We start from the raw sequence: 230,686 nt of genomic DNA, 5'->3' as shown, positions 1-230,686 counted from the left end.
GTCCGAACGCTTCGCGGCGTCCGTTATTATAACGACTCCATCGCCTCCAGCCCTTCGCGGACGACAGCCGGGCTGCGCGCCTTCCCCCAGAAAGTCATTTTAATCGCGGGCGGCAAGGACAAGGGCGTTGCGTTTGACGATCTCGGCCCGGCAATCATAAACCACGTCAAAACGCTCGTTTTAACGGGCCTCACGGCCGGAAAAATCCGCGCCGCCGTTGAAAATGCGCCTAGCTATCAGGGCTTGCCCGAGATCATTGAAAAAGCCGATTTTCAAGAGGCCGTCCTCGCCGCGCACCAAGCGGCGCGGGCAGGGGACGTCGTTCTGCTCTCCCCGGCGTGCACGTCGTTCGACCGGTTTAAGAATTTTGAGGAACGCGGGAATACTTTTAAAGACATCATCCTTGGATTGGAGTAATCATATGGCATTGATCGACACCATCTTAAAGCTGTCCGCCCTCAAAGGCCCCGCCGGGTTTGAAGCGGAAGCTCAAACAACCATCAAAGCGCTGCTTGCGTCTTTTATGGACGACGTCACGACTGACACGCTCGGCAATATCATTGGTACACGGCGCTGTGGGCGCGACGGCGCGCCGAAACTGATGCTGGACGCGCATTTTGACGAAATTGGTTTTATCATTACGGGTGCGGAAGAGGGCTTCCTCCGCTTTGCGCCCCTCGGCGGCGTTGACGCGCGTATGCTCCCGGCCTCAGAGCTCGTTGTTTTGACAGAGCCGCCCGTCATCGGCGTCGTCACCGCCCTGCCGCCGCACCTTTTAAAAGGCGAGGAAGGGGACAAGACGATCAAAATAGAAGACCTCTATCTCGATGTCGGCCTGACGCCGGAGGAGGCCCTCACAAAGGTCCCGCTTGGCACACCGGCTGTCTATGCTGCCGATTCGCGGCGCTTTGGGGACGGGCTCATCTGCGGCAAAGCGCTTGACAACAGGGTCTCCGTCGCCGCTGTTTTGCGCGCGCTGGAGCTGATCGGCCAAACACCGCTCGATGTGGACCTTATCGTCCTGTTCAGCGTTCAGGAGGAGGTCGGCACACGCGGGGCCAAGCCGGGCGCTTATGCCACTTTTCCGGACTGGTGCGTCGTCGTTGACGTCGGCCACGCCAAAACACCCGACTGCAAAACGCCGGAGACGAAAGAGCAGGGCGGCGGTGTCGTCATCTCCAAAGGCCCAAATATGAACAGGCGGCTGACGGAAAAGCTTCAGGCGCTTGCGGAAGCCAAAAACATTCAATATCAAATCGGCGTCGAGCCGGACGGCGACTCCGGCACGAACGCGCGGGTCGTACAGGTCACGCAGTCGGGCGTGGCGACGGCGCTTGTCGGCGTGCCGCTCAAATATATGCACAGCAGCCATGAGGTCATCAGCGTCCAGGACGCCGAAGCGACGGCCGCGCTCCTGTGTGAAATCGCCAAAGCGCTGAAAGGAGACGATCGCCATGCTTGACCTTCTCGAATGCCTCTGCGAAAAAAGCGGCGTCTCCGGGACGGAGGACGCGGTCCGCGCGCTCATCCGCGCCCGTGCCGAGAAGTGTGCCGACCGTGTGACGGAAGATGTTCTCGGCAACCTGATTGTCTTCAAAAAAGGCCGAAAAACGCCTAAAAAATCGATCATGCTCTGCGCGCATATGGACGAAGTAGGCGTCATCGTTACCGATGTCTCCGACGACGGTACGCTGAAATTTGCTCCTGTCGGTGGCATCGACCGGCGCGTTCTCTTCGGCAAGGCCGTCTTGCTCGGTCCGGCGCGCGTTTATGGCGTCATCGGCAGCAAGGCATATCACCTCGTCAAGAAGGACGAGCGGAAGAAAATCCCACCCGTTGAGGATATGTATATCGATATCGGCGCAGCGAGTAGGGAAGAGGCCCAGACAAGCGTCGCCCTCGGCGACACGGGCATTTTCGATTCCGGCCTGCGCACCTTCGGAAACGGCCTTGTCAAAGCCCGGGCGCTGGACGACCGCGTCGGTTGCGCCGTTTTATTAATGCTTTTGGAGTCCGACCTGCCGGTCGATGCGACGTTTGTGTTCACCGTTCAGGAGGAGGTTGGCACGCGCGGCGCTCTGGCGGCTTCTTACCGCGTCGCGCCGGACGTTGCGCTCATCATAGAGGGTACGACGGCGGCCGACCTGCCGTCCGTTTCATCCGGCAAAAAGGTCTGCTTCGTCGGCAAGGGGGCCGTTATTCCGTTTATGGACGGCGGCACGATTTACGACAGAGAGCTTTTTGTGCTGGCAACAACACTGGCCGATGAAAATGGTATCCCCTGGCAAACGAAAACGACTGTCGCCGGGGGGACGGACGCGGCCGCCGTTCAGCGGTCACTTGGCGGTGTTCAGACGCTGGCAATATCAGCGCCCTTGCGATACCTTCATTCACCCGCCTGCGTCGGTGCGCTCGACGATTTCGATGCCGTTTTCAAGCTTTGCGGCCTTTTATTAGAAAAAGTGGGAGAACAGGAATGATTGTATCGCCCAGCCCGGAGATAATGAAGCACGCGGAGACGGCGCTGCGCGAGATTGCCCCGCGCCTTGCGGAGATTGACCGCGTCGCATTTTACAACACACAAAAGGTGCTTGCGGCCTTTCAAAAGCACCGCGTTTCGGACGGCTGTCTCACCGGCTCGACGGGGTACGGCTACGGCGACAAGGGGCGGGATACGCTCGACAGGATTTATGCCGACGTTTTCGGCGCCGAATCGGCGCTCGTCCGCATCGGCTTCGTCAACGGGACGCATGCCATCACGACAGCCCTGTTCGCCGCCCTCGCGCCGGGGGACGCGCTCCTGTCGGTAACGGGCCTGCCGTACGACACGCTGCGTGGCGTCATCGGCCTTGAGGGTGGCTATCCCGGCTCGCTTGCCTCTTACGGCGTCACATATAAGCAGGCCGATCTAACGCCCGGCGGCCGCCCCGATATAAACGCGATTGCCGAAAAAGTGACGGACAAGGCCATTGCCGCCGTCTATGTCCAGCGCTCGCGCGGGTACGATACGCGCGCGGCTCTGTCTGTTTCCGATATCGGTGATATCTGCGCGCTTGTCCACAGTAAAAACCCGCGCGCCGTCATCCTTGTTGACAACTGCTACGGCGAGTTTACCGAGGAGCGCGAGCCAACCGATTTGGGAGCGGACCTCATGGCCGGTTCGCTCATCAAAAACCCCGGCGGCGGCCTCGCGCCGACGGGCGGTTACGTCGCCGGAAGACAGGATCTCGTTGAAAAGGCCGCCTTCCGCCTCACCGCGCCGGGTATCGGCGGCGAATGCGGGGCAACGCTTTTCAACAACAGGCTTCTCTATCAGGGCTTTTTCACGGCCCCGCACACGACGGCCGAGGCGCTCAAAACGGCTGTTTTTACAGCGCGGCTTTTATCGCTTCTGGGGTTTGAAACGTCGCCAAAGTGGGATGATCGGCGGTCGGACATCATTCAGATGGTCTCGCTCGGCGCCCCTGAAAAGCTCCGGCGCTTCTGTGAGGGCATACAAGCTGCTTCGCCGGTGGACGCGTTCGTCACGCCCGAGCCATGGGACATGCCGGGCTATGGCTGCCCCGTCATCATGGCGGCGGGGACGTTTGTGCAGGGCTCGTCCATTGAGCTCTCGTGCGACGGGCCGATGCGCGAGCCGTATGCCGCGTATCTCCAGGGTGCGCTCACCTTTGAGTCCGGCAGGCTAGCCGTCATGCTGGCCGCAGACAGGCTCCTTGACAAATAATTCGGTAAAACGACGCATACAGTTGCTCTAGGCGGGCAATAGCGGCTTAGACAGCCTGCCGGGGAGGTGCTGCGTATGTTTTACCGCCGGGCAAAAAGAAAACAGCTGCGGCTAAATTTTTATTTCAAGCCAATGAGCCGTGCGGAACGCCTTTTTATTTTTCTCCTCGTCAATTTCCTCGTGCTGACAGCCGCTTTATCGATTATTTTTCTCCAGCTGCGGCCGCTGATGCAGAAAACGGCCTGTGCCATCGTCGGCGACCGGATCCTCGAAGAAATCAATGACGTCGTTGACCAGGAAATTTCCGACGGCGCGTTTGACTATTCACAGCTCGTCACGCTTGAAAAAGGCGATAACGGCGACGTCACGGCGCTTGTGACAAACATGGCGCTGATGAATACACTCAAAGCGCGGCTGACAAAAGGTATTATAAACGCTGTCAGCTCACAATCCATGACAGACCTGAAAATCCCGATCGGCAACGCCATCGGCGGCGTTATCTTTTCCGGCCGCGGCCCAAAATTTACGGTTAAAATTATGTCGGTCGCCGCCGTTCACGTCGATTTTATCAATAATTTTTCGGCAGCCGGCATCAACCAGACGCGCCATCAAATCCTGCTGGACGTTTCCATTGGCGTCACCCTGTTTGTCCCCGGGTCGGCGCCGGTCGACAAGACGGTCACAACACAGCTGGTCGTGTGCGAGACGGTTATCGTCGGCAGCGTCCCTAATGTCTATGCCGATTTCAGCGGCAACGGAGGTTAAACCCGTATGAATGCCAAAGAAGAAATAGAAGCCCTGCGCGCAGAGCTTAACCGCTACGCCGCGGCCTATTATGACCGTGACGATCCGCTCGTGAGCGATTATGACTATGACCGGCTGATGAACAGGCTCAAGGCGCTGGAAAAAGCGCACCCAGCGCTCGTCGTGCCCGACTCGCCGACGCAGATGATCGGCGGCACAGCCTCGGCAGTGTTTTCGCCTGTTCGGCACGAAGTCCCGCTCGAGAGCCTCAACGACGTTTTTTCTTTTGACGAGCTTCGCGCCTTTGACGAACGGGTAAACGCCGCCGCCGGTAGCGCTGGCTATATCGTCGAGCCGAAGATTGACGGCTTGTCCGTTGCCCTGTATTACGACAACGGCGTATTCGTGCGCGGTGCCACGCGCGGCGACGGCCTCGTCGGCGAGGACGTGACGGATAATCTTAAAACGATTAAAAGCCTGCCAAAAAAGCTGGATAATGCGCCGGAACACCTTGTTGTCCGGGGCGAGGTTTATTTAAAGCGCTCTGTTTTCAAGGCGCTCAACGACGTCCGCGAGGTTGAAGGCAAGCCGCTTTTGGCAAACCCCCGCAATGCGGCCGCAGGCTCCCTGCGCCAGCTTGACCCGGCCGTGGCGGCGTCCAGGCGGCTGTCAATCTTTGTTTTTAATATTCAGGCCATCAGCGGCACGCCGTTTGAAACACACGATGAAACGCTCTCCTATCTCAAAACACTTGGCTTTCCCGTCGTTGACTGGTCGCGCGAGCAGTCTATGGACGCTTGCATCGAGCGCATCATGCGCCTCGGTGACAGCCGTGACGCACTCGATTACGATATTGACGGGGCTGTCATTAAAATCAACGCGCTGACCTCGCGCCAGGCCCTCGGCAGCACGGCGAAAGCGCCGCGTTGGGCTGTTGCCTTTAAATACCCGCCGGAGGTGAAGGAGACTGAGCTTCTCGATATCACTGTGCAGGTCGGCCGGACGGGTGTTTTAACGCCAAAGGCCATCGTCCGCCCGGTGCGTCTGGCCGGGACAACGGTGACAAACGCCACGCTTCATAACGAGGATTTTATCCGCGACAAAGATATCCGGGTGGGAGATACCGTCCTCCTGCGTAAGGCCGGGGAAATCATCCCCGAGGTGCTCGGCGTCGTCTTTGAGAAAAGGCCGGCGGATGCTGAGCCCTATGTTTTCCCAGAAATATGCCCGGAGTGCGGCAGCCCCGCCCTGCGCGACCCGGACGGCGCAGCCATCCGCTGCCGTGGTGCTGAGTGCCCGGCGCAGCGCCTGCGCCACATTGTCCATTTTGCCTCCCGCGGGGCGATGGACATCGAGGGGCTTGGCATCGCCGTCGTCCAGCAGCTTATTGACGCAGGCCTCGTCCAAACGCCCGGCGATCTGTACGGGCTCGACGAACAGACGCTGTCCTGTCTGCCGCGTTTCGGCAAGAAGTCAGCTGAAAATCTTGTCAAGGCCATCGACCGTTCAAGGGATAACGATCTCTCGCGCCTCATTTACGCACTTGGCATCCCGCAGGTCGGGCAAAGCGCCGCTAAGGCGCTCGCCGGGCGTTTTCCGTCGCTTGACGCTATACAAAACGCCGCCGAAGAAGACCTCACGTCCATCGGGGACATCGGCCCTGTGACGGCCCAGAACATCCGAGCATGGTTTTCAGACCCGCCGTCGCAGGATCTCATCAGCCGCCTCCGGGAAGCGGGTGTGAACATGGCGGCGCGTGAAACAGCCCGTACCACACGGTTACAGGGCCAGACGTTTGTTTTGACCGGCGCGCTGTCCCGCTACACGCGAGAGGCGGCGACGGCGCTCATCGAACAAAACGGCGGTACCGTCTCCTCATCCGTGTCGAAAAAAACGACGTATGTCGTCGCCGGGGAGGACGCCGGTTCCAAGCGCGTGAAGGCCGAGAGTCTCGGCGTTCCGATCCTGTCGGAAGAAGAATTTGAACAAATGCTCATTTAAAATCCCCCGTTTGTGTCTTTTTTCCGCGCAGTACTTGCATTCAGACATGCCATATGGTAATATTTTGACGATAAATTCAGAAAAAAATGTGCAGTCAGTCATTTTAAATTGGGGAGGAACTAAAATGAAAGTCAATCCGCACAGATCATCACTCGGCATGGACGCGAACACGATGGCACTGTTATGCTATCTTGCGGCCTTTTTGCTCTCTTGGATACCGGTTATAAAATATGTTGCCTTCGCAGCCCCCCTCGTCATTTTCTTCCTGGAAAAAGATAGCCCGTTCGTTAAATTTCACGCGATGCAGGCGCTTATTCTGGAAGCAATCAGCTGGCTGTTCACCGTTGTCTTTAGTATCATCATCGGTATTATCAACGCCGCATACGCTGCGACACACTACTATTACTACTGGGTTTCCGCGCCGGGTGCCGTTGCGATGTCCGCTGTTCTCGTTATCATTGGCGTAATCCTAACGGTATTTGCCATCATTGCCATGGTGAAAGCTTACGGTTACGAAGAATTTAAAATCCCGCTTATCGGCAATATGGCCGAAAAATTCAGCAAGGGCGGCGCGGCGCTGTAAAAGTCCTTGAAAGCGGCCTGTGTTCATGCCAATCAATAGAACGGAGAGTTTTATGAAGAAGCTAATAGCAGCACTCATGGCGTCGGCTATGCTCGTGTCGCTGTTGAGCGGCTGCGTACGCATCCCAAAAAATACGGCCGGTCCGTCAACAAGTGATAATACCCGTGTTTCGTCGCCGTCGCCTTCAAACGCAAAAAGTCCGTCCGATGGATATAGTGCTTATATGGATATGAAAGGTGATGCGATTGATAGAATCTCGAATTCTGTCAGTTCGGATGACCCCGAGTCTCTCGGCGTGGCGATGACGCTTGTTGGCTATTCTCTGATGGATATGTCCATGCTGTGGCTGACCGCCTTTACGCAGGACGCGGCGGTGGCGCAGTCGACGCTGACCATGATGGGCGTGAAGGATGTCAAGGTCACCGGCAGCGGCAATAATTACAGTATTACATACAACGATTCAGACGGTAAAGCCGTTACACAGACGTGCCAATACGACCCCGCGAAGGATCAGTTGACGTCAACACTGAAGGATGCCGACGGCACCGTGACGATGTTCTTCGAGTATATCAATCTCGGCGGGGCTTATGCCGCGCAATATTACTATCCAGATGATAACGGCACATATCAGGTTATCCGTTCCTTCTTTGATAAGGACAATATTGCCGCCTTCGGCACGCTGACGGCGACAGCGGAACCGGATAGCATCATCGGCAAATCAAGTCTCAACGAAGATTTTGTCGTTAACAGTGAGTCCTATATCATCTTCAAAGACGGCGAGCTGACGACGTTTGATCAGGGCGGGGAATAAACACGGCTTTAACTGAAAATATCCCGCGCCAGAGGCGCGGGATATTTTTTATTGCCTGTAAGAGCGGAAATCAGTCGGCTTGTGACAATGTGACGATTTGGCTGTTACCTTCGGAAACGGCAGCCCATTCGGTCAGCCCGGCCGAAACGGGGGAGGCCGCCGCCAGCAGAAATAAAATGGTGATAATAACTGCAAAAATCGCTTTTTTCATGAAAAAACTTCCTTTCAACATGGTGTCAAAGGAAGCCAGCTGCATGAATACTGCCTTAATAGACAGGCAACTGGCTGGCATAGCGAGTAATCGCTTTAGCCCCTTTAGCTTTGCGCCGCCACCTTTCGATGGCTTTGCCGAATATGAACTTTTTTCTACCATACATATCGGATGATTTGAAATAAACTTTAGCCCGAATTTAATTGAAGCAATCTGGCCGACTTCACCTATGGGCATGCCATAAAAGCAAACGCTTGCAGCGGACACCGTCTTGTGCTACAATCGAATGCACAGCGCGCCTGTGATGGAATTGGTAGACATGCAGGATTTAGGTTCCTGTGCCGCGAGGCGTGTGGGTTCGAGTCCCTTCAGGCGCATCAATTAAAAGAGACAGGCGGTAGCCTGTCTCTTTTGATGTTGCAATTATTGAAGACCCTCTAAAAATTCTCGCTTAGCAGGTAAACGGCAATGACCTTGCCGCTTTGATCAGCCGGGTCACGCACGACCGAGAGATACATGTCGCCGTATTTGAAATGCGCATCGCCGTTCGTGTCGCTCATTGGCTCACCGAAAACTGCCTTAAAGGCCTCGAAACTGTCGCCAAGCTTCAGTCCATTGATGTCAATCGCGTCCGACAGGATGAGCACCTGTGCCACGGTTGTGTACGACTCATTGTCGAACCAGACGCGGATGCCGGTCTTTTCAAAGCCGAGGCCGCCTTCATCAACAGTGACCGGTGTCTCAGGGATGGCTTTAATAAGCGCATCTTTTGTCAGGCCGAGAAGTTTTGTGAGGTCTTCAAGGCTCATAGCGGTATTTAAAACGGCTTTTGGTTCGGAGATGCTGTCGATTTTTAATGTGCCGTCCTCCGTTTTAAACGTCAGGTCCTGCTCATAGGAACCGGCCGGGCCGGTCGAAGTGGCATAATGGAAAACAACAGCCGCGCTGCCGTCCTTTTCAGAAACGGTGTAATCCGTTACCCACGGGCTTGACGTGCCGGTGACCCAGTTAAGTCCGGCAAAATCGTTATAAACTTTCTCCTGCAACGCCTTCGTCATCAAATTATACTGGCCCTTCCCGTCACGGGCTTTAACGGCCTCGGCCCACGCGGTCGCTTTTTCAAGACGCCCTTTTTCACCGGTATCGGATGCGGCAGGGGAGGAGGCGGCTTGTCCGCCGACAACGGCGGCATTCGATGCACAGGACGCGAGCAGCAAAAGTGACAGGATAACGGCGCTGAGCAAGACAGTTGCTTTTTTAAACCGAAACATTTTTATGCCCCCATGAAACTTTTTGTTTGATTATTCGTCAATATCAGAAGAGACGGCGCTCATTCGATTTTGTTCCATTGAAATGAAATTATTCTTCGTGCGCAGCGGTGGTTGCCACCGTTGCGTCGCTGTGAAAACATGGTATAATGAGGCTGTAAATTTAACAGAGAGAAGGCGTCTTATGAAAAAGTGGTTTCTTCTTTGCGTTGTCACGCTTTTTGCGCTGTCCCTAATATCCGGTTGTGCCATGATTAACAAGCTTACCGGCGCGGGCGGCACTTCGACCGGCGCACCATCACCATCCGTTTCAGATAAACAAACTGTTGATACCGTCACCGTTGTGTCGGACAAAGCGTCAAATAAAACCGACTATATGACGCTCACCGTCGACGTGCCAAAGCTCACCGGCTTGCAGAACGCCGAAGAGCAAAACGCGATCAATTCGATCTTCAAATCCTATGCCGACTCGGCTAAAAAAGACGCCGGGATGTATGAAGCGTTGGCCAAGCAAGACGCCGAATCGAATCTAGACTATGCCATGCCGTACGAAATCACGATTGGCTATACGGTTGAATACAATCAAAACGGGCTTCTTAGCGTCCTGATATCGGATTACCGCTATACGGGCGGCGCGCACGGCGGCGTTGCCGAAACCGGCATCACGATCGACCTCAACAGCGGCACGCTGCTGACGCTCGGCGATTTGATGGTCTCCGGCAGCGGATACAAAAACGTCATCAACAAGGCCATCCGAGCAGAAATTGATAAGCGGACAGGGTCGGACGAACTCAGCGAGCCTGTCATCTTTGAAGATATCGGCGATTATCCTGATTTCTATATGACGAAAGACGGTTTGGTGTTCTTTTTCCAGGAATACGAATACTTCCCCTATGCCGCTGGTATTCAGGAGTTCCCGATTTCATATGAAACGCTTAAAGGCATGGTGAAAACAGAATTTCTGCCGAAATAAATGTTTTCATGAAAATGCGTCAAACTAAAGGCATGATTTAAGGAGGCCTTTTCATGTTAAAACTGACCGATACAAAAACCATGAAGCTTTTCGCTGTCGTCCTCATCGCGCTGGGGCTGCTCTACCTGGCCGGGTGCGGTAAATCAGGCGCGCCAGCTGCCTCAACTCCGGCAACACCGGCGTTTTCCCAAAGCCCGTCACCAAGTCCGTCGCCTTCACCGGCAGGCCCGACAAAAACGGAGATCGGCAAGACGCTCACGGCGCAAAAGGCCTACGATGTCACATGGTCACCGGATTCGTCCATGGTCGTCTATATTGTTGACACAGCTGATTCGAGTAAAATTTACGCCTGGAAAACAGGCGAAAACGACCCGAAATTTTTAACGGTCAACGGCGGGACAACGTCAGGCTTCAGCTGGTCGCCGGATGGCAGCCATTTTCTCATCAATGTCGGCCATATGGGGCCGGGCACGATTACCAGCACGCTTTACGACGCCAAAACGCTGGAATCCGTAACGCCGGACCTTGTCACCGTTTCTCCCTCGCCGCCCATCTGGAGCCCGGACAGCCTCTTTATCGCCCTGTCCACGGCAAGCCAGGATAATAGCGGGTCTATTGCCGTTACGGTGTATTCCGTTGCCGACAAGAAAACAACGACGCTCGTCAGCAAAACAAACACGACAGGATTTTTCAAAATTTTATCGTGGACGGATGGTATCATCAGTTATACGGAAACGGACAGCTCCGGTAATACGACGAATAAGACCGTCGCGTTCCCAGGCTAATCAGCTCAAACGCGCGGGCGGAGAGAAGTGTGACACGGATGAAAAAGGTTCTTCGATGGCTTATGGCGCTGAGCATGCTCGCTTGTATGCTCCCCGTCGGTGCGCGCGCGGCGGCGCCTGCCACGGCGCCCGTCACGCTCGACGGCATGACACTTGGGGCGCCGGCCCGGCTGGACGGCCAGATAGTGCTTCTGCCCGTGCGCGCCGTCTGTGAGGCGCTCGGTTACACCGTCATCTGGTCAACTGACGGCGGTGTTCAGACGGTTACCATCACAAAGGGCGATGATACGATTGTTTTGGATGTAACCGGTCAGACGGTCACGAAGAACAACCACGCATTCTTCGCGGGCGTTGTCAGCGGTGCGGGGATACAAGTGCTGTCCGGCCGCACGTATATTGATTCCGGCCTTCTAGGAACGGTCATCCCAGTCAATGCGCATTATGACAGCGGGTCTGTTACGCTCACGCGTCGGCTCGAAAATAATATCACCGTCAATACCGTTAGAACAGCCGACGAGAAAGAATTTCTTAAGATTACAATACAGTATCCCGAAATTTCCGGGCTGGATGACAACGCGGCGCAGACGGTCATGAACGCGGCGTTTAAAAATCTGGCCGATCAGGCCGTCACAGAGGGCGAGCAAAACGCCTCTAATATGCAGCAGGCGATTAAAGACGGCTACACAGGCTCGGTTAACCGGTGCGAAACGGTTTTTGATTATCTCGTGATGTATAATCAAAACGGCCTTCTCAGCGTCGTGTTTTATAATTATCAATACGCCGGTGGCGCGCACGGTTCCACGGTTCAAACATCCCTGACGTATGACCTCGCGACAGGGAAGGCATTGGCCTTCGCCGATCTCATGCAGTCGGGGACGGACTATACGGCCTTTATTAATGCGGCCATCCGGCGGGAAATCGACCGGCGCGTTGCATTGGGAGACTTGTATGAGTTTGACTTCAGCCCATTTAAGGACGTCGGAGCAGACCCCGATTATTATCTCTCTAACAGCGGCGCTGTGTTCTATTTTCAGGAGTACGAATACTTCCCATACGCTGCCGGAATTCAGGAGTTTAACGTGCCTTACGGCGATTTAAGCCCGTATCTCAGCGATGCATTCAGCTTTCTGTATGCGCCCGTCACGCTCCGGCCCGGTGACAACACACTCGCCGTGGGCGATATTGGACGCGTCGCCTTAACGTCAAACCCATCCACCGGATACAGCTGGCACCTCGCGGTTTCGGATAATAGCGTCCTCGCCCCGGCAGGAGAAGCATATTTGCCACCAGCGAATCAAAACCTCGTCGGCACTGGCGGCACAGAAGTCTGGAACGTCAGAGCGCTCAAACCCGGAACGGCAACGCTTACCTTCAAGTATTACAGAGACTGGGAAGGCGAAGCGTCAGCAACAGCCGACAACACCGTTGTTTACAACGTCACCGTCAAATAGTCGTACCCCAGTAGGGGGCGGATTCCATATCCGCCCGATATGCTGTAGGGGCAGACCTTGTGTCTGCCCCTTGTTTGTTTTTGTATCCCGAAAAATTTGGGCCATCGTATGATGACCCAATCTTAAACGTGCTGCTGCCTCCGCGAGTGACGATTGTTCCTCCCGTCGGGGCGGGTTTCCATGCCGCCCGTATCCGGCAACGGCGGACGGCCAATGGCCGTCCCTACAAAAACAATGTTGTTGCGGCGATTATCAAGCGCCCAAAGGCTTCCCATGGGGGAAGTCATCCTCGCCTCCCGTCGGGGCGAACTTTGTTCGCCCGCCGCCCAAAGGCTTCCCCTGGGGGAAGCTGTCGGCAAAGCCGACTGATGAGGGGAATGGTGCCGCTCCCACCACTTATTTTTCCGACATCGTCACAAGCGCCGCTTCAAACGCCGCAATCATCCGCTGCTGCGTATCGGTTACGCCGCCATCCCCCGCCGTTCCGGGATCCCAAGCACCCTCAAGCAGCTTTTTCGCCCCGGCTTGGGCGTCGGCAGGGGAGATAAGCCCCCACTGCAGCTGGTCGAGCAGATGGACAAATAAAGACGTCATGACAACAAGTTCACCGCTTTTTGAAAGCGTGTCGAGTCGCAAAACATTAATCGCCGGGTACTTTTCAAGAAAACGTGCGCGCGTCAGGCCGAACCGCTCTGTTCGGGCGAAGACGACAAACTGCTGCGCGGGACAAAGCCCCGTTTGCAGAAAAAGGGCTTTTTTGACGGCGGACATGACGCTGCGCCCAATGAGCTCGCCGAGCTTAGAATGCTTCCCGGCAAACGTTAGGACCAGCGAGGATGCCGCATTTGATACAATCACCGTGCCGTCTGTTCCGGAGCCTGTTGCGATGCCCGTTGAATAACGGCTCGGCGCGAGAAGCTCCTGCAGCGCCGCCGTCTTGGCCTCGGTGCATGTGACGAGTGCGCGCGCGAGCGTCCCTTCCGGCAGGTTTGCGTCAATAAAAAGCAAAATGTTAATGGTGCCGGAGATGGGGATACACCCCCCGGCGCCCTCGTGCCAGTCCGCCGGGTCGCCGACACGTCCGCCGTTTACATCGATCCCGCCCGTCACAGCCGCTGTCACCGTCAAATCATCATATGTTTCGCTGATGACAGCGACATTGTCCATATCGGCCGCTGTTGACAGGCCGGTTGCAAAATGGGCGTCAAGCCCGAACTCCTCGGCGATAAGCGCCAGGTGCGCTTCATACGTCGGCGCTTTTAAAGGCGTGTTTTTAACGCCGTTATGCTTGCAGTCATGGTTAAAGGCGGCTTGCAGGTTATCGCGGCAGCCACCGTTTAAGACGGACGTGCTCAAAACGCGCCGCTCCCCGTGAAAGCGGGCAATCAGCGCGCGGTCCTGACGCTCCAGCGTGTCCCCGTTTTGAAAGGCGTGAATAACCATCTCAGCGCCCCTTTTCCCACTGCGAGAGCAGCTGGCGCATCCACGCACAGACATCCATGCTGTAGACGTCGTTGAGATTTTCGGGCGACAAAACGGTGCCGACGTCGCCCTTGGCAACGATGCGCCCCTTGTCGAGCAGAACGGCGTGCGTGCCATAAGCCTTGGCGAGGTTTAAATCGTGCACAACGGAGACAACGGCTCTGCCCGGCGTTTTCAACCACGTTCGGACGAGTTCAAAGATTTGCTTTTGAAAAACAAGGTCCAGGTGATTTGTCGGCTCGTCCAAGATTAATAGACGCGGGTCTTGCGCTAAAAGCTGTGCGAGAAATGCCCGCTGCAGCTCGCCGCCGGAGAGTGTCAAGACAGACTGTTTTCTGTATCGTTCCATGCCGGTGATGGCGATGGCGTCGTCAATCTTCTGCTTGTCTTCTGTGCTCAATTCGCCGAAGAAGCCGGTTGAATACGCGTACCGCCCGAGCCGGACGACCTCCTCAACGGTGAAAGAGTAGCCGACGGTGTGGTTTTGCGTTAAAACGCCGAAAAGCTTTGCCGCCTTTTTAGGTTTCAGCTTGGACAGGTCTGTTCCTTCAAACAATACGCTGCCGTTATAGGAAATCAGCTGCGAAACAGCGGAGACAACAGTGCTTTTGCCGGCACCATTCGGCCCGACGAGCATCAGCCACTCCTGTGGCCGGACCTCAAAATTCAGGTCATCGACGATTTTGAGGCTGCCAAATTGAACAGTGAGATTTTTAACGTTAAGCATGCCTCATTTTGCCTTTCTTGCCCGATAGAATATAAAGATAAATGCAAATGCCCCGAAAAACGACGTGACAACGCCAATGGGCAGCTCGCGGGGATTCAGAAGCGTCCGCGCCAAAAGGTCGGCCAGCATCAAAAACGACGCGCCGGAGAAGAGAGAAGCCGGCAAAAGCCGCTTATGATTCGGCCCGACGATCATGCGTGTCATATGCGGGATGACTAGCCCGACAAAGGCAATCGTACCGCCAATGGAGACGCAGATGCCGATGAGTGCGGAGACAGCAATGAGAATGATGTATTTCGAGCGCTTGACGCTGATACCGATCGTCCGGGCGTTATCCTCGCCGACGGCGAAGGCGTTGAGCTCCCGGGCGAAGAATAATAAAACCGCTCCAAAGATCAGAAGGGCGACTAGCAGGATAAAAACCTCTTTATATTTCGACCCGGCGAGAGACCCCATCAGCCAGTTGATAATCGTGTGGACGTTATCGCCGGAAAAGGTCACAACGAGACTGATGACGGAGCTGGCAAACATCGTGTATATGAGACCGATGAGAATAATCGTGTTTGTGGAAAAAGAGTAGTCGACTTTGCTGGCCAGCGCCAGAATGATGAGAATCGACAAAAACGCAAAAACCATGGCGCAAACCATCGTCCCAAAGCCGGAGACACCGGGTATGGCGACGCCGAAGGCGAGGAATAAAACAGCGCCCACGCCAGCGCCGGACGAGACGCCCATGGTGGAGGCATCGGCCAGCGGGTTTCGCAGAAGGCCTTGTATGGCCGCGCCGCATAGTGAGAGGGCCGCGCCGACGAGTGCGACGGCCAAAACGCGCGGCAGCCGGACGAAGACGATGACGGCCTGTGAGATGCCCTCGGGGACAGGCAGGCTGAAAATCGAGTTCCATATAGCTGTCATCGTGTCCTTGATGGGGATATAGACGCTGCCGACCGCGACGCAGATGACCATCACCATAAAGGTGACGGCGGCAAAAATAACGTATTCAATGGGACGAAAGCCTTCCGGCCGTGTTTGTGTTTTCATAGACACCATTCCGGTCAGTATTTTAGCCAAGAGCCGCGAAAAGGAATGAAAGGGGACGGCATGCGTCCCCTTTCCGCTGGAGGGATGTTTAGTTGGCAGGCGTCGGGGTGCTGTCCGTGCCGCCGTAGATGAAGTTGTAAAGCTCCGTTGCCGCCTCTGCAAGACGCGGACCGGGATGCATAAGCGCGCTGGAATTTGTGTCGGCATTATAGATCGCCTTGTTCATAACGGCGCTGATGTTTTCCCAGCCCTTGCGGCCGAGAATTTCGTCAATCGGGTTGGGTGAGCCGTCGTAAGACATCGCCGTTGTCACGATGAAGTCTGGGTTGCGCTCGATAACCTGCTCCTCGCTGACCTCTGCCCAGCCCGCTGTATCGGCAAAGATATTCTTCAGACCGAGAATTGTTGCAATCTCGTCCATATACACGCCGTTACCAGCTGTATACAGGCCGTATTGAAGCGGGGAGACCTCGAAGTAAATCGACTTGCCGACATTTGCCGAGCCGTTTGCCTGAACCTTTGCCTTAAGGTCGTCAAAGGTCTTTTTCATGTTGCTGACAAGGGCTGTTGCCTCAGTGTTCTTGCCGACAACCTGGCCAATCAGTGTGATAGCCGTATAGACATCATCAATTGTTTTGGCATCCGTCATGATAACCTTGATACCGGCGTCTTCAAACGATTTGACCTGATCGGATGTCTGCGCCATTGTGCTCATGATGACGACATCTGGGTCGAGCGCGATGACTTCTTCAATATTCGTGTTGCTTCCGGACTGAACGGATGTCACGCTGGACACCTCAGCCGGATAATCGCAGTATTCACCGCGGCCGACGACTGTATTCCCGGCGCCAAGCGCGTAAAGAATTTCACAGTCGGAGGGGGTAATGACGACGATTTTTTCGGCCGGTTTGTCAAAGGTGACAGAGCGGTCCGTCATGTCTTTGACGGTGATTGTCGTCGATGTGGCCGCGTTGTCTTTTTTGGGGGCGAACAGGGAGCAGGCGGATAAGGATACAAGGAGAAGTGCTGCCACAAGGATTGCCGTTACTTTTTTCATTAATTGGTTCCCCTTTCAAAATTGGAAATGAATAGAGAAAGGAGCACAAAAAAGCCGCTCCCCCCAGTTTGAGGAGCGACTCAAATAAACATAGCAAGGCCTATGTCTAGCTTAATCCCAAACCCAGGGTGTTCATGTGTAAGCAGGTCTCCCGACTTAGCATCATCCTACTAGGGCGTCTTCCCGTCGTTTGACAGTGACATGCTGCCCTCTCGTCCGCTTCACGGTTACTGGGATAGTCCGGAATTTACATCCGCGTTCCCTCGGCAATTTCTTACCGGCACAAAGTGTGCACAGACACAAGCTATTCATTTTGACGGCATTTTAACATATTTTGAATATAACGTCAAGCTGTTTTCACCATACAGTGCATTGCTCACGCTTTCTGGGCATTCAGGCAGGCTTTGGCCAGATCCTCGGCTGATAAGAAGGCTCTGAAGGGCTTCGAAAAATATGCCGGTAAGGACACAAGCAGGCCGCAGGCGAAGGCCCCTGTGATAATAAGCCGAAGCGGCAAAAACCCGCCGAGCACACCAGCCAGCGCCATCGCAAAGGGCGTCAAGCCCGTCGTCGTCATGCGCATGAACGACATTACCTTGCCGCGCAGTGCCGCCGGTGTCGACGCCTGAACGGTCGACACCATCAAAACATTCATGGCGGCGTTAGCCGCCCCGGCAACGACGAGTAAAACAGCCATGACAACGAGATTCGGCTGATTAACGGCAATGATGAGAAAGACATAGCAGCAAAAATTTGAGACAATGAAAACCGCCATCTTGTGCTGCGGTTTGAAACAGAAAATGGAGAGGGCGGTGAAACCGGCAACGGCGCCGCCCATAAAGCACGCCATCAAAACACCGTAGGCCACGGCGCCGAGGTGCGGGTTAAACTGACAGTACGGCAGAATCAGGGTGATGGCGACAAAGGAAAAAAAGTTAATAAGCGCCGCGATGACAAGAATCAGCCGCAGACCCACAAGGCGCCACATATAAGCAAAGCCATCGGCCATATCCTTCCAGAAATGCGGCTTTTCGATATGACGAACGCTGGGGATTTTGACAAATGGCAGACAGACGCCTGAAAACAGGTACGACAGGCCGTTTGCTAGAAAAAGCATTGGTGCCCCGAGCGCCTGATATAAAAAGCCGCCCCCGGCGTTGCCGATGAGGTTTGCCCCTGTGAGGACGACCGAGAACGCGGCGTTGGCGTTGGATATCTTCGATTTCGGGACAATATCGGGGACGGATGATTGCACGCCCGGTGTGAAAACAGCCCCGCAGAGGCTCAAAACAATCCCCGCGGCGAAAACCATCCAGATTCTGATGACGCCCAACAAGGACGCTGCCGCCAAAAGGACGATGGCGACGCCGCGGATGAGATCCATCGCAATCATCAGGCGCTTTTTATTTGACCGGTCGACGAGCACACCGGCAAACGGGGAGACGAGGACGCCCGGCAGCGTGGAGGCGGCCATCAACATGCCCATCAGCGCCGTCGACCCCGTCGTTGCCAGCACCCAGAAGCCAAGCGCGATGGCATAGACGGCGTCTCCGACGGTTGAAACAAGCTGGCTCTGCCATAAAACGAGAAATCCGGGTGTCCAAAGCTTTTCGCGGTTTGTCATAAGGGTTCCTCACAGTCGCCGCCGCCGGGCAAATAAACGCGGCGGCTCCCCGGCGGCGCCGCATTTCAGGACATAATTTAATACAGCGGATTACACGTAGTAGATTTCAACGCCGCCGAGCGAAACATTGCCCGTCAGGGTGACGGTCGGCGCACCTGGACCCGGTTTGCTAAAGCGCGTATCGTTTGAGACGCCGCCAAGGCTGGCGCTCAGGCTGTCAACGATGTGCCATGTTTTCGGGAAATAGAGCTTGATAGCACCAAAACTGCAGTCCAAGAAGAGTTGGGCGCCCTCGAGGTCAAGCTGCACCTGATCAAAATAGACGTCCAGCGCGCCGAAGGATACAGAAAACTGACCCGTCTTCAAAGCATTGGCATGCAGATATTTGCTGGAAGCGCCGAATGAGACCCTGACGCTCGGGTTGTTGTCGTCGATGTCTTCAACCGTCTCGTAATGTGCCTCGCCATGGTGCGCGTAGCTGGTGCAGCACGGTGGTTTCGAGTGTTTGCGGAAAATGATGTGAAAGCCGATACTAACGAGCACGGCGGCTAGGATTAAAAGCCAGGGGGAGATGAAATACAATCCCAAGGGCTGCTGATAAATGAGGTACGCCAGCGCCAGCGAGAGAAAAGCACCGAAGTAGTTGAGTTTCACGAGGCTCTGGATAAAAACGGCCGCGAGTAAAACGGTCGCCAGGATGCTGAGAAAGCCGATCTGGGTAAACGAGAGAATTTGGCTGGCAACGACAAAGACGGCCGCCAGTACAAAGAAGACGCCCCAGAACCAATTGTTGTGTTTCATGATGACTCCTTTCTGTCATACGTCATATAGTGAAATGAATAGATGTTTTCAATGCCGTCCTAGCCGGACGGCGCGCCGCCCCGGCTGGGACTGAGCCGCAGGCGCAGCGCTTTATAATAATTGCGCGAGACGTAAACCTGTTTATGGCTCCCGGCGAAGCGGACGAGGCTTGAGGCCGTGAGATTGCGCGTGATCGAGTAAACCTGCCGGGCGTTAATGATCGTCGACTTCGACGCACGCACGAAATCACTTGGCAGCATTTCCGCCAGTTCGTACAGCCGGTGCCGGATGCGGTAGGCGTCGGTCGCCGTGTGGGCGTAAATATGTTCGCCAGCTGTCTCGAAGAACAGCACCTCTTCCAGCGGGAAGTAGAACTCCTCGTTGTCCTTGTAAAAGGTCAGCTTGGCGCCAGGCTGCGTCTCGCTTTGGATGTACCGGTGAATTTTCATGATGGTGTCGTCCACGCGGCCGCAGCGGATGAGCACTTCCTCGTCGGCTGACTGCTCGACAAGCTCAATACGGACCTTCACCGGATCACCTCCTCATGCTCGCATTATAGCGTCTCTTTCGGAAAGTTAAAAGGGGTTTTCCGTATGAGGCACGTTAAAGCCGCCAAGAGGTCGAAATTGACGGGTGAGATGTACTTTTTTCCATGGCGCGATGTCCAATGATTCTATCCTTGTCTCGCGATGATCGATGTTATATAATTTAAGCACCAGAAACGGCGGATTAACGCGAATTTTCGCAAGAACACCGTCTGTGGCTGGATAAGGCACGAAAAAGACCGATAAATAATAGAGATGAAAACAATGCAGAAAAGAATTTATCTCGCCGCCCCCCATATGAGTGACGCGGGTTACGAGCAGGCATTTGTGCGCGAGGCATTTGAGACGAACTGGATCGCCCCGCTCGGCGCAAATGTTGACGGCTTTGAGCGTGAACTCGCCGAGATGGTTGGCGCACGGCACGCCGCCGCGCTCTCCTCCGGGACGGCGGCCATCCATATGGCCCTTTTGGCCGCGGGCGTTGCTCGCGGCGATACGGTCGTCTGTCAGAGCCTGACATTTGCCGCATCGGCAAACCCCATTATCTACCTCGGCGCTGTCCCGGTCTTTGTCGACAGCAGCCGGGATACGTGGAACCTCGACCCCGAGGCGCTCGAGACAGCTTTGAAGAAATACAAGCCAAAGGCCGTCATCGCGGTTCATCTCTACGGCTTGTCCGCCGATATCGACGCCATCGCCGCCCTCTGCCGCCGCTATCACGCCACGCTGATTGAAGACGCGGCTGAAAGCCTCGGAACGCTTTATAAAGGCCGTCACACCGGCACGTTCGGTGATTTTGGCGTTTACTCGTTTAACGGTAATAAAATTATTACAACGTCGGGCGGTGGTATGGTCGTGTCCGACAAGGAAGAGCGTATTAATAAAATCAAGTTCTGGGCCACGCAGTCACGCGATCCGGCACGTCATTACCAGCACAGCGAGCTGGGGTATAATTATCGGCTCAGCAATGTTCTTGCCGGCATTGGCCGCGGCCAGCTCAAGGTGCTCGACAGCCGCGTCGGTCAAAAGCGGGCAATTTATGGCCGCTATCAAAAAGCGCTCGCCGGGCTCGAGGGCGTTGCCTTTATGCCGGATAACGCATGGGACTATAGTAACCGCTGGCTCTCGTGTCTGACGCTCGGCGGCCCCGTGCGCCCGGCAGAAATTATCGAAGCGCTTGAGCGGGAAAACATTGAAAGCCGCCCCATCTGGAAGCCGCTGCACTGCCAGCCGTTTTACAAAGCGTGTGACATGGTCGGCGGCGCTGTCGCCGAGTCGATCTTTAACAATGGCGTCTGCCTGCCGAGCGATACGCGCATGACGGTGCCGGAGCAGGACCGCGTGATTAATATCATCAGAGACTTATGGCGCGCCTGACAAGGCGCGTTGCGGAGATGGCATGAAAAAATACGTTTACATAAAATATTCGCTCGACTGGCTCCTTGCCGCCGTCCTGCTTGTCTTGACGGGCTGGCTCCAGCTGCTCCTCGCGCTTGTCATCAAGCTGGACGATCCGTCATCGCCCGTTATGTATAACGCCACGCGCATTGGCAAGGACTTAAAGCCGTTTAAAATGTACAAGTTCCGAACGATGAAGCCCCTTTACGAGGGCGCGGGCCGCGTTGAGGCGGCTTCTTTAACGGCACCGGGTCGCTTCCTGCGCCGGACAAGTCTTGACGAACTGCCCCAGCTTTTCAACATCCTGCGCGGTGAGATGAGCTTTATCGGCCCGCGCCCCCTCATCTTACGCTATGTGCCGTGGTATACGAAGCGGCAGAACAGCCGCCACGATGTCAGGCCGGGGCTTACGGGCCTTGCGCAGGTCAACGGGCGCGTCAACTGCGCGTGGGACAAGCGCTTTGCGTATGATGCCGACTATGTTGACAATATGTCATTAGCTCTCGATATTAATATTCTGTTTGCAACCGTTTTCAAAACACTGCGCGGGGACGACGCGCTGGTGACCGATGACGGTGAGAGCTTCGATTACTTTGATGATTTTCAGCGCGACCAGCTCAGGCGCGGCCTTGTCCGCGCGTCCGACTTAGCACATGAGCAGACGTCGGAAGCGGCGGTCGCCGCGTTCAAATAACTGCCGGGAGGCTTTATGGAACATCTGCCCGATATTTACTTCACGCCTGAATACGGCCGCCTGTATGAGACGCACGAGGGCGGCGTGTTCGAGAGCTTTGAGCATCAAACGCCGGACGGCACCGTCTACTTTCAGTTTCTCAGGCGGCCGCTCACAGGCTTTCAGGGCTTTGAGCGGTATGGGGACATTACAACGCCGTACGGCTACGGTGGGCCGGTCATCCTCGGCACCGTATCGGACAAAAAAAGGCTTGCCCAATCATTTGCCGCCGCCTTCCGGGAATACTGTCTCGATCATCAAATCGTCGCGTCATTTATCCGCTTTCACCCTGTCGTCAATAATGCCGCAGATTTCACACAGGCGTTTGATACGGTCATCCCCCTCCGAAAAACGGTTGCCATCGACTTGACAAAGGATATTTTTAATGAGGAATTTGAGCAGACAGTGCGCAACAGCTACCGCCATGCCGCCGAGCGCGGCCTCTCTATTCAGTTTGACAGCGCACTGGAAACAATGGGTGACTTTACGCGGCTGTATTATGATTTGATGGCCTCAAAGCAGACGAGCGCGTATTACTTTTTTCCGCCGTCGTACTTCGAAGCGCTCAAAGGCCTCCACGGCCGGGTGGAGCTCGTCAACGCCCTAATTGACGGCGAGATTGTCGCCAGCGTTTTATACCTAAAGTACCATCCCTATATCCACACACATCTGACGACGACGACGTCGGCAGGCAATAAAACGAGAGCCATCGGTTTTATCAAGTCTGCTCGTGCCTTGCGCGCCAAAGAGGAGGGCTATCTCCTCAACCATCTTGGCGGCGGTTTTTCAAACAGCCCGGACGATTCGCTCTTTCATTTCAAAAGTCGGTTTTCTAATAGTCCGCCGTACGATTTTTGCGTTGGTAAAAGCATTTACGATCAAAAGACGTATGACGCGCTCGTCGCCGCCGCCGCCCGACATGGAGAAGCGGCTGACGCGGGGTATTTCCCCCTCTACCGCGCGCCGCGCCTGAAAGGATCGTCATAATGAGGATACTCATATTAGCAAATGCCGACAGCGGTCTTTACCGCTTCCGCTACGAGCTGCTTTGCGAGCTGGCCCGGCAGGGGCACGAGCTTGTCGCCGGGCTCCCGAACGGCCCTTTTGTCCCGAAGCTGGAAGCCGTCGGTTGCCGCGTTATCGAAACGCCGCTCAACCGCCGCGGTAAAAATCCGCTCAGCGAGCTGAAGCTTCTGCTGACTTATGGGGCCATCGTCAAAGAAACGAAGCCGGACGTGGTTCTGACATATACTGTCAAGCCGAACGTCTACGGCGGAATTGTCTGCCGTCTTCTGGGCGTGCCTTACCTCGTCAACATCACGGGGCTCGGTGCGTCTATTGAAAAAGGCGGCCCGCTGCGCCGCTTGATGCTCGCCTTATACCGAACGGCGCTCAAACGCGCTGCTTGTGTCTTTTTTCAAAATCAGGATAACCTTATGTTCATGGCGCGGCATCGCGTTTTAACGCAGCAACACCGCCGACTCATCCCCGGCTCCGGTGTCAACACGGCACAGTATGGGTTGCTCGGCTATCCCGACGGCGAGACGATCAACTTTCTATTCATCGGCCGTATCATGGCGGAGAAGGGAATAGGAGAGTATCTTGAAGCGGCGGAAGAGATCAAGGCGCGCTACCCAAACACGGCCTTTCACATTTTGGGGGCTTGTGTAGAGGATTTTGAGGAAAAACTGCGCGCACTCATCGCGCGTGGGGTGATTATCTATCATGGCGTGCAGGACGATGTCCGCCTTTTTCATAAAAATTCTCACGCCACAATTCACCCCTCCTACTGGGAGGGGATGAGCAACGTGCTTTTAGAGACGGCGGCATGCGGTCGGCCGATCCTTTGTAGCGACATTGGCGGCTGCCGCGAAATCGTTGACGACGGCGTCAGCGGCTTTCTGTTTGAACGCCGGAACAGCCGGGCGCTGATTGATGCCGTTGAGCGCTTTTTAACGCTTGATAACACAGAGCGGCGTCAAATGGGCCTAAACGGCCGCGCGCGTGTCCTGAAACAGTTTGACAGGCGGCTTGTCATCGCGGCTTATATCGAAGAAATCGACAGGATTAAAAGTGAAACGACAGGGAGAAAATAATGTCTTCAACATATCGTATTTTGCATGTTCTCGGCAGCCTTGACAGGGGCGGCGCCGAGACGATGGTCATGAACCTTTACCGTCGGCTTGACAGAGACCGCTTCCAGTTTGATTTTGTCGTCTGCGCCGACCAAAAGGGCGATTATGCCGACGAGATCAAATCGCTCGGTGGCAGAGTCTTTCTTCTGCCGCGCTTTTGCGTTAAAAATATTTTCACGTATTTCAGGGCATGGCATCAGTTTTTCACCGCCCATCCCGAATACAGCCTCATCCACGGCCACCAGCGCTCCGTGGCGGCCTTCTATCTCGCCACCGCGCGCCAGTATGGCCTCATCACTGTGGCGCACAGCCACAGCACATCGTCCGGCCGCGGTGTCTCAGCGCTCGTTAAATCGCTGCTGCAGCGGCCAATTCGCAAACGGGCCGACTATCTATTTGCCTGCTCCGAAAAGGCTGGTGTTTGGCTTTTTGGTGACAAGGCCGTCCGTAAAGACAACTTTTTCATTCTTCCAAACGCTGTCGACACGCAGGAATTTGCATATGATGCAGACCTCCGTCGCCGCGCCCGAAGTGCTCTCGGTATGGAAGACGCGCTTGTCGTCGGTCATGTCGGCTCTTTTATCCCTGTCAAAAACCACGCGTTTTTAATCGACACGTTCGAAGCGGTGCACCGTCAAAACAGCCGGGCAAAGCTCTTGCTTGTAGGCGGCGGGCCGCTCGAAGCAGCCGTTAAAAAGCGCGCGGCCGACAAGGGACTGTCAGGCCACATCATTTTTACCGGTGTGCGGCATGATCTGCCGGCGCTGTATATGGCGATGGATGTCTTTGTACTGCCGTCCTTGTGGGAGGGCGTCCCGCTTACGGCTATTGAGGCGCAGTGTGCCGGTCTTCAATGCGTTCTGTCCGATACAATTGCTGAGGATGCCGCCGTCACGAGCCACTGTTCATTCGTACCGCTCTCCCGTGGGGCGGACGTCTGGGCTGCGAAAATTCTCGCGGGCGCCAGTGAACGGCAGGATCTGTCGGAAGCGGTGCGCGCGTCTGGCTATGATATCGCGGACACCGTTCGCTGGCTGGAAAAATTTTATTTAAGCGCGCTGAAAAAGCTGTAGCACAGCAGGGGGGCCGTCATGAACAAAGCCGCGCGGCTCAATGGATTTGAGCTTTTTAAATACGGCGTCTTGGCGCTCATGCCGATTCTCGGCGCCTATAAAGGCATCTTGGTGTTCAATTTGGGCACGGTATTGTTGCTGTTTGTATTGGTTGTCGATGTGCTCGTCAAACGCGGCCGCGTCCTGCTCAATTTAAAGCTCTTGCTGGTTATCGTCACGCTGGCCGTCCTCAACATCGTCACCGGCCTGCTTCATATGCGCACACTGCCGCTTACGGGCGTCATGAATAACAGCTTGGACATGCTTGTTACGGCCATCCTCTGCGCATATTTTATTCACAGCGAAATTGTTGATCGTGATGTTTTTTACCGCTTTTTGCAGGTGGTGGCTCTTGCCTGTGCTGCTTTTCTATGCGTTCAGTATTTTCTGTATACGCGCGGCATTATCTTAACAGGCCTTGTCGTCCCGGCTATTGAGCCGAGCCTGCTGGAGGCATATCCGTCAATCGCCATTACATACGGGCGGCCGAATTCCGTTTTTCTCGAACCGGCCTATTTTGCCATTTACGTTCTGCCCGTTTACGCCTTGTCTCTCAACCGCAAAAAGTACCTGACGGCCATTTTTCTGCTCGTGACGCTCTATTTGTCGACAAGTACGACGGGCGTCGCCGCCGCGATCGTCATTTCCCTCATCTTCATCGTGCGGAAAAAAGAGATTCCCATTATTGTCAAATGGGTGCTTTTTCTCATTGGGCTTGCCGTCCTCGTCATGAATGTTTCCGCCTTTGCCGATGTGAAGGTGTTTGAAAAGCTGCGGTTTTCCAATTTGAAGGATAACATCCGCGTTTTCGGCTCGCTGCAGTATTTCCGCTATTTCGGTGTGAAGGAGATTTTGTTCGGTGCTGGTCTTAATCAGCTGGCTGGCTACGTCAAATCCGTCTCGACAGAAATCATCGGCAACGGGACAAACGCCTTGTTCTTCAGCTTTTTCAGTTTCGGCGTCGTGGGTGGGCTTCTTTGGAACACCTATTTGGCAAGCCTTTTCAAGGTCAGCCGGAACAAGGTTTTGTTTCTTGTTTTAATCCTTATCTATTTGACAGACCAGATTCTCTTTAACCGTCACCTGTTTTATCTGCTGCTCCTGCTCTTCGTGTTTGCCGACCGGGAGACGGACGGCGCAGCCGAACCGATTCAAGCCGCGCCGGAAGGCGGTGACGCCTCGTGAGAACGCGCAAATCGCTCCGCAACGTCGTCGTGACGCTGCTTCTCCAGGCACTGACAATTCTGGTCACTTTTTTTACGCGGCAGTATTTCATCCGCAACCTGGGGGCCGATTATCTCGGCCTGAATGGTGTTTTTTCAAACGTCCTATCTATTCTCGCCATGTCGGAAATGGGCTTTGCAACAGCCTTTCTCGTCGTCCTCTTCCGCCCGATCGCCGAAAAGGACGAGGCGCGTATCCGTGCGCTGATGGGCTATTTCCGGCGTCTTTATAACAGGGTCGGCCTATTTATCTTTTTTGCCGGGCTTGCCGTCATTCCGGCGTTCCCGCTTTTTGTGCATTCGCCGATTCCGGGGCGCGACGTTACGGTATATTACATGCTCTATCTCGCCGCCATGTCGGCCACCTATTTTTTCTCCTACAACAAAACATTGCTGGTGGCGTATCAGGACAAGTATTTAACGGCTGTCATCGCGTATCTCGTCTACATTTTTTTAAACGCGCTGCAGGTCACCTTGCTCATCCTCTATCATAATTATTATCTGTACCTGACGGCGCTCTTGCTGTGCAACCTGCTCGAGGGCGTTGTCGTGACGCTTGTCACACGCAAAAAACACCCCTATATGAAAGCGCAGGCGCGCGAGACAGTCGACGGCGAGACGAAAAAATCGATTTCAAAAAGTGTCCGGGCACTGTTCCTGCATGGACTCGGCGGGGCCGCCGTCAGCGGAACGGACAATATTATTATTGCCGCCTTTGTCAGCGTCGTGGCGGTCGGCTTTTATTCAAATTACAATCTCGTCCTCATCGCGCTGTCGACCATTATCGGTCAGGCGTTTGCCGCGCTCACGGCGAGTGTCGGCGACCTGAGCGTGACGGACAATCAAAAGCGCATGTATGAAGTGTACGGTATCGGGCTTTATTTAAATGCCCTCGTCGTCATCACCGCAACGGTGATTTTGTATTTCGTCATCGACGATTTTGTGGCGCTCTGGGCGGGCGCTTCATACGTGCTCGACAGGGCGACGGTCGTCGTCATTCTCGTGTGTTTTCTCTTAAACGGCATGCGGCGCATTACCATGTCGTTCCGTGACAGTCAGGGACTTTTCTGGCATGACCGTTATAAGCCGCTTGTTGAGGCTGCCGTCAATCTTGTTTTATCCGTCGTGCTGGCCATCCGTTTCGGCATCGTCGGCGTCTTTCTTGGGACGCTTGGAAGCCTTTTGGTGACAAGCTTTTGGGTCGAGCCGTATATTCTGTATAAGCATGGTTTTCACAGGCCGTTTGTTGACTACTTCAAGCGCTATTTGCTTTATCTTGCCCTCGGCGCCCTCGCGTTTATCCCGCTTGTATTTCTTGACGAGGCGCTCGGCCCTGGCGGGACGTATCTGGTGATTATCGGGAAAAGCGCACTTTACGGTACTATAACAGCCGCCATTTTCGTTCTCGGAACGATTCGGTCGGATGCGTTTGCCGGCCTTCAAAAGATCGTTCGCGGTTTTGTCGCGAGCAGACTTCAAAAAGGGCAGGGGGGCGTGTCGTGACGGAGGTATCGGGTGGCGTGCAGCCAAATGCCCGGCATCACCGTGTCGGGTTTGACCTGCTGAAATTTCTGCTGGCGCTGCTTGTCGTCGCCCGCCACGCCGTTCAGGGCGCATACCCGGCGTCGTCGGCTGCCTGGCTTTTTGTTGTCGAATGGCTGTCAAACCTTGCCGTCCCGTGCTTTTTCATCATTTCCGGTTCTTTGCTCTTCGGCCGCGCGGATGTAACGGCGGCAACCGTTAAAAAATATCTTCGGCGGATCCTGCGTCTATATGCGCTCTGGTCGCTTCTTTATCTGCCCTTCACCGTTTACGGCTGGCTTTCCGGCGGCAGGCCGATGTGGGAAAACCTGCTCCAGTATGCCCAACAGCTCGTCTTCGCCAGTGACATTGTCCAGCTGTGGTATCTGCCGGCGCTTTTCTTTGCCGTTGCCGCGCTGGCGCTATTGTTAAAGCTTGGGATCAGCCGCCGGGCCATTCTCCTGATGGCTTTCGTGCTGCTGCTGATCGGCGCAATTGGTGACAGCCCGGCCCTTCTTGCGCGGTTTCCCGATGCCGAGAGGTTTTTTAACGCTTACAACGCTGTCTTTCTCACAACGCGCAACGGCCTGTTTTACGGGCTTTTCTACACAGCCCTCGGAATGCGTCTCGGCCAAACGGCAGCAAGGTGCCGGACGGCGGTGCTTGCCGCTATTTTTGCCGTGTCGCTCGCCGTCATGTTCGTGGAAGCTTCGGTGCTGCACAGCGTGAACATGCTGGTGTCGGCTGTCCCAGCCGCCTGGGCGCTTGTCCGCCTTTGTGAGCGGGTACCGGCCATAATCAATCGGGGCTGGGCCGTCTTGCTGCGTATGGCCTCCTCGCTCATTTATTACGATCACATCCTCGCTGTGATAGCCCTCACGCTCTTATGGCGTTTGATAGGCGTATCGCCAAATGGCGAGGCGGCTGTTTTGGCTGCTGTGACAGTCTCGGCGCTTGTTTCGCTTGCGGCTGTCGCCCTATCACGCCGCCGCGCGTTCCGCTGGCTGCGCGCCTTTGTCTGACGATGCTGCCTTGACGTGATTGGAGGAGGTTCTATGCGCGTTACCTTTCGAATAGACGACGTCTCACCTTATATGGTGTGGGAGAACTTTCACCGTCTCGTGGACATGATGATAAAGCACGATATCCGCCCGCTCCTCGGCGTCATACCCGACAATCAGGATCCCGCGCTTTTGCGCCTTGCGCATAACAGCGGCGGCTGGGACGAAATCCGCCTTCTTCAAGAACGCGGCTTTTGTATCGCGCAGCACGGGGCGCGCCACGTGTATACAACGCAAAACACCGGCCGCCTCGGCATCAACGCCTACAGCGAATTTGCGGGCCTATCCTATGACAGGCAGCATGCGCTCTTATCAGAGGGGCAGCGGATTCTCACAGGCCTCGGGCTTCAGACGGATATCTTTATGGCCCCGGCGCATTCGTATGACGATACGACGCTCCGTGCCCTTCATGCTCTCGGTTTCCGCTATGTGACGGACGGCTACGGTCTGTTTCCTTATATGCGTCAAGGCCTTAAGTGCATCCCATGCCAGACATCGAAGCCGCTTAAAGCCCCCGCGGGCCTTGTCACCGTCTGCCTCCACCCAAACACAACGCCGCCGGAAAGCTTTGACGCGCTGGACCGCTGGCTCTCCGAGAACAAAAGTCTTACGTGTAGCTTTGATGCGGCACGCGATTTCCCGACACACACCGTCCTCGGTCTCGGGACTGAAAAAATCGTTCTCCTGCTGCGCCGCGCCGCCCGCCGTCAGGCTGGCTTGCATCCCAACTAGGAAAGAGAAGGCTCATGAATACAATCGTTTTATTCACCTCCAACTTTAAGGGCGGCATCGTTCAGCTGTCTGTGACGCTCGCGGAAAAGCTGACGCGCCTCGGTTATGAGGTGACGCTTTTCCTGCCAGACACAGCAGACGATGTCCCGGCGCCCGTTTTTACCATCGAACGCTACAGACGCTTTAAAAACATTTTGCCGAACAATACGCCGAGTGCGCGCGTGGCCGCGCGGATTGCCCACAAAAAGCCGGGCCTCGTCGTCTTCTGCGACGAGGGGATTATCTCCGCGCAGACGCTCTGCGCCCTGAAAGGCCGGTGGCGGACGGTATTTGTCTTGCACGATGTGTCGCCGCATCCGGAAACACTGAGGCTTTTAGACTGGCTCAAGCAGCGCTTTGAGCTGTACAGCCGTAAGCATGCGCTGCGTGCCGCCGGTCGCGTTGTCCTCCTGTCTGAAAACAGCCTGCGCCTCTTTGACAGACTTTATGCCCCCTTTGCCGACAAAGCGCTGCTAATGCCGCTCGGCGCGCATCTGCCGGACGCCGCGCCGAAAAAGCCGCAGGAACTGGTACAGACGGGCGGCTATTATCTCTTTTTCGGCCGCATCAGCCGCTATAAGGGCATTGTCAATCTCTTGCGCGCGTATGACCGCGTCGGTGAAAAACTGTCCGTTCCCCTTGTTGTGGCGGGCAGCGGCCGGCTCGAGCCGGAGGAGGCCGAGCGCGCCCGGCAAAATAACAGCGTTTTTCTGATCAACCGATTTATAGAAGACGGCGAGATGCTCTGGCTTGTTCAAAACGCACGTGCCGTCGTCCTCCCGTATATCGAGGCCTCGCAGAGCGGGGTTCTGCCGATTGCGTACGCCTTCGGCGTTCCCGTTATTGCCGCCGATGTCGCAGGGCTGCGTGAAGTTGTCGTTGACGGGGAGACCGGCCTCATAGCGCGCGGCGACGCGGCGCTGGATGACGCGCTTCTGCGCCTTCAGGACGATGGCCTCCGTACCCGTCTCTCACAAGGCGCCCGGCTATTTTTTGAACAGCACCTCAATTGGGAAGAAAATCTTAAAAGCCTGCTCGGCGGGCTCAAACTTTAAACCGCGGCAGGGTGCATAATCAGCGTTACGCATCTTGACGAATGGGAAGGGGCTTTTCTATATGATCATCACACAAACGCCGTTTCGGATGTCCTTTTTTGGCGGCGGCACCGATTTCCCTGATTTTTACCGGGAGCACGGCGGGTGCGTTCTGTCAACAACGTTTGATAAATACTGCTACGTCACGGTGCGCCATCTGCCGCGCTTTTTTGAGTACGCCACCGAGGTGTCCTACTCACAGATTGAACGCGTATCAACGGCCGACGAGCTGCATCATCCCGCCGTTCGCGAGGCGATGAAATTTCTCGATATTCACGAAATCCGACTGACGTATGAGGCCGATCTGCCCGCTCGCACCGGCCTTGGCACGAGCAGCGCCTTCGCGGTTGGGATGCTCAATGCCTTTTACGCATTGAAGGGGAAGTATGCCGACCGGAAAAAGCTGGCCGACGAAGCCATTTTTTTAGAGCGCGTCCTTTGCGCTGAAAGCGGCGGCGAGCAGGACCAGATCGCCACATCGTTCGGCGGTTTCAATCGTATTGACTTTGCCGCGGACGGCTACACCGTGAGCCCTGTCATTGTCTCACCGGCGCGGAAAAAGGCGCTCCATGAGAACCTGATGCTTTTTTTCACCGGCTTCTCGCGGGATTCTTTTGCCATCCAGCAATCAACGCAGGCGCATTTGAAAGACAAAACGCCTGAGCTTCTGGAAATGCTCGGCCTCGTTGACGCGGCGGAGAAAATTCTCACGTCCGAGGGGGACCTTGATGATTTCGGCCGCCTGCTGGATGTGGGCTGGCAGCTCAAGCGCGGCCTCAACAGCCGCATTTCAAGCGACTTTATCGATGTCGTTTACGAGACGGCGAAAAGATCCGGTGCCCTTGGCGGCAAGCTTTTGGGGGCAGGCGGCGGCGGTTTTGTGCTCTTGTATGTTGAAAAGGACAGGCAACAGGCCGTAAAAGACGCGCTGGAGCAGCTCTTATACGTCCCGTTTGACTTTGAAAACGGCGGGTCGCGCGTCCTCTTCTACGCGCCGGAGCCGTATGATGCGCGTGACGACGCTGAAGGGGGAACTTGATATGAAAGAGACAACGACAGCACTTATAGACGCGCTCCTTGGCGAAACACCGGCGCTTACGTCCTGCCGCATGCCGCTTCTGAAGGCCGTTGAAGCGGCGGCTGATGCCTTTAAAAGCGGCGGGAAGCTCCTCGTCTGCGGCAACGGCGGCAGCGCGGCGGATGCCCAGCATATTGTCGGCGAGCTGATGAAGTCGTTCGTGCTCCCAAGAACGCTTACCCCGGGCGAGCGCGAGTTGCTTCAAAACGCCTGCCCCCATGGCGCCTACCTTGCCGCGGGGCTCCAGCGGGCGCTGCCCGCCGTTTCCCTCGTCGGCGAGACATCGCTTATTACGGCCTGCGCCAACGATAACGGGGCTGACCTCGTCTTTGCCCAGCAGGTGTTTGGCTACGGCAGACGGGGAGACGTGCTGCTTGCCTTAACAACGTCGGGCTGCTCGCAAAACGTCCTCTACGCCTGCGAGGTCGCGGCGGCACTGGGGATGACTGTGATCGCCTTTACCGGTGAAACGGGCGGCTTTGCCCGCGAAATCGCGCATATTCTGGTCAACGTCCCCGCGCAGGACGCCTTCCGTGTTCAAAACCTGCATACACCGGCGTACCACCTGTTTTGTCTGGCCGTTGAAAACGAACTGTTCGGCGCCTGACCGACAAGCGTTTATATAGAGAGGTTTACAATGAAAGCTGTTATCATGGCCGGCGGAAAGGGCACGCGCATCGCATCCCTGCAGCCGGACGTACCGAAGCCGATGATCCGAATTCTCCAAAAGCCAATCCTTGAGCACCAGCTGGCCGCGTTAAAACGCGAGGGCATCACGGAAATCATCCTCGTTATCGGCCACCTTGGGCGCGTCATCCGCGACTATTTCGGCACCGGAGACTTCTTTGGCGTCACGATTACTTATCTTGAGGAAGAAGAGCCCCTCGGTACGGCAGGCGCGCTGTTTCTTTTAAAAGACACGCTGACAGACGATTTTCTCCTCATAAACGGGGATATCGTTTTCGATATGAATCTGCAGCGCTTTTTATCGTTTCACCGCGCAAAAGGCGGCGCGGCGACGCTATTCACACATCCGAACGACCACCCCTATGACAGCGGCCTTGTCATTGCCGACGACAGCGGTGCCGTTCAAGCCTGGCTACACCGGGAGGATGCGCGGGGCGACTGCCCCAACCGGGTCAACGCGGGCATCCACATCCTGTCCCCCCGTGCGCTCACAGGTCTCACAGTGCTTAAAAAAACAGACCTGGACCGTGACGTGCTCGCCCCGCTGATTAGAGAAGGCGCGCTGTTTGCTTACGCATCTACCGAATACGCCAAGGATATGGGCACGCCCGAGCGCTTCGAGCAGGTCACGCGCGACATGCAGCGCGGCCTCATTGCGGCCCGGAATCTCCGAAACAGTCAAAAAGCCGTTTTTTTAGACCGCGACGGGACGATTAACAGTGCCGCCGGGTACGTCACACAACCCGATGCGCTCGTGCTGCTGGACGGTGCGGCCGAAGCGATCCGAAAAATTAATCAAAGCGGGTATCTCGCCATCCTTGTGACGAATCAACCCGTCGTCGCACGCGGCGACGTGACGGATGAGGGCCTTCACGCCATTCATAACCGTCTGGAAACGCTTTTGGGCCGACAAGGCGCGTATCTTGACGCCATCTATTACTGCCCGCACCATCCCGATGCCGGGTTTGCGGGGGAGGTACCGGCGCTGAAAATCGACTGCGCCTGCCGCAAGCCGAAGCCGGGTATGCTTTTAAAGGCCGCCGAGGATTATCATATCGACCTTCGGCGCTCTTATATGATCGGCGACGGCCCGCGCGACGTGGCGGCTGGGCAGGCCGTTAGCTGCCAAACGCTGCAAGTCGGTGACGGCATGAGCCTTTTAGACGCCGTCGGCGTCATTTTGTAACGCGCGTAACCCGTTTTGTCTTTCTGCGCCGACCCGCCTGTCATTCTGAGCACAGCGAAGAATCTTTCATATCAGTGTACAGAAGTTTCCTTAGGAATAGAGATATAAGCAAAAGGAGCTTTTATGGTCGATACGATTTACCGCAAGTGCGGACTGAAAATCAACACGCTCTGGTTTTGCAATGACGCACAGAGCGCCGCGCGGAATAGCCACGGTGACCTTGTGTTTTTACACGGCATCGATACATATGATTATCCCGGCTGCCTTTTTTGCCTGCAGTACTCGCTGATTACTGATTTAACACAGCCTCAGGAGGCGCTTTTTGATCGCATGGTGCATGGCTATAAGCGCCAGATCCGCAAGGCCGAAAAAGACGGCGTGAAGTTCAGGGTCATAACATCACGCGATATGGCAGCGGAGCCCGGCGTTCTGGATGAATTCAAACGTCAGTTTAAAATATTTACTAACCTCAAGGGCATCGACATCCGACTCAACGACAGTGCCTTAAAGAGCTATCAAAAAAACGGCAGCCTCGTGCTCACGATGGCATACCGCGGTGAGGACGTGTTTGCCCAGCATCTGTACGTCACGGACGGCGCGTCGGCCCGCTGCCTCCACTCCGTTTCGAATTTCAGGCTTCCGGCGTTAGACCGCAACACCATTGGCATGGCCAACAAATTTCTCCACTGGTGCGACATGTGCTATTTCAAAGAGCGCGGCAGCCGGTCGTTCGATTGGGGCGGCGTCACAAGCGTCACCGCGCCTAATGGCGTTGACACCTTTAAGCTTGGTTTCGGCGGTGTGCCGAAGAGTTACTATCAGGTCATTATCGGGAAAAGCCTGCTCGGCAAAATCGCCGTTTGCTGCCGCAAACTCAAGCGGGAAAGATTTTATTCCTAAGTTCCGCAGCAACATCGGAATAATATGAGATATAACATTTTTTTACTTAACTATAAAAATATATATTGACATAATATTACAAAATGTGTATATTATTATCAGAATAATTTTGAAAAGAAATACTTGGTTATACTTTTAGACGAGCTCCTAACCATAGTGTCCTGAAAGAACTCAATTTAAGTTCAGTTTATAGCTAATCCTCAAGTGCCAGAATAGCGAAAAGGTAGGCCCACAAGCCCACCTTCTCACTATTATGGTTTTTAGATTGTACTCCAAGTTTTAGTTCCCAAATTATGTATCTCTGTCAAAACGTTGCTCGGATTATAGACATATAGATATGTTGTGTAACCGCTACTGTTAGGCACCTTATATATTACGTAAGAATAATTCAAAAGCGGTTGGTTTTGAATGTTTTTTGTACTTGGGGTTGTAGGCAACACCTCATTCATTGTTATAACAGCATTTAAAGTAGTTGAAAGTCCTTTTGTAAGAAGCGCATCTAACATTACCCCAAAACCAAATTGGAACACTTTACCAACTGCATTTCCTTTATTATAATTATTAATTGCTTCTTGTGTCCAAGTAAACTTATCAGACGTTAACATTGAATAAAATCTGTTGATGATAACAACCGAGCTTGAAATATATGCCGTTCTTGAGCTACGCACATGAACGGTATAAGACCCTACTAACTTTCCGACAGGCAAAATCATTGTTCTAGTCATCCATGTAGTATTAGGATTGTATTCGGAATACCCGCTATATTGAGAGATACTCCCACCAGTTTTATTTGCTGTTACCATTAGACGATCAAGTGGAGGAATACTGACAGTTATGCTGAAATAACCATATGCCGGATTTGATGAAGCCGTGATCAAATTACTGCCAGCTGCGCTTGTAATACTGAAGCATAAGCTGCACAACGTTGTAAAGACAAGGAACATCGTTAAAGATTTTTTTAGCGCTTTCATAAGTATTCCCTTTCATTTTAAGATGGTTAAATAATGCTAGTTAATAGCAGGAAAACAAATATATTTTGATTTATGAGTAGATATATTGACTTAAAACCATGGTTTTAGAATATTACACTACTAAAATGGTTATTAAAACTATCATTTATTTAGATAATTACAAATATTTACACTCCAAGTGTCATCTCAATTACTTTTATTTGACACTTATACTTTGGTGAATGCTTTATGTTGATTCCAATTAAAAATGATGATGGGTTAATTCTAATAAACGCTAAAGACATCTATTATGTGACAAAGGATGGCCCATATGTATTATACAAATTAAAGAAAAAAACGATTAAGTCAAGAGATAATCTATATTCTGTTACATTTTTGCTTAATAATAAAGATTTTCTTCGTTGTCATAAGAGCTTTATAATTAATTTAGGAAAAATATACTCGATTAATAAGTATAATGCGACCACATTTAATGTCAAATTTGTCGATATCAATGATGAGGTTTTTATGACGCTGTCAGCGTACAAAAGTATGCTAAAGTTTCTAAATACAGGCATCAATTAATTAATTTTCCGATAATACTTGACAATTCGATTTTTTGTGCTACTATGAAGCTATAAAAAACCGAAAAGGCAAACTCATCGAAAGGTGAGGACGCAAAGCCAAGGGTCTAAAGCCGCAGAGATGCGGTGATGACAGCCGGTTGCCGAAGCGAAGAGCTTATTAAAGCTCCGTTTGCGCAGCCGCAGACGGAGCTTTTTATATTTCCAAAAACCGAAAAGGCAAACTTATCGAAAGGTAAGGACGCAAAGCCAAGGGTCTAATACCGCACGAGCGGTGATGACAGCCGGTTGCCGAAGTGATGGACTCACGATAATGAGTTCCGTCTGCGCAGCCGCAGACGGAACTTTTTTGTTTCAAAAGCAAAGATACCTAAATCGCAAACTTGCCGAAAGGCAAGGACGCAAAGCCAAGGGTCTAAGGCCGAAAGGTTATGACAGCCGGTTGCCGTGTGCTCTGTTTGCAGAGCCTGTAAAAGGGGTTATCATCATGAACGGAAAGAAACTCAGGAAAACAGCAGTCGTTATTCTCGCCGCTGTCCTCACAGCGGGCCTTTTGGGATTCAACACTCTCGCGGCTAAAAATGCGCCGAACACTGCCAAGGCGGCGGCAACGGCTCCCGCGGCCGCCGTGGACGTGACGAGCTACGGCGCGAAGGGGACTGACAGAACGGATGACACCGCTGCCATCCAAAAGGCGCTGAACAGCAGCCAAAACGTCTATATCCCGGGCGGCACTTATTATATCAATGTTGATGTCTCCTTAAAGCTTCGTTCCAATCAGACGCTCAAGCTGGCTGATAACGCCATCCTGCAGGCCCTGCCGACGGCCAGCGCCAACTACAGCGTTCTTGACATCAGCGGCGTCACCGGCGTGACGGTGACGGGCGGCAAAATCGTCGGCGACCGGGACAATCACAGCGGTACAGGCGGCGAGTGGGGTATGGGCATCCTCATTGAGAACGGTGCCAATAACGTGGCCGTCACAAATATAACAATCACGAACTGCTGGGGCGACGGCCTGTATCTCGGCGGCGGGACCGCTGTTACGAATATCCGCCTTGAGGGCGTCACGGCGGACAACAACAGACGTCAGGGTCTGTCCATCACAAACGCAACGGGCGTCACGGTGACGAACAGCACCTTCAAAAACACACAGGGTACAGCGCCGGAAGCCGGCATTGACCTGGAGCCGAACGAAGGCCAGGTCGTTGCAAACGTCACCATCACGAACACGGTCTGCACCGACAACGCCGGCTCTGGCCTTGAGATCATGGGCTGGCTCGAGCGCATCAAGGATGTGACCGTCACAGGCGGCAACATGTCCGATAACAACGACGCGGGGATTTACATTGAAAACGCGGAGAACCTCCGTTTCAATGGCACCACCGTGAGCAATAATTATACAGGCATCAACATCCCGCGCGACGCCGCCAACGTCACCTTTGAAAATATGACGGTGAATAATAATCGCGACCGCGGCGTCTCCCTCGTGACGACCTATCAGCAGACGGGCGTTAACAACATTGTCTTCACAGCCTGCGTTTTCACGAACAACAGCGCCGCCGCCGCAAACAACGTTGACGGCGTCCGTGTTGACAATTACGACGGCACACAAACAATTACAAACGTCTTTTTCAATGGCTGCACCTTCAGCAATACCCTCGCTGACAAAACACAGCGCTTCGGCCTGACGGTTGGCTTTTCAGGCGGCATGAACACGGTCGTTCTTGGCAGCGGCTGTGTCTTTAAAGCCAATGTGAGCGGCGATTATCTCGGTGGTGACGCACTGACCGTCGCCTGAACATAAATAAACCCTCATACAAACAACAGAAAGCGGGGAGACGCCGGGCGTAAATGCCCGGCGCCTTTCTGTCGTGTTCCCAATGCGCCTGTCCTGTCAGACATACCCGTTTGATTAAACTGGATATTTTCCGCATCCTGTGATAAGATTATTTTGTCCGGCGCTTCAGAAAAGAGCAAAATATGCCGATATTTACAGGTAGCGTCGGATGCACACGCGCGTGCGGCTGTGCCGCGCGATCACATCAGATTGGGGCGCTTTGTTATGAATCAGCAGATCGATTTAAAACAGGCGGTGAAAAACGTGCTCAAGAAGGGCTGGGCCCTTCTGGCTTTCGTTGTTTTAACAGCGGCGGCAGCGCAAATTATCAGCGCTAATTTTATTCCGAAGATTTATCAGGCGGAAACGACGATGTTCATCGGTCAGGAACAGGGGTCGTCTCAAAACCTCACCCTGTCGGATATGGAGGCATCGAGCCAGCTTATAGTTGATTATAAGGAGCTCGCCAATTCCCACCGCGTCATCGACCCCGTCATGAGCAGCCTGAATATAAAAATGGACTTTGGGGATTTCAAAAAGGCCCTCAAGCTCGACGTTCTTGACACGTCACGCCTCTTCTCCGTCGCCTTCTCAAGCGAGGACCCGGTGCTGGCATATAACGTTGCCAACGCCATGGCCGTCCAGCTTGTCTCGGTCGCGGGTGAAGTCGTCAAGGTCGAAAACATTCAGATCGTCGACCGCGCGACCATTCCGGCAGAGCCAGTTTCACCCGACGTCAATATGATTACGGTGCTCGCGGCTGTCATCGCCCTTGTCGTTGGCTTACTGTTCATTTATCTGCACGAGCTGTTCAGCGACGCGTTCACAAGCCAGGAGATGGTTGAAAACGAGCTCCAGTTGGACGTTGTCGCCATTATTCCGCACTTTAAAGAGGAGAAAAGCAATTATCACAAAGGGCTTGTGACGATTACGGAGCCGAACTCCTACCTGTCCGAGAGCTTTAAAATGCTCCGAACGAACATTAATTACATGACGAAGGAAGACGGGAACAAGGTCATCATGCTCACCAGCTCCGTCGGCTCAGAAGGGAAGACGACAACGTCCTGCAATCTCGCCATCACCATGGCGCAGGAGCATAAAAAGGTTCTGCTTATTGACGGTGATCTCCGTCGCCCGAATCTCTTTAAAACTTTTAAAATCAACATGCTGCCCGGCCTGTCGGACATTATTTACGGCAAGTACGCGCTGGCCGAGGCCATTCAGCACGCCATTGATGTGCCCGGGCTTGACATCTTAACGGCCGGCCGCATGACGTCCATGACGACGGAGCTGTTATCCTCCGTGGCGTTCAAACGCGTTATTGACGAGGCCCGGGAAAAGTACGACTATATCCTGATTGACGCCCCGCCCGTCCTCAACGTTTCGGATACCGTCATCATCTCGCGGATTGTCGACAAAGTACTCTTTGTTGTCGCCATGGAATCGACGAACAGGTCGCTCGTTAAGGAAGCCAAACGCAGCCTTGACAAAGTCAGCGTCAAGCTGATGGGCATGATCCTCACCAATATGCGCATCAATCCGAAGAACTATTATTATGGCGGTACCGAGACGCGCCGTAAAAGCAGACGGTAGCGCCGTGACGGATATGCACTGCCATGTTCTTTACGGCGTGGATGACGGCGCAAAAACGATTGAGGAATCGCTGCTCATGCTCCGAGCCGCGTGGCAGGACGGCGTCCGTGCCGTCATTGCAACGCCGCATTGGAACGGCTCAACAGAGCGTGCTATGCTGGCGTCGCGTCTTCAGGCGCTGCGCGCACGCCTCCGCGAAGACCTGTCCGGCTTTACGCTTGAACTCGGGGCGGAGTGTCGGCTCACAGAGGCGCTGCTGCCCGCCCTTCAAAGCGGCGCGTGCCCGACGCTTGCGCAAAGCCGCTGTGTCCTCGCCGAAATCAGCCCGCTCATGCCCCAGGCACGCATGCAGGCGCTGCTTGAGGCGCTGCTGTTAAACGGTTTTACCCCCGTCGTCGCCCATTGCGAGCGCCTGATAAGCCGCCGGGAAGACTTGGGGCGTGTTTTTACCCTCAAGGCCATGGGCTGCCGCCTGCAGGTCAACGCCGAATCGGTGCTGCGTACCGACCGCCTTGGCCGCTGGGTGCTGGAGCTGCTCCCGGCCGTCGACTTTATCGCCAGTGACGGGCATAATCTGACGACGCGCAAGCCTCTCCTCCGAAAAGCATATGACAAAACGGCTGCGTGCCTAGGTCAAAAAGAGGCCGACAGCCTGTTTTTTTCAAATGCCCGGGCGCTTTTGGGCGTCGGATAACACCGGTCTTTACGCGCGCCGAAAATGGCGCTATAATAGACGAAACAAGTCACAACAGGGGGCACATTATGGACCGACACGAAGCTGACATCAAACATGGAGATCTGGAGCCTGTAAATATTAATGAGGAATTCGTCAAGCAGTGCGTCAAGAAAACGATGGAGGAGATGGATGTCTGCCGCTGCCCCGTCTGCTTTGCTGACGCGTGCGCCTTAGCGCTCAACGAGCTGCGCCCGAAGTATGTTACCACAAAAAAAGGGGCGCTTTTAACAGGGATCACCACAACAAAGGTGTCAAACCATACAGACATCATGGTGGAAGCGACAAAGGCCATCCTCAAGGTTGCGCAAAATCCCCGCCACTAACATAGACGTTTCAAAAGCCCGGCTAAGCCGGGCTTTTGTTTGCTTCTTTTCCTCTTATTTCAAATTGTTGCGAATAATTATTCAATTGCTGTGCCGCCATGGTCATGAATATTGTACAAAAAATCTAATTTTGAAGAGCCAGCCGGAATTCTGTATTTTTATCTTGTACATTCCATAACAATTTGTTAATATATTTGATGGCTTAATCACAGCATCAGCCCGGGTGAAGGCAGAGGATTCATTGAGAGGGATCGTTTTGCGTGAAAAGCTGTATTGCAGGTCTGTGCGCATTGAACAGATGGGTGCAGATGAAAGCTTTAGATGAAAGGACGTAGAAAAATGACTCTATTAAAGAAATGGGTCAAATCAAGCAAGCTCTTAAAGGCGTCGCTTGCAACTGTGATCGGCGCATTGCTGACGGCATTGTCACCGGTTGCGTTTGCCAGCGAAGCGGATCTGCACATTCCTGATTTGGCCGAATCCAAGTTCTTCGGTCAGGTCAACGGCAACACCATACTTATTATCGGCATGGTCATCTGTGTTTTAGGTCTGCTTTTCGGTTTTTATCAATTCTCGAGAGTTCGAAAAATCAAGGCGCATAAATCCATGCTTGAGGTTTCGAACACCATTTTTGAAACCTGCAAGACATATCTTGTACAGCAGGGCAAGTTTATTGCCATCCTTCTGCTGATCATCGGTGCCTGCATCGCTTTCTACTACGGCGGCCTGCAGGATAAAGCTGTGTCGGACGTTGTACTGATCCTTATCTGGGCGGTTATCGGTATTCTTGGTTCTTACGGTGTGGCGTGGTACGGTATTCGGATGAACACGCTGGCCAACAGCCGTATGGCCTTTGCGTCCCTTGAGAAAAAGCCCTTAAAGCTTTTAAACATCCCGCTTGACGCGGGCATGAGCATCGGCGTTTTGCTCGTTTCGGTCGAGCTCATCATGATGCTCTTCATCCTCACCTTTGTCCCGCGTGACCTCGCCGGTGCGTGCTTTGTCGGCTTTGCGGTCGGCGAATCCCTCGGTGCCAGTGCCCTGCGTATCGCGGGCGGTATCTTCACAAAGATTGCCGACATCGGCTCCGACCTCATGAAGATTGCCTTTAAAATCAAGGAAGATGACCCGCGCAACCCCGGCGTTATTGCCGACTGCACGGGTGACAACGCCGGCGACTCCGTCGGCCCCACGGCAGACGGCTTTGAAACGTACGGCGTGACGGGCGTCGCGCTCGTTTCCTTCATCGCGCTGGCCGTCAAGCCGGAATTGCAGGCGACGCTCCTGCTTTGGATTTTCATCATGCGCGTTCTCATGCTTGTCACCTCCGTCGTCTCCTTTTACATCAATAAGGCGTTCTCTAAGGCCGCCTATAGCAAGGCTGAGGAGTTTGATTTTGAAAAACCGCTGACGAATCTTGTCTGGATCACCTCGATCGTCTCAATAATCGTCACATATGCCGTCAGTTACCTCGTTATTGGCCCGAATTCGGCTGTTGGTGCTGAGAAGGCGAATCTGTGGATTGTGCTCGCTTCCATCATCAGCTGCGGCACACTCGGCGCGGCGCTTATCCCGGAATTCACGAAGATTTTCACAAGTCCGAAATCGACGCACGTTCAGGAGACTGTTACGGCCTCCAGAGAGGGCGGCCCGTCCCTCAACATTCTCTCCGGTCTCGTTGCCGGTAACTTCAGCGCCTTCTGGCAGGGCATGGTCTTCTTTGCGCTTATGTTTGTGGCCTATCTTTTCAGCGGCAAGGGCCTTGACGACATTATGATCTTTCCCTCCATCTTTGCCTTCGGCCTCGTCGCTTTCGGCTTCTTAGGCATGGGCCCTGTCACCATCGCCGTCGACAGCTACGGCCCTGTGACGGATAACGCCCAGTCGGTCTATGAGCTTTCCCTGATTGAAAGCATCCCCGATGTCGACAAGGAAATTGAGAAAGACTTCGGCTTCAAGCCCGACTTTGAGACGGCCAAGCATTACCTTGAGGCCAACGACGGCGCGGGCAACACCTTTAAGGCAACGGCTAAGCCTGTTTTGATCGGCACGGCCGTCGTCGGCGCGACGACGATGATCTTCTCCCTCATTCTCGTTATCCAGAATGTCCTCGGCGTCAACCCGTCGGAAATCCTGAACATCTTAAACCCCTTCACCATTCTCGGCTTCCTCTGCGGCGGTGCCGTTGTCTATTGGTTCACCGGCGCGTCCACGCAGGCTGTTTCCACAGGCGCGTACAGAGCCGTTGAGTACATCAAGGCGAATATCCAGCTCGATGAGAACGCCAGCCAGTCGGCCGCCACAGAGAAATCTAAGGAAGTCGTCAAAATCTGCACACAGTACGCGCAGAAGGGCATGTTCAACATCTTCATCGCCATCTTCAGCTTCGCTTTGGCTTTTGCGTTTTTCTCCGCGCCCTCCGGCGCCAACAACAACCCCGTCAGCTTCTTCGTATCCTACCTCATCTCCATTGCCGTCTTTGGGCTTTTCCAGGCCATCTTCATGGCCAACGCCGGCGGCTGCTGGGATAATGCCAAGAAAGTCGTTGAGGTTGACTTAAATGAAAAGGGTACCCCGCTGCACGATGCGACTGTCGTCGGCGATACGGTTGGCGATCCTTTCAAGGATACGTCTTCCGTTGCTTTAAACCCGATCATCAAGTTTACAACGCTCTTCGGCCTTCTCGCGATGGAAATTGCCCTGAGCGACGCATTCCGTTCCATCGCGCCGTACATCGGCGGTGTCTTCTTTGTCATCGCGCTCGTCTTTGTCTGGCGCTCCTTCTACAAAATGCGCATTAGCACGAGCAAATAGAACCGCTTGACAAAAGCCCCATTTTAAGGGTATAATAGCCCCATTAAAAATTGCATTGACCTGCGCATTCCGACAACAGAATGTTCAACAGGCAGTACAAACTGAGCAGGCGACGGGCCATTCGGCTCGTGGGGCTGGGCCGCAAACGCGGCAGCAGATGATTTTAACACATCTGTGGGACAGTGTATGTCTCACAGATGTGTTTTTTTATCGTCTTGAGACAAATGCCATTGAGCCAACAAAATCTGCGAAAGCAAATGGAGGGGACTTATATGACTCACAATAGCGAACGTTTTAATGGCCTTACAAGCCGAGAAGCCGCTGCGCTTGGGGAGCGGTACGGGAAAAACACGCTGCAGGCGGAAAAGCATGAAAGCTTTGCCGCAAAGGCTTTTAGCATCGTCAAAGAGCCGATGTTTGTTCTGCTGCTCGTCGCGTCGACTATCTATTTCCTGCTTGGCGAAGCGCGTGACGGGGCCATCATGCTCGTCTTCGTCCTTGGCATCATCAGTATTGATATCATTCAAGAGTGGAAGACGGATAAAACGCTTGCCGCCCTTAAGAATCTCTCCGCACCCCGCGTCACCGTCATCCGGGATGGCGTTGAGACAGAGATTTTTAGTGTTGACCTCGTCCCCGGTGACGTAATGCTTCTGCACGAGGGCGTCAAGGTGCCGGCCGACGGCGTCGTTATACGTTGCAGTGATCTATGTGTCGACGAGTCGACGCTGACGGGCGAGTCGGTGCCCGTCTGGAAGACAGTGTGCATCGGTGATACAGCTGATGACGACTATTGGCGGCGGGACGCTGTCTACGCCGGGACGCTCGTCACCCAGGGCACAGCCGCCGTCTATGTCGAAAAAATCGGCATGGAGACGGAATACGGCAAAATCGGCGCCCAAGTCACCGCTGCCCGAGAGGAGAAAACGCCGCTACAGAAACAGACGTCGTCCATTGTTAAAATCTCAGCCGGCATTGCCGCCGTCCTGTTCGCGCTCGTTGGCGCGGCAACGTATATCAATATCCCTGATATCCCCCTTGTCCCGCGCCTCATCCAGAGCCTTTTATCCGGCGTCACACTGGCCATGGCGATGATCCCAGAGGAGTTCCCCGTCATCCTCACGGTGTTTTTATCGATGGGCGCATGGCGTATCGCCAAAAACAACGCTCTCGTGCGCCGTCTGCCCTCTGTTGAGACGCTGGGTGCCGTGTCTGTCCTCTGCGTTGATAAAACGGGCACCATCACGCAAAACAAAATGACGGTCCGTGAGGTCTGGGCTGTCGATCATGATATGATGACCCTGTGCGAAGTCATGGGTCTTGGCTGCGAGACGGACGCGTATGACCCGATGGAAAACGCGATCTTAGAGCACTGCCAGAAGCTCGGTATTACGAAGGAGCATCTCTTCGGTGATGCGCTCCTAACCGAGTTCGCGTTTACAAATGAACTGAAAATGATGGGCCACGTCTGGCGCCACGAGGGTGAAATCATCCTTGCCGCCAAAGGCTCGCCGGAGCGCCTTTTAGCGCTTTGTGACCTCAGCGACGACGCGCGTGGTGACGCCGAGCGCAAGCTCTGCGAGATGTCGGGGGAGGGGCTGCGCGTTATCGCCGTCGCATCGGCCAAATACGACGGCGTCGCGGAGATACCAGAGAGTCTCACCGCCAGCACGCTGCATTTTAACGGCCTTGTCGGCCTGTATGACCCGCCGCGTGAGCACGTCGCACGGGATATTGCCGTGTGCAACAGGGCAGGCATCCGCGTTGTTATGATCACGGGTGATAACGGTATCACGGCGTCGGCTATCGCGCGGCAGGTCGGCATACCAAACAGCGACCGGATTATCACTGGCGATATGCTCGATGCGATGAACGACAGCGACCTTCGCGAGCAGGTCAAAACGGTCAGCCTTTTCTCGCGCGTCATTCCGGCGCATAAAATGCGTATCGTTCAAGCGTTCCGCGAAAATGGCCACATCGTCGCCATGACGGGTGACGGCGTCAACGACGCCCCGGCCCTGAAAAACGCCGACATCGGCATCGCCATGGGTGGCCGGGGGAGCGAGGTCTCGCGTGAGGCGGCCGACCTGATCTTACTGGATGACAACTTTTCAACAATCGTCGACACCGTGCATGACGGACGCCGGATTTATGACAATATCCGTAAAGCAGTCGGCTATGTGTTCACGATTCACATCCCCATCGCGTTTTCCTCGCTTCTGGGCCCCATGCTCGGCATTGCCCCCGAGAGTCTCTTGCTTCTGCCGCTCCACGTCGTGCTCCTGGAGCTTATTATTGATCCGACATGCTCTGTCGTTTTAGAACGGCAGCCTGCGGAAACGGGCGTTATGGACCGTCCGCCACGCAGCCCGCAGGAAAAACTGCTGACGGGAAGGGGCCTTCTCAAAAGCATTATTCAGGGTCTTGTTATCCTCGCGGCCTCCTTTGGCGCATTCTACATGACGCTCCTCTCCGCCCCCGGGAAAGCCGCCGAGGCGCGCGCAATAGGTCTCGTCGTCCTCATGCTTGCCAATCTCTTTCTCGTTTTTGTCAACAGCTCCGAGTGCGACCATTTTCTGGCATCTGCGCGGCGGATGGCAGGCGATAAAATTGTTTGGGCGTCGCAACTGGGCGTACTTTTGATGATCGCTGTCATTCTATATACGCCGCTCAACACGTTATTAAAGCTTGCACCGCTGTCACCCAGATCACTTCTTCTCGCATTGGCGCTTGCAGCTATGTCCGTATTGTGGTATGAAATCGTCAAGCTGCTGAAGAGACGGCGGAAAAATGCAGGAGAATAACATTAATATTGCATATTGCTTTTTACAGCGCCGTATGTTATAGTATCACCAAATTTAAGATGTGTAAGGCAATGGGGCCGAAGACTGCAAGGGTAACCGTCTGCAGTCGGCGGCCTTTACTTTTTTCAGCACGCGTAAAAAGTAAAGGCTTCCGACCGTGCGGGATAGCCTCTTGTCGTCTGAGGCCCTGTTTTCATCAGCCTGCTGATGAAAACAGGGGCTTAACAAACAATGGTGTACATATGTGTTTGCTTGCCGCCCGTTTTCTGACGCTGAAAATCGAGCGGCTTTTTGCCGTAAAAATGTAAAAGGGAAGTGGTTTTTATGACGCTCAATTCCGGCGACGTCTCCTGGATGCTGACCTCGTCAGCCCTTGTTCTCATTATGACACCAGGTCTCGCGTTCTTCTACGGCGGGCTCGTCAAGCGCAAAAACATCATCAATACGATTATGTCCTCTGTCATCCTGATGGGCATTGCCTCGCTTTTGTGGGTCTTCATCGGATTTACGCTCTCTTTCCACGGCGATACGGGCGGTATCATCGGCGATTTGAAATGGTTCGGCATGAGCTTCGATACGCTCAAGGATATAACATATCCGTATCCAAATACGCTTGGCTTTGCCATCTTCCAGATGATGTTTGCCATCATCACACCGGCGCTTATTACAGGTGCCATCGCTGAACGCATGAAATTCGGCGCGCTTGTCATCTTTACAACAGTCTGGTCGATCATTGTCTATTATCCGCTGGCGCACATGGTTTGGGGCGGCGGTCTCATCTTCCAGTTCGGTGCTGTCGACTTCGCCGGTGGCGACGTCGTCCACATCAGCTCCGGCGTCTCGGCACTCGTTCTGGCGATTCTGCTCGGCAAACGGAAAAACTTCGGCAAAGCGACGTATCATCCGCATAACGTCCCGTTTGTCCTTCTGGGCGCCGCGCTCTTATGGTTTGGCTGGTTCGGCTTCAACGCCGGCAGCGCGCTGGCGGCCAACGGCCTTGCCATTCATGCGTTTATGACGACAAATACGGCCGCCGCCGCCGCCCTCGTCTCATGGCTTGTCATTGAAGTTGTCAAAAACGGCAAACCGACGCTTGTCGGCGCGTCCACAGGTCTCGTCATCGGCCTTGTCGCCATCACGCCGGGTGCGGGCTTCGTCCCGGTTTGGGCGGCCATCATTATCGGCGCTCTGGTCAGTCCCATCTGCTACTTCTTTATCAGTGTTGTCAAGCCGAAATTCGGTTATGACGATGCGCTTGACGTCTTCGGCTGCCACGGCATTGGCGGTATCTGGGGCGGGGTCGCGACAGGCCTCTTCGCACAGACATCCATCAACTCGGCGGCGCAGTGGAACGGCCTCGTCTTCGGCGACATCAACCTCTTTGTCCGGCAGCTGGCTGCCATCGGCCTGACAATCGTCATCGCCGTTGCCGGTACGCTGATTGCCGCCGGTATCGCCAAGCTCGTTGCGGGCAGCCTCAAGGTTGCCGCAAAGAGCGAGGATATGGGACTTGACAGCGCCGAGCACGGCGAAACGGCATATCCTGCCTTCAACGGCATGGACTAAAGGAAAAGGGGACTCAGATATGAAAAAGATTGAAGCTTATATCAGACCGGAAAAGCTGGAGGAGATCAAGGCGCATCTTGACACACTGAATTTAAACGGTCTCTCCATTAGCCAGGTCATGGGATGCGGCCAGCAAAAGGGCTGGAAGGAGTTTGTCCGGGGGACAGAAGTAGACTATAATTTCCTGCCGAAAATCAAGCTTGAAATCGTCGTCTGCGACGAACGAGCGGAGGATGTCGTGAACCAGATTTGTGATATCGCCCACACCGGCGATGTTGGTGACGGCAAGATTTTCATCTCCGATGTGGGCGATGCGATCCGCATCCGCACCCGTGAGCGCGGCCTCGACGCCGTGAAATAAATTTAACAACCTAAAAGGCAGCGGTTTTGCCCGCTGCCTTTTTGCATTGTTAAATTATAATCTTGCATTTCGTCGAAACATATGGTAAATTAAATCGATCATTTGAATACTGTGTAGGCAATGGGGCCGACGGCAAGGGAGCCAGGGGCTGTTGTGACGTGTGTCACAGCGGTCTTTGTGTTCCTATTTTCTTTTTTCCGGACGTGTTTTTGTATGCATGTCCGGTCTTGCCGCCTTTGGTTGACGATTGCCATACGGGAAAATGATGGCAATCGCAATTAGGGGAGGAAGATACATATGCTCAATTCAGGTGATATTTCCTGGATGCTCATTTCGTCGGCGCTCGTCCTGCTGATGACGCCGGGGCTTGCTTTTTTCTACGGCGGCCTTGTTCGGCGAAAAAACTCAATCAACACGCTCATGTCGTCCATCGCGATCATAGGTATCGCTTCGATTCTGTGGGTTCTCATCGGATACTCACTGTCGTTTGTCGGTGACCTTGGCGGCCTCATCGGCACACTGAAAGCCTTCGGTCTGAATGGGATTGATGCGCTGCCCGGCCCCTATGCGCCGACAATTCCGCATCTGCTGTTCGCCATTTTCCAGATGATGTTCGCCATCATCACCCCGGCGCTCATCACAGGCGCCGTAATCGAACGCATGAAATTTGGGCCGCTACTCTTGTTTGCCGCTTTGTGGTCCGTCATCGTCTATTATCCGCTGGCACACATGGTTTGGGGCGGCGGCTGGCTCCAAAAGCTCGGCGTTCTGGACTTCGCAGGTGGCACGGTTGTCCATATTAGCTCCGGTATCGCGGCGCTCGTCATGGCAATTCTCGTCGGCAAACGGAAAAATCACGGTAAGAAAGCGTACAGGCCGCATAATATTCCGTTTGTGCTCCTGGGTGCCAGCCTTTTATGGTTCGGCTGGTTCGGCTTTAACGCAGGCAGCGCGGGCGCGGCCAACGAAATTGCCGTTCGCGCTTTTATGACGACGAACACAGCGGCCGCTGCCGGTATGCTCGTCTGGATGCTGCTCGAGACGCTCACAAGCGGCAAGCCGACGCTCGTCGGCTGCTCGACAGGCTTTGTCGTCGGCCTCGCCGCCGTCACGAACAGTGCGGGCTTTATTCCGATCTGGGCAGCCATCGTCATCGGCGCGCTCATCAGCCCCATCAGCTTTTTCTTTATCACACGCGTCAAGCCGAAATTCGGGTATGACGATGCGCTGGACGTTTTCGGGTGCCACGGCATCGGCGGCATCTTTGGCGCCTTGACAACGGGCCTCTTTGCCCAAAAGGCGCTCAATCCTGTCATCCAATGGAATGGCCTCGTCTTCGGCGAGACAACGCTTTTTGTTCGCCAGCTTCTGGCCATCGGCTTCATCGTCGTTTTCTCAGCCGTTGCAACGCTTCTCGTTGCCGGTATCGTCCGCCTCGTTGCCGGGCCGCTGAAGGTCACCGCGCGTGACGAGGATTACGGTCTTGATCTCTCCGAGCACGGTGAGACGGCGTACCCGGCCTTCAACGGCATGGATAACTAAAAATAAATGATTTGAATAATGCCACATCTGCTGATATAATAGACCCACTTTGACAAAGGGGTTGAAGCGATGAAAAAAATAGAGGCATTTATCAGACCGGAAAAGCTTTCAGAGATTAAAGAGCTTCTGAACACAATGAATATCAACGGTCTCTCCATCAGCCAGATCATGGGCTGCGGCAATCAGAAGGGCTGGAAGGAGTATGTCCGCGGTTCTGAGGTAGAGTATAACTTTCTGCCGAAGCTGAAGCTCGAAATCGTCGTCGTAGACGAGCAGGCCGACGCGCTTGTCGACAAAATATGTGAAAAGGCCTATACCGGAGAGGTCGGAGACGGCAAAATTTTTATTTCCGATGTACGTGACGCGATCCGCATCCGAACGCGCGAGCGCGGAGACGCTGCCGTTAAATAGTAAAGAAAGAAAAAAAGGAGACGCTGCAGCGTCTCCTTTTTTATAGTTAGGTCACGGTTTGGAGGATGTCTTTGGGGAGGTGGACGGCGACGTACCGGGTGATGTTGACGGGGACGTCGGCGGCTCTTCAGACGTATCAGGCGGCGGCGTTGTGCCGACCGGCTCGTAAACGAACTCGATAACATTAAGCGCCGCGTCGTTAGAAATTGTCAGCGTCTTTTCCGTTACGCCGACGATCGTATAGCCGTCGACAGCGGCGGCCGTCTCCGTCACATCGCGTGTTTTAACGCCCGACTTCGTGTTTTGATAGAGCACCTGGCCATCCGTCGTCACGCCGCGGACAATGTAGGGAACAGCCGGGTCAACACCGGGAATCGGCGAGAGGTAGGTATTACCGGGTTTCGAGAAGGTCTTGTACGGCAGGTCTTCGTGAATAAGCTTCATGACCTTTTTAAACAGCTGTGCCGAGGGGTTGCCGCTGACATACATCGTCGCCGGTGTCGGGAAGCCCGTCCAGACGACGGCCGTGTAATACGGTGTATATCCGGCAAACCATCTGTCCTTTTTGTCGGTCGTCGTACCGGTTTTACCGGCCGTCGGCATGAAGCCGAGGTTCGCCTCATGGCCGGTGCCGTTAGCCGCTGCGTCCTGCAGCATATTTGTGACCCAGTAGGCCGTCACGTCGCTGATAGCAACGGTCGTTTTCGGCTTATTTTCATAAACCACATTGCCGTTTGAATCCAGCAGTTTTGAATATGTCCGCAGGTCGGTCTTGACGCCGCCGTTGTCAAACATTGTGTATGCCGCCGCCATCTCGCGCACTGTTACACCATACGTCAGCTGGCCGAGCGCCAGCGGCGCGTAGGCGTCGTCGTTCGGAGAGAGATTCATGCCGAGCTTATTCGTCACGAAGTCAAACGATTTGTCGGGCGTGAGCTTATCCATGATCTGCGCGGCAACGGTGTTGACAGAGCGGCGCAGCGCCTCTCGGACGGTGATAATGCCGCTGTAACTTAAATCGTCATTTTTTGGCATCCACGTTGAGCCTTGCAGCTTCACATCGGCACTGTCTTCAAAGCGCGTCTCGGGCGTTATGAGGTGGTTTTCCATCGCTGGGGCATAGACAGCCAGAGGCTTGATAGAGGAGCCCGGCGGCCGTCGGCTCTGTGTGGCGAGGTTGTATAGTCGGTTGCCAGGCTTCTCGCCGACGCCGCCCTCCAAGGCGACAATATCTCCGGTGTATGGGTCGGCAATGACAATGGCAGACTGAATCTGCTGGCTGGACCCGCTGACCTTCGGGATGGCGGATAAATCCTGATAGATGCTGTCCACCTTTGCCTGGATGTCCGGGTCAATTGTCGCATAAATCTTATAACCCTGCGTAAACAATAGGTCCTCGGCCACGCGTCTAGAGCAGTCCTTGAGTGTCATCAGGTCCGTGATGACATCCTCAATCACAGCGTCCTCAAACCAGGTGTACGTTACCTGGCTCGGGTTTGCTTTACCGGAGTTTTTAAAGACGAGCTTCTGGCTGATGGCCTCGTCGCACTGCGCCTTTGTTATGTATCCCTGCTCATACATCTGGTTTAAAATGTTTTCCTGGCGCTCTTTGTTGGCGGCCTCGTTGATATAGGGGTTATACATGGACGGGTTATTCGTGATGCCGATGATGGAGGCACACTCTGCCAGCGTCAGGTCTTTCGCTTCCTTGCCAAAATAATACTCTGCGGCCGCACCGATGCCGGAACGGTTGCCGCCAAAGGTGACGGTGTTTAAGTACCATTCGATGATCTGCTGCTTGCTGTACTGCTTTTCAAACTGCAGCGCCCGGAAGATTTCAAGCAGCTTTCGCTGGACGGTGACCTCACTCTCGTTGGTGAGGTTTTTAATGAGCTGCTGCGTGATGGAGGAACCGCCGAAGTTGCCGTCCCGCAGGCTTAAAAACATGTTGCCGAACGCGCCGAGCGTTCTGTACCAGTCAACGCCATGATGCTTATAAAAGCGCTTATCCTCAATCGAGACGAGGGCCTTTTCGGCGTAAGCCGGAATCTGGTCGTAGTCAACCCATTTTCGGTATTCGGTGCTCTGCAGCGTCACAAGCTCCTGATACGTGCCGGTTGTCTTGTCCTCATAATAAATGGTACTGGAGAGATTCATTTTGAAGTCATCCATGCTGATGCCGATTTGTGAGGAGAGGTTTGTCTCCACGTAGACGGCAAAAATGCAGGTAAAAATGAGGGTGGTCGTTACCAAGATCAGCAGCAGTGTGCCAAGTATTCGCAAGGCCAGAAAGAGGGCATTTTTGACACGGCCATCTGCTTTTAAATCGTTGTTTTTCGTCTTGCCTTTTTTATTTGAAGACAAGGCCTTCACCTCGCAGTCGATGCGCATTTACTCATGCTACAGACATTGTAACATATTTGTCAAATTTTTTTTGTAACTATTTTAATTCCGTTTAACACAAGAACGAGCCGGGTATAATTTTTTTAATTACACCCGGAAAGGTCGTGAAAATGGTGCGTATCAGGCTCAGGGGGGCTGTTCTTTCTCTTGCTTTCTTAGCCGCAGCTGTCATGCTTATTCTCCTGGCGGCGACAGCCGTCATTCAAGATGTTTCGGCGGGCACGCCTGCCGTTCAGGCGGACAATCAGGAAACGGGGCGCTATGTCATTGGTGCCTATAATGGCCGTGTTGCCGTTTTTTTTGGTGGTGACCGGAAAGCACCGGTGATTGAAACGACGATAGACATTTCGTCATTGCGGGCTGTTGACAGGCAAAAGCTGGATCAGGGGATCGATGCCGCAACGTATGAGGATGTCCTGCGGCTTTTAGAAGATTTCAGTTCGTAACGGGACGGGCAGGCTCTTGAATATTGGCGCGTTATGCGGTAAAATAGCAGCACAGTGATGCATTGTGCTGTGTTTTGCATTGCTGAAAACAAACGTCGGAGGAAGCGATGAGCGATCAGTACGGAAGCGATTTTATTTCCGTCACCGATGATGACGGCAATGAATTTGAGCTCGAGCATTTGGATACAATAGAGTTGGACGGGGCGCTTTATATGGCGTTTCTGCCGGCCGACATGGATGAGAAAGACGACGATTACGGTATAGTGATCTTGAAGGTCATCGAGGAAAATGGTGAAGAAATTCTCGCAACCATAGACGAGGACGCCGAACTCGACCGCGTTTACAGCCACTTTATGGAACATTTTTTTAGTGACGACAATGATGAGGCCGAGTGACGGGCTCAACTCGCAGCCAGTATTTAACACGGGTGTTGCCGGTTGAAAAACGATCGGCAATGTGCTAAAGTCAAATGGCCGGGGTGATGCTTGCCCGGCCGAAAAGAATAGTGCAGTCTGGGCGTTTGCGCCCGTGCACCCTGCTTTGTTCGTGATAAGCCTTTTTAAACCCACATTTAAAATAAGGGATTCCGACCTCTTTAGGTGAATTGCAGGCCTCCCGTTGCGCCCCGCGCGTTAATGGATGTTGGAAGCAGAGAAGCTTGAAGGAGGAAACCCACCTGCCGAGTCGTGCAGGTTTTAATGGGCTTACACGGCACGGTGGGGTCGTTTTTTGCCCAAAAATCCGGCGGCGGCCGGAAATTTGTAAAATAATTGTTCCCCACATTTATTTAAACTTGAAAGCGCACCGGCTTTCAAGTATAATATCCCACGTTATACCGGTTTTACCAACTTACATATCAGAAGGAATGACGGACGTATGAGTGCATCTTCGGATAAAAAAAAGCGCAGCGCCAGCGGTTTTGAAGCCGCGAAACGAAATGGGAAAGACGAACAGTCTCATAAAACGACAAAGACCGCTTTATACTCGGTCATCGCTTTTGCTGTTTTGTTTCTATTGGCGATTTTCATTAACTCTGACCTACTGCGGCAAAAATTCCCGGCGGTAACGGTGGACGGTGTGAAATACGCCGCGGCGGATTTCAACTACTATTTTGAAAATGCCTATATGCAATATTATTCGCTCATGTCAAACGCCGGCATGACGGACTACCTGCCCGACTCGCAGACGTCGCTGAAAAGCCAGATTTACAATAAGGATACAGGCGAGACGTGGGCGGCGTTTTTTGAATCAACGGCACTGGAGCAAATGAAAAATGATACAAAGATTTATAAAGAGGCGCTCAATGCCGGTTATACGCTCTCAAGTGACGAAAAGCAGCAGATTGACGACCAGCTTGCGCAGATGAAAACACAATATGCGCTCTATGGCTATACATCTCTCGACCAATACCTCAAAGTCGTTTACGGCAAGGGGATGGACGAAAAGACATACCGCAAAAATGCCGAGCGCACGTTGCTCATATCCTCCTATGCCGAGCATGTGAAAACGAGCTTTACCTATACGCCGGACGAGCTGGAGACCTATTATCAGGAGAACAAAAACGATCTCGATATGTTTACGTATCGCGTCTTCTTTGTCGAAGCCGCAACGGTTGACGCGTCGCTCTACAGCGACGAGGCCGCCTATAAGCAGGCGCAGACAGCCGCGCTTGATGAGGCCGGTGTGACGGCAAAGGCATACGCTGCCAAAATCACAAGTGAAAAATCTTTTATCGCCCAGGCAAAAGCGTATGACCCTGTCGTCTATGAGCAGGTCGATTCAACGAAAAGCGAGACGGAGGGCATATCGCTCTCGTCGGATTATGCCGACTGGCTCAAGGACGCAAGCCGCCGCGCGGGCGATGTAGAGGCGGTCGCGACGTCAGGCGGTTATGAGGTTGTTCTCTTCGTCGGTCGCTCCAACAATCATTACGCAACCGTCACCTACAATCAAATCGTTGTCAAACCGGTCGACACGTCATCCCTCGACACAGCCGACCAGGCCGCTGCCGACAAAGCCGCTTCCGATGCTAAGCAAACGGCGGCCAACACGGCCTCGGCGATCAATGACGCGTGGACGGCGGCCGGCGCCTCTGGGGATAAGCTCACAGAGCTTGCCACGACCTATCAGGACCAGATAGATACAGCAAGCAGCAAGCTGCAGGAGAATATCGCGAAAAATGTCGCGCCGGACGAGGTAAATGCCTGGCTTTACAACGCCTCGCGCAAGTCGGGTGACCATACGATGCTGACAACGGCTGATGGCACTGTATACCTCCTCTACTTCTCGGGCAACGGCCGTCAATACAGTGACGTGCTTGCCGAAGCGGCACGGCGCGATCAGGATGAAAAAGCCTGGGAGAATGCCCTCACCACAAGCGACGCGAAAAAAACGATTTTCTTCGCTTTCGCCAAATAGCGATTGTTACCGTAATATTACGGAACCGGGACAAGGCTTGACCACGGCATAGCTGTCGTGTATCATGACGGTAAGAGAAAAAACAGCGGCACACCACGCCGACCTTCAAAGCAATGAAGAGCGCATGACGTATTCCGGTCATGCGCTCTTTTTTGCATGCTTGCTGCAAGGCGGGGGGCAGGCTGACAGAAAAATACCGGGCATAAAGCCCGGTATTTGACATGACGGTTTTAACTGTCTTACTTAACTTCGACTTTCGCGCCAACATCCTCAAGCTGCTTTTTGAGCGTCTCGGCTTCTTCCTTGTTGACGCCTTCCTTGATCTTCGCGGGAACGCCTTCGACAAGGGCCTTCGCCTCGGCAAGGCCGAGACCGGTGATGGCGCGGACTTCCTTGATAACCTTAATCTTCTCGGCACCGAAATCAGTCATAACGACGTCAAACTCGGTCTGCTCTTCAACGGCAGCGGCAGCGGCAGTCGGCGCGGCGGCAACAGCAACGGCAGCGGGCGCGGCGGCGGAAACACCGAATTCATCCTCAAGGGCGTGTACGAGCTCAGAGAGCTCCAGAACGGTGAGCTTCTTGACTTCTTCAACAAGAGCGGTAACTTTTTCACTGGCCATTTTTATGTCCTCCAAATAATAATTAATTTAAATATTCCGGCTGCGGCTGCAACCGGCGCGGGGTGTGGTTACGCTGATTTTTGATCGGCAATCGCCTGCAGGGCGACGGCAAGACCGCGGATGTTCGCGTTTAAGACGGTTGCAAGGCCGCTGACCGGTGCGATCATTGTTCCAAGCACCTGAGCGACGAGAACCTCCTTCGGCGGCAGCTCCGCCAGCGCGGTAACCTCGGCAGCCGAAATGAGCTTGCCGTTCACAAAACCGGCTTTAATGGAAATCTTGCTGTTGGGCTTGCCCGCGTATTCGCTGAGAATTTTGGCGGGGGCGACGGGGTCGTCCGCCGAGACGGCCAGGGCCGTTGTGCCGTTAAGGAACGGGTCAAGACCATCGAAACCGACATTCTTGGCGGCAAAGCGTGTAAGCGTGTTCTTAACAACGGCGTAGTCGACATTGGCGTTGCGCATCGCACGGCGCATTTCCGTGTCCTCGGAAACGGTGATGCCCGAGTAATCGACGAGCACACCGGCCGCACCCTTGAGCTTTTCGGTCAGTGCTTCAACCACGGCCTTTTTCTCGCTGAGTACCTTGTCGTTTGGCATGTATTTTTCACCTCCGGATAGTCAAATCCGCGTCCAAATAAAAAATGCCCTTATGCCAAAGGCAAAAGGACATAGAGCAAACAAAAACTTGTCGCTGTCCTCGGCAGGACTTACGGACGAATCCACCTGCTGTCTTTGGAACGCTCAATCATATTATCAGAACAGTATTTGCTTGTCAATACATTCTTTCGTGGCTGCTGCTCGGAATATTTCGAATCCGTGTCAGGATTTCAAATCCCACCCGCCACCCAATAAAGGAATGGGGCTTCGCCCCATACCCCATATCGGAATATGGGATGCGCAAATAGGCGACGCAGACGCTCGTTGCCTTGCCGTAGGGACGGCCATTGGCCGTCCGGCCGCCCCGCCTGCCGCACACGCTTATTGCCTTGCCGTAGGGACGGCCAATGGCCGTCCGGCCGCTCGCGCCGCAGACGCTCGTTGCCTTGCCGTAGGGACGGCCATTGGCCGTCCGGCCGCTCGCGCGACGCTCACGCTCGTTGCCTTGCCGTAGGGACGGCCATTGGCTGTCCGCGTCTTATCCCAGCGCGCCAATCACTTTCACGGCAATGTAAGCGAAATAGCCCGTCACCAGAAAAATACCCGTCAAGCGCCGGAGCGTTTTTTTCAGCGCGGCAACGGCAAAAACGGTAAGCGTCAGAAAGAGAATAACCCCAAAATCAAATACAAGGCTCCCCGGTACAGCGATCGGGGAGATGGTGCCGGACAGGCCCAGTACGAGCAGAATATTGAGTATGTTGCTGCCGACGCAGTTGCCCAAAACAATGTCGGGCTCTTTTTTGCGCGCGGCCACAATGCTTGTGATAAGCTCCGGCATTGACGTCGCTATAGCAACGACAGTCAGACCGATCAGCGTCTGGTTCAGACCGAGAAATTCGGCAAGGTGCGTGCTGCTGTCCACCGTCAGCTTGCCACCGATAAAGAGGCCGCATAATGACAGCAGTGAAAAAATCCAAAGCTTCGGCACGATGCTCTGATTACCGGCAGAGGCAGGCTCAGGCGGGAGATTGTTGCCGTCGCCGTCGGTGTCGATATCTCCCTCGGCGTCGATGTGAATTTGCATCGATTTTTTAGCGTCACGGGCGATGAAGAAGATATAAACGCCAAATGCCGCCAGTAAAAGAATCCCCTCGGTTCTTGACAGCCGCCCGTCTGTCAAAATCAGCGCGGCGAGCAAAATCGAAACGGCAATCAAAACAGGGATTTCGCGCCTGACGGCTGAATCATGAACACGAATAGGGAAGATAACAGCCGCCAGACCGGCAATCAGCGCCATGTTGGCAATGTTGCTGCCGAGCACGTCACCAAGCGTCAGCTGATTGGTGTGCGAAATGCCCGACACGATGCCAACGGCCAGCTCCGGCGCGCTCGTGCCGAAGGCAATAACAGAAATGCCGATAATGAAGGTGGACACGCCGTACCGCCGCGCGAGCTTTGCTGCGGAATCAACAAGGATATCGGCGCTTCTAATAATCAGCACCAGCCCAAGCATCAACAGAAAAAGCTGAATCAGCATCACAATCACGTTCTTTCTATACTTTAGTGGGCCATCTCGACGAAAAAAGGCAGGGCGCTCTTAAAAGCTCCCCACCCATTAAGCTAAAATCTTGAAGCAGCTGCCTGCCCAACCGGATAAAACCATATTATAACACCGGTAATATACCATGTTTTATACCACGTCGTCAAGGGTCGGGGAAGTGGACAAGAAGCATCGCCGCTTGCATCGCCGGCCGCGCTTATGGTATGATTTGTCATACTAGGAAAGGGAGGAAGCATTTTGAAGGAAGCAAATAAGCTCTTACATGTGTTGTTAAAATACGCTTTGCTGGCGGTCGGTGCTGTTTTCGCCGCGGCGGGGCTCGATATTTTTCTTGTACCAAACAGTATTATTGACGGCGGCATTGTTGGCGTATCGATCATCGCGAGCTTTTTAACGGTTATTCCGCTTGGCGTTTATACGTTTGCCCTGAATATACCGTTTTTATTTATCGGCTATAAGCAAATCGGAAAATCCTTCGTTATCTCGTCGCTGTTTTCAACAGCGGTCTTCTCCCTGTTTGTCACGCTTTTTCACGCCGTGCCGAGCCTGACGCACGATGTTCTGCTGGCCACTGTTTTCGGCGGGATCATTTTGGGCGTCGGTGTCGGCCTCATTCTTCGGTGCGGCGGTTCGCTGGACGGGACGGAGATCATTGCGATCATTCTCAGCAGGAAGTCATTTTTATCTGTCGGTCAGATTGTCATGGTCATGAATATCGTCATTTTCACATTGGCGGCGTTTATCCTGGGCTGGGATAGGGCGCTGTATTCCATCCTGGCCTATTTTATTGCGCATAAAGCCATCGACGTTATTCTGGACGGCGTTGATGAGGCGAAAGCGGTGATGATCGTTTCGGATCAGTCAGAGGAAATATCGGAAGCAATCATGGCGCGCTTGGGACGCGGCGTCACGGTCTGGGAAGGGCAGGGCGGCTTTTCTAAAGAGAAAAACCGCATCATTTTCTCCGTCGTAACGCGCCTTGAAATAACAAAACTCCGCGCTATCGTGCACGAAAAGGACGAAAACGCCTTCATCACGGTGCACGATGTCGCGGATGTCACCGGCGGCCGCTATAAAAAGAGGGCGATCCACTGATCACCCGCCCGTCAGGATTTCGAATCCCGCCCGCCACAAAGGAATGGGCTTGGCCCAATACGCCCGAAAGCCTTCCTCAACAAATTATTTTTACAAAAAAGTAATGATAATCAATTCTATTCCGATATAAATTATATGATATTTATATCTGGGAGGAAAACAATGAAAACAAATTGCTGGGAATATAAAAAATGCGGCAGACAACCGGGTGGGGAAAAAGTCAAGGACTTTGGCGTTTGTCCCGCGTCGACGAGCGCAGTATTAAACGGTATACATGATGGGAATAACGGCGGCAGAGCTTGCTGGGTTATCAGCGGTACTTATTGCAAAGGGCAAGTTCAAGGTACATTTGCGCAAAAATTCAGCAATTGTAAAGTTTGTGATTTTTCATAAATTGCAAGTGCAAATTGAACACCCCGAGGCAAAATCGTTCCCATCAATTAACCTTGGACACAGATGGTGCCGCAGGCGCTGTCTGTGCCAAGGTTGTCGCAGCCGTCAGGCTGCGTATTCGGAATCAAGAAAGGCTTCAAATAGTTCCTCTGGCGTGTGGTATCCGAGCTTCTTCCGGGGTCGCCCATTTAACTCATCAGCAGCGGACAGGATGTCCTCGTCTGTATACTGCTCAATAGATGTTCCCTTTGGAACGAAGGTCCGGAACAGTCCATTATGCCTTTCGTTCTGAGGACGTTCCCAAGAGCTGTATGGGTGGGCAAAGTAGATCTGGGAACCCCAAGCCTCGACTTCTGCAAAGTCGGCGAACTCGCTGCCGTTGTCTACGGTAATCGTCTTAAAAATCTGTGAAAAACGTTCCCCGTACTCAGCGCGTAGGCTTTTCATGGCAGACATCACCGCATCACTGGTCTTTCCGGGAATACGAATGGCGATGTAGTGCTCGGTCTTCTTCTCCAGCAGAGAGAGTACAACTGCCTCTTTCCCAGCTCGTTTTCCAACCACGGTGTCGCCCTCCCAGTGGCCGCCTTCTATACGAAGGGAAGCGATCTCAGGACGGGCGGAAATGCTTGTGCCGTAGTGCTTTTTGTTTTCCCTGCCCCTGGCCTTTCGGGTGCTGCGTTTTAAGGCTTCCGGCAGTTCGGTCGGCGTGATGGGAAGCAAGCCTGCCCAGACCATGTTGTACAGAGTGCGGGTACAAACCATCTGATCTTCACTGTACAAACGCTGTCGCTTCGCATATCCGCAGCAGGAATCCAGCGACCACTTGTGTTCCCGGATCTGCTTGACTACCCAGTCAATGAAAGTCTTGCAGGAGCCTGCTTTGAGGGGCTTGACACAAGCCCTTCGATTAGCCTTGTAGATGGCCTCGCCGAGTTTCGGAGAATAGCCAGGTGCTTGGCCCCTGTTGCTCTTCCGTGTCGGTGTACCTCGCCTTAACTCGTATGAGATGGTGGACGGTGAACAGCCAATGTTTCGGGCGATGCCGCGTACGCCAAGTCCCTGCTTCAAGAGGGCTTTGACAGCACCACGATCTTCCAAGCTCAAGTGTTGCCCTTTCTTGCGTTCTGCGCTGACTGTGATAGAATCATTGTTATCCATAGTGATTGTATCCTTTCGGTGGCAGATGTTGTGTAGGAACTACATTTTACCACGAAGAATAATCACTATGGATTTTTCTGTTCAAGTGTTCAATTTCATTTTACAATCAACCGTTTGTGATTTTTATAAAAAAGTTCAGGCTGAAGAAGGTTCAAAATTTGTCCTTGCGTCGGCGCTTGTATCAAAACTATAGAATATTCACGGGGGCAGACCTTGTGTCTGCCCGCGTTGTTGCGCGCCGTCTCCGTAGGGGCGGATTCCATATCCGCCCGCGTATAGAGTGTGACGATCATCATGTGCCGTAGGGACGGCCATTGGCCGTCCGCCGCCTATCGTCGGGGCGAACGGTGTCCGCGCCTTATATCCGCCACCCCAATAAAAAAGCCTCCCTTGCGGGAGGCTTTCGCCGTTTTAAATCTCTACCGTGCCGTCGAAGCACTTTTGCGCGCTGCCTGTTAAGAAAACGCCCGCATCCGTGTAGCGAACCTTGAGGTCGCCGCCGAGGAGCTTCACCGTAATGTCGGTGTCCTTTTGGCAGAAGCCGTTTTCAACGGCTGCCACCGCCGCCGCGCACGCGCCCGTACCGCTGGCCTGCGTTTCGCCGTTGCCGCGTTCCCAAACGCGCATCGAGAGCGTCGTCTCGTTCATGACAAGGACGAATTCCGTGTTCACGCGCTCTGGGAAGAAGTCGTGGTGCTCGAATAGCGGGCCGATTTTGGGCAGGTCTAAGCTGTGGATGTCGGGCAGGAAGACAACGCAGTGCGGATTGCCCATCGACAGGCACGTGATGCTGTACCGCTTGCCGCCGATCACCGCCGGGTGGCTGACAATCCGCTCGCCCGCGAGCTTCACGGGGATAAGGGGCGGGTTAAACACCGCTTTGCCCATGTCCGCCGTCACGGAAGAAACCTTATCGCCTGTCGTAAAAACGTGCATCCGGCGGATTTTGCCGTTTGTTTCAATCGTCATATCGCGTTTTGGCACGATACCATTGTCGTACAGGTACTTGCAGACGCAGCGCAAAGCGTTGCCGCCGATGCCGCCGTTCGTGCCGTCCATGTTGTAAATCTGGACGGACGCGTCGGCGATAGAAGACGGGCAGATGAGCACAACGCCGTCACCGCCGATGCCGAGATGGCGGTCGGACAGGCGGATGGAGAGGCTCTCCGGGCTCGTGATACTGCAGCCGGTGAGGCAGTTAAAGTAGATATAGTCGTTGCCGCATGTCTGCATTTTGGAAAACGGTAGCACAAGCTTTTCGCGGCGCATGTTGTTGATATCGACAAGCTCAATCGTTTGCTGTGAGTATTTGCTCATCAGGCAGTCGGCAACGGCGTTGGCCGTGTCGATAGACGTCAGGCACGGAATCGAGCGCTCAACGGCCTTGCGCCGGATTTTGACGCTGTCGCGTGTCGGCAGGCGTCCCTTTGTCGATGTCGAGATGACGTAGTCCACCTTGCCGCTTTCAATGAGCGAGAGGCCGTTGTTGTCGTCCTCATGGATTTTGCCGACCGTCGTCGTCTCAATACCGACGCTGCGGAACAAATCGGCCGTTCCGGACGTGGCGTAAACGGTGAAGCCGAGGTCGGAAAACTTCCGCGCGACATGAACGATTTCGGCCTTGTCACGGTCGCGGACGGTGATGAAAATGCCGCCTGTTTTATGCAGCTTATAGCCCGCCGCGCGCAATCCCTTGTACAGCGCCTCCTCGCGCGTCGTGGCGATACCGAGCACCTCGCCCGTCGATTTCATCTCCGGGCCAAGCGCGGTGTCGACGTTGATGAGCTTTTCAAAGGAGAATACAGGTACCTTGACGGCAACGTACGGCGACTTTTTGTAAAGCCCCGTCCCGTAGCCCATATCGCGTAATTTTTCGCCGACCATGCAGCGCGTGGCGAGGTCGACCATCGGCACACCCGTCACCTTGCTGATGTATGGAATCGTGCGGGACGAGCGCGGGTTGACTTCGATGACAAAGAGCTTGCCGTTGGCGATCAGGTACTGGATATTGACAAGGCCCACTGTCTTCAGCGCCAAAGCCAGCTTTTCCGTGCTTTGGACGATCACGCTCTTCATATCGTCGTCAACGTTCCACGCAGGGTAAACGGCAATCGAGTCGCCGGAATGGATACCGGCACGCTCCACATGCTCCATAATACCCGGGATAAGAATCTCCTCGCCGTCGCAGATGGCGTCGACCTCTAATTCCGTTCCCATGAGGTACTTGTCGATGAGCACCGGGTTTTCGATATTCTGTGTGAGGATGATCGCCATGTACTCGCGGATATCCTCCTCGGAGAAGGCGATTATCATATTCTGGCCGCCGAGCACGTATGACGGGCGCATTAGAACGGGGTAACCGATTTCCTGTGCAACCACCAGCGCCTCGGCTTCCGTCATGACGGTGCCGCCCTTCGGGCGGGCGATATTCAGTTCCTCCAACAGCGCGTCGAAGCGCTCCCTGTCTTCGGCGGCGTCGATGCTGTCGGCCGCGGTGCCGAGGATTCTGACGCCCATTTTGTCAAGAAAAGCCGTCAGCTTGATGGCCGTTTGGCCGCCGAAGGCGACAACGACGCCATAGGGCTTTTCCGTTTCAATGATGTTCCAGACGTCCTCAGTGGTGAGCGGCTCAAAATAAAGCCTGTCGGCCGTGTCAAAGTCGGTGGAGACGGTTTCGGGGTTGTTATTGACGATGACGACGTCGAACCCCGCGTCCTTTAAAGCCCACACGCAGTGGACGGAGGCATAGTCAAACTCGATACCCTGGCCAATGCGGATGGGGCCGGAGCCAAAGACGAGCACCGTCTTTTTGCCGCTGTTTCTGTTTTCGATAAACTCGGCGGCCTCATTGACGTCGTCGTACGTGGAGTAGAAGTACGGCGTCTCGGCGGAGAACTCGGCAGCGCACGTGTCGACCATTTTAAAAACGGCACGGCGCGGCGATGTAACCTTTTGCCCGGAGAGCGCTTCGATGAGCTTGTCGGGGTAGCCCATGCGTTTGGCCTTGAGATAGAGCGCCGCATCAAAACCCGTTGCAAGCGCCGCGTCCATTTTGGAAAGATTTAAAAGCTTGTTTAAAAACCATCTGTCGATTTTCGTGATCTCAAAAATCTCGTCAACCGATACGCCGCGGCACAGCGCCTCGTAGACGACGAAAATGCGCTCATCGGTGCAGTCGGATAGGCGTTTTATAATCGTTTCATCGTCCTGCGCACGGCAAATTTTATCGCGCAGGCTGTCGTGGCCGATTTCCGCGCCGCGTACAGCCTTCATCAGCGCCTCTTCAAAGGTGGTGCCAATGGCCATCACTTCGCCGGTTGCCTTCATCTGGGTGCCGAGCGTCCTTTTCGCGTAGACAAACTTATCAAACGGCCACTTCGGGAACTTGACGACGACGTAGTCGAGCGCCGGTTCAAAGCAGGCGCTTGTTTTGCCGGTAACGGCGTTTTTGATCTCACTGAGCGTATAGCCGATGGCAATTTTCGTGGCGACCTTCGCGATCGGATAGCCGGTGGCCTTTGACGCGAGCGCCGACGAGCGCGAAACACGCGGGTTGACCTCGATGACCATATAGTCAAAACTGTCGGGATTCAAAGCAAACTGCACGTTGCAGCCACCCTCAACCTTGAGAGCGCCGATAATATTGAGCGCCGCCGTACGCAGCATCTGATACTCTTTGTCGGCAAGCGTCACCGCCGGGGCGATAACAATCGAGTCGCCCGTGTGGACACCGACGGGATCGAGGTTTTCCATCGAACAGACGGTGATGGTGTTGGCGTCGGCGTCGCGCATGACCTCAAACTCAATTTCCTTCCACCCGGCGACAGACTGCTCCACAAGCACCTGGCCGATGGGGGACAGCCGCAGGCCGCCCTGCGCGATCTCTATGAGCTCTTCCATGTTGGAGACGATACCGCCGCCCGTGCCACCGAGCGTAAAAGCGGGCCGGATGATGAGCGGGAAGCCGATCTCCCCGGCGAACGCCTTGGCGTCTTCCAGCGTCGTCACAACCTTTGAGGGGATCACGGGCTGGCCGATCGATTGCATCGTGTCTTTAAACATTTGGCGGTCTTCCGCCTTGTCTATCGTCTCCGGGTTTGCGCCCAACAGACGCACGTTGTTCTTTTCCAGAAAGCCGTCCTTTGCCAGTTGCATCGACAAGGTGAGGCCCGTCTGGCCGCCGAGTGTTGACAGCAGGCTGTCGGGCTTTTCCTTTTCAATGATGCGCTCGAGAACGGGAAGGGTCAGTGGCTCGATGTAGATGCGGTCGGCCATGTGGTTATCTGTCATGATAGTGGCAGGGTTACTATTGACCAAAACGACCTCAATACCGTCTTCTTTAAGCGCCCGGCAGGCCTGTGTGCCCGCGTAGTCGAATTCTGCCGCCTGGCCGATAACGATGGGGCCGGAGCCGATCACCATCACTTTTTTGATGTTTTTGTTAAGAGGCATGGTGTTTTTCCTCCGCCATCATCGCAATGAATTTGTCAAATAGCCAACGGGAATCGAGGGGCCCGCCGCAGGCCTCGGGGTGGAACTGCACGGAGAAAATGGGCATGTTCCGGTAAGTAACGCCCTCGCACGTCTTGTCGTTGGCGTTTAAAAAGCTCGTCTCGGCTGTTTCCGGCAGCGTGTCGCTCATAACGGCGTAGCCGTGATTCTGGCTCGTGACGAAAACGCGGCCTGTCTCAGTTTCCAAAACGGGCTGATTGGCCCCGCGGTGCCCGTAATGGAGCTTTTTCGTCTCAGCCCCCTGCGACAGGGCAAGCAGCTGATGGCCGAGACAGATGCCAAACGTCGGGATGTTGTAAGTACAGAGCTTTTGAAGCTCCGATATGATCTGCGTGTTGTCCTTCGGGTCACCGGGGCCGTTTGAGAGCATGATCCCGTCAGGAGATTGCGCAGCGATCTCCTCGGCCGTTGACGACCACGGCATAACGGTTACGGTGCAGCCGCGCTTATTAAGCTCGCGGGCAATGTTGCCCTTTGCGCCGAAGTCCCAGAGGACGACGCGGAATTTTTCGTTGTCGGCTTTGAGCGTGTAAGGAGCTTTTGTCGACGTGTTTTCAACGCTCTCGCGGATCGTATAGCCGCGCAGGTCGCGCCACTCATCCGCCGTCAAAGTCGGCTTTTTCGAAATACGCGCGTTCATCACGCCGGATTCGCGCACGATTTTCGTCACAGCTCGTGTGTCGATGCCGTACAGCCCGGGAATCTCATGATCGCGCAAAAAAGTGTCAAGCGCGCCTTCACATCGAAAATTCGAAGGCTCCTGACACCACTCTCTGACAATATACGCTTTTACCTGAACATCGCCGCTTTCAAAATCGGAAGGAATAACGCCGTAATTACCGATCAGCGGAAAAGTTTGAATAACAATTTGTCCGTAATAGCTGGGGTCGGTGAGCGTTTCCAAATACCCGGTCATCCCGGTGTTAAAAACAAGCTCGCCGGTTGTTTCGCCCTCATATCCGAAGGTGCTGCCTTCAAACACAGCGCCGTTTTCAAGTATCAAATAAGCGGTGCCCATGTTCTTGCCTCCTAAAAGTTACTCTGAAGATTGTACCATAAAAGCACCGCCTCAACAAGAGGATTTTTCATGTAAAAAAGAAATTTAATCATCTGCCGCTATCGCTCCGTTGCACTTCCGTAGGGGCGAATTGCGTTCGCCCGCCGCGTCGCCGCCCCGCCGTCCAAAGCCTTCCCCCGGGGGAAGGTGTCACGGCATAGCCGTGACGGATGAGGGCGTTTCGCCCCGAACATCACGTAGGTGCGGATTTCATATCCGCCCGTGTCCAGCGAAGGCGGACGGCCAATGGCCGTCCCTACAATATGGCTATTGAGACAGACGCGTGACGTCTTGGTGATTATCAATTGTCGTTTGCGCTTCTGCCGTCCGTATTGCCCCCGCCCGCCGAACACAAAAAGAAACGGCGGGATGTTATCCCGCCGCAGCTGCCGTTATCTTTTCATTTGTCATTTTAATCGCGGATGCCGAATTCTGAATGAGGTCACTCCTGAGAATCCAAGTATTGCAGGATGGGCAAAACTTCAACTTTTTGAGTTCTGTAAAACTAAGCGTCATTTTTTCACCGCACTCGGGGCAAATATAAGCGAATGATAGCAGGTCGAGAATGTCTTTATTTCCCATCATATTGATACCCTTTCTCATATTATACATCTATATAACTACATCTTGTTATTAAAATCAAGTTAAAAAATAAACAATATTACATGCAAAACGCTAAATCTCATTAGTAGAAATACTTAAAACAACCCGAAAAAGAGGCAAAACACGCCCGTTCTGGCGTGTTTTGTGTTATTCCCAGTCCTTCCACACGTCGGGGCAAAACCCGACGGTGGCTTTTTTGCCGTTTCTAACAATCGGTGTTTTGATAAAGGCGGGGTTCTCTAAAAGCTTTTCTTCACGCGCCGCGTCACTCGCGAGATATTTTAAAATTTCTGCGCCCTTCGCGTCGTGATCCGTCAAAGCGTCGAGACCGACGGCGGCTTTAACGCTCCCAAACTCGCCGCGGCTCATGCCTTTTTGCAGCATGTCGATACTTTGGAATTTGACGCGCCGTTCTTTAAAGTACCGCTCGGCCTTCTTTGTCTCGAAGCACTTTGATTTTCCGAAAATCTGTATGTTCATAATCATTGGACTCCGGTATGTTATCTACCCCGCCGGAGGCCGGAGGGGGTATCGAGCCGAAGGCTCGTATCCAGGGGGAACTGGTGCCCCCTGGAAGATGCGGCGCGAGCCGAAGGCGAAGCATTTTCCGCAGAAAATGCCCGCATCTAAATCTCTGTCACAACCGGCAGAATCATCGGGTTGCGCTTCGTCTTCTTGTACAGGAAGTTCGACAGCTCCGTCTTAATAACGCCCTTGAGAGAAGCGAAGTCGGTGATGCCTTCTATGTGGCAGTAGTCAAGCGCGTTGATGACAACGTCCTTGAGCTCGCGCATCATATCTTCCGATTCCTTGACATAAATAAACCCGCGCGTGATGATATCCGGCCCTGTAATCAGGCTGCCGTCCTCGCTGGAGAGATTGACGATCACGACAAGCATGCCGTCCTGCGCCAGGTGCTTCCGGTCGCGCAGCACAACGGCGCCAACGTCGCCAACGCCTGTGCCGTCGACAAAGACCTTCCCGGCCGGAACGCTGCCGTTTTTCTTAATGCTCCGGCTCGTCAGCTCGATCACGGTGCCGATATCGGATATGACAATGTTTTTTGGCTCAATGCCCATTTGCTGGGCAAGCTTGGCGTGGGTTGACAGCATTCGGTATTCGCCATGGAGCGGAACAAAAAATTTCGGCTTCACGAGCGCCATCATCATCTTCAGCTCTTCCTGATAGGCATGGCCGGAGACGTGCAGGTCCGAATATTTGTCGTAAAAGACCTCGGCACCGCGGCGGAACAGCTCGTCAACGACGCGGCTGACGGATTTTTCGTTGCCGGGGACGGCGGAAGCGGAAATGATAACGCGATCGCCGGGTCGGAGCTCGACCTGCCTGTGGTCGGAAAACGCCATGCGGTAGAGAGCGCTCATCGTCTCGCCCTGGCTGCCCGTTGTGATGATAACGACCTTGTCGTTCGGCATGCCCTTAATCTGGTTGAGCTCGGCAAGCGTCCCCTTTGGGATTTCCATGCAGCCAAGCTCGGTGGAGACACGGATGATGTTCTCCATGCTCCGGCCGGTGACGGCCACACGCCGTCCATATCTGGCCGCGCAGTTGATAACCTGCTGGATGCGGTGGACGTTTGAGGCGAACGTTGTCACAAGGATACGCGATGTACATCCGCGGAACAGTTCGTCAAGGCCGGAGCCGACCGTGCTCTCCGAGACCGAATAGCCCGGTTTTTCAACGTTCGTTGAGTCGGACAAAAGCGCAAGAACGCCGCGGTTTCCAAGCTCGCCGAGCCGCGCAAGATCGATCATGCCGCCGGAGATCGGCGTCGTATCAATTTTGAAATCGCCCGTGTGAAGCAGCATACCGACAGGCGTTTTGATCGCCAGCGCGACAGCGCCGGGGATGGAATGGTTGATGTGGATGAACTCGACCTTAAAGCAGCCGACCTTGAAGGTTTCACCGGGATTGAGCGTCGTCAGCGTCGTCGTCTCCAAAAGGCCGTGTTCGGCAAGCTTGACCGATATGAGGCCGATTGTGAGGGGCGTTGCGTAAATCGGGACGTTCATTTCGCGCAGCATGTAAGGGATGCCGCCTATGTGGTCCTCGTGACCGTGTGTGATGACAACGGCACGGATCCGGTGCTTGTTTTTGACAAGATACGTAAAATCCGGAATAACGATGTCAACGCCGTACATCTCGTCGTCGGGAAAGCCAAGCCCGCAATCAACAACAAGAATGTCCGCGCCGAATTCATAGACGGTGAGATTCTTCCCGATTTCGTTCAGACCGCCCAGAGAGATGATTTTCAGTTTTTCTGCCATGAAATAAAATGACTCCTTAAAATTAGAAAATTTGCGTTATGTAATTTGGGCGTGAATATAACACGGCAAAAGCTCAAAGAAAGCTTACGTCCCGGCCCTGATTCGCCGTTTAGACTCATTTCTTTGACCTTGTGCAGGATATGCTTCACATATTAAAAGTACGACTGTACATAATGCCTTATTAACGGCCATAGCGTCCGGTCGCCGCGGCAGCGCGCCGCAGGACTCAGGAATCAGTATAACCAATTTCTATATTTATATTATACGAAGCACCAATGTTTGTCAAACAGTTACCATAAAAATGACTGTTTTTTTCAAATCCCGCCCGCCGCCCAATAAAGGAATGGGGCTCCGCCCCCATACCCCCAATTAATTAGGAGGCCCGCTAAAGGCTCCTTAGGCAAAGGAGCTGTCGCCGAAGGCGACTGAGGATTGTGCCTGTGCCGCGCCCCCGTCGCGCCCTTTACATCTCCTGTCGGCCCTCTAAGGCGCGCATGAGCGTCGCATCGTCGGCAAATTCCAAATTAAGCCCGACAGGGATGCCGTACGCCAGGCGTGTGAGCCTGATACCGAAGGGCTTTAACAGCCGCGCAATATATTTGGCTGTTGTCTCACCCTCCGTGTCGGGGTTCGTGGCGAGAATTATTTCTTCAACAGCCCCGTCAGTAACGCGCGTGACGAGCTCTTTGATTTTGATGTCGTCCGGCCCGATGTGATTAAGCGGGGAGATGACGCCGTGCAAAACGTGATAATGACCGTTATATTCGTGGCTGCGCTCAATGGCGACGACGGCCTTCGGGTCGGAGACGACGCAGACGGTCCGCTCGTCGCGGCGGGGACTTTGGCAAATACCGCACACATCATTGTCCGTCAGATTCTGGCAGATGCGGCAGCAGTGAACGGTTTTTTTGGCGTTTGTAATAGCCTCGGCAAATGCTGCGGCTTCATGATCCGGCAGCGCGAGGACATGAAACGCGAGGCGCGTGGCGGATTTAACGCCGATACCGGGCAGAGAGGCGAATTTTTCGATCAATACTTCAAGCGCAGACGGAAAAAAGCTCATACGAGCCGTCCTTTCAGGGGCTCAGCCCCGGAGTTTTGTAATCATTGAAGCCCGGTCGGCGGCACCGAAAACGGCGCTCCCCGCGACAAGGACGTTGGCGCCGGCCGCGATGCATAAGGGCGCTGTCACGGCGTCAACACCGCCGTCGACGGCCAACTCGCAGTCAAGCTGCCGCATGTCGAGTTCACGGCGCAGAAAAGCGATTTTCGGCAGCATGTCCGCCATGAAATTCTGCCCGCCGAAACCGGGTTCAACGGTCATCACAAGAATCATGTCAAGTCTGTCGAGATAGGGAAGAAGGTCTTCCGGCGGTGTCTTCGGCTTGATGGATAGACCCGCCTTTTTGCCGAGCTGACGGATACGGCCAAGCGCCTCGGCTGTTTTCTCCGGTGTGTCCGCCTCGGTATGAATGACGACGATGTCGGCCCCTGCGGCAATAAAATCATCAATATAGCGCACAGGCTCCGTCATCATGAGGTGCACGTCAAGCGTCATATCGGTTGCGCGGCGTACGGATTTTAAAACAGGAATACCGATTGAAATGTTCGGCACAAACACGCCGTCCATCACGTCGAAGTGGAGGTAATCGGCGCTCTGAACGCTTTTGATCTCGTCTCCTAGGTGCGTAAAGTCTGCCGAGAGGATGGATGGCGCGATTTTAACCATGATAAAGTCTCCTTAAACGGGTCATTCGGCTGGCGCAGATTGACCGTGCCAAGAACGCCACGGCATGACCCGGCATACTATTAATTAAGCGGCTGGCGCGCCGCTCGCTTTCAAATAGGGGCTGTCTCCGGCTTCACAGCCGGATGCGGCCCCAAAGTTCTGTCCGTATCGACTATAATATACGGGAACAAACACTGTCAAGAACAACCGTCTCGCTTGACAGCCAGCCATCGGGAGAATACAATATATAAGGTATTCTGCCAGTATCAGGATATGGAAGGCGGTGTGTTGTGCCATGAAAAAAGTGCGCCAAAAATCGGTGCTGCCCGTTTACGGGCTGGCTGCCGTCTGGCTGTTATATTGTCTCTTTTTTCCGCTGCTGCGTCTGACGGATTATCTTCTGCTCGTCGGCTGTTCGGCCGCGGCTTTTATCATTCTCTCGCGTCTTTTTCCGGGGAAGACGATCATGGTCGCCGAGCCGGAAAAGCCCCATACGACGGGGAACCCGGCGGTGGACAGGCTCCTTCATGAGGGGCGGCTGGCCGTTTCGGAGATGAGCCGCCTGCGCGCTTCGATTCAAAATGAGGTCGTCTGCGCGAAAATCGCATCGCTCATTGACGTAACGGAAAAGATATTCAAGTCGCTTGAAGACGATGTAAACGATTTGGCGCAGGTCAGGCGTTTTGCAGCTTACTATCTGCCGACGACGCTGAAGCTTCTAAACGCGTATGATCGTCTGGGCGACCTCGGCGACGTGGGTGACAATATCACGGGAACGCGGCATCGTATTGAGGCGATCCTCGACACAACGCTCGACGGCTATAAAAAACAGCTCGACGCCCTGTACGCCAATCAGGCGCTTGACATCGAAACGGACATCACAGTCCTTGAAAATATGCTCAAACGTGAAGGATTATCCGGCAAGGATTTTTAGAAAGGAAGAAAAGAAATGCCTGACAACGCCATGGATTTTACACCGAGCCTGACACTCACGCCGGACGACGCGCCGATGGCCCCAACACCCGTCAAGGCTGACCAAGTGCAGGAGACAGCGCTTGACATGAGCCGCCTGAGCGCCTCAGAACAGCAGCAGGTGCATGATTTTGCCCAGAAGATTGATATTACCGATACGAACACTGTGTTGACATATGGCGCAGCCGCACAGAAGAATATCGCCGATTTTTCAGCGGGCACGCTTGACAGCGTCCGGACGAAGGATATGGGCGAGGTGGGTGACATGCTCTCCGGCCTCGTCGTCGAGCTCAAGGGGATGAAGTTCGGCGAAACCGAGAAAAAAGGCCTCTTCGGCATCCGCAAAAAAATCGAAACGCAGATCGCAGCGCTTAAAGCCGAGTATGATAAAGCTTCCGACAATGTTGACAAAATTGTTGAAATGCTTGAAAAGCACCAGATCACGCTTTTGAAGGACGCGGCGATGCTTGACAAGATGTACGATATGAACAAGGCGTATTTCAAAGAGCTCACGATGTATATTCTCGCGGGCAAAGAGACGCTACAAGCGGCCAAAACCGTCACCCTGCCGCAGCTTAAGGAGAAAGCCGCGGCATCGGGCAAGCCGGAGGATGCGCAGGCGGTCAGCGATTATATGAATCTCATCGACCGCTTTGAAAAGAAGCTCTATGACTTAGAGCTGACGCGGACGATCTCCATGCAGATGGCGCCGCAGATTCGCCTGATTCAGAATAATGACAGCCTGATGGTTCAGAAGATCCAAACGTCGCTTGTCAACACGATTCCGCTTTGGAAGAGCCAAATGGTGCTGGCGCTCGGGCTGCACCACTCGCAGCAGGCGATGCAGGCCCAGCGCGAGGTGACGGATATGACGAACGCACTTCTCAAAAAGAATGCCGAAATGCTCAAAACAGGCACCGTCGAGGTCGCCAAGGAATCAGAGCGCGGCATCGCGGATGTTGAGACGCTTCAAGAGACGAATCGGATGCTCATCGAAACGCTTGATGAGGTTCGCACGATTCAGGCGGAGGGCGCGCAGAAGCGCCAGGCCGCCGAGCTTGAACTGGGGCGGATTGAAAATGAACTCAAGCAGAAGCTCCTGGATTTGCGGAAATAATGGACATTTTGAAAAAGCGCCCCGTCGCATGGCTTGTTGTGCTTGTCGTCATCGTTTTCGGCACGCTTTACGGCGTTCACCGGAGTGTTTCGGCCGCATCTCAAAAGATCGAGGCCACGTTTTATAACGGCGTCTATCTCGAAAACGAGAAGTATACGCAGCCAAGTATACAGTCACAGTTGGACAAGCGCTCGGAGGCCGCTTTGGGTCTTGTCACGCTTGGCAGTCGCTTTGGCGCCTTGGAGGCGGAGACAGGCGCGCTGCGCGCAGCCCGCCAGAACTTGCTGAGTGCACAGACGATCTCTCAAAAATACACGGCCAACACGCAGCTCCAGTCAGCTTATCAAGTGCTTTACGCGGCGCTCGCCGCGCAGGACCTTGGCGACCGGACGGAAGCCGCGAGTTATTACGCGTCCGTTCTTGGCGGGGCGCAGGCCGTGATCCAAAACAGCGCGTATAACGGGGCTGTTGCGGCCTATCGCAATATGACGCTCGCCGCCTTTCCCGTTGTTTTGCTTAAAAATCTGGCGTTTGTCAGCTATCCCGATTATTTCGGGCTGGAGGGTTAAAATTGAAAAAGCGGATTTTATCAGTTCTATTGATGCTCTTCATCATCGGCTTTTGTACAGCCCCCGCGCTCGCTCTTGTCTCGCAGAGTCAGGCCTACTATGTGGCGGACGATGCTGGCGTCTTATCGGACGCATTAGAACAGAAGATCATCTCCTCCAACGCCGGTCTCGAGCAAAAGTGTGACGGCGCGCAGATCGTCGTCGTCACCGTTCAATATTTAAACGGTATCCCCACCGATGAATACGCCGCACAGCTTTTCAATGATTGGGGCGTCGGCAGCAAAACGGCCAATAACGGCATGCTGCTTCTGTTGGCGACGGGGGAGAAGAAGGCATGGCTCCATGTTGGGGCTGGCATCTATGGGTCATTTACGACGCATATGGTCAATGACTATTTTGACCGTTATTTCTGGTCGGATTTTGACAAAGGCCAATATGAAACGGCCACGTCAAACATGCTGGAAGCGCTTTTTTCGTGGTACGCTGTCTATTACAACGTGGATAACGGAAATGCGACAGCGTCAGCCGGGCAGCAGGCGCCCGCACCAAACTTCGGCCCCAACACGTTTGGAAACAGCCTTGTTGCGTATAACGACAGTGGCGCGGCGCTCGTCGGCTCGCTCGTTGTGTGGCTCATGATTGCCGTTGTTGTCGTTTTTGTCATCGTTGTCGCGGTCCTGACCGACAGAAGGCGGTACAGGGCATATTATTCGCAACTGGGTATGCCGATACCGATGTATTACCCGTGGTTTATCTGGTACGGGCCGCACCTGAACTGGTGGTACGGGCCCGGCGGCCCCGGCTGGCGCGGCGGGCCGCGCGGTCCCGGTGGCTTTGGCGGCTGGGGCGGTGGCAGCGGTGGCAGCGGCTTCGGCGGCTTCGGCGGCGGTGGCTTTGGCGGCTTCGGCGGCGGTGGCTTTGGCGGCTTCGGCGGCGGTGGCGGTATGGGCCACGGCGGCGGTGGCTTTGGCGGTGGCGGCGGTGGCCGCCGGTGACCGCCAGTGACCGCCAGTGACACAAACATCAATTCAACATTCCGAAATGGCGGATTCCATATCCGCCCGCATATCGTGATTTCAAATCCCACTCGCCGCCCAATAGAGGTATAGGGGATGCGCCCCTATGACCTCGCATAAATAGTGCCGTAGGGACGGCCATTGGCCGTCCGCTCACGCCGCAAATCAATCCCAAATAAATATGCATAATATTCATGAATATGCAGAATATTATGCATATTGTGTTTTACGACAGCAATTAATACCTGCAATAAACTTAACTATATATAAATTATTATAAAAAACCCTATTGCATAATAATCCAACGCGTGTTATCATATCATCAATGTAATTCTGGAGGTATTTGACAATGAGCGCCATTAAAAAAGTTGTTCTCGCTTATTCCGGCGGGCTTGACACATCGATTATAATTCCGTGGCTGAAGGAAAATTATGATAACTGCGAGGTCATCGCCGTCTCCGGCGACGTCGGGCAAGGCACAGAGCTTGACGGGCTTGAGGAAAAGGCCCTCAAAACGGGTGCCTCCAAGCTGTATATAGAAGACTTGACGGACGAATTTGTCAACGATTTCATTATCCCGACGTTAAAAGCCGGCGCGAAGTATGAAGGCTACCTGCTGGGTACGTCTTTTGCTCGTCCTGTCATTGCCAAGCGCATCGTCGAGATCGCGCTTCAAGAAGGGGCGGACGCGATCTGCCACGGCTGCACCGGCAAGGGCAACGATCAGGTGCGCTTTGAGCTGACGATCAAGGCCTTCGCGCCCCATATGAAGATTATCGCCCCGTGGCGTGAGTGGAACCTCAAAAGCCGTGACGACGAAATCGACTACGCCGAGGCGCACAACATCCCGCTCAAAATCAGCCGCGAGACGAATTATTCAAAAGACAAAAATCTCTGGCACCTTTCCCACGAGGGGCTTGACATTGAAAATCCCGGCAACGAACCGCTGTACAATAAACCCGGCTTTTTAGAGCTCGGCGTCTCACCGGAATTGGCACCCGACAAAGCGGCGTATGTTGAAATTGACTTTGTCAAGGGCGTCCCGACAGCGCTGGATGGCGTAACCATGAAAGCGGCGGAGATCATTAAAAAGCTCAACGACATCGGCGGAAAAAACGGTATCGGCCTTTTCGACGTTGTGGAGAACAGGCTCGTCGGTATGAAAAGCCGCGGTGTGTATGAAACGCCGGGCGGCACGATCCTCTATCACGCGCATGACGTTTTGGAAACGCTCTGCCTTGATAAAGAGACGTCGCATTACAAAAGCCTCGTCGCCGTCAAATTCGCCGAGCTTGTCTATAACGGCCAGTGGTTTACGCCGCTGCGCGAGGCGCTATCCGCCTTTGTGGACGACACACAGAAAACGGTGACCGGCAAGGTGCGGCTCAAGCTTTACAAGGGCAACATCATTAATGCAGGCGTCTGGAGCGATAAGAGCCTCTACAGCGAGGAGTTGGCCTCCTTCGGCGAAAGCGATTACAAGCAGGCCGAAGCCGAAGGCTTCATTAACCTCTTCGGCCTGCCAATCAAGACGAAAGCCCTCCTCGACGAACAGCGCAAAAAAATCTTAAACCCACCCACCGCCCAATAAAGGTATAGGGGCTCCGCCCCTATGACCCCGACGAATATGGGGCTCCGCCCCCATGACCCCAAAAGGCTTCCCCTGGGGGAAGCTGTCGGCGAAGCCGACTGATGAGGGGCCCCCGCGCCCGCCACCGCCCGTAGGGGGCGATGCCCACATCGCCCCGTCAGCCTTCTCCCGCAACCGTAGGGGCACAACGACCTTGGCACCTCGTAGGGACGGCCATTGGCCGTCCGCTCACCCCGCCCGTAGGGGCAGACCTTGCGTCTGCCCAAAATAGGGCGAATACTAAGATACGTGTTTTGTCGTAGGGGCGAACTGTGTTCGCCCGCCATATAACGCACAAACATCACGAAAGGAAGTTATCGCCATGAAGCTCTGGTCAGGACGGTTTGAAAGCGATACCGATGCGCTCGTTGACGAACTCAACGCCTCCATCACGTTTGATAAGAGGCTTTATAAAGAGGATATCCAGGGGTCAACAGCGCACGCAAAAATGCTGGCTAAGCAGGGCATCATCCCGAAAGAGGACGCCGACAAAATCGTCGCGGCACTCGCTGACATCAAAAAAGTTATCGACAGCGGCAATTTTGATTTTAAGCTGTCCGATGAAGATATTCATATGAGCATCGAAGCCGAGTTAACGCGCCGCATCGGCGACGCGGGCAAGCGCCTGCATACGGCCAGAAGCCGCAACGACCAGGTTGCGCTCGACTTCCGCCTTTACTTGAAAAACGAAATTGAGACGATCCGAAGCGCAGAGCTAGACCTGCTCGCCGTCCTGCTGAACACAGCGCTCAAGAACACATCAGCCATCATGCCCGCTTATACGCATCTTCAGCGCGCGCAGCCGACGACGTTTGCCCACTATATGATGGCTTACGCCGCGATGCTCCGCCGGGACGTCACACGGCTGGAGGACTGTTTGGAGCGCATGGACGCGTGCCCCCTCGGCAGCGGTGCGCTCACCGGGACGACGTATCCCATCGACCGGCACATGGTCGCCGACGCGCTTGGCTTTGCGCGTATCACAGAAAACAGCCTTGACGGCGTTTCCGACAGAGATTATGCGCTGGAGCTGCTGTCAGACCTCGCCATTCTAATGATGCACCTGTCACGGTTTGCCGAGGAAATTATCCTATGGTGCTCGTGGGAGTTTAAATTTATCGAGCTGTCAGACGCGTATTCAACCGGCTCTTCGATCATGCCGCAGAAGAAAAACCCTGATATCGCGGAGCTTGTGAGAGGCAAAACGGGCCGTGTATACGGCAGCCTCATGGGCCTTCTCACCGTGATGAAGGCGCTGCCGCTGGCGTATAACAAGGATATGCAGGAGGATAAAGAGCAGGTATTCGACGCCGTCGACACCATCAAAAAAGTCCTCCCGGTCTTCACGGCGATGCTCGCGACGATGACGGTCAAGGCCGAGAATATGCGACGCGCGGCGGCGGAAGGGTTTATAAACGCCACGGACTGCGCCGACTATCTCGTCAAAAAGGGCCTCCCGTTCCGGGACGCGTACACCGTCATCGGCAAAATTGTCCGCGCCTGCATCGACGGCGGCAAAACACTCGAAACGCTTGACTTGGCAGCATATCAAAGCTTCTCGCCGCTGTTTGACAATGACGTGTATGACGCCGTCCGGCTTGAAACATGCGTCGCGCTCCGCAACGTTCCCGGCGGCCCGGGCGAAGCGTCTGTCAAAGCCCAGATGGACAGTGTTCAGGCCTTTTTGGACGCCAGAATGAAATGAGGTTTTCAAGATGAAACCGACAATATATATCGATGGGCAGGAGGGGACGACGGGCCTTCAAATTTATGACCGGCTCGCCGCCCGGCAGGACATTGACCTGCTCGCCATTGACCCCGACAAACGCAAGGACTTGGATGCACGTAAAAAACTAATAAACGAAGCCGACCTTGTGATATTGTGCCTGCCGGACGACGCGGCCATCGAGGCCGTGGCACTCATTGAAAACGGCAAAACGCGCGTCATTGACGCGTCAACGGCCCACCGAACATCAAAGGGCTGGGTGTACGGCTTCCCGGAACTGACTGCCGCGCAGCGCGAAACAATCAGAAACGCCAAGCGTGTGGCGAACCCCGGCTGCCACGCCATCGGCTTTATCTCACTCGTCTATCCGCTTGTCGCGCTCGGCATCCTTCCTAAAGACTACCCGCTGACTTCGTTTTCGCTGACCGGCTATTCCGGCGGCGGCAAGAAGATGATCGCCCAGTATGAGACAGAGAAAACGGCGGATCTCTTCGCGCCGCGCCTGTACGGCCTCAACCTCAGGCATAAGCATTTCAAGGAGATGACAGGGATTACCCGACTGACCCGAGCACCGATTTTCTGCCCCGTTGTCGACGATTATTATAAGGGCATGGCAACGACCATTATGCTCCACAACGACCTGCTCGCGTCGAAGCAAACGGCATCATCCATCCGTGAGGCTATCGCAGCCTATTACGCTGGCGAGCGGTTTGTCACGGTCGCGCCGGAGCTCGGCAGCGGCTATCTGGCAGCCGACTGGGGTGCAGGGACGAACAACTTGGAGATCACCGTCAGCGGGACGGACGGGGAGACCGTTCTGACGGCCCGTTTTGACAATCTCGGCAAGGGCGCTTCCGGCTCAGCTGTGCAGAACATGAACCTCATGCTCGGATTCCCCGAAGAAACCGGCCTCTAAACCCACCCCCCACCCAGAAAGTATAGGGGGCTTTGCCCCCTATGACCCCCATAAAAATGGGTTGCGCCCACCCCCGTCCCATAGGGGGCGATGCCCTCATCCGCCGTAGGGACGGCCATTGGCCGTCCGACAAAACGGCACCCCCCGCAAACAAATTCCAACCAAACGAGGTAATCACCATGACATTTATAAACGGCGGCGTTTGCGCCGCACAAGGGTTTAAAGCCGCCGGCATCCATGTCGGCATTAAAACAAATAATAAAAGTAAAAAAGACCTCGCGCTCATCGTGTCGGACGCAGACTGCACCGCCGCCGCCGTCTACACGAAAAACGTCGTCAAAGCAGCACCGCTCTTACTGACAAAAGCGCATTTGAAGGACGGCGCGGCACGCGCCGTGCTTGTCAATTCCGGCAACGCCAACGCCTGCGCGCCCAACGGCGAAGAAAACGCCGATCTCTGCTGCAAAGCGGCCGCCGTCGCGCTTGGCTTGATCGAAACGGACATCATCGTCGCCTCAACCGGCGTCATCGGGCAGGAGCTTCCGGCGCGTGTCATCACGGCCGGCATCCCAAAGCTCACGGCAGCCTTGTCGTCGAACGGCTCGCTTGACGCGGCCGAGGCCATCATGACGACAGATACCACCGTTAAAGAGTGCGCCGTCACGCTTGAAATTGGCGGTAAAACTGTCAATATCGGCGGCATTGCCAAGGGCAGCGGCATGATCCACCCCAATATGGGCACAATGCTTTGCTTTTTAACGACAGACTGCGCCATCTCGGCCTCGCTGCTTCAAAAGGCGCTTCTCGCAGCCGTTCAGGTCAGCTTCAGTCGCATTTCTGTCGACGGCGACACGTCAACAAACGATATGGCCTGCGTCCTGGCAAACGGCCTCGCCGCCAATAGCGTCATCGATACAGAAAACGACGATTATAAAGCCTTTGCAGACGCGCTCACGGCGCTGTGCACAAAGCTGGCCATCGCCATGGCGTCGGACGGCGAGGGTGCAACGCACCTCATCACTTGTACTGTCTCCGGCGCGCCGGACGAGGCGACAGCCGAGACGCTCTCGAAATCTGTTATCTCCTCCACGCTGACGAAGGCTGCCATCTTCGGGGCAGACGCCAACTGGGGCAGGGTTCTCTGTGCTATGGGCTATTCCGGCGTCACATTTGACCCCGATACGGTCTCCGTCGCGTTTGAGTCCAAAGCCGGGAAAATCGACGTCTGCCAGAATGGACGCGGCCTTGCGTTTGACGAAGCGCTGGCGAAAAAAATCCTGACAGAGCACGACGTCACCATCGCCATCAACATGGCGGGTGGCGTGGCCGCCTGCACCTGCTGGGGCTGCGACATCACGTATGACTATATCAAAATTAACGGCGATTATCGGACTTAACCACATCAGGAGGTGCCTTATGCTCAACAATCTTGAACGGGCACAGACGCTTGTCGAAGCGCTGCCCTACATCCAGCAGTATAACGGAAAGGTTGTCGTCATCAAATACGGCGGCAACGCGATGATCTCGCCGGAGCTGTTCGATGCCGTCATGGAGGATATTATCCTCCTGCATCTCGTCGGCATCCGCGTTGTCCTCGTCCATGGCGGCGGCCCCGAAATCAACGATATGCTGAAAAAAATCGGTATTGAGCCGCGCTTTGTCAAAGGCCTCCGCTATACCGACAAGGAGACGATGGACGTTGTACAGGGCGTCCTGTGCGGCAAGGTCAATAAAGACCTTGTGGCGACGATTGCCCGAAAGGGCGGCCACGCCATCGGCCTGTGCGGGATTGACGGGAGCCTCATCGAGGCTAAAAAAATGGCCCGCGGTGACGGGGAAGACTACGGCCTCGTCGGCGATATTACGGCTATTAACCCCAACGTTGTCGATAAAGCGCTTGAAGAGAATACCATCCCGGTCATCGCCACCGTCGCCACCGGCGTTGACGATGACACGGCCTATAATATAAACGCCGATACAGCCGCCTCCCAGCTTGCCGTCGCCCTCGGCGCGGAAAAGCTTATCATATTAACCGATACGCGCGGCGTTTTGCGTGACGCGAAGGATGACCAAACGCTCATCAAGGTCATCCGCCGGGCTGAAATTCCGGAACTGCACGACGCGGGCGTCATCTCCGGCGGCATGATCCCGAAAATCGAGTGCTGCGCCGACGCCATTGACGGCGGCGTCAAGCGCACGCATATTTTAGACGGGCGCATCCCACACGCCATTTTGATCGAAATGCTCACCGACGAAGGCGCGGGCACCATGATCTATTGATTTCTCTTAAACCCACTTGCCACCCAAAAGAAGTATAGAGGCTTCGCCCCTATGACCCCCATATAAATGGGAATTGCCCCTCTAAAAGCCGTAGGGACGGCCATTGGCTGTCCGCCCATCCGGCACCGTGTCGCCCGCCGCACCGCCCCAAAGGCTTCCCTTGGGGGAAGCTGTCGGCGCAGCCGACTGATGAGGGAAAAAATCAGGGGCAGACCTCGTGTCTGCCCAAAATGGGCGAATTCTCAAACAAGGAGCTGATTCACATGAACAGCACAGAAATTAAATCACTGTATAACGACCACGTCATGCCCACGTACGCCCGGTTTGACGTCGTTCTTGACCACGGCGCGGGCGCAACGCTTTTTAGCCCCGAGGGGAAGGCGTATATCGACTTTACAAGCGGCATCGGCGTCAACGCGCTCGGCTACGGCAATACAAAATGGGCCGAGGCGATCTATCAGCAGGCGCTAAAGCTTCAGCACACGTCGAACCTGTTTTATACAGAGCCGGGCGCTCTTCTCGCTAAAGAGCTGACAGAGCGCACCGGTATGAAAAGCGTCTTCTTCGCCAATTCCGGCGCCGAGTCCAACGAGGGCGCGATCAAGCTCGCGCGCAAGTATGCCTTTGACACATACGGCCCCGGCCGGAGCAAAATTATCACGCTCGTCCAGTCCTTCCACGGGCGGACGGTGACGACGCTCGCCGCCACAGGGCAGGATAGCTTTCACAACTACTTCTTTCCCTTTACGGAGGGGTTTGCGCACGTCAAAGCAAACGATTTTGACGCCCTCGCGGCGTCCATCGGCTCTGACACCTGCGCCGTGATGCTCGAACTCATACAGGGCGAGGGCGGCGTCCTGCCGCTCGACAAGGCGTATGTCAAGCAGGTGGAAAGCCTCTGCCGGGAGAGGGACGTTCTGCTTCTCATCGACGAGGTGCAGACAGGTATCGGCCGGATGGGCACGCTCTTTGCCTTCCAGCAGTACGGCATTGCGCCCGATGTTGTGACGTTTGCCAAGGGTATCGCAGGCGGCTTGCCGATGGGCGGCATTTTGGCGGGTGAAAAATGTGCCGCCGTGCTCACAGCCGGGACGCACGCGACCACCTTCGGCGGCAACCCAATCGCGGCAGCGGCAGCGCTTGAAGTGCTCAATCAGCTGACGCCGGATTTACTTGACGGTGTTGTTCAAAAAGGCCGGAAAATCCGGGAGACAATCGCGGGTTGGCAGCTGCCGGTTGTGCAGGAAATAAGGGGCATGGGGCTTATGCTCGGCGTCTCAGTTTCGGGTACACCCAAGGAATTAGCCGCCAAATGCATCGAAAAAGGCCTTCTCATGCTCACGGCGGGGAAAGACGCCATCCGGATGCTTCCGCCGCTGAATATCTCCGACGCGGAAATTGAACAGGGTCTTGCGATTTTGAAAAACGTTTTGGAGGAAGCCGTATGAAAAAAGACCTCTTAAAGCTCATCGACCTCACGGAGGGCGACATTCTGCACATTCTCGACACGGCCGACCGTCTCAAGGCCGAGCAGAAAGCGGGGCAACGCCATAATTTCCCAGCCGGGAAGACGCTCGCCATGATCTTTTCTAAGAATTCCACGCGCACGCGCGTCTCGTTTGAAACGGGCATCTTCCAGCTCGGCGGTCAGGGGATTTTTCTCTCGAATGCCGACAGCCAGCTTGGCCGCGGTGAGCCAATTCAGGACACAGCCCGCGTCCTAAGCCGCTACTGCGACTGTATCATGATCCGCACGTATGAGCAGGACGAGGTCGAGCAGCTGGCCAAACACGCATCCATCCCCGTCATCAACGGCCTGACCGATTTTGAGCACCCCTGCCAGGTGCTGGCCGACCTTATGACGGTGCGCGAGCATAAAAAAAAGCTCAGAGGCCTCAAGGTCTGCTATATCGGCGACGGCAACAATATGGCAAACTCTATCATCGCGGGCGCCCTCCTGTGCGGGATGGATGTGTCGGTCGCGACGCCGGATGATTACAGGCCGCATCAGACCATCCTCGATTTTGCCGCCCGCCAGACCGGCGTCACATTTGAACTGACGAATAAACCGGCACAGGCTGCTAAAGGTGCCGACGTCATTTTTACGGACGTTTGGGCTTCCATGGGCATGGAGGGCGAGGCCGAAGCGCGGATGAAGGCATTTCAAGGCTATCAGGTCAATGATGATATTATGGCGCAGGCTAATCCCGGCTGCATGATTCAGCACTGCCTGCCCGCCCACCGGGGCGAGGAGATCACCGAAAAAGTCTTTGAAGCGCACGCCGATGAAATTTTCGACGAGGCGGAAAACAGGCTCCACGTCCAAAAAGCGATCATGTACCTCCTCATGGGCGGCCAATAATAGATTTCAATTCCCACCCACCGCCCAATAAAGGTATAGGGGCTGCGCCCCTATGACCCCCCAAAATTATAAACACGTCGCCCTCCCGTAGGGGCGATTATCAATCGCCCGCGTCTTCGCCCCGTCCCCCGTAGGGGCGGATTCCATATCCGCCCGCGTCCATGTGCGCTCATCAATTAACCGCAGGGGTCGGCATGGAAACCGACCGCTACATTCCACCCGCTTTTTCTGAACGCCGTTGGGACGGCCATTGGCCGTCCGTTCACCGCCCCGTAGGGCGGACCGCGCTCAGAATGACGCCTATTGGTTTGTCAAAGGCTTCCCCTGGGGGAAGCTGTCGCCGCAGGCGACTGATGAGGGAAAAAGGTAGGGACGGCCATTGGCCGTCCGCTTTGATGGTATATGCGCCATTTCCTTTGGGGCGGATTCCATCTCCAACCATTTCGCCCCCCAAAACAACAACAGCCCTGCCGAACCTGCGGCAGGGCTGATTATTATCTAAAAAATCACCCGATTCGAAACATTGTGCGTCCCTCTTTGAAAATATCCCCGCCGTGGCAGTCAAGCGCCACGATAAGCGGCAAATTCTCAACAGACAATCGCTTGACGGACTCACACCCAAGCTCCGGGAAGGCGACTTCGTGAGCGTCCGTAATATGACAGGATATAAGCGCCCCCGCACCGCCCACAGCGCAGAGATAGACAGCGCCGTTTCGGACGATGGCATCGGCGACAGCGGCACTCCGCTCACCTTTGCCGATTGTGGCGACGAGACCAAGGTCATAAAGGCGCGGAGCAAAACCGTCCATCCGGCTGGACGTCGTCGGCCCGCAGGCGCCGATTTTGACATCGCCGTGACCTGGCGTCGGCCCGGCATAATAGATGGCGGCGTCTTTGAGGGCAAACGGCAGCGCCGCGCCGTCGTCAAGCAGGGCAATCAGGCGTTTGTGGGCGGCGTCACGCGCTGTGTAAACCGTCCCGGTCAGAAAAACGCGATCACCGGCGTGCAGGTTTGGCGCTGCTGCGCGCAGGTCGGAAACCGATAGTGTCACAGTTTTCAATGGCTGAGCCTCGGGAGCCTGGCGGCCAGCGCCGCCGCTTTTTCGCGCTCCATTGTCGTCTGAAGCTCCGAAAAACGGTCACCCGTCTTATCGAGGACGGAGGAGAGCTGCGAAAGCGTTCCGTTTAATTTGCTCAATTCCTCGCAGATGGTCGAGGTTGTCGTTTCCATCTCGGTTTTGATGTTTGAATACGTCTCCTGAAGCGTTTGAATACTGTCAGAGGCGTCTTCGAGGGACTTGACCTTGATGTCCATAATCCGCCTGTCAGCCTCATCCAAGTCACCCTGAAGACGACGGATCTCGGCATTGAGATTTTTCAGCTCCGCTTCCAGCCGATCTCCCGTCAGTTTATACTTGTTGCGCTGCGCGGCCAGCTCTTCAATATACCGCATGACGTCGTTACCGTCAAAGCCGCCGAAAAGCCTGCGTCGAAAATGCCTGATTTCTCCGCCCATCACTGTTGCCGCCTTTCCATCATCAAATCACTTTCAACCATCACGTATGCGCGTAAAAATCGCGGTACGTCAGCGGCCCGTCGCAGACCGCATAGTGCGCTGTATCCCAACTATAAGAAGAATTCTTCATTTCCGTATCATTTTTTAGAAATGCAGCAGCAATGCCGTTTTCGTCGCATTGGCTTACGTCGATATGATAAGCGTGCCCATCGAGGGTGACGATGTTCCATGTGTGTGCCTGCCCGGCGAAAGTGCCGCTGACAATAACACACGGGATTCGAAGCTTGTCGCACAGCGCGTTGAAGGCTCTGGCGTACCCGCTGCTGTCGGCAACGCCCGTAATCAGAGCGTCATACGCGGTGTTCGGTGCTATCGGCGTCTTTTCCTCCGCCGTCATAACCGGCTCGGTGCTATACGTAACGGTCACCATGAGCTTTTGGCAGAGCGCCAGGAGGATATCGCCGTCTCGCGTCCCGGAAACGGCGCTGCAAATGCGCTCAACGGCGCTTTGAAGCGTTTTTTCCATGGCCTTTAAGGTGCTGGCCCCATACCGATAACTGAAGGTGAAGACGACAATTTTGTCTCCGCCCGTATCGGTGTCGGGATAAAAGGCGAGCGATGTCGTCGGCAGCATGACAATGTCAGACGGGTTTTCATTATACACAGCCGTGACAAGACTTTTTGCCGCGTCAGATGTGAGTGAGAGGCCTTTTGCATTTACAGCCGTCGTCACAGCGCCGTTTGTGAGCGACGTGTGGAGCACAGACTTGAGATATCGTTCCGTCGAAACGGTCGTTATATTTTGCAGCTGTTCCTTCGTGATGTTTTTATACGTGATGCGGACTTCAACACTATTAAACGCGTCTGTTGTGGTGACGCTGCCGCTTAATGATGACACAGCGTATGCGCCGAGCGGCGTGTTTTTTGGGATATCGCTGACGGCGCGGTCCACATCGGCTTTGAGGTCTCCGGTGTAAATATCGACACGAATGTCGCCTTTTTCCTCACGGGTTTCGATGAGTCCGAGGATGGCTGTCACAAGCGTGTCATACGAGTCGGCCGTCACAGGGCCGCTCGGCGAGGGACTAACGGTTTCTACGCTTCGCGTCACGGAGGAGGTCTGCCCGTTCAGGATTGAGGCGCAGCCGACAGCGGCTGTCAAAAGCGCGCCGGTGAGCAGTAAGGACAAAAGCCGCCTGACCATCGCTATGCCTCCTCCGTGAATTAAATATTGAGCGTCAGCTGCTGTTCTTCAAGGTCTTCTTCTTTTAAGAGTGCCCCGGCCGCCGGAATACGGGCGACGCGGTAGCGCGGTTTATTTTTAATGGCCGTCTCTTCCAAAAACTGTGCCCGCGCGAGCTTGTATTGCCGCTTGAGCGTTAAAACACCAACGCCGATGGTCGAGCGTGTCGTCTTCGGCGCAAGCAGGGAAGAGGAGAAGACGATAACGCGCCCCTCGGTGGAATACACGGCGATTTCATGCTCAGCCGTCAGGTGCATGATCGAGGCAAGCGGGCTTGACGCGGCATAAGCACCCGTCAGCTTTTTGCGGTTTGTTTTAGTGGCGTAAGCAGAGAGCTCGACGCGCGCGGCCTTGCCGTTTTCAAAGAAGAAGAGCACGTGGCCCGAATAATCGCCGGGGTCTATGACGTATAAAACGCTCTCGCCCTCGTCCATCTGTAAAGCGGTTGGGAGATACGTGCCGAGGACGGAGGCTTTCGTATCCTCAAAGTCGCGCAGCCGCGCTTTATATACCTGCTGCCGGTCGGTAAAGATGAGCAGATCGTTTTTATTCTGTGACTCAAACGACAGAAACGGCCCGTCCGACTCCTTGTATTTCTGGTCGCCGCCCATCCGAAGCGACAAGGGTGTGATCTTTTTAAAGTACCCCTCGCGCGAGAGGAAAACGCAGACTGGGTAATCGAGAACCTGCTCGTCCTCCAAAAGCTCCTCTGTCTCGTCGTCGTAGACGATGGCTGTTTTCCGCTCCTGCCCGTGCTTCTTGATAACGGCCTTCAGCTCGTCAATAATGATAGCCTTAATGCGCCTTGTGCTGCCAAGCGTCTCTTCAAGGTCTCGGATGTCATTTTCCAGAGAACTTGTTTCCTCGGTGCGCTTTAAAATGTATTCCCGGTTAATATTCCGCAGCTTGATTTCCGCCACATATTCCGCCTGCACGTTGTCAATGCCGAAGCCGATCATGAGGTTCGGCACGACCTCGGCCTCTTCCTCCGTGCCTCGGATGATGGCAATAGCACGGTCAATGTCCAAAAGGATTTTTCCGAGGCCGTATAAGAGATGCAGCTTTTCCTTCTTTTTCGTCAGCTCGCTGTAAACGCGCCGCTTCACGCAGCCCGTCCGCCAGGCAAGCCACTCCTCAAGGATTTCGGTGACGCCAAGCACGCGCGGCATCCCGCCGATGAGAATGTTAAAGTTACATGAGAAGCTGTCGAGCAGCGGCGTGAGCTTAAAAAGCTTGGCCATCAGCTTGTCGGGGTCAGTCCCGCGCTTGAGATCAATCGTGAGCTTCAGGCCGTTTAAGTCGGTCTCGTCGCGCATGTCGGCAATCTCGCGCACGCGCCCGGATTTCACAAGCTCGGCGACCTTGTCAATGACGGCCTCCGCCGTCGTCGTGTACGGCAGCTCATAAACCTCAATCAGGTTTTCCTGCTTTAAATAACGCCACCGCGAGCGAACCTTGATGGTCCCGCGGCCCGTTTTATAAATGGCCTCAAGCTCCGCGGCGTTGTAGAGAAGCTCGCCGCCCGTTGGGAAATCAGGGGCCTTTAGTGTCGACAGGAGCGGGTGGTTCGGGTCGGCGATAAAGTCAATCGCCGTTTGGCAAACCTCTGTGAGGTTAAAGCCGCAGATGTTTGATGCCATGCCGACGGCAATGCCCGTGTTGGCGCTGACGAGAACGTTCGGGAACGTTGTCGGCAATAGCGTCGGCTCCGTCATTGTGCCGTCATAGTTGTCGATAAAATCAACGGTATCGCGCTCAATATCGCGGAACAGCTCGGCGCAGATGGAAGAGAGCTTGGCCTCCGTATAACGCGACGCGGCGCACGCCATATCGCGGGAGTAGACCTTGCCAAAGTTGCCCTTGGAGTCGACAAACGGTGTTAAAAGCGCCTCATAGCCCTTCGAAAGGCGCACCATCGTGTCGTAAATCGCCGCGTCGCCGTGTGGATTCAGGCGCATCGTCTGGCCGACGATGTTGGCCGATTTCGTCCGCGCACCCTGAAGAAGGCCCATTTTATACATCGTGTACAAAAGCTTCCGGTGCGACGGTTTGAAGCCGTCAATCTCCGGGATGGCGCGCGAGACGATAACGCTCATGGCATATGGCATATAGTTGACTTCCAGCGTGTCGGTAATGGGCTGCTCCAATACCTCGGCACGAAGTCCTACAACATTGGGGTTTATTGATTTGTTGTCGTCGGCCTGTCTCTTTTTAGCCATTCGATAACCCCTTTAAATCAGGATAAACGCGGTTGTTTCAGTGTCTAAATATATCTTAACCTGCCATGCTGAACAACCGGCAGGGGAATAGAGGTTAAACGTGTGCTGCCGTAACCTTTTTCATACACAACCTCCATTCTCATCGACCATACTGAAATTCAAATCCCGCCCGCCGCCCAATTAAGGTATGGGGCTTCGCCCCATGCCCCGTAAGGCGGATGCGGTATGGGGCTTCACCCCACGCCCCTTGGGAAGCATGCCTTCGGAACTGTTCCGATTTAAACCGTAGGGGCGAACTGCGTTCGCCCGTATCACTTCTGCCCTTGTCGGGTCGGATACGGTATGGGGCTTCACCCCACGCCGATGTTAGCGTTCGCCGTAGGGACGGCCATTGGCCGTCCGACTCCCGCATCAAACGCGCCACCCCACCGTCGAGGCAGACCTTGTGTCTGCCCATCTTAGGGTGCATACAAGATTCGCCTCTGCTACGAAATATCCGCGGCATCAAGATACTTGTAGCCGTTTTCTGAAATAAAATCCTTCCGCCCGGCGAGATTATCGCCGAGGAGGAGGTCAAAAGCCGCGCTTGTCGCTTGCGCATCCGTCGGCATGACCTTGATAAGCCGTCTTGTCGCCGGATTCATTGTCGTCAGCCACATCATGTCTGGGTCGTTTTCACCAAGCCCCTTCGACCGGCTGACCGTGTGCTTCGCCCCGTTAAAACCGCTGACAATATCCGCTTTTTCGCGGTCGGAATACGCAAAATATGTTTTGCCCTGGCAGACGATTTCATACAGGGGCGACTCCGCGATGTAGACAAACCCTTCTTGTATGAGCGTCGGAACGAGGCGGTAGAGCATCGTTAAAATCAGCGTCCTGATCTGATAGCCGTCATAGTCGGCATCCGTGCAGATGATGACGCGGTGCCAGCGCAGGGCGCCCAAATCAAAGGTGGAGAGGTCTTTGGAGTGCTTGTTGTTGACTTCGACGCCGCAGCCAAGAACCTTGATGAGATCGGTGATGATATCGTTTTTGAAAATTTTATCATAGTCGGCTTTTAAACAATTGAGAATTTTGCCGCGCACCGGAATAATACCCTGGAACTCGGCATCGCGGGAGAGCTTGCACGCGCCGAGGGCGCTGTCGCCCTCAACAATGTAAATTTCTCGTTGTGACAAGTCTTTAGACCGGCAGTCGACGAATTTTTGAATCCGGCTTGTGAGGTCAATTGCACCGGATAGCTTTTTCTTAATGTTCAGCCGCGCCTTTTCCGCCTGCTCGCGGCTTCGTTTGTTGACGAGCACCTGCTCGGCGACGCGGTCGGCTTCCGCCTTGTGCTCGATGAAATAAACCTCCAGCTGGCTGCGGAAGAAGTCCGTCATCGCCTCTTGAATAAACTTGTTCGTGATAGCTTTTTTTGTCTGATTTTCATACGATGTCTGTGTTGAAAAGCAGTTGGTGATGAGAATCAGGCAATCTTGGATATCATTAAAGCTGATTTTGCTCTCGTTTTTCTGATATTTCCCCGTCTTTTTCAGGTACGCATCAACCTCGGAGACAAAGGCGCTTTTCGCAGCCTTTTCCGGCGCGCCGCCGTGCTCCAGCCAGGAGGAGTTGTGGTAATACTCGATCACGTTGACCTTGTTTGAAAAGCAGAAGGCGGCCGAGAGCTTCACCTTATATTCCGGCTTGTCCGCGCGGTCGCGCCCGCGCCGCTCAGACTCAATAAAGCAGGGCTGCGTTAAAGCGTCGTCACCGCAGAGCTCGGTGACGTAATCGGTGATGCCGTTTTGATATAAAAATTCCGTTGTCTCAAAACCGCTTGCAGTCTGATTGCGGAACCGGAACGTGACGCCGGCGTTGACGACGGCTTGTCGCTTGAGGGTATCAAGAAAGAATGCCGCCGGAATAGCAATGTCCGTGAAGACGTCAAGGTCCGGTTTCCAACGGACGAGCGTTCCCGTGCGCTTACCGCTAAACGCTTCGGTTTGCAGACCGCCCACATTTTCGCCCTTTTCAAAGCGGAGGCTAAATTTTTTGCCTTCGCGCCAGACGACGACGTCCATGTATGCCGACGAATACTGTGTGGCGCAGGAACCGAGGCCATTGAGGCCTAAAGAGTATTCATAATTTTCGCCCTCGGCGTTTTGATACTTGCCGCCCGCGTACAGCTCGCAGAAGACAAGCTCCCAGTTATAGCGGTTTTCTGTCGTGTTCCAGTCAACGGGGCAGCCGCGGCCAAAGTCCTCCACCTCGATGGATTGATCCGCATACCGCGTAACGGTGATGACGGTGCCAAACCCCTCGCGGGCTTCGTCGATGGCGTTACTCAGAATCTCAAAAACGGCGTGCTCACAGCCCTCTAGCCCGTCCGAGCCGAAGATAACGCCCGGCCGTTTCCGAACGCGGTCTGCGCCCTTGAGTGCCGAGATGCTCTCGTTGCCGTATGAAGCTGTCCTGACTGCTGCTTTCATCGTGATCCCCTATATATTGAGATGTGAAACCATGCTCCTACGGATATATAGTATATAGGATTGTTTTTAGAAAATCAACCCTTTTTCCGGGCGATTTACACCGTCGGTCCGGCATAAAGATACGGTGGCTGTCATTTAAAACAGCCACCGTGCCGGACACAAAAATTCGATTCTCACCCGAACATACTATACGGAATCTTAAACCTGCCGACTGTTGGCCATTCGCCAAAATCGCCGTGAGCTCACACCATTACACATCTACACATACAAACCGGCTTTACACCGGTCAAAACGCTGGCACCGGCCTGATGCACAGCCGGGTTTTCGTGTCCAATTCTAGTATTGCTTGACAAGTGATCGAATAAACGTTATTTTTCAAAATAATTATGACAATCCTGAATATATTTGTTATCGGACAAACTTGAGGGGAGTGACCAATATGACAGGTTTGCAGACAGCCGGTATTATTATCATCGCCGTCGTCCTCGTGCTGCTCCTGCTCGTCATCTTCAGAAAGCCGATGAAAATCGTTTTTAAGCTGCTGCTCAACACACTGCTCGGCTTTTTGGCGCTTTTCGCGCTGAACTATCTCGGCGCGTTCATCGGTGTATCAATTGGCATCAACTGGATTAATGCCGCCCTCGTCGGCATTTTTGGCGTGCCGGGCGTTGCGCTTATTCTATTGCTGAAGTGGTTGACCGCCATCTGATGCGATTTAAATTCATAAAGAAGCGGGGCGGCAGCGGCCGCCCCACTTGTCTGCGCCGGGCCTTGTGCCGATTTGTCTCGACATGGTCAATTCTGTCAGGTATAATGTTTGTGGAAAAAGACGGAAGGGAGCCCGTAATGAAAAAGACAAAATTATTAGCCATTCTGCTGTCCTTTCTCCTGCTGGCAGCACTCCTGTCTGGGTGTGTGAAAAAAGGCAGCCCATCGTCATCAGAGCCATCACCATCCACGGCGGCGGACCTTGCCGAGCAATACAGAAATGACCTTGCCGCGCTGTCGGTGCACGACAGCGGCGCCGTTTTAAAGGCGCTCAATCAATACAAAGCGCTGGCCGCGTCCGCCGACCAAGCCGCGAAGGACGCGATGTTTGAAGCGTTTTTGCCGTTTTATGAGCTGGCGCAGCATTCGCTTGCCGAAAAGCTCGCCGACGGCGTTGACCTCGAAGCGATCACAGCCCAAGCCGACGACGGTTGGTATTACCCGGTAAAGGACGCATCGCAGCTCAGCGGCAGCGATCAGGCCGCCGCCGCCCTTATTCGTGATAACGGCTTTGCCGCCTATCAGACGGAGGGGTATTTTTTCCTCGATGAGGACCCCGGGTATCTCATAAACAATTTTAAAAGCAGTGTTTCAACCGCCGTCACAGACTATTTGACGCTGCGGCATGACAGTCTCGTTAAAGGCCCTCTTATCAGTGACGCGGGCCTCACCGTCTCGTGGGACGAACTGAGCGATCTGATTGCTACCTGGGAAAATTACGCCACGGCCCACCCCGGCACGCGCCTTGGCGACGATGCGCTGCTGAAAGCGCGGGACGACATGAAAATATACCTCTCCGCCGACGTGCTGGACAATACGCCCATGTTCCCCGGCGGGACGCTGGACAGCACCCTCAAAGCAAGCTATGCGCGTTTTATAAAAGCATATCCGGCCTCGCGGTATCACGATCTCATTTCCGGCTATGTTGATATTCTGACAAAAAATAATTATCAGCAAACGGACGGCGTGAAAGCCTATTTGAAGGACAACGGTTATCCCTACTTCTCTCAGCCCACCGAGAACACAGAGTCGGTTATCGCGTCATCGGCCTTGTATGCCGTCCGCCCAACGGGTGTCACGCGCGTGTCGCTTCTGATGACCTCCGGGCAGCCCGCCGGAGATGAAACGGCGCCTGGCGGAGCGCCTGATAGCGGGACCTTTGAGCTCATAGCGCTTGATAAGGACGGCAAGACTGTCTCAACGCTTGACCTCAACAAAGTCTTCGGTGAAGACGCGCTGACGCTCAGTGATTTTTCCGTCCTGCAGTTTGACGATTATAACGGCGACGGGTACACCGACTTTACCATCGGCACGCGCTGGGGCTCAAACGGCTCAGTTTACCGGATATTTACGGTGACGGGAGACGGCAACCTGGCGCAGCTGCCGGTGTCGGACGGCAAAACGCTCTACAGCGCCACGTTTGACATGTCCGCCGTCTTCACCAGAACGGCACGGAACGCGTTTTCGATCAAAAGCTATGACAACACGACAGGGAAGACGACGACAGCCGTTTTCACTTGGGAAAACGGGTCCTTCCGCCTGACAGGCACGACGGACGCCGCAACCAATTAATCTTCGGAGGTCGGATATGAAAAGAGTTTTAAAAGGCGTCGGCCTGATGCTGCTGCTGCTCGTCATCTACTATCTGGCGCAGACGGTCGTGACGCTCGTATTTGGTATTATCTTTCTCGTTTCGGGCGGGGCTGCGTCGCTCGTCCCCGCAGTACCGGGTGTCATGCCGGATGTCGAAGCCATCATGTCTGAAATGCTCGGCTTCATCAGCCGCCAGACGCCGTGGATTCTCCTGCTGTCCGTCGTCCTCTCGCTGCCGTTTTATTATCTCCTGTACAGAAAGCGGCAGGAAGAGCTGTGGACGTTTGTCCGCATCCAGCCTGTTGACGCCGTCGCCTTACCGGCGCTCATTTTTCTCGGCTTTTCTCTCAATATCGTCATTGACATTCTTGTCGCCCTTGTCAGCCAAATCGGCGCACTGCACACCGTTTTCGAGCAGTATGACGCCCTCGGCGAGGTACTCACGGGCGGCAGCGTCTGGTGGACGCTTTTGGCCGTCGGCATTGTCGCGCCGATTTTCGAGGAGATTCTATTCCGCGGCCTTATTTTCGGCGAGCTGCGCAAGCTCATGCCAATCCGCCTCGCGCTGGTGTTTCAGGCGCTCGCCTTCGGCATTTATCATTTAAACGTCGTCCAGAGCACGTATGCCGTTGTTATCGGCCTTGCCCTCGGCTTTGTTTATTACAGAAGTAATTCCATCGTTTCTGCCATTATCGTCCATATCACCGTCAATTCAACATCAATTCTCCTGTTCCAGCTCGTCCCGGCCGAACAGCTGGACCGTTTCGCTGTTTTAATTGTCTGCGCGGGCGTTGCCCTGCTCATCATTTCCTCGGTCTTTATTTTCCTGCATAAGAGCTTCCGGCACACGATGGACAACAGCCTGTATCATAACAGCCGCCAGACGCCGCCATATGGCCCGTCCGGCGACGTGCTGTAGCGAGGAGACCCAAATGGTACTGGACATTTGTGATATCAGCAAAAGCTTTGGCGACAAAGCCGTTTTGCAGAATATTTCGCTCCGCGCCGAGAGCGGGCAGGCGCTCGGGCTGCTCGGCCGCAACGGGGCAGGGAAGACAACACTTATCCGCATCATCATGGGCGTTTTTAATGCCGACAGCGGCGACGTCCTCCTCGACGGCAAGATGATTGACCGCAAAAGCATCCGCCTCGGCTATCTGCCGGAGGAACGCGGCCTGTATCCGAAAAAGCGCATCCGCGACCAGCTGCTCTATTTTGCAGCGCTCAAGGGTATGGCGGCGTCGGACGCCCGCCACTCAGTTGATATGCTCCTCGACCGCGTCGCGCTGTCGGAGGCTGCGGATAAAAAGCTTGAAACACTCTCAAAAGGCAACCAGCAGAAAATTCAGCTGGCGGCCGCCCTGATAAACGACCCCGACATTCTCGTTCTTGACGAGCCGTTTTCCGGCCTTGACCCCGTCAATGCCATGCTTTTAAAGGACATCGTCCTCGAAATGATCGGTCGGGGCAAGCTCGTGTTTTTCTCAAGTCATCAAATGAACTACATCGAGGAATTCTGCCGCGACATCGCCATATTAAACGGCGGCAAAATCGTCCTCTCCGGTCCGCTGAAGGATATCAGGCGCAGCTATAACAGGCTTCGCCTCATTTTAAAATCACCCGAAGCAGCCGCCGTCGCCCGATTTCTTGACGCCGCAGCCAAAGACCTTGTGACGAACATTGAAACGCAGGAGGATACGGCAGTCGTCACGCTCCGCGCTGCCGATCAAAAAATGGCGCTTTTAAAGCGCCTGTCGGAGCAGCAGCTTAATCTTGACAGCTTTACTGTCTTTGAGCCGTCACTCAGCGATATCTTTGTCGAGTATACGGAGGATGCGATATGAAGCAGTTCTGGACGGTTTTGAGATTCGAATTCTCCCATTACGCCAAAAGCAAGCCCTATGTCATCATTACAGCCATCCTTGTGGTGCTCATTGCGGGGCTTTTATCCTACCCGCGTCTGTCGGGTTTGTTTCATAAGGAAGGGCAGCCAAGCGCCGAGAAAAGCAAGCTTGCCGTTGTCGACAAGGCCTATGGCGGCAGCCTTACAGCCGCGCTCAGCCGGGTTTTCCCGGATGACGCCCTCGTCGAAACAGACGAATCGGTTGACGTTTTGCGGGAGAAGGTCGAGAGCGGGGAATATCGGGCGGCCCTTTATCTGGCGTCCCCGCTTGACTTTACTTATATCACCGTCAGCCTCAGCGTGTATGAAAGCCCCGGCCAGACGATCGGCGCGATTTTAAAAGCCAAATATCAAGAGACAAAGCTCGCCGAGCTCGGTCTGACGGCGGAAGAAGCCGCCGCGCTGATTAACCCCGCCGTTAACGCCACCGTCACCGAGACAGGCAAAAGCCAGACGGAGTCGATTATCTACACCTTTATTCTCATCTACGCCTTATATATGGCGATTATTCTGTACGGTCAATTCGTGGCGTCAAGCGTTGCCAGCGAAAAGTCAACGCGCGCGATGGAGCTGCTCATCACGAGCGCCAATCCCATGAGTCTCCTATTTGGCAAGGTCATTGGCACAGGGCTCGCGGGCCTTGCCCAGTTCGGGCTCATCTTCGGCTCGGCGTTTCTGTTTTATAACCTCAACGCCGACGTTTGGGCAAACAATCTTATTATCCAAAATATTTTCAATATCCCGCTTGATATGTTTTTGTACGTGCTGCTCTTCTTCTTCATTGGCTTCTTCTTCTACGCGTTTATTTACGGGGCGCTCGGCTCGCTGGCCAGCCGCATGGAGGATGTCGGCACGACGATTTTGCCGGTTACCTTTTTGTTTATCATCGCTTTCTTTGTTGTCTATTTCGGGATCATGGCCGGGAAAGTATCGTCACCGCTCATGATTGTCAGCTCGTATATCCCGTTTACGCTGCCGATGGCGATGTTCACGCGCATCGCCATGAGCAATGTAGCCCCGGTGGAGATCATCATCTCCGTCGCCGTCGGCATTGCCTCCACCGTTGGGGTCGGCTATCTCTCGGCAGCGATTTACCGGATCGGTATCCTCCTGTACGGGAAGCCGCCAAAGCTCTCCGAACTCGTTAAAACCCTCCGCCAAAAGAATTAAATTCTCCCGCTGCTGCATACCCATTTTCGATCGGAAGCCTTCCCCTAGGGGCAGGTGTCGCGGCGAAGCCGAGACGGATGAGGGTGCTCCGTCTGTCCCGCGCCATGTTGCTTGACGAATCCTTTTTTGTTTGCTACAATCAGGCTGCCGATAAAAGGAGGCACAAAACATGGCGCTCGTTGAAAAAAATGAAAACCTCAAAGGTAAAACGGTCAAGATGGACGGCCTCGTCATCTCTTGGGACGATGGGCTGGACGCCATCCCCGATGACGCCCTCGCTGTGGAGGACGGCAGCACAACGGCCGACAAAAAGCCGCTCAAAACAAAAAACGACGACCTGAAAACGAAAAAGGTCGTCATCTAAGCGCGGGAGGGTCTCGCAATAGCCCGTCACAGGAAGACGCAGAGAACAGCACTTCATTATGTAGACAATGCGTTGTCAACCGCCAAGGGCGGTATAATATAATGAAAGAGGGCAAGTTCATGAAAGCGGTCAAACTGATTCTCGGGATTCTTGGCATTCTGGCAGCGCTCGTTGTCGCGCTGGAAGTCCTCGCACCAGACGTTTTGGCAGGCCTGTTCGGCAGCATGTTCCCGGCGCTCGACCTCGTCTCCGGCTTGATTGTGGCAGCAGCCCTGCTGCTCGGCGGCATCATAGGCATCCTTGCTGGCGGCAAGCTCGGCGGCATCCTAGCGGGCATCCTCTTTATTCTCGCCGCAGCGGCATCATATTACTTTGCGCTGCCGCTCGTTATCGTCATAGCATCCGGCATCATCGGTCTCGTCTTCCTGTTGGCGGCGCTCCTGATGAAAAAAGTGCCCGTCGCGGCCTGATAAAAACCATAACGAAGAAATTCAGGAACCGGTCGGCTGAAAAGCCGCGGTTCCTGAATTTTATTCGGCCTTCGCTTCGTGATAATCGGATTCGGTGTTGACGTTCCAAACGTCGTTTTTGCTCGTTTTGCCTTCCCGAATACAGCGGACGGCCTCCATAGCCGTCAGCATGGAGTGATCCATGTTGTTATACTTGTGCTGGCCGTTGCGCCCGATACAATAAAGGTTTGATACGGTATCAAGGTACCGCCGCACGTCCGAAAACGCCTCATATGTGCCAAAATAGGCGGGGTAGGCCTTTGGAACCCGGATGCAGACGCTGTCTAATATGTTCTCGCGGCGGATCACACCGATTTTCTCAAGCTCAAAGGCGGCAAAGTCACAAAACGCGCGGTCGGTCATCGTCCACATCGCGTCACCCGCGTTGCAGAAATATTCCAGTCCGATAAAAACGGTGTTTTCAGGGTCTTTGACCATATAAGGCGACCAGTTGTTGAAGATCTGCATTCGTCCAAGCTGCACCTCGCGCTCCTGCACGTAAATCCAGCAATCCGGCACGATGTTGGCGAGTGTTTTAAAGCGCGTCTCGTTCTGGATTTCAAGCTGTTTAACGAGCAGGCCGGCCGTCATAAAATCGCGGTAGGGGAGCCCCTCGGCAATCGCCCGGACATCCGCGGGGACGTCGCCGCCCATATTGGCGACAAGGTCCCTAACAGGCATAGACGAGAGGACATAATCACCCCGGAAAACGCTTGTTTCCCCGTCCTTCACGGCGGTAACAGCCGCAACCTTGCTGTTTTCAACAGCGAACGAAGCGGCCTTGGTCGACAAATGAATCGTGCCGCCGAGGGACACAACGCGCTCGGCAAGCGCCTCCCAAAGCTGCCCCGGTCCCTTTTTCGGATAATAAAACGACTCAATCAGCGACGTTTCAATGCGCTGATTATTGTTGCGCGCAAACGGTCTTCTCAGCATGTTCAAAACCGCCTTCGACAGGGACAGGCCGCGCACGCGCTGCGCGCCCCAGTCCGGCGCAATGCGCGACGGGTGCACGCCCCAGACCTTTTCGGTATAGTCCTCGAAAAACATGGTGTAAAGCGGCTTGCCGAAGCGGTTAATATAAAAGTCCTCCAGCGTCTTCTCTCGGCGCTTGAAAAGCGCGGCGTGCAGATAGCCGAACCCGGCCCTCAGCGTGCGCAGAAGACCCATGTTTAAGAGTGTCTGCGCCTTGAGCGTGATCGGGTAGTCAAAAAAGCGCCGCAGGTAAAAAATACGCGAGACCCTGTCGCGCAGGAGCAGGACGCGGTCGGTTTTTTCCGGGTCCGGCCCGTCTGGGAAGAAATCCTTTTGCCGGGAGAGCATTTTGTCGTCATACGCGGGCGCGCCTTGCACAGGCATCAATTCCCGCCACAGTGTCATCACGTCTTCATTTTTTGAAAAAAAGCGGTGCCCGCCGAGGTCAATCCTATTGCCGTTAAACGCCGCCGTCCGCGAAATGCCGCCGATGAATGGCGTCTCTTCAAGGATGATGGGACGAATATCGGTATCACGCAGCAGCATATAGGCCGCCGTGAGACCGGCTGGCCCCGCCCCGATGATGATCGCCGTTTTTTCAGCCATCGTCAGTCTCCTACCTGAAAATCAGTATTTTTCGCGACAGGTAATTCCAGAAAAAAACAATCCCTGTCACAAGGATTTTGACAAATAAGTAATGCCACATGAAAAGGGCAACGCCAATGTACATGCCAAGCTCCGTCAGCCCCAGCCCCGTACCGCCGATAACGGCAAAAAGCATAAACGCCGCCGCCCCGCGCCCCGCGCCCTTTGTCTTTGCCGTCTGAAAGACAAACGCGAGCGACAGGACATAGTTGAAAACAAGACCCGCCAAAAAGCCGAGCGCCGCCGCGATATAAAGCCTGTACCCGTGAAGGTCGGGCAATGTGTTGTTAAAAAGGTAGAGCGTTGCAAAGTCAATCAGCGTTGACGCGCCACCGACAAGGAGATAGCGGAACACTTCGAAAAATAGCGGCTTCATTTTTTCCATTTAGCACACCTCAAATGATGAAAAAGACGGCGGAGAGAAGACAGAACGCGCCGCTGACAGAGCAGAGCGCAACAGCGCCCGCCGTTTTTAGGCCGCCGCCGCGGAGGCGCTCTAACAGCAGCCCGAGAAACGCGGCGCCCGTTATAACAGTCGGCACGATGTAGCGGAAGTCCATCGTGCAGCCGAACGGGTACTGGATATTGAAGAAAATATACGACGCGATTAATATGACCCAAACGGCGGCAAAGCTCCGCACGGCGAATTGTTCTTCCCGCCGGGCAAAAAAGAGGAAATAGAGCATAGCCCCCAGCGAAATAACGATCAGCGCAAGGCTAAAAACGATGAGCGAACGAGCTACCGGCTCGTGACGCGCCGGAAAGACAAACTCCCCGAACAGCGCGCAGCGCACGGCGTATTCCCACAGCCGGGTGTCGGAAAACGGGTCGCAAAACGGCGTTTGAAGCATCTGGCGGAGGGAAAATGTCAAAAATCGCTCGCTCGGCGGCCTGTCCCCAACATAGAGCTGGCTCGTCACTGAAATAGGGGCCACATAGCCAAGCGGCTGGCCGAAGAGGCGCAGGTTGCGCAGCGGATACCACAAGCCAAGCGGAAAACAGACGGCGGAAAAAGCGGCAAACTGCCCAAAAAGGGGCAGAGCGCTGCGTGTTCTGAGGTGCTGTGCCAGCACCAGAAGAAACACAAATCCCGTATAAAAGGCTATCAAGGCGCCGGACAGCTTCGTCATCATGGCGCAGCCGATCAAGACGGCAATGATCAAGATGTTTCGATATGTTGGGGCGCCGTACCAGCGGACGGTGTATAAAAACGCCGCCATGAAAAAGAAGACCATCAGCATGTCATTGTTGATGCTGGCCGCAAGCAAAACAAACGTCGGGTGAAACGCCACGATTGAAACGGCAAGGAGCACGGCCCGCTTTGAAAAGCCGAGCGCCTGAAACAGGCGATAGGAGAGTATTAGAAGCGCCGACGAGGCAAAACAGGGGACAAGGCGGCACGCTTCAAAGATCGTGTCCAATTTTGTCTCGCCCGTTAAAAAAGCAAAAAGGCGCGCCGTGAGTGCCGCGGCAAGGTGGTCAAGCGGCGGGTGGTAATACTGCCCGGCAGACGTGTCGGCAAGGCCCTCTCCGGCAAAAAGGCGATAAATATACGCCAGATGGCCGTATCCGTCAAGCGTTGAAACATCGTGTCCCCTCACAAAAAAAGGTGTGTAAAGCATATAACCAAAACGTAAAAGAATACCGGCGAAAAGGAGAAGGAAAACGCCCCTTTGAAATGTCAGCCGATGCCCCAGCGCCCAGTAAATAGCGACCAAAAGCGCCAGAAGAAGTGACACCGCCATAAAAAACCGAACGAGCGCATCTCCCTCATAGGGGAGAAAAGCCGGGTAGTAAGCGGCGCTTGTCCCGTCCAGCCGGACGTAAGGCGATAAAAGCAAATATAAGATAAATAAGCCGCAAAATAACCAGATATACGTCAAAAAGCCGCCAAACGGGCCATGCGTCTGTCCGGCGGCGCGGTGTCTGTCCATCAAGGCAAAGCCTCCGTTTCACCCGGAAAATTCTGCAATCCGTCATATTTTATCGTATATCGCGCGTCACTTTATGAATAAAGTGTGAACAATCAGAGATGATGTCATTTCCCGCGCCCTTCCGCCAGAAAAAAATAAAATCTGGAAATATATGATAATAGCATTGTGTTATGGCAAGCCGTTAGATATAATAGACCGTGTGCAAGGGGGCCTTCAAAAAGCCCGCGGGGCCGCGACTCAATCTCTTGGAGGCATGTTCATGAAAAAGCGACTTCTGCCCGTTTTCCTCATTTTTCTCCTGCTGACGGCGCTCGTTCCGACAACGGCGCTCGCGTCAGGCGGCTTATCCAACTTCGTCAAGACGCATACATATAAAAGCGGGTATTTTAAAGACGTCGCCGTGACCGACTGGTTCACGCCTTACGTGCAGGCCTCCTATGAATACGGGCTTATAAGCGGCAAAGGTGCCGGGCGGTTTGACCCGAACGGCCGCCTCACGCTGGCGGAAGCCGTTAAGCTGGCTGCCTGCATCCATGAAATCTATTATAACGGCGCAGCCAATTTTTCAAACGGGTCGCCCTGGTACCGCCCCTATGCCGATGAAGCGCTGAACGCCGGGATACTCGACGTTGACTATCCCAATTATGACGCACCGGCTACGCGCTCGGAATTTGCCCTTATACTCTCCAAGGCGCTGCCCGCTGAGGCGCTCGCCGTCAAAAACAGGGTGGACGACAATGCCGTGCCGGACGTGCCTCTCGGTTTTACATACAGTGATGCCGTCTACGAGCTTTACAGGGCGGGCGTTCTAACCGGGTGTGACACGACGGGGGCCTTCCGGCCGAACAATACGATCACGCGCGCGGAAGCCGCGTCCATCGTCACACGCATGGCAAACGCCGCCTTCCGCCGCAGCCAAACCTTAAAGCTCAGCCTCACAGCCGAGCAGCTTTATAAAAAATGTGCACCGGCCGTCTTTTATATCCTGATTTATGATGTCAACGGCAAGGCCGTTAAATCCGGCAGCGGCTTTTTTATTGACGGAGACGGTACGGCCGTTACGAATTACCATGTCATCGTCGGCGCGTCAAAAGCCGTCGTCACGACGGCTGACGGCAAGGAATACAACGTCTCCGGCGTCTATGATTACAGCGAGGAAAGAGACCTCGCGCTCATCCAGGTCGATGGGACAGGCTTTGCATCCCTCGCCTTGGCTGACGGTGATGTCCGGACCGGCGCGGCTGCCTTTGCCATCGGCAGCCCGTTTGGGCTTAAAAACTCCTTCTCCGAAGGCCTTGTATCTTACGCCGCACGCAATATCGGCGGCCAGACATATATTCAGACAACGGCGGCTATTTCTTCCGGCAGCAGCGGCGGCGCGCTCTTAGACGCCTCCGGCAAGGTGCTCGGCGTCACGACGGCGACGGCCACCGGTGCGCAGAATCTCAATATAGCCGTCCCGGCCGGCGAGATTCAGTCGCTCGACAAAGACACGCTGCAGTCGTTTGCGTCCATTCTGCCGGACACGGTGTATTATAACGCCTATTTCCCGGCGCCGGACTTTGGGGCTGTCGTGGGGTCGTATCCGTTCCTGTCGCAGCCGGGTGACGACGCGATGACATATTATTACGCTGTTGATGCGATGAACGTGCCCGTTGATGACGCGCTGGCAAGCTATGAAAAGCTTCTGGAGCAAAACTGCTTCAGCTTCTTCGGTTACACCATTGAAGAAAGCGGCATCATCAGCTATTACATCAATGGCTCATATAACATTCTCCTGTCCGTCGGCTATGTGACGTATAACGGGGTCGACAGTATCCGCATCGAGCTCATCCAGATGTAAACGCCACCCGGCTTCCACAAACTGCCCATGAGCCATAACAAATAATTAAAAATCGAATTTTGTCGGGTCTTGACAATTTATAGCAATAGGTGTAACATATAATATAACTCAACAGGATTTGAGGTCGATTTTAATGAAAGTTCAGATTGATCGGACAACGGCTGGTTTTTCAGCCGAAAAAATCGAAAATAACGGCAAGCGTTCAAAGGTGAAAGAAGCAGAGGCCAAGTTCTCCCTGCAGGGGAAGGACGAGATTGAGCTCTCCGGCAGAAAAGCGTCTGTCTTAAATGCCGCGTCACAATCGGCGGAAGTCGGTGCGCCCGAATCGCTCGGAATTGATATGAACGCGATCCGGCAGAAGCTTGCAACGCTCAATGCCTATATTGTGCGCAATCCTGAAGAGGCGCTGAAAGCGCAGGGCAATATTCCGGCGGATACGGTCGAGCGTCTCATCGGCTGAACAGCCGTGCAGCGTCTGGCGCGGTATAAGCCTGTCTGCAACAATAATGTGAAATAACCGGCGGGGGCGTGCCCCCGCCGATTTTATGCCAAAAGCCGCTTTGTTTGACAAAACAGCGCGCCTTTAGTACAATAAACAAGACTCAAAACAAAGCAAGGAGAATGACCGTGCCGCTTAGACAGCTCAGAACATTTCAGGACCCTGATTTGGAAAAACAGTGCCGCCCCGTTACCGATATAAACGCCCATGTCCTGGCTCTGCTCGATGACCTCGCCGAGACGCTTGAAAGCCTGCCGGAAGCCGTCTCTCTGGCGGCCAATCAGATCGGGATATTGCGCCGCCTCGCCGTTGTCAGAACAGACAGCGGAATTCAAAAGCTCATCAATCCCGCCATCGTCGAGCAGTCCGGCAGTCAGGAGATTGACGAAGACTGCCTGTGCTATAAGGATATCGAGGGCATCATGCTACGACCGGAAAAAATCGTTGTGGAAGCGCTCAACGAAAAAGGGGAGAAGCTGACGCTCGCACTTGAAGGCGCGGAAGCCTCAAAATTCTGCCACCTCATCGATCATCTCGACGGCAAAGTCCTCATCAAACAGATTCACCGCTTCGTCAGCGCCCCCCTCGACGGCGAAGAATAAAGAGCAATAAATAAGGCGTTCTGAGGCCTCGAACTGGCTGAAGAATCTTTAAATGCCGGGCTTCATGCCCGGCATTTTACGTAAATCCATCTTTTTGCCATGGGAGACGTCCATTTTTCCTCTTGCATTTCTCACCCATATCCGCTAAAATATGGTCATCGAGAATAATGAATGCGGCAGGCAGGGAGTGCAGGAACACTCCCTACCCTGTGCAGGATGTACTGGCATCCGTACACAACAGCATATGCTGTACCACAAATGTATTATAATGTCTCTGCCTCTTTTTGACAAGGCATTATCATCATGTGTCGCGCATTTTTATGCGGTGTAAGGAGACGTCCTTCACCGCGTTTGTTATTTCTCGGTGAAGCGGTTGCCCGGGGGCTGTGATTGGCTCCGGCCTTCCGGGCTGCGCTTTATTGAGAAAGATAGAAGGGAAAAGGCATGGTAGACTTTGAAAAAATGTACAGAGCCCTGTTCAACGGCATATCGGACGCGATTTGTATGCTCGAGCAACACAATTATTCAGACGCTTGGGTAAGCCTTGTCAAAGCCCAGCGGGAGGCGGAGGCGCTCTTCATAGAAGCCGAAGACTGATAACGTGCTTTTCACCCCCGTAGGGGCAGACCTTGTGTCTGCCCTTTTTCATGCCTGCAATCTCGCATCGTTCCGTAGGGGCGGATTCCATATCCGCCCGCCCATGCTGCACCGGCGGGCGAATACTATTCGCCCCTACAAAATCACTCGAAAATCATGACTTTCTCGTTTTCGTCTCTTCACACCCACAAAAAAATTCCCCCGACTGTTGTCGGGGGAATTTCGTTTAAAGGTGTTATTTCGCAACGCACTCGTTGAAGTTGCCGCGCGGGGTGTATGTTGTGTGCAGGAGGTGATGCGCCACATGGCCGTTGGGCTCGTGCAGGAACTCCGTGTAAAGCTTCATCATATCCGGGTTCTCGTGGGATTTACGCAGCGTCTTGCTCTCGTCCTCGTCGTAGATGGCCTTCATGCGGCGGGATCTATAGTCCTCGGGCTTGCCGACCATACGGGGCTGGCCGCCGCCGTTGATGCAGCCGCCGGGGCAGCCCATGATCTCGATGAAGTGGTACGGGCTTGTGCCGTCTGCGATCTGCTTCATCAAAACATCGGCATTCTTCAGGCCGCTGGCAACAGCGATGCGCGCCGTGACGCCTTCGAGGAAGGAATACTCCGGCTTAACGTTTTCAAACGTGACGGCGGCTTCCTTGATGTTCTCAAGGCCGACAATCGGGGTGACGTGCAGCCCGGCGAAGGGCAGCTCGCGGCCCGTTGTGAGCTCGTACACTGTGCGGAGCGCCGCTTCCATAACGCCGCCCGTGACGCCGAAGATGTCGGCGGCGCCGGTGGAGAAGCCAAGCGGTGCGTCAAACGTGCCGTCCGGGAGATTGACAAAATCGATGCCCATCGTCTTGATCATGCGGGCCAGCTCGCGCGTTGTGAGGACAGCGTCAACGTCAAAGTTGCCGTCAACCTGCATCTCCGGGCGCTGGATTTCGTACTTCTTCGCCGTGCAGGGCATAACGGAGACGACGTACATGTCTTTCGGGTCAACGCCGATCTTCTGCGCGTAGTAGCTTTTTGCGAGCGCGCCGAGCATTGTGTGCGGGCTCTTGCAGCTGGAGAGGTGATCGAGCTCGTTCGGGAAAGCGTGCTCGATGTGCTTGATCCATCCGGGGGAGCAGCTCGTGAGCATCGGGAGCACAGCCTGGCCGCCGGTAAGGGCAGCCTTCAGGCGGCCGAGCAGCTCGGTGCCTTCCTCGATGATGGTGAGGTCGGCCGTGAAGTTGGTGTCGAAAACATCGTCAAAGCCGAGGTCGTGCAGAGCTGTCGCCATTTTGCCGGTCACGCGCGTACCGACTTCCATGCCGAACTCTTCGCCAAGCGCGGCGCGAACGGCAGGCGCAACCTGAACGACAACGCGTTTGTTGGGATCAAGCAGCGCGTCCCAGACCTTCGTCATGGCGTCCGTCTCAACAATAGCGCCCGTCGGGCAGACGGCAGAGCACTGGCCGCACATAGCGCAGTTAACGCTCTCAAGTGGCAGGTCCATCGCCGGGGAGATCGTCGTGTCGAAGCCTCTGTTCTGGCTGCCGATCGCGCCGACCGCCTGAATTTCGTTACAGGCTGTCACGCAGCGGCGGCAGAGGACGCACTTGGACGGATCGCGCGTGATGGACGGGGAGATGTCCAGAAGCGCGGGTGTGTACTTGTTGGGGATGCGCGTCTCCATAACGCCGAGGGTGCTGCCGAGCTCCTGAAGTTCGCAGCTCTGGTTGCGCGAGCAGAAGTTGCAGTCCTGCGGGTGGTTGGAGATGAGAAGATCGTAAAGCGTTTTTCTGGCCTTGCGAACCTTTTCGGTATTCGTTTTGACGACCATGCCGTTCGCCGCTTTGACGATACAAGAGGCCATCAGGTTTCTCTGTCCCTCGACCTCGACAACGCAGATGCGGCAGGAGCCGTTGACATGAATGCCGGGAAGGTTGCACAGCGTGGGGATTTTAATACCGGCGAGTTTGGCGCACTGCAGAATCGTCGAGCCGTCGGGGGCAGACACTTTCTTGCCGTTAATTGTCAATTCAATCATTTTTCTGCCCTCCATTAATTATAGGCTACCGCATCGAATTTGCAGGCTTCCATGCAAGCGCCGCACTTGATGCATTTTTCCAGGCTGATCACGTGGGGTTTCTTGACCTCACCGGTGATGGCGTCGGCCGGGCACTTCTTGGCGCAGGCGGTGCAGCCGCGGCATTTCTCGGGGTCAATCGTGTAGGTGCCGAGTGCCTTGCAGATATGGGCCGGGCATTTCTTGTCCACGACGTGGGCAAGGTACTCGTCCTTGAAGTATTTAAGTGTCGTGAGAACGGGGTTCGGCGCTGTCTGGCCAAGGCCGCACATCGCCGTCGCGCCGACGGTAACCGCCAGATCGGCGAGCTCGTCGAGGTCTGTCATCTCGCCGCGGCCGGATGTGATCTTCAGAAGGAGCTCAAGCATGCGCTTTGTGCCGTTGCGGCAGGGGACGCAGTGGCCGCAGCTCTCGTCCTGAACGAATTCCATGAAGTATCTGGCCGTGTCAACGAGGCAGGTGTTCTCGTCCATCGCAATGAGGCCGCCGGAGCCCATGATGGCACCCATCGCGGAAAGGCTTTCGTAGTCAACCGAGACGTCGAGGTGATCGCTTGTCAGGCAGCCGCCGGACGGGCCACCGGACTGAACGGCCTTAAAGGCTTTACCGTCTTTCATGCCGCCGCCCATCTTGTAGATGACGTTGCGCAGGGACATGCCCATCGGGATTTCAATAATACCGGCGTTGACTATGTCGCCCGCGAGCGCAAAGACCTTTGTGCCGCGGCTCTTGCCGACACCGTAGGAAGAGAACCACGCGGCGCCCTTGAGGATGATCGCCGGGACGTTTGCGAGTGTCTCAACGTTGTTGATGATCGTCGGCACATTCCACAGACCGGACTGGAAGGGGAATGGCGGCTTCTGGCGGGGCTCGCCGCGTTTGCCTTCGATGGAGTTAATGAGTGCCGTCTCTTCACCGCAGACGAACGCGCCGGCGCCGATGCGGATTTCAATGTCAAACTCAAAGCCGGTGCCGAGGATGTTGGTGCCGAGGAGACCGGCTGCGCGGGCCTGGTCAAGGGCGTTGCCAAGACGCTCAACAGCAATCGGATACTCCGCGCGGACGTAAACGTAGCCTTTGTTCGCGCCGATGACAAAACCGGCAATCGCCATGGCCTCGATAACGCTGTGCGGGTCGCCTTCCAGAACGCTTCTGTCCATGAATGCGCCCGGGTCGCCTTCGTCGGCGTTGCAGATCATATACTTCTGGTCGCCGGGCTGATTCATACCGGCCTGCCATTTGATGCCGGTGGGGAAGCCCGCGCCGCCGCGGCCGCGAAGGCCGGAGTCAAGGATTTCCTGAACGGTCTTCTCACGACCCATATCCATTATAACCTTGGCCAGAGCCTGATATCCGTCGTTGGCAATGTAATCCTCGACGGAAGCGAAGTCAACGCGGCCGCAGTTGCGCAGCGCGATTTTGACCTGCTCGGAGAAGAAACCGATATCTTTCATGAAAGGCAGATAATCGCCTTTATCTTCGTCGTAATAGCAGAATTCCTTGGCAATTTCGCCGCCCTTGAGATGGCGGTCGACGATTGCGAGAACCTTTTCGGGTGTGAGGTTGCCATAGAAAACGCCGTCGGGATCAACAACGAGGCAGGGCCCGTAGGCACACAGGCCGATGCAGCCCGTGACAACAATCCGAATGTCCTTTGAAAGTCCGCTGTCTTCGACAGCCTTGGTGAGAGTTTTAACAATCTCGTCGCAGTGTGAGGACACACAGCCAGCGCCGCCGCAGACGTAAATCGTGTTTTTGTAAGTAGACTGCTGGCTCTTAATCGTATCGCGCAGCTTTGTCAGTTCGTCCCTGTTTTTGATGATGTTCATATCTTTATTCCTCCCTCTTACTTGCCGTCGTTGTACCAGGGCTCGAGAATCCCCGGCAGATCGGCGGCCTTCACTTCGGGATAGACCGTATCGTCAATCGTCATGGCCGGGGCCAGACCGCAGGAACCGATGCAGCGGGCGATTTCAAAGGTGAAAACGCCGTCTGACGTCGTGCCGCCCGCCTGGATGCCGAGTGACTTCTCGAGCGACTCGACAAGGCTGACGCCGCCGCGGACGTAGCAGGCCGTTCCCATGCAGACGCGAATGGTGTGTCTGCCGCGCGGCTTAGTCGCAAAAAAGGAGTAGAAGCTCACAACGCCGGACACGGTTGACAGCGGCAGATCGAGCTCTTCCGCCACAATCTGCTGAATGTGAAGCGGCAGATAGCCGTAAACACCCTGAACCATGTGCAGAACCTGTATGAGGCTTCCTTCCTTTCCTTTGTAATTAGCCGCGAGAGTGCGGATGCGGTCGATGAGTTCTTCCTCTGTGCCGGTGCAAGTGGTTGCGTGTTGCGTCGTGCTCATGTCCTTACTCCTTTTCACAAATTGATGATGCGTTTTCACAGTCGCGTCCGACAAGTGTTTGATGGGAATTTATTTGTAACCAATGATCGCGGGTTGCCTTGTTAATTTTTTATCAATCTATCAACCCAAGGATATATATTAAACTGTTGAGGGCGAAATTGCAATATGTATATGTTAATTTTTTAACTAATTTGCGCTTAAACTCTCACAATCTTGATAAAAAAATATCGTGATATTTTGTCGAATATCAATAAAACGTTAGAAAAGAGACAAAAAAAGCCGGTGCGCAACATATAGATGCGCCCGGCTCAGAGTGAATCGAGATGTCGTGGTCAAAGCGCGTGCCGCGTCACAACGAAGCGCACAGCGCCTCGGCGGCTCGGATGCCGTCAACGGCGGCGGACATGATGCCCCCGGCATAACCGGCGCCCTCGCCGCATGGAAATAGCCCTTTATGGCCGAGGGCCTCAAAGCCCTCCCGCGCGATGCAAACAGGGGAGGACGAGCGCGTTTCAACAGCTGTTAAAACGGCGTCGGCGCTGTCGAAGCCGCGGATTTTCCGACCCATCTGCGGCAAAGCCTCGCAGATTGCGCGGCAGACAAAGTCCGGCAGAACGTCCCATAAATTGCACCACGTAACGCCCGGCGCGTACGTCGGGCGAACATTGCCCGGCTTTTTTGAGGCGCGTTGCGCGAGAAAATCGGCAACGCGCTGTGCTGGGGCCTTATAACCGCCGCCGCCCGCCTTGAAGGCGGCCTGCTCCAAGGTGCGTTGAAAATGAATCCCGGAGAGCGGCGCGTTGTCAAAGTCCTCCGGCGATACTGTCACAAGCAGGCCGCCGTTAATGTTTGCGCCGTCGCGCGCGTAGTTGCTCATGCCGTTTGTTACAACGCCGCCCGCCTCCGAAGCAGACGCGACGACATGCCCCCCCGGGCAGACGCAGAAAGTGTAAACGCTCCGCCCACCGCTTAAATGCACGGCCAGCTTGTAGTCCGATGCTGGCAGCGTTCCAAGCGTTGACGCTTTGCCGTATTGTGCCAAATCGATGTCACTCTGCCGGTGCTCAATGCGCACGCCGACGGAAAAATTCTTCGGTGAGAGCTGAACACCACATCTAAATAACATTTCAAATGTATCGCGCGCGCTGTTACCCGGCGCGAGGATCATATGCCGCGTTTTGAGCGTATAGGGGCCGTCCGGCGCAGAGACCTCAATCTCGCGGAGCTGTCCGCCGTCAAAACGAAGTCCTATCATCTGGTGCTCAAAGCGGATGTCACTCCCAAGGGCAATAAGTGCTTTTCGCATGGCGGGGACGAGTTTTTGCAGCCGGTCGGTGCCGATATGCGGCTTGGCAAGGTATAAGATGTCCGCCGGTGCGCCGAATTCAACGAGTCTTTTTAATACGTAAGATATCCGCTCGTCGCTCACGCCTGTCGTCAGCTTCCCGTCTGAAAACGTCCCCGCGCCGCCCTCGCCGAACTGAACGTTTGATGCCGTATCAAGCGCGCCCGTTTCCCAGAAGCGTTTGACGTCTGATACACGCGCTTCAACAGGACGGCCACGCTCCAGAACAATGGGGGGCAGCCCCGCCTCGGCAAGGCATAAAGCGGCAAAAAGCCCGGCAGGCCCAAGTCCGACAACGACGGGGCGCGTCTCGGCTGACAAGGCGTTGTAAGGAAACGCGTATCCCTCCGGTGGCATATAAGATGAAATTCGCCCGTCGGCTGATTGTAAAAGCGCGTCTTCTTCGTCGGCTGAGATGGCGAGCGTATAGACATACGACACATCGTCTTTGTGCCGCGCGTCGATCGAGCGGCGCAAAATTTGAACGTCTGAGACGGCGTCCGCCGAGATGCCGAGGTGCTTTGCAACGGCCTTTTTCAGTCCGGCGTCGCCGACGGCAGGGGCGACTTTCAAGTTTGATATTTTGAGCATGCAAGGCATTCCTCTCGTCTTTTGGCTTTTCTTGATGGTAACACCGGCCGATCACCTTTGCAAGGACTTGACGCTTTGTGTCGTGTATTTTATAGAATAATTACACAAATACTCTTGACAAAACAAAAGATATGTAGTATATTATAGACAGATCAGAAAGGGTGATTCCAATGTGCAAGGTTATGAAGTCCCAATAGGGCGGCCCCTTTCGGGCAAGTTTCTCGAATGATCTTCCCAGAACCCATCATGGGTTCATGGCAGCCGGGGCGTTATGTCCAAAAGCGCAGCCGCGGAATAAAGTCCGCCGGTATCCGTTAGGGAGCAAGAGTGCGCGTGTGCTGCATCAGAAACTGCAGTTGCAGGTTCGGCGAGGACGTCGGGAAGAAAGGCGGAAAAATCTATTGATATCTGAACAGTGGCGTTAGCCCCGCATCCGCGTTGGACGGATGCGGGGTTGTGCTTTTTTGGCATAATTTTTGCTGTCACACCATTTTACCCTGCACGGGTCGGCATGGAAACCGACCCCTACAGCCTTGCACGTCAGTAGTGTACGACGACTTTGTCGTGCCGTAGGGACGGCCATTGGCCGTCCGCAAGGCCGCCCCCATAGGGGCAGACCTTGTGTCTGCCCTTTTAAAAACCGCAAAGATTCTTCGCTGCGCTCAGAATGACAAAACCGTATTGCCAAAGGCTTCCCCTGGGGGAAGCTGTCGCCGCAGGCGACTGATGAGGGCCCCTCCCGCTCCGGTGCTGTTTACAATCTTTCATCCGTGTGATAATATTTCCATCAGATTTATCAGCTGTGATTACTGAAGGAAAAAAGGATAAAACGATGCTCGAAAAACTCGTGGATATTGAACAAAAGTACGTTGACCTCGAAAACCGCATGCAAGACCCGAACGTCTACTCTGACCCCGCGCTTTACGCCAAACTTGCCCGAGAGCAAAAGGAACTGTCCAAAGTCGTTGAGGCTTACCGCCGGTACAAAAAAGCCGAGAGCGACCTGCAGGGCGCCTGCGACCTGATGGGGGACCCGGAGCTCAAGGAAATGGCGCAAGAGGAGTATGACAGGGCAAAATGCGACATGGAGCGTATCGAGGCAGAGATCAAAATCCTTCTGCTGCCATGTGACCCGAATGACGCCAAAAACGTTATCATTGAAATCCGCGGCGGTGCCGGCGGCGAAGAGGCGGCGCTTTTCGCTTACAATCTCTATCGTATGTATACAATGTACGCCGATTCAAAGCGCTGGAAAACGGAGCTTGCGAACTTAAATGAAACCGAGCTGGGCGGCATTAAAGAGGTCAGCTTTATGATCATTGGTGACGGCGCGTACTCCCGGCTAAAATACGAAAGCGGTGTCCATCGCGTCCAGCGCGTGCCGGATACGGAATCGTCCGGCCGCATTCACACGAGCACCGTCACCGTCGCCGTCCTCCCAGAGGTGGAGGAGGTTGACTTTGAAATAAACCCCGCCGACCTGCAGGTTGACACATTTCGCTCCTCCGGTGCGGGCGGCCAGCACGTCAATAAAACGGAGTCGGCCATCCGCATCACCCATCTGCCAACGGGGACGGTCGTCGAGTGCCAAGACGAGCGCAGCCAGCATAAAAACAGGGACAGAGCGATGAAAATTCTCCTCTCCCGCCTGTATGAGGAGGAGCAGCGCAAACAGATCGAAGCCCATGCCGCCGAGCGCAAAAGTCAGGTCGGGACAGGCGATCGGTCCGAGCGCATTCGCACGTATAACTATCCGCAGGGCCGCTTGACAGATCACCGCATCGGCCTCACGCTTTACCGCCTTGAACAGATCATGAACGGCGATCTCGACGAAGTGTTTGACGCGTTAAATATTGCCGACCAGACGGAAAAGCTCAAAGCCGCCGGAGAAGAATAATATTCCTCCCACCCTTCAAATTGTATAGGGGGCGTTGCCCCCTATGACCCCCGATAGGAAATGGCCGTTGAGACAATGCCCCCACCCTGTAGGGGCGGATTCCATATCCGCCCATTGTGCCGAATACAACAAAAGTTCGCCGTTGGGACGGCCATTGGCCGTCCGCTCAAACTGTAGGGGCGATTATCAATCGCCCGCCTCATGGTTCTTTCAAACGTTCGCGCCAACCACCCGCCGCGATGCGATGGACGTGAAGCTTCAACAATTCTGCATTGAGAATGATAAAACGAGGTGCGCTTATGCCGAAAATTGTTCCGCATTTATGGTTTGACACCGAGGCGCGGGAAGCAGCCGCTTTCTATACCGGCCTCTTTGATCATTCGGGAATTCTCTCTTCAACGCTTCTGGCTGATACGCCGTCCGGGACGGCGGAATTGATAACCTTTCAACTTGCCGGGCAGGAATTTCAAGCCATCGGTGCGGGGCCGTTTTTTCATTTTAATCCATCCGTTTCGCTGATGGTTCATTGCACAGAGGCATCGCAAGTCGATTTTCTTTGGCAAAAGCTTGTTGAGGGCGGAACCGTTCTGATGGAAATCGGCACGTACCCATTTAGTCAAAGATATGGCTGGTTGGAAGACCGTTTTGGCTTGTCCTGGCAGCTGATGCTTGTTGAAGGGGCACCGCCGATCCAGAAAATCGTACCGAATCTGCTGTTTTCAAACGGCTCAAATGGCATGGCCGAGGAGGCTGTCCAATTTTATACCGCGCTTTTTGACGACGCCGCTGTTTCCGCCATCAGTCGATATGCCCCTGGTGAGGCACACGCGTCAAAGGCAAAGATTAATTATGCCGCCTTTAAGCTGTGCGGTTTCATGTTTTCTGCGATGGACAACGGGTATGACGTCGACTATACGTTTAATGAAGCCTTTTCAATAATCGTCTCCTGTGAAAATCAGGCGGAAATCGATACGTATTGGGAGCATCTCTCGGCAGTGCCGGAGGCGGAACAGTGCGGCTGGCTCAAAGACCGCTTCGGTCTGTCGTGGCAGATCGTACCCGATTTCCTGTCAGATGTTTTTTCAAAAGGGACACCGGCGGAGCAGGCCCGTGTGACGCAATCCTTTCTCAAAATGAAAAAGCTCAATATTGCCGAGCTTCAGAAAGCCCGAAAAGGGGAGTAAAGACACCGCCCATGACAACGCTCTTCATCTCAAACGACGATATCACCCCCGCCGCCGACATTATCAAAAACGGCGGCGTTGTCGGCGTGCCGACGGAGACGGTGTACGGTTTAGCGGCAAACGGCCTCGACGCGGCCGCCGTCCAGAAAATTTACGACGTGAAAAACAGGCCTGAGACGAAGCCCATCAGCCTGCTCGTCACCAGCATGAAAGATGCCGAGAACTTCTGCCGTGATATACCGGCGGCGGCGGATCTTCTCGCCGAGAAATTTTGGCCCGGCCCGCTGACCATGATCTTATTTAAAAAAGACAACGTCCCGCCGATTGTGACGGCGGGTGGGGAAACCGTCGGCGTTCGCTGCCCGGACCATCCGAAAACGCTTGCGCTGATCGCCAAAAGCGGCGTCCCGTTGGCAACCCCCTCGGCCAATCTGTCCGGCGCGCCGAGCCTCATAACAGCGGCAGGTGTCTTTGAGGCGTTTGACGGGAAGATTGAAGCCGTTGTAGACGGCGGCCCCTGTGCAGTCGGCGTCGCGTCTACAATTGTGGATTTAACCGTCACGCCGTTTAGAATTCTGCGCTGCGGCGGCCTGCCGCCGCGGGATATTGAAACGGCGCTCGGCCTGCCGCCGGGCACGATGTAAACCAGCGACATATTATGGAGGGAACATGACGATAATAGGCATAACAGGCCCGTCAGGCGTCGGCAAGACGTCGGCGCTCCGCGCCCTCGCGTCGCTCGGTGCCGAGGTGGTTGACTGTGACGCCGTGTACCACGAGCTGTTGCAATCAGACGGGGCGCTTTTACAAAAGCTTGGCAAGCGGTTTGACGGCGTCGTGCAAAGCGGCTGCCTGAACCGGCGCGCGCTCGGCCAGATCGTTTTCAACGACCCCGCAGCGCTGTGTGATTTAAATGATATCGCGCATGCTTTTGTCAAAGACGAGGTCTCGCGCCGCCTGATTCAATGGGAAAAAGCCGGTGCATCCCTCACCGCCATTGACGCCGTTGCGCTCATCGAAAGCGGCATGGCGCCACTGTGTACAATCGTCGTCGGCATCACAGCCCCGGTGGAGGCCCGTATTAAACGCATCATGGCGCGCGACGGAATAACGGAGGCAGAAGCGCTCCTGCGCATCCGCGCGCAAAAGCCGGACAGCTTTTATAAAAAGCATTGCGATTACTTGCTGGACAGTAACGGCGACACCGTTGAAGACTTTGAAAATACATGCCGGGCATTTTTCTCCCGGCTATTAGGAGGGGCCGACCATGCCTGATAAAGACGATCTGCTGATGACAAAGAAGAATTCGTTTGACGTGCTGGACGACGCGGAAAAAGCACGCGCCGAAGCCTACTGCGCCGGTTATAAAGCATTTCTTGATACGGCGAAAACAGAGCGCGAAGCCGTCAATACGGCCATCACATTGGCGCAGGAGCATGGCTTTGTGCCGTACACGCGCGCGATGGCGCTCACACCCGGCCTGAAAATTTACCACAACGTGCGCGGGAAGGCGCTTTTGCTCGCCGTCATCGGCACCGAGCCGCTTGATAACGGCGTCATGATCGCCGGGGCACACGTCGACGCGCCGCGCCTTGACCTCAAGCAGATCCCGCTGTATGAGGATGGGGAGCTCGCGTATTTCAAAACACACTACTACGGTGGCATCAAAAAATATCAGTGGGTCACGCTGCCGCTTGCTCTGCACGGCGTAGCCGTTTGCAAAGACGGCACAACTGTCGAGGTGATAATCGGCGAGAAGGACGACGATCCCATCTTCACCATCACAGACCTTCTGCCGCATCTCGACAAGGATCAAGCGAAGAAAACACTGGCCGAGGCATTTACCGGCGAGAACCTCAATATATTAATCGGGAGCCGCCCGACGGGCGGGGAGAAGGATACAGACCGCTTTAAGCTTGCCGTTTTGCAACTGCTTAACACACAGTACGGCCTCGTCGAGGAGGATTTTCTCTCGGCTGAGTTTGAGGCCGTCCCGGCAGCCCGCGCGCGTGACGTCGGCTTTGACCGCTCGATGATCGGCGCCTACGGGCAGGACGACCGCTCCTGCGCCTATGCCGCACTTCGGGCGATCCTCGATATCGAAACGCCTGTGAAAACTGCCGTCTGCATCCTCGCGGACAAAGAAGAAATCGGTTCCGAGGGCGTCTCCGGCATGCAGTCGGCCGTCTTTGAAAACTTCATGGCGGATTTGTGCGACAGCCAAAATGTCAAGCTCCGCCATTGCTTTGAAAAGTCCTTCTGCCTGTCGGCAGACGTCTGCAACGCCTTTGACCCGAACTTTGCCGACGTGTCGGAAAAGCGCAACGCGGCGAAAGTTAATTACGGCCTGGGGATTTTGAAATTTACCGGCGCGCGCGGCAAATCCGGCTCGTCGGACGCGTCGGCAGAGGTCGTCGCAAGGCTGCGTCGCCTCTTTGCCGATAACGGCGTTTTGTGGCAGATGGGCGAGCTTGGCAAGGTCGATCAGGGCGGCGGCGGTACGATCGCGAAATACATGGCTAACCGCAATATTGACACGATTGATGCGGGCGTGCCAGTTCTCTCCATGCATTCTCCGTATGAAATCACGTCGAAGCTTGATTGTTATATGTCGTATAAGGGGATCAAAACGCTCTATCATGAAAAATAACACACAGCGACAGGAAATTGACGCGTGGTTTGAAAAAGAAGCCCCGCGCCTTGTAGAAGACGTTAAAAAGCTCATTGCCATCAAAAGTGTCCGTGGGGAGCCGGTGCCCGGTATGCCCTACGGGGAAGGTCCCGCCGCCGCCTTAAACGCGGCGGCGGCCCTCTTGTCGTCGTATGGCTTCACAGTACATAACTTTGAAAACCGCGTCATCACGGCGGATTTAAACGACCGTGAGCCTGCCCTTGGGATTCTGGCGCATCTCGATGTCGTCGCGGCCGGGGAAGGCTGGACGACGGACCCTTTCACACCGTCGGTGCAGGACGGCAAGATTTTCGGTCGCGGCGCCGCCGACGACAAAGGCCCTGCCGTCGCCGCCCTGTTCGCCCTGCGCGCCGCGCGCGATTTAGCCCCTCCGCTCGCAAAAGGCTGCCGCCTTATACTCGGTTCGGCCGAGGAGACGGGCCATGACGATCTCGCCCATTACAGGCGGCAGTACAAACTGCCGCCGAATGTCTTCACGCCGGATGCTTCGTATCCCATTGTCAACACGGAAAAAGGCCGCCTCATTCTATCGTTTTCGGACTCATGGGATCGGGACGAAAACCTTCCGCGCGTCGTTTCCCTCACCGGCGGCACAACGCCGAACATCGTCCCGCATAAGGCTGAGGCCGTCGTCTTTGGCCTGCCGCTTGAAACCGTCACGGCGCTTTGCGCCGACATATCAATCCGGACAGGCGCGCCAATAACCGCCGAAGAACTACCTGACGGCGTCTGCATCACAGTACACGGCAAAGCCGCTCACGCCATGGCCCCTGAAGAAGGCACAAATGCCCAGACGGCGCTTGTATGGCTACTCTCGGCGCTACCGCTGCCGGACAGCCTGAGCTTCACTTCTATCAAGGCTTTAAACCGCCTGTTTCCGCACGGCGATACGCGCGGAGTGTCCCTTGGTATCGCTGCGTCAGATGCGCTGTCCGGCCCCTTAACGCTCAATTTCGGCTGCCTCGCGCTCGATGAAACCGGCTTTTGCGCCAATTTTGATTGCCGCATGCCGGAAGAAGCGTCCGGTGGCGCGGCAGAAAACGGCGCACGCCGCGCGCTCGAAAAAGCCGGTTTTGCGGTGACAGACGCGGTTCGGACGGCGTATCACCACACCCCGTCAGACGGCGCGTTTGTCAAAACGCTTTTGAGGATTTATGAGGATTACACGGGGAATAAGGGCGCGTGCCTTGCTTTTGGCGGCAGCACATATGTCCATGACGTTGACGGCGGCGTCGCCTTCGGATGCGCGTTTCCCGGCGTTGACAACCGTCTCCACGCCCACGACGAATTCATCGACATCGTCGATTTAATTCAGAGCGCCAAAATGTTCACGCAGGCAATTTTAGACCTCTGTAAGGCACCGTAGGGGCGGATTCCATATACGCCCGACCGTAGGGCACGGCAATAACCGCATCCCGTAGGGACGGCCAATGGCCGTCCGCCTCCGCCGTAGGGGGCGATGCCCACATCGCCCCGTTGGCCTTCACCATCTCGCGTCCCCGTAGGGGCGGATTCCATATCCGCCCGCCCGTAGGGCACGGCAATACCGCATCCCGTAGGGACGGCCATTGGCCGTCCGCCTCCGCCGTAGGGGGCGATGCCCACATCGCCCCGTTAGCCTTCGTCCTCTGGCGTCCCCACCGTTTTCCGTAGAGGCAGACATTGTGTCTGCCCAAAAAAACCTGCCCCCAAACAAAAACAGCGCGGACAACTGTCCGCGCTGCGTCGCATCAATGCAGTATATTCATTTCATCCGGTCGTAAGCTTTTTTAACGGCGTCGGCGACGATGGTGTATACGCCGCAGGCGTCCATATGTAAAACGCCCTGCTCCGTTGCGCCGCCCTTTGTGGCAACGGCCTTAACCGTTCCCTTATAGTCCCCGCGGTCGATGGCGTTTTTAAACGTCTGCGCGGCGATTTTTTCACACGTCTCCGGTAAAAACCCCATCGTTTCTCCGGCGGCGGCAAACGCGTCTATCAGATAAGCCGCAAAGCCCAGCCCGCAGGAGGAAAAGGCCATCACCTTTTCGATGTCCTCCGGTGCTGCCTCAAAGGCGTAGCCGAGCTTGTGAAAAATGGCGGCAACGTGGTCGGGTGCCTTCGTGTACGCAACGACGCCGTCGCACGCGGCAATCGCAAGGGAGGGCATCCCGCGCACGAGGTCGACAGGCCCGATGAGCCCGAAAATTGTCTCAAACTGCACGCCCGCCATAAAGCTGACGACCGTTTTGCCCGCGAGCAAAGTCCGGTCAATTGTCGGGGCAAGCTTCTCAAAAACATAGCTTTTCACAACGAGGAAAATAACATCCGAGCACCCGATGGCGTCGTTAACGTCCGCCGTCACTGCAAGGCCATATTGCCCGGACGCCCGCGCGCGCACCTCATCCGACGCGTCGCAGACGCAGATGTCCCGGCCCGAAGCGGTGCCGGACTTTATAAGACCCTCAGCCAGCGAATGACCGAGATTGCCGAATCCGATAATGGCGATTTTCATGCTGGACCTCCCAATACTGTCCTGAAAAAATCATGCTCACAGCGGCTGCTGTGAGCATGCGGGTTTATTTACACTGCACGCGTAACCTTGCCGCTGCGGAGGCATCGGGTACAAACGTAAACATGACGCGGGGTTCCGTTAACAACTGCCGACACTCTTTTGACGTTCGGTTTCCAGGTTCTGTTCGAGCGTCTGTGCGAGTGGCTCACACGGATTCCGAAGGAAACGCCCTTGTCACAAAATTCACACTTAGCCATTCTAAGCACCTCCTTGCGTGCCATTTGGAATTTGTAAACAGCGGTTATTATACTAACAGACAATGCAAAAAAATGCAAGTATTTATTCAAAGGAAATCACAAAATCCGCGCGAAATACGCGCGCTAGGCGCTCAATGTTGGAGAATAAGCGCATTTCGGCGTGACGCAGCCGCGGCACAAGGGCAGAAAATCCTTGCAAATAAGGGCGGAGTTGTATACAATTTAATGGAATTTAAGCGATCAAGAAATGGCCGGGATATTCCCGCGCCGGAGGGTCTCATGGAACGGGAATACAGCATCAATCTTAAAACGCTGGCCGACGAACTGAAGCTCACGGTTGTCAGTCCGTCGTCGGACTATGACCAGGTCAAGGTTACAACGGGGGATGTTCACCGCCCCGGCCTGCAGCTGGCCGGTTTTTACGACTATTTTGACCCGACCCGCATTCAGCTTGTCGGCCGGATGGAAACGGCTTTTCTCACCAAATTTCCGGATGACGAGCGGCGCGATAAGGTCGATTTCTTTCTGTCAAAAAAAATGCCGGCGCTCATCATCTGCCACGACGCGGAAATCCTGCCGGAGTTTATTGAAGCCGCCGCCAAATACGACGTCACGCTCCTCTCAACAAGCCTGAATACGTCCGGCGTTTTATCAGAGCTGATCTGGCTGATTAAAAAAGCGCTCGCCCCGCGCGTCACGCGCCACGGCGTTCTCGTTGAGGTCTATGGGCTGGGGATTTTACTCATGGGCGAAAGCGGCGTCGGCAAAAGCGAAGCGGCCATCGAGCTGTTAAAGCGCGGCCACCGTCTCATTGCCGACAACGCCGTCGAAATCAAAGCGGTTGACCATAATCAGCTTCAGGGCACGGCGCCGGAGCTCATCCGCCACTATGTGGAGCTGCGTGGTATCGGCGTTATCGACGTGCGCCAGATTTTCGGCGTCGGTGCCGTTAAAGAGCGGCAGAATATCCACCTTGTCGTCAATCTGGAGCCGTGGCGTGAGGGCATGCTGTACGACCGCCTTGGCATCAGCGAACAGACAATGTCCATACTGGGTGTCGACGTCCCGTCGGTGACGATTCCCGTCAAGCCGGGCCGTAACCTCGCCATCATTTTGGAAGTGGCGGCCATGAACCAGCGCCAGAAGTTCATGGGGTATAACGCGGCGCAGGAATTCACGCGCCAGATCAATAAGCATTTTGACGAGAAGCTTTCTTAAACGCGCTTTTGTGCGTCATCCGAACAGATAGGGGCTTTGTATGAATCTGACTTCCGACGCCGTCGCGTTGGCGCTCAAAAGGCTCCCGGGTCTTGCGTGCCGCCGCCTTGAACCGATGAAAAACCACACGTCGTTTAAAATCGGCGGCCGCGTCGCCGCCATGTTCTTTCCGAAAACAACAGCGGAGCTGACGGCGCTCGTTACCCTTTTAAAAGACTGCGGGGCGGAGACGCTCGTCATCGGCAACGGGACGAACCTGCTCGTTGATGACGGTGACATGGATCTTGTCGTTATCAAAACAACCGGCCTTGCCGCCATAGAGCAGATGGGGGAGACGGTCATAACGGCCGCTTGCGGCGTGCTGCTGTCCTCCTTAGCCGTCTTTGCCGAGGCGCGCGGCCTGTCAGGCCTTGAATTTGCCCATGGCATCCCGGGGACGTTGGGCGGCGCTGTCTCTATGAACGCCGGTGCATACGGCGGCGAGATGAAAGACGTCGTCACGGAAACCACCGCCCTGTCACCGGACGGGGCCGTCATCACGGTATCCGGCTCGGCGCAGGACTTTTCCTACCGGCGCAGCCGATTTTCCGACACGGGTGATGTGATCTTATCGTCAACGCTGGCGCTCCAACGCGGCGACGCTGGGGAAATCCGGGTGTGCATGGAGGAATTGGCCAGGAAACGCCGTCAAAGCCAACCCCTCACGAGTCCCAGCGCGGGCAGCACCTTTAAGCGGCCGCAAACCGGTTACGCTGCCGCGCTCATCGATGAGGCCGGGCTCAAGGGCTACGCCGTCGGCGGCGCGATGGTCTCGGAAAAGCATGCAGGGTTTGTTGTGAACCGCGGCGGGGCAACGTTTGAGGACGTGCTCGCCGTCATGTCGCACGTGCAGGAAACAGTTCAAAAACGTTTTGGCATCGCGTTGGAGCCGGAGGTCAAGATTATCCGGCGGCCGGGCCGGTAAACAGAAAGATAAAGGTGAACGATGGAAATTCTCATTATTTCTGGGCTCTCCGGCGGCGGGAAAAGCCGCGTTGCCGCCGTTTTGGAGGATATGGATTTTTACTGTGTGGACAATATGCCCGTCGCCCTCATGCCGAAATTTGCCGAGCTGTGTCTGGCAACGCGCGGCCGGTATGAGCGCGTGGCGCTTGTCACAGACGTGCGCGCCATCGAGAATTTAAACGAGCTGTTTGTCGCTCTGGAGGAAATGGGCCAGATGGGCTGTGGCCACCGCATCCTGTTTGTCGAGGCCAGTCTTTACACGATCGTCAAACGGTATAAAGAGACACGCCGCCGCCATCCGCTTGACCCCGACGGCTGCGACCTTGAAAAAGCCGTCCGCCGGGAAATCGAGATCATGACCCCCGTCCGCAATGAGGCCGATATTATCATTGATACGACCGATTTGACGCTCGGGCGTCTGCAGCGCCGCCTGTTTTCAATTTTCAACAAGAATAGCGCGGATAAGCCTTTAAATGTCAGTCTCGTCTCCTTCGGCTACAAATACGGCATCCCGATTGAATCCGACCTCGTTTTTGACGTCCGTTTTCTACCCAACCCGTTTTATATTGAAGCCCTGCGCAGCCTGACGGGGCTCGACACGCCGGTGCGGGACTATATTTTTGATTTTGAGCAGACGCAAATTTTCTTTGACAAGCTCACAGACCTTCTGGAGTTTCTCCTCCCGGCCTATATTGACGAGGGGCGGCGCAACCTTGTTGTTTGCATCGGCTGTACGGGCGGGCGGCACCGCTCCGTCGCGCTCACGCAGGCGCTCTGCGCCAGACTCGGCGAGAAGGGCTACCCGGTTGACGCCACCCATCGTGACATGGACAGGTCGTAACCTCGGATTCATATAATAAGATGTGAATTTGCTTGGAAACGGGGAAGACATCATGGAATCGATTTTTGAGCGTAGCCTCAAGGCGCCTTCAATCGCCTGCCTCGGTGGCGGCACGGGCCTGTCCACCATGCTGCGGGGTCTCAAGCGCTATACATCAGATATAACGGCCATCGTCACGGTAACGGACGACGGCGGTGGCTCCGGTGTCCTGCGGGACGAATTGGGTATGCCGCCGCCCGGCGATATCCGCAGCTGTATTTTGGCGCTGTCGAATATCGAGCCGACGATGGAAAAGCTCATGGCCTATCGTTTTGAAAGCGGTTCTCTGGAGGGGCAGAGCTTCGGCAATCTCCTTCTGGCCGCGATGAATGGGATATCCTCCTCGTTTGACAGGGCGGTTGCGCGCATGGGCGAGGTACTCGCCATCACGGGCCGTGTCCTGCCGGTGACGAATGAGGACGTGCGCCTGTTCGCCGAGCTTGAAGACGGCAGCGTCGTCTTTGGGGAATCAAAAATATTTGAAGCCAAGCGGGCGCGGAACTGCCGAATCAGGCGCGTGCAGATCGTCCCGTCACCTGTTTCCGCCCTGCCGGAGAGTATCCGGGCGATTGAGGAGGCTGACCTCATCATTCTCGGCCCCGGCAGCCTCTACACGAGCGTCATTCCGAATCTACTCGTCGGCGGTATCGCCAAAGCTATTGAAAAATCGCACGCACAGAAGCTTTACATCGCCAATATCATGACGCAGCCCGGCGAGACGGAGGGGTATACGGTCTCCGATCATATTAAAGAGCTCTTTCGCCATGCCTCTGGCGGCCTGTTTGATATGTGCCTCGTCAACAGTGCCCCGGCCGATCCGGTGCTTTTAGCGCGGTATGAGTCGGAAGGCGCGCTGCCGATAACGGCTGATCTTGAAGAGATAGAGCGCCTTGGCGTCATGGTATACTCAGCGCCGCTCGTTGCGCGCCGCGGCGCGCTCGCCCGGCATGACCCGGACCTGCTGGCACACGAAATCATGAAAATATACAGGGCGAAAGCCCCAACGCGCCTCTATGATGGGCGCAAGGTCTTATAATATGATGGGCGCAAGGTCTTATAAGAGGGAAGGAGGCCGTCATGTCGTTTTCCAATGATACGAAGGCGGAGCTCTGCCGGGATCCTATTGGCCGGAAATGCTGCGCCCTGTCGGAGTGTTACGGCCTTTTGTTATACTGCAACACGTTCACTGCCCGGGAGATTCGCCTGATTACCGAAAGCAGGGAACTAGCACAGCGCCTGCCGAAGCTCTTCCGCCGCGCGTTCGGCTTGTCGTTTGATTTGACGCCGCAGGAGCAGTCCGGCAAGCTCCCGTTCGTGATCCATGACCCCGACAAGCTCCGGCTGATTTTTGAAGCGTACGGCTTTACGGGCAGCACGATGCTGGCGCATCATATCAATCTCGGTGTGCTGGAAAGCGACTGCTGCCGCCCCAGCTTTCTGCGTGGCGCATTTCTCGCGGGCGGCTCGGTGACGGACCCCGCCAAACGTTATCACCTCGAATTGGTGACGGATCATTTTAACGTCAGCCGCGAGACGTTTGCCCTTCTCCTCGAAATGGGTTTTGAGCCAAAGGAGGCCTCCCGGAACGGGACGTTTATCACCTATTTTAAGCAGAGCGCCGCCATCGAGGATTTTTTAACGACGATCGGCGCGCCCGTCTCCGCCATGGCGCTCATGTCGCAAAAGATTGAGAAGGACATGCGCAACAGCGTTAACAGGCGCGTCAACTGTGATACGGCAAACGTCTCCAAAACGGTCGACGCGGCGCTGTCGCAGATCGAGGCGATTGAAAGTCTTGTTGGGTCGTCCGGGCTTGACAGTCTGCCGGACAAGCTGCGTGAAACAGCCGAACTGCGGCTTGAGAACCCCGAGGCGAGCCTTGTGGAGCTGGCAGCGCTCTCATCGCTCACAAAATCCTGCCTGAACCACCGCCTGCGCAAGCTTGTGGCACTTGCCGGAGAATCAACTGAAAAACATTAAAACGTTGACTTATTCTTATCAAAACGATAAAATAAAGCAAATTTAATATTTACAGGGGGACTGAAAAGTTGAGAAGGTAAAACCTGACCCTTAGAACCTGTCGGTTAATACCGTTGTAGGGAGTAACATTGTTAAAAATAAAAATGCTTACCTATTCAGGTAAGCATTTTTTAATTGGAGGATCAGCTGAAGTGAATTATAAAACACAAATGGATGCCGCGAAAAAAGGATATTTCACAAAAGAAATGTCCGTTGTCGCAAAAAAGGAAAACATCGAAGAAGAAAAGCTCAGGGGACTTGTTGCCTGCGGCAGGGTTGTCATTCCCGCCAATATCCGTCATAAATCGCTGAGCGCCGAGGGCATCGGTGATGGACTCAGGACGAAAATCAATGTCAACCTTGGCGTTTCAGGCGACTGCGCGGATTACGCAAAGGAAATTGAGAAGGTAAAACTGGCCATGAGTTTTGGGGCGGAAGCGATCATGGATTTAAGCAATTACGGCAAGACGAATCGTTTCCGCAGGGAGCTGATCGCCTGCTCTGCCGCAATGGTCGGAACCGTTCCGATTTACGATGCGATCGGTTATCTGGAGAAAGATTTAAAGGAAATGACAGCCTCGGATTTTTTAAAAATTGTTGAAGCGCATGCTGCCGAGGGCGTTGATTTTATGACGATCCATGCGGGCGTCAATAGGCGGGCGCTCGAATGCTTCAAACGGGATCGGCGGCGGCTGAACATCGTCTCCAGAGGCGGCTCGCTCCTGTTCGCGTGGATGGAAATGACCGGTAGCGAGAACCCGTATTATGAACATTACGACGAAGTTTTAGATATTCTTCGCGAATATGACGTGACAATCAGCCTGGGGGACGCTTTAAGACCTGGATGTATTGACGACAGCACCGATGCCGGCCAGATCAGTGAACTCATTGAACTCGGCAGCCTGACGAAACGTGCCTGGGAAAAGGACGTGCAGGTTCTCGTTGAGGGGCCCGGACATATGGCGCTCAATGAAATTGCTGCAAACATGGCCGTTCAGAAGAGACTGTGCCACGGGGCACCCTTTTACGTGCTTGGCCCGATCGTAACAGACATTGCGCCGGGGTACGACCATATCACCTCGGCTATTGGCGGCGCGGTCGCGGCGGCAAACGGCGCGAATTTCCTGTGTTATGTGACGCCTGCGGAGCATCTGCGTCTGCCGGATTTATCGGACGTCAAAGAAGGTATTGTCGCGGCAAAAATCGCGGCCCACGCCGCCGATATCGCCAACGGTCTGCCCGGCGCCAGAGATGCTGATAACAGAATGAGCGACGCCCGTCGCCGTCTGGACTGGGACGAGATGTTCGCCGTCGCCATCGATCAAGAGAAAGCAAAGCGCTATTTCGAAGCATTGCCGCCCGCTGAAAAGCATTCCTGCTCGATGTGCGGTAAAATGTGTGCGATCAGAACCACAAACAGTATTTTGGAGGGCAAAGACGTCATATTTGAGTCCATCATATAAAACGCGACCGGATAGTACCACGCGCCCGCCGTTTTCGAATGGGCGATGCCCACATCGCCCATCAGCCTCGACTAAAAATTTTTATTGAAAAATGACATATTATGTACTAATATGTAAAAAATGGTCTAATTCGTCAGGGGGCTGCCGCTGTGATAAAAAATGTTAAAATATATCGATATCTTGAAAGGATCGCCTTGATCCAGCGGCAATACATATCACAAGAGGAGCAGGAGCGGTTTTCTGCCTTAAGAGACGAGGACTTGCCGGAGGGTGTCCTGACGGATACAACGCCATACGGCGAGAAGGTTTATTACAGATACCCGCTCATGACGGAGCAGGAGATAAATACATGGCTCGCCATCTACAACGCGGAAAATATCCGGACAATTAAAAATTCCGCCGTCTTTTTATCGGGCTTAATGGCTATGACACTCTTTATCGTTATTGTATCGGGATCCGCACATTAAAAAATCCCACACCCGTCTAAATAAGCTATGGGGCGGGGTTCCGTACCCGCCCGTTCCGCGTAACGCACAGAAACGCTTCCGTCAGGGCAGACAAGTGTCTGCCCTCTTTTTTGCCGCCGCCTATCCAGCCCCCTTTACACCTTGCCCTCTTATATGCCATAATGTCCTAAATACAGTGGTGATGACAGCCCGCGAGGTGACGACTTGTGACATTTGAAGAACTGCGCGCCAAAGCGCTCGGTTTGCCTTTAAAACCGGGCGTTTACATCATGATGGACAAAATGGGGAACGTTATTTACGTCGGCAAGGCAAAGCTCTTAAAAAACAGGGTCAGCAGCTATTTTCACGGCGGGCACGCGCCGAAAACAGAAGCAATGATCGCAAAAATCTTTGATTTTGACGTTATCATTGCCGCGTCGGAATTTGAAGCCCTGCTTCTGGAAAATTCCCTCATCAAGCACCATATGCCGAAGTACAATATCCTCCTGCGTGACGACAAGGGCTATCCCTTTATCCGTGTGGACGTTAAGAGTGCCTATCCGGCTTTTTCGATCGTCTCGAAGCCGGAGTCGGACGGGGCGAAATACTTCGGCCCCTATGGCAGCCGGGGGACGACGAAAAGCGCCATCGACGCCGTCAAAAAAGCGCTCCTTATGCCGACGTGCGGAAAAAAGTTCCCGCGTGATATCGGGCGAGAGCGCCCGTGCCTCAATTACCATATGGGGGCTTGCCGCGGCTATTGCCAGAAAGACGTTACAAACGCCGAATACAAAGAGGCGGTAGATGCCGCGCTGACGATCTTTGAAGGAAAAACGTCGGAGCTGACGCGCCGCCTGACTGATGAGATGGCTTCGGCCGCTGAAAACCTGCGGTTTGAGCTGGCCGCCGAAAAACGTGACCGCCTGCGCGCCGTCACCCGTCTGGAAACAAAGCAGCTCGTCGTCGCCGGGTCGTTTGCTGATACAGACGTCGTCGGCTATGAGCGAGGCGCTGCGAAAACGTGCTTTGTCGTCCTGCATTATATCGGCGGGACGCTCTTGGACAAGGATTTCGAGCTTTTTGACAGCCCGTTTGAAGAGGACGGGGAGGCTATGTCTGCCTTCCTGCGCCAATATTATCTCACGCGCGGCACCGTGCCGAAATCGGTTTGCCTGCCGTTTGAAATGGAGGACGCGGCGCTTTTAGAGCGGCTGTTTTCGGAAAGCGCGCAGTATCGTGTTTATCTGACCGTTCCGCAGCGCGGCGACAAGCTCCGGCTTGTTGAAACAGCCAATTTAAATGCCAAGGAAGAGGCCGAGCGCGCCTCGACGTATGAGGAAAAAACGTCCAAAACGCTCGAATGGCTTCAGAAAGCACTCCGAATGGACGTTTTACCCGAGCGCATCGAGGCGTATGATATTTCCAACACCGGCTCGAGCGACATTGTCGCGGCCATGACGGTTTTTGTCCGGGGCAAGCCGCTCAAACGCGATTATCGGAAATTTAAAATTAAAACACTGACCGGGCAGGACGATTACGGCAGCATGGCGGAGGTCGTCTCCCGCCGAATTGCCCGGTATATAAGCGACGACGAGAAGTTTTCAAACCTTTCGGACCTGCTTTTAATCGACGGTGGGGCCGCCCATGCCAAAGCGGCGCGGGATGTTTTGGTTTCGGCGGGCGTCCGCGTTCCGATTTTCGGCATGGTTAAAGATGATCGGCACAGAACGCGCGCGCTCGTCTCGCCGGATGGGGAGGAGATTGGCATCAGTACCAATCCCGCCGTCTTTGCGCTCATTGGCACCATCCAGGAGGAGACGCACCGCTTTGCCATTGAATTTCACCGAAGCCGGCGCTCGAAAAACAGCACGCGTTCGGCGCTGGACGACATTGACGGCATCGGCGAAAAACGGCGCGCCGCGCTTTTAAAGAGCTTCGGGAGTCTCAAAGCCATTAAAGCGGCGGATCTCGCGGCGCTTTCGGCCGTCGTGCCGAAGGACGCGGCGAAAAAAGTGTTTAACCATTTCCGCCGGGATGTAAGCACCCCGGAAATTAAAGAAAACGGAGAATAATATCATGAGAATCATCAGCGGCAGTGCCCGCGGCAGGCGGCTCAAAGAGCCAATGGGCCAGGAGATCCGGCCGACAACCGATATGGTCAAAGAGTCGGTCTTTAACATTATTCAGTTTGATATTGAGGGCCGCCGCGTACTGGATCTTTTTGCGGGGACGGGCCAGCTCGGTATCGAGGCTTTAAGCCGCGGCGCCCAAAGCGCCGTCTTTGTCGACCAGTCGAATGATGCCCTTGCGCTCGTGCGGGAGAACCTCAAAAACGCGGGTTTTATGGACAAAGCGACGGTTTTGAAGGGGGATGCGCTGGCCTTTCTCCACCATGCCGGGCCGTTCGACTTGATCTTCATTGATCCGCCATACGGTGTGGGGCTCGTCGGAAAAGCACTTGACATAATATTTAAAATTGACATATTGAAAGAAAATGGTATAATAATCTGCGAAACAAAAGCCGATCAAACCTTGCCGGAAGCGCCCCCGCCTTATGAAAAAGGCCGGGAATACCGCTACGGCCGTATCAAGATATCGCTCTACGGCAAGCGCGCGGCTGGCAATCTGCCCGGCGCGCAGCCCTTTGAATAACCGGCGTGCCGCTCGCTTTATAACGGCAGCCGCAGAACAAGGCAGATGAAGGCGCCAGTCACCCCGGTGTTGTCGCGATTGCGTTTTGCGGGGTATGGAGAATTAAGATGTTAACAGCCGTCTATCCCGGCAGCTTTGATCCTATCACGCTAGGGCATTTGAATATTATCAAGCGTGCCGCCGCCTTATTTGACAAGGTGTATGTCTGTGTCATGAAAAATTCGGAAAAGGACCCTCTTTTCACGCGGGAAGAGCGCGTTGAGCTGATTGAACGAACCGTTACCCGTTTTCCCAATGTCGCGGTTGAAACGTCGGACGGGCTGCTCGTCCAGTATGCGCGCGACAGGGGGGCGAGTGTTATTGTCAAGGGCCTCCGGGCCGTCTCGGATTTTGACTGGGAATTTCAGATGGCGCTGGCCAACAGAAAGATCGACCCGAAGATTGATACGCTTTTTCTGGCCTCCAGTGAGAAGTATACGTTTTTAAGCTCGACGGTCGTCAAGGAGCTTGCAAAATATGGCGCCGACCTGCGGGACTTTGTTCCCCGGGAAATCCTTGATGATGTCGTCGATAAAATCAACTGCAAGAGGTGATGGACAGTGGGCAGCAGAGTGCAGGAATTGCTGGAAATGCTATATGCGATGATCAACGAAGCCTGGGGTATCCCGCTTGGGGCTGAAAAGTGCGTCATTGAACGGGACAAGGCTCTCGATCTGATAGATGAAATCAAAGCGCAGTTTCCAAACGAGTTGGCCGAGGCCAGACGCCTCGTGGAAGCGCGCACCGAATTTATCACAAACGCCAAGCGCGAAGCTGACATGGTCCGCAAGTCGGCGGAGGAGCGCGCCCGTCAGCTCGTTGAGGAGCAAGAGGTTGTCCGCGCCGCCAAGGCCAAAAGCGGGGAGCTCATCACAGCGGCAGAGAGCTCGGCGGCTGAACTCAAGCGCGCCGCCAACGACTATGTGGATGACGCGATGCGCCGCACGGAAGAGGCTTTAGCAACAGCCCTGGAGGAAATGCGCCAGACGCGCGGCCGCTTCCGCAGCGCCGCCGGTACGTCGTCTCGCCCGGCCCGACAAGGCCGCGAGTTTGACACAGGTCGTATCGATATCGACATGGATAACTGAATCAATCAGTGATGACCCCGGTGCCTAAAGCACCGGGGTTTTTATGCCTCAAAGTTCCCCGGGAAATTTCCCGGGGAACTTTTTTGCGCGCGGCGGTCAGGCGGTAAGCTGCCGACAGCGTTCAACATAGGAAGAACATTTTTGACACAAAATTCAAAAACGGCGGAAAAAGTTCGAAAAACGTAGATTTTTTTTAAAATAACCTCTTGCAATTTGATTTTGGCCTCGTTATAATAAGCATAAAAGTGGGGCGTAGTGGAGCAAAGTGTATCAAAATCCCACAATCGTCGGAAAGGTGGGGAAACGATGACCGGCATTTATGCGCACAGTCTGGATGCAAAAGGGCGTCTTTTTATCCCTGCCAAAATCCGTGAAGAACTCGGCGAGGTTTTCTTTGTGACGCTCTCGATGGAAAAGTGCCTGACGGCGTATTCCTCGGAGAGCTGGGACAAATTTATGGATAAAATCAAGGCCATGCCGAAGGTCAAACAAATAAAAATGCGCCCGCTTTTTGCGCACGCGGCAAAATGCGAGCTGGATGGGCAGGGGCGTATTCTGCTGCCGACCAATTTAAGAGACTTTGCCGGCCTTGTCAAAGATGTCACTGTCGTCGGCAGCGGCGAGTCGGCCGAATTTTGGGATAGCGAAGCCTGGGCGAAGGTTGACGCCGTCGAGACGACGCCGGAGAACATTGCCGACGTGTTTATGGAGCTTGACTTCTGATGGCGCATACGCCGGTGCTCCTAGAAGCCTGCATCAACGGGCTGCATATCAAACCGGGCGGGACATATGTCGACGCAACGCTCGGCCGGGCGGGTCACGCCCAGGAGATCGCCAAGCGGCTTGAAAGCGGCCGCCTCATCGGCATCGACCGGGACGAAGCAGCCATCAGCGCCGCGGGTGAAACGCTTAAAGCGTTCGCCGGGAAGGTCACACTCGTTCGGGGAGACTTTCGAAACATCGGTGCGATTCTGGACACGCTGGGTCTCACAACGGTTGATGGGATGCTCTTTGACCTCGGCGTCTCATCACCGCAGCTTGACGAAGCGGCGAGGGGCTTTTCGTACAGGACAGACGCGCCGCTCGATATGCGGATGGACAAGAGCGCGGCTTTGACAGCTTTTGATATCGTCAACACCTGGCCGGAAAACGATTTAAAGCGCATTCTTTACGCGTACGGCGAAGAGCGACACGCCCCGCGCATCGCGGCCGCTATCATAAAACGCCGCGCCGTATCGCCGGTAAACACAACGCTGGAGCTGTCAGACATTATTCGCGCGGCGATGCCCGCGGCGGCACTCCGCGAGAAGCAGCATCCGGCCAAACGCACCTTTCAGGCCATCCGCATTGCTGTCAATGATGAACTGGGTGCGATTGAGGAAATGCTGAGCACCGCACCGGACAGGCTGGCATCTAACGGCAGGCTGTGCATTATCAGCTTTCATTCGCTGGAAGACAGGCTTGTAAAAAACGCCATCGCGCGGCGCGAAAGAGGCTGTACATGCCCGCCTGATTTCCCGGTCTGCGTCTGCGGCTTTGTGCCGACGCTCCGAACCGTCACAAAAAAACCGATTACGCCGGATGCGGCTGAATTAGAGCAAAACCCACGTTCGAGAAGCGCCAAGCTCCGCATTGCGGAGCGCGTCTAGAAAGGAAGACAACAATGGCAACGCAGGCAGCGACAATGAGATATGCCTCTCGCGCGGCTGTTCAGGGCAGTAGCGCCTACGATTTAAGCCGGACGCGCCGCCCGGAAGCGAATAACGTCAGGCCAAAAAAACCGGCGCCTGAGCTTGAAAGGCCGGAAAGTGCGCCGAGAAGGCGGGAGCATGCACAAAAAGCGCCGTCGGTCGCTACGCGGACGCATGCGAAAAAGCAGAAAGCCTACGGTATCTCCGCTTTTGCTGTCGTTGGCTTTGCCGTTGCGGCCGTCTTAATGGTGTTTGTGCTCTTGGCGCACGTTAAATACGACGAGGTGACGAACGAAACGGTGCAGCTCCAGTCGCAGCTGAACGATTTGAACGAGCAGGAGAGAAAACTGGAAATTGCGTATGGAAATGCGTTTGACGTCAACACGGTAGAGCAATACGCCACACACGAGCTTGGCATGTCCAAGCCGGCGCAAAGTCAGGTCGGCACCGTCTCGGTGACGGCACAGGATAAAGCCGTTGTCGTCAGCGCCCCGAGCGACACCGGCGGCAATCGCGAAAGCATGCTCACATTTCTCCTGTCTCTTGTTGCATATTTTAAATAAATACCGTAATATATTTGATTGCTGAGCTAAAAAACGGCGCGGACAAAAAACTCCGGTTGAGGAGAAAATCATGGCGGATTCATCAAAAGGCAGAGCAAAACGGCATAAAGGCGCCTTGCAGCGGCCGAATAAAACAATTCTCAGCCGCACACTTCTACTCATGGCAGTGTGCGGTGTTGCTGCGTTTGTGGTCCTTGCTGTTAAGCTGTATCAGGTCCAGATTATTCAGCATGACGAATATGAGCGGCGTGCTGTGGAGCAGCAGACACGCGAATCAAAGGTCACGGCGGCGCGCGGGACGATTTATGATACCAACGGCAAAGTGCTGGCGATGAGCGCCTCCGTCGAGACAGTTTTTATAAGTCCATACGAAATGAAGCTCTACAATGAAAATCAGGAGCTGATTGCCGACAATCTTTCGTCTATTTTAGACGTTGACAAAAATGAGATCCTCAATAAAATGAAGGATACGTCTTCGTGGTATAAGACGGTGAAGACGAAAATTGAAGCAGACCTTGCCGATAAGGTGCGCCAGTTTATTAAGACGAACAACATTAAAAGCGTCCATCTGGAAACGGATACAAAGCGCTATTACCCCAACAGCAGCCTGGCTAGCCATATCCTCGGGTTCGTCGGCAGCGATAATATCGGCCTTGAGGGGCTTGAGGCCAAATACAATAAGTATCTGCAGGGAACGGACGGTCGCGTCGTACGTCTGAAAAACGCCCGCGGCACCGATATGCTTTTAAACGACTTTGAAAACTATTACGACGCCAAAAACGGCGACAACATCACCCTTACGATTGATGCGACGATACAGTATTACGTTGAAAAGCATCTGGCGCAGGCCATCGAGGATTACGATGTTCAAAACGGCGCGGCCTGTATTGTGATGCGACCCGCGACAGGTGAAATTCTCGCGCTGTCGAGCTACGGCAACTATGATCCGAATAATTATATGGCCCTCAGCACCGAGGTACAGACAGATCTGTCGAAAATAACGGATGAGGCGGAATATAAGGAAAAGCTGAAAGAGGCGCTTTTAGCGCAGTGGCGTGACAAACCGATTGCCGACACTTATGAGCCGGGATCTGTTTTTAAGATTATTACATGCGCTATGGCGCTGGAAGAAAACGTCGTCAGCCTGGACGATACGTTTTACTGCGGCGGCTCCATCAATGTATTGGGGCGCTCAGGTCCGCTCAAGTGCTGGAAAACAATCGGCCATGGCTCACAGACGCTCGTTGAGGCTATGCAGCATTCCTGTAATGTTGCGCTCGTCAGCATTGGGCTCGAAATCGGAGCCGACACATTTTATAAGTATATTGACGCGTTCGGTTTCTTTGACAAGACAGGTATTGACCTGCCCGGTGAAAGCGGCAGCATCTGGTGGCCTTCCAAAACGTTCGAAGACCCGAATAATCTCTCTCAGCTCGCCGCTGCCTCGTTCGGTCAGACGTTTAAAATCACACCGATTCAGCTGGTATCCGCCGTCTCCGCTGTCGTCAACGGCGGCGATCTGATGAAGCCCTATATTGTCAAGCAGATTACCGACCAGAGCGGCAACGTCGTGGAGGCGAACGAGCCGACAACCGTTCGGCAGGTCATCAGTGAACAGACGTCAAAAACCATGCGGGACATTTTGGAAGCCGTCGTCTCCGGTGAGGAGGGTACCGGCAAAAACGCGGAAGTTCCCGGCTACAAAATCGGCGGCAAGACGGGTACCTCGGAAAAGGTCGCCGAGGATGCGAAGAGCGACGGGCCAAAGCAATATATCGTCTCCTTCTGCGGCGTCGCGCCGACGGATGATCCACAGGTTGTCATTTTGCTGCTTTTGGATAATCCAAATCCGAATACGGGTATTTACGTCAGCGGTGGCGTGATGGCGGCGCCTGTCGTCGGCCAGATACTCTCCGACGTGCTGCCATATCTCGGCATTAAGCCGGTCTACACCGACGAGGAGCAAAAAGAGCTTGATATCATCGTGCCGAAAGCAAATGACAAATCGGTTGAAGAGGCGACGAAGATGATGGAAAACCTCGGTCTCACCGTGAAGGTCGTCGGCAGCGGCGCAACCGTAACCGACCAATTGCCGATGGCAAATGCCGCCGTGGCACCGGGCAGCCAGATCATTCTTTACGCAGGCGCGCAGAAACCGACTAACACCGTCACCGTCCCAGACCTGCATGAAATGAGTTTCGCGGAAGCGAAAAGGGCCCTTTCGGCCGTTGGGTTATATATTAAATCGGGCGGTGTGCTCTCAACATCACCGAACGCCCTCGTGTCGATGCAGTCCATTTCGAAAAATGAGCAGGTGACGGTTGGTTCCGTTGTTGAGGTTACCCTCGTTGATAAAAGCATACTTGGACATTATTGATACAGCGTGCAGATTGGAGGCCATTTGTGAAACTTCGCGATTTACTTGAAGGGATAGCGGTCGTGGCGCAGACGGCCGACATGGCGCTTGACATTACCGGCATCAGCTACGATTCGAGAACGACGCGGCCCGGTGAAGCTTTTGTCGCCGTCGAAGGCTTTGAAAGCGACGGCCATCGGTATATCGCGGCTGCGGTTGAAAAGGGCGCGGCGGTTGTTATCTGCCAGCGACTGCCGGAGACGGATGACGTCCCCTACGTTTTGCTTGACGATACGCGCCGGGGCCTGGCGGCCGTTTCCGCCAACTGGTTTCACAAACCGGCCGAACGCCTGAAAATCATCGGTGTCACCGGCACAAACGGCAAGACGACGACAACGCACCTCATTAAAGCCATGATCGAGCACTGCACCGGCGACGAGGTCGGCCTCATCGGAACAAATCATAACATGATCGGCCAGACTGTCTTGGAGACAAGCCATACAACGCCGGAATCATATGAGCTCCAAAAGCTTTTTGCGGAGATGGCGGACGCCGGATGTACATGGGTTGTCATGGAGGTCTCGTCTCACGCGCTGATGCTTGAAAGAGTTTACAGCGTAATATTTGACGTGGCCGTCTTTACAAACCTCACACAGGATCACCTCGATTTTCACCGGACGATGGACGCATACGCCGAGGCGAAAGCACGCCTTTTTAAGCAGGCGACAAGAGGCGTTGTCAACGCCGACGACGATTATGCCGGTATGATTACAACGGCGTCATCGTGCCCCGTCTTAACCTACTCGGCGAAAAACGACACGTCAGATCTTGCGGCGAAACGCATCCGCCTGTATGCCGACCGCGTGGAGTTTTGTGCTTTGACATTGGAGGGGCTTCAGAAGATCGAGCTGCATATTCCGGCTGCTTTCTCTGTGTATAACGCCCTGGCAGCCATTGGAACCGGCTTGCAGCTCGGTTTTTCTATGGAAAAGATCGCAGCGGCGCTTTCCAGTTGCCCCGGTGTGAAGGGGCGCGTCGAAGTTGTCCCAACGGGGCGGGATTTTACTGTTATTATTGACTACGCTCACACGCCTGATGCTTTGGAAAAAGTGATTGCCACGTTCAAGGCGCTTAAGACGGGGCGCGTCGTCACGCTGTTTGGCTGCGGCGGTGACAGGGACAAGACAAAAAGACCCCTGATGGGAGAAATCGCATCGCGCTTGTCCGACTTTGTCATCGTCACGTCCGACAATCCGAGGACAGAGAAGCCGGGGGAGATCATTAAAGATATTCTCAAAGGCATGAAACGGACAAAAACGCCGTATATTGTCATTGAAAACAGGAAAGAGGCGATTGGCTGGGCGCTTCGTAACGCACAGCCCGGCGATATCCTGCTACTGGCCGGAAAAGGACACGAGACGTATCAGATTATCGGCAGGGAAAAGTCGCATTTTGACGAGAGAGAAATCGTCAGAGAATTTTTAGCCGAGTGATTTTACCGAATTGAGAGGACGCCTACATGCTGTTGAGACTTCTTGCCGCATTTTTCATATCATTGGCCGTGACGGCGATTGCGGGGCTTATTCTTGTCCCATACCTGCGCCGGAAGAAGGCCGGGCAGTCGATTCGGGAAGACGGCCCGGTCTGGCACCGCTGCAAGCAGGGAACGCCGACAATGGGCGGCATCATGTTCATTATCGGCATCACGGCGGCTTGCTTCACGGTGGGTCTTAGTGACCTGAAAAACGGCCAGTTAGGACATATTTACATCCTTCTCTTCGCACTGATATTTGCCGTTATCGGCTTTTTGGATGATTACGAAAAATTGATCAAAAAGCGCAATCTCGGCCTCACAGCATTGCAGAAATTTTTGCTCCAACTCGCCGCCGCCATCGTTTTTGTTCTGCTCATGCGCCTGACAGGGCATTTAACACCGAATCTGTATATCCCTTTTTGGAATGTGTCATGGCCGATCCCGGAGCCGCTTTATCTCGCGCTGTCGGCTTTTATTATTGTGGCAACCGTTAATGCCGTGAACATTACAGACGGGGTTGACGGTCTCGTGTCGGGCGTTTCGGTGCCCGTTGCCGTTTGTTTTGCCGCGGTGGCTGTTATCTGGAATCTGTCATACGCCGGGGTGTTTGCCGCGGCTTTGTGCGGCGGCCTTTTAGGCTTTTTGCTTTTCAATTTTCATCCGGCGCGTGTTTTCATGGGGGACACCGGCTCGCTTTTTCTTGGCGGCGCCGTCTGCGCGCTGGCGTTTGCGCTTGATATGCCGCTCATTCTTGTGCCGCTCGGCATTGTTTATCTCGTTGAAACACTGTCGGATTTAATTCAAATTGCTTATTTTAAGCTGACAAAGGGTAAGCGTGTTTTCAAAATGGCACCGCTGCATCATCATTTTGAAATGACCGGCTGGAGCGAATACAAGCTCTTCTTTGTGTTCACGAGTGTGTCGGCTTTTTTTGCAATTATTTCTTTCCTATCGGTCGCCGCGCGCTACGGCGTCTGGCCGCAATAAGATTTAACCGGATTTTGGAGGTCGGATGATGACGACGCGTGGAACAAAACAGGATCGGGCACCGTCTCAAAAATATGACGATGGGGAAAGACTCGCAAACCCTCAAGGCGGTGAAACACGTTTAAAGCGCGGGAGCTTTGATCTGCCGTTTTTTGTTCTGACACTCGTCATTTTGACAATCGGCGTTGTCATGGTTCTGTCGGCCAGCTTTGCCAGTGCTTACTATACGTCCGGCAATCCGACAAAATATTTTGCCAGACAGCTCTTTTTTGCCGTCACCGGCGTAGCGATTATGATTTTTGTTTCAAAAATAAAGGTGGCAACGTTCCGAAAGTACGCCTTTGTCCTGTTTGTTATCGCCGTTGTGCTGTTGGCTGCCGTACCGATTATCGGCACAAAAGAAAACGGCGCGAAAAGATGGATTGACTTGGGGTTTACCACCTTTCAGCCCTCGGAAGTTTTAAAGCTGGCGGAAGTATTGCTTTTTGCCGTGATGATTTGCGTGTATAAAGAAAAAATGAAAACGCTGAAATATGGTGTTCTCCCGTTTGCCGGCGTCGTCGCCCTCGTTGTAGGGTTGCTCTTTTTGGAACCGCATTTATCGGCCTCCGTCATTATCGTTTTATTGGCGGCGATTATGATGTTCGCCGGCGGGACAAAGGCGCGGTGGTTCGTTTTGGCGGCGATCGTTGTAGCAGCCGTTGCGCTTATTACCGTAACGCAGTTTTCATACGCCTCAGAACGTATTACAGCCTGGCTCCACCCGGAGGCAGACCCGGGCGATGCGGGCTATCAAGTACTTCAGTCGCTCTATGCCATCGGTTCCGGCGGTTTGTTTGGGCTTGGGCTTGGGCAGGGTCGGCAAAAGTATTTGTATCTCCCGGAGGAGCATAACGACTATATTTTTGCAGTCATCTGCGAAGAACTCGGTTATATCGGCGCGATAATCATCCTCCTCCTGTTTGCACTCCTGATCGTCCGCGGATTCTGGTTGGCGCTCCATGCGAAAGATCGCTTTGGGTCGCTTGTCATAACGGGTTTGACGAGCCTTTTGGCCATACAGGTCTTTTTAAATGTTGCCGTCGTGACTAATTTGTTGCCGAGCACCGGTATTTCGCTGCCGTTTTTCAGTTACGGCGGTACGGCACTTTGGTTGCAGCTTGTGGAAATGGGTATGATCTTGTCTATTTCACGCGATATACCCATCCTGCGCGCGGGCTGACACGGCGCTTACTATAATCTGAAGGAGAGAAGAATGAAGGTTCTGCTGACTTGCGGGGGAACGGCCGGGCACATTAATCCTGCGCTGGCAATCGCCGATGAACTGAAAAAAATCTGCCCCGACTGCGAAATCCTGTTCGTCGGCTCCGGCAGACGCCTGGAGAACAGACTGATCCCGATGGCCGGGTACGATTTGGACAACATCAAGATCAGTGGTTTCGAACGAAGCCTTTCGCCGCGTAAATTACTGTTTAACGCCAAGGCGCTGTTGAATTTGATCGGTGCTTTTGGCCAGACAAGAGAAATATTCAGACACTTTCAGCCGGATGTCGCTATTGGAACAGGTGGCTACGTCTGTTATCCCGTCTTGAAAACGGCCGCTAAAAAAGGGATACCAACACTGATCCATGAGTCAAACGCCGTGCCCGGTCTCACAACGAGGCTTTTAGCCTCAAAGGTGGACAAGGTTCTTGTCGCGTTCGCGGATGTCGCAGATTTGTATCCGCACCCTGAGAGAGTTCTTTTTACCGGTACACCGGTCCGCGGCGATTTCGCGAGCCAGCGAAAAAATGAGGCGCGTCTGCGCCTCGGCATCGACGGCAGGCCGCTCGTCGTCTCTTTCTGGGGGTCGCTTGGGGCCGAGAAAATGAACGGCGATATCGTCGATTTCGTATCGTACAACATCGAAAGCCGTTTGTTTAATCACATCCATGCAACGGGCGGCAGCGCAGCCGTCACACAGGATGTTAAAAGAAAAATACGAGAGAAAATGACGGGCGACCTACCGCGCTGGATTGATATCCGAACGTATATCGATAATATGCCAACCGTGATGGCGGCGGCCGACCTTGTTGTCTGCCGCGGCGGCGCGTCAACACTTGCCGAGCTGACACTGATGGGTAAGCCCGCCGTTATTGTTCCCTCGCCGAACGTGACGAACAACCATCAGGAGAAAAATGCCGCACAGCTGTCAAAGGCGGGCGGCGCCGTTGTCCTTCACGAGCGCGATTGCAGCGGCGAAAAGTTATATCAAACGGTAAAAAGGCTTGTTTCAAATAGGCAGCAGCTTGCAGAAATGGCCGTCTCCATGAAGAAAGCCGGCGTTCCTGATTCGGCCAAAAAGATTGTTGAACGCATCATTTCCATGTCCTGATTAACGAAAGACAGCCCCCGGACATAGGATACGGCGTAGAGAAATTCTATGCTGTTTTCGGGGGTTAAATATGAGCATTATACGGATTGACGGCGGGAACCGGCTGGATGGTTCTGTTTCCGTACACGGGGCGAAAAACAGTGTTTTACCGATCATGGCGGCGTCACTGCTGGCGTGCGGCGAAACAGTCATACATAATTGTCCGAGTTTAAGCGATGTTGACGCGGCTACGCGTATCCTGACGCATTTAGGCTGTCAAGTCAGACGCGACGGCGATGCGGTTTTCATTGACTCAACGGTTCTGAGTCGCTGCGAGATACCCCATGACCTGATGCGCGAAATGCGTTCGTCTGTCATTTTCCTTGGTGCCATTCTGGCGCGGCTCGGAGAGGCCGTTTTATCAATGCCGGGCGGCTGCGAGTTAGGACCGCGCCCGATTGACCTGCACCTGTTTGCGCTGCGTGCCATGGGCGCGGAGATTGAGGAGGAAGGCGGCAATATCCACTGCAAAGCAAAAAATCTCCACGGCTGTCGCATCAACATGGCGCTGCCAAGTGTCGGCGCGACGGAAAACGCGATGCTGGCCGCCGCCAGTTGCGACGGGACAACAATTATTACAAATGCCGCCTGCGAACCGGAAATATGGGATTTGCAGAATTATATGCGCCGCCTCGGCTATAATGTTCACGGTGCCGGGACGTCCGTTGTAACGGTTTCGGGTAAAGGGGAAAAGGGTGACAGCGCGCATTGGGTCATCCCGGACCGTATCGTTGCCGCCACATATCTGACATGTGCCGCCTCGGCCGGCGGCATCATTGAACTTAAAAATGTGATCCCCGGGCATCTGTCAACCGTTGTCGACACACTCTCCGAGATGGGATGCGACGTGTCGACAGGGCGCGACTTCATTATCATCCGTGCCGATCGAAAACGACGGGCTGTCAAGCCGATTATCACGAGGCCATATCCCGGATTTCCGACGGATGCGCAGCCGCCGCTCATGGCGGCAAGCCTCACGGCGGAGGGGACAACGGTTTTTGTCGAGAATATTTTTGAAAACAGATATCGCCATGCCGCCGAGCTTTTGCGCATGGGCGCCGACATCAAAACGGAAGGGCGCGTTGCCATCGTCAGCGGCGTCAAAAAGCTCCGCGGCGCGCCGATCACGTCGACCGACCTGCGCGGCGGCGCGGCACTCGTTGTCGCGGCGCTGGGCGCGGAAGGGACGACAGAGATTTCTGGTGTCGGTCATATCGATAGGGGATATGCAGACCTTGTCGTAAACCTGCGTGCCTTAGGCGCTGATATTGAAAGATTAAATTGACAAGATTTGAAGGGAGGCAGGCACATGCCGGAGGAAAAACAGAAAAAGCATCGCGGGCAAGCGCCTGCCGTTTACGGCCCGATTGCCGTCTTACTCGTCGTCTTTATTGCCGTTATCGGGTCAAGCGTCTTTTTCCGCGTATCCAGCATTGAGGTCGATGGTGCGAAGAAGTATTCAGCCGAGCAGATCATTTCTACCTCCGGTATCCAAAAAGGCAGCAATCTGATATTGATTGACGCCCCATCAGCCGCGGCTCTGATTACGACGAATCTCCCGTATCTCACTGACGTGACGATTGAAAAGCGCGTTCCGGACAGAATTGTGATCCATGTGACGGAGAGCCAGCCGCTTGCTGTCATCAGCGATCAGGGGATCTGGTGGCTCATTGATCAGAAAGGGCGCGTGCTTGAGAAGACCGACGCGTATAACGCCTCGCTCAAAATCCAGATCAGCGGCCTAACGCCGACGGCGTTAATACCGGGCCGTCAAATCGCCGTTGCCGACGGTGACAAGACAAAGCTCCTGTATTTAACAAATATTCTCTCGGCGCTGAATAACGCGGGTATATCGAATGATGTTAAAACGCTTGATATAACAAGCATCGCAAATATCAGCCTGTCTTATCTCGGCTGTTTTAACGTTGTGATGGGCAGCGGCGAGGATGCCGACTATAAGCTTGCCATGCTCTCGGACATTGTCGCGCAGCTCTCGCCTGACGACAGGGGGCGGATTGATCTCTCCAGCAGGCCCGCGTTATTCAGTCCCGCGTGACGCCTGTATGCCCAAAAAAACCCTCAAAACTGGCTGAATATTGAAATTAATATTATGTGAACTCTTGACCGGAGCAAAAAATCGAGATACAATAGTGAATAATATTGTTTTTTTATGAAAATGACTGGTGATTCTGGCAATCCTATGCTTCATGGAAACAAATTGCCTGCTGAAAGAATTATTCAAATACAGGAGGATTGAAATATGTCTTTTGCACTCGAAAGTGGTCCGGACAACGTCGTCGTCATCAAAGTCTGTGGTGTTGGCGGCGCTGGCAACAATGTTGTCAACAGAATGGTTGAGGCCGGTACACAGGGTGTTGAGTTTATAGCAATTAATACGGACAAGCCTGCCCTTGGCGTCTCGAAAGCTGACCAGAAGATTCAAATTGGCGAGAAGCTGACGCACGGTCAAGGCGCGGGGTCTAACCCAGAGGTCGGCAAGAAAGCCGCCGAGGAAAGCCGCAATAATATTGCCAAGGCGCTTGAAAACGCCGACATGGTTTTCATCGCCGGCGGCATGGGCGGCGGGACTGGAACGGGCGCGTCTCCCATCGTTGCCGATATCGCCAGAGAAGCTGGCATCCTCACCGTCGGTGTTGTGACAAAGCCGTTCGGCTTTGAAGGGAAAAGACGCATGCAGCAGGCCGAAGAGGGAATCAAAAGCCTGTTGGGCAAGGTCGACTCACTGCTCATCATTCCGAATGACCGCCTCAAATTTGCAACCGACCAGAAGCTCACGTTTGCCAACGCCTTTGCCATTGCCGACGATGTGCTGCAGCAGGCCGTTGTCAGCATTTCGGAGCTGATTAAAAATACCGGCTTTATTAACTTAGACTTTGCCGATGTCACGTCAATCATGAAGGACGCCGGGTTTGCCCACATGGGCGTCGGACATGCCGCCGGAAAAGGCAAGGCGGAAGACGCTGCCCGCGCTGCTGTTTCAAGCCCTCTGATGGAGACCTCGATCGACGGCGCGCGTGGTGTACTCGTCAACATCACCGGTTCGCTCGATATCGGTCTGGAGGACGTTGAGGCAGCCGCCTGTCTCGTCCAAGAGGCCGCCCATCCCGATGCTAACATCATTTTCGGCGCAACGTTTGACGAGACGATGGACGATGAAATCCGCGTGACCGTTATCGCCACGCGTTTTGATGAAAAGCAACCGGAACGCGCCGTTGCCCCTGTCTCCGTTTTTGACAAGACGGCTCAGACGCCCGGGCTTTTCACGGAAGCCTCCGAGAAAAAAGAAGCCGTCGAGCCGAAACCGGCGCCGGAGCCGGTCGTTGAGGAAGACCCCTTCGACACGATTTTCAAGATTTTTAACTCGAAATAAGATAACCTGTGAGGCAGCGCAGTGATTGAAAATGCGGGGCGGGCAATAACGTGCTCGCCCTGTTTTTTTAACGAGGTGTCACATGGAACATTTTAAACGTGTCGTTGTTGAGATGGCGGATATCTTTGCAAAGCAGCGCGTCACGCGTTCTGCTGCCGCTATGTCGTATTTCATCACCATATCCATATTCCCGGCGCTTATCTGTATCTGGGCTGTGATGTCAACACTGCATATGACAGATGAGCGGCTTCTCTGGCTGTCAAAAGAGCTCATCCCGAAGGACGTTGAAAACGTCATCACCGGCTATCTTCGCTATGTCGGCCAGAATCAATCGGCGTTGATGATTTTGATCGGCGTTTTTGTCACCTTCACGTCTTCGGCAACAGCCTTCGGCACCCTGATGAAAATTATGGCCGACATTCAGGGCCGCGCGCGTTTTTCGGGCTTTTGGGGATTTCTCTTTAATTTTGTTGTTTCACTCGGCTTTTTGCTCGTGATCATCGTCTCCGGCCTTGTCATCGTCTCCGGGGAATGGCTCTTGGTGCATTTGGAGCGCAGCATCGGCACAAGCGCTTTTCTGGATATTTGGCAGTGGCTGCGCTTTGCCTTGTTGTTCGGGCTTCTTTTGACGATGATTTATCTCGTTTACAGAGTGACGGCGCCGAAGGAGACAAAACGAAAACATCGCCTGCCTGGTGCCGCGCTTGCAGCTGTTTTGCTCGTTTGCGTGAGCATTGTCTTTTCCAGGATGATCGGTTTGGCTGTCAACTACCCCGTTGTTTACGGGTCGCTCGCGTCGTTTATTATCCTGATGCTCTGGATTTATATCTGCAGCATAATTATCATTTTGGGGAACGTCTTCAATATTGTGGCCTTTCGGCCGGAGCCGACGGCGTAAAAAGAGAGAGAAGGTTAGCATGACGGACTATCTGTCAATTCAATTATCGGATGATGCATTGCATCAGACGTCGACCCTTGGTCTGGCACAGCTGGGTGACGCCGTCTACAGCCTAATGATCCGCTCGTGGCTGTGTTTAAGCGGCCGGGCGACGGCGCATGGCCTGCACAAGGCTTCTGTCGGTTTTGTCGCCGCACCGGCGCAGGCACGGGCGGTGGCAAAAATAATGCCGGAGCTGACGGCGGCGGAGGCCGCCGTTTTTAAACGCGGCCGTAACACCCGCGTGCGCACCATCCCGCGCGGGGCGACGCAAGAGGAATACCACGCCGCCACAGGGCTTGAGGCGCTTTTCGGCTATCTGTACGCCAAAGGTGAAACAAAAAGGCTCAACGATTTGTTTGCGCGCATCGTTGAAAACGGCGAGGGAGAATAGCGATGCCGCTTGACGCTTTCTGCCTGACGGCGCTCTGTTCAGAGCTTGCGCACGCCGTAACAGGCCTGAAAATCGACAAAGTCCAGCAACCGGAGCGCGATCAGATTTTACTCACGCTGCGCGGCTATGGCGCGCCCCGCCGTTTGCTCATCTCGGCTGGAGCGCAGGATGCGCGCGTTCATCTTACGGAGTATTCGTTTGAAAACCCATCGGCACCGCCAATGTTCTGCATGCTGCTGCGCAAACATCTAGCCGGGGCAAAAATTGTTTCACTGACGCAGGCGCCGTTGGAGCGCGTCGTCGATCTCCGGGTTGACGCGCCGGACGCGCTTGGCGAAGCGGTGGAAAAGCATTTGATTCTGGAACTCATAGGACGGCACTCAAATATCATTCTGACGACCGGAGACGGCCTCATCATAGACTGCCTGCGGCGTGTTGACGGCGTAATGTCTCCTGTTCGGCCCGTATTACCGGGGCTCTATTACAGCCTGCCGCCCACGCAGGATAAACGCGATCCGCTGTCAATGACGCGGGACGCATTTTTTGCCGCTTTTAAGGCTTCACCGCCAGAAAAAGAGGCCGACGTCTGGCTCGTTCAAACGTTTCACGGCCTCTCGCCGCTCGTGGCGCGCGAGCTTGTGAACAGGTCTTATGGTGAAACGGACAAGCGTCTCGGCGCTGTCACAGACTGGGACGGGGGCAAATTGCTTTTCGCGTCTTTTGCCGCGCTGACAGCTGCTATTGCGGCGGGGCATTTTACGCCGGTTCTCGTTGTCGGGCGCGACGGCAGGATGCTGGAGTTCTCCTACACGGCAATTAGCCAATATGGCGATGTGGCGACAATGCGCCAAATGGCGGGCTTTTCCGAGCTGCTCGAGACGTTTTATACGCGCCGGTCTCAGGCCGAACGTCTGACGCGGCGCGCGCAAACCCTCCATAAAACAGCCGCGACGGCGTATGAGCGCCTCGTCCGCAAATTGGCGCTCCAGCGGGAAGAACTCAAGAAAACAGAAGGCCGCGAGCGTCTGCGTGAACTCGGTGATCTGATAACGGCGAACCTTTATGCCGTCCAAAAAGGCGACGAAAGTGTGACAGTAGTGGACTTTTACGCGCCGGATGGGCGGACGGTTAACATTCCGCTTGACCCGCGAAAGACACCGCAGCAAAACGCGGCGCGTTATTACCGGGATTATCAAAAGGCGAAAAATGCCGAAAAGGTTCTGACGGGGCAGATAGTGCAGGGCGACACGGAACTCTTATACCTGAAAACCGTTCTTGACGAGCTCAAACGCGCCGCCTCCGAGCGCGAACTTCAGGAAATCCGGCGTGAGCTTGTTTTAACAGGTTATATTAAGCGGGAAAAAACAAACAAAAAAGAAAAGACGACTGCACTGCCGCCGATGAAGTTTAAATCGTCGTCGGGTCTCGATATTTTTGTTGGGCGCAACAACGTCCAAAATGAGGCGCTGACGCACGCCTTGGCCTTTAAAAGCGACGTTTGGCTTCATGCGCAGAAAATCCCCGGTTCGCACGTTGTCATTTCAACGCATGGGGCAGTACCGGACGCCCAAACACTTTCAGAGGCAGCGTCTCTGGCAGCATGGTTTTCACAGGGGCGTGGCGGCGGTAAAATACCTGTTGATTACACCCTTGTCAAGCACGTTAAAAAAATGCCGGGCGCCCGCCCCGGTATGGTGACGTATACCGATTATCAGACGATTATCGCCATACAGCAGGAAGACATCGCAGAACGCCTGAAATAGGTATAAGCTACAATACATAATAATAAAGCACCCTGCGGCCTTGAAATTCAGGTCCTGTCTGTTTATAATGATAAAGCTTTGTAATGCCAATGAGGGGTTAACACAATTGGAACAATCTACAGAACGCAAGCGGGTAGACGGCCGCCTTCTCTATATCGACCTGCTGCGCATTATTTCATGTTTTGCCGTCATCATCATCCATGTCAGCGCATCGAACCAATACAGCGTTTCCGTTGCCAGCACGGCCTGGAAGGCCTTTAATGTATATGACGGTTTGGCGCGCTTTGCCGTTCCGGTTTTCGTCATGATCAGCGGGGCGATGAATTTAAATCCGGACAAGCCATTCACATTTAAAGAGCTCTTTAAGAGACGCCTTTTAAAAATCACCATCGCGTGGGCTGTTTGGGAGCTTTTTTACGCCTTTGTCGATTTTATCTGGCGCGGCGCGCCGGTCGGACCGACGGCGCTTTTGGATTTTCTGGAAACAGCTGCGCGGGGGCATTATCACCTCTGGTTTCTGCCGATGCTCATAGGCCTCTATCTCACCGTGCCGATTCTGCGCGCGGTGACCGAAAAACGGGACAAAAATCTCGTTTTATATGCGATCATTCTCTTCTTTTTATTTTCTGTTCTGAAACCGGCGCTGATGCTTCTTCAGATACCGGAAGCCGTGAAAGAACTTATAGACAGGATACCGCTTGGCGTCATCGGCGGTTACGCGGGCTATTTTCTGCTCGGTTATTATCTCGGGACGTATCCGGTCAGCCGACGCGCCACAGTCGCCTTGGCGGCGCTCGGCCTGCTTGGGGCGGGGGCGACGGTTTTTATCACGGCGCTTCGTTCGGAGGACAGCGGGGTCACATACGGTCTGATGTACGACTTTATGTCCCTGCCGGTGTTCTTCTTAAGCGTCGGCGTTTTCCTGTTGTTTCAGAAAGCAGTGCCTCGCCTGCGTCTGGGTGATAAAACTGTCAAGCGCATCACAAGTCTTGCCGCGTGCACACTGGGGATTTACCTTGTTCACGCCTTTGTCACCGAGCGCGTTTACAGCTTTGGGCTGACAACGCTATCTTTTAATGCTGCCTTCTCCGTCCCGCTGATTGCAGTGCTGGATTTTGTGGTAAGCTGGCTGATCGTCGTCGCGCTGCGCCGGATTCCCTTTGCCAAAAAATATTTGACATAGCAGTGAGACCCGGTTTGTTACAGCCGTGAAGGTTTGGAGGATATCAAATGAGTTATGAATCAACGCTCGAATACATCCACAGTGTCAAATGGCAGGGCAGCAAGCCCGGCCTCGACAGGACAAAAACGCTTCTCGAAGCGCTTGGCAATCCGGAAAAGACCTTAAAATTTATTCATATAGCCGGGACGAACGGCAAAGGCTCGACGGCGGCATGCCTTTCTTCGGTTCTTCGGAAAGCCGGCTATAAAACAGGTCTGTACACCTCACCGTACATCCTGCGGTTTAATGAGCGGATGCAGGTCAACGGGGCGCACATTGCTGACAGTGAGCTGGAGCGGCTGACGGACGTTATCCGTCCGTTTGCCGACGCGATGGCAGACCCGCCGACGGAATTTGAACTCATCACGGCGTTGGCAATGCTGTATTTTAAGGAGCAGCAATGCGATTTCGTTGTGTTGGAGGTTGGCATGGGTGGCGAGCTCGACTCCACGAATGTGATCGACACGCCGGAGGTTGCCGTTATCACCGCCATCGGCCTGGATCATGTGGCGGAGCTTGGCGCAACACTTGAGGAAATCGCTAAGGCGAAGGCCGGGATCATCAAAGAAGGCGGCGACGTTGTTGTCTACGGCGGCGATCTGGCCGTTGAGGCTGTTTTTGAGCAGACGTGCCGTGATAAAAACGCCCGTCTGATTAAGGCCGACTTTACACGCCTGACCGTCCGTGACTTCGGGCTTGACGCTGTGACGTTTGACATGAAGCCCTATACCGATTTGCGTCTGCCCCTCGTCGGCACATATCAGCCGAATAATGCGGCGCTGGCAATCACCACGCTTGAGTGCTTGCGATCGAAGGGGTATCATATAACGGACGACGATATCAAAACAGGGCTTGCGGCAGTCAGCTGGCCGGGGCGCTTTGAGGTGCTTTTAAAAGCGCCCGTCTTTGTCCTCGACGGTGCGCATAACCCGCATGGCCTCACCGCGACGGCGGAGAGCCTTGCCCGCCATTTCGGCGGCCGAAAGATCGTTTTCCTCATGGGCGTCATGGCCGATAAGGATGTTGACGCGATGGCAGAGCTGCTTGTGCCGCTGGCACAGGCCTTCGTCACCGTTATGCCCCACAACCCGCGTGCCATGAAAGCCGAGCGGCTGCGGGATATTCTCGCGCCCTATGGCAAGCCGACGACCGCCTGCGCGACGATTCCGGCGGGCGTATCGGCGGCCATTCGTCAGGCGGGGGAAGACGGCATTGTCTGTGCGTTGGGGTCGCTCTACTTCTCCGGAGACATCCGCGAGGCTGTGGCGGCACAGGGCAAGGTATGATACCGGCATCATACAGCGGCGCGGGATTCACGCGCCGCTGAATCTATCTTGACGAAAAATGGAAAGCGGCATATAATCGCCTTGGAGGCGATTATCTTGGACAGTAACGAGCTCTTTAAAGAGATAAAAAAGCTGATTGACGATCAGACAAAACGGTTTGCACAGCAGGATGCACGTTTTGAGACGATGCTGGCGAGGCAAAATGAGCATGCCGATGAACGCATTACTAAGCAGGATGAGCATTTTGAAGCGTTGCTGGCCAAGCAAAACGCAGATACCAGTAACCGGGTTGCAGAGCAGGACGCACGTTTTGAGGCGATGCTGGCAAGGCAAAACGAGCATTTAGACGCGGTTATTCATGAGCAAAAGCTATGGGTTCAAGAGCAGCTCGACCGGCAGACGCTTCGGATTGAATTGAAAATCGAAAACGATGTGACAAAAAAGCTGGATGCGCTTTTTGACGGGTATCAGATAACGCATGATAAGCAGGAAGAATTAGACAGTCGTATTGGTTCGCTTGAAAAGCGCGTGGACAAGCTGGAAATCAAAGCGTGCTGATCAAATCGAGTGGCAATTATAGATATTGACGTAAAAAGAACAGGTAAAAACCTGTTCTTTTTTGTTGCGGAAACAGTGGCGGCCGGAAATTATTCAGCGGCTTGGAATTCCTCATAGTAGCTGAGCATTCGGTCGTAAGGAGATTTATTATATGGATACGCGGGCTTATACCAGCGCTGCGTTCCATCCGTTTCCACACACAAAAGGCTGTCCTGATTATAGAACGTCAGTGTTTTTTCCCCGCCGCTGTTGCGGCAGATCACGGCGTTGCCTGAAATCGACGACGGGGCTTGTGCTATAATCCATAAAATCGGATACAGGCTGGAGCCTGTATAATTACTAAGCGGACCATTGTAATAGCTCGGCACGCCGTAGGCTTTTGACAAGTAGGACTTACCGCTTTCGTTTGTCAATTTTTGCAGTGTTCCCATGTCGTCAAAGACAACGTTACAGCGCCGTAAGACATTACCGGCTGGTTCACCGTTTACTGGTGAGAAGCTGTCGACCGTCACCGTTGCATAGTCAAATTTCGTTTTGGCAAATGAAACTGCGGCAGAAACGGGGTCGAGCAGCGCAGTGTCTGTGCCGGTATCTGCTGCTTTTTGAAGCGCGGCGTAATAGGCCGCCGCCGGTTGGCTGGTTGCCGGAAACTCGATGTACAGGTTGCCGTATGTCGTGTCATACGAGCGCTCAACGCACCAGATACCAGCTTCCCCCTGTGTGACGGGTTGAGACAGGACGAGCGTATACGAGACATCCGGCCAATTGATACCCTGCTGCTCGGCATCGCGCCTATTATTAGCGTAGGGATAAAAGGTCAGATACAGATGCGCGCCGTCATACGTAAAGTCTCTGTCCCAGAATTCGTCGTCGCTGTAGGGGGTTAAGTTATTGCGCGCTGTAAAATCGTTTTTGATTGCGGAGAGGTTTTCGCATAGGTCAACCCACGCTTCCCAATCGCTGGATTCTGTATTCACAACGCCGCCGGAGCGGTAAAACTGTACGTCCGTCGCCGTTGCCCACCCATAATAATATTCAGCGTCTTTTGAAAAAAACGAAAGACCAGAGCCGTCGGAGGACAAATACTGCTCATACTGCGCTTGTGTATAGCGCACGATGGAGAACAAAAAGCCCATATAGAAAGCGTCGCCATTCTCCTTCTGACTATCTTCATAGCTCTTTTTTTCATATACGGAAATCAGAGATTTGTTTTCCGAGTCAACCCATTTTGACTCGGTGAACACAAGCAGTTGGTCGGCGTATGCATTGGGGATGGCGATTGACAAACCGTATTTCTCGTATAGGGTAGCATCAGCTATGAGCTGTGCCCGAGCTGTTGGCTCATTTTTTGCCGTGTTTGTGCCGATCGAAGCGGCGCATCCAGAAAGGCCAACCGCGACAACCACAGAGAGTAAAACGAAAACCCTAAACGCTGTCATTTTCATGGTGATAGACCTCCAATAAGACAAATAAAATCCGAATCCATCTTATGGTGAAAGCCAAAAAATGTCAAGTGGCACTCAGGATACCGTCCATCAGTCTACGCCTCACCCCAACGATATTTTTTCTTTTGTTGCAGAATATCGACATTGCAAGTCAAGCATAACCCGTTGTGACAGCATATCGGGCTGCCGCACGTACGACAGCGCCATTGCGCCTCTTGCTGTTGAAGAAATGTTTGCATGCCGTCTTCTTTGATGCAATCAAGATTGTCTATCATACTCATGTGGTATTTTGTGCGGTAGCGCGTGTCGAGTGATTTTAGCCGTTTGCAGGGATATTTTTTGCATTCAAAGCAAAACCGCACCAAGCCTTTTCCAAGCAAGTCGCACTGATCGCCCATATGCGTGCAATTTTTCCCTCTTGGAATGCAGCCGGGGCAATACTTCTTGTGAAAACCCTTGCTGTTTAAGTCTCTTTCCATGAACTGATAAGCGATGCATAAGCTGCAATTCATCCCGCAGGGAGCAATGAGCTTGTCTTCCATTACCACATCACCGCACTTCACAATATAAAATAAACCATCTACTGAAAAACATTGTTTATCAATAGATGGTCTTGCTTTTGGTCGGAGTGGCGGGACTTGAACCCGCGGCCTCATGGTCCCGAACCATGCGCGATACCAAACTTCGCCACACCCCGATAGGATGAGTCTTTTGACTCGTAGGTAGTAGCATAAAACACTTTTGGATTCATGTCAAGAGTTTTTACACATGTTTCTGCATTTGGCAGCGCCGGATAAAATCATATAAAACGCCCCCGCTAAGAGCCGAGGCGCTTTTTAAATCAGTTGTCCCAGCTCATGACGAAAAGGCCTGCGCTGTCCGTAAAAGAGCCGACAATAATCATAATGACGTCAACGAGATAGCCAATGCCGAAAACGCCCCCGGTCAACAGCCATAGGACGCCCGTGCCGACCTTGCCGACGTAAAAACGGTGAATGCCGAGATAACCAAGAAGAATGGCAAGCAGCAGGACGACGGTTCGGCTTTTCGGCGAAATGGGTCTGCTGTACATGTTGAACACTCCAGTCAAATTATTTGTTGAAATACGGTCATTAATGACATTATAGACCGAATCGAGTTGAAAAAAAATAGATAAATGATAAAATGACGATTAAAATAAGATTAAAATGACGGACGGCTTGACGGCCGACCGGTGTGCCAAAAAGGAGAAAAGCTTTGGAAACATATAAAAAAATTGAAAAAGCGCTGAAAATATTGAAGGGATCGACTTCGATTGTCCCAAAAGTAGCGCTGGTCCTCGGCTCCGGCCTCGGCGCTTTTGCCGAGGAAATCGACGTCGTCTCAACGCTTGACTACGCGGAAATTGACGGCTTTCCCGTCAGCACCGTACCGGGGCACCGGGGCCGATTTGTCTTCGGCTATATCGGGGACGTACCCGTCGTTTTAATGCAGGGGCGCGTTCATTACTACGAGGGGTATGATTTGTCGGATGTTGTGATGCCGATCCGCCTGATGGTACTTTTGGGGGCCAAGACGCTTTTTTTAACGAACGCCTCCGGGGCGATTAATACGGCCTATTCGGCGGGCGACTTCGTCCTGCTGCGTGATCATATCGTGTTGGGCGTACCGTCACCGCTTATCGGCCCGAACATCGAGGAACTCGGCACGCGTTTTCCGGACATGAGCGCCGTTTATGACCCTGTGTTGCGCCAGACGGTGCTGGCGGCGGGCGACGCGCTTGGCATCCGTATGCAGGAGGGCGTTTATATTCAGGTTTCCGGCCCGAATTTTGAAACGCCCGCAGAAATACGGGCCTACGGCACGCTTGGCGCCGACATCGTCGGCATGTCGACGGCGGTGGAGGCCGTCGCGGCGCGGCATATGGGGATTAGGGTCTGCGGTATCTCGTGCGTCGCGAATATGGCCTCTGGCCTTTCTAAAACGCCGCTGACGCACGAGGAGGTGCAGGAGACGGCAAACAGAGTGGCGCCGGACTTCAAGAGGCTTTTAACAGCGGCGATAAAACGAGCAGGAAAGTGACCGTTAGGACCATGCGGCTTTTTTATGATCGTAATTGGGCTGGGATAGCTCTAAAATATATTGTTGAAAAATGTAATAATATACATTAATATGATATTAATGCTAATTCTACCAGAGGTGCATGCAAACAGAGAGAGTAATTAGGGGGCTGCATCATGAAAAACACCATCGGAATTAAATGTATAGCATTTTTCGTCATCGCAGTCCTTATGATACATAGTGTTGGGCAAATGCCAAAGGCCCAGGCGGAGGAAATTGCCAAGCCCATTCATATCATCGTCATGGGGCGCGAGGTATCGTTTCCGGATCAGCAGCCTGTTTTCATCAATTCGAGAACCATGGTGCCCGTGCGCCTAACGGAGGAATTTGATTTCAACGTTAATTGGCAAGCGTCAATAAATGAGGTTGTCGTGAGCAACGCAAAGACCGTCGTCATATTCAAAATCGGCAGCGACTTGATGACGGTCAACGGCATTTCGCAAAAAATGGATGTCAAAGCGCAAACGCTCAATAATCGGACGATGATACCACTTCGATACTTGACGGAGCCGTTCGGATACGACGTTAAATTTGAAAACAACCCAAATGACTTTACTATTTCACTCGTTTTGAAAGAATCTGACGAGGACGCGGCGCAAAAAAAGCTTATGGAAAAGATGGGGCTCACGGATACCCTTTATCCCATATATGATGATGTGGGAATTAGCTTTGTTTTAATGCGGATCGAGGAGGCTGTTGCGCGGGGAAGCGGCCAAGGCGTTGACATTCTGGTTGTAGACAGCGAACAAAATGCGGATAAATCGATGCTCACAAAATTGGCTCCTTCGGCAAAGCTTGATATGGTAACGTCATTGCCGGAAAACCTTGACGGCTATGACATTGTCTCCATTAAGCGGAACCTCTGGAAAAACTATGACATGGACCAACTGGCATTAAAATACCCTGATACACTATTCCTGGTGACCATTGATTATTATACGGAGGCACCTCGGGACAAGCCCGTCATAGACAACAGCGCGCACTTCGAAGCGGTTAAAAAACTGACGCAGCCGAATATTATCAAGGTTGGCCGCGGCATGTTTAACGCCGGTTCGATTAACCCGTGGAATATTCTTTACGATTATGCGCCGGTCGCCGACTTATATATAATGGATTGGAATGATCAGGCGCTGAATGTCGCAGCTGGCGTATTCGCCATATTCCTTGAAACGCACAAGGATATGAAAGCGATGAATATGAAAAGCTATATCGCCCGCCACAGCAAAGAAAACACCAGTCTCGTGCAGCCAAGAGAGGATCTCAATAAAAGAATACCTGTATCGTTCATGGTTTTAGACGCCCATTTGCTTTTCAACAGCTACGACGACGACCCGGCGATTCTGGACGTCTTAAATCTGAGCAGCTATACCGGAAAAGGCGTCAAGGTGGCCATCATTGATCATAATTTTGACTTAAAAGGACTGGAGGATAAAGTCAAGGCGCAATATGTTGTTTCTGAAGACAAGAATTTCGGTTATCAAAACTTTTATGGAAAAGGCGCTTATTCGCACGGCAAGGAGATGCTAAATGACCTGCTTGATGTTGCCCCCGACGCGGCGGTTTATACAATTTTAACTGGGCCTTTTAACGGCACGTTTGAAGGACAGGATGCCCAGGATATCGTAAACGCCTTATATAAAGCGAAAGAATTGAACGTGGACGTTGTGTCCATGAGCTTCGCAGCATATTACAATACGAACGATAGTATTAAAAAGGCCATTCGCTCCTTATGCGATTCCGGCATTCTGGTGAGCTGGTTCTGGTCCGCGGAGACGCTGGATAATCAATTCAGAAGCAGGAGTGGTTCATGGGAAGAAACAGCGCTCGGACCTGACGGCGTACTCATGTATGACCGTTACGACAAGGATTATTACCGCACTCCGTCGGAAGTCGGGAGTGTTTCCGGCACAGCGCCCAGGATGGCCGGAATACTTGCGCAAATTCTTGAAGCGGACCCGGATGCGACCGGAAAAGCAATCAAGCAGCTCATCAATGAAACGGGTGTTAAAGTCGGCGATAAATATATGCAGGGCTATGATACCATCCCAAATGTCAGCCGGTTAATAAATATTCTGGATAATAAACTTGACGTTGTAAAAGACCTTTATCAAAACGCGCCGATTCAGGTGTCCTTCACGAAGAGCTACGATGTAAGGATTAATGGGGTCATGAAAGAGAATACCTCAGCACTATCGGTGCCGGGGTCCGGGCATTTTACAATCCAAATCCAGGACGGCGGTCAAACGATTGTTGAACCGGCGACGCAGCAAGTCAGTGTTCTGCTGCTTGTAGACAGCGCGGGCAACTACTTTCTGGACGCGACATTTAATGGAACGATTCAGACGGATATCGGGTCTATCGAGGTTAAAAAGGGTATCAACAAGATTGAAAAAGTGGTCGGGTCGATCCATGATATTCAAATAAATTATTAGTTCACTGTACGCATCTCATGGTCTGCATGAAGCAAAGATGCAGGCGTTGGGTTGCTGTTACCCTGAGTATTCTATGCGATTCTCCGCGCCGGAAGGTTTTAGATTAATGAAAAGCGGCAGCAACAGCTGCCGCTTTTTTTGGCATTGTGTGCACAAGTAAAATCTGGGATTGTTCATAATATGTTCTAATTTTGTTCGTTAATCGGCAATTATCACGCGATATAATTACAAAACATATAGAAAAAGTGTGAATCATCTGATCTCGGATTTTATGTTTCCCACCAAGCAACCTGCAGGTCTGCTCTTTGAAGCATCATTTTGACGCGACATGGAAAGGAGATTATTTATGAAAGGCAAGCTACTCATCGGCATAGCGATCATCACAATTTTGGCCGCGGTTATATCGGGGTGTGCAGGGGGCACGGCCAGTACGGCAACAAAAACGGACGGTGCTGTAACAACGGCTCAATCACAGCCGAGTGCTTCGAATCTAACACAAACCCCAGCAACGACAACAACGGTGGATACAACGACAACAGCGACGACAACAGCGACAACAAAGCCAACAGCGACAACAAAGCCAACAGCGACAACAAAGCCAACAACAACGGCGGATACAACAACAAAGACGACAACACCAGCGACGACAACACCAGCGACGACAACACCAGCGACGACAACACCAGCGACGGCAACACCAGCGACGCAAAAAGTCTTTACGCTTTCGGAACTCAGCAAATATAACGGGAAAAACGGCAATCCAGCCTATGTCGCCGCTTTCGGCATCGTCTATGACGTGAGCAGCGTGAATGTGTGGCGTAGCGGAACCCATGAAGGCATTATGGCAGGCACAGATATTACGGCAGCCATTCAAAACGCCCCGCACGGCACCGATGTATTAAAAGGCCTTCCGGTCGTTGGGAAGCTGCAATAACTGGCGCCATTAAACCTCCGGTTTTATGCCGGGGGTTTTTATCGCCGTTTTTAGCGACGCTTTTCGGAAAACGCATCCCAAATCCCAGAAATTGCATATGCCTGGCCAAATCTGAATATAATTACCCCACAGGGGGTGTGACTTTGGAACGGTACAGGACATATGACGGGCGGCACAGCGCGGCACGCCGCCGCCGCTCGTCGTTTAAAATATCAAAGTCGGACAGGTCGGCCAGACGCGTTTTCAAGCTGGCTGTTTGCGCCGGGATTTTTGTCGTGGCCGCCGCTGTGAAGCTGCTTTTTCCGTCGGCGATGAAATCGGTCGGTGACGAGCTCAACGCCGTCGTCAACTATAAAGCGGCTTTTACGGCCATCGGCGAAGGCATCAGCGGTGATAAAAAATTCACAGCGGCGCTCGGTGAGGCGCTGACATACGCCTTTTCAGGCACAGCACCAACGGCGGACAGCGTGACTCCCGCGCCAAGCGCGACAAACGATGCTGCCCCAAGCCAGACGGACGGAAAGAGCAGCGCAGACGATACGACGGGTGACGGCGGCACTGTTGAAACCTTTGCGGAAACGGATGGCAGCGGGGAGACAAAAGAAGTGCCGAGCAAAAGCGAGGCTTTTACGAACGCTGTCATCTCGGCCTTTGTGCAGAGTCAGGAGCAGTATTCCGATTATGCGATTCCGGCCGGCGTTACCTACGATATGCCGAAGCTCGGCATATCCTATACAAAGCCGGTAGACGGCGTTGTGTCCTCCGGCTTTGGCTTTCGCCTGCACCCGACGGACAACACGGTCAAATTCCATTACGGAACGGATATCGCGGCAGACGCCGGGACAAGCATTGTCGCCTTTGCCGACGGCAAAGTGATCGCCGCCGGACAGAGCGCAACGCTCGGCAATTATGTGATCTTAAGCCACAGTGATATTGAAACGCTATACGCCCATTGCGGCAAAATTAATGTAAAAAGCGGACAGGCTGTTAAAAAAGGCGATCTCATAGCCACCGTCGGCATGACGGGAAACGCGACGGATACGTGTTTGCATTTTGAAATCAAAGTCAGCGGCGTGTCTGTTAATCCTGAATATTACGTGACATGGTGACAGTCGGACGCGTCACGGTCGGTGCGGGCGCGCTTTTAGCGCTCGCGTCTATCTTTTTATTCAATGACGGCGCTTTTTTTCTGGCGGTTGTTGTGGCTGTTGCCTGCCATGAGCTTGGGCATTACGCGGCGCTCCGCTTTTTAAAGCACCGCATCGTCAGTCTCCGGCTGGATATCTGGGGCGGTGATATGCGCTGTGACGGGCGTCTGTCTTACAGTCATGAGATTATCACGGCGGCCGCCGGGCCGATGGCAAGCTTTCTGCTGGCCTTCCTGGCCTCTCAATTCGGGCCGTCTTGCCGGGCATTATTTTTTTTATCGGGTCTCAGCCTCGTTTACGGCGCGTTCAACATCCTGCCGGTGCAGGCGCTTGACGGCGGACGGATGATTTACGCGCTGACGGCACAGCAGCGCGGGCTTTTAGCGGCCGAGCGTTTGACCTGCGTCCTCAGCTGCGGTATCATCGGACTCCTTCTGGTGGCCGGTGTCTGGCTTCTTATCCGGACACACGTGAATTTTACGCTGCTGCTTGTTGCGGTCTGTTTGTTAATCAGCTATTGTCAGACGGGCTCTGTTCAGGTACAATCAAAGGGAAAAAATGTCGGATGTGTGTGAATGAACAGACAATTAGAGAGAATCTTAAAAACAGTTCAGAAGCCGGCCCGCTATACAGGCGGGGAGTACGGCGCAATTATGAAGGATAAAGAGCGCGTCCAGACGCGCGTGGCCCTGTGTTTTCCGGACACATATGAAATCGGGATGTCGAACCTCGGTATGCGGATTTTATACGCCGTCGCCAATAAAATGGACGGCGTCTGGTGCGAGCGTGTCTTCGCCCCGTGGGGTGACATGGAAGAGGCTATGGAAAAAGCCGGACTGCCGCTTTTCGCGTTAGAGAGCGGTGATCCTGTCGGCAGCTTCGATATCATCGCGTTTTCGCTGGGGTATGAGCTGGCGTACACAAACGTCTTGAACATGCTGCGCCTTGCCGGATTACCGCTGCGCCGTGCCGATAGGCCGGGTCTTTCGCCGCTTGTCATCGCGGGTGGGACATGCTGCTATAACCCCGAGCCGATGGCCGATTTTATCGATCTTTTCATTATCGGCGAGGGTGAGACGGTTAATGGTGAAGTTATTGAGGCGTACGGCCGGGCGAAAAAGGATGGACTGACCAAACAGGCTTTTTTGGCGCTGGCCGCCAAAATTCCCGGCGTCTACGTCCCGAGCCTGTATGACGTCGCATACGGCGGCGACGGGACAATCAGTGCCATCACGCCGTGCGGCGGTGCGCCGCTGCCTGTCGTTAAACGGATCGTTGAGAACCTTGATGACGCGTATTTCCCGGCTGAAACGATCGTCCCGTCGACGGAAATCGTCCACGACAGGGTTGTATTAGAGCTTTTCCGCGGGTGCATCCGCGGCTGCCGCTTCTGTCAGGCGGGGTACGTTTACCGGCCTGTGCGTGCGCGCGCCCCGGACAAGCTGACAAAAATGGGTATCGAGGGGCTGGAAAAATCAGGCTATGAGGAAATTACGCTTTCATCGCTGAGCACAAGCGATTACAAGGAACTGGAGACGCTGTGCGACGGGCTTCTCAGCTGGTGTGAGCCGCGCAAAGCGAGCTTGTCGCTGCCGTCGCTGCGCGCCGACAACTTTTCGATGGAATTGATGCGCAAGGCGCAGAAGGTGCGCAAATCGGGCCTCACATTCGCCCCGGAGGCGGGCAGCCAGCGCCTGCGCGACGCTATCAACAAAAACGTCACGGAAGAGGCGCTTTTGCAGACATGTCGCATTGCCTTTGCGGGCGGCTGGAACAGCGTGAAGCTCTATTTCATGCTTGGCCTGCCGACCGAGACGGATGCCGACGTTGTCGCCATCGCCGAGCTCGCGCACAAGGTGCTCGGCATTTGGAAGCAGCACGCGGCAAATAAAAGCCGCGGCGTCCGGCTGACGGTCAGCACGTCCTGCTTCGTGCCGAAGGCACACACGCCGTTTCAGTGGGCGGGGCAGGTGACAATGGCGGAATATGAGCGCCGCGTGGCGCTATTGCGCGACGCCATGCGCGCCAGAGCCATCGTCTACAACTGGCATGACGCAAAAACAAGCCTTATCGAGGCTGTTCTCGCGCGGGGAGACCGGCGCATCGGCGCGGTTTTGGCGCATGTCGTCCAAAACGGCGGGCGTTTGGATGCCTGGGAAGAGTATTTCTCCTTTGAGCGCTGGCAGAAGGCCTTTGAGGCAACCGGTCTTGACCCGGCGTTTTATGCAAACAGAGAGCGATTATATGGCGAAGTGCTGCCGTGGCACGTCACGTCTGCCGGTGTCGGCGAGGCTTTCCTCTATGGGGAATATGAAAAAGCGCTGCGCGCCGAGCTGTCACCGGACTGCCGCACGGCCTGTACGGCTTGCGGGGCGTCAAGCCTGACGGGAGGGCGCTGCGATGGCTAGAGTGAGACTTCTTTTTGCAAAAATGGGCCGCAGCAAATACCTGTCACATCTGGATTTGATGCGGACATTCCAGCGCGTGTTTATCAGGGCGGGCGTCCCGCTGCATCACACGGAGGGGTTTAACCCGCACCCGTATCTGTCCTTTGCGCTGCCGCTGTCTGTCGGCGTTGAAAGCGTGACGGAGCTTCTGGATGCCGAGCTCAGCTGCAGCGAGGATTTATCGGCGCTGCCAATGCGGCTGAATCAGCAAATGCCAGAAGGTATTCGGGTGCTGGAAGCCTATGAGCCGGCAACGAAGTTTGCGGCGCTTGCGTGGGTTGCCGTTGAAGGATACCTCGATTATGACGCGGGTGTTCCGGCAGAGTCTCTTACGGCGCTGTCATCGCTTTTTGCGTCGAAGGAACTCGTCATAACGAAAAAGACAAAAAAGGGTATGGCTGAGGTGAACATTATCCCCGCAATTGGGGATATTAGCTTTGAAGACACAGGCGACGGGCGCGTGCTGCTGCGCGCCGTTATCGCCGCGCAGAATCCGTCGCTCAACCCGGAGCATTTGATTACGGCAATTAAAACGCACCGCCCTGATTTGACGCCGGATTTTGCGGCGTTCAAGCGGCTGGCTGTCTATGACGGCGCCAAGGCCGTCTTTCACTAAGCGACACAGAAGATGAAGGGAGACTTTCCATGGAGACGACCATCAGGCGTATCGGCGTCTTAACGTCCGGCGGTGACGCGCCGGGGATGAACGCGGCAATTCGCGCCGTTGTTTTAACGGCGCTGCATCTCGGGATTGAATGCGTTGGTATTCGGCGCGGGTATAACGGGCTGATCGGCGGCGATGCCGTGACGATGACGGCCGACGACGTCAGCGGAATCGCAAGATGCGGCGGCACAATTCTCTACACGGCGAGAAGCCCCGAATTCATGACGAAAAAAGGGCAGAAGCGCGCGTCGGAAAACTGCCGCTTTCTGGGGCTTGACGGCCTCGTCATTATCGGCGGGGACGGGTCCTACCGCGGGGCCCTCGTCTTGTCCAAGCTCGGAGTGCCCGTTATCGGCATACCCGGTACGATTGACAACGACATCGGCTGCACAACGTACACCATTGGGTTTGACACGGCCTGCAACACGGCCATCGACGCCGTGGACAAGCTCGACGACACGATGCAGTCACACGAGCGCTGCTCTGTCGTCGAGGTCATGGGGCATCACGCCGGTCATCTGGCTCTAAACGTCGGTATTTCAACTGGGGCGACCGTGACGCTCATTCCGGAAATGCAAATTGATTTTGAAGCGGATGTGGCCGATAGAATCCGCGCCGCGCGCCTTGAAGGGCATACGCACTTTACCGTCATTGTTGCCGAGGGTGCGGCCTCCGCCCATGAGATAGCTGCAAAAATCAAAGAGACGACGGGCGTTGACACGCGCGTGACGACGCTCGGCCATATCCAGCGCGGCGGCTCACCGCTCGTGCGCGACCGGGTAACGGCCTCGCGCATGGGCTTTAAGGCTGTGCGCCTGTTGTATGACGGGGTTTATAACCGCATCATCTCCATGAATGGTGAAAAGTGCGTCGATATCGATATCGAGGAGGCGCTCAATATGACAAAGGGCCTCGACGAGGACGCCTGCATGATGCAGGACGCGCTGATGAGTTAAGGGTGCGTTTTGATGTCGGCCGGATACTCGAAAACGGGGATACCCTCGTAATACGGCGCGATGGCATATTGGTCGTAGAAAATGATAATATTGCCGGGCTCAATATAGAATTTCGCCGGGCTGAAGTATTTTTTAATGAGCTTTGGATAGTTTTCAAAATAATGATGCGTGCCGGCGCGGGTTTGCTGCGTCGCGATGACGATGGCATTGTCAATTAAAAGGCGCTTGTAATTTGTACCGCGCGGAAAAAAATCACTGAGCATGATAAACCAGCCCGTCTCCGTGCGCCAGGTATCGCCAAAGCGCCGGGTCGCGCCGTGCGCGCCGCCAGTAAAGTCATACACGTCAAAATAAAGGCTAAGCAAATCGTTTTCATTATATGTAACGGTGAATTTCATGACCGACTCGAATTCGCGGAAGGGATAACCGTTTTCCGTGGCGTACCGCCACTCGGCAACGGCGTCGGGTAAAAGATCGCTTTTTGCTTTTTTGAGCAGTGTTTTTGCCATGTGCCGGTAATAGCTATTAATGCGCCTGTCAGCCTTGCCGCCGCCGCCGGACACAACAGGGTAATGAAAATCGGTACGCACCATCGTTACGCCTTCAAAGGTGAGGTCCTCTGTGAGGGTTTCTTCTGAAATCGTCATCATACGCTCACGCCCCTTCGTTCATACAATATGACGGCGGCAGGCAAAGCGTTAATAAATTGCTCTTTACTTTAACGATTTACTCCTGTAAAATATAGAATGTGAATCGAATTCGCACCCGCCCGCGCGACAGCGCGCCGGAATTTATTGGCCGGGAGGGACTGCCGTGAACAAGACAGTGAAAGGCACCAAGAAAGACAGAAATACGGAGATGTATGAGGCGATCTTAACGCTTCGGACAGTTGACGAGTGTATGCGCTTTTTTGACGACCTCTGTTCGGTCACAGAACTGCGGGCGATGGAGCAGCGCTTTCAGGTGGCAATGCTTTTAAATCAGGGGAACATCTACAACAATATTCTGGAGCAGACGGGCGCCTCATCGGCGACGATCAGCCGCGTCAACAGAAGCCTCATGTACGGTGCCGACGGCTATGAGATTGCTTTTAAAAGGTTAAAGGAGAAAGAATCGTGACGTCGTATTCCTCACTGGCGCGGTTTTACGACAGCCTCACGGGTGATGTGCCTTATGCGGCGATGGCGGATTTTTACGAACAGCTTTTTCGCGAACGCGGGCTTGCCGTTCGGTCGATTGTCGATCTCGCGTGCGGGACAGGTACGCTGACAAGCCTTCTGGCCGGGCGCGGGTATGATATGATCGGCGTCGATGCCTCCGAGGACATGCTGGCACAGGCCGCCGAGAAAGCAGAGGGCCTATCGGGCAGGCTGCTTTTATTAAACCAGCCAATGGAGTGCCTCGACCTTTTCGGGACGGTGGATGCCGCCGTCTGCTCGCTTGACGGTATCAATTATGTCAAACCATCGCTTTTGAAAGACGTTTTTTACCGCGTCCGGCTCTTCTTGGAGCCGGGCGGTCTATTTGTCTTTGATATTCACACACCGGCGCGTCTCAAAAGCCTCGACGGGGAGGTGTTTCTGGACGAGACGCCAGACGTTTTTTGTGTGTGGCGCACATTTTTTGATAACAGGGAGAATGCCTGCTTTTACGGCATGGATCTTTTTGAACGCCTCGGCTCAAAATGGTTACGCAGCCGGGAGGAGCATGTTGAATACGCCTACGACCCACGAGACCTAGAAAGTCTATTAGTGAACGAAGGGTTTGCGGACGTGCGCTTTTATGGGGATTTAAAGCATACTGCGCCCGATGAAAGCGACACGCGCATTTTCATCGCCGCGTCGAAAGGAACAGGCAATGGATGAAATCGTCAGAGCCGTCTCGGATGACGGGTTTATTCAAATATCGGCTGTGTCCTTAAAAAACACGGTGGAAAGGGCGCGCGTTATTCACAAGACAACGCCAGTCGTGACGGCGGCGCTCGGCCGGACGATGGCGGCCTGCTCGATGCTTGGGCACATGCTGAAGGACCCATTAGCGTCCGTCACCGTGCGCATTAACGGCGGCGGGCCGGTCGGGAGCATTATTGCCGTCTCCGACAGCACAGGCAACGTACGTGGCTATGTCCAGAACCCGTTTGTCGATATTCCGAAGAAGCCCAACGGCAAGCTTGATGTCGGCGGGGCCGTCGGCACAGACGGCATGCTGACTGTTATCAGAGACCTGCACCTTAAAGAGCCATACGTCGGCAGCGTCCAGCTTGTCACCGGTGAGATTGCCGAAGACTTCACGGCGTATTTTTACGCCAGTGAACAAACGCGCACGGCCGTCGCGCTCGGCGTTCTCGTCGGACCGGACCAGTCCGTTCTGGCAGCAGGGGGCTATATCGTGCAACTGTTACCGGACGCGCCGGATACGCTTCTTGACACGCTCGAGCGCAACATTGCCGCGACAGGCCCCGTGACAACCGTTTTGACGGACGGCACCGCCGAGGGGCTCTGTGGTCGCGTTCTCGCGGGGTTTACGATGCGCGTATTAGAAACGACACCCGTAGAATACCGGTGCTACTGCAGCCGCGCGCGTGTTTTACAGGCTGTTGCCGGTGTCGGACGGCAGGAGCTCCTCGATATGGAGAAGAAGGGCGAGCCGGTTGAAGTTACATGCCAATTCTGTGACACCGTCTATCGATTAACACCGCGCGAGGTTATCGCATATCTTGAAGAAAACAAGACGCCGGTAGAGTTCGAAGGGCATGAAAACAGTCCTGAAAAATAGCGTTTTAAAATCGCGTTTTACTGTTGACAAGAGATAGGGGTTTTAGTATAATAACAACCGTCGCTAACAACGGCAGCGGTTGGGGGAGCATAGCTCAGCTGGGAGAGCACATGCCTTACAAGCATGGGGTCACAGGTTCGAGCCCTGTTGTTCCCACCACAAAAATGGCCCAGTAGTTCAGTTGGTTAGAACGCCAGCCTGTCACGCTGGAGGTCGACGGTTCGAGCCCGTTCTGGGTCGCCACAGGGCACTTCACAGTGCCCTAATATGCCTCTGTAGCTCAGTTGGTAGAGCAGAGGACTGAAAATCCTCGTGTCGTTGGTTCGATTCCGACCGGAGGCACCACGCGCAGTTTATATAAATTGAATAATTTCATATGATATTGCGCGATGTGCGGGCGTAGCTCATCTGGTAGAGCGCCACCTTGCCAAGGTGGAGGTAGCGAGTTCGAGCCTCGTCGCCCGCTCCAAATAAAGAGGTGCTTTTGCGCCTCTTTATCGCCTATGGCGACATAGCCAAGTGGTAAGGCATGGGTCTGCAAAACCCTGATTCCCCAGTTCAAATCTGGGTGTCGCCTCCAAAACCATAGAACCCGAAGAGAAATCTTCGGGTTCTACAACTGAATATGCGGGCGTAGCTCATCTGGTAGAGCGCCACCTTGCCAAGGTGGAGGTAGCGAGTTCGAGCCTCGTCGCCCGCTCCAATAAGAGGTGCCGATGCGCCTCTTTTTATTTAAAAAACTTGACCGAACAGGTTAATGGGCCAAGTTGCTCATCTTATTTTTAGAAATGACAGATTGTGGTTAAGATTTCTACGAAAAATGACGAAAGTAATTAATAAGAAGATAAGCGGCAGAGACATATCGGAGCAGTTTCGGAGGTATTGATGACAGAACCAACCACCATCTTTCAGGCCGTCTTTCAGAATTCGCCGGTCGGGCTTGTCATTGTCAACCCGGATACGACGGTTCGTGACGCCAACCGATATATGCTGAAAAGCTTTCATTTAACGCCGGAGGCGCTGAGCGGTGAGCGTTTCGGCAATGTTTTCAACTGCTCGGATATTCTTGAAGAGCAAGAGGTTTGCGGCAACGGTGATGCGTGCAAGACTTGCCCTCTGCGCAGTGCGCTGGAGACCGTTTTGCAAACGGGTACGGTGATTACAGACGCGGAGGTTGACCACAATTTTCATATCGACGGCGTCACGCACCAGAAGTGGTTTGTTGTCAGCGCCACGCGCGTTGTCAGTGACGGTGATGTTTTTGCGATCGTCGCATTTGCCGATATCACAGCGCAGAAAGAGTATGAGCAGTTGCTCAACAGCCAGCTTTCCCTTGATCTGGCGACCGGCATAACGAACAAATACGCGCTGTTAAACGCCTTGAAAAATCTGTCGGTTTCAAAAGAGAATATTACGCTTGCCATGATCGATTTCGACGACTTTAAGCTGATTAACGATACGCTCGGCCATCTTGCCGGTGATAAGGTGCTGTGCATTTTTTCCGAATGCGCGGCTTCCCTCACGCGCAAACAGGACATCCTCGGCCGCTTCGGCGGTGAGGAATTCATGCTTGTTATGCCGGGGCAGTCCAGCGAACTAATGCTAGAGACGCTGTTGAATATCTCAAAAACATTGCAGGACAGATGTGAGAAGGAACTGCACATCCGCCCGACGTTCAGCGCGGGCGTTACGGAAGTTCTCTTAGACGCCGACGGAGAGCTTGACGTTTGGGCTGTCATTTCACAAGCTGATACGAACCTTTACGAGGCGAAAAAAAGAGGGAAGAAGAAAGTTGTGTTTGACGGGGGAGAATTTCCGCTCTAAGGCGTCGCAACCGGCGTGATGACTTGACAATCGGGGACTGCCATTCACTGGCAGCCCCCGATTTTGCAAGACACTTATTTGATATAATCAAGCGGATTGGCAGGTGTCGAGTCGGCGTTGGCGATACAGTCACTGTTCGAGTTTCTCAGACAAACCTCAAAATGCAAATGAACGCCGGACGATGTCCCGCTGTTGCCCATAACGCCGATTTTTTGCCCGGCTCCGACAACAGACCCGGCCGTGACAAGCGGCATGGAAGCCAGATGGGCATAACGCGTCTGAATCGGCTGGCCGTTGTAGATGGAATTGACATAGACAACGTAACCGTAGCCGTTTAGCCACCCGCTATAGACAACCTTACCGTATTGGGCGGCAACGACCGCGTCGCCGGAGACGCCATGGACAGAGGCGCCGATATCAAGCCCTTCGTGCGCAGCGGAAAAATACTGATTGATTTTGTGACTGGCCGGGACGGGCCAGGCCATCATCGAGCGCAGCGCTGTGTCCGGCACGCAGCCGGTTTTTGAGCCGTTATATAATATCCAGCTCCAGGAGCCGTTATCGTGCAATACAAGAACGGTTCTGCCGCTTAAGACGGTGCCGGTGACGGGATAGGAAGACGCCGAGCCGCTTCGAACGGAAACGGACCCGCTGCCGCTCGTGGCTGTCGCGGCAAATGTGCCGCCGACATATTTTATGTAAGCGCCGCTCATATACCCATACGTGCCCGGTGCGTACTCGACGCGCCACCACGTGCCTGACGGCGAAATCAGCGTCACATATGACCCATATGGCAGGCTCGTGAGGATTTTGCCTGTTGTACCCGGCGCACTTCTGACGTTGAGCGCCCCGGCGGTTATTTGACCGGCTGCTGATGTGACGTTCGCCGCTTGCGCGGAGAACACCGCGGCGGGGAAGAGCAGTGCCCCAAAAAGGACAATCGCAACGCTGGCTTTCAACAATGCCCTAATGTATTTCATGAGAAAAATCCTTTCGTAGATGCATTTAAAAAAGCGCCGGGTGATACTCAAAGAGTAACAAATGGTTACAGCAAGGTCAAACGGTATATTATTCCTGACGGCGGATTTTAAGATGAAAGCTATAAAAAATTAGTATTGACTTTATGGATTTTAGATATATATTCTTCATATATGCCTTTAAAAGCATGTTGTGTTGAAAGAAGGTAACGGTTATCAAACGGAATACACTCAAAAGCTTCTTTTTTGGAAGACCACTGCACAGCGATGCGCTTAATGATGAAAGATATGCTGTTGCGTGGGGTTTGCCGATTCTCTCGAGCGATGCCATTTCATCCGTCGCGTACGCCGGGCAGGAAATTCTGACGGTGCTGCTGCCGGCGATAGGGCTTCTCGCCTTCCGGCAGTTGACGGTGATTTCTGGCATTATTATTGTTCTGCTGTTCATGCTGATGCTATCCTACAGGCAGACAATTGACTGTTATCCCAACGGTGGCGGCGCGTACACCGTTGCCAAGGAAAATCTAGGCACTATGGCGGGAATTATTGCCGGTGCCGCGCTTGCCGTTGACTACATACTGACGGTGTCCGTCAGTATCTCGTCCGGCGTCCAGCAGATTGCCTCGGCGTTTGAGCCGGTCGCACCGTATACCGTGCCGATCTGCGTTTTTCTGATTCTTCTGATAGCCATCGGCAATCTCCGCGGCCTGCGCGAATCCTCCCGCATCTTTGGTGTGCCGACATATGCGTTTATCCTCGGTATTGTGATCATGCTTATCACCGGATTTATCAAGGCGACTGGCGGGAATCTGCCATCGGCGCCGCCGCCGTCGGTTGAGGGCATTACCGGGCCTTTAACGATGATTTTGATGCTCAAAGCCTTTTCAAACGGTTGCGCGGCCGTTACCGGTATTGAGGCCGTCAGCAACGGCGTGCCGAATTTCAAAGAGCCGTCGCGCAAAAACGCCAAGCTCGTGTTGCTGTTATTAGCGTTGATCATTTTTCTTTTGTTTGGCGGCACGGCCGTTCTCGCCAACTTTTACAAAGTGGACCCGACGCACGGCAAGGCTATGCTCGTGCTCATCGCTGATGAAATATTTGGCCACGGCTTTATGTTCTACTACATTACAATTACGACGTTTATCATCCTGATTCTGGCGGCAAACACAGCGTATTCGGGTTTCCCGATGCTGATTTCCGTCATGTCGAAGGACAAATACATGCCGCGCCAGCTGAGCATGCGCGGCAATCGCCTGAGCTATGACAGTGGCATCGCCGTTTTATCCATCGCGGCGGCGTTATTGATCGTCTTGTTTAATGCGAAGGTCGAAAAGCTAATTGGCTTATACGCCATCGGCGTTTTCATCTCGTTTACGCTGTCGCAGTCCGGCATGTTTTTGCGGTGGATTCGCACGCGTGAGCGACACTGGCAATTAAAAGCGCTCATCAACGGTATCGGCTCGATTGTAACGGCGGCCGTCGTCGTAATTATTGCCATTACAAAATTTGACCAGGGCGCATGGATCGTTGTGATTCTCATCCCGATTCTCGTTCTTATGATGTTTAAAATCAAAAAGCACTACACCGAGGTGCACGACCAATTGCGCGTTGAGCCGGAGGAATACTACGCGGCGCTCCATTGCGCCAATTATAAAAACCGCGTGATCGTCCCCGTCGAGAGCATCAACCGCGCCAGCATCCGCGCGCTGCGATACGCCAAGTCGATCTCCGACAATGTAACAGCCTTCAACGTCGTCATCGACAAGGAAACGGGCGAGAAAAACAAACAGAAATACGACATGCTCAAATCAGACATTCCGCTTGTTATCAAGTATTCACCATACCGCGAAATTGTCGGCCCGCTTGTGGAATTCATTGAATCGGCAGAGTACGACCTCACGGAAAACGACATCGTCTCCGTCATCCTGCCGCAGTTTATGGTGCAGAAAAAATGGCACCGGATCCTTCATAACAACACGCGTGTTCATATCGAGCGGCAGCTGCTAAAGCATAAGCAGATTGTCGTTTGCACGATTCCATTGCAGTTGCAGGACGACAGCGCAACATAAAAAACGGTCAATGGCTGACAGGATGCGTTTCCCGGGCGGAAACGCATCTGCCGTTTTTCAGACCGTTTTTCAGAAACGTGTCGATTCTTTAGTTGATTCTGCAGCCAATTTGCTTTAAAATACAGAAAAATACATCACACAGAGATTAAGTTTAGGGGAAGCGCGATGAAGAAACCATTTGTCACCTTGGAGCAGCTGAAAACAATAGACGAAACAATCCCGACGCCTTATCATCTATACGATGAAAAGGGCATCCGTGAAAATGCAAGACGCCTGTACAGGGCTTTTTCATGGAACAAGGGCTTTAAAGAATATTTCGCCGTGAAGGCCACGCCGACGCCCGCGATCTTAAAAATTCTCAAGGAGGAGGGCTGCGGCGTTGACTGCTCGTCGATGACGGAGCTGATGATGAGCGAGCGGTGCGGCTTTGCCGGTTCGGACATCATGTTTTCGTCCAACGCCACGCCTGTTGCCGAATTTGAAAAGGCTCTTGCGCTCGGCGCAATCATCAACCTAGACGACATCACGCATATTGATGCTTTATCGGCTCTCGGCCCAATCCCGGAGACGATCAGCTGCCGGTTTAACCCCGGCGGTGTCTTTGCCATATCGAACACCATTATGGACAATCCGGGCGACGCTAAATACGGCATGACAAGAGAACAGCTATTTGAAGCCTATCGCATGCTCAAGACGCTCGGCGCGAAAGAATTCGGCCTGCACGCGTTTCTGGCGAGCAACACGATGTCCAACGACTATTACCCGCAATTGGCGTCCATTCTTTTTGAGTTGGCTGTCGATCTCCAGCGCGAGACAGGCGCTGAAATCGCCTTTATCAACCTCTCCGGCGGCGTTGGCATCCCATACCGCCCGGAGCAGGCGGAAAATGACATCATGCTCATCGGCGAAGGCGTTCGTCAGGCGTATGAGGCGGTTTTCGGCCCGGCAGGGATGACACCGGCCATCTGTACGGAGCTCGGGCGTTTTATGCTTGGGCCTTACGGCTGCCTCGTGACCCGCGCTATCCAGGAAAAGCATATTTATAAAGAATATATCGGCCTGGACGCTTGCGCCAGCAACCTCATGCGCCCGGCGATGTATGGGGCGTATCATCACATCACGGTGATGGGGAAGGAAGACGCGCCCTGTGACCACGTCTATGATATCACGGGATCGCTTTGTGAAAATAACGACAAGTTTGCCGTTGACAGAGCCCTGCCAAGGATCGATATGGGCGACTTTCTGGTGCTGCACGACACAGGTGCGCACGGACACGCCATGGGCTACAACTATAACGGCAAGCTGCGCTCGGCTGAACTCCTGCTCCGTGAGGACGGGAGCGTGACTATGATTCGCCGCGCGGAAACGCCGGAGGACTATTTCGCCACAGCGATATTTTAACGAAAGGGGGCGCGCCGGTTTGAAAAAGAAAAAGCGCGTCGTCATCAAGGTCGGCACGTCGACGCTCTCGCACGGCGGGAAGGGTCTCAATTTCCGCAATATAGACGGCTTGGCCCGCGTGCTGACGGATATTAAAAATGCCGGTCACGAGGTTATTCTCGTCTCGTCAGGCGCGATTGGCGCCGGCTGCGGGAAGCTGAATATGAAGGGCCGCCCGGTCGACGTCCGTTTAAAGCAGGCAGTCGCCGCCGTGGGGCAGTGTGAGCTGATGCACGTTTATGACAAGTTTTTCAGTGAATACGGCGCGCCAGTCGGGCAAATATTGCTCACGCGTGACGATGTCGACAGGCCAAACGTCCGCCTGAATCTGTTGGGGACGTTTGAGGCGCTTTTAGAGCTCGGCGTCATCCCCGTCGTCAACGAGAACGACTCTGTCTGCATCGAGGAGATTGAATCCGAACACAAGGTGTTCGGCGATAATGATACGCTTTCGGCCGTCGTGGCAACGCTCGTTGACGCTGATTTACTCGTCATCCTTTCAGACATCGACGGGCTATTTGACAAAGACCCCCGGAAAAACAAAGACGCCAGCCTCATCCCGGTTGTCGACGCGGTAGATGGCGACCTGCTTGCCGAAATCGGCGGCGCGGGGACGGCGTTTGGTACAGGCGGGATGCAAACAAAGCTGGCGGCCGCCAAAATCGCGACAGAAAACGGGATTGACATGGTGATTACAAACGGCGCAAACCCCCGGAATCTCTATGACATTCTGGAAGGGAAGGGCGTTGGAACGCTGTTTCGAAAGAAGGGAAAAAAGGCATGACGGCGATTGAAAAACAAGGGGCTGCGGCCAAAGAGGCATCGCTTGTTCTGATGACGTGCCCCACCGCAGAAAAAAACAAAGCGCTCTTCGCCATCGCGCAGGCGCTGATCGACAATAAGCAGGAAATCCTTGCCGCCAACGCCGAGGATATGACCCGGGCACGTGAAAACGGCATGAGTGCGTCACTCCTGGACCGGCTGGCCTTAACGGAGGCACGCATCGACGCGATGGCCGACGGCGTCCGTCAAGTCGCGCGGCTCGACGACCCGATTGGGCAGGTTGAAAAAATGGCTGTCCGGCCCAACGGGCTTGTCATCGGGCGGAAAAAGGTGCCGCTCGGCGTGATCGCCATTATCTACGAGGCGCGCCCGAATGTGACGGTTGACGCAGCCGTTCTCTGCTTGAAGGCGGGCAGCGCCGTTATTTTACGCGGGGGCAAAGAAGCTTTTTCGGCCAACAATGCGTTGACGAATATCATGCGCCGCGCCATCCGAGAAGCCGGTCTACCAGAGGACGCCGTGAGCCTCGTGCAGGACACGTCCCGCGAGAGCGCCGACGACGTGATGCGCCTTGTCGGCTATGTCGACGTGCTGATCCCGCGCGGCGGGGCGGGCCTCATCCGCCGCGTCGTTGAAAACGCGCGCGTCCCTGTTATCGAGACAGGCGTCGGTAACTGCCACATTTATGTAGAGTCGTCCGCCGACCTCGATATGGCTGCCGAGATCATTTTTAACGCCAAGTGCTCGCGCCCATCCGTCTGCAACGCGGCTGAAACGCTGCTCGTCGACCGCGCCGTCGCCGCTGCCTTTCTCCCAAAAGCCAAGGCGCTGTTAGACGGGAAAAACACAGAGCTGCGCGGCTGCATGGAGACAGCGGCTATCCTCGGCAATGCCGTTATACCGGCGACAGAGGCGGACTATGAGACGGAGTTCGGCGATTATATCCTTGCCGTCAAGGTTGTTGACGGCCTTGAGGAGGCCATCGCGCATATCAATAAGTACGGCTCAAAGCACTCCGAGGCCGTCGTGACGAACAGCTATACCGTCTCGCAGCGCTTTCTCGACGCCGTGGACGCTGCGGCCGTTTACGTCAACGCCTCAACCCGCTTTACGGACGGCGGCGAGTTCGGCCTTGGCGCTGAAATCGGCATCTCGACGCAGAAGATGCACGCGCGCGGCCCGATGGGCCTCGAGCAGCTGACAACAACGAAATACATCGTATACGGCAGCGGCCAAGTGCGATAAAAACAGGTTTTTATTAAAAGAGGCCTGTTGCAAAACAGACACCGGCTAACAAAAAAAGATTCTTCGGGGCATCATGCCCCTCAGAATGACAGAACCATGTCATTCTGAGCCGTTTAGCGAAGAATCTTTTTCTATTTTTGAGCTGTTATTTCAGCGCCCAGCTGAGAAGGGAGGTGCCGCCGCGGGCATCCTGGAGCGCCATGGCAGAGACGAACATGTCGGCAGCCTCGGCGCGAGATACTGCTGTATTATAAGAGCCCGCGCCCGGCGCTTCGATGATGTTGCAAGCGGCGAGGTTGACCTCCGCCTGATACGCCCACACAGGGCAGCTGTCCGACGAGACGGCGGCGACGCTGGCAACATCGGAAATGTCTAAAATATTATTGAGAATGACGGCGGCTTCAGCCGCTGTTATCGCCTTGTCGGCACCAAAAACAAGGCGGCCCTCTTCATTTTTATAGCCGGTAACATAGCCGGACAAAAGCGCCGTGGACACATACGGCTTGACCCAATCCGGCATGGCCGCGTCATCGGAAAAGCCAGTGCGCGTGATATCGCGCAGCGTTTCGACATCCGTCATGCCAAGGCACATGGTGAGGAATTCACCGCGCGTGACAGCGGCCTGCGGCCGGAAGAAATACTGATCGCCGATTTTTTCGCCGACGAGCAGGCCTTTTTCAGCCAGTACGAGGGCGGCATAATGGGCGGGATTGTCAGCCATGTCGGCATACGTCAGTTTTGTTGACTGCTTGTCGATGTCAATCGTCACGGTTGCCTTTTGAGAAAGATTACCGGCATCATCAACCGCGAGATAGGAAAAAACGTCCTGCCCCTTTTTGTTCTCTCCGGGCGTGTAGACGAATGTGCCGGCACTGTCAAATCGGATCGTGCCTTTTTTCGGCAGGTCGGTTACTTCGAATAGCACAGCGTCGCCCTCCGGGTCGGACGCTGAAAACCGGCCGGTGATCGCGATGCCTTTATACGTCGTATAGCTGAGATTCTCCGCAATTGGGCGGGCATTTGCGTTTGTAGTGCCGACCTCTGCCGCCAGTGCCGGAATGCCCGCAAAAAGGAGACAGCCGGTGACAACGGCGAGAATAGCGGCGAAGACAGTGCGGAAATGGGCGGTGTTAAGACGTTTCATCGTTCGTTCCTCCGAGAATCAGAATATTTCAACCATAGTTTCTGCTATAAAATGGGTTTTATTCCAAAAGACTAAAAAGACGAAAAGCGGCAAAGTTATCTGAAAGGGAAAATGCAGGAAATGATAAAACTTCATGCATTTTATTGACAACAATCGCTTGGCGCTGTATATTTATAATCTACAACAAAAAGGGAAGTGATCGCCAATGCACGCTGACAGAGCGCTAAAAACAATAGATTTTTTAAATAAACGCGCCGCCCAGATGCAGCAAAGCATTGTTGTCGATAAAAGCTGTTACTCAGAACTCGACGTGAAACGCGGCCTCCGCAATGCTGACGGTACCGGCGTGATGGCCGGCGTGACAAAGGTCGGCAATGTGCGCGGTTATTACGTGCAGGACGGGGAGCGCGTGCCGATTGACGGACAGCTCATTTACCGCGGCATCGACGTGTCTGATATGATTGACGGTTTTATGAGCGAAGGACGGTTTGGTTTCGAGGAGACGGCATATCTGCTTATCTTCGGTACACTGCCGGACAAATTGTCACTCGATTGCTTTAACGGTATCTTGGACGAATACAGGCACCTGCCGAGCGGCTTTACGGAAGATATGATTTTAAGCGCGCCCAGCAAGGACATTATGAACAAGCTTGCGCGCAGCGTTCTGGCGCTATACTCCTACGACCAGGATCCGGAAACAGATATCAACAACCTACATAAAGAGCTCGATCAGGCGCTTCATCTCATCGCGCGCTGTCCCGTCATTGTGGCAAACGCCTATGCCGCCAAACGCCACTATTTCGACAAGGAGAGCCTCTTTATCCACCACCCGAAGGAAGGCCTCTCGACGGCCGAAAACTTTCTCTATTCCGTCCGCCATGACAACAGCTTTACGCAGGAAGAAGCGCAGCTGCTCGATTTAGCCCTTGTTTTGCATGCCGAACACGGTGGTGGGAACAATTCGGCGTTTGCCTGCCGTGTCCTCTCCTCATCCGGCACCGATATTTACTCCTCAATGGCTGCCGCGGTCGGTGCCTTAAAAGGCCCCCGTCACGGCGGGGCAAACAAAAAGGTCATGGAGATGTTTTCCTATATTGAGCGCGATGTGCCCAACTGGGAGGATGAAGCGGACCTTTTAAGCTATCTGCGAAAAATATTACGGCGTGAGGCCGGCTGCGGCGACGGGCTCATTTACGGCATCGGCCACGCTGTCTATACGCTCAGCGACCCGCGCACCGTTCGGCTCAAAGAGCTGGCTAAAAAGCTGGCTGATCAAAAGGGCATGCTTCAGGAATTCGAGTTATTCGAAGCTGTCGAACGTCTTGCGCCGGCCGCATTTGCGGCAGAACGCCACGTTGATAAACCGATGTGTGCCAATGTTGACATGTACTCCGGATTTGTCTATAAAATGCTTGGCATCCCGCATGAGCTCTACACGCCGCTTTTTGCCGTGGCACGGATGGTGGGCTGGTGTGCGCACCGTATCGAAGAGGTGTACAACGGCAACAGAATTATCCGCCCGGCATATAAGGCCATCACCCCGAAATCGGCATTTGTGCCGCTTGAGCACCGCTAATTTAACGCGACAAAATGAGACTGCCGCTTTATAAGCGGCAGTTTTAATCTGTCAGAATTTATACTTTATGTTATCGGCGTATTGTGGTATAATAAATAAAATTATGAGAAAATATGTCAAAGGAGACGGCATCATGACAAACAGGATTTTTACGTCGGAATCCGTTACAGAGGGGCACCCGGATAAAGTCTGTGACCAGATTTCCGACGCGGTACTTGATAATATTCTGGCCGGTGACAAAATGGCCCGCGTGGCCTGCGAAACAATTGTCTCAACCGGCATGGTTCTTATCATGGGTGAAATTACGACGAATACTTATGTCGACATCCCCGGTATCGCGAGGGAGACGATTAAAAATATCGGTTACATCCGCCCGGAGCTTGGTTTTGATTACAACGGCTGTTCTGTTCTCACATCCATCAAGGAACAAAGTCAGGACATTGCCATGGGTGTTAACAGCGCGTATGACGACGCTTTTGATACCGGGGCCGGCGATCAGGGCATGATGTTCGGCTTTGCGTGTGACGAGACGCCGGAATATATGCCAGCGCCGATTTCATATGCACACGCGCTGTCAATGCGCTTGGCTGCGGTGCGGAAATCAGGCCTGTTGCCCTTTCTTCGGCCTGACGGGAAAAGCCAAGTGACGGTAGAATACGATGAGAAGGGGCGCGTTGCGTCCTGCCCCGCGATTGTCGTCTCCTCCCAGCACGACCCGGACGTGACGGTCAAAGACTTGCGCGAGAGCATTATCGAAACAGTCATCAAACCGGTTATTCCGAAGGAACTTATCACAAATGAGACAAAATTTTATGTCAATCCAACGGGTCGGTTTGTCATTGGCGGCCCTGTTGGTGATTCCGGGTTGACGGGGCGGAAAATCATTGTTGACACCTACGGCGGCTACGCCAGCCACGGCGGCGGCGCTTTTTCCGGTAAGGACCCGACGAAGGTAGACCGCAGCGCCGCGTATATGGCGCGTTATGCCGCTAAAAATGTCGTCGCGGCGGGCTTGGCGAGGGCTTGTCAGATCGAGCTGGCATACGCCATCGGCGTGGCGCGGCCCGTCTCCATTCAGGTCGACACGCGTGGCACCGGGTCGATTCCCGATGAAAAGATTGAAAAAATTCTGGAGGCCGTATTTGATTTCAGACCGCGTGAAATCATCGACCATCTGTGCTTGTTAAACCCGATTTATAACCAAATCGCCGCTTACGGTCATTTCGGGCGGCCGGAGCTCGACCTGCCGTGGGAGCGGCTTGACATGGTTGACCGTATCAAGCAGCACGTCTAAAATAACGACTTTTTAAAGGACTATTGAATGAGCGATAACAATCACCCGAGAAAACGCCCGATCGAGCGCCATATGGACCCGTATCATCAGCGCCGAACGATGCCTGATGCGGCGCTGGAGGACGATGCCGGTGTTCTGGAAGGGCGCAATGCCGTTATTGAGGCGCTGCGCGCCGGGCGGCCAATCGATAAAATCTTTTTAAGCGCCGGTGAGACAGACGGCGCTTTGGGTCATATTGCCGCGACGGCGCGCGCCGCGGGTACCGTCGTTGTCGAGGCGGACAAGCGTAAGCTTGACGCGATGAGCAAAACGGGCGCGCATCAGGGCGTCGTCGCTGTTATGTCGGCCGCCGTCTATGTGACGGTTGACGATATACTCAGCAGGGCCAATAGCCTTGGCCAGACGCCGCTGATCGTCGTTTGCGACGAAATTTCAGACCCGCACAATCTCGGCGCGATCATCAGGACGGCCGAATGTGCAGGGGCGCACGGCGTTATTATACCGAAACGGCGCAGCGCCGGTTTGACGGCGATCGTCTCGAAAACGTCCGCCGGGGCCGTGGCGCATCTGCCGGTTGCCCGCGTTTCTAATATCACGGCGGCCCTGCAGGACTTAAAAAAGGCTGGGCTCTGGGTTTACGGTACGGCGGCAGACGGCCAGTCCGGTCTCTGGCAAACAGACTTAACGGGGCCAACGGCCCTTGTCATCGGCTCGGAGGGGAAGGGGCTCTCCCGCCTCGTCGCCGAGACGTGCGACTTTACTGTTTCGATCCCGATGACCGGGAAAATCGCGTCGCTCAACGCTTCTGTTTCAGCTGCGGTCGTCCTATATGAAGCGCTGCGCCAGCGGCAGACGGCGGCTGAATCAAACTGATCTGACCGGAGAGAAGGTGACGTTATGGCTCGTGACAATTTTGACATGGTTGAAAAAGATACGCGCAGGCCCCCGAACGACGATGGCCCCGCTGCGGATGATGACGGAACCGACGGCGACGACATTTCGCTGGAATCCATTTTGGCCGAATACAAAGGCTCTGCCTATATTGCCGGTGACAAAAAGACACCGAGCGGTGTCCTGAAACAAAAAACGGACAAGATTGTTCAGGAAGCTGCCGGCGGAAAATACCGGCAAGCAGCGCCGGAGACCGCCGCACGGGGAAAGGCTGCCCTGCCGCTCGATAAAACGGTGCCGCTGCCGACGCTTTCTGAGCTTAAAGACGCGGCCGGAGGCAAAACACACGAGACAAAGCCGGAACCCGGCGACGATGAACTAAATTCTGGTACGAAAAATGTCATCCCGATCACACGCGTCTCAGCCGCTGATGACGAAACGGATGAGGACGTTGCCGAAGCTATCGTGCGGCAGACAGCCCTTGAAAATGAGACGCGAAAAACTGCCAGAAAGGTCTTCGGCTTATTCGGCAGAAATACATATGCCGACGACGACGAGGAAGAGATCGTTGACGACGCGGCGCTTGAAGGCGAGCCCGTGCCGGAAGAAATATTTGAAGAACCGGATTTCCGCTCCGCTGTCAAGCGATTTGCGCATATATGCAATTCCTATTCGCTGCGCAGCCTGGCGAGCCTTGCGATTTCCGTAGTCATGGCTGTTTTTACGCTGATGTACGAGGCGGGCGCGGCGCTGCCGTTCGGCATCGGGCGCAGTCTTGTTTTAACAAACGGCATTTTAATGATGCTGATGTTTTGCGTGATGCTGCTGGCGCTTGATACCCTCATCCGCGGTGTGATGACGATTGTGAAGGGGGAACCCGGCGCGGAAACGCTTAACGTTTTCTCATGCCTCGTCACGGCGGCCGCAGCGACATTTGCCATTTTGACGCACAGCGAAAGCTACGGCGCGCCCTATTGCGTCGTCTCCGCCCTCTCGCTGACGTTTACGCTTTGGGGTGAGAAAACGTATGCCCGCGCCATGACGGAGACACTGAAAACGGCGCAGGCCGCCTCGAAGCCAGTCGGTATCATCGCGGAAATCTGTGACGACCTTGGCCGCACAATTATTAAAAAAGTGTCCGACAGAACGGCTGGCTTTTACAACAACCTCATTCAGGAGGATTTTACGGCGATGGCCTACCGTTATGCCGCGCCGCTGCTTTTGGTGATGGCGGCTGTTTTCAGCCTGTATGCCTCCTTTGGGCACGGACAAGGGCCGTATTTTCTGCACCATTTTGCGGCCATTATGGCGGCCGCCGCGCCGTTTTCGTCAGTTTTAGCGTTTGCGGTCCCTTTTAACGCTGTGGCCCGCCGCGCCAGGCAGTCCGGTGCTGCGATCGCCGGCTGGGGCGGCGCGGACGATTTGTTCCATACGGACGGCGTCGGCATCACCGATGAAGACCTTTTTCCGACAGGGACGCTCTCGCTCGGCGGCATAAAAATTTTTGAAGAAGTTCAGCCGGATAAGGCTATCCGTTATACGGGCAGCCTCATCATCGCCTCCGATTCCGGTCTGTCAATGCTTTTCGCCGACCACCTTTCCAAGCAGGGGATGAGTCAATACCGCGTGGAGGACTTTACCTGCTATGAGGGCGGTATCGGCGGCCTGATTCGCGGAGAGCGCGTCTATACCGGCTCCGGGGCTTTTATGAACCTGATGGGCGTGCGTTTGCCGTCAAGCCTCAATGTGAAAAACGCCGTATTCACGGCGATCAATAAAAAGCTGATTGCCGTCTTTGCCGTCAATTACGTCCCCGTCAAATCCGTACAAAACGCACTGGTCTCCGTTTTGCGCCACCATGTTAAGCTCTTTTTCGCCGTGCGCGATTTCAACATAACGCCGATCATGCTCGAACAGAAATTCAAAGTATCGATTCATGACGTCGAGTATATGCCGATCCAAAAATCCTATGACATATCCGACGATTCGCTTCATGAGGCCAAGCGCATCACGGCCATCGTCAGCCGGGAAGGGATGGGGCCGTATGTCGAGTCGATCACGGGCGGCAGACGCCTTCGGACGACGGCCATTGTCTCGACGGTCTTTTCCGTCGCGTCGGCCTTGTTCGGCATGCTCATCATGTTTGTCGTCAACTGGTCTGGTTCTCTGACGGCGGCAAGCGCCGGAAACCTCATATTCTATATGATGTCAATGCTTTTCGCCGTCCTCGTGATCTGCGGCTTTGCCCGGTACGGCCACTGACGGGCGTCTGTCTCTCCGCATAGTGTCTAAACATTTTATTGTGTTTTAAAGAATCTTAGTATATAATTGCCGATAGATTTTTTAAAAGGAGTGGAACGACACAAATGACCTATGCCACTGATAAAATCCGCAATATTGCATTGTTTGGACACGGAAGCAACGGAAAGACAAGCCTCGCCGAGAGCATGCTTTTTTTAACGGGTGGTACAGACAGACTCGGGAAGATCGCAGACGGCAACACCGTCGGTGACTCTGAGGCAGAGGAAATTAAGCGTCAGATTTCAATATCCTTGGCAACGATGTTTGCTGAATATAAAGATTGTAAAATCAATATCCTTGACACGCCGGGCTATTTCGATTTTGCCGGTGAGGCCGTCGAGGCATTGCGCGTTGCAGACGGCGGCATCATTGTGTGCGGGTCGAAGGACGGACTTACCGTCGGCGCGGAAAAAGCATGGAACTATCTGGCCGAGCGGCAGCTCCCGAGAGCTATATATGTCTCAAAAATTGATGAAGAAAACGGCAATTATAAAGACGTTTACACGGCTTTCCGCGAAAAATACGGCACGTCGGTCTGCCCGATGATCGCGCCGATCGTCAATGACGCCGGTAAGGTCGAAGGCATCGTCGACCTGATTTACAGGAAAGCATATACCTTGGAAAACGGCCAAACGAAGGAAATAGAAATTCCGGCGTCCATGTCCGAGCGGCTTGAAAAGCTCTATACGGCTGTCAATGAAAGTGTTGCCGAGACGAGTGAAGCGCTCATGGAGAAGTATTTCGCCGGTGAGGAATTCACGACGGAAGAAATTATCGCGGGCCTCAAGACAGGCGTCAAGGATTTAACGCTGTTTCCCGTATACGGTGGCTGCGCCTTAACCGGCCTCGGCACGAGAACACTGTTAAATTCAGTCGTTGACCTTTTCCCGTCGCCGCAGGAAGGCCGCAAGGAAGTAACCGACGACGGTGACCCCATAGACGTTAGCCCAACCGGAGCAACCTGCGCTATCGTCTATAAAACACTGTCCGACCAATATGGTAAATTCAGCCTCTTCAAGGTCATCTCCGGTAAGGTGACGACCGATATGACCCTTGTCAACGCCCGCACCGGTGCGCACGAGAAAATCGGACACCTCTATAAAATGCAGGGGAAAAAGAGCGTGGAGGTCAAAGAGGTCGTCTGCGGCGATGTCGGCGCTGTTTCAAAGCTCACAGACACAAAGACGGGCGACACGCTGTGCGACCCCAAAAAGGTCATAACGGCTGCCGGTATTGAATTTGCCCCGCCGTGCTACGCCATGGCGATTGCCCCTAAAACGAAAGGGCAGGAGGACAAAATTGCCGCCGGTCTCGTCCGCCTATCAGAAGAAGATTTTACGTTTACCGTGACAAATAATGTTGAAACGAAGCAGATGGTGCTGGCTGGAGCTGGTGACATCCAGCTTGACGTCTTGTGCGCCAAATTAAAGGACAAGTTCGGTGTTGAGGTTGTCCTCTCGCCAGCGCGCGTCGCCTACCGCGAAAAAATCCGTAAAAAGGTACAGGTCAGAGGCCGCCATAAAAAGCAGTCCGGCGGTCACGGCCAGTTCGGCGACGTCGTCATTGATTTTGAGCCGGGCGAGACGGAAGACCTTGTTTTCACCGAAAACGTATTCGGCGGCAGCGTACCGAAAAACTTCTTCCCGGCTGTTGAGAAGGGGCTGCGCGAGAGCATCCAAAAGGGCGTTTTGGCCGGATACCCCATGGTTTATTTGAAAGCCACGCTCGTCGACGGCTCGTATCACCCTGTCGATTCTTCGGAAATGGCGTTTAAAACGGCCGCGCAGCTGGCCTATAAAGAGGGCATTCCACAGGCCAATCCCGTTATTCTGGAGCCAATCGGCTCCCTGACGGTGACGATTCCCGATACGTACATGGGCGATATCATGAGTGACTTATCCAAGCGCCGTGGCAGCCCGATGGGCATGAATTTAAATGCCGACGGGATGCAGGTCGTTGAAGCCGAGGTACCGATGGGCGAAATGTCCAGCTACGCCATCGACCTGCGCTCAATGACACAGGGACGCGGCTCCTTTACGCTCCGTTTTGAGCGCTATGAGGAGGCCCCGGCACCTGTTCAAGCGAAAATTATCGAAGAGGCCAAAGCGCTGGCCGACGCCGAATAAAGAACACAGACAGCATGACGTGACGGGCGGGATAAAAGGGCAGACTGTCGGATGACGCCGACGCCCCTTTTGCCCGCCCGCCGATGCTTGATGACCTTGAAAGCGGGGGAAAACGGTTGGATGCGATCACAGGGCTAACGACAAAGCTGCACGAAGCCGTCAGCGCGGATGCGGCGGGCATCTTTTCCTATATCACGCTATTTATTCGGTTTTTACTGCCGCTTTGCGCGGGGATCGTGGCTTATCGCGCCATCCGCTCACTTCTTCGCGGCCATGACGACCCGGAAGAGTGGGGTTATCTCAGCTTGCCGAATGGGGCGCGCGTCGGCCTGTATCACTGGGAGAATATCATCGGCCGATCGCAGACAGCCGATGTGCGCTTAAACTACCCGACGCTGTCGAGAAGTCACGCGGCGCTCATCCGTGACGACAAAGGCACGTGGCGGCTTTATGATCTCCAGTCAAAAGGCGGCGTTTTTTTAAACAAAAAGAAAATTGACAATGAGGCGGAGATCGATAACGGGGATATCATCAAGCTCGGCGGCGTTGAGCTTGTTTTTGTGACGATGGGGCCTGTTCATCAGGCTGTTCAGGCTATGGAGCGCGAGCGTCCAGGCCGCGTCATCAGACCGTCCTTAACCCTTTTTTTTCTGACGCTTTTTCAACTCCTGCTTGGCTTTGCGTTGTGCATCGCACCGGGAGAGGCCCTTTCACCGGCTGTCCCAATCGCCTTTTTGGCGCTGACGGCGCTCACATGGCTGACGTATATTGCCACGCGGCTGCTCCGCCGCGTGGCGTTTGAAGCCGAAACACTGGCGTTTCTGCTTTGCACCATCGGCATGGCCGTAACGGCGTCAGCGGCGCCGGGAGATCTCTACAAACAGGCCGCACTTTTAACGGCCGGTGTCGGTCTTTATTTTCTCATCGGCTGGTTTCTGCGCGATTTAGCAAATGCCGTGCGTCTGCGCTGGCCCATCGGCATCACGGGCCTTGTTTTATTGGCACTGAACCTCCTGCTCAGCCCAACGGTATTTGGCGCGCGCAACTGGCTGTCAGTCGGTGGCATGAGCTTTCAGCCATCTGAATTTGTCAAGCTGGCGTTTGTTTTTGTCGGGGCGGCGACGCTCGACCGATTGTTTGCCAAGCGCAACCTCTTTTTGTTCGTTGCGTATGCCGGTATCTGCGTTATTGCGCTCGCACTCATCGGCGATTTCGGCACGGCGCTCATCTTCTTTGTGGCATACCTCGTCGTCGCGTTCATCCGTTCCGGTGATCTTGGCACTGTTTCGCTCAGCGTCGCCGGTGCCGGTCTGGCCGGTTTTCTGGCAGTGACGTATAAATCGCATGTCGCGGCCCGCTTTGCCACCTGGGGTCATGCGTGGGAAGCGGCCAGCACCGGCGGTTATCAGCAGACAAGAACAATGGCGGCCGCCGCCAGCGGCGGGCTTTTTGGCGTTGGTCCGGGTAACGGCTGGCTGAAAAACATCTTCGCAGCCGATACCGACCTTGTTTTCGGCATGGTATCCGAAGAGCTGGGGCTCATTCTTGCCGTCATCGCCGTCGCAGCCGTTTTGGCGCTCGTCCTCTACGCCGTGCGCGCATCGCGGACGGCGCGCAGCACCTACTACGTCATTGCCGCGTGTGCGGCGGCGGCTATTTTGGTGTTTCAAATGCTTTTAAACGTTCTTGGCTCCGTTGATATTCTGCCGCTGACGGGCGTGACATTCCCGTTCGTATCGAAGGGCGGCTCGAGTCTTGTGGCCTGCTGGGGCCTTTTGGCCTTTATCAAGGCTGCGGATACGCGCCAGAATGCCAGTCTTGCTTTAAAAATGCCGAAACGGCTTAAAAAAAGGCAGATCAATCTCGACGAAGAATATTAAAGATCCCCCGCGGACAGAAGCTGATGGGAGGTGCGCTGTGAGATGAAAAGAGTCGGCAAACGGTCAATGGCTGTTCTACTGTTAGCGGCGCTCGCCGTTGTTGGGCTCACGCTGTATATCGTCCGTCTTGCCCTTGACGGGCGGAAGTGGGTCTCCTTTCAGTCAAACGCGACTGTTTACACCGGCGGCGTTCTCAACGTCGGCACGGTGCTCGACCGCAACGGCCTTATCCTTTCAACGGTTGAAGATGGTACGCGTGTTTACGCCGACGATGCAACCGTCCGCAAGGCGACGCTGCATGCCGTCGGTGATTTAAGCGGCAATATCGGGACGGGGGCATTATCCGCCTTTGCCTCGCGTCTGGCCGGATATAATTTCATAACGGGCGCGTACTCGAGAACGGGGCAAGGGCAAAACGTGACGCTCTCGATTGACGCATCGCTTAATGTCGCGGCTTATAAGGCGCTGGCTGGACGAAACGGGGCTGTCGGCGTTGTCAATTACAAAACGGGTGAAATCCTCTGTATGGTTTCCACACCGGCCTTTGACCCGGCAAATGTACCGGATTTGTCGGACAGCCGGTATGACGGTGTCTACATCAACCGTTTTCTTTCTGCCGCCTATACGCCGGGCTCCACGTATAAGCTTATCACGCTTGCGGCGGCTATCGACAATATGGACGATTTATATTCCCGCGTCTTTACCTGCAACGGCGGGCTGACCGTCGGCGGGGACTATGTTAAATGCACGGCTAAGCACGGTGAACTATCGATTGAAGACGCGCTGGCCGTCTCCTGCAACACGGCGTTTGCCCAGCTCTCGCTCGATTTGGGGGCCGATACGCTTGCATCGTATGCCGATGCCGTCGGTGTGACAAAAAGCTTTTCAATTGACGGCATAAAAACGGCCACTGGAAAATTCGACAAGGCACCCGCCAGGTCGGCCGATCTCGCCTGGTCGGGAATCGGGCAGTATAACGATCTTGTCTGTCCGGCTGCGATGCTGCGCTATGTCTCGGCCATTGCCAACGGGGGGCTCGCCGTTGATATGACGCTTTTGCACGATACCGGTGTCACCGGCATCATCCCACCCGGCTCCGAGCGCCTTTTGAGCCGGGAAACGGCCGAGAAAATCGCCACGATGATGAATTACAACGTCTATAAGACGTACGGAAAAGATAATTTCCCCGGGCTCCAACTCTACGCGAAGTCCGGTACGGCGGAGGTTGGCGGCGGCAAAGCGCCGAATGCCTGGTTCGTCGGCTATATCACCAATCGAGATTACCCGCTGGCGTTTGTCGTCGTCGTTGAAAACGGCGGCTACGGGGCGCACACGGCCGGGGCCGTCGCCAACACGGTGCTGCAGGCCGCCGTCGGGAAGAAATAAGAGGGACAAGATGCCGGATCAATTTTCAAGAACAAGAATGCTTCTGGGTGACGCAGCTGTCAAACGGCTTTCGAAGGCACGCGTTCTCGTCTTCGGTATCGGCGGCGTCGGCTCGTTTGCGTGCGAGGCGCTCGCCCGCGCAGGCGTTGGCACGCTTGTGCTCGTCGACCATGACGATATAGCACTGACGAATATAAACCGGCAGCTCGTGGCGCTGCACTCAACGCTCGGGCAAAAGAAGGTCGATGTCATGGCCGCGCGAATCCGCGATATTAACCCCTCGGCTGTCGTTGAAACGGTCGATCAGTTTTTTTCGGCTGAAACGGCGGGCCTGTTTGATTTTGCGGCCTATGACTACGTTGTTGACGCCATCGATACCGTGTCAGCCAAGCTGCTCATTGCCGAGTGCTGTCACAACAGTCAAACGCCGCTTGTCAGCGCGACGGGGACGGGGAACAAGCTTGACCCGACAAAGCTTACCGTCGGCGACATTTTTGAAACAAGCGGCGACCCACTGGCGCGTGTTTTCCGCCGGGAGCTTAAAAAGCGCGGCATATCGGCATTGAAGGTCGTCTGGTCTACGGAGACGCCGCGCAAGCCGGTTTCCGAGACGGACGAGGTGCTTGCGCGCCGGTCGGTCCCGGCGAGTGTATCGTTTGTCCCGCCGGCAGCGGGTATGATGCTTGCCGGGGAAGTCGTCCGCGATCTCGTGCGGGAATGGCTGTAAAAGAAAAGGCCGGAGCGATGGCTCCGGCCTTTTATGATGGCGTTTAATTACTGAAAATGTACGTGGCTGTTGATATGGTCGGCGCAGAAGCAGTGATAGCCGTTGCAGCGGGAGCAATAGCGAAACTCCAGATTTGGGAATTCGGCATCCGTCTTGCCGCAGACGGCGCATTTATGGCGGTAGGGGCGCGACGATTCCTCCCGCTGTATTTTTTTTGCCGCCTTTTTAAAGCTGATCGTCTGATACGAGGTACGCGCCCGAATCGGGCCGAAGAGGCGGTGGAGATCACTGTAGCAGAAGAGGAGAAAATTCAAAACGGCCACGACGGGCAAAAAGGCTCCGACGAAATCGGCACGCACGAGGCTGAGCATCATCATCAGCGCAAAGTAGGCGGCGTCAACAATCGCCAGCCACTTGATTTTGATGGGAATGATGAAAAACAAAAGCACCTGCTGCTCGGGATATAAAACGGCAAAAGCAAAGAACATGGAGAGGTTCAGGTAAGACGCGCTGAGAAGGTTTGTGTAAAAAATAGCCCCCGCGCCCATCAGCGCCCAGACGACAAAGCCGTATACGACATTGATGAGAATGCCAATTAAATAATAAATATTGAATTTCGGCGTGCCCCATTCGCGCTCGAGTGTTGAACCAATGAAGTAATAGAAGTATAGCATGATGGCCGTGAAGAGAATGCTGTCACCGACTGGGATGAAGACCCACGAGACAAGACGCCAGATTTGACCATGCAGGATCAAATACGGGTCAAACGTTAACAGGCTCAGAAAAGTACGCGTCGTATCGAGCATCGCAATGAATAAGACGGCGGCCGTGCCGATGATAACCGTCATCATCAGGCGCGGAATGCCGAAGCGGCGGTGCGTCAGGCAAAATTTATCAATGGCTTTCATCAGCGATCTCACGGTGATCCCCCTCAGGCAGATTTAAACATTTTTAGTATAGCATGTTTTACCCGCTGTTTAAAACAGTTCACAAAAAATTTAATCTGACCGGGACGATTAAAATACTTGCAAATTAGTGACCGCCGTGGTAATATATCAAAGCGTTTATATCGATTCGGGTCAAGCAACAGTTTGACTCGGGCATTTTGAGGAACGCATGCTGTTGACCATCTGGGCGGTCCGCTGCGGGTAAACCCCACATGAACGTCTTACATGAAGGGAGGATACAAATGGATCTCATCAAACTGCTCAGTGAAAAATACATGAAGCCGGAGCTGCCCACCATGAATGTGGGTGATACCGTGCGCGTCACGGTTCGCGTCAAGGAAGGCAACCGCGAACGCAACCAGGCTTTTGAAGGCACAATTATCGCCAAAAAACACGGCGGTATCAATGAAACGATTACGGTTCGCCGCATTTCCTACAATGTCGGCTGTGAGAAGGTGTTCCCGGTGCATTCCCCGTCAATCGTCTCCGTTGAGACAATTCGACAGGGTAAGGTCAGAAGGGCGAAGCTGTACTATCTGCGCAACAGAGTCGGCAAAAAAGCCAAAGTTAAAGAACGCATTTAATCAAAAAGTTACTCAGAATAGAAAAAAAGAGGCCGCGGCCTCTTTTTTTTATCCTCGAATTGTGTATAATCATATAAAGACATGGCGAAACGACATGACATGGATGCCGATACTCAACGACTGAGAGGTTTGTTTTATGGACGAAAACGAAATTGACTATGACCTTCTTGAAATAAAATATGGCATCAACCTCCGGCCGGACGCCGATGACGAGGAAACAGCCGACGGGGCCGATAGCGCACCGGCGGAAGAAGAAGTGGCGGACGAGAGCCCGGCAGTTACGAAAGACGGGAAAAAGCATGAGACGTCGGCAGCAATGGAATTATATGACTGGCTGCAGTGTATCGTCTCGGCTATTTTGTGCGGTATCCTGATATTTGTTTTTATCGGCCGCGTGATGGGCGTTGAAGGCCCCTCCATGATGCCGACGCTTGTGAATAACGATAAGATTATTTTGACAAACCTGTTTTACACGCCGAAATACGGCGATATCGTCATCATCAAAACGGTCGCTTTCGGCGATACGCCGATTGTCAAACGTGTCATCGCGACGGAAGGCCAAACAGTCGATATTGATTTTGACACGGGTGATGTTTCAATTGACGGTAAGGTCATTGAAGAAAAATATATTAATGATTTAACGCACAGCCGTGAAGATTTCGTCGGCCCCGTCGTCGTCCCGAAGGGCAATGTTTTCGTCATGGGTGATAACCGCAATGAATCAACCGACAGCCGCAGCAATTACGTCGGCATGGTTGACACACGCCAGATTCTCGGCAAGGTGCTCTTTGTGCTCATCCCCGGGCAAAACACGGATGGGTCGCGCTCGTTTGCCCGAATCGGCACCGTGTACAGATAACGGTCGATGCAGGAAGAAATTAATATCCAGTGGTTTCCCGGCCATATGACGAAGGCGCGGCGGATGATTGCGGACAATTTAAAGCTTGTCGACGCCGTCTGTGAAATCGTTGATGCGCGCATTCCATACGCGAGCCGAAACCCCGATCTGGACAGTATCGCCGGTGCTAAACCGCGCCTTTTAATCCTCAACAGAATCGATCAGGCCGACCCGGCCGTAACGAAGCGCTGGGCCGCCGCTTATCGCTCGGCAGGGCTTTCCGTTTTGGAGACGGACTCCAAAAACGGCAAAGGGACGGCCGGGTTTCCCGACGCCGTCCGCCGTCTTCTGAAGGATAAAATCGAAGCTTATGCCGCCAAAGGGCAGGCCGGACGGACGATACGCCTGATGATTGTCGGCATTCCGAATGTCGGCAAATCGTCGTTTATTAACCGCGTGGCCGGGCGAAAGGCGGCGGAAGCCTCCGACAGGCCGGGCGTCACGCGCGGCAAGCAATGGATCACTCTTGGTCCGGGTCTCGAGCTGCTCGATACGCCGGGTATCCTCTGGCCGAAGTTCGACAGCCAGACGGTTGCGGAGAACCTTGCTTTTACGGGAGCCGTTAAAGATCGGATCCTCGACAGAGAGGCTCTGGCATCAAGGCTCCTGTTGCGCCTTCGTGACGTCTGCCCGGAAAAGCTTGCCGAGCGCTATAAAATTGACATATCAAGCGATGATGGCGTGGCTCTTTTGACGGCAGCGGCGAAAAAACGCGGCTTTTTACTGCCGGGCGGCCTCGTTGACACGGAGCGCATGGCCGTCATTCTTCTCGATGAATTCCGGGGCGGCCGCCTCGGCCGTGTGAGCTTAGAGAGACCGGAGTGACGATGCTGTGGACTGGTGGGCATACGAAAATGAAAGCTTCTCCGACGGATGGCAGATTATCTGCGGCGTAGACGAGGCGGGACGCGGATGTCTTGCCGGGCCCGTCTATGCCGCTGCTGTTATTCTGCCGCCGGGTGTTATCATATCAGGTCTGAACGACTCTAAGAAGCTCAGCGCCCAGCGGCGCGAGGCGCTTTTTGATGTGATCACGCAAACGGCTGTTTCCTGCGCCGTTGGCACGGCGACAGCCCGGGAAATCGATGATGTGAATATTTTAAACGCGACATTTCTTGCCATGAACAGGGCCATCGAAGCTCTTGACTTTACCCCGGAAGTCGCCCTCATTGACGGCAACAGGGCGACAGGCGTCACGGCTGTCTGCCGCTGCATCGTCGGCGGGGACGGCAAATCGGCGTCGATCGCCGCGGCGTCGATTCTTGCCAAAGTGAGCCGTGACCGCTTTATGCGGACGCTGGCGCTTGAGTATCCGGAATACCTATTCGACGTTCACAAGGGCTATGGCACGAAGGCGCATTATGAGCGCCTCGCCGCGCACGGCCCGTCCCCCGTCCATCGGCGGTCGTTTCTGAAAAAGCTGTTCGGCGGCGGTGCTGATCGGAGGCCCTTGGATTGAATACGAAGCTTCGCGGCAGCTGGGGAGAGGCCAGCGCCATGAAATACCTCCGGGACCGTCAGTATATCCCTGTTGCGATGGGATACCGGTCGCGCTATGGGGAGATTGACCTCATCGTGCGCGACGGGCGGTATATCGTCTTTGTGGAGGTCAAGCTGCGGAAGAACAGCAGCTTTGCCGAAGCGCGTGAATTTGTCGACAGAAACAAGCAGGAGCGCCTGCGCAAAACGGCAGCCCTCTGGCTGTGTGCCAATGAGACGCCGCTGCAGCCGCGCTTTGACGTGATCGAAATTTATGCGCCGCAGGGCGCTATAACAGAAAACCCGGTTATTAACCATCTTATCAACGCTTTTGAGTGAAAGGACTTACGGAACATGCAGTATCAAAGCACCAGAGATCAGGGCATCAGCGTATCGGCGGCCCGCGCCATCGCACAGGGCTTATCACGAGACGGCGGCCTTTTTGTCCCAACAGCACTGCCGAATTTAACGGCCGAGACGCTGGAGCGCCTCATCCATATGACGTATATTGACAGGGCTATAGTCCTGATGGGCCTCTTCCTCGATGATTTTTCACCGGAAGAGCTGCGCGCGTTTGCCGAAAAGGCCTATGGCCCAGCCGCCTTTGACAGCCCGGCTGTGGCACCCGTCGTCCCGCTCGACGCACAGACAGTGTTTTTGGAGCTGTGGCACGGGCCGACGTGCGCGTTTAAGGATATGGCGCTTCAGATGCTGCCGCACCTCTTGACAGCCTCGCTCGACAAAACGGGGGAGACGAAGGATGTCTGCATCCTTGTGGCGACGTCCGGCGATACGGGCAAAGCGGCACTCGAGGGCTTCCGGGACGTCCCGCGCACGAAAATCATGGTTTTTTATCCGGAGGACGGCGTTTCCGACGTGCAGAAGCTCCAGATGACGACGCAGGAAGGTCAAAACGTCGGCGTCTGCGCCGTTAGGGGCAATTTTGACGACGCACAAGCCGGCGTCAAATCAATATTTTCGGATGAGCATATGCGCCGTGCGCTTGACAGCGCCGGATATTTCCTTTCATCGGCCAACTCCATCAACTGGGGCCGTCTGCTGCCGCAGATTGTCTATTATGTATCGGCCTGGTGCGACATGATTCAATCCGGCGCGCTTCAAAAGGGCGAGGCGCTCAACTTCTGCGTGCCGACGGGAAATTTCGGTAATATTCTTGCCGGTTTCTATGCAAAAAAAATGGGTCTGCCAATTGGGCGGCTCATTTGCGCGTCCAACTGCAACGACGTTTTGACCGAGTTTATCACGACGGGCGTTTACAACAAAAACAGGCCGTTTTACACGACGATTTCCCCCTCGATGGACATTCTCGTCTCAAGCAATTTAGAGCGGCTGCTCTTTGAACTCTCCGGCGGTGACGACGCGCTTGTGGCGGGGTATATGAAAGCGCTTGCAGACGCGGGCGTCTATTCGGTGTCTGACGATATTAAGGCCGGTATCGCCAAAGACTTTACGAGCGGCTGGAGCTCGGACGACGAGACGAAGAAGACGATTGCCGAGACGTTTAAGGAATACCGCTATCTCATCGACACACACACCGCTGTAGCGTACAGCGTTTTGAAAAATTACCGTGCGCAAACGGGAGACACCACAAAAACCGTCGTTGTCTCAACGGCGAGCCCCTACAAATTCTGCGACAGCGTGCTCGACGCGCTGGGTGATGATTCGGGTGCCAAGAACCTGGACGGCATCGACCGGCTCGAAGCTGTCACCGGCGTTAAAGCGCCGCTTCCGCTTCATCAGCTGCGCGGCAAAACAAAGCGTTTTGACGCATGCGTCGGGAAAGAGGAAATGCCCGCTGTCGTTGCACAATTTTTGAAATAACGGCAGCAGCAATCGTACAAGAAGCGGGGATGGCTTTGCCATCCCCGCTCGAGGTCACTGGACGCCCGTTGCGCGGGGCGCAAATGTGCTGCAGAAGGTTTCCGCCTTTTTATGCGCGTCGGGTGATTCGACCATAATGCTGTCGGCAAAGCATCTGTTGTCATGCCCGTGGAACTTGCAGTTTACGGCGTCGCAGCCGACCCCGTAGAGAACGTCGCTGTGTTTACTGTCAGTCATAGCTTCCTCCTGATGTTTGTCGTGCCAATTGGCATGATTATTATCACCGGTGATGATTTTTTATATGTATGAAGGAAAGGTATGCCATGTCAGTATACGCAATCGGCGATCTGCACCTGTCGTTTGGAACCGACAAGCCGATGGATGTTTTCGGCGCGCGGTGGGATAACTATGTTGAAAAAATGACGGCCGGGTTCTCAGCGCTTGGTGATGATGACACATGCGTTCTCTGCGGGGACGTTTCATGGGGGATGTCGCTTTCTGAGAGCGCCGCAGATTTCAAGTTCATCGACCGTCTGCCCGGCCGAAAGCTGGTTTTAAAGGGTAACCACGATTATTGGTGGTCAACGGCATCGAAAATGACGGCCTTTTTCAACAAAGAAGGCATCACGACGATTGATATTCTCAACAACAACGCCTTTATCATCGACGGCGCGGCGCTCTGCGGGACGCGCGGCTGGTTTTTCGAGGAGGAGACAGGCTCCGACCACGACCGCAAGGTGATGAACAGGGAAGTGCTTCGCCTGGAGGCATCCCTAAAGGCGGCCGGAGACGTCCCCGAAAAGCTCTGTTTTCTGCATTATCCGCCCGTTTTTAAAAATTATGTCTGTCGCGGCATTCTGGACGTTTTGCACCGCTATAACGTTCGTAACTGCTGGTACGGCCACATTCACGGCCTCGGCCATCAGTACGCCGTAACAGGGCTTTATGAAGGTATATCCTTCCATATGGTTTCGGCCGACTATGTGCAGTTTTCGCCCGTGAAAGTCCGGTAAAATTGTTGCAATCGGGCTTTTTCTATGATAGAATACCCCGACTATGCCATAAATGCGACGTGTTCGTAGGAGGAAAATGTTTTGAACGTAACGAGCTGTGAAAAGAAAGACAACAAAATAGCGGCGCTGACCGTCGTAATGACGGCGGAAGAATTCGAGCAGGCACTGGAAGGCGCTTATAAAAAAAATAAGGGCCAGATCGCCGTGCCCGGTTTCCGAAAAGGCAAAGCGCCGCGTAAAATCATTGAAAGAATGTACGGCGCCTCTGTTTTTTATAACGATGCGTTAGACGCCCTTCTGCCCACCGTCTTCACGCATGGCGTGACGGCGGAGAAGCTCAAGACTGTCGGCTATCCGAAGGTGACGGATTTTAACCTTAACGACGACAAATCCGCCGAGGTGAAATTTACCGTCGAGCTCTATCCCGAAGTCAAAAACGTTGTCTACAAGGGCCTTTCGGCCGTTAAGATGCCGGCCGATGTGGACGAGAGCGCTGTGGACGGCGAGGTTGAGAGCGTGCGCGCCCGCAATGCGCGCATCCAGTCAACGACAAGCCCGGCCAAAAACGGCGATACGGCCGTGATTGATTTTGAGGGCTTTATTGACGGCGTGCCGTTTGAAGGCGGCAAGGGTGAAAACTATGACCTCGTCCTCGGTTCGAACACGTTTATTCCCGGCTTTGAAGATAAAATTCTTGGCATGGCCGCCGGTGACTCGGCAGACCTGGATCTCGTCTTCCCGAAGGATTATCACGAGCACCTTGCCGGAAAGCCCGTTGTTTTTAAGGTGACAATTAAAGACGTTAAAGAAAGCATTTTGCCGGAGCTTGACGACGAATTCGTCAAAGATGTGTCGGAATTTGACACCATGGCGGACTATAAAAAGAGCATCCGTGACCGTCTGGCCGAGACGAAGCGTGAGGAGGTCGACAAGGCCTTTGAAAACGCCCTGATGGCCAAAATGGCCGAATCGGTTGAGGCGGAGATTCCCGACGCGATGGTGGAAGAACACCTTGACGGCTCGGTGCAGAATATGACGCGCCAGTTGGCCGCCTACGGGATGGACATTAATTCCTATGCCAGCATGATGGGCATGACGCCGGAGAGCTTCCGTGACTCGATGCGCGCCAGCGCCGTTCATCAGATCAAAACAACGCTCGGTCTTGAAAAGATTGCCGAGCTTGAAAACATTACCGCCACGGACGCCGACATTGAAGCCTTTTACGACGATCTGGCAAAGAAGTATAAGGTTGAGCCGTCTGTCGTCAAAGAATCTGTTCCGCGGGAGACGGTGGAACACGAGGTGATGCTGGAGGCCGCATCAAAAATTGTCTGCAGCCATGCCACGGTTGAGGCGTATAAGCCGGCTGAAGATACAGCCGAAAAGGAGCCGAAAGCGAAAAAAGCAAAAAAGGTTAAGACGGATAGCGAAGCTGCCGATAATATAGTAACAGAGGAAAAACCGGAGAAACCGGCCCGCGCAAAGAAGGCGCCAGCCGACGAAGCGGCGGAAAAACCGGAGAAACCGGCCCGGAAGAAAAAAGCAGCGCCGGACAAAGCGGACAGTGAATAATCCGTCACAAAAGGAATATCGGACGGATAAACTGGTTAACATCATTGACGTGTGAACGGCGCAGACAAATTCAAGGAGTTGACATTATGAGTTTAGTGCCATACGTTGTTGAGCAGACCTCGCGCGGTGAGCGTTCCTACGATATTTTTTCAAGACTGTTAAACGACCGTATCGTTTTCCTCGGCGAAGAGGTCAACGATACAACGGCCAGTCTCGTCGTCGCCCAGCTGTTGTATCTCGAAGCGCAGGACCCTGACAAGGACATTCAGTTTTATATCAACAGTCCAGGCGGTTCTGTCACGGCCGGTTTTGCCATCTATGACACGATGCAGTATATTAAGGCGGATGTCTCCACGATCTGCATCGGCCTTGCCGCCAGCATGGGCGCTTTTTTGCTCGCGGCAGGCGCCAAGGGCAAACGCATCGCGCTGCCCAATTCAGAGATTATGATTCACCAGCCGTCCGGCGGCTTCAGAGGTCAGGCGACCGATATACAGATACATGCCGAAAACATCCTGAAGATGAAAGACAGGCTCAACAAAATCCTCGCCGACAACACGGGCAAGCCGATTGAAGCCGTCCGTGAGGCGACGGAGCGCGACAACTTCTTGACAGCCGAGGAGGCAAAGGCGTTCGGATTGATCGACAGCGTTATTACCAAGCGTTAGGAGTTATTTCCGTATGGCAAAATATGACGATAACAAAATCGTTCGCTGCAGCTTCTGCGGAAAACGGCAGGATCAGGTCAACCGCATTATTGCCGGTCAGGGTGCGTCGTACATTTGCAATGAGTGCATCGCCCTGTGCACGAGCATTTTAGGCGATGAGTTTGTTCCCATGAAAATCGTCCGCTCGGACGATCACGGCGACCTTTCTGAAAAGCTCCCGAAGCCCGCTGAAATCAGGGCGGTGCTCGACGAGTATGTGATTGGGCAGGAGACGGCGAAAATTTCCCTGGCCGTCGCTGTTTACAACCATTACAAGCGTATCTTTTTCGGCGGCACGAACGACACGGAACTGCAAAAGAGCAACATTCTGCTCGTCGGCCCGACCGGGAGCGGCAAGACGCTGTTTGCGCAGACGCTGGCACGCATCCTGCAGGTGCCGTTCGCCATTGCCGACGCAACGACCTTGACTGAGGCGGGCTATGTCGGCGATGACGTTGAGAACATTCTGCTTCGGCTGTTGCAGGCGGCAGACTTCGACGTTGAACGCGCGCAGCGCGGCATCATCTATATCGACGAAATTGACAAGATTGCCCGCAAAAGCGAGAATACGTCCATCACGCGCGACGTTTCCGGCGAGGGTGTCCAGCAGGCGCTGCTGAAAATACTGGAGGGGACGGTTGCCAACGTTCCGCCGCAGGGCGGGCGCAAGCATCCGCATCAGGAATTCATCAGCATCGACACGACGAACATTCTGTTCATCTGCGGCGGCGCGTTTGACGGCGTCGAGCGCATCATTGAAAACAGGCTCGACAAAAAGAGCATGGGCTTTGGCGCGGAGATCAAAAGCAAAAAGGACAAAGACATCGGTCAGACGCTCAAGCATATTCAGGCGCACGACCTGCTCAAATATGGGCTTATTCCGGAGCTTGTCGGCCGGATGCCGGTCATCACGACGCTCCAGTCCTTAAGCCGCGAGGACTTGATACGGATCCTCAAGGAGCCGAAAAATGCCCTGACCCGGCAGTATACCGTTTTGATGAGTTACGATCATGTCAGTCTCGAGTTTAACGAAGACGCCCTGGCGGCCATCGCCGACAAGGCCATCGACATGGAAATCGGCGCGCGCGGTCTGCGCAGCGTCATGGAAGGCATCATGATGAACATCATGTATGACGTGCCGTCCGATAATAAGATCGAAAAGGTCGTCATCACCAAAGAAAGTGTTGTCGGCACGGAATCACCGCGCATCGTCTACCGGCCCAAACCGCAGCTAGACCCAGACGTTATCAACGCATCGTAAAATGATGAGCCGCACCTTGGTGCGGCTCTAAAACCATTATCGGAAAAGCGTACCACAGCCTGGAGGGACACCATGAGCGAAACAGTTTATAACGCACTGACTGGCGAGCATCTTCCGATGCTCGCTTTAAGAGGCCTGTCCGTTTTCCCGAACATGCTTCTCAATTTTGACGTCGAACGGCCGATGTCTGTGGCGGCTCTGAATGCCGCGGCAGATGGCGCGCGCAAAATATTTCTTTTGGCGCAAAAGGATATTTCAAAAGAATCTCCAGCGGAGGCGGACCTTTACAGGGTCGGCACAATTTGCGTCATCAAACAGCTTTTGAGAATCCCGGGCGGCGGCATCAAGGTGCTCGTCGAGGGTGTTCGCCGCGCTTCGCTGACGAAGATTTTAAACGATCGGAAGTATTTCTACTGCGAGGTTGAGCCGATCTATGAGGAAGCGCCGGAAAAAGTGACGGCGCGCGTCGAGGCGCTCATCCGTAAAAGCGTCAATTTGTTTGACACGTATTCAACAATCACCGGCAATGTCAGCCGCGACGCTGTCATCTCCGTTTTTACGGCGACGGAGCCGGGATATATTGCCGACTTTGTCGCGCAGCATCTGTACTTAAAGCCTGAAAAAAAGCAGCTCATTCTGGAGACGCTGTCGCCCGTCAAGCGTCTGGAGCTCATCTGCGATATGCTCCTGCGGGAGATCGACGTCGTCGAGATTGAGCAGCAGATTGACGAGCGCCTGCGCGGTCGCTTAGAACGCCAGCAGCGCGACCATGTCCTGCGTGAGCAGCTGCGCGTTATTCAGTCTGAGCTTGGCGAAGCACCGGAGTATACGACGGAGTTTGACGAGTATCGCCATAAAATTGCCGCGTTGAAGCTGAGCGCTGAGATCGAAAAAAAGCTTTTGCGTGAAGTGGAGCGGCTTGAAAAACAGCAGGCCGGCTCATCGGAGGCGGCTGTCATCCGCAATTATCTTGATATCTGTCTTGAACTGCCGTGGCATGCCGTTTCAAAAGAGCGAACGGATATTGCCTTAGCGCGCAAAATACTCGACGCGGATCATTTCGGTCTGGAGAAGGTCAAAGAACGTATTGTTGAGTTTATCGCCGTCCGTCAGCTGTCCCACAAAGCAAACGGCACCATTCTCTGCCTTGTCGGCCCGCCGGGCGTCGGCAAAACGTCGATTGCCATCAGCGTGGCAAAGGCGCTGAACAGGAAACTCGCGCGCTTGTCTCTCGGCGGCATTCACGACGAGGCGGAAATCCGCGGCCATCGCAAAACATATGTCGGCGCGATGCCGGGGCGCATCATTGCCGCCATCAGCCAAGCCGGGACGAAAAACCCGCTGCTCCTGCTTGACGAAATTGATAAGCTCGGCAGCGACTATCGCGGCGATCCGTCGTCGGCGCTGTTGGAGGCGCTCGACCCGGAGCAGAACGCAACGTTCCGCGACCATTATCTCGAGCTGCCGTTTGATCTGTCGGAAACGATGTTTATCACAACAGCCAACACAACCTCCACCATCCCGCGCCCGCTTCTCGACAGAATGGAGGTTATAGAGCTCTCCAGCTATACTGATGTGGAAAAGCTTCATATCGCCAGAGATCATCTCCTGCCGAAGCAGCGGAAAAAGCACGGACTCACATCGCGGCAGCTTAAAATCAGTGACGACGCGATTATGGAGATGATATCAAGCTACACGCGCGAGTCCGGCGTTCGACTTTTGGAGCGCGAAATTGCCGCCGCCTGCCGCAAGACGGCATCAAAAATCGTCGCGGGGGAAATTAAATCGGCAAGCCTGAACACAGGCATGCTGGAAGAATACCTCGGCGTGCGCAAATTTAAGCCGGAAAACATTGCGGGGAAGGATGAAATCGGCCTTGTCAAAGGTCTCGCGTGGACATCGGTCGGCGGGGAGACGCTTGATGTCGAGGTGAGTGTTTTAGACGGGAGCGGCAAGCTTGAACTGACGGGCAACCTCGGCGAGATCATGAAGGAATCGGCGCATGCGGCCGTCACCTATATCAGAAGCCGTGCCGAATGGCTCGGCATCGATCCGGATTTTTATAAAAACCGAGACATCCATATTCATTTCCCGGAGGGCGCCGTGCCGAAGGACGGCCCGTCGGCCGGAATTGCCATCACCGTCGCCGTCATTTCGGCCCTCGCCGGCGCACCGGTGCGCCGCGATCTCGCCATGACAGGTGAAATTACCTTGCGCGGGCGCATCCTTGCCATCGGCGGCTTGAAGGAAAAGACGATGGCCGCCATGCGGGCCGGGATAAAAACCGTCATTATTCCAGCGGAGAACGAGCCGAATCTGGAGGAAATTGACCAGACGGTGCGCCGCGCGCTCAATTTTGTCACGGCCGACCACATCGATAACATCATAAAAGTCGCGCTTGATTTTTCTTCAGTCGTCCCGTTTAAGCCGGAGGAGGCGCTCTGCCCCGTCCTCGGTGAGAGTGGCGACCGTGTTGAGTCGGGCCCGTCTATCAGACAGTAGGGATCGAGTTGAATATCCACAAAGTCGAATTTATTAAATCAGCGGCAGAGCCGTCGGGTCTTCTGACCGGCGGCCTGCCGCAGATCGTATTTGCCGGAAAATCAAACGTCGGCAAATCCTCCGTCATTAACGCGCTTTTAAACCGAAAAAACTTTGCGCGTGTCGGCGCGACGCCGGGGAAGACGGTGCACATCAATTATTTTCTAATTGACGGCGCTATCTATTTTGTCGATTTGCCCGGCTATGGCTTTGCACGTGTTTCCCCCAGCGAAAAAAAGCGTTGGGCGACGCTGATGGAAGCATTTTTCCAGCGGACGGATACGATTGCCCTCGGCATTCTGATTGTCGACGCGCGCCACAAGCCGACGGCCGACGACGTTATCATGGCAAATTGGTTCGTCGCGACAGCTCGGCCATATATCGTTTTGGCCAACAAGTTTGACAAGCTCCGCCCGTCGGAGCGCGCAGCGAATCTGGCGCTGATTGCCGAAACGCTGCCGTCAGACGCCGAAATACTGCCTTTTTCAGCGCAGAAAGGCACAAACAGGGACAGACTGCTTAAAGAGATTGAAAATATTGCTAAACATTGATATAATAAGCGCTTGAGGGGGACGAGTATCTTTGACGAACATCATACAGAACTTCAATTGGACAACGCTTCTGAACATGGCTGTTTCACTCGTTGCCGCCTTAACCTGCATTGTTTTTCACGAAATGTCACACGGCTTGACGGCGGCGCTCTTAGGTGATAAGACGGCCAAGCAGATGGGAAGGCTCTCGTTTAATCCGCTTCGGCATATCGACCCCGTCGGGATTCTGGCGTTTGTATTTTTGGGCTTCGGTTGGGCAAAGCCCGTTCAAATCGACCCGCGCAATTTTAAAAACCCGAAGGCCGGTATGGCGCTCACGGCACTGGCCGGGCCTGTTTCAAACTTTATTCTGGCAGCTATATTTTTGTTCGTACTGGGTGTTCTGCTGCACTATTTCGGGGCAGCTGCCCTCGTGTCTGAAATGACGGCGAGAATCGCTTATTTCAGCATCGTGCTCGGCATTTTTAATCTGGTGCCCGTCCCGCCGCTTGACGGCTCAAAGATCCTTTTTGCCGTCGCGTCCGACGAGTTGTGGGCCAAGCTTATGCGCTATGAACGCTATGGCTTCATTCTGCTCATTATACTCATCATGCTCCCGGCAACCGGCAACCTGCTGTCCGCAGCGAGCACAACAGTGTTCAACTGGATGCTGAACATCACCGCTTTTTCCAATCAGCTATTTTCAGCATGACGGGGGGCCGTGATGGAAAATCCGATTTTTACACTTAAAAGCGTCGTCAAGTCAAAAGGAGAAATGGAAGATTTCACTGGCCCCTTGACGCTGATTTTGCAGCTTTTGAGCAAAAACAAGATTGAAATTAAGGATATCAGCGTTTCGCTGATTTTAGAGCAGTATCTCGTCTATCTCAATATGATGACATCCATGGACCTTGAAATCGCCAGTGAATTCGTCACGATGGCGTCACACCTTTTGTATATTAAAACAAAAGTTCTTCTCTCCGGCGAGCGCGACGTTGACGAGCTGGACGCTTTAATCTCGTCACTCGAGGAGGTTCGCCGCCGGGAAGCTTATTCGCAGATCAAAGATGTTACGGCGGAATTGGCGCTTCTGGCGCAGCGAAACGGCTGGCTGATGGTCAAGCTACCGGAATATTTCGAGCCGGACGACGCTTACCGTTATGAGCACGACGTTTCGGAGCTACTGGCTGTCATAACACGTCTGGTGACGGCTGACGAGCTTGAATCCCAGCTGGCGCAGAAAACCGTTTTGTACCCCAAACGCATGACGTATCCCGTCACGGAAAAAACCTCGGAAATCCTGCTGCACCTTCGGCTCTATGGTACGTGCCGCATTGCCGAGCTCATCGGCGTCTGCCAGAGCCGAACCGAGATGGTCGCCGTTTTTGTTGCCGTTTTGGAGCTGTGCCGCGCCGGTGCCGTCTGTGTCGACGGCTGTGACGACGCGCTGACGCTGTCACAAGTCGCCACTGACGGCGGACTCTATGATGAAACGACAGACGCCGGAAGCGGCGACGGTAACCCTTAAAGCAAAGGGCCGCGCCCTGCGGCGGAACGGAAAAGGTTATGGAAATTAATGACATAGAACGCGCCATAGAGGGCATACTATTTGCGTCCGGCGAGCCCGTTGCGCTCATGAGAATCGCACAGGTGCTTGGCGTTCCAGAAAGCGATGTCACCGAAGCGGCTGAGAAGCTTCGTGACGCCTATGTTTTTGATCGCCGCGGCATTCGCCTCGTTTTTCTTGACAGGGCTGTGCAGCTCTGCTCGTCCCCGGAATATGCCGATACGATCCGGATGGCGCTGGAGACGCGCAAGCAGCCGCAGCTGTCCCAGCAGGCGCTGGAGGTGCTGGCGATTATCGCTTATTTCCAGCCCGTCACAAAAACATATATCGAGCAGGTGCGCGGTGTTGACAGCGCGTATACGGTGGGGCTTTTGCAGGACAGAGGGCTCATCGAGCCGTGCGGCCGCCTCTCCGTCCCGGGCCGCCCCCTCTTATTCAGGACGACACCGGCGTTTTTACGGACGTTTGGGATTTCCGCCGTGTCGGACTTGCCGGAACTGCCGGAAAGCGGCCAGCCGGAAGCGCTTGACGCGCCGGACAGTGACGAGGCGGCAGACGATGGTGCCGTTTCAGATGGCGAAGATACAGTGCCCGGCCCTGTCCTAATGCAGGCGGCGGAGGTTTGAAATGCTCGCGCTTTTATTGATCCCGGTGATTTTGCTGCTATTGGCTATCCTGCGCCTCGGTGCTGAGGTGGTTTACGGCGCGGATGGCTTTTCAGTACGTGTCTTTATCGGCCCGGCTATAATAAACGTCAATCCCCCTCAGACGCCGAAAAAAAAGCCGAAAAAAAAGCCGAAGGAAAAGACGACGCCTGAAAAGAAGCAGATGCCCGGCCGCGCGGCGCTGTTAAAAGAGGTGCTGCCGACGGTTGCCGAGGCGCTTGGGCGGCTTAAACGACGTCTGCTGATCAAGGAGTTGACGATTTTTTATGAAGCCGCGTCCGGCAACCCGGCTGAAACGGCGCTTTTGTTCGGGGCATCATCGGTCGGCTTCGGTTTTTTAATACCGATTTTGGAGAATAATTTTAAAATCCGGCGCCGAGATTTTCGCTCCTCGTTTAGCTTTGACAGCAGCGAGCCGTATATTTATGTCAAAGCCCGACTGTCCCTTGCCGTGTGGGAGGTTATATATATTGCCTTTAACCCGGCGCTCGCACTCTTAAAAAGCGGCATACATGAGAAAGGCGGTTTGAAACATGGATAAACATCCGATTGGCGATTTGATGGAGACGACGATGCAGAAAATCAGGGAAATGGTCGACGTCAACACAATTGTCGGTTCGCCGATTTTGACGGCGGACGGCATTACGCTCATTCCGATTTCGAAGGTCAGCTTCGGATTCGCCAGCGGCGGGTCCGATTTTCAGACAAAACATCAGCGCGAAAATCAGAACAACTCGTTCGGCGGCGGGAGCGGCGCCGGTGTCAGTATTGTGCCGGTGGCTTTTCTGATCGTCAAGGGCACGAGTATTCGTCTGATGAACATCTCGGAGCCAGCGGCGACGACGGTTGACAGGATCATCGAGCTTGTCCCGGAGGTTATTGACAAGGTCTCCGAACTGTTCAAGAAGGACTGACGCCGCCTTCGGCATCTCGCTGGATATGACTGGTATATCGGCGCGCGGCGGATAATGACACGCCGCGCGCCCATAATAAGCACTGCCTTTATCAAAACAGGGTGGTGCTTTGCCGTGAAAAGAAGAAAAATCGCATTAGTAATGAACAAGTGTCTGAGCCGCGCTGTGCATGTCTTAACAGTGTGCTGTCTTATTGCCGCTATTCTCGCCGGGGGTGTTCAGGCAACTGCCGCGACCGCCGCGCCGGAAAATTCGGCATTTGCCGCCATTGTGACAGCGTCGGACGGACAGACGGTACTCTATGAGAAAAATGCCGATGCGCCGCAGCTGATTGCCAGCACGACGAAAATCATGACGGCGCTTGTTGTCTTGGAACATGCCGATTTGAACGAGTCGGTGCGGATACCGGATGATTTTCCGCCAGTCGACGGCTCGGCAATTGGCCTCGTCCCGGGCGAGACGCTGACAGTGCGCGCGCTTTTATTTGGGCTGCTGCTCGACTCCGGCAACGACGCCGCCATTGCGCTGGCACAGCATGTCTCGGGAGACGTTCAAAAATTTGTCAATCTGATGAATACAAAAGCGGCCGCTCTTGGCTGCCGGAACGCGCATTTTGCAAACCCGCACGGCTTGGATGATGATGGCGCGTCCTGCTCGGCGCGTGACCTTGCCGTGATTACGGCAGCCGCTATGAAAAACAATATGTTTCGCGAAATTGTTTCAACGAAGACGGTGACGATTGACGGGCGGACATTTGTCAGTCATAACAGACTCCTCTGGACGTGCCCCGGCGTCACTGGCGTCAAGACGGGGTATACGGAAAAAGCTGGGCGCACGCTCGTCTCATCCGCTCAGCGCGGCGGTCTCGGTCTCATCTGTGTTACGCTCGGTGACTCCAACGACTGGGCCGACCATTCAGCTCTGTATGATTGGGCATTCGGGGAATACCGCGCGCTCGATATCCGTGCCGTTCGTGACCGGCTGCAGGACGTTTCCGTCATTTCCGGCGTTTCTGAAAACGTGCCCATCAGGCCTGACGGCGTGGATGACATCGTCTGCCGCAAAGATGACAAAGCCGAATATTTCTGGTCAGCGCCGAAATTTGTCTATGCGCCGGTGACAGCGGGGCAGACGGCCGGGACGCTGACGGTTAAAATTAACGGCAAAGCTGTCAAAACAATTCCGCTTGTGTATGACGCGTCGGTCGCGCTTGACAAGACCGTACCGCTTTCAGTGTGGGAAAAAATAAAACGGGCGCTGTCACTGCCGACGCCGCTGCCATCCGTCCGTGAAAGCTATGCGGTACCGTAAAGTACCGGCATTAAAGGAGATCGCATGAAGGAGCGCCTTCAGAAAATACTGTCTGCCCGTGGTGTGGCTTCGCGCCGCGCTGCGGAAGAAATGATCCGGGAAGGCCGGGTGCGCCTAAACGGCGTGACGGCCTTGCTCGGTGAGAGCGCCGACCCCGACATTGACGTGATTGAGGTTGACAGCGCGCCCCTGCAACAAGCGTCGGGCAAGGTCACCATCATGCTCAACAAGCCGCGCGGCTTTGTCACGACGGTGCACGACGAGAAGGGGCGGCGCAGCGTCTGCGACATTGTCAGGGACTGCGGTGCGCGTGTCTATCCGATTGGGCGGCTGGACATGAACACAGAGGGCCTTTTGCTTCTGACAAACGATGGGGAACTGGCGAATATCCTCATGCACCCATCGCACGAGAAATCCAAGACATATTGGGCGCGCGTGAAAGGCGACGTTGACGCAGCGCTCACCCCGCTGTCACAGCCAATGGTGATAGACGGCTACACAATAAAACCGGCTAAAGTGCGCCTATTAAGCAAGATACCGGAGGGCGGCTTTCTGGAAATAATCATCCACGAGGGGCGCAACAGACAGGTGCGAAAAATGTGCCAAGCCGTCAATCTGGATGTCAAATCCCTCACGCGCGTTGAGGAGGGAGGCCTGACGTTAGGGAGCCTTAAAACAGGCGCTTGGCGATTTTTGACGGCAAGCGAAATTGCCCGTCTGCGCGGAAATATGCAGGATGAAGATCGTAAAATTGCAAAATTGCCTTGATTTATAAAAAAATCATAGTATGATATTCCCATAAGGCGCCATCAATGTAAAGCGCCGAACGCAAATGGGAGGCATACTGATGGATCAGGACATCCTGAGTGTGATTGAAGCGGCGTCGCCCAGCTTTTCCAAAGGACAGCGCAGCATCGCCAAATATATTCTTGAAAACTACGAAAAAGCGGCGTTTATGACGGCCAGCCGCCTTGGCCAGGTTGTTGACGTCAGCGAGTCAACGGTCGTCCGCTTTGCCGCTGAGCTCGGCTATAACGGCTACCCCGAAATGCGCCGGGCACTGCAGGATACGGTGCGCAACTGTCTCACATCCGTTCAACGGATTCAGGTTTCTCGTGAATTGATGGAAAGCCAGGACATTCTTTCACTTGTCTTGTCGTCCGATATTGAGCAGATCCGCCAGACGATGGAGGAGACGAACAGAGATGATTTTGAAGCGGCGGTGAGCACCATCGTCAAAGCCAAGAATATTTACATTTTCGGCCTGCGGTCGGCCTCGGCGCTGGCCAATTTTATGGGCTTTTATTTTAATTTGCTCTTCGACCGCGTCCGGATCATTAACGGCAGCTCGGCCGGTGAGATATTTGAGCAGATCTTGCGCATCACAAAAGGTGATGTCTTTATCGCGCTGTCGTTTCCGCGCTATTCGCGGCGCACCATTAAGGCAATGCGCTACGCGCGCGATATGGGGGCAGATGTCATCGGCATCACCGATACGCCCGCCTCGCCAATTGCCAAGCTGGCGACGACGGCACTTTATGCCAGAAGCGACATGGTTTCTTTCCTCGACACGCTCGTTGCGCCTTTAAGCCTTGTCAACGCCCTCATCGTCGCGGCCAGCGCGAAGGCGGAGGGCGACCTCTTTTCCAACTTTGAAAAGCTGGAGAGTATTTGGGACGAAAACGAGGTATACGAAAAGACAGATGTATGAAGCTGTTGTCATCGGCGGCGGCGCTGCCGGCATGCTCTGCGCCGCCGTTGCCGCCTCAAACGGGCGGCGCGTTTTACTGTTAGAGAAAAATGAACGGCTCGGCGTCAAGCTCTCAATTACCGGCAAAGGGCGCTGCAACCTGACGAATAACTGCACAATACGTGACGTTTTGGACAACATCCCGACGGGTGGCCGTTTTCTCCAAAGCGCTTTGAATGCCTTTTCACCGCAGGACGCGATGGCGCTGTTTGAAAAGCTTGGTGTGCCGCTCAAAACGGAACGCGGCAACAGGGTTTTTCCTGTTTCGGACAGGGCTTCCGATATTGTCTCTGCCCTCAGGCGCTTTACCGAGCAATCGGGCGTTTTGATAAGGCGGGCTGCGGCAACGGCGATTATGACAGATAATGGTTTTGTAACGGGTGTTGTGACGCCCCGGGAAACGATTCTATGCACCGCCGCCGTCCTCTGTACAGGCGGCCTCTCTTATCCGCGCACGGGCGCGACGGGCGACGGCTACGCGCTGGCCGAATCCTTAGGCCACACCATCATTCCCCCGAAGCCTTCGCTTGTGCCGCTCGAAGCGTCACCCGACATCTGCGCGCGTATGCAGGGGCTGACGCTTAAAAATGTCCGCCTGACAGTGCGGGACGGCGGCCGGAAGCCGGTCTTTGAGGATTTCGGCGAGCTGCTTTTTACGCATTTTGGTGTGTCGGGGCCGCTCGTTTTATCGGCAAGCGCGCACATGTGCGATTTTCCCGGGAAAACATATACGCTCGCGCTTGACCTCAAGCCGGCGCTCGACGAGCAGAAGCTCGACGCGCGCATCCGGCGCGATTTCGAAAAATATAAAAACCGGGATTTTGCCAACGCCTTGGGCGACTTGCTGCACAGGACGATGATTCCTGTCGTCATTGAGCGCAGCGGCGTTCCAGCGGACACAAAAGTCCATTCGGTGACGCGCGCCCAGCGCGCCGCGCTTTTATCCGTCTTGAAGGCGTTTATGCTTGATGTGACAGGCCCGCGCCCGATTGACGAGGCCATCATCACGTCCGGCGGCGTTGACACGCGGGAGATTAACCCGACGACGATGGCATCAAAGCGTGTTGATGGCCTTTATTTTGCCGGGGAAATCATCGATGCCGACGCGTACACCGGCGGCTTCAACCTGCAGATTGCGTGGTCGACGGCCTATGCCGCCGGCAGCCATATACAGCCCTTTCGATAAACAGGGCGCACCTTGAAAGGATACACCTCATGGAAAAACGAAGCATCGCCATAGACGGCCCGAGCAGCGCTGGGAAGAGTACGCTGGCCCGGCTGACGGCGCAGAAATTTGGGCTAATTTATGTCGACACGGGCGCTTTATACAGAACGGTCGGTCTCTATGTTCTGAAAAACGGCGTTGCATCCAAGGATGAAGCCGCCGTGACGGCTCTTCTGCCGGAAATTCACCTTGAAATGCGCTATGATCCCTCCGGCGTCCAGCGGATGATCTTAAACGGCACGGACGTCACGGATGAGATCCGGCTGCCGGAAGCGTCGATCTACGCCTCCGATGTCTCAGCGATGGCGCCGGTTCGCGCTTTTCTCCTATCCATGCAGCGGGAAATAGCGTCGACGTACGATGTTGTGATGGACGGGCGCGATATCGGCACGGTCGTTTTGCCGAACGCCGGTCTGAAGATTTTTTTAACGGCTGAAACGGATGTCCGCGCGCGAAGGCGCTATGAGGAGCTGTGCGTGAAGGGCATCGATACGACGCTTAACGATGTGCGCCGTGACCTTGTTTACCGTGATGAAAACGACACATCGCGCCAGAATGCGCCGCTTAAAGCGGCAGTGGACGCCGTCCTGCTCGATACGACGGATATGACGCTGGACGATACGCTTTTGAGGATTCAAGGTCTGGCGCAGGAAAGGCTGGGCTTATGAACAAAGAATTCCGAGCATACAGATGGCTTTACATTATTTTAAGGCTGTTTTTGTTTCCGTTTTATTGGCTGCGGTTTCGTGGCCGTGAAAACGTTCCGAAAGGGGCGGCAGTTTTCTGTGCCAACCACACCAGTAACCTCGACCCCATTTTTGTCGGCTTTGCCGCTGGTATCAATAATCACCTGCACATGATGGGCAAAAAAGAGCTTTTTGATGTACCGATTCTGTCGGCGTTTTACAGGGCAGCGGGGAGCTTTCCTGTCGACAGGAGCATCAGCGATGTCGGTGCAATCCGCAAGACGCTCAAATACCTTAAGGAAGGCGAGAAGATGCTCATCTTCCCAGAGGGCCAACGCGTGCGCGGTGACGAGAAGGTTGAGGCAAAGCTCGGCGCCGTTAAAATGGCCGATCAGATGAACGTGCCTGTTGTACCCGTATATATCCCGTCGGGCAAACGGATTTTTCATCGGTATACCATCGTGATCGGCGTACCGTATCTCGTCAACCCCGAGCGGAAAAAGCTTTCAAACGACGCTTATGTACGCCTTGCCGATGATATGATGGAAAAAATCGCGCATCTCCGGCAGTGAGGAGAGAGGATGAAGATTATTCTGGCCAAATCGGCTGGCTTTTGCTTTGGTGTTCGCCGGGCCGTCGCGCTCTGCGAGGAAGCGGCAGAGAAATTCTGCGGCTGCAAAACACTCGGCCCCGTAATTCACAATAAAAGCGTCACTGAAATGCTGGCGCAAAAGGGCATCGGCGAAATTAATGACGCGGCGGCCGCGCAGCCTGGCGACACGGTGATTATCCGCTCGCACGGTGCTAAAAAAGAGGAGCTGGAGGCGCTGTCTTATAACGGCGTTACCATTGTTGACGCCACATGCCCGGACGTGCGTAAAATCCATGAAATTGTCCGCGGTGAGTCATCCGCTGGCAGACAAGTTTTAATCATTGGAGAGCGGCACCACCCAGAGGTGGAAGCGATATCCAGCTGGTGCGCGGGGTGCCAGATTATAGAAACACAGCAAGAAATGGAAGAATTTTTTGGCGCGTTCCCGGACTGGAAAAATGCGCCCGTATCCATAGTTTGTCAGACAACGAGCCTTCGCTCAAACTTCGAAAAATGCTTAAACACAGCAAAAAAAGAGTGTACAAATCTTAAAATATTTGATACAATATGCAACGCCACGTTTAGACGCCAGGAAGAGGCAAAGGAATTATCCCGTCTTGCCGACGCGATGATTGTGATCGGCGGCCGCTCCAGTGCCAACAGCCTGAAGCTGGCCGATATCTGCAGAGAGTTTTGCAATAGGGTCACCTTTGTTGAAACAGCTGATGAGCTTGATATGTCCCAATATTCGGAAACGGATACGGTCGGGATCACGGCAGGGGCCTCGACGCCGGCGTGGATAATTAAGGAGGTCTGTCAGAGAATGAGTGAAGAAACAAGAATCGAAGGCATTACCGGACAAGCTGAGGAGCCTGCAGCGGGCCAGTCCGGCACCGCGGAGGTCGCGGAGTCCTTCGAGGAAATGCTCGAAAAATCAATAAAAACTTTAAATACTGGGGAAAAAGTGACCGGCGTTGTCGCCGCCATCACACCGACAGAGATATCCGTCGATCTTGGTACAAAACAGTCGGGATACATACCGATTTCCGAGCTAACGGATGACCCCTCGGTCAAATTGGAAGACATGCTCAAGGTCGGTGACACGATCGAGACGTTTGTCCTCCGTGTTAACGACGTTGAAGGCACCGTTATGCTGTCTAAAAAACGCCTTGACTCTGTAAAAAACTGGGAAGACGTTGAGACGGCCAAAAATGAAAGAACGACCGTAGAGGGCGTTGTCACCGAGGAGAATAAGGGCGGTGTCGTCGTCTCTGTCAAGGGTGTCCGCGTTTTTGTTCCGGCCTCTCAGACGGGTTTGTCAAAGGACGAGCCGATGTCGGCGCTCGTCAAGACGAAGGTTCGCCTCCGCATTACCGAGGTCAATCAGCCCAGACGCCGCGTTGTCGGCTCGATTCGCGCCGTTGCAAATGAGGAACGTCGTGAAAAGTCTGACCAGATCTGGAACGAGATTGAAATCGGCAAAAAATATCAGGGTGTTGTTAAGTCCATGACGTCATATGGCGCTTTTGTCGATATCGGCGGCATTGACGGTATGGTGCACGTTTCTGAGCTGAGCTGGACGCGAATCCACCAGCCGTCGGATGTTTTGAAGATCGGCGACGAGATCACGGTCTACGTCATCGGCTTTGATAAGGAAAAGAAAAAGATTTCTCTCGGTTATAAGACGAAAGACGACAATCCGTGGGAGAAATTCGTCTCTGCTAACAAGATTGGCGATACGGTTACCGTTAAAATCGTCAAGCTCATGCCGTTCGGTGCGTTTGCCGAGATCATGCCGGGTGTCGATGGGCTGATTCACATTTCGCAGATTACTGACCATCGGATCGGCCTGCCGTCTGAAGCCGTTGCGGAAGGCGATACCGTTACTGTCAAAATCACCGATATCGATCATGATAAACATAAGGTTTCACTTTCAATCCGTGCGCTGATGCCCGGTCAGGATACAGCTGACGACGCCGATTCGGCGGAATAAAAACGAAAAATCGACAAACCGGAAACGGCAAAAGCCGTTTCCGGTTTATTTTTCTGTCAAAATGGAAAAATATAGTCGTATGAAAAAAAGGGTAAATCGACTACTTTTGGCGGCAAACACAACCCCTGCCATGTTGAAATGAGAAGCAGATGAGAAAAAAGCTTGATATCACATGTAAAAAAGGTATATAATAAATATGTTATCCAATCGGCAGACTGGGCAGTGCCCGGCAGCGCCGAGCGGAAGCAGAGGAGTAGGGTATGTTCAGAATTGGTGATATGATTGCGCACCCGATGCATGGGGCGGGTATTATTGACAGTATTGAGGAAAAAAAGATCAACGGTATGACGCGGCAGTATTATATTCTCAGGATGCCAGCAGGTGGCATGGTCGTTATGATTCCGACGGAGAGCAGCGCGGCCATCGGCGTCCGGCCGATTGTCGATTTTGATGAAGCCGAATCACTTTTAAACGCCATCGCCAGTATTGAGGCGGACATGACCGCCAACTGGAACAGGCGTTACCGGGAAAACATGCAGCGTTTGAAAAGCGGCGATTTGCTGGAGGTTGCGCGTGTTGTCAAGGGCCTCATGGCGCGTGACGTGGAAAAAGGCTTATCTACTGGCGAGCGTAAAATGCTCCACTCTGCTAAACAGATTCTGATATCCGAAATCGTTTTATCACAGCATTCCAGCTATGAAGAAGTGGAAACGCGGATTAACGCGGTTTTAGCATAAAGCGGCCGGTTTTGAATCCGGCCTTCTGCGGCGAGCCTGACTCGCCGCTTTTTATCTATTCGGCGTACGAGGAAAAGGGGGATGCCGGATGGCCTTCGGGCTGACGAAAAAGCAAAAAAAGCGAAGCGGCATCCGCTGTACGGCCGTTGTTGCCGCAGCCGGCTCTTCAACCCGGATGGACGGACAGAATAAGCTGTTTATCGAGCTTGACGGCAAGCCTGTGCTTGTATGGACGTTATTGGCACTCGATGGCTGCGACGCCATTGACGATATTGTCGTTGTCACGCGCAAGCCAGATATTAATGCCGTGGCCGTTTTATGCCGCGCGCATCATATTAAAAAGATCTTCAAGGTTGTCGCGGGTGGGGAGAGCCGTCAGGAATCCGTTTACCGCGGTGCGCTGGAGGTGCCGGAGGATACGCAGCTGATCGCCGTTCACGATGGGGCGCGCCCCTTTGTGACGGAAACAGTTATACAAAGCGCTGTTTCGGCCGCTGCGCAATACGGCGCGGCCGCGCCCTCCGTCCCCGTTGTGGCGACGGTCAAGGAGGCGAAAAACGGGACGGTTATTCGAACGCTTGACAGAAGCACCCTTTATGAAATTCAGACACCGCAGGTCTTCGATGCAGCTATTCTCAAAGGTGCGTTGCATCACGCCCTGCAAAAAGGCATCACAGTCACGGACGATTGCATGGCCGTTGAAGCGCTTGGTTATCCCGTCCATCTGACACCCGGTGCGCGTGAGAACATCAAACTGACGACGGCGGCAGACCTTGCTTTTGCAAGCGCCATCCTTGACATGCGGAGGAAATCCTGATGAGAATCGGTCACGGGTATGATGCACACCGCTTTCTAAAAGGTCGGCCCTGTATTCTGTGCGGGGTGACTGTGCCGAGTGACGTTGGGCCCGACGGCCACTCCGATGCCGACGTACCCGTTCATGCGCTGATGGATGCGCTTTTAGGGGCGCTCGCGCTCGGCGATATCGGCAAAATGTTTCCCAACAGTGACGAGGCGTATCACGGTGCCGATAGCATCGAACTGTTAAAAACGGTTTATACGCGCGTGACAGCGCTTGGCTATCAGCTCTCAAATACTGATATGACCATTATTTGTCAAAACCCGCGCCTTGCGCCGTACATTGGCGCGATGCGCGAAAACATCGCTGGGGCGCTTGATGTGCCGGTTGATACCGTCAGTGTCAAAGCGACGACGGAAGAAAAAATGGGTTTTACGGGCGAGGGGCTTGGCATGGCGGCCCACGCCGTTGTGCTTCTTGAAAAAATGGCATAATACGGTCTAGACGTCTGTCAAATAATGAAGCTTCCAGCCGCACGCCGAATAATATCGGCGTGCGTTTTTTTTAATCGCAAACACGGTGCGCGGCATATGATAAGTTGAACGGCGGGCGGACCGCCGGTTTAATACAAGTTGGGAGGAGAGCCGTTTCGTGGTTTATTATCTTCTGATCTGCCGCTCGCTCACATATGCGCAGCGTTCTGCCAAAGCGCTGGAACGCGCCGGAATCACCGCCATTATTACAAAAATTCCGCAGCATGTCTCGTCGGACGGCTGCGGCTACTGTGTCAAGGTGTCGGCAAAGCACTTGTCGGACGCGCTTGTGTTACTGAAAGACGCCGCGTTATATCCGCTAAAAATTTTTGTTTTATACGCTGATGGGAATCTCGGCGAGGTACAGCTGTGATCTACCTCGATAACGCCGCAACGACACTCGTTAAACCGTTGGCCGTCGCGCGCGCCGCTTCAAGGGCTGTGTGCCGCCTCGCGACGCCGGGCAGAGGCGCGCATAAAGCGGCTTTTGACGCGGCAGAGACGATGCTTGCCTGCCGGGAGGCGGCCTGTGAGCTCTTTAATGTCAAAAGCCCGGAGCAGGTTGTTTTGACGTTTAACGCTACACACGCTTTAAATATTGCCATCAAAAGCCTTGCCAAACGCGGTGATAAGGTTGTGATATCGGGATATGAGCATAACGCGGTGACGCGCCCGCTGCACGCTGTCGGCGCGCGTGTCGTCGTCGCCGCGGCGCCGCTGTTTGAGCCGGAGCTGGCTCTGTGCGCCTTTGAAAGCCATCTGACAAGTGATACGGCGCTCGTCGTTTTAAACCACGTATCTAACGTCTTTGGTTATATCCAGCCTGCCGAGCGGCTGGCAAAAGTCTGCCGGGCACGTCAGATTCCATTCGTATTAGATGCCTCACAGTCGGCTGGCGCTCTGGATATTGATTTCGAGAGCCTGGGGGCAAGTTATATTTGTATGCCGGGACATAAAGGCCTCTACGGGCCACAGGGGACAGGGCTTCTATTATGCGCGGGTGTTCCGCAGGGCATAATAGAAGGGGGAACTGGCAGCCATTCGCTCTCGCGTGACATGCCGCCGATGCTGCCCGACAGATTGGAGGCCGGAACGCACAATATGCCGGGGATTGCCGGGCTTTTGGAGGGACTTCGTTTTGTGCGGAAAAAAGGCCAGAAAAATATTCTCGCGCATGAACGCGACCTTGTTCAATATGCCGCCAAGGTGCTCGTCCGGCACAAGGGGGTACGTCTCATGAAAAGCGACGATTTGGCGTTTCAAAGCGGTGTGTTGTCGTTCGTTATCAATAACATGGCGTGTGAGACGGTTGGGGAAGAGCTTTCAAAGCGCGGCATTGCCGTCCGCGTCGGCCTGCACTGCGCGCCCCTGGCGCATAAAACGGCGGGGACGCTTTCAACCGGCACTGTGCGCGCGAGCGTTTCGTCCTTCACAACGATGCGTGAGATAGACGTTTTCAGCCGCGCCGTCGGGGAGATTGCGTCTCAATACGTCTGAGACGATTGGAAATGACGGTTTTCCCGTGCTTTTGATACAAATTGTTTACACATAAGTAGATTGCCAATTTTCCATATTTATTATATAATGATACAAGCAGTTTAAAACAGGTGGTACGACGCCGGTTAGCCGTGAAGTCGGCGTCCGGCTTTTATGAAGATGACGTTTGAGGATGTATTCGGTATGAATTCTGTGAGCGAAATTCTCCGTGTCTCTCTGAATTTTATACAGACCGTGACGATTTGGGATGTGCTGGACATCGCAATCGTCGCTTTTCTGATTTATCGGATCATCACGGTCGTCCGCAAAACTAGCTCTGCCAGTGTCATCAAGGGCATCGTCCTGCTTTTGGCCGTTATGTGGCTGTCAAGCCTTTTAAACCTCAGCGTTATTAACTTTTTGCTCGGCCAGACGATGAAGCTCGGCGCGCTTGTCTTAATCATCCTCTTTCAGCCGGAGCTGCGTCGCTTCCTCGAGCAAATGGGCAGCAGTCGCTTTAAATCGTTTTTCGGAAACCCTGTCAAATTGAGCAGTATTGAGGCCAGTATTACAAGCACGGTTGCCGCGTGCGCGGAGATGTCCAAAAAGAAAACGGGCGCATTGATCGTTTTTGAGCGCGAAATCGCGCTCGTTGATTATATCAAAACCGGCACGCGGCTTGACGCCGTCGTTTCACCGGAGCTTCTTAATGGCATTTTCTATCCGAAAGCGCCGCTGCACGACGGGGCCGTTATCGTCCGTGACGGGCGTATAATAGCGGCCTCCTGCATGCTGCCGATGTCATCAAATTCGAATATCAGCCGCGAGCTCGGCATGCGCCACCGCTCCGGTATCGGCGTGAGCGAAGTGTCCGACGCCGTTGTCGTCATCGTTTCGGAGGAGACGGGCTCCATCTCCGTCGCCGTGGACGGTATGCTCAAGCGCCATCTGGCGCATGATACGTTTGAAAAGCTTCTGCGCAATGAGCTTTTAAGTGACGACGGCCCGGCGGACGGCCGTTTCCGGGACAAGCTGAGGGTGAGAAAATGACGGTGAGAGAACGCTTTAACAAAATGGTTGGAAGCAAGGCGTTTTATATCATATTTTCCGTCCTTGCTTCGGTGACGATCTGGCTCTATGTCGCGTACGTGAATAACCCCGATGTCACAATGACGGTGAGTGATATTAAAATAACTTTTGCCGGGCAACAGACGCTTGCCGGCAGAAATCTCGTAATTACGAAAACAGATGCCGACATACTGACGCTCAAGCTCCTCGGCAACCGCAATACCGTCTCGCAGCTGTCAAATACGAACGTGACGGCGACGGTAGACCTCTCCGGAATTAAGGCGGCAGGCGTCTATGAGCTGTCCTATACAATGGGTTATCCGGCAGGCATCAAACCGTCAGAGCTTGCGATAGCGGCAAGATCAGTTGATAGGATTACGATAACGGTGGACGCCATCGACAAAAAAGATGTACCCGTCCACGCGACGCCATCGTCAGCAATGGCCGACGGCTATGAAGTCGGGACGACGGCGGTCACGCCGTCAACAATCACAATTTCAGGCCCGAAGGCTATCATTGACAGGGTTAGTTATGCGTCTGCCGATTTATCGGACGCCGATTTGACGAAAACGGTTGACGGCGACTTTCCGCTGACGCTGATGGACGACGGCGGCAATGCCGTAGAGTCCAGCTTTATCACGCTTAGCCAAAAAACGGCACACGTACGAATTCCTGTTGTTATCACAAAAACCGTTCCGCTGACGGTGACACTCACTTACGGTGCCGGTGCCGACGAAACAAATACGACGTTTTCCGTTTCACCGGCATCCGTGACGCTTTCGGGCGACACCGAGACGCTGGGCGGCCTGACCGCCTTAAATCTCGGCACACTCGATACGACATCTTTCTTGACATCGTCAACACAGACGCTGACGCTTGCGCTTCCTGACGGGACAACGAATCTATCAGGCTTCACGCAAGCACAAGTAACCGTGACCGTCTCCGGTCTGGAGACGAAGCACGTGACGGCATCGTCATTTGAAACATCAAACGTCCCCGACGGGATGACAGCCGTTGTGACGACGAAAAGCCTTGACGTCGTTCTCCGCGGGAAGGCTGATGATTTAAGCAAGGTGACAGCCGCCGACCTTCGCGTCACGGCAGACCTCAGCGCGATCGGCAGCGTGCCGGGGACGTATACCGTCCCGGTGACGGTCACTTTGGGCGGCGGGGCAGCTGCCGGAATCATCGGCACGTATAAAATCACCGTCAAAATCGCAAAGGCCTAAACACGATGTTCGGTTATATAAGGCCTTATAAGGACGAATTAAAGGTGCGCTCGTATGAAGCGTACAAGTCGCTCTACTGCGGTTTGTGCCACGCGCTATCCAAGCAGTACGGTTTTTTAGCCCGGTTTATGCTCACATATGATTTCACGATGCTTGCCATGCTGCTGTGGGACAATGATTCGGCGATGCAGGTCTGTGCGCGCCGGTGCCCGGCAAGTCCGTTTGTTAAAAAGAAAGCCTGCACGCCGTCGCCGGTGCTGGACGACTGCGCCGGATACAGCGTCATTTTGGCGTATTGGAAGCTGCGTGACACGGCGCAGGACGAGACGTTTTTCAAAGCGCTTCCGGACAGGCTTCTGTCCGTTGTCTACCGGGGCGCTTACAAAAAAGCCGCCAAAAAATACCCGGCGTTTGAACAGCATGTGCGCACTGCGCTGGAGCGCCTCAACGCACTGGAAAATAACGCCTCAGCAACGCTCGATGCCTGCGCCGACTGCTTTGCCTTATTAACGGTGGGTCTGGCGCCGGGCGAGAATAAGCCCTTGGAGCAGCTTTTATACCACGTCGGCCGTTTTGTATACATCATCGACGCCTGTGACGATTTGCAAAAGGATTTGAAAACAGGCTCGTTTAACCCCGTCGCGCGCCGCTTCTCCTTGGCGGACGGGCAGGTTTCGGACGACGACAGAAAAATATTGGAGTCGACGCTTTTACACTCCTGTGCGTTGGCTGCCGCCGCGTTTGAGCTCCGGGAGCCTGGGCCTTGGACGCCGGTTGTCCAGAATATCCTCTATCTCGGCATGCCGGGCATGTGCGCGCGCGTGCTGCGTGATATCAACAACGAAACAAAATCAAAGGGAATGGGCCGACAACATGAATGATCCATACAGCGTCCTCGGTGTTGCGCCAAACGCTTCGGACGACGAGATAAAAAAAGCTTACCGTGAGCTTGTTCGAAAATACCATCCGGATAATTATCACAACAACCCGCTGGCTGATCTGGCACAGGAAAAAATGAAGGAAGTAAACGAGGCGTATGATGCGGTCACAAAAGGCCGCAACGGCGGATACGGCGGCTCCGGCGGCTCCGGCGCGGGCCGTGGCGGATACGGCGGCGGCGCTTATACCGGCTCGACGGGTTCAAGCCCAGAGTTTACGAAAGTCCGCATGGCGATTAACGCCGGTAATATTGCTCAAGCAGAGGAGCTTTTAAACGCCTCCTCGTCACGAAGCGCCGAATGGCATTTTCTCATGGGCAGCGTCTGTTACCGCAAGGGCTGGCTGGATGACGCAATGCAGTATTACCAGACGGCGGTTTCTATGGAGCCGGGCAATCAGGAATATGTACAGGCACTCAACTTTATGAGCCGCGCGGGGACAGGGTACAGCCCGTTTGGCTATCAGTATGGCGCACCGGCCGGTGGGTGCAGCGCGTGTGATATCTGCACGGCGCTCCTCTGTGCCGATATGTGCTGCCACTGTTAAGGGTGATGAGAGGCAGCGCGCGCACCGTGACGGTGACGGCCGTTATGTCGGCCCTGACGCTTGTATTTCTGTATCTGGCAAACATTCTGCCAACGGGACAGCTCGGCATGATTGCCGCCGCGTCACTATTTGGCGTGGCTGCCGTTATTGAAGGCGGGATGAAGGCGGGCATTTTCGTCTATCTTGTCAGTACGGGCTTAGCGGCGCTTTTCGTGCCGGATAAATCGGCAGTTCTTTTGTACGCGCTCTTTTTCGGCTATTATCCTGTCTTAAAAAGTCTGGCTGAGCGCCTCAAGCCGGTATGGCTGGCCTGGGCGGTCAAGCTCCTTGTTTTCAACGCGGTGCTGACGGTTGTTCTTTTTCTTTTCAAAGCACTTGTTTATGACCGTTTTCTGCCTTCAGTGCCTGTTTATCTTGCCTATCTCGCAGGAAGTGCTGTTTTTGTCGTTTTTGACATCGGGCTGCGCCGTCTGATTGAGTTTTATATCGTCCGAATTTCGCGCAATATTCGAAAAAATAACAGTGACAGGTGACTTATGATCAAAAGTATGACAGGCTACGGCTGTGCCAATGGCGCCTCCGGTGATATCGACATTACGGTGGAGCTCAAAAGCGTCAATAACAGATACATGGACTGCACCATCCGTATGCCGCGCGTTTACAGCGCGGCGGAGGAGACGCTCAAAGCGCTTGTGACGAAAAGCATTTCCCGTGGGAAGGTTGACGTCTTCGTGACGATTGATTCTTCTCGTGCCAATATGGTGACGATTTCGGTCAACAAGCCGGTTGCCGACGCGTACGCCGCTGTTTTAAAAACGCTCTCTGAAACGTATGGTTTTTCCGACACCATAACGGCCGCCGATTTTACGCGCTTTCCGGACGTTTTGCTCCTTGAAAAGAATGAAGCCGACGCCGACGTGCTCGCGCGCGATATCGCCGCCATTTTAGCCTCGGCGCTTTCAGACTTTGACAAAATGCGCGCCCGCGAGGGCGAAAATATGGCGTCCGATATCGCCGAGCGCCTCAATGAGATTGAGCGCCTGACGCTAAAGGCCGAGGAGCTTTCCCCGAAGACGGTGGCCGATTACAGAGCGCGGCTTTTGACGAAAATGAATGAGGTTTTGCAGTCATCAAATATCGATGAAAACCGCATATTGACGGAAGCGGCCATCTTTGCCGATCGCGTCGCGGTTTCAGAGGAGACGGTCCGCCTGAAAAGCCACATCGGTCAGCTCCGGTCCATGCTTTTAGCGCGCGAGCCCGTCGGTCGAAAGCTTGATTTTCTGATTCAGGAGCTCAACAGAGAAGCCAATACAATCGGCTCGAAGGGTAATGACGCCGACATGGCCCGCCTCGTCGTCGACATCAAGGCGGAAATTGAAAAAATCCGCGAGCAGGCACAAAATATCGAGTGAGGTGACGGCGTTGAAGCTTATTAACATCGGATTTGGCAACATGGTCTCGGCGGGGCGGCTCATTGCCATTGTCAGCCCGGAATCGGCCCCCATTAAGCGCATCATATCCGACGCGCGCGAAAAAGGCCAGCTGATTGACGCAACCTACGGCCGCCGAACGCGTGCCGTTATCATCACAGACTGCGGCTTCATCATTTTATCGGCTATCCAGCCGGAGACAGTCGCCGGTCGCCTCACGGTCAAGGGTGAGCCGGAAGCGCCGGAGGAGGACGATGATGCGGAATAAGCGGCGCGGTCGCCTATTTATCATTTCAGCGCCGTCCGGCACAGGAAAAAGCACTGTCATCGCGCGGCTGATGCAGATGAATCAGGAGCTTGTTTTTTCCGTTTCGGCCACAACGCGGCCGCCGCGGCAGGGCGAGGCAGATGGCATTTCCTACCGCTTTTTAACGCGTGAAGCGTTTGAAGAGTGTATCCGCACCGGTGACTTTCTGGAATACGCCGAATACGTCGGCAGCTATTACGGCACGCCGAAAAAGGCGGTTCTAGACCATCTGGCAGCCGGGGAAGATGTCATCCTCGACATTGATGTCGTCGGCTGCAAGCAGGTCAAAGCGGCCATGCCGGAGGCCGTGACGATTTTTATCGTGCCGCCGAGTATGGAAGAGCTTGAGCGCCGTCTCCGGTCGCGCGGTACCGACGATGAAGAGAAGCTTGCCGGGCGGCTCGCGCGCGCGCGGTCGGAGCTTTTGGAAAAGGACGGCTACGACTATGTTGTCGTCAACGATACCGTTGAAGCGGCCTCGCGTGAGATCCTGCGTATCATGGACAGTACGACAGACTAATAGACTACAGTGGGTAGCCGATAGGCACCCGCTATGATAAGGGAGTGCTTTTTTATGTTATATCCGTCTTTATCAGACCTTCTCGAAAAGGTGAACAGCCGATACATGCTCGTCAACGTGATCGCCCAGCGGGCGCGCGAGATAGCCATCAAAAGTGAGGAGACAGGGGAGCCGCTGACGAAAAAGCCGGTTTCCAGTGCGATTTCGGAAATTGCCAATGGCGATGTGCGCGTCAACTATGAAAAAATCTGCTGACGTGGACCGCTCATAACATGGGAAGGGAGCTTCCCGCTGTGGAAAACTTTTCGGTTGCGAAGCTGGCTGTCGCTGTCGGCACGTACCATATCGACAAGCCGTATGACTATAAAATTCCGGCGCACCTTGCCGATACGGTCGTGCCGGGCATCCGTGTGTGCGTCCCTTTCGGTAAAGGCAACCGCAAAACGGAAGCGCTCGTTTTATCGGTAACGGCAGGAGATGGCGCAAGAGCGCTTAAAGCAATTGAATCGTGTGTCGATGCTTCTCCTGTCTTAAGTCATGCGCTTTTAAAGCTGGCTTTGTGGATGAGCGACCGTTTTTTTTGCACCGTTTACGACGCGGCAAAGGCGATGCTGCCAGCTGGTATGTGGCTGAAGGACGGCGTTTTGCGCAGCGGCGACAAGACAGTGACGCTTGTTTCGCTTGCCGTACCGGCGGAGGAGGCACTCTGTCTGGCCGGTCAAAAACGCGCGCGTGCGCGACAGCAGGCGACGATTCTGGAATTGCTTGCCCAGCTCGGCTCTGTCTCCGTGCCGGAGCTTTTGTATTTTACGGGCGCGTCACGCTCCAGCATCAAGGCGCTTATAGCGTTGGGCGCTGTCGTAACGGAAGAGCACATTGTCCTGCGCCGTCCGGCCGTCAAGACGGTCGCCGGGGATCCGATTACGCTCAATCACGCGCAACAGCGTGTTTTCGACGGGCTCGTTCAGCAGCTTTTTGAGGCAACGCCGCAAGCGGCGCTTATACATGGCGTGACCGGCAGCGGCAAAACAGCCGTCTATTTAATGCTGATCGAAAAAACGCTTGAAGCCGGCCGCAGCGCCGTTATTCTTGTCCCGGAGATTGCGCTTACGCCGCAATTGCTTTCGACCTTTACGGCGTATTTCGGAGACCGTGTCGCTGTGCTGCACTCGGCTTTGAGTCTCGGCGAACGGTTTGACGAGTGGAAGCGGATTAAAGCCGGTTCGGCGCGTGTCGTCATTGGTACGCGTTCGGCCGTTTTCGCGCCCGTCAAGGACCTTGGCCTTTTTATCATTGACGAAGAGCATGAGCACACGTACAAATCGGAAAACATACCGCGCTATCACGCGCGCGACGTTGCCAAGTACCGCTGCGTCAGCGCGGGGGCATTGCTTGTGCTTGGCTCTGCAACGCCGTCTATCGAGTCGATGTACAGCGCCGAAGCGGGTAAATATGCGCTCTACCACCTTGAAACGCGCTTTAACGACGGTGATCTGCCGCCCGTTATCATTGCCGATATGAAAGAAGAGCTTAAAAACGGCAACGGCGGGATCATCGGGGCGGTTTTGCGCCGGGAGCTGGCGTCGAATATCGACCGCGGCGAGCAAAGTATTTTGTTTCTCAACAGGCGCGGCGATACGCCGCTTGTGGCGTGCCCTGCCTGTGGCTATACGTTTACATGCCCGCGCTGCAGCGTGTCGCTCACATACCATTCGGCAAACGGGCGCTTGATGTGTCATTACTGCGGTTACTCCGAGCCGTCGCGCGGCGACTGCCCGGAATGCGGCGGCAAGCTCCGCCATACTGGCGCGGGGACGCAAAAGGCGGAGGCGGAGCTCAACGCGCTTTTTCCCGGCGTCGGTATCATCCGCATGGACACGGACACCGTGACGCTGGCGCGTACACATGAAGAGCATTTAACGCGCTTTCGCGAAAAACGCATACCGATTTTGCTTGGAACGCAGATGGTGGCCAAGGGTCTTGACTTCGAAAATGTCACGCTCGTCGGTGTCCTCTCAGCCGACCAGATGCTGTATATCAATGATTTCAGGGCGCACGAACGCACCTTTTCGCTCATCACACAAGTTGTGGGGCGCTCCGGACGCGGCAGCAAGCCCGGCCGAGCCGTTATTCAAACGCTGACGCCGACGAACGACGTGATCCGCCTTGCCGCGCGGCAGGATTATAACGGTTTCTACACCCGCGAGCTGGCGCTGCGCCAGCTGGCCGGCAGCCCGCCTTTCAGTGATATCATCATGCTGACGGCCTCCGGTACCGACGAGACAGCCGTCCTGCGCGGCTGTGTCACGCTGAAGTCAACGCTTTTAAACTATCTGGCGGGAGAAGATGTGCACGTGATGGGCCCAGTACCCGCCGCCGTTATGCGCGTGAATAACAGATACCGATACCGGATTTTATTAAGCCTTCGGACATCGCGGCAGCTGCGTGACACAGTTGCCCACGTTATTCGGCAATTTGCCGCCGATAAAGCGTTTCGCGGCGTTCACGTTTATGCGGACGCCGACCCATATGACCTGTAACGCTCATTTTCCCGGGCTGGAATGAGCGGCTAACAAATTGCAGCCGGAGAATAGGAATCACTATGGCGCTTCGACAGATTTTAAAAGACGGCGACACGACTTTAATAAAAAAAAGCCGCGCCGTGACGGACTTTAATGCGCGATTGCATCAGCTTTTGGACGATATGCGCGAAACGCTCTCAAACGCCGACGGCGTCGGTCTCGCGGCCCCCCAGGTCGGCGTTCTGCGCCGCGCTGTCCTCGTTGTTGACACGACGGGCGAGGGCGAGGCGATGGAAGAATGTGTTCTGGAACTCATAAACCCCGAAATCGTCACCGTATCCGGCGAGCAGACGGGAACGGAGGGTTGCCTCAGCGTCCCCGGTGTCTATGGGATTGTGACACGTCCCGAAACCGTTACCGTACGGGCACAGGATCGCTTCGGCAGCTTTTATGAGGTGACAGGTTCCGGCCTCACAGCCAGAGCCTTTTGCCACGAGATTAACCATTTGGACGGCATCTTGTTCACAGAGCTCGCCACGGAGATTTTAACCCCGGAGCAGCTCGAGGAAATGGCGGCCTTAGATGAGGAAACGGACAGCGAAGCATGAGAGTCGTTTTTATGGGGACGCCCAATTTTGCCGCGGCGTCGCTTCAGCGCCTGTATGACGACGGCTTTGACGTCGTCGGTGTTTTCACGCAGCCGGACAAGCAGCAAAACCGCGGTATGAAGCATCAGATGAGCCCTGTGAAGTCGCTGGCCCTGGCACACGCGACGCCTGTTTTTCAGCCTGTGACGCTGAAGGACGCCGAGGTTCTTCGTCAGCTTTGCGCGCTCATGCCGGATGTTATTGCCGTTGTTGCGTACGGGAAGCTTTTGCCGCCGGAGATACTGTCGCTGCCGCCTTATGGGTGTATCAACATCCACGGCTCGCTCCTGCCGAAATACCGCGGCGCGGCCCCCATTCAGCGCGCCGTTTTGGACGGTGAGACGACGACAGGCGTCACCTCCATGTATATGGCCCCGCAGATGGACGCGGGCGATATGATCTTTACGGAAGAAACGCCCATCGGTGATACGGAAACGGCCGGTGATTTGTTTGAGCGTCTGGCCGTCATCGGCGCGGCGCTGCTCAGCAAAACGCTTTGGGCACTGGCGGATAAGACGGCTCCGCGCATCAAGCAGGACGAGCGCTTTGTCACCGTCGCGCCGCCACTGTCAAAGGACATGACCCCCATCGACTGGGGAAAAAGCACGCGGGAAATCCTCTGCCATATTCGCGGTCTCATCCCGTGGCCCGTCGCGACGGCCGACATCGGCGGCACCGTTTTTAAAGTATTTCGGGCGGAAGCAGTGCAAACGGATAAGAGCGCCGCACCCGGCACATTTTTGTCCGCCGACGCGAATGGCCTTGTCGTTACCTGCCGGGATGGCGCTGTCCGCCTTTTGGAGGTGCAGGCACCGGGCGGTAAGCGCATGGCGGCGGGGGATTATTTAAGAGGGCACCCCCTATGCCAATGACAGCCCGCGAAGCCGCCCTGAAAGCGCTCGTGCTCTTCCGGCAGAAGAATCACCGGTCAGACGAGGCGCTCCATGAGGTTTTAAAGAATCAGACGCTGGACGCGCGTGACGCGTCTCTCTGTACGCGGCTTTTTTACGGCGTCATTCAAAACAGAACGCTGTGTGATTTTTATATCGGCGCGTTTTCAACCGTCAAGCCGGGGAAGATGGAGCCGAAGGTGCTTGATATTTTACGCCTATCTGTTTATCAGTTGCTTTTTCTGTCGAAAATTCCGGCACAAGCCGCTGTGAGCGAGGCTGTCGCCTTGACGCGGAAAAACGCAAACCCGCGCGCCGCTGGGCTTGTCAACGCCGTTTTGCGCAAGGTCGCGTCCCATCGTGACGCGCTGCCGGATATTCCGGGTGATGACATAGAAAAGCTGGCAACGCGCCACAGTCATCCGCGCTGGCTCGTTGAAGTGTTTTCCGACGAACTTGGCGGCGATTTATCGGAAGCTGAAGCCCTTTTAAAAGCCAATAATGAAAATCCACCTGTCACCGTCATTGTTAACACACTGAAAACAGACGTCATAACGGCGCTGAACGCGCTCCGGGCAGAGGGGGCGGAAGTCGAAGCCCATCCGTATCTGGAGCAGGCGCTTATTGTCCGCGCCGCCCGGCGCATCGACCGGCTGCGTGCTTTTCAAAACGGCCAGATATTCGTTCAGGACGCGGCGGCGTTTCTGGCGGTTCAAGCCGCCGCGCCGGAGCCCGGCCAGTTTATTTTGGATGCCTGCGCCGCCCCGGGCGGCAAGTCGTTTGCCGCTGCCGTTTTGACAGGCGACACGGGGCATATTCTTGCCCGCGACATGACGGAAGCGAAATGCCGAAAAATCAGCGACGGGGTCAAAAGACTTGGCCTGTCAAACATCGAAATAAAAGTCGCTGACGCGCGAAAGGGTGACCCGTCGCTTGACGCAAAGGCAGACCTCGTCATAGCCGACGTGCCGTGCTCCGGCTTCGGCGTCATTCGAAAAAAGCCGGAAATCCGGTATAAAACGCGGGAAGAAGTCGCCGAGCTGCCTGCCTTGCAGCTTGAGATTCTGCAAAATCTCTCGCGCGCCGTCCGCCCCGGCGGCGTCCTTCTCTATGCAACGTGTACCCTTCTTCCGGAAGAAAACGAGCAGGTCGTCCAAGCGTTTTTACATGAAAACAGCGCGTTTACGCCGGAGGCTTTTTGCTTGCCCGGACCGATTGGTACCGTGCCGTCCGGGATGATCACGCTATGGCCGCACCGCCATGAAACGGACGGTTTTTTTATCGCGAAGCTCAGGAGGCGCACATGAAGGAAGACATCAAGTCACTCTTGCCGGATACGCTCAAAGAGCGCCTCGTGGCGCTGGGCGAGCCGGGGTACCGCGCGGGGCAGGTTTTTAAATGGCTGCACGCGGGTGCGCGGACGTTTGAAGAGATGACGGATCTTTCAAAAGCCCTCCGGGAAAAGCTTACCGCACATTTTGACATCACGGTGCCGGTCATTTTAAAAAAGCAGGTTTCAAACGACGGGACGATCAAATATCTCTGGCAGCTCCAAGACGGTAACGCCGTTGAAACAGTAGTCATGCGCTATCACCACGGCGATACCGTCTGCATTTCAACGCAGGTGGGCTGCCGAATGGGCTGCGCGTTCTGCGCGTCGACGGTCGGCGGTCTTATCCGTCATCTCGCGCCGTCCGAGATGGTCGATCAGGTGCTTTTCTCCCAGCTGGACGCCGGGCGGAAAATCTCCAACATCGTCTTAATGGGCATTGGCGAGCCGCTTGATAATTATGAGAATGTCCGGCGTTTTTTATCGCTGATTTCCGATGAAAACGGCATGAATATCGGGATGCGGCATATCTCTTTATCGACGTGCGGCCTTGTAGAAAAAGTTGACAAACTGGCAGAGGATAAATTACAATTGACGTTGTCGGTGTCTCTGCACGCGCCGGATGACGAGACGCGCGCGCGGCTGATGCCGGTCAATAAAGCGTACAACGTTGAGCGTCTCATCGAAGCCTGCCGCCGCTATTTTCGAAAGACTGGGCGGCGCGTTTCCTTTGAGTACGCCATGGTTGACGGCGTTAATGACACGCCCGGTCACGCCGAGCGTTTAGCGCAGCTTTTGAAAAACTCAGGCGCGCATATAAATCTCATTCCGCTCAACGCGGTGACGGAGAGCGGCCTTGAACCGTCAACCCCAGCAGCTGTCAAAGCCTTTGCCGAAAGGCTTAAAACTCGCGGCGTCAACGTCACGGTGCGCCGCCGTCTTGGCAGCGATATCGACGCGTCCTGCGGGCAGCTGCGCCGGAAGACGATACGGCAGAAAGAGCCGGGAGAGACATAAGATGGACTATTGTGGAATAAGCGATATTGGAAAGGTTCGAAAAATCAATCAGGATGTCTGCTCGGTCGCGTACGACGCACCGTCGGGCATTGCGCTGCTCGTTGTCTGTGACGGCATGGGCGGGGCGAAGGCCGGCAACATAGCCAGCGACATTGCGGCAGGCGCGTTTATGGAAGCCGTTAAAGAGCGCCTTGTGGTGAATGCCAACATCATCGATATCATGCAAATGATGAACGAGGCGTCACGATTGGCCAATACGCGCGTTTACGAGCGAAGCGTCGGCGACAGCGATTGCGCCGGGATGGGCACAACACTCGTGGCTGCTGCTGTCTCTCCGGGCGGCACCGTCGTTTTAAACATCGGCGACAGCCGCGCGTATCATGTGACGAAAAGCGGCATCACACAGGTGACAAAAGATCACTCGGTCGTTGAAGACATGATCGACCGGGGAGACTTGACGCGCCAGGAGGCATCAAGCCACCCGAACAGAAATCTCATCACGCGCGCGCTCGGCACATCCCCAGAGACAGAGCCTGATTTCTTTTTTATCAATCTCAGTGATGGTGAGCATTTGCTCTTATGCTCAGACGGCCTGTCAAACGTTGTCCCCGAGCAAGTGCTTTTTGAGGAAATTACAGCGGGGCAGCCCGTTGAACAGACATGCCGCCGCCTCATTGACCTCTCGCTTGGCCGGGGCGCTCCCGATAATGTCACAGCCGTTTTACTGAGAAAATAACGCGTCCTTCTGAAAGGAGGCATGCTCATGGAGAGCACCGACAGATATATCGGTCAGATTCTCGACAACAGATATGAAATCCTTGAGAAAATCGGAACAGGTGGGATGGCCGTCGTCTATAAGGCGCGCTGTCACCGCCTGAACAGGCTTGTCGCGGTCAAAATTCTCAAAGAGGAATTATCCGACGACGCAGACTTCAGACGCCGCTTCCATACAGAGTCACAGGCCGTCGCGATGCTATCCCATCCGAATATTGTTGCCGTTTACGACGTCAGCCGTTCCGGCAATATTGAATACATCGTCATGGAGCTCATTGAGGGCATCACGCTTAAACAGTACATCAGTCGCAAAGGGCAGCTCAACTGGAAGGAAGCGCTCCACTTTGCAACGCAAGTGACAAAAGCGCTCGGCCACGCCCATTCCCGCGGGATTATCCACCGCGATATCAAGCCGCACAACATCATGATTTTGAAAGACGGCAGCGTCAAGGTTGCCGATTTCGGCATCGCACGGTTGCAGTCGAATCAAAATACACTGACGCAGGAGGCGCTTGGCTCCGTCCACTATATCTCACCGGAGCAGGCCAAGGGCAGCCATGTGGACGCCCGGTCGGATCTTTATTCCGTCGGTGTTGTGCTCTATGAAATGCTCACAAGCCATCTGCCGTTTGAAGGCGACTCTGCTGTTTCGGTTGCCATTCAGCACATCAGCGCCATACCGCTCATGCCGCGGGAATTAAACCCCGACATTCCCGTTGGCTTAGAGAGCATTACGATGCACGCTATGGAGCCCGATTTAAACCGCCGCTACGCCACGGCCGAAGAGCTCCTGGCCGATTTGGAAGAGTTTCGCAAAAATCCGGCGCTTGAGTTTTCGTTTGTGGACAAAAACGCGGCCGGGCAGCCGACGCGCAAGGTGCCCTCATCGGCCATTGTCAAGGCGGAGAGCATTCTGCCAAAGCCTGTCCGTCCCGTCGTACGGACGCCGGAGCTCTCGCGCGCGGAATACAGCCGGAGCGCCAAGCGCGCGATGAAAACGTCATCGCTCGTCTCAATCATTTTGATATCGGTCTTTCTCGTCGCCGCCGTTGTCTTCCTTGCGACGTATTTTATTTCAAACTGGAATCAGAAGGCAACAACCGTCACCGTACCGAAATTTGTCACGCTGACGTATGACGACGTGGTCGGCAATCCCGAGAATACGCAAATTTATCACTTTAGCAAAACGGATGTCTATGATGCGAGCATTCCGGCTGGCGTCATCATCTCGCAGGACCCGCAGCCGAACCGCCAGTATAACAAGCAGCCCGGCAGCCTTATTGACGTCAATCTCACCGTTTCACGCGGCCCGGAGCCGGAGCAGACGATGCCGGACCTGTCGAATATGGACATTTATCAGGCGCAAAGCGCTCTGAGCAGCTTGATGCTTGACCTGGATGTTAAGACAACGGCGCAATCAGACGATAGCATTACGAAGGATTACGTCATCAAAACAACGCCGGCGGCTGGCGACGCGCTCACGAAGGGTATGACCGTCTTCATCATCTACAGTTCGGGGCCGGAACCCGTCACGGTGCCGGATGTGACGGGTCTGCCGATTTCGCAGGCGGAGTCGCGCCTGAAAAGCTATGGTCTCACATGGAAAATTCAATATCAGGCAAGCGACACGGCGAAAGACACCGTAATATTCCAGAGTATCCCAAAGGACGCACAGGTGCCGAAAAATTCGCAGGTTATTTTAACGGTTTCGACGGGTCCGTCAACTGTAACGTCGCCGCCGCCGTCACCATCAATATCGCCTTCAACGTCGCCCTCACCGTAGCGGCATGAAGGAAGGTGTCATTCTCAAAGCACTCAGCGGTTTTTATACCGTGGCCGACGGTGAGGAAGCATGCGTCTGCAAAGCGCGCGGCCGCTTCCGGCGGGAGCAGATCGTGCCGCTTGTCGGCGATTGCGTCGAATACAGCGCTGCCGGAGACGGTACCGGCGTTCTGGAAAATGTTCTGCCGCGGCGCAACACGTTTGTCCGTCCGCCGGTTGCCAATCTTGACAGGCTCGTCATCATCACCTCTGCCGTCATCCCGGTAACTGATCCGTATCTCGTTGACAGAATGACGGCTATTGCCGCCTTGAATGACTGCGAGGCCATCATCGTTGTCAACAAGTGCGATATTGCCCGTGGTGACAGCCTATATGACATCTACAGCAGCGCGGGGTTTTTAACGATCCGTACAAGCGCCGCGACTGGTGAGGGCATTGACGCGCTTTTTAACGCCGTAGCGGGGAAGGTCTGTGCGTTCACGGGCAATTCCGGTGTCGGCAAGTCGAGCATTCTGAACGCATTGGAGCCGAGCTTCGGCCTTCAAGTCGGCGACGTCAGCCAAAAGCTGGGGCGCGGCCGCCATACGACGCGCCATGTGGAGCTTTATAAACTGCGAAACGGCGCGCTGATCGCCGACACACCGGGCTTCTCCGCGTTTGACACCGACATGATGCGTCTTGATGACGAAGAGCAGCTGCCATATCTCTTTCAGGAATTTGCGCCGTATTTAGGTCACTGCCGTTTTACTGACTGTGCGCATGTCAGTGAGCCCGGCTGCGCGGTTTTGGAGGCCGTCGCAAACGGGCTGCTTCATCCCTCGCGGCATGAGAGTTACGAGCGTCTTTATGAGCTGGCAAAGCAGAAAAACGACTGGGAAAAATGATGTCGCGTCACAGAAACCCGCCTTGAACGTATACTGTAACGATACCTAACGGATCGGCAGTGCTCGGAAAGGCGGTTTTGTTTATGCGACGGTGGCCGTGTAGAACAATTGGACTATACATAGCGGGAGCCGGTGTGCTTATCATTCTGGCACTGATTCTCCCATTTGAACTGTGGTGGTTTTTTCTTGGCATAGCCCTTGTACTGGCCGGCATTATGCTCATCCGGTGCTGACGAAAAGGCGAGGGGAGGTCAAAAATTGAGAATTTATGTTTTCAGAGCGCCAAGGCTGCTCCGGGGGCTCTTAAAAGCCGTTTTTCATTAAAGCGGCTTTTCCTTTTAAACAAGCCGTCATAAAAAGGCCGACCTTCAAATATATTTAAGCAGAATTCTTTGAAGGAGAGGACGATTGATGGACATCTTTCTCAATAAGGAAAAGATAAATTACGTCAAAAGCGTGCTCAATGCGAGCATGGCAAACGAGGAAACAATGGAGATGATCGTCCCCGACGCGCTGCCGGACATTCTGCGTATCGTGGACACGGACGGCACTGTTTTTCTGCGGAGTAAATCAACAGATAACGGCAGGGCGGTCATTTGCGGTGTCGTCGACGCGACGGTGTTGTACTGCCCGGAGGGTGAGAGCGGTCTTCGCAAGCTCAATACAGAGGTGCCGTTTACCGTCACGGCCCCGAACGGCGATATTTCACCGAATACGCGTGTGACGGCAAATGCCGTACTCTCGTCGGCCGACGCCTCTATGGTCAACCCACGCAAGATCATTGTCCGCGTAAACCTGATGACGGATGTATCCTGTTTTAACGACGATGACGCGATGATTGCCGCCGGGCTCGAGGATAACGGCGAGGCCGGCATCGAAGCGCTGACAGACAGCGGTGATATTGTAACAACGACGGGTGTTCGTGAAAAAACGTTTGTCATCTCCGACGAGCTCGCCGTTCCGGCGGGGAATCCGCCCGTTGGGGAGATGCTCAAATACCGCATCATGCTATCGCCGGAAGAGACAAAAATGGTCGGCAGCAAGCTCATTTTGCGTGGCAGCGCCGCCGTTATGCTTCTCTATCTGCCGGAGGGCGGCGGAGAGCCCGCCAAGGCCGACTTTTCAACAGAATTTTCTCAGATCATGGAGCTTGACAACGCCGGGCAGGACGATGATTTTCACATCATTCTCATGCCGACCAACGCCTATTTCGACAGTGAGATGTCGCCGCACAACCCGGACGGG

The 230,686-nt window shown here is 54.4% G+C and carries 212 protein-coding genes, 8 tRNA genes, 1 other RNA gene, 6 riboswitches and 1 other annotated feature (2 of these 228 only partly in view); of the genes, 177 read left to right on the top strand and 44 right to left on the bottom strand.

Translation table 11 applies throughout. The annotated features are described in order from the left end of the window. The 8 genes from IZU99_07270 to IZU99_07235 all read left to right on the top strand — a co-directional run. Nucleotides 1-417: the 3' portion of a UDP-N-acetylmuramoyl-L-alanine--D-glutamate ligase gene (locus IZU99_07270; protein ID UOO37068.1), read on the top strand. 963 nt of this gene lie to the left of the window's left edge; 417 of the gene's 1,380 nt are visible here — the last part of the coding sequence; its start codon lies off the left edge, out of view; it ends in the stop codon at nucleotides 415-417. A 4-nt stretch (nucleotides 418-421) separates the two neighbouring features. Continuing rightward, nucleotides 422-1,462, top strand: coding sequence for a M20/M25/M40 family metallo-hydrolase (locus tag IZU99_07265; protein UOO37067.1), 1,041 nt, complete (start codon nucleotides 422-424; stop codon nucleotides 1,460-1,462). After that, nucleotides 1,455-2,480: a M42 family peptidase gene (locus tag IZU99_07260; GenBank protein UOO37066.1), complete on the top strand. Its 1,026-nt coding sequence runs from the start codon at nucleotides 1,455-1,457 to the stop codon at nucleotides 2,478-2,480. Before IZU99_07265 ends, IZU99_07260 begins: the two co-directional genes overlap by 8 nt. Further along, on the top strand, nucleotides 2,477-3,727 hold the full coding sequence (locus IZU99_07255) for a methionine gamma-lyase family protein (protein UOO37065.1): 1,251 nt from the start codon (nucleotides 2,477-2,479) through the stop codon (nucleotides 3,725-3,727). The genes IZU99_07260 and IZU99_07255 overlap by 4 nt, the downstream gene beginning before the upstream one ends. Nucleotides 3,728-3,802: 75 nt before the next feature. Then, nucleotides 3,803-4,492 (top strand): sporulation protein YunB, encoded by a 690-nt coding sequence (yunB, locus tag IZU99_07250; protein ID UOO37064.1) that lies wholly within the window; start codon nucleotides 3,803-3,805, stop codon nucleotides 4,490-4,492. Between the two features lie 6 nt (nucleotides 4,493-4,498). Next, entirely contained in the window at nucleotides 4,499-6,472 is a 1,974-nt protein-coding gene (gene ligA, locus IZU99_07245) for an NAD-dependent DNA ligase LigA (protein ID UOO37063.1), read from the top strand. A 124-nt stretch (nucleotides 6,473-6,596) separates the two neighbouring features. Then, nucleotides 6,597-7,055 (top strand): DUF4870 domain-containing protein, encoded by a 459-nt coding sequence (locus IZU99_07240; protein ID UOO37062.1) that lies wholly within the window; start codon nucleotides 6,597-6,599, stop codon nucleotides 7,053-7,055. 52 nt (nucleotides 7,056-7,107) lie between these two features. After that, nucleotides 7,108-7,866, top strand: a complete 759-nt coding sequence (locus tag IZU99_07235; protein ID UOO37061.1) for a hypothetical protein — start codon at nucleotides 7,108-7,110, stop codon at nucleotides 7,864-7,866. 70 nt (nucleotides 7,867-7,936) lie between these two features. On the opposite strand, the gene IZU99_07230 is transcribed toward IZU99_07235, so the two are convergent. Continuing rightward, nucleotides 7,937-8,077: a hypothetical protein gene (locus IZU99_07230; GenBank protein UOO37060.1), complete on the bottom strand. Its 141-nt coding sequence runs from the start codon at nucleotides 8,075-8,077 to the stop codon at nucleotides 7,937-7,939. A gap of 62 nt (nucleotides 8,078-8,139) precedes the next feature. Then, nucleotides 8,140-8,226, bottom strand: a riboswitch (cyclic di-GMP riboswitch). Nucleotides 8,227-8,372: 146 nt separating this feature from the next. Between IZU99_07230 and IZU99_07225 the strand changes: the two genes are divergently transcribed. Further along, nucleotides 8,373-8,454, top strand: a tRNA-Leu gene (locus IZU99_07225). Between the two features lie 60 nt (nucleotides 8,455-8,514). Here the strand turns inward: IZU99_07225 and IZU99_07220 are convergent. Beyond that, entirely contained in the window at nucleotides 8,515-9,348 is an 834-nt protein-coding gene (locus tag IZU99_07220) for a hypothetical protein (GenBank protein UOO37059.1), read from the bottom strand. 181 nt (nucleotides 9,349-9,529) lie between these two features. Between IZU99_07220 and IZU99_07215 the strand changes: the two genes are divergently transcribed. Genes IZU99_07215 through IZU99_07205 form a run of 3 tightly spaced genes read left to right on the top strand, consistent with a single transcriptional unit; the run spans nucleotide 9,530 to nucleotide 12,554 of the window. Continuing rightward, nucleotides 9,530-10,318 carry a DUF3298 and DUF4163 domain-containing protein gene (locus tag IZU99_07215; GenBank protein ID UOO37058.1) on the top strand — a complete coding sequence of 263 codons (789 nt, stop codon included), beginning with the start codon at nucleotides 9,530-9,532 and terminating at the stop codon, nucleotides 10,316-10,318. Nucleotides 10,319-10,371: 53 nt separating this feature from the next. Then, complete coding sequence (locus IZU99_07210) at nucleotides 10,372-11,103, top strand: hypothetical protein (GenBank protein ID UOO37057.1); 732 nt, start codon at nucleotides 10,372-10,374, stop codon at nucleotides 11,101-11,103. Between the two features lie 29 nt (nucleotides 11,104-11,132). Continuing rightward, nucleotides 11,133-12,554: a protease inhibitor I42 family protein gene (locus tag IZU99_07205; protein UOO37056.1), complete on the top strand. Its 1,422-nt coding sequence runs from the start codon at nucleotides 11,133-11,135 to the stop codon at nucleotides 12,552-12,554. Between the two features lie 396 nt (nucleotides 12,555-12,950). Here the strand turns inward: IZU99_07205 and IZU99_07200 are convergent, their stop codons facing one another. From IZU99_07200 to IZU99_07170, 7 genes are all read right to left on the bottom strand, one after another. Then, entirely contained in the window at nucleotides 12,951-13,997 is a 1,047-nt protein-coding gene (locus IZU99_07200; GenBank protein ID UOO37055.1) for an adenosylcobinamide amidohydrolase, read from the bottom strand. A gap of 1 nt (nucleotide 13,998) precedes the next feature. Then, nucleotides 13,999-14,763 carry an ABC transporter ATP-binding protein gene (locus tag IZU99_07195; GenBank protein UOO37054.1) on the bottom strand — a complete coding sequence of 255 codons (765 nt, stop codon included), beginning with the start codon at nucleotides 14,761-14,763 and terminating at the stop codon, nucleotides 13,999-14,001. A gap of 3 nt (nucleotides 14,764-14,766) precedes the next feature. Then, nucleotides 14,767-15,804: an iron ABC transporter permease gene (locus IZU99_07190; protein ID UOO37053.1), complete on the bottom strand. Its 1,038-nt coding sequence runs from the start codon at nucleotides 15,802-15,804 to the stop codon at nucleotides 14,767-14,769. Nucleotides 15,805-15,892: 88 nt separating this feature from the next. Beyond that, nucleotides 15,893-16,861, bottom strand: a complete 969-nt coding sequence (locus tag IZU99_07185) for an ABC transporter substrate-binding protein (protein ID UOO37052.1) — start codon at nucleotides 16,859-16,861, stop codon at nucleotides 15,893-15,895. A gap of 123 nt (nucleotides 16,862-16,984) precedes the next feature. After that, nucleotides 16,985-17,175, bottom strand: a riboswitch (cobalamin riboswitch). 62 nt (nucleotides 17,176-17,237) lie between these two features. After that, a complete protein-coding gene (locus tag IZU99_07180; GenBank protein UOO37051.1) occupies nucleotides 17,238-18,485 on the bottom strand; it encodes an MFS transporter in 1,248 nt (415 codons plus the stop codon). Nucleotides 18,486-18,575: 90 nt separating this feature from the next. Further along, nucleotides 18,576-19,286 carry a hypothetical protein gene (locus IZU99_07175; protein UOO37050.1) on the bottom strand — a complete coding sequence of 237 codons (711 nt, stop codon included), beginning with the start codon at nucleotides 19,284-19,286 and terminating at the stop codon, nucleotides 18,576-18,578. A 59-nt stretch (nucleotides 19,287-19,345) separates the two neighbouring features. Next, entirely contained in the window at nucleotides 19,346-19,816 is a 471-nt protein-coding gene (locus IZU99_07170; protein ID UOO37049.1) for a LytTR family transcriptional regulator, read from the bottom strand. A 279-nt stretch (nucleotides 19,817-20,095) separates the two neighbouring features. Here IZU99_07170 and IZU99_07165 point away from each other — a divergent pair, with 279 nt between their 5' ends. The 14 genes from IZU99_07165 (at nucleotide 20,096) to IZU99_07100 (ending at nucleotide 34,730) form a co-directional block, all read left to right on the top strand. Next, on the top strand, nucleotides 20,096-21,208 hold the full coding sequence (locus tag IZU99_07165) for an aminotransferase class I/II-fold pyridoxal phosphate-dependent enzyme (GenBank protein ID UOO37048.1): 1,113 nt from the start codon (nucleotides 20,096-20,098) through the stop codon (nucleotides 21,206-21,208). A 22-nt stretch (nucleotides 21,209-21,230) separates the two neighbouring features. Further along, nucleotides 21,231-21,923, top strand: coding sequence for a sugar transferase (locus tag IZU99_07160; GenBank protein UOO37047.1), 693 nt, complete (start codon nucleotides 21,231-21,233; stop codon nucleotides 21,921-21,923). Between the two features lie 15 nt (nucleotides 21,924-21,938). Beyond that, nucleotides 21,939-22,949: a GNAT family N-acetyltransferase gene (locus IZU99_07155; GenBank protein ID UOO37046.1), complete on the top strand. Its 1,011-nt coding sequence runs from the start codon at nucleotides 21,939-21,941 to the stop codon at nucleotides 22,947-22,949. Continuing rightward, complete coding sequence (locus tag IZU99_07150; GenBank protein UOO38781.1) at nucleotides 22,946-24,058, top strand: glycosyltransferase family 4 protein; 1,113 nt, start codon at nucleotides 22,946-22,948, stop codon at nucleotides 24,056-24,058. The genes IZU99_07155 and IZU99_07150 overlap by 4 nt, the downstream gene beginning before the upstream one ends. Next, nucleotides 24,058-25,170 carry a glycosyltransferase family 1 protein gene (locus IZU99_07145; protein ID UOO37045.1) on the top strand — a complete coding sequence of 371 codons (1,113 nt, stop codon included), beginning with the start codon at nucleotides 24,058-24,060 and terminating at the stop codon, nucleotides 25,168-25,170. Before IZU99_07150 ends, IZU99_07145 begins: the two co-directional genes overlap by 1 nt. An 18-nt stretch (nucleotides 25,171-25,188) precedes the next feature. Further along, a complete protein-coding gene (locus IZU99_07140) occupies nucleotides 25,189-26,394 on the top strand; it encodes a hypothetical protein (protein UOO37044.1) in 1,206 nt (401 codons plus the stop codon). Beyond that, entirely contained in the window at nucleotides 26,391-27,935 is a 1,545-nt protein-coding gene (locus IZU99_07135) for a hypothetical protein (GenBank protein UOO37043.1), read from the top strand. The genes IZU99_07140 and IZU99_07135 overlap by 4 nt, the downstream gene beginning before the upstream one ends. Beyond that, entirely contained in the window at nucleotides 27,932-28,975 is a 1,044-nt protein-coding gene (locus IZU99_07130; protein UOO37042.1) for an acyltransferase family protein, read from the top strand. Before IZU99_07135 ends, IZU99_07130 begins: the two co-directional genes overlap by 4 nt. Nucleotides 28,976-29,008: 33 nt before the next feature. After that, the gene (locus IZU99_07125) at nucleotides 29,009-29,746 is read left to right on the top strand and encodes a DUF2334 domain-containing protein (protein ID UOO37041.1); all 738 of its coding nucleotides are present in this window, start codon (nucleotides 29,009-29,011) and stop codon (nucleotides 29,744-29,746) included. Between the two features lie 14 nt (nucleotides 29,747-29,760). After that, nucleotides 29,761-30,840, top strand: coding sequence for a glycosyltransferase family 4 protein (locus IZU99_07120; protein ID UOO37040.1), 1,080 nt, complete (start codon nucleotides 29,761-29,763; stop codon nucleotides 30,838-30,840). A gap of 61 nt (nucleotides 30,841-30,901) precedes the next feature. Further along, entirely contained in the window at nucleotides 30,902-31,918 is a 1,017-nt protein-coding gene (locus IZU99_07115; GenBank protein UOO37039.1) for a kinase, read from the top strand. 70 nt (nucleotides 31,919-31,988) lie between these two features. Continuing rightward, nucleotides 31,989-32,564, top strand: a complete 576-nt coding sequence (locus IZU99_07110) for an SIS domain-containing protein (GenBank protein UOO38780.1) — start codon at nucleotides 31,989-31,991, stop codon at nucleotides 32,562-32,564. Nucleotides 32,565-32,594: 30 nt separating this feature from the next. Further along, entirely contained in the window at nucleotides 32,595-33,830 is a 1,236-nt protein-coding gene (locus IZU99_07105; protein ID UOO37038.1) for an HAD-IIIA family hydrolase, read from the top strand. 123 nt (nucleotides 33,831-33,953) lie between these two features. Continuing rightward, on the top strand, nucleotides 33,954-34,730 hold the full coding sequence (locus IZU99_07100) for a hypothetical protein (protein ID UOO37037.1): 777 nt from the start codon (nucleotides 33,954-33,956) through the stop codon (nucleotides 34,728-34,730). A gap of 260 nt (nucleotides 34,731-34,990) precedes the next feature. Here IZU99_07100 and IZU99_07095 read toward each other — a convergent pair whose 3' ends face one another. Then, the gene (locus IZU99_07095) at nucleotides 34,991-35,701 is read right to left on the bottom strand and encodes a hypothetical protein (GenBank protein ID UOO37036.1); all 711 of its coding nucleotides are present in this window, start codon (nucleotides 35,699-35,701) and stop codon (nucleotides 34,991-34,993) included. A 228-nt stretch (nucleotides 35,702-35,929) separates the two neighbouring features. Here IZU99_07095 and IZU99_07090 point away from each other — a divergent pair, with 228 nt between their 5' ends. The 11 genes from IZU99_07090 (at nucleotide 35,930) to IZU99_07040 (ending at nucleotide 50,254) form a co-directional block, all read left to right on the top strand. Then, complete coding sequence (locus tag IZU99_07090) at nucleotides 35,930-36,265, top strand: LytTR family transcriptional regulator (protein UOO37035.1); 336 nt, start codon at nucleotides 35,930-35,932, stop codon at nucleotides 36,263-36,265. Nucleotides 36,266-36,322: 57 nt separating this feature from the next. Beyond that, a riboswitch (cyclic di-GMP riboswitch) is annotated at nucleotides 36,323-36,412 on the top strand. A 60-nt stretch (nucleotides 36,413-36,472) separates the two neighbouring features. Then, a riboswitch (cyclic di-GMP riboswitch) is annotated at nucleotides 36,473-36,560 on the top strand. A gap of 70 nt (nucleotides 36,561-36,630) precedes the next feature. Continuing rightward, nucleotides 36,631-36,714: riboswitch (cyclic di-GMP riboswitch) on the top strand. Nucleotides 36,715-36,751: 37 nt separating this feature from the next. After that, nucleotides 36,752-38,065, top strand: coding sequence for a right-handed parallel beta-helix repeat-containing protein (locus IZU99_07085; GenBank protein UOO37034.1), 1,314 nt, complete (start codon nucleotides 36,752-36,754; stop codon nucleotides 38,063-38,065). Nucleotides 38,066-38,329: 264 nt separating this feature from the next. Then, entirely contained in the window at nucleotides 38,330-39,697 is a 1,368-nt protein-coding gene (locus tag IZU99_07080; protein UOO37033.1) for a polysaccharide biosynthesis tyrosine autokinase, read from the top strand. Then, entirely contained in the window at nucleotides 39,660-40,391 is a 732-nt protein-coding gene (locus IZU99_07075) for a hypothetical protein (GenBank protein ID UOO37032.1), read from the top strand. The genes IZU99_07080 and IZU99_07075 overlap by 38 nt, the downstream gene beginning before the upstream one ends. A 68-nt stretch (nucleotides 40,392-40,459) precedes the next feature. Next, nucleotides 40,460-40,756 carry a late competence development ComFB family protein gene (locus IZU99_07070; protein UOO37031.1) on the top strand — a complete coding sequence of 99 codons (297 nt, stop codon included), beginning with the start codon at nucleotides 40,460-40,462 and terminating at the stop codon, nucleotides 40,754-40,756. Nucleotides 40,757-41,077: 321 nt separating this feature from the next. Further along, nucleotides 41,078-43,570 (top strand): sodium-translocating pyrophosphatase, encoded by a 2,493-nt coding sequence (locus IZU99_07065; protein ID UOO37030.1) that lies wholly within the window; start codon nucleotides 41,078-41,080, stop codon nucleotides 43,568-43,570. 272 nt (nucleotides 43,571-43,842) lie between these two features. Continuing rightward, a complete protein-coding gene (locus tag IZU99_07060; GenBank protein UOO37029.1) occupies nucleotides 43,843-46,374 on the top strand; it encodes a cation-translocating P-type ATPase in 2,532 nt (843 codons plus the stop codon). Nucleotides 46,375-46,698: 324 nt separating this feature from the next. Continuing rightward, nucleotides 46,699-47,940, top strand: a complete 1,242-nt coding sequence (locus tag IZU99_07055) for an ammonium transporter (GenBank protein ID UOO37028.1) — start codon at nucleotides 46,699-46,701, stop codon at nucleotides 47,938-47,940. Between the two features lie 19 nt (nucleotides 47,941-47,959). Next, nucleotides 47,960-48,301, top strand: a complete 342-nt coding sequence (locus tag IZU99_07050) for a P-II family nitrogen regulator (protein ID UOO37027.1) — start codon at nucleotides 47,960-47,962, stop codon at nucleotides 48,299-48,301. A gap of 297 nt (nucleotides 48,302-48,598) precedes the next feature. After that, entirely contained in the window at nucleotides 48,599-49,843 is a 1,245-nt protein-coding gene (locus tag IZU99_07045; GenBank protein ID UOO37026.1) for an ammonium transporter, read from the top strand. A 69-nt stretch (nucleotides 49,844-49,912) separates the two neighbouring features. After that, nucleotides 49,913-50,254 carry a P-II family nitrogen regulator gene (locus IZU99_07040; protein UOO37025.1) on the top strand — a complete coding sequence of 114 codons (342 nt, stop codon included), beginning with the start codon at nucleotides 49,913-49,915 and terminating at the stop codon, nucleotides 50,252-50,254. 51 nt (nucleotides 50,255-50,305) lie between these two features. Here the strand turns inward: IZU99_07040 and IZU99_07035 are convergent, their stop codons facing one another. Continuing rightward, nucleotides 50,306-52,645, bottom strand: a complete 2,340-nt coding sequence (locus IZU99_07035; protein ID UOO37024.1) for a PBP1A family penicillin-binding protein — start codon at nucleotides 52,643-52,645, stop codon at nucleotides 50,306-50,308. A gap of 122 nt (nucleotides 52,646-52,767) precedes the next feature. Between IZU99_07035 and IZU99_07030 the strand changes: the two genes are divergently transcribed. From IZU99_07030 to IZU99_07010, 5 genes are all read left to right on the top strand, one after another. Continuing rightward, nucleotides 52,768-53,103 (top strand): BofC C-terminal domain-containing protein, encoded by a 336-nt coding sequence (locus IZU99_07030; protein ID UOO37023.1) that lies wholly within the window; start codon nucleotides 52,768-52,770, stop codon nucleotides 53,101-53,103. A 107-nt stretch (nucleotides 53,104-53,210) separates the two neighbouring features. Then, entirely contained in the window at nucleotides 53,211-53,498 is a 288-nt protein-coding gene (locus tag IZU99_07025; GenBank protein UOO37022.1) for a DUF1292 domain-containing protein, read from the top strand. A 134-nt stretch (nucleotides 53,499-53,632) separates the two neighbouring features. After that, a non-coding RNA gene (ssrS, locus tag IZU99_07020) (6S RNA) lies at nucleotides 53,633-53,830 on the top strand. 149 nt (nucleotides 53,831-53,979) lie between these two features. Continuing rightward, nucleotides 53,980-55,521, top strand: coding sequence for a hypothetical protein (locus tag IZU99_07015; protein ID UOO37021.1), 1,542 nt, complete (start codon nucleotides 53,980-53,982; stop codon nucleotides 55,519-55,521). Nucleotides 55,522-55,585: 64 nt separating this feature from the next. Beyond that, nucleotides 55,586-55,741, top strand: a complete 156-nt coding sequence (locus IZU99_07010; protein UOO37020.1) for a hypothetical protein — start codon at nucleotides 55,586-55,588, stop codon at nucleotides 55,739-55,741. 19 nt (nucleotides 55,742-55,760) lie between these two features. Here the strand turns inward: IZU99_07010 and rplL are convergent, their stop codons facing one another. The 3 genes from rplL to IZU99_06995 form a co-directional block, all read right to left on the bottom strand. After that, nucleotides 55,761-56,144: a 50S ribosomal protein L7/L12 gene (rplL, locus tag IZU99_07005; protein UOO37019.1), complete on the bottom strand. Its 384-nt coding sequence runs from the start codon at nucleotides 56,142-56,144 to the stop codon at nucleotides 55,761-55,763. 68 nt (nucleotides 56,145-56,212) lie between these two features. Then, on the bottom strand, nucleotides 56,213-56,743 hold the full coding sequence (locus IZU99_07000) for a 50S ribosomal protein L10 (GenBank protein UOO37018.1): 531 nt from the start codon (nucleotides 56,741-56,743) through the stop codon (nucleotides 56,213-56,215). A 31-nt stretch (nucleotides 56,744-56,774) separates the two neighbouring features. Then, nucleotides 56,775-56,900, bottom strand: a sequence feature (ribosomal protein L10 leader region). A gap of 381 nt (nucleotides 56,901-57,281) precedes the next feature. Beyond that, entirely contained in the window at nucleotides 57,282-58,280 is a 999-nt protein-coding gene (locus IZU99_06995; GenBank protein UOO37017.1) for a calcium/sodium antiporter, read from the bottom strand. A gap of 309 nt (nucleotides 58,281-58,589) precedes the next feature. Here IZU99_06995 and IZU99_06990 point away from each other — a divergent pair, with 309 nt between their 5' ends. Together IZU99_06990 and IZU99_06985 are read left to right on the top strand one after the other, a co-directional pair. Next, on the top strand, nucleotides 58,590-59,399 hold the full coding sequence (locus IZU99_06990; GenBank protein ID UOO38779.1) for a YitT family protein: 810 nt from the start codon (nucleotides 58,590-58,592) through the stop codon (nucleotides 59,397-59,399). A gap of 162 nt (nucleotides 59,400-59,561) precedes the next feature. Beyond that, the gene (locus IZU99_06985) at nucleotides 59,562-59,792 is read left to right on the top strand and encodes a hypothetical protein (GenBank protein ID UOO37016.1); all 231 of its coding nucleotides are present in this window, start codon (nucleotides 59,562-59,564) and stop codon (nucleotides 59,790-59,792) included. 105 nt (nucleotides 59,793-59,897) lie between these two features. On the opposite strand, the gene IZU99_06980 is transcribed toward IZU99_06985, so the two are convergent. The 7 genes from IZU99_06980 to rpe form a co-directional block, all read right to left on the bottom strand. Then, on the bottom strand, nucleotides 59,898-60,953 hold the full coding sequence (locus IZU99_06980; protein UOO37015.1) for an IS30 family transposase: 1,056 nt from the start codon (nucleotides 60,951-60,953) through the stop codon (nucleotides 59,898-59,900). A gap of 411 nt (nucleotides 60,954-61,364) precedes the next feature. Further along, nucleotides 61,365-65,405 (bottom strand): carbamoyl-phosphate synthase large subunit, encoded by a 4,041-nt coding sequence (carB, locus tag IZU99_06975; protein ID UOO37014.1) that lies wholly within the window; start codon nucleotides 65,403-65,405, stop codon nucleotides 61,365-61,367. Then, nucleotides 65,395-66,483 (bottom strand): carbamoyl phosphate synthase small subunit, encoded by a 1,089-nt coding sequence (locus tag IZU99_06970; GenBank protein ID UOO37013.1) that lies wholly within the window; start codon nucleotides 66,481-66,483, stop codon nucleotides 65,395-65,397. The genes carB and IZU99_06970 overlap by 11 nt, the downstream gene beginning before the upstream one ends. A gap of 789 nt (nucleotides 66,484-67,272) precedes the next feature. After that, nucleotides 67,273-67,605: an ArsC family transcriptional regulator gene (locus IZU99_06965; protein ID UOO37012.1), complete on the bottom strand. Its 333-nt coding sequence runs from the start codon at nucleotides 67,603-67,605 to the stop codon at nucleotides 67,273-67,275. Nucleotides 67,606-67,751: 146 nt separating this feature from the next. Next, nucleotides 67,752-69,410 carry a ribonuclease J gene (locus IZU99_06960; GenBank protein UOO37011.1) on the bottom strand — a complete coding sequence of 553 codons (1,659 nt, stop codon included), beginning with the start codon at nucleotides 69,408-69,410 and terminating at the stop codon, nucleotides 67,752-67,754. Nucleotides 69,411-69,873: 463 nt separating this feature from the next. Further along, nucleotides 69,874-70,473 (bottom strand): recombination protein RecR, encoded by a 600-nt coding sequence (gene recR / locus IZU99_06955; GenBank protein ID UOO37010.1) that lies wholly within the window; start codon nucleotides 70,471-70,473, stop codon nucleotides 69,874-69,876. Nucleotides 70,474-70,494: 21 nt separating this feature from the next. Further along, nucleotides 70,495-71,139, bottom strand: coding sequence for a ribulose-phosphate 3-epimerase (rpe, locus tag IZU99_06950; GenBank protein UOO37009.1), 645 nt, complete (start codon nucleotides 71,137-71,139; stop codon nucleotides 70,495-70,497). Between the two features lie 295 nt (nucleotides 71,140-71,434). Between rpe and IZU99_06945 the strand changes: the two genes are divergently transcribed. From IZU99_06945 to argF, 11 genes are all read left to right on the top strand, one after another. Beyond that, on the top strand, nucleotides 71,435-72,073 hold the full coding sequence (locus tag IZU99_06945; protein UOO37008.1) for a 5-bromo-4-chloroindolyl phosphate hydrolysis family protein: 639 nt from the start codon (nucleotides 71,435-71,437) through the stop codon (nucleotides 72,071-72,073). A 15-nt stretch (nucleotides 72,074-72,088) separates the two neighbouring features. Then, nucleotides 72,089-73,228 (top strand): toxic anion resistance protein, encoded by a 1,140-nt coding sequence (locus IZU99_06940; protein ID UOO37007.1) that lies wholly within the window; start codon nucleotides 72,089-72,091, stop codon nucleotides 73,226-73,228. Next, nucleotides 73,228-73,797 carry a hypothetical protein gene (locus IZU99_06935; protein UOO37006.1) on the top strand — a complete coding sequence of 190 codons (570 nt, stop codon included), beginning with the start codon at nucleotides 73,228-73,230 and terminating at the stop codon, nucleotides 73,795-73,797. Before IZU99_06940 ends, IZU99_06935 begins: the two co-directional genes overlap by 1 nt. 2 nt (nucleotides 73,798-73,799) lie before the next feature. Continuing rightward, nucleotides 73,800-74,792, top strand: a complete 993-nt coding sequence (locus IZU99_06930) for a TPM domain-containing protein (protein ID UOO37005.1) — start codon at nucleotides 73,800-73,802, stop codon at nucleotides 74,790-74,792. A 370-nt stretch (nucleotides 74,793-75,162) separates the two neighbouring features. Then, nucleotides 75,163-76,404: an argininosuccinate synthase gene (locus tag IZU99_06925; protein UOO37004.1), complete on the top strand. Its 1,242-nt coding sequence runs from the start codon at nucleotides 75,163-75,165 to the stop codon at nucleotides 76,402-76,404. Nucleotides 76,405-76,765: 361 nt separating this feature from the next. Further along, nucleotides 76,766-78,148 (top strand): argininosuccinate lyase, encoded by a 1,383-nt coding sequence (gene argH, locus IZU99_06920; protein ID UOO37003.1) that lies wholly within the window; start codon nucleotides 76,766-76,768, stop codon nucleotides 78,146-78,148. A 10-nt stretch (nucleotides 78,149-78,158) separates the two neighbouring features. Beyond that, the gene (gene argC, locus IZU99_06915; protein ID UOO37002.1) at nucleotides 78,159-79,085 is read left to right on the top strand and encodes an N-acetyl-gamma-glutamyl-phosphate reductase; all 927 of its coding nucleotides are present in this window, start codon (nucleotides 78,159-78,161) and stop codon (nucleotides 79,083-79,085) included. 179 nt (nucleotides 79,086-79,264) lie between these two features. Continuing rightward, on the top strand, nucleotides 79,265-80,482 hold the full coding sequence (argJ, locus tag IZU99_06910) for a bifunctional glutamate N-acetyltransferase/amino-acid acetyltransferase ArgJ (protein UOO37001.1): 1,218 nt from the start codon (nucleotides 79,265-79,267) through the stop codon (nucleotides 80,480-80,482). A 19-nt stretch (nucleotides 80,483-80,501) separates the two neighbouring features. After that, complete coding sequence (gene argB, locus IZU99_06905; protein ID UOO37000.1) at nucleotides 80,502-81,365, top strand: acetylglutamate kinase; 864 nt, start codon at nucleotides 80,502-80,504, stop codon at nucleotides 81,363-81,365. Nucleotides 81,366-81,628: 263 nt separating this feature from the next. Beyond that, on the top strand, nucleotides 81,629-82,813 hold the full coding sequence (locus IZU99_06900) for an aspartate aminotransferase family protein (GenBank protein UOO36999.1): 1,185 nt from the start codon (nucleotides 81,629-81,631) through the stop codon (nucleotides 82,811-82,813). Further along, the gene (gene argF, locus IZU99_06895) at nucleotides 82,810-83,727 is read left to right on the top strand and encodes an ornithine carbamoyltransferase (protein ID UOO36998.1); all 918 of its coding nucleotides are present in this window, start codon (nucleotides 82,810-82,812) and stop codon (nucleotides 83,725-83,727) included. Before IZU99_06900 ends, argF begins: the two co-directional genes overlap by 4 nt. 506 nt (nucleotides 83,728-84,233) lie before the next feature. On the opposite strand, the gene IZU99_06890 is transcribed toward argF, so the two are convergent. The 5 genes from IZU99_06890 to IZU99_06870 form a co-directional block, all read right to left on the bottom strand. Next, nucleotides 84,234-84,788 carry a fumarate hydratase C-terminal domain-containing protein gene (locus IZU99_06890; protein UOO36997.1) on the bottom strand — a complete coding sequence of 185 codons (555 nt, stop codon included), beginning with the start codon at nucleotides 84,786-84,788 and terminating at the stop codon, nucleotides 84,234-84,236. After that, a complete protein-coding gene (locus IZU99_06885; protein UOO36996.1) occupies nucleotides 84,785-85,243 on the bottom strand; it encodes a hypothetical protein in 459 nt (152 codons plus the stop codon). Before IZU99_06885 ends, IZU99_06890 begins: the two co-directional genes overlap by 4 nt. A 40-nt stretch (nucleotides 85,244-85,283) precedes the next feature. Beyond that, on the bottom strand, nucleotides 85,284-86,447 hold the full coding sequence (locus IZU99_06880; GenBank protein ID UOO36995.1) for a hypothetical protein: 1,164 nt from the start codon (nucleotides 86,445-86,447) through the stop codon (nucleotides 85,284-85,286). 20 nt (nucleotides 86,448-86,467) lie between these two features. Then, nucleotides 86,468-88,705 (bottom strand): topoisomerase IV, encoded by a 2,238-nt coding sequence (locus tag IZU99_06875; protein UOO36994.1) that lies wholly within the window; start codon nucleotides 88,703-88,705, stop codon nucleotides 86,468-86,470. A gap of 485 nt (nucleotides 88,706-89,190) precedes the next feature. Beyond that, nucleotides 89,191-91,179: a DNA topoisomerase gene (locus tag IZU99_06870; GenBank protein UOO36993.1), complete on the bottom strand. Its 1,989-nt coding sequence runs from the start codon at nucleotides 91,177-91,179 to the stop codon at nucleotides 89,191-89,193. A 439-nt stretch (nucleotides 91,180-91,618) separates the two neighbouring features. Between IZU99_06870 and IZU99_06865 the strand changes: the two genes are divergently transcribed. The 7 genes from IZU99_06865 to IZU99_06835 all read left to right on the top strand — a co-directional run bounded on the left by IZU99_06865 (nucleotide 91,619) and on the right by IZU99_06835 (nucleotide 97,447). Next, on the top strand, nucleotides 91,619-91,888 hold the full coding sequence (locus IZU99_06865; protein UOO36992.1) for a pro-sigmaK processing inhibitor BofA family protein: 270 nt from the start codon (nucleotides 91,619-91,621) through the stop codon (nucleotides 91,886-91,888). 137 nt (nucleotides 91,889-92,025) lie between these two features. Further along, nucleotides 92,026-93,519 carry a hypothetical protein gene (locus tag IZU99_06860; protein ID UOO36991.1) on the top strand — a complete coding sequence of 498 codons (1,494 nt, stop codon included), beginning with the start codon at nucleotides 92,026-92,028 and terminating at the stop codon, nucleotides 93,517-93,519. A gap of 16 nt (nucleotides 93,520-93,535) precedes the next feature. Continuing rightward, on the top strand, nucleotides 93,536-94,459 hold the full coding sequence (locus tag IZU99_06855) for a CPBP family intramembrane metalloprotease (GenBank protein ID UOO36990.1): 924 nt from the start codon (nucleotides 93,536-93,538) through the stop codon (nucleotides 94,457-94,459). 13 nt (nucleotides 94,460-94,472) lie between these two features. Next, complete coding sequence (locus IZU99_06850) at nucleotides 94,473-95,384, top strand: ATP-binding cassette domain-containing protein (GenBank protein ID UOO36989.1); 912 nt, start codon at nucleotides 94,473-94,475, stop codon at nucleotides 95,382-95,384. After that, complete coding sequence (locus IZU99_06845; protein ID UOO36988.1) at nucleotides 95,381-96,613, top strand: ABC transporter permease; 1,233 nt, start codon at nucleotides 95,381-95,383, stop codon at nucleotides 96,611-96,613. Before IZU99_06850 ends, IZU99_06845 begins: the two co-directional genes overlap by 4 nt. Before the next feature lie 169 nt (nucleotides 96,614-96,782). Then, nucleotides 96,783-96,977 carry a hypothetical protein gene (locus tag IZU99_06840; GenBank protein ID UOO36987.1) on the top strand — a complete coding sequence of 65 codons (195 nt, stop codon included), beginning with the start codon at nucleotides 96,783-96,785 and terminating at the stop codon, nucleotides 96,975-96,977. Nucleotides 96,978-97,096: 119 nt separating this feature from the next. Then, nucleotides 97,097-97,447 carry a hypothetical protein gene (locus IZU99_06835; protein UOO36986.1) on the top strand — a complete coding sequence of 117 codons (351 nt, stop codon included), beginning with the start codon at nucleotides 97,097-97,099 and terminating at the stop codon, nucleotides 97,445-97,447. Nucleotides 97,448-97,507: 60 nt separating this feature from the next. On the opposite strand, the gene IZU99_06830 is transcribed toward IZU99_06835, so the two are convergent. The 3 genes from IZU99_06830 to IZU99_06820 are packed head-to-tail and all read right to left on the bottom strand — an operon-like array spanning nucleotide 97,508 to nucleotide 101,043. Continuing rightward, on the bottom strand, nucleotides 97,508-99,067 hold the full coding sequence (locus IZU99_06830; protein ID UOO36985.1) for an NAD(P)/FAD-dependent oxidoreductase: 1,560 nt from the start codon (nucleotides 99,065-99,067) through the stop codon (nucleotides 97,508-97,510). Nucleotides 99,068-99,077: 10 nt separating this feature from the next. Beyond that, nucleotides 99,078-99,482: a GtrA family protein gene (locus IZU99_06825; GenBank protein ID UOO38778.1), complete on the bottom strand. Its 405-nt coding sequence runs from the start codon at nucleotides 99,480-99,482 to the stop codon at nucleotides 99,078-99,080. 19 nt (nucleotides 99,483-99,501) lie between these two features. Next, nucleotides 99,502-101,043, bottom strand: a complete 1,542-nt coding sequence (locus tag IZU99_06820; protein ID UOO36984.1) for a phospholipid carrier-dependent glycosyltransferase — start codon at nucleotides 101,041-101,043, stop codon at nucleotides 99,502-99,504. A 256-nt stretch (nucleotides 101,044-101,299) separates the two neighbouring features. Between IZU99_06820 and IZU99_06815 the strand changes: the two genes are divergently transcribed. From IZU99_06815 to IZU99_06800, 4 genes are all read left to right on the top strand, one after another. Continuing rightward, nucleotides 101,300-102,883, top strand: a complete 1,584-nt coding sequence (locus IZU99_06815) for a trypsin-like peptidase domain-containing protein (GenBank protein UOO36983.1) — start codon at nucleotides 101,300-101,302, stop codon at nucleotides 102,881-102,883. Between the two features lie 133 nt (nucleotides 102,884-103,016). Then, the gene (locus IZU99_06810) at nucleotides 103,017-103,343 is read left to right on the top strand and encodes a hypothetical protein (protein ID UOO36982.1); all 327 of its coding nucleotides are present in this window, start codon (nucleotides 103,017-103,019) and stop codon (nucleotides 103,341-103,343) included. Nucleotides 103,344-103,510: 167 nt separating this feature from the next. Beyond that, nucleotides 103,511-103,984: a peptide deformylase gene (locus IZU99_06805; protein ID UOO36981.1), complete on the top strand. Its 474-nt coding sequence runs from the start codon at nucleotides 103,511-103,513 to the stop codon at nucleotides 103,982-103,984. A 444-nt stretch (nucleotides 103,985-104,428) separates the two neighbouring features. Next, nucleotides 104,429-104,581, top strand: coding sequence for a hypothetical protein (locus IZU99_06800; protein ID UOO36980.1), 153 nt, complete (start codon nucleotides 104,429-104,431; stop codon nucleotides 104,579-104,581). Between the two features lie 235 nt (nucleotides 104,582-104,816). On the opposite strand, the gene IZU99_06795 is transcribed toward IZU99_06800, so the two are convergent. The 4 genes from IZU99_06795 to IZU99_06780 all read right to left on the bottom strand — a co-directional run bounded on the left by IZU99_06795 (nucleotide 104,817) and on the right by IZU99_06780 (nucleotide 110,938). After that, nucleotides 104,817-106,607 carry an iron hydrogenase small subunit gene (locus tag IZU99_06795; protein UOO36979.1) on the bottom strand — a complete coding sequence of 597 codons (1,791 nt, stop codon included), beginning with the start codon at nucleotides 106,605-106,607 and terminating at the stop codon, nucleotides 104,817-104,819. A gap of 14 nt (nucleotides 106,608-106,621) precedes the next feature. After that, complete coding sequence (locus IZU99_06790; protein ID UOO36978.1) at nucleotides 106,622-108,475, bottom strand: NADH-quinone oxidoreductase subunit NuoF; 1,854 nt, start codon at nucleotides 108,473-108,475, stop codon at nucleotides 106,622-106,624. Nucleotides 108,476-108,492: 17 nt separating this feature from the next. Continuing rightward, nucleotides 108,493-109,002 carry an NAD(P)H-dependent oxidoreductase subunit E gene (locus IZU99_06785; GenBank protein UOO36977.1) on the bottom strand — a complete coding sequence of 170 codons (510 nt, stop codon included), beginning with the start codon at nucleotides 109,000-109,002 and terminating at the stop codon, nucleotides 108,493-108,495. A 349-nt stretch (nucleotides 109,003-109,351) separates the two neighbouring features. Continuing rightward, the gene (locus IZU99_06780) at nucleotides 109,352-110,938 is read right to left on the bottom strand and encodes a hypothetical protein (protein ID UOO36976.1); all 1,587 of its coding nucleotides are present in this window, start codon (nucleotides 110,936-110,938) and stop codon (nucleotides 109,352-109,354) included. 832 nt (nucleotides 110,939-111,770) lie between these two features. On the opposite strand from IZU99_06780, the gene prfA reads away from it, so the two are divergent. From prfA to IZU99_06750, 6 genes are all read left to right on the top strand, one after another. After that, nucleotides 111,771-112,835, top strand: a complete 1,065-nt coding sequence (prfA, locus tag IZU99_06775; GenBank protein ID UOO36975.1) for a peptide chain release factor 1 — start codon at nucleotides 111,771-111,773, stop codon at nucleotides 112,833-112,835. A 299-nt stretch (nucleotides 112,836-113,134) separates the two neighbouring features. Beyond that, entirely contained in the window at nucleotides 113,135-114,019 is an 885-nt protein-coding gene (locus IZU99_06770) for a VOC family protein (protein UOO36974.1), read from the top strand. An 11-nt stretch (nucleotides 114,020-114,030) separates the two neighbouring features. After that, nucleotides 114,031-114,663, top strand: a complete 633-nt coding sequence (locus IZU99_06765) for a threonylcarbamoyl-AMP synthase (protein ID UOO36973.1) — start codon at nucleotides 114,031-114,033, stop codon at nucleotides 114,661-114,663. A 25-nt stretch (nucleotides 114,664-114,688) separates the two neighbouring features. After that, entirely contained in the window at nucleotides 114,689-115,294 is a 606-nt protein-coding gene (locus IZU99_06760) for a dephospho-CoA kinase (protein ID UOO36972.1), read from the top strand. Then, the gene (locus IZU99_06755; GenBank protein UOO36971.1) at nucleotides 115,287-116,669 is read left to right on the top strand and encodes an aminopeptidase; all 1,383 of its coding nucleotides are present in this window, start codon (nucleotides 115,287-115,289) and stop codon (nucleotides 116,667-116,669) included. The genes IZU99_06760 and IZU99_06755 overlap by 8 nt, the downstream gene beginning before the upstream one ends. Continuing rightward, nucleotides 116,659-118,077 (top strand): Sapep family Mn(2+)-dependent dipeptidase, encoded by a 1,419-nt coding sequence (locus IZU99_06750; GenBank protein UOO36970.1) that lies wholly within the window; start codon nucleotides 116,659-116,661, stop codon nucleotides 118,075-118,077. Before IZU99_06755 ends, IZU99_06750 begins: the two co-directional genes overlap by 11 nt. 378 nt (nucleotides 118,078-118,455) lie before the next feature. Here IZU99_06750 and IZU99_06745 read toward each other — a convergent pair whose 3' ends face one another. Together IZU99_06745 and IZU99_06740 are read right to left on the bottom strand one after the other, a co-directional pair. Beyond that, the gene (locus IZU99_06745; GenBank protein ID UOO36969.1) at nucleotides 118,456-119,205 is read right to left on the bottom strand and encodes an NAD(P)-binding domain-containing protein; all 750 of its coding nucleotides are present in this window, start codon (nucleotides 119,203-119,205) and stop codon (nucleotides 118,456-118,458) included. A gap of 68 nt (nucleotides 119,206-119,273) precedes the next feature. Then, nucleotides 119,274-119,462, bottom strand: a complete 189-nt coding sequence (locus tag IZU99_06740; GenBank protein ID UOO36968.1) for a 50S ribosomal protein L28 — start codon at nucleotides 119,460-119,462, stop codon at nucleotides 119,274-119,276. 279 nt (nucleotides 119,463-119,741) lie between these two features. Between IZU99_06740 and hprK the strand changes: the two genes are divergently transcribed. The 28 genes from hprK to IZU99_06600 all read left to right on the top strand — a co-directional run bounded on the left by hprK (nucleotide 119,742) and on the right by IZU99_06600 (nucleotide 149,367). Then, on the top strand, nucleotides 119,742-120,680 hold the full coding sequence (hprK, locus tag IZU99_06735) for an HPr(Ser) kinase/phosphatase (GenBank protein UOO36967.1): 939 nt from the start codon (nucleotides 119,742-119,744) through the stop codon (nucleotides 120,678-120,680). A gap of 40 nt (nucleotides 120,681-120,720) precedes the next feature. Next, nucleotides 120,721-121,644, top strand: coding sequence for a UDP-N-acetylmuramate dehydrogenase (murB, locus tag IZU99_06730; GenBank protein ID UOO36966.1), 924 nt, complete (start codon nucleotides 120,721-120,723; stop codon nucleotides 121,642-121,644). Nucleotides 121,645-121,665: 21 nt separating this feature from the next. Next, nucleotides 121,666-122,526, top strand: a complete 861-nt coding sequence (rapZ, locus tag IZU99_06725) for an RNase adapter RapZ (GenBank protein UOO36965.1) — start codon at nucleotides 121,666-121,668, stop codon at nucleotides 122,524-122,526. Nucleotides 122,527-122,578: 52 nt separating this feature from the next. Next, the gene (locus IZU99_06720; protein UOO36964.1) at nucleotides 122,579-123,601 is read left to right on the top strand and encodes a YvcK family protein; all 1,023 of its coding nucleotides are present in this window, start codon (nucleotides 122,579-122,581) and stop codon (nucleotides 123,599-123,601) included. Between the two features lie 41 nt (nucleotides 123,602-123,642). Then, on the top strand, nucleotides 123,643-124,545 hold the full coding sequence (gene whiA / locus IZU99_06715) for a DNA-binding protein WhiA (protein ID UOO36963.1): 903 nt from the start codon (nucleotides 123,643-123,645) through the stop codon (nucleotides 124,543-124,545). A 43-nt stretch (nucleotides 124,546-124,588) separates the two neighbouring features. Next, nucleotides 124,589-124,684, top strand: a riboswitch (TPP riboswitch). A 52-nt stretch (nucleotides 124,685-124,736) separates the two neighbouring features. Next, entirely contained in the window at nucleotides 124,737-126,047 is a 1,311-nt protein-coding gene (thiC, locus tag IZU99_06710; GenBank protein ID UOO36962.1) for a phosphomethylpyrimidine synthase ThiC, read from the top strand. A gap of 149 nt (nucleotides 126,048-126,196) precedes the next feature. Next, on the top strand, nucleotides 126,197-126,514 hold the full coding sequence (locus IZU99_06705) for a hypothetical protein (GenBank protein UOO36961.1): 318 nt from the start codon (nucleotides 126,197-126,199) through the stop codon (nucleotides 126,512-126,514). Nucleotides 126,515-126,720: 206 nt separating this feature from the next. After that, nucleotides 126,721-128,565, top strand: coding sequence for an excinuclease ABC subunit UvrC (gene uvrC, locus IZU99_06700; GenBank protein UOO36960.1), 1,845 nt, complete (start codon nucleotides 126,721-126,723; stop codon nucleotides 128,563-128,565). Between the two features lie 4 nt (nucleotides 128,566-128,569). Further along, complete coding sequence (gene rsmD / locus IZU99_06695) at nucleotides 128,570-129,145, top strand: 16S rRNA (guanine(966)-N(2))-methyltransferase RsmD (GenBank protein UOO36959.1); 576 nt, start codon at nucleotides 128,570-128,572, stop codon at nucleotides 129,143-129,145. 107 nt (nucleotides 129,146-129,252) lie between these two features. After that, nucleotides 129,253-129,738, top strand: a complete 486-nt coding sequence (gene coaD, locus IZU99_06690) for a pantetheine-phosphate adenylyltransferase (protein UOO36958.1) — start codon at nucleotides 129,253-129,255, stop codon at nucleotides 129,736-129,738. Nucleotides 129,739-129,744: 6 nt separating this feature from the next. Further along, entirely contained in the window at nucleotides 129,745-130,272 is a 528-nt protein-coding gene (locus IZU99_06685) for a hypothetical protein (GenBank protein ID UOO36957.1), read from the top strand. 306 nt (nucleotides 130,273-130,578) lie between these two features. After that, a complete protein-coding gene (mraZ, locus tag IZU99_06680; protein ID UOO36956.1) occupies nucleotides 130,579-130,995 on the top strand; it encodes a division/cell wall cluster transcriptional repressor MraZ in 417 nt (138 codons plus the stop codon). Next, entirely contained in the window at nucleotides 130,995-131,921 is a 927-nt protein-coding gene (gene rsmH / locus IZU99_06675) for a 16S rRNA (cytosine(1402)-N(4))-methyltransferase RsmH (GenBank protein UOO36955.1), read from the top strand. Before mraZ ends, rsmH begins: the two co-directional genes overlap by 1 nt. A 14-nt stretch (nucleotides 131,922-131,935) precedes the next feature. After that, nucleotides 131,936-132,526 carry a cell division protein FtsL gene (locus tag IZU99_06670; protein UOO36954.1) on the top strand — a complete coding sequence of 197 codons (591 nt, stop codon included), beginning with the start codon at nucleotides 131,936-131,938 and terminating at the stop codon, nucleotides 132,524-132,526. 70 nt (nucleotides 132,527-132,596) lie between these two features. Continuing rightward, a complete protein-coding gene (locus IZU99_06665) occupies nucleotides 132,597-134,903 on the top strand; it encodes a PASTA domain-containing protein (protein ID UOO36953.1) in 2,307 nt (768 codons plus the stop codon). 26 nt (nucleotides 134,904-134,929) lie between these two features. After that, a complete protein-coding gene (locus IZU99_06660) occupies nucleotides 134,930-136,375 on the top strand; it encodes a UDP-N-acetylmuramoyl-L-alanyl-D-glutamate--2,6-diaminopimelate ligase (GenBank protein ID UOO36952.1) in 1,446 nt (481 codons plus the stop codon). A gap of 26 nt (nucleotides 136,376-136,401) precedes the next feature. Next, nucleotides 136,402-137,403, top strand: a complete 1,002-nt coding sequence (locus tag IZU99_06655) for a phospho-N-acetylmuramoyl-pentapeptide-transferase (protein ID UOO36951.1) — start codon at nucleotides 136,402-136,404, stop codon at nucleotides 137,401-137,403. 28 nt (nucleotides 137,404-137,431) lie between these two features. Next, a complete protein-coding gene (ftsW, locus tag IZU99_06650; GenBank protein UOO38777.1) occupies nucleotides 137,432-138,625 on the top strand; it encodes a putative lipid II flippase FtsW in 1,194 nt (397 codons plus the stop codon). 33 nt (nucleotides 138,626-138,658) lie between these two features. Continuing rightward, complete coding sequence (locus tag IZU99_06645) at nucleotides 138,659-139,777, top strand: UDP-N-acetylglucosamine--N-acetylmuramyl-(pentapeptide) pyrophosphoryl-undecaprenol N-acetylglucosamine transferase (GenBank protein ID UOO36950.1); 1,119 nt, start codon at nucleotides 138,659-138,661, stop codon at nucleotides 139,775-139,777. Between the two features lie 70 nt (nucleotides 139,778-139,847). Further along, nucleotides 139,848-141,101, top strand: coding sequence for a UDP-N-acetylglucosamine 1-carboxyvinyltransferase (murA, locus tag IZU99_06640; protein UOO36949.1), 1,254 nt, complete (start codon nucleotides 139,848-139,850; stop codon nucleotides 141,099-141,101). Between the two features lie 24 nt (nucleotides 141,102-141,125). After that, nucleotides 141,126-141,872, top strand: coding sequence for an FtsQ-type POTRA domain-containing protein (locus IZU99_06635; protein UOO36948.1), 747 nt, complete (start codon nucleotides 141,126-141,128; stop codon nucleotides 141,870-141,872). Nucleotides 141,873-142,076: 204 nt separating this feature from the next. Next, nucleotides 142,077-143,207 (top strand): cell division protein FtsZ, encoded by a 1,131-nt coding sequence (gene ftsZ / locus IZU99_06630; GenBank protein UOO36947.1) that lies wholly within the window; start codon nucleotides 142,077-142,079, stop codon nucleotides 143,205-143,207. Nucleotides 143,208-143,289: 82 nt separating this feature from the next. Then, on the top strand, nucleotides 143,290-144,105 hold the full coding sequence (locus tag IZU99_06625) for a YihY/virulence factor BrkB family protein (GenBank protein ID UOO36946.1): 816 nt from the start codon (nucleotides 143,290-143,292) through the stop codon (nucleotides 144,103-144,105). Between the two features lie 19 nt (nucleotides 144,106-144,124). After that, nucleotides 144,125-144,538, top strand: a complete 414-nt coding sequence (locus IZU99_06620) for a ribonuclease III (protein UOO36945.1) — start codon at nucleotides 144,125-144,127, stop codon at nucleotides 144,536-144,538. Nucleotides 144,539-144,540: 2 nt separating this feature from the next. Continuing rightward, complete coding sequence (locus IZU99_06615) at nucleotides 144,541-146,301, top strand: NFACT family protein (GenBank protein UOO36944.1); 1,761 nt, start codon at nucleotides 144,541-144,543, stop codon at nucleotides 146,299-146,301. 106 nt (nucleotides 146,302-146,407) lie between these two features. Beyond that, the gene (locus tag IZU99_06610; protein UOO36943.1) at nucleotides 146,408-147,484 is read left to right on the top strand and encodes an acyltransferase family protein; all 1,077 of its coding nucleotides are present in this window, start codon (nucleotides 146,408-146,410) and stop codon (nucleotides 147,482-147,484) included. A gap of 47 nt (nucleotides 147,485-147,531) precedes the next feature. Beyond that, nucleotides 147,532-148,809 (top strand): bifunctional folylpolyglutamate synthase/dihydrofolate synthase, encoded by a 1,278-nt coding sequence (locus IZU99_06605; protein ID UOO36942.1) that lies wholly within the window; start codon nucleotides 147,532-147,534, stop codon nucleotides 148,807-148,809. Nucleotides 148,810-148,905: 96 nt separating this feature from the next. Beyond that, the gene (locus IZU99_06600; protein ID UOO36941.1) at nucleotides 148,906-149,367 is read left to right on the top strand and encodes a hypothetical protein; all 462 of its coding nucleotides are present in this window, start codon (nucleotides 148,906-148,908) and stop codon (nucleotides 149,365-149,367) included. Nucleotides 149,368-149,456: 89 nt separating this feature from the next. On the opposite strand, the gene IZU99_06595 is transcribed toward IZU99_06600, so the two are convergent. From IZU99_06595 to IZU99_06580, 4 genes are all read right to left on the bottom strand, one after another. Then, nucleotides 149,457-150,812, bottom strand: coding sequence for a hypothetical protein (locus IZU99_06595; GenBank protein UOO36940.1), 1,356 nt, complete (start codon nucleotides 150,810-150,812; stop codon nucleotides 149,457-149,459). A gap of 95 nt (nucleotides 150,813-150,907) precedes the next feature. Further along, complete coding sequence (locus IZU99_06590; GenBank protein UOO36939.1) at nucleotides 150,908-151,354, bottom strand: DUF3795 domain-containing protein; 447 nt, start codon at nucleotides 151,352-151,354, stop codon at nucleotides 150,908-150,910. A gap of 78 nt (nucleotides 151,355-151,432) precedes the next feature. Continuing rightward, a tRNA-Pro gene (locus IZU99_06585) sits at nucleotides 151,433-151,509 on the bottom strand. Between the two features lie 144 nt (nucleotides 151,510-151,653). After that, the gene (locus IZU99_06580; protein ID UOO36938.1) at nucleotides 151,654-151,884 is read right to left on the bottom strand and encodes a TM2 domain-containing protein; all 231 of its coding nucleotides are present in this window, start codon (nucleotides 151,882-151,884) and stop codon (nucleotides 151,654-151,656) included. Between the two features lie 164 nt (nucleotides 151,885-152,048). Between IZU99_06580 and IZU99_06575 the strand changes: the two genes are divergently transcribed. The 8 genes from IZU99_06575 to pfkA all read left to right on the top strand — a co-directional run bounded on the left by IZU99_06575 (nucleotide 152,049) and on the right by pfkA (nucleotide 161,493). Beyond that, nucleotides 152,049-152,873, top strand: a complete 825-nt coding sequence (locus IZU99_06575; GenBank protein UOO36937.1) for a purine-nucleoside phosphorylase — start codon at nucleotides 152,049-152,051, stop codon at nucleotides 152,871-152,873. 155 nt (nucleotides 152,874-153,028) lie between these two features. Then, nucleotides 153,029-155,344 (top strand): hypothetical protein, encoded by a 2,316-nt coding sequence (locus IZU99_06570; protein ID UOO36936.1) that lies wholly within the window; start codon nucleotides 153,029-153,031, stop codon nucleotides 155,342-155,344. A gap of 346 nt (nucleotides 155,345-155,690) precedes the next feature. After that, on the top strand, nucleotides 155,691-156,278 hold the full coding sequence (locus IZU99_06565; protein UOO36935.1) for a hypothetical protein: 588 nt from the start codon (nucleotides 155,691-155,693) through the stop codon (nucleotides 156,276-156,278). Between the two features lie 143 nt (nucleotides 156,279-156,421). Further along, entirely contained in the window at nucleotides 156,422-157,387 is a 966-nt protein-coding gene (locus tag IZU99_06560; GenBank protein ID UOO36934.1) for a M23 family metallopeptidase, read from the top strand. Further along, nucleotides 157,381-158,001 carry a hypothetical protein gene (locus IZU99_06555; protein UOO36933.1) on the top strand — a complete coding sequence of 207 codons (621 nt, stop codon included), beginning with the start codon at nucleotides 157,381-157,383 and terminating at the stop codon, nucleotides 157,999-158,001. Before IZU99_06560 ends, IZU99_06555 begins: the two co-directional genes overlap by 7 nt. Then, on the top strand, nucleotides 158,002-159,834 hold the full coding sequence (locus tag IZU99_06550) for a TIGR03960 family B12-binding radical SAM protein (GenBank protein ID UOO36932.1): 1,833 nt from the start codon (nucleotides 158,002-158,004) through the stop codon (nucleotides 159,832-159,834). It begins immediately after the preceding gene. Further along, on the top strand, nucleotides 159,827-160,489 hold the full coding sequence (locus IZU99_06545; protein ID UOO36931.1) for a DUF2344 domain-containing protein: 663 nt from the start codon (nucleotides 159,827-159,829) through the stop codon (nucleotides 160,487-160,489). The genes IZU99_06550 and IZU99_06545 overlap by 8 nt, the downstream gene beginning before the upstream one ends. Nucleotides 160,490-160,518: 29 nt before the next feature. After that, nucleotides 160,519-161,493, top strand: a complete 975-nt coding sequence (gene pfkA, locus IZU99_06540; GenBank protein ID UOO36930.1) for a 6-phosphofructokinase — start codon at nucleotides 160,519-160,521, stop codon at nucleotides 161,491-161,493. Here the strand turns inward: pfkA and IZU99_06535 are convergent. Further along, on the bottom strand, nucleotides 161,490-162,143 hold the full coding sequence (locus IZU99_06535; protein UOO36929.1) for a DUF3298 and DUF4163 domain-containing protein: 654 nt from the start codon (nucleotides 162,141-162,143) through the stop codon (nucleotides 161,490-161,492). The genes pfkA and IZU99_06535 overlap by 4 nt on opposite strands. A gap of 208 nt (nucleotides 162,144-162,351) precedes the next feature. On the opposite strand from IZU99_06535, the gene IZU99_06530 reads away from it, so the two are divergent. The 10 genes from IZU99_06530 (at nucleotide 162,352) to IZU99_06485 (ending at nucleotide 166,092) form a co-directional block, all read left to right on the top strand. Then, nucleotides 162,352-162,612, top strand: coding sequence for a TrpR-like protein (locus tag IZU99_06530; GenBank protein ID UOO38776.1), 261 nt, complete (start codon nucleotides 162,352-162,354; stop codon nucleotides 162,610-162,612). 62 nt (nucleotides 162,613-162,674) lie between these two features. Continuing rightward, a complete protein-coding gene (locus IZU99_06525) occupies nucleotides 162,675-163,358 on the top strand; it encodes a class I SAM-dependent methyltransferase (protein UOO38775.1) in 684 nt (227 codons plus the stop codon). Beyond that, nucleotides 163,351-164,268, top strand: coding sequence for an Hsp33 family molecular chaperone HslO (hslO, locus tag IZU99_06520; GenBank protein UOO36928.1), 918 nt, complete (start codon nucleotides 163,351-163,353; stop codon nucleotides 164,266-164,268). The genes IZU99_06525 and hslO overlap by 8 nt, the downstream gene beginning before the upstream one ends. Nucleotides 164,269-164,351: 83 nt before the next feature. After that, nucleotides 164,352-164,427, top strand: a tRNA-Val gene (locus IZU99_06515). A 7-nt stretch (nucleotides 164,428-164,434) separates the two neighbouring features. Beyond that, a tRNA-Asp gene (locus tag IZU99_06510) sits at nucleotides 164,435-164,511 on the top strand. A 26-nt stretch (nucleotides 164,512-164,537) separates the two neighbouring features. Then, nucleotides 164,538-164,613 (top strand) — tRNA-Phe (locus IZU99_06505). Nucleotides 164,614-164,661: 48 nt separating this feature from the next. Then, nucleotides 164,662-164,737: transfer RNA gene (locus tag IZU99_06500), tRNA-Gly, on the top strand. 36 nt (nucleotides 164,738-164,773) lie between these two features. Then, nucleotides 164,774-164,848: transfer RNA gene (locus IZU99_06495), tRNA-Cys, on the top strand. Nucleotides 164,849-164,895: 47 nt separating this feature from the next. Then, a tRNA-Gly gene (locus tag IZU99_06490) sits at nucleotides 164,896-164,971 on the top strand. 182 nt (nucleotides 164,972-165,153) lie between these two features. Then, nucleotides 165,154-166,092 (top strand): GGDEF domain-containing protein, encoded by a 939-nt coding sequence (locus IZU99_06485; GenBank protein UOO36927.1) that lies wholly within the window; start codon nucleotides 165,154-165,156, stop codon nucleotides 166,090-166,092. Between the two features lie 74 nt (nucleotides 166,093-166,166). On the opposite strand, the gene IZU99_06480 is transcribed toward IZU99_06485, so the two are convergent. Then, complete coding sequence (locus IZU99_06480) at nucleotides 166,167-167,072, bottom strand: peptidoglycan DD-metalloendopeptidase family protein (GenBank protein UOO36926.1); 906 nt, start codon at nucleotides 167,070-167,072, stop codon at nucleotides 166,167-166,169. Between the two features lie 212 nt (nucleotides 167,073-167,284). Here IZU99_06480 and IZU99_06475 point away from each other — a divergent pair, with 212 nt between their 5' ends. The 4 genes from IZU99_06475 (at nucleotide 167,285) to IZU99_06460 (ending at nucleotide 172,606) form a co-directional block, all read left to right on the top strand. Continuing rightward, nucleotides 167,285-169,138, top strand: coding sequence for an APC family permease (locus tag IZU99_06475; protein ID UOO38774.1), 1,854 nt, complete (start codon nucleotides 167,285-167,287; stop codon nucleotides 169,136-169,138). A gap of 165 nt (nucleotides 169,139-169,303) precedes the next feature. Further along, entirely contained in the window at nucleotides 169,304-170,539 is a 1,236-nt protein-coding gene (locus tag IZU99_06470; protein UOO36925.1) for a diaminopimelate decarboxylase, read from the top strand. Between the two features lie 19 nt (nucleotides 170,540-170,558). Further along, nucleotides 170,559-171,362, top strand: a complete 804-nt coding sequence (gene proB, locus IZU99_06465) for a glutamate 5-kinase (GenBank protein UOO36924.1) — start codon at nucleotides 170,559-170,561, stop codon at nucleotides 171,360-171,362. Further along, complete coding sequence (locus tag IZU99_06460; GenBank protein UOO36923.1) at nucleotides 171,359-172,606, top strand: glutamate-5-semialdehyde dehydrogenase; 1,248 nt, start codon at nucleotides 171,359-171,361, stop codon at nucleotides 172,604-172,606. The genes proB and IZU99_06460 overlap by 4 nt, the downstream gene beginning before the upstream one ends. A 145-nt stretch (nucleotides 172,607-172,751) precedes the next feature. Here IZU99_06460 and IZU99_06455 read toward each other — a convergent pair whose 3' ends face one another. Continuing rightward, entirely contained in the window at nucleotides 172,752-173,750 is a 999-nt protein-coding gene (locus IZU99_06455; protein ID UOO36922.1) for an S-layer homology domain-containing protein, read from the bottom strand. Nucleotides 173,751-173,955: 205 nt separating this feature from the next. On the opposite strand from IZU99_06455, the gene IZU99_06450 reads away from it, so the two are divergent. The 8 genes from IZU99_06450 (at nucleotide 173,956) to IZU99_06415 (ending at nucleotide 185,931) form a co-directional block, all read left to right on the top strand. Beyond that, complete coding sequence (locus tag IZU99_06450; protein ID UOO36921.1) at nucleotides 173,956-175,326, top strand: citrate synthase; 1,371 nt, start codon at nucleotides 173,956-173,958, stop codon at nucleotides 175,324-175,326. A gap of 133 nt (nucleotides 175,327-175,459) precedes the next feature. After that, nucleotides 175,460-176,620 (top strand): methionine adenosyltransferase, encoded by a 1,161-nt coding sequence (locus IZU99_06445; protein ID UOO36920.1) that lies wholly within the window; start codon nucleotides 175,460-175,462, stop codon nucleotides 176,618-176,620. Between the two features lie 99 nt (nucleotides 176,621-176,719). Further along, the gene (rlmB, locus tag IZU99_06440; protein UOO38773.1) at nucleotides 176,720-177,493 is read left to right on the top strand and encodes a 23S rRNA (guanosine(2251)-2'-O)-methyltransferase RlmB; all 774 of its coding nucleotides are present in this window, start codon (nucleotides 176,720-176,722) and stop codon (nucleotides 177,491-177,493) included. Nucleotides 177,494-177,517: 24 nt separating this feature from the next. Continuing rightward, entirely contained in the window at nucleotides 177,518-179,773 is a 2,256-nt protein-coding gene (locus IZU99_06435; GenBank protein ID UOO36919.1) for a hypothetical protein, read from the top strand. 104 nt (nucleotides 179,774-179,877) lie between these two features. Then, nucleotides 179,878-181,938 carry an elongation factor G gene (locus IZU99_06430; GenBank protein UOO36918.1) on the top strand — a complete coding sequence of 687 codons (2,061 nt, stop codon included), beginning with the start codon at nucleotides 179,878-179,880 and terminating at the stop codon, nucleotides 181,936-181,938. An 83-nt stretch (nucleotides 181,939-182,021) separates the two neighbouring features. Further along, nucleotides 182,022-183,818: an FtsW/RodA/SpoVE family cell cycle protein gene (locus tag IZU99_06425; protein UOO36917.1), complete on the top strand. Its 1,797-nt coding sequence runs from the start codon at nucleotides 182,022-182,024 to the stop codon at nucleotides 183,816-183,818. Nucleotides 183,819-183,860: 42 nt separating this feature from the next. Further along, the gene (locus tag IZU99_06420) at nucleotides 183,861-185,204 is read left to right on the top strand and encodes a penicillin-binding protein (GenBank protein UOO36916.1); all 1,344 of its coding nucleotides are present in this window, start codon (nucleotides 183,861-183,863) and stop codon (nucleotides 185,202-185,204) included. A gap of 10 nt (nucleotides 185,205-185,214) precedes the next feature. Beyond that, nucleotides 185,215-185,931 carry a tRNA threonylcarbamoyladenosine dehydratase gene (locus tag IZU99_06415; protein UOO36915.1) on the top strand — a complete coding sequence of 239 codons (717 nt, stop codon included), beginning with the start codon at nucleotides 185,215-185,217 and terminating at the stop codon, nucleotides 185,929-185,931. Between the two features lie 47 nt (nucleotides 185,932-185,978). On the opposite strand, the gene IZU99_06410 is transcribed toward IZU99_06415, so the two are convergent. Beyond that, the gene (locus IZU99_06410) at nucleotides 185,979-186,851 is read right to left on the bottom strand and encodes a hypothetical protein (GenBank protein UOO36914.1); all 873 of its coding nucleotides are present in this window, start codon (nucleotides 186,849-186,851) and stop codon (nucleotides 185,979-185,981) included. A 269-nt stretch (nucleotides 186,852-187,120) separates the two neighbouring features. Here IZU99_06410 and rplS point away from each other — a divergent pair, with 269 nt between their 5' ends. From rplS to IZU99_06380, 6 genes are all read left to right on the top strand, one after another. Then, the gene (gene rplS / locus IZU99_06405) at nucleotides 187,121-187,462 is read left to right on the top strand and encodes a 50S ribosomal protein L19 (protein ID UOO36913.1); all 342 of its coding nucleotides are present in this window, start codon (nucleotides 187,121-187,123) and stop codon (nucleotides 187,460-187,462) included. Nucleotides 187,463-187,778: 316 nt separating this feature from the next. Further along, complete coding sequence (gene lepB, locus IZU99_06400) at nucleotides 187,779-188,321, top strand: signal peptidase I (GenBank protein ID UOO38772.1); 543 nt, start codon at nucleotides 187,779-187,781, stop codon at nucleotides 188,319-188,321. Nucleotides 188,322-188,339: 18 nt separating this feature from the next. After that, nucleotides 188,340-189,185 carry a ribosome biogenesis GTPase YlqF gene (gene ylqF / locus IZU99_06395; GenBank protein UOO38771.1) on the top strand — a complete coding sequence of 282 codons (846 nt, stop codon included), beginning with the start codon at nucleotides 188,340-188,342 and terminating at the stop codon, nucleotides 189,183-189,185. Between the two features lie 7 nt (nucleotides 189,186-189,192). Continuing rightward, nucleotides 189,193-189,819, top strand: coding sequence for a ribonuclease HII (locus tag IZU99_06390; protein ID UOO36912.1), 627 nt, complete (start codon nucleotides 189,193-189,195; stop codon nucleotides 189,817-189,819). Next, nucleotides 189,816-190,178 (top strand): YraN family protein, encoded by a 363-nt coding sequence (locus IZU99_06385; GenBank protein UOO36911.1) that lies wholly within the window; start codon nucleotides 189,816-189,818, stop codon nucleotides 190,176-190,178. Before IZU99_06390 ends, IZU99_06385 begins: the two co-directional genes overlap by 4 nt. A 15-nt stretch (nucleotides 190,179-190,193) precedes the next feature. Further along, entirely contained in the window at nucleotides 190,194-191,681 is a 1,488-nt protein-coding gene (locus tag IZU99_06380) for a threonine synthase (GenBank protein ID UOO36910.1), read from the top strand. A gap of 54 nt (nucleotides 191,682-191,735) precedes the next feature. Here IZU99_06380 and IZU99_06375 read toward each other — a convergent pair whose 3' ends face one another. After that, complete coding sequence (locus tag IZU99_06375; GenBank protein UOO36909.1) at nucleotides 191,736-191,918, bottom strand: DUF1540 domain-containing protein; 183 nt, start codon at nucleotides 191,916-191,918, stop codon at nucleotides 191,736-191,738. Nucleotides 191,919-192,004: 86 nt separating this feature from the next. On the opposite strand from IZU99_06375, the gene IZU99_06370 reads away from it, so the two are divergent. The 41 genes from IZU99_06370 to IZU99_06170 all read left to right on the top strand — a co-directional run. After that, nucleotides 192,005-192,694, top strand: coding sequence for a metallophosphoesterase (locus tag IZU99_06370; GenBank protein ID UOO36908.1), 690 nt, complete (start codon nucleotides 192,005-192,007; stop codon nucleotides 192,692-192,694). Between the two features lie 81 nt (nucleotides 192,695-192,775). After that, the gene (locus IZU99_06365; protein UOO36907.1) at nucleotides 192,776-194,266 is read left to right on the top strand and encodes a trigger factor; all 1,491 of its coding nucleotides are present in this window, start codon (nucleotides 192,776-192,778) and stop codon (nucleotides 194,264-194,266) included. A gap of 86 nt (nucleotides 194,267-194,352) precedes the next feature. Next, nucleotides 194,353-194,934, top strand: a complete 582-nt coding sequence (gene clpP / locus IZU99_06360) for an ATP-dependent Clp endopeptidase proteolytic subunit ClpP (protein UOO36906.1) — start codon at nucleotides 194,353-194,355, stop codon at nucleotides 194,932-194,934. A gap of 13 nt (nucleotides 194,935-194,947) precedes the next feature. Next, the gene (gene clpX, locus IZU99_06355) at nucleotides 194,948-196,234 is read left to right on the top strand and encodes an ATP-dependent Clp protease ATP-binding subunit ClpX (GenBank protein ID UOO36905.1); all 1,287 of its coding nucleotides are present in this window, start codon (nucleotides 194,948-194,950) and stop codon (nucleotides 196,232-196,234) included. 72 nt (nucleotides 196,235-196,306) lie between these two features. Continuing rightward, the gene (gene lon, locus IZU99_06350; protein UOO36904.1) at nucleotides 196,307-198,736 is read left to right on the top strand and encodes an endopeptidase La; all 2,430 of its coding nucleotides are present in this window, start codon (nucleotides 196,307-196,309) and stop codon (nucleotides 198,734-198,736) included. A gap of 2 nt (nucleotides 198,737-198,738) precedes the next feature. After that, nucleotides 198,739-199,326, top strand: a complete 588-nt coding sequence (locus tag IZU99_06345; protein ID UOO38770.1) for a YihA family ribosome biogenesis GTP-binding protein — start codon at nucleotides 198,739-198,741, stop codon at nucleotides 199,324-199,326. A 76-nt stretch (nucleotides 199,327-199,402) separates the two neighbouring features. Continuing rightward, a complete protein-coding gene (locus IZU99_06340) occupies nucleotides 199,403-200,017 on the top strand; it encodes a site-2 protease family protein (GenBank protein ID UOO38769.1) in 615 nt (204 codons plus the stop codon). Nucleotides 200,018-200,029: 12 nt separating this feature from the next. Further along, nucleotides 200,030-200,833, top strand: coding sequence for a segregation/condensation protein A (locus tag IZU99_06335; GenBank protein ID UOO36903.1), 804 nt, complete (start codon nucleotides 200,030-200,032; stop codon nucleotides 200,831-200,833). Between the two features lie 38 nt (nucleotides 200,834-200,871). Next, on the top strand, nucleotides 200,872-201,498 hold the full coding sequence (scpB, locus tag IZU99_06330; protein ID UOO36902.1) for an SMC-Scp complex subunit ScpB: 627 nt from the start codon (nucleotides 200,872-200,874) through the stop codon (nucleotides 201,496-201,498). 1 nt (nucleotide 201,499) lies between these two features. After that, entirely contained in the window at nucleotides 201,500-202,078 is a 579-nt protein-coding gene (locus IZU99_06325) for a hypothetical protein (GenBank protein ID UOO36901.1), read from the top strand. After that, a complete protein-coding gene (gene ytfJ, locus IZU99_06320; GenBank protein ID UOO36900.1) occupies nucleotides 202,071-202,451 on the top strand; it encodes a GerW family sporulation protein in 381 nt (126 codons plus the stop codon). The genes IZU99_06325 and ytfJ overlap by 8 nt, the downstream gene beginning before the upstream one ends. Before the next feature lie 114 nt (nucleotides 202,452-202,565). Next, entirely contained in the window at nucleotides 202,566-203,762 is a 1,197-nt protein-coding gene (locus IZU99_06315) for a D-alanyl-D-alanine carboxypeptidase (GenBank protein UOO36899.1), read from the top strand. Between the two features lie 24 nt (nucleotides 203,763-203,786). After that, complete coding sequence (locus tag IZU99_06310; GenBank protein ID UOO36898.1) at nucleotides 203,787-204,530, top strand: rRNA pseudouridine synthase; 744 nt, start codon at nucleotides 203,787-203,789, stop codon at nucleotides 204,528-204,530. A 79-nt stretch (nucleotides 204,531-204,609) separates the two neighbouring features. Further along, complete coding sequence (locus IZU99_06305) at nucleotides 204,610-205,473, top strand: MurR/RpiR family transcriptional regulator (protein ID UOO36897.1); 864 nt, start codon at nucleotides 204,610-204,612, stop codon at nucleotides 205,471-205,473. Then, on the top strand, nucleotides 205,466-206,698 hold the full coding sequence (locus IZU99_06300) for an NAD(P)/FAD-dependent oxidoreductase (GenBank protein ID UOO36896.1): 1,233 nt from the start codon (nucleotides 205,466-205,468) through the stop codon (nucleotides 206,696-206,698). Before IZU99_06305 ends, IZU99_06300 begins: the two co-directional genes overlap by 8 nt. 29 nt (nucleotides 206,699-206,727) lie before the next feature. Beyond that, complete coding sequence (locus IZU99_06295) at nucleotides 206,728-207,405, top strand: (d)CMP kinase (GenBank protein UOO36895.1); 678 nt, start codon at nucleotides 206,728-206,730, stop codon at nucleotides 207,403-207,405. Continuing rightward, nucleotides 207,402-207,995 (top strand): 1-acyl-sn-glycerol-3-phosphate acyltransferase, encoded by a 594-nt coding sequence (locus IZU99_06290; GenBank protein UOO36894.1) that lies wholly within the window; start codon nucleotides 207,402-207,404, stop codon nucleotides 207,993-207,995. The genes IZU99_06295 and IZU99_06290 overlap by 4 nt, the downstream gene beginning before the upstream one ends. A gap of 9 nt (nucleotides 207,996-208,004) precedes the next feature. Continuing rightward, a complete protein-coding gene (locus tag IZU99_06285; GenBank protein UOO36893.1) occupies nucleotides 208,005-210,008 on the top strand; it encodes a bifunctional 4-hydroxy-3-methylbut-2-enyl diphosphate reductase/30S ribosomal protein S1 in 2,004 nt (667 codons plus the stop codon). A 260-nt stretch (nucleotides 210,009-210,268) separates the two neighbouring features. Further along, nucleotides 210,269-210,745 (top strand): CarD family transcriptional regulator, encoded by a 477-nt coding sequence (locus IZU99_06280; protein ID UOO36892.1) that lies wholly within the window; start codon nucleotides 210,269-210,271, stop codon nucleotides 210,743-210,745. Nucleotides 210,746-210,833: 88 nt separating this feature from the next. After that, complete coding sequence (gene ispD / locus IZU99_06275) at nucleotides 210,834-211,562, top strand: 2-C-methyl-D-erythritol 4-phosphate cytidylyltransferase (GenBank protein ID UOO36891.1); 729 nt, start codon at nucleotides 210,834-210,836, stop codon at nucleotides 211,560-211,562. Continuing rightward, a complete protein-coding gene (locus tag IZU99_06270; GenBank protein ID UOO38768.1) occupies nucleotides 211,559-212,038 on the top strand; it encodes a 2-C-methyl-D-erythritol 2,4-cyclodiphosphate synthase in 480 nt (159 codons plus the stop codon). The genes ispD and IZU99_06270 overlap by 4 nt, the downstream gene beginning before the upstream one ends. Before the next feature lie 157 nt (nucleotides 212,039-212,195). After that, a complete protein-coding gene (locus IZU99_06265) occupies nucleotides 212,196-212,450 on the top strand; it encodes a DUF3343 domain-containing protein (protein ID UOO36890.1) in 255 nt (84 codons plus the stop codon). Then, complete coding sequence (locus tag IZU99_06260) at nucleotides 212,447-213,574, top strand: aminotransferase class V-fold PLP-dependent enzyme (GenBank protein ID UOO36889.1); 1,128 nt, start codon at nucleotides 212,447-212,449, stop codon at nucleotides 213,572-213,574. The genes IZU99_06265 and IZU99_06260 overlap by 4 nt, the downstream gene beginning before the upstream one ends. Before the next feature lie 183 nt (nucleotides 213,575-213,757). Continuing rightward, entirely contained in the window at nucleotides 213,758-214,603 is an 846-nt protein-coding gene (gene cdaA / locus IZU99_06255; GenBank protein ID UOO36888.1) for a diadenylate cyclase CdaA, read from the top strand. Next, a complete protein-coding gene (locus IZU99_06250) occupies nucleotides 214,600-215,850 on the top strand; it encodes a hypothetical protein (GenBank protein UOO36887.1) in 1,251 nt (416 codons plus the stop codon). The genes cdaA and IZU99_06250 overlap by 4 nt, the downstream gene beginning before the upstream one ends. A 44-nt stretch (nucleotides 215,851-215,894) precedes the next feature. Further along, nucleotides 215,895-216,731 carry a hypothetical protein gene (locus IZU99_06245; GenBank protein UOO36886.1) on the top strand — a complete coding sequence of 279 codons (837 nt, stop codon included), beginning with the start codon at nucleotides 215,895-215,897 and terminating at the stop codon, nucleotides 216,729-216,731. Beyond that, complete coding sequence (locus tag IZU99_06240) at nucleotides 216,724-217,335, top strand: DnaJ domain-containing protein (protein ID UOO36885.1); 612 nt, start codon at nucleotides 216,724-216,726, stop codon at nucleotides 217,333-217,335. Before IZU99_06245 ends, IZU99_06240 begins: the two co-directional genes overlap by 8 nt. Nucleotides 217,336-217,340: 5 nt before the next feature. After that, entirely contained in the window at nucleotides 217,341-217,868 is a 528-nt protein-coding gene (locus IZU99_06235) for a hypothetical protein (GenBank protein UOO36884.1), read from the top strand. Nucleotides 217,869-217,871: 3 nt separating this feature from the next. After that, nucleotides 217,872-218,750, top strand: a complete 879-nt coding sequence (locus tag IZU99_06230) for a YicC family protein (protein UOO36883.1) — start codon at nucleotides 217,872-217,874, stop codon at nucleotides 218,748-218,750. Next, on the top strand, nucleotides 218,668-219,036 hold the full coding sequence (locus IZU99_06225) for a DUF370 domain-containing protein (protein ID UOO36882.1): 369 nt from the start codon (nucleotides 218,668-218,670) through the stop codon (nucleotides 219,034-219,036). Before IZU99_06230 ends, IZU99_06225 begins: the two co-directional genes overlap by 83 nt. Further along, nucleotides 219,023-219,595: a guanylate kinase gene (gmk, locus tag IZU99_06220; protein UOO36881.1), complete on the top strand. Its 573-nt coding sequence runs from the start codon at nucleotides 219,023-219,025 to the stop codon at nucleotides 219,593-219,595. Before IZU99_06225 ends, gmk begins: the two co-directional genes overlap by 14 nt. A gap of 54 nt (nucleotides 219,596-219,649) precedes the next feature. Next, nucleotides 219,650-219,850, top strand: a complete 201-nt coding sequence (rpoZ, locus tag IZU99_06215; GenBank protein ID UOO36880.1) for a DNA-directed RNA polymerase subunit omega — start codon at nucleotides 219,650-219,652, stop codon at nucleotides 219,848-219,850. Nucleotides 219,851-219,888: 38 nt separating this feature from the next. Then, nucleotides 219,889-222,135, top strand: coding sequence for a primosomal protein N' (gene priA / locus IZU99_06210; GenBank protein ID UOO36879.1), 2,247 nt, complete (start codon nucleotides 219,889-219,891; stop codon nucleotides 222,133-222,135). 62 nt (nucleotides 222,136-222,197) lie between these two features. After that, complete coding sequence (gene def, locus IZU99_06205; protein UOO36878.1) at nucleotides 222,198-222,725, top strand: peptide deformylase; 528 nt, start codon at nucleotides 222,198-222,200, stop codon at nucleotides 222,723-222,725. Then, nucleotides 222,722-223,636, top strand: a complete 915-nt coding sequence (locus IZU99_06200; GenBank protein UOO36877.1) for a methionyl-tRNA formyltransferase — start codon at nucleotides 222,722-222,724, stop codon at nucleotides 223,634-223,636. Before def ends, IZU99_06200 begins: the two co-directional genes overlap by 4 nt. Further along, a complete protein-coding gene (gene rsmB, locus IZU99_06195; protein ID UOO36876.1) occupies nucleotides 223,627-224,961 on the top strand; it encodes a 16S rRNA (cytosine(967)-C(5))-methyltransferase RsmB in 1,335 nt (444 codons plus the stop codon). Before IZU99_06200 ends, rsmB begins: the two co-directional genes overlap by 10 nt. Further along, nucleotides 224,958-226,001 carry a 23S rRNA (adenine(2503)-C(2))-methyltransferase RlmN gene (gene rlmN, locus IZU99_06190; protein ID UOO36875.1) on the top strand — a complete coding sequence of 348 codons (1,044 nt, stop codon included), beginning with the start codon at nucleotides 224,958-224,960 and terminating at the stop codon, nucleotides 225,999-226,001. The genes rsmB and rlmN overlap by 4 nt, the downstream gene beginning before the upstream one ends. Nucleotide 226,002: 1 nt before the next feature. Then, on the top strand, nucleotides 226,003-226,737 hold the full coding sequence (locus IZU99_06185) for a Stp1/IreP family PP2C-type Ser/Thr phosphatase (protein UOO36874.1): 735 nt from the start codon (nucleotides 226,003-226,005) through the stop codon (nucleotides 226,735-226,737). Between the two features lie 27 nt (nucleotides 226,738-226,764). After that, the gene (gene pknB / locus IZU99_06180) at nucleotides 226,765-228,558 is read left to right on the top strand and encodes a Stk1 family PASTA domain-containing Ser/Thr kinase (protein UOO36873.1); all 1,794 of its coding nucleotides are present in this window, start codon (nucleotides 226,765-226,767) and stop codon (nucleotides 228,556-228,558) included. Between the two features lie 4 nt (nucleotides 228,559-228,562). After that, a complete protein-coding gene (rsgA, locus tag IZU99_06175) occupies nucleotides 228,563-229,441 on the top strand; it encodes a ribosome small subunit-dependent GTPase A (GenBank protein ID UOO36872.1) in 879 nt (292 codons plus the stop codon). A 411-nt stretch (nucleotides 229,442-229,852) separates the two neighbouring features. Next, on the top strand, nucleotides 229,853-230,686 hold the 5' portion of the coding sequence (locus IZU99_06170; protein UOO36871.1) for a DUF3794 domain-containing protein. The gene runs 702 nt beyond the window's last position; 834 of the gene's 1,536 nt are visible here — the first part of the coding sequence; its start codon is at nucleotides 229,853-229,855; the stop codon falls past the right edge of the window.

This window comes from Oscillospiraceae bacterium CM, assembly GCA_022870705.1.
Lineage (GTDB): Bacteria > Bacillota > Clostridia > Oscillospirales > Oscillospiraceae > Sporobacter.
The sequence above is the reverse complement of the archived record's forward strand: the minus strand, read 5'-3'. Positions and strand labels throughout refer to the sequence as shown.

Coding starts and splice junctions, on each gene's coding strand:
- IZU99_06765 (UOO36973.1), top strand. CDS start 114,031: ATGACAACGCTCTTCATCTCAAACGACGATATCACCCCCGCCGCCGAC.
- IZU99_06810 (UOO36982.1), top strand. CDS start 103,017: ATGAAAGTTCAGATTGATCGGACAACGGCTGGTTTTTCAGCCGAAAAA.
- pknB (UOO36873.1), top strand. CDS start 226,765: ATGGAGAGCACCGACAGATATATCGGTCAGATTCTCGACAACAGATAT.
- hslO (UOO36928.1), top strand. CDS start 163,351: ATGGATGAAATCGTCAGAGCCGTCTCGGATGACGGGTTTATTCAAATA.
- IZU99_07115 (UOO37039.1), top strand. CDS start 30,902: ATGATCATCACACAAACGCCGTTTCGGATGTCCTTTTTTGGCGGCGGC.
- IZU99_07210 (UOO37057.1), top strand. CDS start 10,372: ATGTTAAAACTGACCGATACAAAAACCATGAAGCTTTTCGCTGTCGTC.
- IZU99_06940 (UOO37007.1), top strand. CDS start 72,089: ATGCCTGACAACGCCATGGATTTTACACCGAGCCTGACACTCACGCCG.
- IZU99_06455 (UOO36922.1), bottom strand. CDS start 173,750: ATGAAACGTCTTAACACCGCCCATTTCCGCACTGTCTTCGCCGCTATT.
- coaD (UOO36958.1), top strand. CDS start 129,253: ATGTTAACAGCCGTCTATCCCGGCAGCTTTGATCCTATCACGCTAGGG.
- IZU99_06480 (UOO36926.1), bottom strand. CDS start 167,072: ATGAAATACATTAGGGCATTGTTGAAAGCCAGCGTTGCGATTGTCCTT.
- rplL (UOO37019.1), bottom strand. CDS start 56,144: ATGGCCAGTGAAAAAGTTACCGCTCTTGTTGAAGAAGTCAAGAAGCTC.
- IZU99_07255 (UOO37065.1), top strand. CDS start 2,477: ATGATTGTATCGCCCAGCCCGGAGATAATGAAGCACGCGGAGACGGCG.
- mraZ (UOO36956.1), top strand. CDS start 130,579: ATGACCGGCATTTATGCGCACAGTCTGGATGCAAAAGGGCGTCTTTTT.
- IZU99_06225 (UOO36882.1), top strand. CDS start 218,668: ATGACGCCGACATGGCCCGCCTCGTCGTCGACATCAAGGCGGAAATTG.
- hprK (UOO36967.1), top strand. CDS start 119,742: ATGGAACGGGAATACAGCATCAATCTTAAAACGCTGGCCGACGAACTG.
- IZU99_06670 (UOO36954.1), top strand. CDS start 131,936: ATGGCAACGCAGGCAGCGACAATGAGATATGCCTCTCGCGCGGCTGTT.
- IZU99_06550 (UOO36932.1), top strand. CDS start 158,002: ATGAACAGACAATTAGAGAGAATCTTAAAAACAGTTCAGAAGCCGGCC.
- rsmH (UOO36955.1), top strand. CDS start 130,995: ATGGCGCATACGCCGGTGCTCCTAGAAGCCTGCATCAACGGGCTGCAT.
- rpoZ (UOO36880.1), top strand. CDS start 219,650: ATGTTATATCCGTCTTTATCAGACCTTCTCGAAAAGGTGAACAGCCGA.
- IZU99_07050 (UOO37027.1), top strand. CDS start 47,960: ATGAAAAAGATTGAAGCTTATATCAGACCGGAAAAGCTGGAGGAGATC.
- IZU99_07215 (UOO37058.1), top strand. CDS start 9,530: ATGAAAAAGTGGTTTCTTCTTTGCGTTGTCACGCTTTTTGCGCTGTCC.
- IZU99_07105 (UOO37038.1), top strand. CDS start 32,595: ATGAAAGCTGTTATCATGGCCGGCGGAAAGGGCACGCGCATCGCATCC.
- IZU99_06825 (UOO38778.1), bottom strand. CDS start 99,482: ATGAAGCCGCTATTTTTCGAAGTGTTCCGCTATCTCCTTGTCGGTGGC.
- IZU99_06835 (UOO36986.1), top strand. CDS start 97,097: ATGAAAGCGGTCAAACTGATTCTCGGGATTCTTGGCATTCTGGCAGCG.
- IZU99_07195 (UOO37054.1), bottom strand. CDS start 14,763: ATGCTTAACGTTAAAAATCTCACTGTTCAATTTGGCAGCCTCAAAATC.
- IZU99_06200 (UOO36877.1), top strand. CDS start 222,722: ATGAGAGTCGTTTTTATGGGGACGCCCAATTTTGCCGCGGCGTCGCTT.
- IZU99_06435 (UOO36919.1), top strand. CDS start 177,518: ATGGCTCGTGACAATTTTGACATGGTTGAAAAAGATACGCGCAGGCCC.
- IZU99_07200 (UOO37055.1), bottom strand. CDS start 13,997: ATGGTTATTCACGCCTTTCAAAACGGGGACACGCTGGAGCGTCAGGAC.
- IZU99_06655 (UOO36951.1), top strand. CDS start 136,402: ATGCTGTTGAGACTTCTTGCCGCATTTTTCATATCATTGGCCGTGACG.
- IZU99_06285 (UOO36893.1), top strand. CDS start 208,005: ATGAAGATTATTCTGGCCAAATCGGCTGGCTTTTGCTTTGGTGTTCGC.
- lon (UOO36904.1), top strand. CDS start 196,307: ATGAGCGAAACAGTTTATAACGCACTGACTGGCGAGCATCTTCCGATG.
- IZU99_06875 (UOO36994.1), bottom strand. CDS start 88,705: ATGGCTAAAAAGAGACAGGCCGACGACAACAAATCAATAAACCCCAAT.
- IZU99_07110 (UOO38780.1), top strand. CDS start 31,989: ATGCCGCTTCTGAAGGCCGTTGAAGCGGCGGCTGATGCCTTTAAAAGC.
- IZU99_07095 (UOO37036.1), bottom strand. CDS start 35,701: ATGAAAGCGCTAAAAAAATCTTTAACGATGTTCCTTGTCTTTACAACG.
- ftsZ (UOO36947.1), top strand. CDS start 142,077: ATGTCTTTTGCACTCGAAAGTGGTCCGGACAACGTCGTCGTCATCAAA.
- IZU99_06290 (UOO36894.1), top strand. CDS start 207,402: ATGAACAAAGAATTCCGAGCATACAGATGGCTTTACATTATTTTAAGG.
- IZU99_06545 (UOO36931.1), top strand. CDS start 159,827: ATGGCTAGAGTGAGACTTCTTTTTGCAAAAATGGGCCGCAGCAAATAC.
- IZU99_06745 (UOO36969.1), bottom strand. CDS start 119,205: ATGAAAATCGCCATTATCGGATTCGGCAATCTCGGTCATTCGCTGGCT.
- IZU99_06860 (UOO36991.1), top strand. CDS start 92,026: ATGAAAAAGACAAAATTATTAGCCATTCTGCTGTCCTTTCTCCTGCTG.
- IZU99_07125 (UOO37041.1), top strand. CDS start 29,009: ATGCGCGTTACCTTTCGAATAGACGACGTCTCACCTTATATGGTGTGG.
- IZU99_07030 (UOO37023.1), top strand. CDS start 52,768: ATGGTGCGTATCAGGCTCAGGGGGGCTGTTCTTTCTCTTGCTTTCTTA.
- IZU99_07145 (UOO37045.1), top strand. CDS start 24,058: ATGTCTTCAACATATCGTATTTTGCATGTTCTCGGCAGCCTTGACAGG.
- IZU99_07100 (UOO37037.1), top strand. CDS start 33,954: ATGGTCGATACGATTTACCGCAAGTGCGGACTGAAAATCAACACGCTC.
- IZU99_06900 (UOO36999.1), top strand. CDS start 81,629: ATGAACAGCACAGAAATTAAATCACTGTATAACGACCACGTCATGCCC.
- IZU99_06485 (UOO36927.1), top strand. CDS start 165,154: ATGACAGAACCAACCACCATCTTTCAGGCCGTCTTTCAGAATTCGCCG.
- ispD (UOO36891.1), top strand. CDS start 210,834: ATGGCCTTCGGGCTGACGAAAAAGCAAAAAAAGCGAAGCGGCATCCGC.
- IZU99_06635 (UOO36948.1), top strand. CDS start 141,126: ATGCCGGAGGAAAAACAGAAAAAGCATCGCGGGCAAGCGCCTGCCGTT.
- pfkA (UOO36930.1), top strand. CDS start 160,519: ATGGAGACGACCATCAGGCGTATCGGCGTCTTAACGTCCGGCGGTGAC.
- IZU99_07075 (UOO37032.1), top strand. CDS start 39,660: ATGGCGGTACCGAGACGCGCCGTAAAAGCAGACGGTAGCGCCGTGACG.
- rsgA (UOO36872.1), top strand. CDS start 228,563: ATGAAGGAAGGTGTCATTCTCAAAGCACTCAGCGGTTTTTATACCGTG.
- clpX (UOO36905.1), top strand. CDS start 194,948: ATGGCAAAATATGACGATAACAAAATCGTTCGCTGCAGCTTCTGCGGA.
- IZU99_06970 (UOO37013.1), bottom strand. CDS start 66,483: ATGGGCACCGCTTATTTGATACTTGAAAACGGCGCTGTGTTTGAAGGC.
- IZU99_06980 (UOO37015.1), bottom strand. CDS start 60,953: ATGGATAACAATGATTCTATCACAGTCAGCGCAGAACGCAAGAAAGGG.
- IZU99_07085 (UOO37034.1), top strand. CDS start 36,752: ATGAACGGAAAGAAACTCAGGAAAACAGCAGTCGTTATTCTCGCCGCT.
- IZU99_06800 (UOO36980.1), top strand. CDS start 104,429: ATGGTAGACTTTGAAAAAATGTACAGAGCCCTGTTCAACGGCATATCG.
- IZU99_06855 (UOO36990.1), top strand. CDS start 93,536: ATGAAAAGAGTTTTAAAAGGCGTCGGCCTGATGCTGCTGCTGCTCGTC.
- IZU99_06415 (UOO36915.1), top strand. CDS start 185,215: ATGCCGGATCAATTTTCAAGAACAAGAATGCTTCTGGGTGACGCAGCT.
- rsmD (UOO36959.1), top strand. CDS start 128,570: ATGAGAATCATCAGCGGCAGTGCCCGCGGCAGGCGGCTCAAAGAGCCA.
- IZU99_06740 (UOO36968.1), bottom strand. CDS start 119,462: ATGGCTAAGTGTGAATTTTGTGACAAGGGCGTTTCCTTCGGAATCCGT.
- IZU99_07165 (UOO37048.1), top strand. CDS start 20,096: ATGCAGAAAAGAATTTATCTCGCCGCCCCCCATATGAGTGACGCGGGT.
- IZU99_07220 (UOO37059.1), bottom strand. CDS start 9,348: ATGTTTCGGTTTAAAAAAGCAACTGTCTTGCTCAGCGCCGTTATCCTG.
- IZU99_06815 (UOO36983.1), top strand. CDS start 101,300: ATGAAAAAGCGACTTCTGCCCGTTTTCCTCATTTTTCTCCTGCTGACG.
- recR (UOO37010.1), bottom strand. CDS start 70,473: ATGAGCTTTTTTCCGTCTGCGCTTGAAGTATTGATCGAAAAATTCGCC.
- IZU99_06965 (UOO37012.1), bottom strand. CDS start 67,605: ATGAACATACAGATTTTCGGAAAATCAAAGTGCTTCGAGACAAAGAAG.
- argB (UOO37000.1), top strand. CDS start 80,502: ATGCTCAACAATCTTGAACGGGCACAGACGCTTGTCGAAGCGCTGCCC.
- prfA (UOO36975.1), top strand. CDS start 111,771: ATGCTCGAAAAACTCGTGGATATTGAACAAAAGTACGTTGACCTCGAA.
- IZU99_06665 (UOO36953.1), top strand. CDS start 132,597: ATGGCGGATTCATCAAAAGGCAGAGCAAAACGGCATAAAGGCGCCTTG.
- IZU99_07260 (UOO37066.1), top strand. CDS start 1,455: ATGCTTGACCTTCTCGAATGCCTCTGCGAAAAAAGCGGCGTCTCCGGG.
- IZU99_06425 (UOO36917.1), top strand. CDS start 182,022: ATGCTTGATGACCTTGAAAGCGGGGGAAAACGGTTGGATGCGATCACA.
- IZU99_06280 (UOO36892.1), top strand. CDS start 210,269: ATGTTCAGAATTGGTGATATGATTGCGCACCCGATGCATGGGGCGGGT.
- IZU99_07070 (UOO37031.1), top strand. CDS start 40,460: ATGGACCGACACGAAGCTGACATCAAACATGGAGATCTGGAGCCTGTA.
- IZU99_06240 (UOO36885.1), top strand. CDS start 216,724: ATGAATGATCCATACAGCGTCCTCGGTGTTGCGCCAAACGCTTCGGAC.
- IZU99_06625 (UOO36946.1), top strand. CDS start 143,290: ATGGAACATTTTAAACGTGTCGTTGTTGAGATGGCGGATATCTTTGCA.
- IZU99_07185 (UOO37052.1), bottom strand. CDS start 16,861: ATGAAAAAAGTAACGGCAATCCTTGTGGCAGCACTTCTCCTTGTATCC.
- IZU99_06785 (UOO36977.1), bottom strand. CDS start 109,002: ATGAGCACGACGCAACACGCAACCACTTGCACCGGCACAGAGGAAGAA.
- def (UOO36878.1), top strand. CDS start 222,198: ATGGCGCTTCGACAGATTTTAAAAGACGGCGACACGACTTTAATAAAA.
- scpB (UOO36902.1), top strand. CDS start 200,872: ATGGAAATTAATGACATAGAACGCGCCATAGAGGGCATACTATTTGCG.
- IZU99_07010 (UOO37020.1), top strand. CDS start 55,586: ATGACGGTAAGAGAAAAAACAGCGGCACACCACGCCGACCTTCAAAGC.
- IZU99_06325 (UOO36901.1), top strand. CDS start 201,500: ATGCTCGCGCTTTTATTGATCCCGGTGATTTTGCTGCTATTGGCTATC.
- murB (UOO36966.1), top strand. CDS start 120,721: ATGAATCTGACTTCCGACGCCGTCGCGTTGGCGCTCAAAAGGCTCCCG.
- ytfJ (UOO36900.1), top strand. CDS start 202,071: ATGGATAAACATCCGATTGGCGATTTGATGGAGACGACGATGCAGAAA.
- IZU99_06580 (UOO36938.1), bottom strand. CDS start 151,884: ATGTACAGCAGACCCATTTCGCCGAAAAGCCGAACCGTCGTCCTGCTG.
- rapZ (UOO36965.1), top strand. CDS start 121,666: ATGGAAATTCTCATTATTTCTGGGCTCTCCGGCGGCGGGAAAAGCCGC.
- IZU99_07080 (UOO37033.1), top strand. CDS start 38,330: ATGAATCAGCAGATCGATTTAAAACAGGCGGTGAAAAACGTGCTCAAG.
- IZU99_06570 (UOO36936.1), top strand. CDS start 153,029: ATGAAAAACACCATCGGAATTAAATGTATAGCATTTTTCGTCATCGCA.
- IZU99_06460 (UOO36923.1), top strand. CDS start 171,359: ATGACGGCGATTGAAAAACAAGGGGCTGCGGCCAAAGAGGCATCGCTT.
- IZU99_06370 (UOO36908.1), top strand. CDS start 192,005: ATGTCAGTATACGCAATCGGCGATCTGCACCTGTCGTTTGGAACCGAC.
- IZU99_07235 (UOO37061.1), top strand. CDS start 7,108: ATGAAGAAGCTAATAGCAGCACTCATGGCGTCGGCTATGCTCGTGTCG.
- IZU99_06380 (UOO36910.1), top strand. CDS start 190,194: ATGCAGTATCAAAGCACCAGAGATCAGGGCATCAGCGTATCGGCGGCC.
- IZU99_06985 (UOO37016.1), top strand. CDS start 59,562: ATGAAAACAAATTGCTGGGAATATAAAAAATGCGGCAGACAACCGGGT.
- rplS (UOO36913.1), top strand. CDS start 187,121: ATGGATCTCATCAAACTGCTCAGTGAAAAATACATGAAGCCGGAGCTG.
- IZU99_07025 (UOO37022.1), top strand. CDS start 53,211: ATGAGCGATCAGTACGGAAGCGATTTTATTTCCGTCACCGATGATGAC.
- IZU99_06760 (UOO36972.1), top strand. CDS start 114,689: ATGACGATAATAGGCATAACAGGCCCGTCAGGCGTCGGCAAGACGTCG.
- IZU99_07090 (UOO37035.1), top strand. CDS start 35,930: ATGTTGATTCCAATTAAAAATGATGATGGGTTAATTCTAATAAACGCT.
- carB (UOO37014.1), bottom strand. CDS start 65,405: ATGCCTCTTAACAAAAACATCAAAAAAGTGATGGTGATCGGCTCCGGC.
- IZU99_06310 (UOO36898.1), top strand. CDS start 203,787: ATGAAGGAGCGCCTTCAGAAAATACTGTCTGCCCGTGGTGTGGCTTCG.
- IZU99_07040 (UOO37025.1), top strand. CDS start 49,913: ATGAAAAAAATAGAGGCATTTATCAGACCGGAAAAGCTTTCAGAGATT.
- IZU99_07000 (UOO37018.1), bottom strand. CDS start 56,743: ATGCCAAACGACAAGGTACTCAGCGAGAAAAAGGCCGTGGTTGAAGCA.
- IZU99_07015 (UOO37021.1), top strand. CDS start 53,980: ATGAGTGCATCTTCGGATAAAAAAAAGCGCAGCGCCAGCGGTTTTGAA.
- IZU99_06615 (UOO36944.1), top strand. CDS start 144,541: ATGCCGCTTGACGCTTTCTGCCTGACGGCGCTCTGTTCAGAGCTTGCG.
- IZU99_07055 (UOO37028.1), top strand. CDS start 46,699: ATGACGCTCAATTCCGGCGACGTCTCCTGGATGCTGACCTCGTCAGCC.
- IZU99_06880 (UOO36995.1), bottom strand. CDS start 86,447: ATGGTCAGGCGGCTTTTGTCCTTACTGCTCACCGGCGCGCTTTTGACA.
- rlmB (UOO38773.1), top strand. CDS start 176,720: ATGCCTGATGCGGCGCTGGAGGACGATGCCGGTGTTCTGGAAGGGCGC.
- IZU99_07155 (UOO37046.1), top strand. CDS start 21,939: ATGGAACATCTGCCCGATATTTACTTCACGCCTGAATACGGCCGCCTG.
- IZU99_06185 (UOO36874.1), top strand. CDS start 226,003: ATGGACTATTGTGGAATAAGCGATATTGGAAAGGTTCGAAAAATCAAT.
- IZU99_06620 (UOO36945.1), top strand. CDS start 144,125: ATGACGGACTATCTGTCAATTCAATTATCGGATGATGCATTGCATCAG.
- IZU99_06235 (UOO36884.1), top strand. CDS start 217,341: ATGAGAGGCAGCGCGCGCACCGTGACGGTGACGGCCGTTATGTCGGCC.
- rlmN (UOO36875.1), top strand. CDS start 224,958: ATGAAGGAAGACATCAAGTCACTCTTGCCGGATACGCTCAAAGAGCGC.
- IZU99_06885 (UOO36996.1), bottom strand. CDS start 85,243: ATGGGCGGAGAAATCAGGCATTTTCGACGCAGGCTTTTCGGCGGCTTT.
- IZU99_06305 (UOO36897.1), top strand. CDS start 204,610: ATGGATCAGGACATCCTGAGTGTGATTGAAGCGGCGTCGCCCAGCTTT.
- ftsW (UOO38777.1), top strand. CDS start 137,432: ATGACGACGCGTGGAACAAAACAGGATCGGGCACCGTCTCAAAAATAT.
- IZU99_06770 (UOO36974.1), top strand. CDS start 113,135: ATGCCGAAAATTGTTCCGCATTTATGGTTTGACACCGAGGCGCGGGAA.
- IZU99_06295 (UOO36895.1), top strand. CDS start 206,728: ATGGAAAAACGAAGCATCGCCATAGACGGCCCGAGCAGCGCTGGGAAG.
- murA (UOO36949.1), top strand. CDS start 139,848: ATGAGCATTATACGGATTGACGGCGGGAACCGGCTGGATGGTTCTGTT.
- IZU99_06450 (UOO36921.1), top strand. CDS start 173,956: ATGCACGCTGACAGAGCGCTAAAAACAATAGATTTTTTAAATAAACGC.
- IZU99_06720 (UOO36964.1), top strand. CDS start 122,579: ATGGAATCGATTTTTGAGCGTAGCCTCAAGGCGCCTTCAATCGCCTGC.
- IZU99_06870 (UOO36993.1), bottom strand. CDS start 91,179: ATGAAAGCAGCAGTCAGGACAGCTTCATACGGCAACGAGAGCATCTCG.
- whiA (UOO36963.1), top strand. CDS start 123,643: ATGTCGTTTTCCAATGATACGAAGGCGGAGCTCTGCCGGGATCCTATT.
- IZU99_06960 (UOO37011.1), bottom strand. CDS start 69,410: ATGGCAGAAAAACTGAAAATCATCTCTCTGGGCGGTCTGAACGAAATC.
- IZU99_06865 (UOO36992.1), top strand. CDS start 91,619: ATGACAGGTTTGCAGACAGCCGGTATTATTATCATCGCCGTCGTCCTC.
- cdaA (UOO36888.1), top strand. CDS start 213,758: ATGAATTCTGTGAGCGAAATTCTCCGTGTCTCTCTGAATTTTATACAG.
- IZU99_06300 (UOO36896.1), top strand. CDS start 205,466: ATGTATGAAGCTGTTGTCATCGGCGGCGGCGCTGCCGGCATGCTCTGC.
- IZU99_06995 (UOO37017.1), bottom strand. CDS start 58,280: ATGCTGATTCAGCTTTTTCTGTTGATGCTTGGGCTGGTGCTGATTATT.
- IZU99_06555 (UOO36933.1), top strand. CDS start 157,381: ATGGTGACAGTCGGACGCGTCACGGTCGGTGCGGGCGCGCTTTTAGCG.
- IZU99_07175 (UOO37050.1), bottom strand. CDS start 19,286: ATGAAACACAACAATTGGTTCTGGGGCGTCTTCTTTGTACTGGCGGCC.
- IZU99_06595 (UOO36940.1), bottom strand. CDS start 150,812: ATGAAAATGACAGCGTTTAGGGTTTTCGTTTTACTCTCTGTGGTTGTC.
- IZU99_06335 (UOO36903.1), top strand. CDS start 200,030: ATGGAAAATCCGATTTTTACACTTAAAAGCGTCGTCAAGTCAAAAGGA.
- IZU99_06750 (UOO36970.1), top strand. CDS start 116,659: ATGAAAAATAACACACAGCGACAGGAAATTGACGCGTGGTTTGAAAAA.
- IZU99_07035 (UOO37024.1), bottom strand. CDS start 52,645: ATGCGCATCGACTGCGAGGTGAAGGCCTTGTCTTCAAATAAAAAAGGC.
- IZU99_06470 (UOO36925.1), top strand. CDS start 169,304: ATGAAGAAACCATTTGTCACCTTGGAGCAGCTGAAAACAATAGACGAA.
- IZU99_07230 (UOO37060.1), bottom strand. CDS start 8,077: ATGAAAAAAGCGATTTTTGCAGTTATTATCACCATTTTATTTCTGCTG.
- IZU99_06530 (UOO38776.1), top strand. CDS start 162,352: ATGTATGAGGCGATCTTAACGCTTCGGACAGTTGACGAGTGTATGCGC.
- IZU99_06525 (UOO38775.1), top strand. CDS start 162,675: ATGGCGGATTTTTACGAACAGCTTTTTCGCGAACGCGGGCTTGCCGTT.
- IZU99_06375 (UOO36909.1), bottom strand. CDS start 191,918: ATGACTGACAGTAAACACAGCGACGTTCTCTACGGGGTCGGCTGCGAC.
- IZU99_07160 (UOO37047.1), top strand. CDS start 21,231: ATGAAAAAATACGTTTACATAAAATATTCGCTCGACTGGCTCCTTGCC.
- ligA (UOO37063.1), top strand. CDS start 4,499: ATGAATGCCAAAGAAGAAATAGAAGCCCTGCGCGCAGAGCTTAACCGC.
- argC (UOO37002.1), top strand. CDS start 78,159: ATGAAACCGACAATATATATCGATGGGCAGGAGGGGACGACGGGCCTT.
- IZU99_07045 (UOO37026.1), top strand. CDS start 48,599: ATGCTCAATTCAGGTGATATTTCCTGGATGCTCATTTCGTCGGCGCTC.
- IZU99_07265 (UOO37067.1), top strand. CDS start 422: ATGGCATTGATCGACACCATCTTAAAGCTGTCCGCCCTCAAAGGCCCC.
- IZU99_07180 (UOO37051.1), bottom strand. CDS start 18,485: ATGACAAACCGCGAAAAGCTTTGGACACCCGGATTTCTCGTTTTATGG.
- IZU99_06845 (UOO36988.1), top strand. CDS start 95,381: ATGAAGCAGTTCTGGACGGTTTTGAGATTCGAATTCTCCCATTACGCC.
- IZU99_06935 (UOO37006.1), top strand. CDS start 73,228: ATGGACATTTTGAAAAAGCGCCCCGTCGCATGGCTTGTTGTGCTTGTC.
- IZU99_07120 (UOO37040.1), top strand. CDS start 29,761: ATGAATACAATCGTTTTATTCACCTCCAACTTTAAGGGCGGCATCGTT.
- argF (UOO36998.1), top strand. CDS start 82,810: ATGAAAAAAGACCTCTTAAAGCTCATCGACCTCACGGAGGGCGACATT.
- IZU99_06830 (UOO36985.1), bottom strand. CDS start 99,067: ATGGCTGAAAAAACGGCGATCATCATCGGGGCGGGGCCAGCCGGTCTC.
- IZU99_06535 (UOO36929.1), bottom strand. CDS start 162,143: ATGATGACGATTTCAGAAGAAACCCTCACAGAGGACCTCACCTTTGAA.
- IZU99_06945 (UOO37008.1), top strand. CDS start 71,435: ATGAAAAAAGTGCGCCAAAAATCGGTGCTGCCCGTTTACGGGCTGGCT.
- IZU99_06925 (UOO37004.1), top strand. CDS start 75,163: ATGAGCGCCATTAAAAAAGTTGTTCTCGCTTATTCCGGCGGGCTTGAC.
- IZU99_07190 (UOO37053.1), bottom strand. CDS start 15,804: ATGAAAACACAAACACGGCCGGAAGGCTTTCGTCCCATTGAATACGTT.
- IZU99_06340 (UOO38769.1), top strand. CDS start 199,403: ATGGCTGTTTCACTCGTTGCCGCCTTAACCTGCATTGTTTTTCACGAA.
- IZU99_06840 (UOO36987.1), top strand. CDS start 96,783: ATGGCGCTCGTTGAAAAAAATGAAAACCTCAAAGGTAAAACGGTCAAG.
- clpP (UOO36906.1), top strand. CDS start 194,353: ATGAGTTTAGTGCCATACGTTGTTGAGCAGACCTCGCGCGGTGAGCGT.
- IZU99_06790 (UOO36978.1), bottom strand. CDS start 108,475: ATGAACATCATCAAAAACAGGGACGAACTGACAAAGCTGCGCGATACG.
- IZU99_06565 (UOO36935.1), top strand. CDS start 155,691: ATGAAAGGCAAGCTACTCATCGGCATAGCGATCATCACAATTTTGGCC.
- IZU99_07140 (UOO37044.1), top strand. CDS start 25,189: ATGAACAAAGCCGCGCGGCTCAATGGATTTGAGCTTTTTAAATACGGC.
- IZU99_07060 (UOO37029.1), top strand. CDS start 43,843: ATGACTCACAATAGCGAACGTTTTAATGGCCTTACAAGCCGAGAAGCC.
- gmk (UOO36881.1), top strand. CDS start 219,023: ATGATGCGGAATAAGCGGCGCGGTCGCCTATTTATCATTTCAGCGCCG.
- IZU99_06250 (UOO36887.1), top strand. CDS start 214,600: ATGACGGTGAGAGAACGCTTTAACAAAATGGTTGGAAGCAAGGCGTTT.
- IZU99_06420 (UOO36916.1), top strand. CDS start 183,861: ATGAAAAGAGTCGGCAAACGGTCAATGGCTGTTCTACTGTTAGCGGCG.
- rsmB (UOO36876.1), top strand. CDS start 223,627: ATGCCAATGACAGCCCGCGAAGCCGCCCTGAAAGCGCTCGTGCTCTTC.
- lepB (UOO38772.1), top strand. CDS start 187,779: ATGGAATTATATGACTGGCTGCAGTGTATCGTCTCGGCTATTTTGTGC.
- yunB (UOO37064.1), top strand. CDS start 3,803: ATGTTTTACCGCCGGGCAAAAAGAAAACAGCTGCGGCTAAATTTTTAT.
- IZU99_06445 (UOO36920.1), top strand. CDS start 175,460: ATGACAAACAGGATTTTTACGTCGGAATCCGTTACAGAGGGGCACCCG.
- IZU99_06590 (UOO36939.1), bottom strand. CDS start 151,354: ATGGAAGACAAGCTCATTGCTCCCTGCGGGATGAATTGCAGCTTATGC.
- IZU99_07065 (UOO37030.1), top strand. CDS start 41,078: ATGAAAGGACGTAGAAAAATGACTCTATTAAAGAAATGGGTCAAATCA.
- IZU99_06430 (UOO36918.1), top strand. CDS start 179,878: ATGACCTATGCCACTGATAAAATCCGCAATATTGCATTGTTTGGACAC.
- IZU99_06645 (UOO36950.1), top strand. CDS start 138,659: ATGAAGGTTCTGCTGACTTGCGGGGGAACGGCCGGGCACATTAATCCT.
- IZU99_06780 (UOO36976.1), bottom strand. CDS start 110,938: ATGCTCAAAATATCAAACTTGAAAGTCGCCCCTGCCGTCGGCGACGCC.
- rpe (UOO37009.1), bottom strand. CDS start 71,139: ATGGTTAAAATCGCGCCATCCATCCTCTCGGCAGACTTTACGCACCTA.
- IZU99_06795 (UOO36979.1), bottom strand. CDS start 106,607: ATGATTGAATTGACAATTAACGGCAAGAAAGTGTCTGCCCCCGACGGC.
- argH (UOO37003.1), top strand. CDS start 76,766: ATGAAGCTCTGGTCAGGACGGTTTGAAAGCGATACCGATGCGCTCGTT.
- argJ (UOO37001.1), top strand. CDS start 79,265: ATGACATTTATAAACGGCGGCGTTTGCGCCGCACAAGGGTTTAAAGCC.
- IZU99_06755 (UOO36971.1), top strand. CDS start 115,287: ATGCCTGATAAAGACGATCTGCTGATGACAAAGAAGAATTCGTTTGAC.
- IZU99_06605 (UOO36942.1), top strand. CDS start 147,532: ATGAGTTATGAATCAACGCTCGAATACATCCACAGTGTCAAATGGCAG.
- IZU99_06230 (UOO36883.1), top strand. CDS start 217,872: ATGATCAAAAGTATGACAGGCTACGGCTGTGCCAATGGCGCCTCCGGT.
- IZU99_07240 (UOO37062.1), top strand. CDS start 6,597: ATGAAAGTCAATCCGCACAGATCATCACTCGGCATGGACGCGAACACG.
- IZU99_06850 (UOO36989.1), top strand. CDS start 94,473: ATGGTACTGGACATTTGTGATATCAGCAAAAGCTTTGGCGACAAAGCC.